Below are 224,805 nucleotides of genomic sequence, written 5' to 3'. Positions count from 1 at the left end.
GCGATCGCCGACAACGTGCTGTGGCATCTGCAGCGCCACCCCGGCCGCAAGGCCGTGGTCTGGGCCCACATCATCCATGTCGGCCGCAACGTGAGCTTCGACGCGACCCACCGCTTCGCAGGCAATGTGCTGGCCGAGAAGCTGGGCCGCGACTACTACGTGCTCAACCTGACTGCACTGCAGGGCGAGTTCATCGAGTTCGCCTCGGGCCAGCGCCAGCAGATACCGCCGGCCTATCCGCGCAGCGTCGAGGCCGTGATGGCTGAGTCCGGTGCGGGCTTCGCCTTTGCCGATGCCCGCAAGGCGCCGGCCGCGGCCAGCCTGCCGGGCCGCAGCATGGAGTTCAACTACGGCCTGCCGGGCGGCCAGGGCAATGGCCTGGCTACGCAGTGGGACGGCGTGTTCTTCATCCGCGAAATGCGCGCAGTGAAGATGGAACGCTGAACTGGAGCCCCTCGTCCAAGGAGTACCTTGGCCGGTCCCCCGAGGGGACGGCGATGCTTGCCGGATTGACCGGCAAGCCCATCGCCCACGCGGGCCGGCTTGGGAGCGGCCCGGCGCTCGGCCCGAAAATTCAAGCCAATAGGAGCTTGTGCACCAGCTCAGGGGTCGTTGCCGCCTCGTACTTCTTCATCAAGCGTGCCCGGTAGACATCGACGGTGCGCGGGCTGATGCCCAGCTTCTTGCCTATCAGCTTGCTGGTCAGGCCGTCGATCAAGAGGGCCGCGATCTCGCGTTCGCGGGCGGTCAGCGGCGCGGTCAGCTGGCGGTGGCTGGACAGGTCCTCGAAGCTCCAGATGCCGTTGGCATGCGGGTCCTGCGGGTCCAGGGCACGGCCGGTCACATGGCACCAGAACAGCTGGCCGTTGGCGCGCTTCATGATGCGGTCGTCGGCGTAGTAGCCGCCCGAGCCGGGGGCATCAAGGCTGGCGACTATGCGCTCGCCGGTGCGCTGGAACTCGGCCGACGAGGGATAGAGCAGTTCGAAGCTGCGGCCCAGCAAGTCTTCGCGCTGGGCGCCGAACATGGCAAGCACATGGCGGTTGCAGTCGCGGATGATGCGCTGCTCCGACAGGATCAGGCCTATGGGGGCGAGGTCGAAGGCGAGGCGGTAGTCCATCAGCCTGAGCTCAGAGCAGGGCGTAGGTGGTCGTGGCCTGCACGGCCAGCCGGCCTTGCTCGTCCTCTATGTCGATGGAACCGAAGGCCAGGCTCTTGCCCGAGCGCAGCACGGTGGCGCGCACAGTGCACGATGTGCCGGCGATGGGGCGCAGAAAGCTGGTCTGCAGTTGCACTGTGGTCATGGGCCTGAAGCCGCCCAGCTTGCTGGCCAGGGCCAGCACCATGGCCGTGTCGGCCGCTGCCATGGCCGCCTGGCCGCACATCACGCCGCCCACGTGCACATAGTCCGGCCGCACCGGCATGCGCAAGCGCACGAAGTCTTCGCCGGTGTCCAGCACCTCGAAGTCCATGGCGATGATCCAGGGCGCGAAGATCGCGGGGATGCTCTGCTGCAGTTCGGCGGGCGACATCATGGGCGCGACTGTAGCGGCCTTCTTCAGTGCAGCACCCTGAGCCGCTCGTCCACGTCGGCCAGGTCGAGCACGCCCAGCGCACGCGGCTGGGCCAGCAATCGGTTCTTGAGTGCGGCCAGGTCCGAGAGCTCCAGCGGCGGCCTGGCGCGGCCGCTGAACACCAGGCGCGACCACTGCTGCTGCCACTGCGCCAGGTCCAGACCCAGATAGCGCTGGACGAAGTCGTCGCGGCCGCTGCCCGAGGGCAGCAGCAGCTGGGCGACCGCCTGGCCATCGGCCGTCTGGCGGGTCTGGCCGGTGAACAGCTCGCGGGCCCGATCGCCATCCAGCGACTGGATCGGGCTGGTCGCCGCCACCACCAGCACCCACTGGGGCTGGCGGTACTGGGCCAGGATGCGCTCGATCTCGCCGCTGGACCTCAGCTTCTGCAAGGCCTCGAGCAGTTCGGCCGCCGGGATGCGGCCACCCAGGGGCACGGCGCAGTGGTAGTTGCCGCGATGGACCGGCAGCCGCCAGGGAGCGAGCCGGGCCTCCGGCGTCTGCTTGAGGAACCAGCCCAGGTCCTGGGAATTGACCACGGCATAGTCATTGCGGCCCAGCATCAGCTTGCGCAGGCTGCGGTCCTCGCTGAAGCCGTCGTCGCGCCTGAGCCGGCCGTCGGCGAAGCGGGCCTCCATGGGCGGATACAGGTAGCCGGTGACCGTGGCCACGGTCGCGCCGGCCTGCAAGTCTTCCAGTCCCGCAGGCGCGGCGATACCGGGCCGGCCGACCAGCACATCGGTCAGCTCGAACAGCGGCACGCTCCACTGGTAGCTCTGCGGCGTGCGGGTCCACTCGGGCTGCACATGGCAGCGCAGGTCGTATTCACCGGCCTGGGCCGCGGCTTCGAGCCGGGGCCGCGGCAGCATCACCGGCTGCAGCGGCCGGTGGGTGGCGGCGGCCAGGGCCAAGCCCAGGCGCTGGTTGATGCCCTGGACCAGCACGCCGTCGCGCAGCTCGCCATAGGGCATGGACCAGGCGGTCGAGACCGCGTAGCGGATGGGCTCGCGGCCCTGCGCCCAGGCCTCGCGCAGCGGCAGCGTGAGCAGCATGGACAGCAGGGCGAGCAGGGCGGGGCGCATGGGCTTGCGTCCTCAGAACACCAGGTCCAGGTTGACGGTCAGCACCTGCAGCCTTCCGTCCCAGTGCGAGCCTGGTCCCAGCGGCGGCGCCAGCGGGTAGCGGATGGAACCGCCGTTGCTGCCTATCTCGTGGTTGCGCGTGTGCTGCTGGCGCTCCCACTGCAGCTTGAGGGCCAGCTTGTCGGCCAGATCCCAGCGCAGGCCGGCCTGCAGCGCCCGGCGGTCATGCGGGGCCTGCAGGAACAGGTCCAGCGTGCTGTTGAACAGGGCGGCGGCGGCCGGCGCACCGGGGGCGGTCTGCAGGCCCAGCGGCGGCTCGCGGAAGCGCAGCTCGCCCAGGCCGGCATAGGGGGTCAGCACGCCGCGGCGCCAGCCGGCCAGCAGGTACCAGCCGCGGACGTCGGGTACATGGACCGTGTTGCCGTGGCGCAAGGCCAGCTCGGCCTGCAAGCGCAGGCCGCTGGCCGGCTCCCATTGCATCGAAAGGCTGCTCAGCTTCAGGTCCAGCTGCTTGAAGGGAGCGCGCTCGGCCAGCACGGTGGCGCAATTGAGGCAGGCCGTGCTGCCGCTCATGACCTGCTGCAGCAGGGCTTCGTTGCTCGGGTAGTTGAGGCTGCCCCGGTAGCCGGAATGCCCCAGGCGCAGCAGCAGGTCGCCGCGGCGCCAGGCCAGGGACAGGGCCGCGATCCGGCGTATGTCCAGCGAGCCTATGGCCAGCGGCAGGAAGGAGCGGCCCGCGGCCAGGCTCAGCTCCAGGCGGTCGTCGGTGCCCAGCTCGCGGGTCCAGCTCAGGCTGGCGCCGTCCAGGTGGGTGGTCGGGTTGAGCTGGTAGATGGTGTCGAAGGGCCGGGCATTGAGCTGGGCAAAGCCGACCGGCCGGGTCTCGGACAGCAGGAACACCGGCGCCTGCACCCGGCCCAGCTTGAAGCTGCTGCTGGCGTCGAAGTCCCAGCCCAGGTACAGCCATTCGCTGCGCGGCCGCCAGCGGCTGGCCGGGTCGTCCTTGGCTTGCAGCTGCCAGACCAGGCGGGTCTCCGCGCCCAGGGCCGCCTGCATCTGCAGGCCGAACTGGCTGTCGCCGTCGCCGCGCCAGCGTCCGCCGGTGCCGGCGACGGGCACCCGCTGGTCGGCCCGAAAGCCGGCCTCGCGGTCGTCGACCCGGTAGGCGCCCAGCGTGGCGAAGCCCTCGACCTGCAAGCCCTCCGGCAAGGCCTGGGCGCGGGCGGCGGCGCCGCAGGCCAGGCTCAGGCTGAAAAGTACGGCACAGGCGGACGACAGGCGCATCTGGGCAGGGCCTATTTGGCAGAGCGTAGGGGCGGCCGGGATGCCCGACTTTAGCCGCCGTAGGCGAATTTACGTAACGACCGCGGCCGGCCCTGCGTAGTACGCTTGCCGCCGTTTCGCCAATCCCCCCGAGCCCCTGCGCTCGAGTCCTGGAGACCCCGCCCATGAACAAGCTCTATCCGAGCGCCGCGGCCGCCCTCGAAGGCATAGTCAGCGACGGCCAGCTGATGGCCGTCGGCGGCTTCGGCCTCTGCGGCATCCCCGAAGCCCTGATCGCCGCGTTGCGCGACAGCGGCGTCAAGAACCTGACCGTGATCTCCAACAACGCCGGCGTCGACGGCTTCGGCCTCGGCCAGCTGCTGGAGACCCGCCAGATCAAGAAGATGATCTCCAGCTACGTGGGCGAGAACAAGGAGTTCGAGCGCCAGTACCTGGCCGGCGAGCTGGAGCTGGAATTCACGCCCCAGGGCACGCTGGCCGAGAAGCTGCGCGCCGGTGGCGCCGGCATCCCCGCCTTCTTCACCCGCACCGGCGTCGGCACCATCGTGGCCGAGGGCAAGGAGCTGCGCGAGTTCGACGGCTCCACCTATGTGATGGAACGGGCCCTGAACCCCGAGGTCTCGCTGGTCAAGGCCCACATCGCCGACAAGAGCGGCAACCTGGTGTTCCGCCGCACCGCGCGCAACTTCAACCCGGCCGCCGCCATGGCCGGCAAGATCACCGTGGTCGAGGTGGAGCAGATCGTCGAGACCGGCACGCTGGACCCGGACGCGATCCACCTGCCGGGCATCTATGTGCACCGCATCGTGCACAACCCGAATCCCGAGAAGCGCATCGAGAAGCGCACCATCACCGAGAAGAAGGGGAGCTGACCATGGCATGGACCCAAGACCAGATGGCGGCCCGCGCCGCGCAGGAACTCGAGGACGGCTTCTACGTCAATCTCGGCATCGGCATCCCGACCCTGGTGGCCAACCATGTGCCGGCCGACAAGGAAGTCTGGCTGCAGAGCGAGAACGGCATGCTGGGCATTGGCCCGTTCCCGACCGAGGACGAGGTCGATGCCGACCTGATCAATGCCGGCAAGCAGACCGTGACCACCATCGCCGGCTCGTCGATCTTCGGCAGCCATGATTCGTTCGCCATGATCCGCGGCGGCAAGATCAACCTGTCCATCCTCGGTGCCATGCAGGTCACGGCCCAGGGTGACCTGGCCAACTGGATGATCCCCGGCAAGATGGTCAAGGGCATGGGCGGTGCCATGGACCTGGTGGCCGGCGTCAAGCGCGTGATCGTGCTGATGGAGCACGTGGCCAAGAAGAAGGACGGCAGCGAGGACATGAAGATCCTGGCCCAATGCACGCTGCCGCTGACCGGACAGGGCGTGGTCAACCGCATCATCACCGACCTGGGCGTGATGGATGTGACGCCGGCCGGCCTCAAGCTGGTCGAGCTGGCCGAGGGCGTGAGCCGCGACTTCATCCAGAGCAAGACGGGCGTGCCGCTGATCTGATCGGCAGCCGCATCCGTCTCGAAGGGCCGCAATCGCGGCCCTTTTTCATGCCGCTGCGATCCCTTACGGGCTCTTGCATTTCTTTACGGGCGGGCCGCATCGCTTAGCGAACTCGGCTTTACATTGGCCCTCAGGTCGTCAAAGCCGAGGTGCCCCGTGAGCAGCAGCAGTGAGACACCCGTGATCGAGTCCGTGCCGTCCTTGTTGAACGACGAGCCGGTGGATGAAACCCAGGCCCGGGTGCTATCACCCGCGCCGTTGCCGGCCTTGCTGGGCGCCGCGGCGCTCACCGCCTGCGGTGGTGGCGGAGGCGGGGGCAGCAGCCCCTCGCCCAGTCCGACCCCCACGCCCAGCCCGCCCCCTCCGCCTCCACCACCTCCTCCGCCACCCCCCGCCCAGCCGACCGCCGCGGAGGCCTCGCGCTTCCTGGCCCAGGCCGGCTTCTCGGCCGGCACGGCCGACATCGCCACGGTGCAGGCCCAAGGCTATTCGGCCTGGCTCGACGCCCAGTTCGCGATGGCGCGCACCCAGGGCCACTACGACTGGATGCTGGAGAAGGGCTATGCGGTCGAGGCCAACCGCAGCAGCTTCGCCGGTGCCGACAACACCATCTGGCGCAAGCTGATCGCTTCGCCCGACCAGCTGCGCCAGCGCATGGTGCTGGCGCTGTCGGAAATCATGGTGGTCTCGATGAACGGCCTGCCGGTGTCCTGGCGCGGCTTCGTCACCGCAGCCTATGTGGACTGGCTGGACCAGCATGCCTTCGGCAACTTCCGCCAGCTGCTGGACGCGGTGACGCTGTCGCCGGCCATGGGCGTCTACCTGAACATGCGCGGCAACAAGAAGGAAGACGCCGCCAGCGGCCGGGTGCCGGACGAGAACTACGCCCGCGAGGTGATGCAGCTGTTCACCATTGGCCTGGTGCAGCTGAACATCGACGGCACGCCCAAGCTGGGCGGCAACGGCAAGCCGCTGGAGACCTACACCCAGACCAACATCACCGACCTGGCACGCGTCTTCACCGGCTGGGAATTCGACAACCCGCTGAACGACGACCCCGGCTATGCCAAGCGGCCCATGGTCCATATCGCCAGCCGCTTCTCGACCGGCGCCAAGAAGGTGCTGGACGTGGACATCCCGTCCACCGCCGACGGCCCCACGGCGCTGAAGACCGCGCTGGACACGCTGTTCAACCATGCCAATGTCGGCCCGTTCTTCGGTCGCCAGCTGATCCAGCGCTTCGTCTGCTCCAACCCCAGTGCGGCCTATGTGCAGCGCGTGGCCACGGTGTTCAACAACAACGGCAGCGGCGTGCGCGGCGACCTCAAGGCCGTGCTCAGGGCCGTGCTGATGGACACCGAGGCCAGGACCGCGCCCACCGGCGACGGCAGCGGCAAGCTGCGCGAGCCGGTGCAGCGCTTCGTGCAATGGGCGCGCACCGTGGGCCTGAGCTCGCCGACCGAGCTGTGGAACGTGGGCAATCTCTCGGACCCGGCCTCGCGCCTGGGCCAGAGCCCCTTGCGCAGCCCCTCGGTGTTCAATTTCTTCCGGCCCGGCTATGTGCCGCCCAACTCGACCCTGGGCACGAACGGCGTGACCGCGCCCGAGTTCCAGCTCTGCAACGAGAGCACGGTAGCCGGCTACCTGAACTACATGCAGACGCTGATACAGAACGGCGTCGGCGAGCTCAAGCCCAGCTACACGGCCGAGCTGACCCAGGCCAACGATGCCTCGGCCCTGGTGGACCGCTGGGCACTGCTGCTGGCCGCCTCCAGCCTCTCGCTCACCACGCTGACCACGATCAAGACAGCCGTGGGAACCATCGCCGCGACCACCGACAGCGGTCGCCTCAACCGCGTGCTGGCCACCCTCCTGATGGTGATGGCCACGCCCGAGTATCAAATCCAGAAGTGAGGCGGCCATGGCAAACATCTCCAAGCTGAAGACCCTGCAACGCCGCGAATTCCTGCGGCGCGCCTCGGCCCTGGGCCTGTCGGGCGTGGCCGCGCCCTGGGCCCTGAACCTGGCGGCCCTGGGCGAGGCCGCCGCGCAAGGCGCGCCGAATGACTACAAGGCCCTGGTCTGCATCTTCTTCTATGGCGGCAACGACTACGCCAACACCATCGTTCCCTACGACCAGGCCAGCTACAACAGCTACGCCACCATCCGCCAGACCATCGCCACGCCGCGCGACCAGCTGCTGGCGCTGAACCCGTCGGTGGCCCTGCCCAACAGCCGGCAGATGGCCCTGGCGCCGCAGCTGGGTCCGCTCAAGACCCTGTTCGACGCCGGCAAGCTGGGCGTGCTGCTGAACGTGGGCACCCTCGTCCAGCCGACCACGCTGGCGCAATACAAGGCGCAGAGCGTGCCGCTGCCGCCCAAGCTGTTCTCTCACAACGACCAGCAAAGCGTCTGGCAGGCCTCCAATCCGGAAGGAGCGACCACCGGCTGGGGCGGCCGCCTGGGCGACCTGTTCCTGAACGGCAATGGCAATGCCACCTTCACCTGCATCAATGTCTCGGGCAATGCGGTCTTCATGGCCGGCCAGCAGGCGGTGCAGTACCAGCTCTCGACCAGCGGGGCGGTGGCGATCAACGGCATCACGCGCACCCTGTTCGGCTCGCAGGCCTGCTCCGATGCCTTGCGCAGCCTGATCACGGCCCAGCGCAGCCACTGGATGGAGCAGGAGCTCAACCGCGTGGTCAGCCGCTCGGTCAACGCGCAGAGCATAGTCAGCACGGCGCTGGCCGGACTGCCGGCGCTGAAGACCACGTTCGACTCGGCCAACAGCCTGGCCTTGCAGCTGCAGATGGTGGCCAAGCTGATTGCGGCGCGCTCCAGCCTCGGCGCCTCGCGCCAAGTCTTCTTCGTGTCCATGGGCGGCTTCGACCTGCACGACTTCCTGCCCGACCAGCATCCGGGCCTGCTGACCAACATCGCCAATGCCATGGGCAGCTTCCACGATGCGATGGTCGAGATCGGCGCGATCAACCAGGTCACGGCCTTCACCGCCAGCGACTTCGGCCGCACCATGACCAGCAACGGCGACGGCTCCGACCATGGCTGGGGCAGCCACCATTTCGTGATGGGCGGGGCGGTCAAGGGTGGCAAGTTCTTTGGCCAGCTGCCGGCGATTGCGCTGAACGGACCGGAGGACGTGGGCCAGGGCCGCCTGCTGCCCACCACCTCGGTGGACCAGCTGGGCGCCACGCTGGCCAGCTGGATGGGGGTCAGCGCCAGCAACCTGCCGCTGGTGATGCCGCAGATCGCAAACTACAGCGTGAAGGACATCGGACTGTTCCTATGATGCGGCTGCCATGCATCCAGCCTTTCGCCGCGCCCTGATCCTCAGCCTCGTCCTGGCCTTTGTCGGCCTGGCGCGGGCCCAGCAACAAGACCCCAACCTGCCCGAGGCCGACACCGGCCTGGTGCCCAAGCCCGGCTGGACCTACCAGCGCGAGGCCGTGGCCGCGGCCAATCCACTGGCTGCCCAGGCCGGCGCACGCATCCTGCGCGAGGGCGGCAATGCGCTCGACGCGACCATTGCGGTGCAGCTGGTGCTGAACCTGGTCGAGCCGCAGAGCAGCGGCATTGGCGGTGGCGCCTTCCTGATGCTGTTCGACGGCAAGCAGGTCCAGGCCTGGGACGGCCGCGAGACCGCGCCGGCCGCGGCCAGGCCCGACATGCTGCTGCGGCCCGACGGCCGGCCCATGGGCGTGGCCGACGGCGAGGGCCGCGTGGTGGCCACGCCGGGCGTGCTGGCCATGCTGCAGGCCGCCCATGCCAGGAGCGGCCGCTTGCCATGGTCGAAGTTGATGCAGCCGGCCATCGAGCTGGCCGAGCAGGGTTTTGCGGTCAGCCCGCGCCTGAACAAACTGCTGGCCCAGGACCGGCTGCTGGTCAAGGACGAGCAGGCCAGGCGTTATTTCTTCGATGACCAAGGCAAGCCCTGGCCGGTCGGCCACCGGCTGAAGAACCCGGCGCTGGCGGCCGTCTTGCGCCAGGTGGCCGAGCGCGGCGCAGCCGTCCTGCAAGAGGGCACCGTCGCTGAGGACATCGTGCGGCGGGTCCAGGCGCGCCAGGGCGTGCTGACGACCAACGACCTCAAGGCCTACCAGCCGCTGCAGCGCGAGGCGATCTGCGCCAGCTGGCGCGAGCAGTACAAGGTCTGCGGCTTCCCGCCGCCATCCTCGGGCCAGCTGACCCTGGTCCAGACGCTCAAGCTGCTGGACTACGCCAGTGCGCCGCGCCAGCCCTTGCAGGCCAACGGCCTGCCCAGTGCCGAATGGTTGCACCGCTATGTCGAGGCTTCCAAGCTGGCCTTCGCCGACCGCGCGCTCTACATCGCCGACCCGGCCTTCCAGCCGGCGCCGGCCGGCGACTGGAGCAGCCTGCTGGACGAGGACTACCTGAAGCGCCGCGCCGCCCTGATCGGCCCGCAGAGCATGGGCCAGGCCCTGGCCGGCACGCCGCGCGAGGCGGTCACGGCCCTCGCGCCGCAGGCCGATCAGCCCGAGTACGGCACCAGCCACATCAGCGTCATCGATGCCGAGGGCCGCGGCGTGGCCATGACCACCACGATAGAGGCCGCCTTCGGCGCCCGCATCCTGAGCGACGGCGGCACGGGCCTGGCCGGCGGCTTTCTGCTGAACAACCAGATGACCGACTTTTCGCTGCGGCCCACCGACAGCGAAGGCCGGCCGGTGGCCAACCGCATCGCGCCGCTGAAGCGGCCGCGCTCCAGCATGAGCCCGACCCTGGTATTCGACGCCAAGAGCGGCCAGCTGCTGATGAGCCTGGGCGCGCCCGGCGGCCCGGCCATCATCTCGTTCACCGCCAAGACCCTGTTGGCGACGCTGGCCTGGGGCTTGACGCCGCAGCAGGCGATAGATCTGCCGAACGTGTTGAGCATGAACACCGGGCCGCTCTACCTGGAGCGCGAGCGCTGGCCGGCCGAGCTGCAGCAGCTGCTGCGCGAGCGTGGCCACCAGGTGCAACAGAGCGAGCTGACCAGTGGCCTGCAGGCCATCCTGCGCCGTGGCGACAAGCTGCTGGGCGGCGCCGATCCGCGCCGCGAGGGCATAGTCAGCGGGCGCTGAAAGGCGACGGCAGCTGCCCGGTCAGCTGGGCGGTGATCAGGGCTTTCAGCGGTGGCAAGCTGTCAGCCACGGCAATCACGCCCTGGCGCAGCAGCCGGGCCGGCGGACGCTCGTCGGTGAACAGCTTCACCAAGGCATTGGTGCCCTGGTAGATCGGCCAGGTCGCACGGCGATGCGTGGCCGCATAGCGGGCCAGCAACTCCGGATCGCCCGGGTCGATGCTGCCGGTCAACAGCGCGGCCAGCGTCTCGATGCCATAGAGGCCGAAGTTGTAGCCGTGGGCCGTGACCGGATGCATGCCCACGGCGGAATCACCGATCAAGGCGAAGCGCCGGGCGACGAAGCGGTGGGCATAGGTGGCGACCAGCGGATAGTGATGGCGAGGCCCCGCCAGCCTGAGGCGGCCGAACCGGTCCTGACTGTGTTCCTGCACCCAGCCCAGCCAATGCCGGTCGGACCAGGCCCGCTGCTCATGCGCCTGGTCGGTGGGCAGCGTCAGCACCAGGGAGCTCAGGGTCGGCGAGTAGCCGCCCAGCGGCAGCCAGGCCATGGTGTGGCCATGGTGGAAGCATTCCAGTGCCTGGTCCTGGTGCGGCCGTTCATGCTCGACACGGCAAAGCAGCACGCTGCGGCCGAAGTCGCGCATCTCGGCGCCGATGCCGGCCCTGCGCCGGCTGGCCGAGAAGCGGCTGTCGGCGGCGATCAGCAGCGGCGTGCACAGCGTCTCGCCGCCGGGCAGCAAGAGGCGGGCGGCCTGGGGACCCAGGCCCAGGTCATCGACACGGGTGCCGGGCCGCAGCTGGATCAGCGGTCGCCGCTGCGCCCCCTGCCAGGCGATGCGGCGAAGCCAGTGATTGGGCACCAGGGCTCCGAGCCGGTCGGCGTTGCCACTGCCGAAATGCAGCGACTGCGGGGCCGTGCCGTTGAAGACGCGGGCCTGTCGCAGCGGCGAGATCGCTTCGGATGGCAGGTCCGGCCAGGCCTGCAGCGCCTGCAGGATGGCGATGCCGCGGTGGGTCAGGGCGATCTCGCGGCCGTCCTCTCCCGGATCCGCCAGCTCGGCTTCTGAAGCGCCGTCCAGCACGGTGCTGGCAATGCCGGCGTCGGCCAGAGCGCAGGCCATGGAAAGGCCGGCCGGGCCGGCGCCGATGATCAGGACGGAGGGGGTATCTGGCATGCCGCCAGACTAGGGCGGCCGCCTGATCGGCGCCTTGATCCGGGTCAGCGCTTGTCGCCGGACTTGAGGCCCAGAACCGCCAGCGCCATCAGCAGCAGGTAGAGGGCGCCGCTCCAGATCTCGTAGGGCAGGCCCAGCAGCCGGTAGGCCGCGGCCTCGGCGCAGGAGGCCGTGACCATGAAGACCTTGGGCCAGAGCTCGTTCAGGCCGAGGCCGGTCATCACGCGGTCGGCCAAGGTCAGGTTGCAGGACGCCAGCTGGCTGGCCACGTCATGCTGGTACCAGGCCGAGGCCAGGCCGGCGATGCCCAGCACCAGGACCAGGCCCAGCGTGGCGAGGCGGGCGGGCTTCCAGCGTTGCGCCATCCAGCCCAGGCCGGCCACCACGCCGATGACGATGAAGATCAGCCGCTGCATCACGCACCAGGGGCAGGGGCGCACCTTGTAGCCATGCTGGGCCACCAGGGCGGCGGCCACACCGGCAAAGGAGAGCAGGCAGATCAGCGCCAGGGCGCGGGCGGGCTTGAGGTTCAGCATCGCCTTACTCGACCTCGGCCACCATCTCGATCTCCACGCAGGCGCCCATGGGGATCTGGGCCACACCGAAGGCGGCGCGCGCGTGGGCGCCGACCTGGGGACCGAAGACCTGGGCGATCAGCTCGGAGGCGCCATTGGTCACCAGGTGGTGCTCGGTGTAGTCGCTGCTGCTGTTGACCAGGCTGACCAGCTTGACGATGCGCTTGACCTTGTTCAGATCGCCGACGGCGGCATGTAGCGTGCCCATCAGGTCGATGGCGATGGCGCGGGCCGCGGCCTGGCCGGTGGCGGTGTCGGTATCGCGACCCAGCTGGCCGACCCAGGGCTTGCCGTCTTTCTTGGCGATGTGGCCCGAGAGGAAGACCAGCTTGCCGGTCTGCACGAAGGGCACATAGGCGGCCACCGGCACGGCGACCGGCGGCAGGGTGATGCCCAGCTCTTCAAGCTTGGCGTAGACATTGTTGGTGTTGCTCATGGCGGCCCCCGGCACGTGAAATTGGCCGGCATCCTACACCGGGGGAAACAGGGGGATGGGGGCATGGGACAGCGGACATCGGCCCTGGCCTGGGGCCTGGCGGCGCTCGCCTGGCTGGCCGGCCTGGCCCTGCTGCAGCACAGCGGCCGGCTGCCCGGCGAATCGGCCTTGGCCGGCCTGGTCATCGCCACCGGCCTGCTGGCCTGGCGGCAATGGCACCGGCCGCATTGGCTGGGCCTGCTGCTGCTCGCACTGGTCGGCTCGATGGCCTGGGGAAGTTGGCGGGCCGAGCAGCGGCTGGCCGAGCATCTGCCACCGGCCTGGGAAGGGCGCGACGTCTGGCTGCAGGGAGAGGTGAAGTCGCTGCCGCAATCGCTGCAGGGGCAGTCGGGCGTGCCGGGCTGGCGCTTTCGCTTCGGCGTTGAGCAGGCCTGGGACGCAGCGGGCCGTCTGCTTGACGTGATTCCCGGCGAGCTGCTGCTGAGCCAGTACGCGCAGGGCGGCGCCTCGCTGACGAATTGGCGGGCCGGCCAGCGCTGGAAGCTGCTCGTGCGACTGCGGCGTCCGCATGCGCTGATCAACCCGTTGGCCGGCGACTACGAGCTGTGGCTGCTTGAGCAGGGCATTCGGGCCACCGGCGTGCTGCGGCCGGCACCGCCGCAGCCGCTGGCGGCCTCGCCCTGGCCGCAGATCGATGGCCTGCGGCAAGACCTGCGCGAGGCGATCCAGAAGCGCATCAGCGGGCCGGGCGATGCAGCGCTGCTCAGCGCCTTGAGTTTGGGTGACCAGCAGGCCATTGGCCGCAGCGACTGGGCCCTGTACCGCGACACCGGCGTCGCGCACCTGGTCGCCATCTCGGGCATGCACGTCACCATGCTGGCCTGGGCAGCGCAAGGCCTGGTCGGGCGACTGTGGAGACGCAGTGCGCGGGCCTGCCTGCGTTGGCCCGCGCCGCTGGCGGCACGCTGGGCCGGCGTGGCGGTGGCGCTGGCCTATGCGTTGTTCGCCGGCTGGGGCGTGCCGGCCCAGCGCACGGTCTGGATGCTGGCTTCGCTGGCGGCCTTGCAGAGCGCCGGCCTGCGCTGGCCCTGGCCCTTGCAGCTGCTCGCCGCGGCTTGGTTGGTAACCGTGGTCGACCCCTGGGCCGTGGCGCAGGCCGGATTCTGGCTGTCCTTCATTGCTGTGGGACTCTTGATGGCCGGCGGCTCGGCCTCGCCTCAGGGCTGGCGACAGCATCTGTGGGCGGGCCTCCGAGCCCAGTGGATTGCGACCCTCGGTCTGGCGCCGCTGAGCCTGCTGTTCTTCCAGCAGCTCTCGGTCGTGGGCCTGGTGGCCAATCTGCTGGCGATTCCGCTGGTCAGCCTGTTGATCACGCCGCTGGCCCTGGCGGGCAGCCTGCTGCCGGGCCTGTGGCCGCTGGCGGCCTGGTGCTGCCAGGGTTTGCGCGCCTATCTGCAGTGGCTGCAGGCCTGGTCGGCGGCGGTCTGGTGGCTGCCGGTGGCGCCGCTGTGGGCGCAGGCCCTGGGGCTGGTCGGCGGTGGCTTGCTGGTCCTGCCCTTGCCCTGGCGGCTGCGGCTGCTGGGATTGCCGCTGGCCCTGGCCCTGCTGTGGCCGGCGGCCTCACGCCCGCTGCGTGGAAGCTTCGAGCTGCTGGCGCCCGATGTGGGGCAGGGCATGGCCGTGCTGATACGCACCGAGCGGCATGCCCTGCTGTTCGACAGCGGCCCGCAATGGGGGCCGGACAGCGACGCCGGCCAGCGCGTGCTGCTGCCGCTGCTGCGCGGCCTGGGCGAAGCCCGCCTCGACGAACTGCTGCTGAGCCATAGGGATACCGACCATGTGGGTGGCGCCGCTTCGGTGCTGGCCGGCCTGCCGGCGCGCCGCCTGCGCTCGTCGCTGGAGGATGGCCATCCGCTGTTGCAAGACCAGGCGGCGATCCGCTGCCTGGCCGGCCAGCGCTGGCAGTGGGATGGCGTGAGCTTCGAGGTCCTGCATCCGCAGGCTGCCGACTATCGCGGTGGCGCCAAAAGCAATGCGCTCTCCTGCGTGCTGCGGGTGGTCGATGCCTCGGGTCGCAGCGCGCTGCTGACCGGCGATATCGAGGCGGCCCAGGAGCAGGCCTTGCTCGCTGCAGGCGAGTTGCAGCCCACCACCGTCCTGCTGGCCCCTCACCACGGCAGCAAGAGCTCGTCCACCACCGCTTTCATCTCGGCGGTGCAGCCGCGCTTCGTGCTGATCCAGGCCGGCGACCGCAACCGTTTCGGCCATCCGGCCCTGGAGGTGCTGGCGCGCTACCAGGCGGCGGGTGCCGAGGCCCTGGCGTCGCCGGCCTGCGGGGCTGTTCTATGGCGCAGCGAAGAGGTCAGACCCCACTGCCAGCGCGATCTGGCGCGGCGCTACTGGCATGACGCGGTGCGGCTCGCACCGCTTCAGGGCGAGGCCGTCGGGCCCGAGGCGGCGGAGGCAGGTGGCTGAGGCGCTGGCGGCGCGCCCATCATCCGCATCGCCAGCAGTTCGCGTCCCAGCTCGATCACGGCCATTGCGTAGTAGGCCGACTGGTTGTAGCGGGTCAGCACATAGAAGTTCTGGGTGCCGGCGCGATAGACCGGCGCTGACTTGCCGCCCATCTGCAGCTCGATCACCGCCAGCGGGCCTTCATGCAGGCGGCCGGCCTCGGACAGCAGCACGCCGGCCTCGTCCATCTGCGCGGCGCTGAACGTGGGTCGGATATCGGGCACCAGCAGCCGCGCGCGGGTGCTGGTTTCGGTCGGCAGGGTCAGCGTGTAGTCGGTGGCCATGCCGCGCTGCCAGCCATGCTGGGCCAGGAAGTTGGCGATCGAGCCTATGGCATCGACCGGATGGCCGATCAGGTCGATCTGGCCGTCGCCGTCGAAGTCAAGGGCGTAGCGGTTCCAGCTGCCCGGCATGAACTGGCCGAAGCCCAGCGCGCCGGCATAGGATCCCTTGAGCCCGGCCGGGTCCACGCCCTCGCGCCGGGCCAAGATCAGCAGCTCGGCCAGCTCCTGCCGGAAGAAGGGGCTGCGGTCGCTGCGGCCCTTGGGGAAGTCGAAGCTCAGCGTGACCAGGGCGTCCAGGGCCGAGAAGCCGCCCATGATGCGGCCGTAGAAGGTCTCGACGCCGAGGATGCCCAGGATGACCTGGGCCGGCACGCCGAAGCGCTCTTCGGCGCGGGCCAGGGCCGCTTCGTGTACGGCCCAGAAGGCCAGGCCGGCCTGCAGCCGGCGCGCCTCGATGAAGCGGCTGCGGTAGGCGCCCCAGTCCTTGGCCACGCCCACCGGCGCCGGCATGATCAGCCGCTGAACCGCAGGCACCACCTTGGCGGCGGCCAGCTGCTGGCGCAGCTGTGATTCGTCGAAACCCTCGCGGGCCGCGAGATCGGCGGCAAAGGCGCGCATCGCGGCGCGGTCGCCGAGCGGGCGGGGTGCGGCGTCGCGAGGCGCCTTGGCGGTGTGTTTGGCGGGCTTCCTGGCGGCCGCCGCTGCGGCGGTCGGTGGCAGGGCCAGGAGGGCAAGCAGGGGGAGCAGTCGCAACAGCTTCGTCATCGGGAGGGCATTGGATTTGTCGCCAGCATAAGGGCAGGCGCGAGGGGCGCCGCTGCCGCCGAGCCGGGGCTCAGCGGGCACCGGCCCTGAGTTCGCGACTGGCCGCTGCAAATCGCTGCCACCACAGCCTGCGCTCCGTCCAGCTGGCGGGCGCTGCCGACGCGGCATAGCGCGAGGCTTCGAGGCCCAGCAGCAGCTCGACCAGACCTGCAGCCGCAGCGCCGTGGCGATCACTCAGAAGTTCAGCCCAGCGCCGCGGGCCCTGAGTTTCGCTGGCCTCTATGCCGGCCTGACGCAGCTCGCGGACCAGTCTCTGCCGCTGCCTGGTCCATGCATCGCGCGGCCTGGCCTGCCAGCGCATCCAGCCCCATAGCACCAGTGTCGCCGTGAGGATCAGGCCGGCGATCAGCTGGCCCAGGGCGGTCCAGTCGGGTTGCTGCCAGCCCAGGCTCTTGAGCAGGTCGAACTGCTGGCCGCGCGAATAGTTCAGGACTAGCTGCTGCCAGCGGTTGTTCAGCGTTTCCCAGCCGTCGCGCAGGCCGCGCCACAGCGCCGGATTCATGCTGCCCAGCACGCCGGCGATGGCGCCGGGCGCCGGTTGAAGCGAGCGGCCAGCGCTGATGCGCTCGGGCGCCACGGCGGCGGTCGGGTCCACGCGCACCCAGCCGCGGCGCTCGGACCAGTATTCGGCCCAGGCATGGGCGTTGCTGTTGCGGACGACCAGGTAGCCGTCCTGCGGCACCGGGTCCACTCCCTGGAAGCCGGTGACGATGCGGGCCGGCACGTCCATGGCCCTCAGCATCACGACGAAGGCAGCAGCGAAGTGCTCGCAGAAACCGAGCCGGCGGTCGAACCAGAATTCGTCGATCAGATGCGGTGTCAGTTCTCCGTAGCGCCCTGGCTCCAGCGTGTAGTTGAAGTCGTTCGTGCGGATATGGCTCAGCACCGCATCGACCCGCGCCTGCGCCGTGGCCTCGGGGCCCAGGCTGGCCTTGAGCTGCCTGGCCCAGGCCAGGGAGCGCGGATTGCGGTTGAGGGGCAGCACCACGTACTCGCTCAGTGCGCCGCTGGTTTTCAGCGGGCCATGCTCGTGCTGCAGCCAGACCTGGTGCGTGAAGCGCAAGCGCTCGGTCACCGGCCGGTCGGCCAGCCACTGCAGGTCGACGCCGCGCCGTAGTGTCAGCTGGTCGAGAGTCCAGATGGCATTGGGTGCCTCGCTGCCGAGCTCAAGCAGCGGCAGCACCGGAATGCGCAGCGGCTCCAGCGTCACTTCCACGCTGGTAGCCCGGCCGCTGACCCGCGGTGCCGCCTCGCGCAGCGGGAACACGCGGTTGCTGGGCCGCCAGCTGCGCCCGTCGAAATCGGACAGCACCGGCCCGCGGAAATACAGGGCCGACGAGGGCGGAGCGGGGCCTTCGAAGCGCAGCCGCATCGCGATGCTGTCGTCGTTGGCGATCTCGCTCATGGCGCCGAAGTCCAGGCGGTTGGACAGGCCGGTCTTGCCCACCGCATCGGCGGGTATGCCCCACAGCGGCGCGATGCGCGGGAAAAGGAAGAACAGGGCCAGCATCAGCGGCAGGCCGAGCAAGGTGGTGCGCGCGGCCTGCCTGGCGGCCAGCAAGAGCGAGGGCTGGCCTATGGGCATCTGGGCCAGCACCAGGGCGCTGAGCAGGGCCCAGACGCACAGCAGCATCCAGACCGCGGTCAGCAGCGACTGCGAATAGAGGAAGGAGGTCAGGACCAGGAAGAAACCGAGGAAGAACACGACGAAGGCATCGCGCCGCGCGCGCAGTTCCAGCGTCTTGAGCGCCATCAGCAGGGTCAGCAGCGTGATGCCCGGCTCGCGGCCCAGCAGGCTGCGGTAGCTGAGCCAGGTCAGCCCGGCGGTGATCACCAGCAGGCCGACCAGGGGCCAGCGCCCCGGCAGCGAAGCGCCGCGCCAGGCCAGCTGGGCGCGCCAGAGCAGCATCAGTGCGGTGAGGGCGCTGCACCACAGTGGCAGATGGTCGGCGTGCGGCGCCACGGTGGCGGTGATGGTCAGCAGCAGGAACAAGGTGTCGCGCGTCTCGCGCGGCAGCCGGGCCAGGCGCTCGCTGATCAGGCTCATGCGGTCCGTCCCGGTTCGGCCAGTGCCAACAGTTCGAGGCAGGCCCGCCGGTGCTCAGGTCCCTGGGCCGGGTCCAGTTCCTGACCCGGAACGCGCAGGCCATAGGGATGGCCTTGGGACTCGGCCGCCAGCACCCAGGCGGTCAGGCGCGAGAGCCGGGCTTCCCATTCGCGGCCGGCGGTGTCGGCGATGTCCAGCCAGAGCCGCTGGCTGGCCGGCGCGCGGGTCTCGCGCACCCACAGCGGGCCGCCTTGCTCCAGCGCCAGTGCGGCCTTCTTCCAGATCACCTGGCGCAGCGTGTCGCCGCGGCGGTAGGCGCGCACGCCTTCGAAGTCCTGGCCCGGCAGCAGGGCGCCGCCGCTGAGCTCGCCGGCCTCGGCCGCATGGGCCGTGACCGCGAACGGCGCCGCCGGCTGCTCGGCCCGCGGATAGACCCAGGCCCGGGTGGCCGGCCGCCAGATGCTCCAGGCGCGGAACAGGCCCAGCGGGAAGCGGGTTTCAATCACCAGCGTCGGCAATTCGAGCAGACCGCGCCGCGTGGCCGGGCAGCGCACATGGACCAGGGCATGGCCTTGGGCCGGCACGTCGCACCAGGCGGTCTCGCCCTTGCCACCGTTCTCGTCCTGCACCCGGATGCCTACGCCGTAGCGCGCGCGGCCGCTGTTGTGCACTCTCAGCTCCAGCTGCAGGTCGCCGCCGGCAAAGCCCGGGGCCGGCTCGCGCAGGTCCATCTGCAGGCCGCGCAGATTGCCGTGCGTGGCATGCATGGACGCAAAGCCGGCGCCGGCCAGCAGAAAGGTCAGCATGTAGCCCAGGCTCAGCTGGTCGTTGATCGAGGCCAGCAGCAGCACGCCCAGCGTGAAGCAGAAGGCCAGGCCCGGCCGGCTGGGCAGGATGTAGATGTTGTTCTGCCCCATGGCATGGGTGTCGCGCCGCTGGTGGCGGGCGGCCCACCAGGCGTCTATGCGCGAGCGCACGTACTTCAGCATGGGATCAGGGAATCGGCACGGCCTCGATCATGGCGCGCACCTGCTCGGCCGGGCCGCGGCCGGCCCCGGCGCGGGGCCGCAGCCGGTGGGCGATGGTCTGCGGCAATATGGCCTGCACATCGTCCGGCGCCACGTAGTCGCGCTGGTCCAGCAGGGCGCGCGCCCGCGCGGCCCGCAGCACGCCCAGTCCGGCGCGCGGGCTCAGGCCTTCGCTGAACCACTGGCCGGAGCGGGTCGCGGCGATCAGGGCCTGCAGATAGTCGAGCAGGGCCGGCGAGGCGTGGATGGCCTTGACCGCGGCCTGGGCGGCGATCAGCTCCTGCGGCGTCATCAGCGGCTGCAGCTCGCGGATCGCCTCGCGGCTGTCCTGGCCCATCAGCAGCTCGCGCTCGGAGGCCGCGTCTGGATAGCCCAGCGAGATGCACATCAGGAAGCGGTCCAGCTGCGATTCCGGCAGCGGGTAGGTGCCGAGCTGCTCGCTGGGGTTCTGCGTGGCGATGACGAAGAAGGGCTGGGGCAGGGCATGGCTCTGGCCATCGATGCTGACCTGGTTTTCTTCCATGGCCTCGAGCAGGGCGCTCTGGGTCTTGGGGCCGGCGCGGTTGATCTCGTCGGCCAGCAGCACCTGGGCGAACACCGGCCCGGGATGGAAGACGAAACCGGCTCGTTCGCGCTCATAGACTGAGACGCCGAGCAGGTCCGAAGGCATCAGGTCGGCGGTGAATTGCAGGCGCGAGAACTTGAGCCCCATGGACACGGCCAGCGCATGGGCCAGGGTGGTCTTGCCGACGCCGGGAAGGTCCTCGATCAGCAGGTGGCCACCGGCGATCAGGCAGGCGATGCAGTCGCGGATCTGGGCCGGTTTGCCCTTGATGATCGTGCTAATCTGCCGCTGCAAGTCGCCGAGTTGACGGGCCGCCTGGGCTTGGGATTCTTTGAGCGTCATGCGGCGACCTTAACCGAAACCAGCCCTGCATGCCGACTGCGTACATCAGCCATCCCGCCTGCCGCCGCCACGACATGGGGCCGGGCCATCCGGAATGCCCGCAACGTCTAGACGCGATAGAAGACTGGCTGCTGGCCAGCGGCCTGGACCAGGCTCTGGAGCGCCATGATGCCCCCGAGGCGCGCGGCAGCGACCTGGAGCTGGCCCATACCCATCGCTACGTGGCCGAGCTGAGCGAGACTTTGCAGGCGCTGGCCGCCACCGGCGAATCGCGCGCCATGGACCCCGATACCGTGGCCTGCCCGCAGACCTGGGCAGCGGCCCTGCGCGCGGCCGGCGCTGCCGTCCATGCGACCGACCTGGTGATAGACGGCAAGGCCGAGAACGCCTTCTGCGCGGTGCGTCCGCCGGGCCACCATGCGACCCGCGACCAGACCATGGGCTTCTGCTTCTTCAACAACGTGGCCGTGGCGATCCGCCATGCGCTGGACGTGCGCGGCCTCAGGCGCGTGGCCGTGGTCGACTTCGACGTGCACCACGGCAATGGCACCGAGGACATCCTGGCCGGCGACGAGCGGGTGCTGATGGTCTCGATCTTCCAGCACCCGCTGTATCCCTACTGCGGCGCCGTGCCCAAGGGCGAGAACATGATCAACCTGCCCGTCCCGCCCTACACCCGCGGTGGCGAGGTGCGCGAGATGATCGAGGCCCAGTGGATGCCGGCGCTGGAGGCCTTCAAGCCCGAGATGATCTTCATCTCGGCCGGCTTCGATGCCCACCGCGAGGACGAGCTGGGCCAGCTGGGCTTGGTCGAGGCCGACTACGAATGGATGACCCAGCGGATCATGCAGCTGGCCGAGCGCCATGCCCAGGGCCGCATCGTGTCCTGCCTGGAAGGCGGCTATGCGCTGGATGCGCTGGCCCGCAGCGTGGGCGTGCATCTGCGCACGCTGGCCGGCATCTGAAATCATTTCCCTCTTCTTTGATTCCTTCGATTCCCGATGAACCGACCGCTCAGCTTCGATGAGCTGCAGGCCCTGGGTGCGGCCCTGCTCAAACCCGCCGCCCTGACCGAACTGGGCCTCTTGCTCGGCGCCCTGGCCCTGGCCTGGTTGCTGGTCTGGCGGCTGGGCAAGTCCCGCATGGACAGCCAGCAGCGGCCCTTGTCGGTGCTGTTCGGCCGTCATGTGGTGGACGGCGTGCTGTTCCCCTTGCTGGCCCTGCTGCTGGCCCTGGGTGCCCGCCGGCTGGTGATGCACTGGGGCCTGCCGCTGGCGCTGTTCAAGCTGGCCGTGCCGGTCCTGATCTCGCTGCTGGCGATCCGCTTCACCGTGCGTGTGCTGACCGTGGCCTTGCCCGAGTCCAACTGGGTGAAGCTGGTGGAGCGCTTCGTGTCCTGGGTGGCCTGGCTGGGTTCGGTGCTCTGGATCACCGGCCTGTGGCCGGCGCTGATGCAGGAACTGGAGGACATCAGCTGGAAGGTCGGTGGCAAGGCCCTGAGCCTGCGCAGCATGCTGGAAGGCGGGCTGACCGCGGCCGTGGTGCTGGTGATCTCGCTGTGGATCTCGTCCATCATCGAGGCCAGGCTGTTGCGCAACGTGACCACCGACCTGTCGCTGCGCAAGATCGCGGTCAACCTGACCCGGGCCGTGCTGCTGCTGGTGGGCCTACTGCTGGCGCTGAGCGCGGCCGGCATAGACATCACGGCCCTGGGCGTGCTGGGCGGTGCGTTGGGCGTGGGCATAGGCTTCGGCCTGCAGAAGCTGGCGGCCAACTATGTGAGCGGCTTCGTCATCTTGGCCGAGCGCTCGCTGCGGATAGGCGACATGGTCAAGGTCGACGGCTTCGAAGGCCGCATCAGCGACATCAAGACCCGCTACACCGTGATACGCGCGCTCAACGGCCGCGAGGCCATCATTCCCAACGAGACCCTGATCACCACGCGGGTCGAGAACAGCTCGCTGGCCGACCCGCAGGTGCTGCTGACCACGCTGGTGCAGGTGGCCTATGGCTGCGACGTGGAGCAGGTGATGGCGAAGCTGGCCGAAGCCGTGGGCGGTGTGGAGCGGGTGCTGGCCAGCCCGGCACCGGCCGTGCAGCTCAGCAGCTTCGCGGCCGACGGCCTGGAGCTGACCGTGAGTTTCTGGATCTCGGATCCGCAGAACGGCCAGGGTGGCGTGCGTTCCGATGTCAACCTGACGGTGCTCAAGACGCTGGCCGAATTGGGGGTCGAGATCCCCTATCCGCAGCGGGTCTTGCATCAACGAACTGCCACCGCCCCATAGACTCGCCGCAGGGAGGCTCGACACGATGGTCAAGCACTGGCTCGCCGCCTTGCTGATGGCAGGACTGGGGACGACGGCCCAGGCCGTAACGCTGAGGCTGTGCACCTCGGACAGCTCGTTCTTCCCCTACACCATGCCGGACGGCAATGGCCAGTTCCAGCAGGCCGTGCGTGCGGCGGCCAAGGAGCTGGGGCTGGACATAGACAACCGCGTGGCGCCGCGCGCCCGCTGCCTGCAGGACACGCGGACCGGCAATGCCGATGCGCTGATAGGCATCTTTGCCGTCGAGCGCCTGGCCTGGATGGCTTATCCGATGCTGGGCGACAAGCAGCCCGATGCCGAGCGCGGCCTGGGCTCGGTGCGCTTCCTGGTCTACAGGCGCCAGGGCAGCAAGGCCGGCTGGGACGGCCGCCGGTTCCAGCAGGTCGGCGACGAGCCGGTGGGTGTGCAGTTCGGCTATGCCTATGGCGTGCCGCTGGACCAGCTCGGCGTGATCATCGACGACAAGGCCACCTCGGCCGACCAGCTGTTCGCCAAGTTGGAGCGTGGCCGCATCGCGCTGGCCGTGATGCAGGAAGAGCAGGGGCGCCAGCTGCTTTCGCGGCAGTACGCCAAGCAGCTGGAGGCGCTGGAGAATCCATTCAACACGCTGAACTTCTACCTGATCGTCAGCAAGGACTTCCAGTCCGCCCATCCGGAGCTGGTGCAGAAGCTCTGGCGCACCCTGGGTGGCCAGCGCCCGGCGGGGCGTTAGGCGAACGCCTCGTTCCCGAGGCCATCGCAGGCTGGCGCTGACTGCAAAAAAGTTCCGTGACCCGCCGGCGGCCGCTGACTAGCATGTCGGCGCCTTTCATAGGGGAGACGACGATGGGCTTCATGCAAAGAGTGATGGTGTCGCAGCTGGTGCCGGCCGCCCTGGTCGTGGTGCTGGGGGCGGCCGTGGCGCTGGGCACCTCCGGCCTGGAGAGCCGCCTGGCCGACTACTTCAGCCGCCAGGATGCGCTGGCCAGCGAGGTGGCCGAGATGTATGCCCAGGGCCTGCAGATGGGCCAGGCGCTGCGCAACATCGCGCTGGATCCGGCCAACAAGAAGGGCTACGAGAACCTGGAGAACGCCGCCAAGGCCTATGACAAGGCGGCCCAGGGCGCGGCCGCCGCAGCCGGCGACGAGCACAAGAAGAAGCTCGCGAGCATGGCCGAGATGCGCCGCAAGCTGGCCCAGGTGCAGGCGGAGGTCGTGACGCTGGCACCGCAGGATGCGGCGGCCGCGATCCAGCTGATCACCAAGCAGGAGACACCGGCCTGGCGCGAACTGCGCGGCGAGCTGATCGAGCTGAAGAAGAGCAGCGCGGCCGACAAGGAAGCGGCCCGCGTGGAAGCGGGCGCCGCCATGGCCAAGGCCCGCTGGTGGACCCTGGGCCTGGTGGCCCTGTGCCTGGTGGTCTGCGTCTTCCTGCAACTGAATCTGCGCGTCGCCCTGCGTAGCGAACTGGGCGGCGACCCGGCTCTGGCCCGCGACGTGCTCGAGCGGGTCGCCGAGGGCGACCTGCTGGCCGAGGTGCCGGTGGCCCAGGGCGACAGCCACAGCATGATGTCGGCCCTGGCGCGTACCCGCGATTCGCTGCGGGCCCTGGTCAGCGACGTGAACCTGAGCGCCCAGTCGATCAGCACCGCCACCGGCGAGATTGCCGCGGGCAACCAGGACCTGTCCAACCGCACCGAGCAGCAGGCCAGCAGCCTGCAAGAGACCGCCGCCTCGATGGAGCAACTGGCCTCGACCGTGCGCCACAACGCCGACTCGGCCGACGAAGCCAGCAAGCTGGCCCACCAGGCCAGCAGCGTGGCGGCCGAGGGCGGCGCCGTGGTCCAGCAGGTGGTGCTGACCATGGACGCGATCTGCGCCCAGAGTCGCAAGATATCGGACATCACCTCGGTGATCGACTCCATCGCCTTCCAGACCAATATCCTGGCGCTGAACGCGGCCGTGGAAGCGGCGCGCGCCGGCGAGCAGGGCCGCGGCTTCGCGGTCGTGGCCTCCGAGGTGCGCTCGCTGGCCCAGCGAAGCGCCCAGGCGGCGCGCGAGATCAAGAGCCTGATCGCCGAGAACGTCGAGAAGGTCGAGGGCGGCAGCCAGCAGGTGCAGCAGGCCGGCCAGACCATGGAGGCGCTGGTCCAGCAGGTGCAGCGCGTCAGCGGCCTGATAGGCGAGATCTCGGCCGCCACGCGCGAGCAGAGCAGCGGGCTTTCGCAAGTCAGCCAGGCGGTCGGTCAGCTCGACGAGGTGACCCAGCAGAACGCCGCCCTGGTGGAGCAGAGCACGGCCGCGGCCATGAGCCTGAACGAGCAGGCCGCGCGCCTGGGCGGCCTGGTCGGGGTGTTCAAGCTCCGCTGAGCATTGGCTTAGAAGTCCGCGTCGAGCACGATGCGGTAGCGCGCCTTGCCGGCACGCAGATGGTCCAGGGCCTGGTTGACCTGGCTCATGGGAAAGCGCTCGACCTGGGGCAGGATCTGGTGACGGGCCGCGAACTCCAGCATCGTCGCCAGCATGCGCGGTGAGGGCGTGGGCGAGGCCGACAGGCCGCGCTGCCAGGAGAGCAGGGCGCCGCTGCGCAGCTGCAGCTTGTCGGTCACCACGCCGACCAGGTGGATGCGGCCCTTGGGCGCCAGCGTGGCGATCAGCGCATCCCAGTCCAGGCTGGCGCCGACAGTGACCAGCAGAAAGTCCAGCGAGCCGGCCGCGGCCTTCAGCTCCGCCTTGTCCACACTGGACACGGTCTTGTGCGCACCCAATTGCAGCGCCTCGTCGCGCTTGGATGGCGAGGACGTGAAGGCCGTGACCTCGCAGCCCCAGGCTCGCGCGAACTTGACCGCTAGGTGGCCCAGGCCGCCAATGCCGACCACGCCGACGCGGTCGGTCGGCTTGATGGAATTCAGCACTAAGGGCAGGAAGACCGTGCCGCCGCCGCACATCAGCGGGCCGGCCGCGGCCGGGTCCAGCGACTCGGGAATCGGCACGGCCCAGCTCCAATGCGCGCGCAGCCGATCCGCAAAGCCGCCGTGGCGGCCGACTATGGTCGGCTGGCGCTGGGCGCAGAGGTTTTGCTCGCCGCCCAGGCAGAAGCTGCAGTGGCTGCAGCTGCCGGTGTGCCAGCCTATGCCCACGCGCTGGCCGATCTGCCGGCCCTTGGCATGCGGGCCGACGGCGGTGATCACGCCCACCACCTCGTGGCCGGGCACGACCGGATAGCTCGACGGGAACCATTCGCTCTCGATCATCGCCAGGTCCGAATGGCAGATGCCGCAATGCTCGACGCGGATCTCCACCTCCTCGTCGGCCAGCGGCCCAGGCTCATAGTCGAAGCGCTGCAGCGGCTGGTCCTTGGCCGAGGCGGCCCAGGCGCGTATCGGTGCTTGGCTCATGGCGTTGGCTCGCGTCTGAAAACAAAGATGCCGGCCATTGTGGCCGGCATGTGCGGGCGGGCGAGTCGCTTGTGCGTCAGCGCTGGCCGGCGGGCCGCGGTGGCAACGAAGCCAGGTAGAGCCGCAGCGCGCCCAGGTCCTGGTCGTTGAGCTTACCGAAGGACTCGAAGGGCATGACGAGGATCTTGGTCCCATCCGGCCGCTGGCCGCTGCGCATCATGGCGATGAAGCGGGCGGCATCGGGATAGCGCACCATGGCGCTGCCTTCGCCCGGCGTCAGATTGGCCGCGGCCGGCCAGTCGGGCGGGCCGCCCGGCACCTTGCCGCCCGAGTAATGCTCGCCGTGGCAGCCCATGCAGGTGGCGGCGATGTAGGCGCCATGCTCGACCGTCAGGCCTTCGGGCACGGGCTTCTGCGGTGGCAGGGCGTGGTCGATCTTGGCCGCGGCGTCCTTGATCAGGCCCAGGCCGTAGAAGATGCGCACCGGTGGCGGCAGCCTGGCCTCCAGGCCGCTGCCGCCGGCCGCGGGCAGCGACTTGATGTAGGCCACCAGGGCGGCGAGGTCGGCGTCGGTGAGCCGGTTGTAGTCCTCGCTGGGCATGATGAAGGCCGGCCGGCCATCGGGCTTGACACCGTGGCGCAGGATGCGGTCCCAGTCCTCGTTGGCATAGGCCTTGACCGCGCCGCCGGCACTGATGTCGGGGCCCTTGACCCGCATCTCCGGGGTGTCGACGAAGGCCTTGCCCCCGCCGTTGGCGCCGTGGCACTCGGCACAGCCGCGGGTCTCGAACAGGTAGCGGCCGCGGTCCAGGTCGGTCGAATCGGCCAGCTTGTAGGGCGGGATCTCGATCCGGCGGTTCATCAGCCGCTCGCTGTTCCAGAAACCGTAGGCAGCCACCGCTGCCACGGCGAGAACCAGGCCGGCCAGGGCCATCAGACTGCGCTTGATCCAGGACTTCATCGCGGACTCCTGTTGCCGTGGCGGCGCGAGTATAGGCAGGCCCGGGCCCGCCTGGCGAGCGGGCCCAGGCCTGGCCTGGTGCCCGGATTCAGCCGGCGATCATGGCCCGGGTTGCGGCCTCTTGCTCGGCGGCTTCGGCGCGGCTTTGCCGGCGGCTGAACAGGACCGCCAGCGCGAGGTCGGCGGCAGCCAGGCTGCCCCAGATCAAGGCCGTGGACGAGTCGCGCTGCTGCAGGGCGCAGAGGGCGAACGCGGACGCCCCGACATAGTGCATCAGGCTTGGATTCACGATTGCTTTCATGCCTGCGTTGTCCAGCTGCGGTGGTTGCGCCGCCAGGACCGCACCAGCAGCGCGGCGGCGACCAGCAGGAAGGCGCTCATCTGGGCGGGCCTTTCACGGCCCAGCAGGCTCAGCGTGAGCAGGGCCCAGGCGAAGTAAAGCGCCGGTAGCTTCTCGTACCAGTATTCGGAGATCCACATGTCCTCGTTCCCTCGTTCGTATCCATGCGCCTCGTCGGACGCGATGCGCCTCGTCGGGCGCTGAGCGGGATGATGCGGATTTGTGCGGCCTGCGACCATCCCCGCTCTGCGGTGTGCGGACTGGTAAAGAAAAAAAGCCACCCCGCGGGGTGGCTTTCGTTGTGACGGGGCGGTGACCGGTTCAGGCCTGCACGACCGGGATCGCCACCGGCTTGCCGCTGGCGATCTTCTGCTGCCATTCGGCCGGGCCGGTGTTGTGGGCGCTGGTGCCGCCGGCATCGACGGCCACGGTGACCGGCATGTCGACCACGTCGAATTCGTAGATCGCCTCCATGCCCAGGTCGGCGAAGCCCACGACCTTGGCGGCCTTGATCGCCTTGGAGACCAGGTAGGCGGCGCCGCCCACGGCCATCAGGTAGGCGCTCTTGTGCTGCTTGATCGATTCGATGGCGACCGGGCCGCGCTCGGCCTTGCCGACCATGGCGATCAGGCCCGTCTGCGACAGCATCATCTCGGTGAACTTGTCCATGCGGGTGGCGGTGGTCGGGCCGGCCGGGCCCATGACTTCATCGCGCACCGGATCGACCGGGCCCACGTAGTAGATGACGCGGTTGGTGAAGTCCACCGGCAGTTGCTCGCCCTTGGCCAGCATGTCCTGGATGCGCTTGTGGGCGGCATCGCGGCCGGTCAGCATCTTGCCGTTCAGCAGCAGGGTCTGGCCGGGCGTCCAGCTGGCCACCTCGGCGGGGGTCAGGGTGTTCAGGTCGACGCGCTTGCTCTTGTTGTAGTCCGGGGCCCAGTGCACGTCGGGCCACAGGTCCAGGCTGGGTGCTTCCAGGAAGCTGGGGCCGCTGCCATCGAGAACGAAATGAGCGTGGCGCGTCGCGGCGCAGTTGGGAATCATGGCAATGGGCTTGGACGCGGCATGCGTGGGATAGGTCTTGATCTTGACGTCCAGCACCGTGGTCAGGCCGCCCAGGCCCTGCGCGCCTATGCCCAGGGCGTTGACCTTTTCGTACAGCTCGATGCGCAGCTCTTCCAGCTTGTTGCTGGGGCCGCGCTGCAGCAGCTCGTACATGTCGATGTCGTCCATCAGCGATTCCTTGGCCAGCAGAGCCGCCTTCTCGGCCGTGCCGCCCACGCCTATGCCCAGCATGCCCGGCGGGCACCAGCCGGCGCCCATGGTGGGCACGGTCTTGAGCACCCAGTCGACGATGGAGTCGCTGGGGTTGAGCATGTAGACCTTGCTCTTGTTCTCCGAGCCACCGCCCTTGGCGGCCACGGTCACATCCAGCGTATTGCCCGGCACCAGCTCCATGAAGACCACGGCCGGCGTGTTGTCCTTGGTGTTCTTGCGCTCGAAGATCGGGTCGGCCAGCACCGAGGCGCGCAGCTTGTTGTCGGGGTTCAGGTAGCCGCGGCGCACGCCCTCGTCGACGGCGTCCTGGATCGAGCCCGGGAAGCCTTCCCAGCGCACGTCCATGCCGATCTTGAGGAACACGTTGACGATGCCGGTGTCCTGGCAGATCGGGCGGCGGCCCTCGGCGCACATGCGCGAGTTGGTCAGGATCTGGGCAATCGCATCCTTGGCCGCGGCGCTCTGCTCGCGCTCGTAGGCGCGGGCCAGGTGGGCGATGTAGTCGGTGGGGTGGTAGTACGAGATGTACTGGAGTGCGGCGGCGACGCTCTCGACGAGGTCGGCGTACTTGATGGTGGTGGTCGTCATGGCGGTGGCTCTTGAGAACGATGCTGGAAGTTTAGGCAAGCCGTATTGCTGGTGCCTGACTCAGTGCTTTTCTTCGTGGGCGCCATGACTGGCGCTCAGCAAGCGGTCGGTGTAGGCAATGGCCATGGCCGACAGCAGGAAAACCACGTGGATCACCGTTTGCCACAGCAGCACTTTCTCGGTGTAGTTGTTGGCATTGATGAAGGTCTTCAGCAGGTGAATCGATGAGATGCCGATGATGGCGGTGGCCAGCTTGACCTTGAGCACCGAGGCGTTCACGTGGCTGAGCCATTCCGGCTGGTCAGGGTGGCCTTCGAGGTCCATGCGCGAAACGAAGGTTTCATAGCCGCCCACGATCACCATGATCAGCAGGTTGGAGATCATCACCACGTCGATCAGTCCCAGCACCACCAGCATCAGGATGGTCTCGTTGAGTTTGATGACCTCGGCGCCTTGGTAGCCGATGCTGGTCACCAGCGTCTGCAGCGCCTGCTGGTTGCCGAATGCAGCCTCGATCAGGTGTACCAGCTCGGTCCAGAACTGGAACACATAGACCGCCTGGGCCAGGATCAGGCCCAGGTACAGCGGCAGCTGCAGCCAGCGGCTGGCGAAGATCAGGCGGGGCAGGGGGCGCTGGGGGCTGGGCGTGCTCATGGGCTTCGGTTACCAGTGGGTTTCGAAATCGGGCGGATTCTAGGTGTTGCCCCTGACCGGCCATTTCCCACGGGTAGAGTAAGCGGTTCGTCAGAGACGACACGCAAAGTGCGCAGCAGTCCGCATGGCAGCGCCGCAAGTTCCCGAGGAGACAAGACATGACCGAGTTGAAGAAGTACCCGCCCAGTGCCGCCTTCACGGCCCAGGCCCATGTGAAGGGGCCGGAGGCCTATGCCGCCCTGGTGGCCGAGGCCGAGGCCGATCACCAGGCCTACTGGGCGCGTCTGGCCAGAGAGCTGCTGAGCTGGAAGAAGCCCTTCACCAAGACCCTGGACGACAGCAATGCGCCGTTCTTCAAGTGGTTCGAGGACGGGCTGCTGAACGTCTCCTACAACTGCCTGGATCGCAATGTCGAAGCCGGCCTCGGCGACAAGACGGCGATCATCTTCGAAGCCGACGACGGCACGGTCACCAACGTCAGCTACAGCCAGCTGCTGGCCAAGGTGGGCCAGGTCGCGAATGCGCTGAAGGCGCGCGGCGTCAAGAAGGGCGACCGGGTCGTCATCTACATGCCGATGTCGGTCGAGGGCGTGGCCGCCATGCAGGCCTGCGCGCGCATTGGCGCCACGCATTCTGTGGTGTTCGGCGGCTTCTCGGCCCAGAGCCTGCGCGACCGTGTCCAGGATGCCGGCGCGGTGATGGTGATCACCGCCGACGAGCAGCAGCGCGGCGGCAAGGCACTGCCGCTGAAGGCTATCGTCGACGAGGCCCTGGCCGACAACAGCTGCCCCACGCTGAAGGACGTGATCGTCTACAAGCGCACCGGCGGCGCCATCAACTGGGTGGCGGGCCGCGACCTGTGGCTGCATGAGCTGACCGAAGGCGTCTCCACGCAATGCGAGCCGGAATGGGTCGAGGCCGAGCATCCGCTGTTCCTGCTCTACACCTCGGGCTCGACCGGCAAGCCCAAGGGCGTGCAGCACAGTACCGGTGGCTACCTGCTGCATGCGGCGCTGACCACCAAATGGACCTTCGACCTGAAGCCGGACGATGTGTTCTGGTGCACGGCCGACATTGGCTGGGTCACCGGCCACACCTACATCGCCTATGGCCCGCTGGCCCTGGGCGGCACCGAGATCGTGTTCGAGGGCGTGCCCACCTTCCCGGACGCCGGCCGCTTCTGGCAGATGATCCAGAAGCACAAGGTCACGATCTTCTACACGGCACCGACGGCGATCCGTTCGCTGATCAAGGCGGCCGAGGGCAACGAGGCCGTGCATCCCAAGAACTACGACCTGACCAGCCTGCGCCTGCTGGGCTCGGTGGGCGAGCCCATCAATCCGGCCGCCTGGGAGTGGTACCACCGGCACATTGGCGGCGGCAACTGCCCCATCGTCGACACCTTCTGGCAGACCGAGACCGGCGGCCACATGATCACGCCGCTGCCCGGCGTCACCACCCTGGTGCCCGGCTCCTGCACCTTGCCCTTCCCGGGCATCACGACGGCCATCGTCGACGAGACCGGCAACGACGTGCCCAACGGCCAGGGCGGCATCCTGGTGGTCAAGAAGCCCTGGCCCTCGATGATCCGCACCATCTACGGCGATCCGGAGCGCTTCAAGAAGAGCTACTACCCGCCCGAGCTCAAGGGCTACTACCTGGCGGGCGACGGCGCGATCCGCGATGCCGAGACCGGCTACTTCACCATCACCGGCCGCATCGACGACGTGCTGAACGTGTCGGGCCATCGCATGGGCACGATGGAGATCGAATCGGCCCTGGTGTCCTGCACCGAGCTGGTGGCCGAGGCGGCCGTGGTGGGTCGTCCGGACGAGACCACCGGCGAGGCGATCTGCGCGTTCGTGGTGCTCAAGCGCCCGCGCCCCACCGGCGAGGAAGCCAAGAAGATTGCCGCCGAGCTGCGCAACTGGGTGGCCAAGGAAATCGGCCCCATTGCCAAGCCCAAGGACATCCGCTTCGGCGACAACCTGCCCAAGACCCGCAGCGGCAAGATCATGCGCCGCCTGCTGCGCTCCATCGCCAAGGGCGAGGCGATCACGCAAGATACCTCGACCCTCGAGAATCCGGCGATCCTGGAACAGTTGGCCCAGACCAACTGACGGTCGACCGCCCAAACGGAAACGGCCCGCACAAGCGGGCCGTTCTGCATTCGAGCTACGAAGGCTTACTTGATGGACAGCACCCACTTGGCCAGCTGATCCGCCTCGGCCTGGGTCACGGCATTGGCCGGCATCGGCACGGCGCCCCAGGCGCCCGAGCCGCCCTTGATGATCTTCTCGGCCAGCTTCTTGGCGGCGTCCTTGTCCTTGGCGTACTTGGCAGCCACGTCCTTGTAGGACGGTCCCACGACCTTCTTGTCGACCTGGTGGCAGGCCATGCAATTCTTCTTCTGCGCCAGCTCCTGGTTCGCGAACGCGGGGGCGCTCAGCAGGCCGACGGTAGCCAGGGCAATCAGCGTGGAGGACAGCTTCATGATTTCCTTTCGAGGGGAGGGGAATGGTTCTGGACTACAGTCCGCTGCAAGAGTCGAACTCAGGCTGCGAATGATTGTATGCAGCGCAGTCCTGACGTACAGCAAGAGAGGCTAGACATGTGGTTTATTGCAATCGGCGTCCTGGCCATCGCGCTGAAGCTGATCGGCGTGGCGCCGGTCCAGGGCTTGAGCTGGATCTGGGTGCTGTCGCCGTTCGCGCTGGCCGTCGTCTGGTGGGCCTGGTCGGATGCCAGCGGCCGCACCCAGCGCCTGGAGATGGACAAGCTGGACCAGCGCAAGGAAGAGCGCCGCCAGAAAGCCATGGCGGCGCTGGGTCAGCAGGATCCGAAATCCAGGCGCAGGTGAGCGCGCCGCCAGGCGATCACTCGAAGCGGTCCAGCACCGCGCCGCTGCTGGCGCTGGAAGCGTTCTTGGCGAACTTGGCCAGCACGCCGCGGGTGTAGCGCGGCGCCGGCTTGATCCAGGCCGCCTTGCGACGGGCGATCTCCTCGGCCGGCACATTCAGTTCCAGCTTCAGCTGGTGGGCATCGATGGTGATGGAGTCGCCTTCCTGCACCACGGCAATGGTGCCGCCCTCGTAGGCCTCGGGCGCCACATGGCCGACCACCATGCCCCAGGTGCCGCCTGAGAAGCGACCGTCGGTGATCAGGCCCACGCTCTCGCCCAGGCCCTGACCTATCAGGGCGCCGGTGGGCGCCAGCATCTCGGGCATGCCGGGGCCGCCCTTGGGGCCCAGGTAGCGCAGCACCATCACGTCGCCGGCCTGGATCTGACCGGCCATGATGGCGGCCAGGGCCGATTGCTCGTCGTCGAACACCCGGGCCGGCCCGGTCATCACCGGGCTCTTCAGGCCGGTGATCTTGGCCACGCAGCCCTCGGGCGAGAGATTGCCGCGCAGGATGGCCAGATGGCCCTGCGCATAGATGGCCTTCTCGACCGGGCGGATGACTTCCTGCGCGGCGCTCAGCTCGGGCACGCTGGCCAGGTTCTCGGCCACGGTCTTGCCGGTGATGGTGATGCAGTCGCCATGCAGCAGACCGTGCTTCAGCAGTTCCTTCATCACGGCCGGCACGCCGCCGGCCTTGTGCAGGTCCACCGCCAGGAAGCGGCCACTGGGCTTCAGGTCGCACAGCACCGGGATCTTCTTGCGCATGCGCTCGAAGTCGTCGATGGTCCAGTCCACCTCGGCCGCATGGGCGATGGCCAGGAAGTGCAGCACCGCGTTGGTCGAGCCGCCGGTGGCCATGATGACGGCGACAGCGTTCTCGATGGCTTTCTTGGTGACGATGTCGCGCGGCTTCAGGTCGGCCTTGACCGCCTCGACCAGGTACTCGGCCGCGCGCTTGGTGTTCTCGACCACCTCGTCCTCAACGTTGGACATGGACGAGGAATAGGGCAGGCTCATGCCGAGGGCCTCGAAGGCCGAGCTCATCGTATTGGCCGTGTACATGCCGCCGCAGGAGCCGCTGCCCGGGATGGCGCGCTTCTCGATCTGGCAGAAGTCCTCTTCGCTCATCTTGCCGGCGCTGAACTGGCCCACGGCCTCGAAGACGCTGACGATGTTCAGGTCCTGGCCCTTGTAGTGGCCGGGCTTGATCGTGCCGCCGTAGATGTAGATGGCCGGCACATTGGCGCGCAGCATACCCATCATGCCGCCTGGCATGTTCTTGTCGCAGCCACCGATGACCATCACGCCGTCCAGCCACTGGCCGCCGACGCAGGTTTCCACGCAGTCGGAGATCACCTCGCGCGAGACCAGGCTGTACTTCATGCCTTCGGTGCCCATGGCCATGCCGTCCGAGATCGTCGGCGTGCCGAACAGCTGGGCATTGGCGCCCGCCGCCTTCAGGCCGATCACGGCCGCGTCGGCCAGCTTCTGCAGGCCGGAGTTGCAGGGCGTGATCGTGGAGTGGCCGTTGGCGATGCCGATCATCGGCTTGCCGAAGTCGCCTTCCTCATAGCCCATGCCGTAGTACATGGAGCGGTTCGGGGCGCGGGCGACGCCCTCGGTGATGTTCTTGGAGCGGCGGTTGTAGCTCATGGCGGACTGCGGATCGGGCCTGGGAAGGCGGCAGTATCCCGGCCAGCAGCCTGCGGATCAAATATATTCTTGTGGTCTAATTGATTCGTGAGGTGTATCGATGATCGAGCTGCGCAGCCTGCGCCAGTTCGTGGCCGTGGCCGAGGAACTGCACTTCGGCCGCGCCGCCGCGCGCCTGCACATGACCCAGCCTCCGCTGACGATGGCGATACGCAAGCTGGAGCAGGAGTTGGGCACCGCGCTGTTCGAGCGCACCAGCCGCTCGGTGCAGCTGACGCCGGCCGGCCAGGCCCTGCTGGCGCCGGCCCAGCGCCTGCTGGCCGAGGCCCAGGGCCTGTCGGGCCTGGTGCAGGCGGCGGCGCTGGGGCAGCGTGGGCGGGTGCGCCTGGGTTTCGTGTCCACGGTCGGCTACGGCGAGCTGCCGCGCTGGGTGAGGGCCTTCCGCGAGCAGCATGGCGAGGTGGAGCTGAGCCTGCGCGAGGCCACGCTCGACGTGCAGCTGCGCGAATTCGAGTCGGGCGACCTGGATGCCGGCTTCATCGTCCATGCGCCCGGCGCCGTGCCGGCGGGCTTCGAATCGTTGAGGGTGGCGAGCGAGCCCCTGGTGCTGGCCCTGTCCAGCGAAGAGCCGCTGGCCGGCCGCAGCCGCCTGGGTGCCCATGACTTGCTGGGCCTGCCCCTGGTCATCTTTCCACGGCAGATCGCACCTTCTCTCTTTGACGCCGTGCTGGGCTTCTATCGCGACCATCAGGCTGTGCCCCACATCGTGCAGGAGGCGATCCAGATGCAGACCATCGTCAACCTGGTGTCGGCCGGCCTCGGCGTGGCCTGGGTGCCCGAGGCGCTGATGGAACTGCAGCGCAGCGGCGTGGTCTACAAGCGGGTGCGGGCCGCCCCGGTCTGCGAAACCAGTCTGATCTGGCGGCCCGATGCTGCGCCGGCCGTGCGGCGCTTCGTGGTCCACGCCAGAGACCAGCTCCAAGTGTCAAAGGTCAGGCGGCGGCCTCGGTGAATTCCCGGGTAACCTTCGGCGCGCCCGGGCGTTGATCCGGGATTGCAAACCAACCGGAGGAGAAAACATGGTCAAGAACGGGCGCAGCCTGTATGTGTTGGCAAGCCTGAGCCTGGCGCTCGGTACCGCCCAGGCGCAGTTCAAGGATCCCCAGCTGCAGGCGGCGGCCGACATGGGCCGGCCGCTGGAATTGGAGAAGCTGGCACAGAGCCGCCTGGCCGCCAAGGCTGACGATGCCGAAGCCGTCGTTGCGCTGGGTCGAGCCGCCATGGATCTGGGCGACGAGAAGAAGATCGAGCAGGCCGTCGGCCGATTGGAGCAGTGCGTCGGCCGGCAGCCGCCGGTGGCGCTGTGCCACTACATGCTGGGCACACTGTCCGGCGTGCAGGCCATGAATGCCAGTGTGTTCAAGATGCCGGGCCTGGCCGGCAAGTCGCGGGACAACCTGAAGAAGGCGGTGGAGCTGGATCCGCAGCTGTACGAGGCCCGCGAGTCGCTGCTGCAGTACTACCTGATGGCGCCGGGCATCGTCGGCGGCGGGGCCGACAAGGCCCAGGCCCTGGTGGCGGACACCGACAAGTTCAATCCGCAATACGGCCGCATGCTGAGGGCGCGCCAGGCGGTGCAGGACAAGCAATGGGCGGTCGTCGAGCGTGAACTCGGCGCCGTCCAGGTCGGTCAGGACAAGGACCTGCGCACCAACCTGCGCCGGGCCTGGCAGCAGATGGGCCTGGCCCATCTCAATGCCAAGCAGCCGGAGCAGGCGCGTGCCGTCTACGAGCGGGTCAGGCGCGACTTTCCGGAGCATGCGGCGGGCAGCTACGGCCTGGCCCGTGCGCTGACCGATCTGAACAAGGCGGACGAGGCACTGACTCTGCTGGAGCAGGCCCGCGCACTGGACGGTGCCGCCAGCCTGCCTATCGACTACCGCGTCGGCCTGGCCTGGATCGCCAAGGGTGACAAGCCCCAGGCCAAGGCCGCGCTGCAGCGCTTTGTGGCCGACAAGAACGCCCATCCGCGCAACGTCGAGGAAGCGCGCAAGCGACTGGCCGAGCTGGGCTAGAGCCGCGGGGTCGCAGGGCAGGGCTGGCTATGATGCGCGCCTCGCCCTGATTCCTGCCTAGCCGATGCCTCTGGTTCATCCGCAGTTTGACCCGGTCGCCCTGCACCTGGGTCCCGTCTCCATTCATTGGTATGGCCTGACCTACCTGGTCGCCTTCGGCCTGTTCCTCTGGCTGGCCAACCGCGTGGCGGCACGGCCCTGGCATGTGGCTGCGGGCTGGCAGCGCCGCGACATCGACGACCTGTTGTTCTATGGCGTCCTGGGCGTGATCCTGGGTGGACGCCTCGGCTTCGTGCTGTTCTACAAGCCGGGCTTCTTCGCCGAACACCCGCTGGACGTCTTCAAGGTCTGGGAGGGCGGCATGTCCTTCCACGGCGGCCTGTTGGGCGTGCTGCTGGCGCTGGCCTGGTTCGGCCGTGGCCGTGGCCGCAGCTTCTTTCAGGTGGCGGATCTGGTCGCGCCCTGCGTGCCGACCGGTATCGCAGCCGTTCGCTTCGGCAACTTCATCAACGGCGAGCTGTGGGGGCGCCAGGCGCCGGCCGATCTGCCTTGGGCCATGATCTTCCCGCAGGCGCATGACGGCATCGCTCGCCATCCTTCTCAGCTCTACCAGGCGCTGGGCGAAGGCCTCTTGCTGTTCGTCGTCCTGTGGCTTTACGCGCGCTCGCCGCGCCGCACCGGCCAGGTCTCGGGGGTTTTCATGATGGGCTACGGAACCATGCGATTCATCGCTGAGTATTTCCGCGAGCCCGACGCCTACCTGGGTCTGCGTGCGCTGAGCCTGAGTCAGGGGCAGTGGTTGTCCTTGCCCATGGTGCTGGTCGGCCTGGCGATCTGGATCTGGGCGACGCGCAGGAAGGCGGTCTGAGTCATGCGCCAGATCTTCTTCGACACCGAGACCACCGGCCTGCTGGCCGAGGGCGGCGACCGCATCATCGAAGTCGGCTGCGTGGAGATGGTCAACCGCCAGCTCACCGGCAACAACCTGCACCTGTACATCAACCCCGAGCGGGCCAGCCATGAGGACGCCTTGCGGGTCCACGGCCTGACCGAGGAATTCCTGTCCGACAAGCCCAGGTTCGCCCAGATCGCCGAAGAGCTGCTGGCCTTCCTGGCCGGCGCGGAACTGGTGATCCACAACGCGCCGTTCGACATCGGCTTCATCAATGCCGAGCTGAAGCGCCTGGGCAAACCGCCCATCACCGACACCGTCGGCGGTGTGCGCGATACCCTGCTGATGGCGCGCGACATGTTCCCCGGCAAGGCCAATTCGCTGGATGCGCTTTGCAAGCGGCTGGAGGTCGACAACTCCAACCGCAAGTTGCACGGCGCCTTGCTGGATGCGGAACTGCTGGCCGAGGTCTATATCCGCCTGACCCGCGGCCAGGACGCGCTGCTGATGGACGAGGCCGGCGAAGGCCCGTCGGTCGCCGGCGAGCTCAAGCTTGCTGCGGTGGACCTCAGTCGCTTCGAATTGCCGGTGACCGCGGCCACGGCCGACGAGCTGGCGGCCCACGAAGCCGTGCTGGCCGATCTCGACAAGGCCTCGGGCGGGAAGCGCATCTGGCAATGAGTTGGCGCGCTCGCTGGTAATCCAAAATTTCCATGGCATAATCGCGGGCTTCCCGGTTGGCAAGAGTCTCGAAAGGGGCTTTGTCAGCGACAGACCGGGCGGTTAGCTCAGCGGTAGAGCACTGCCTTCACACGGCAGGGGTCGCAGGTTCGAACCCTGCACCGCCCACCAGGAATCCTTGAAGAGTCCGGCCATTCGATCGGCCTCGACGGATTCGTGAAAGTCGCCTCCGCCAGATACCGGGCGGTTAGCTCAGCGGTAGAGCACTGCCTTCACACGGCAGGGGTCGCAGGTTCGAACCCTGCACCGCCCACCAAGCCTTGAACAAACGCCCCGTCGGGTCCCCGGCGGGGCGTCTTGCTTTGTGCGCTCGCCAAACCGTATTCCGCGTTTTCCCTTGTTCTTGTTAGTTCACTGAAGCCAAATATTCGGGCATAGTGATATTCATTGATCTGGATCACCGAGCCGGTCTGCGATACCGTGGCCAGCCAAGTCGGATCCCGAGCACAAGAGCAAGCAAGGAGACGGTCCGTGGGCCAAGCAGACAAGCCGGGAGTGCCCGGGCGCCTGATCAAGGCGCCCGAGAACTTCATCGATGCGGCCGGCATCCGCCAGGTCTTTGCCGAGGCCAAGGCAGGGCGGCGCAGCTTTCTGCGCAATGCATTTGCGGTCGCCGGTGCCGCGGCGGCAGTGCCACTCGTTGCCGCCCAAACGCCGCCAGGCGGCGAGGGCGATCCCAACATCCTGCAGCTGCCCGAGCACGGCAAGGGCCTGGGTCAGCCGGTTGCGACCGACGGCTATGGCAAGCCCTCCAAGTACGAAGCCAACGTGCAGCGCCGCCAGAGCCCTGGCCTGACTCAGACGGCCCAGGCCTCGGTCTCGTTTGCGCCGCTGCAGTCGCTGTTCGGCATCGTCACGCCCAGCGGCCTGCATTTCGAGCGTCATCATCAGGGCTGGTGGGACATAGACCCCAGCAAGCACCGCTTGATGATCAACGGTTCGGATCCGGGCCTGCTCAAGAAGGCCATGGTCTTCACCATGGACGAGATCATGCGGCTGCCGCCGGTCTCGCGTTTCCACTTCATCGAATGCGGCGCCAATTCGGGCATGGAGTGGGGCAACGTGGCCGTGCCCACGGTGCAATACAGCCACGGCATGCTCAGCTGCAGCGAGTTCACCGGAGTACCGCTGCGCATCCTGCTGGACCTGGCTGGCGTCGACTACAGGAAGGCCCGCTATGTGCTGGCGGAAGGGGCCGATGGCTCCTCGATGACCCGCACGATTCCCATGGAACTGGTCGAGAGCGGCGAGGTGCTGATCGCCTACGGCCAGAACGGCGAGATGCTGCGGCCCGAGCAGGGCTATCCGCTGCGCCTGGTCGTGCCCGGCGTGCAGGGCGTGAGCTGGGTGAAGTACCTGCGCCGCATCGAGGTGGGCGACCAGCCCTGGGCCAGCAAGGACGAGGCGGTGCACTACATCGACCTGATGCCAGGCGGCTTGCACCGCCAGTACAGCAGCACCCAGGAATGCAAGAGCGTGGTGACCACGCCTTCCGGCGGCCAGGTGCTGCTGGACAAGGGCTTCTACAACATCTCCGGCCTGGCCTGGTCGGGGCGCGGCAAGGTCAAGCGAGTGGATGTGTCGGTCGATGGCGGCCGCAACTGGCGCAGCGCGCGGCTGGAAGGCCCGGTGATGGCCAAGTGCCTGAGCCGTTTCAATATCGACTGGGTCTGGGATGGCAAGCCGGCCCTGATACAGAGCCGGGCCATGGACGAGACCGGCTATGTGCAGCCCAATTACCGGCAGCTGCGCGAGGTGCGCGGCACCCGCTCGATCTATCACAACAACGCCATCCAGACCTGGCTGGTGCAAGAGGATGGCGAGGTGCGCAATGTCCAGTTGTCCTGAGCGCATGAAGCGCTGGCTGCTGCCTGTCCTCGCTCTCCTGCTGGCCGCTTCGGCCGCCGCCCAGCCCCGCGACTTGCCTGGCATTGGCCGCGCAGCCACGCCCAAGGAGGTCGCCGCCTGGGACATCGATGTGCGGCCCGACTTCAAGGGCCTGCCCAAGGGCTCGGGCAGCGTGGCCAGGGGCCAGGAGGTCTGGGAAGCCAAGTGCGCCCAGTGCCATGGCATCTTTGGCGAGAGCGGCGAGGTGTTCAATCCGCTGGTCGGCGGCACCAGCGCCGATGACATCAAGACCGGCCGCGTCGCCCGTCTGGACGACAAGGGTTACCCGGGCCGCACCACGCTGATGAAGGTGGCCACAGTCTCCACGCTGTGGGACTACATCAACCGCGCCATGCCCTGGACCGCGCCCAAGACCCTAAGCACCGAGGAGGTCTATGCGGTCACGGCCTTTCTGCTGAACCTGGGCGGCGTGGTGGGCGACGACTTCGTGCTTTCGGACCGCAACATCGCCGAGGTCCAGGCGCGCATGCCCAACCGAAAGGGCATGACGCTGGACCATGCGCTGTGGCCGGGCAAGGCGCTGGGCAAGCCGAGCAAGCCCGACGTGCAGGCCCAGGCCTGCATGAGCCATTGCCCGACCGAGGCGGCCGTCGCTTCCATGCTGCCCGAGCATGCCCGCAATGCCCACGGCAACCTGGCCGACCAGAACCGCGCGGTGGGCGCCCAGCATGGTGTGGACACGACCCGGCCCGCCGGCGCCGGCTCGTTGCCCAAGCCTGTTGCCACGGCCGCACCCGTTGCCGCCAAGCCGGCCGCGCCCATGGCCCTGCTGAACAAATACAGCTGCACGGCCTGCCATGCGGTCGACAACAAGCTGGTCGGCCCGCCGTTCAGGGAGATCGCGAAGAAATATGCCGGCCGCATCGACGCCGAGGCCTATCTGGCGGGCAAGATACGCTCCGGTGGATCCGGCGTCTGGGGCGGTGTTCCCATGCCCCCGCAGTCCTTGGGTGAAGCCGAAGCTGCGACGATCGCCCAGTGGCTCAAGGCCGGCGCCTTGCGCTGAGGCCCAGGTTCTGTACGGGATGGCACGGTTGATGGCGGGCCCCTCCCTTTCCTAGCATGTATTCATCGAGACCGATCAAGGAGACCCAGATGATCTCAAACCGCCGCGAGATGCTCGCGACCAGCGCCAAGGTGGCGTCGCTGATGCTGGCCAGCGGCCTGTTCGGCGGCCTGGCCCATGCGTCCGGCCCGGTGGCCGGCAAGGGCGCGTTCGACGCCAAGTCGCTGGCCGACGTGCTCAAGTCGCTGGGCCTCGGCGCACCGGCCGAGAGCAAGGACGTCAGCATCAGTGCCCCCGACATCGCCGAGAACGGCGCCGTCGTGCCGCTGGGCGTGGCCACCACGCTGGGCGGTGTCAAGCAGGTGATGCTGCTGGTCGAGAAGAACCCGGCGGTGCTGGCCGCGGTTTTCAACGTCACGCCCGAGATCGAGCCGGCCTTCAAGGCGCGGGTCAAGATGGGCCAGTCGTCCAATGTGTTCGCCGTGGTCGTGACCAACGACAACAAGGTGCTGTTCGCGCAGAAGGAAGTGAAGGTCACGCTGGGGGGCTGTGGCGGCTGAAGCTGCCAAGACCTCAGCCCTGACTTCGAAACTGAATCCCAAGGAGATACCCAAATGGCAGACCCTATGCGCATCCGGGCGCAGGTGACCGGCGACAAGGTGACCGTGCGCGTGCTGATGGCCCATGAGATGGAAACCGGCCAGCGCAAGGACAGCGCCGGCAAGACCATCCCGGCCTGGTACATCAACGAGGTCAGCGCCTCGCTCAACGGCAAGGTCGTGATGACCGCCGAGTGGGGCCCCTCGGTGTCCAAGAACCCCTTCATGGAGTTCCAGATCAAGGGCGCCAAGGCCGGCGACAAGATCGGCATCAGCTGGACCGACAACAAGGGCGAAAAGCGCAGCGACGAAGCCGTCGTCAGCTGATCACGCCCCCGCGCGGGCCAGCCCGGCCCGTCGAACAACAACAGGCAGGAGACCCATCGATGATGATGAGCATGCGCAGAGGATGGCTGGCGCTGTGCGTGGCGCTTTGCAGCGCCGCACCGGCCCTGGCACAGAAGACGGCGGCCGACGGCATTGCCGAGTACCGCAAGCTGCTGGCGGACGGCAACCCCGCCGAGCTGTTCGAGGCCAAGGGCGAGGACCTTTGGAAACAGAAGCGCGGACCCAAGAACGCCACGCTGCAGGCCTGCGACCTGGGCAAGGGCCCGGGCGTGGTCAAGGGCGCTTTCGTCGAGCTGCCGCGCTTCTTCGCCGATACCGGCAAGGTGCAGGACCTGGAGTCGCGCCTGCTGACCTGCATGAGCACGCTGCAGGGCCTGGACGCTGCCGCCATCGCCAAGACGCCGTTCGGCCGCGGCGAGCAGTCCAACATGGAAGCGCTGGCGGCCTGGGTGGCCTCCGAGTCTCGTGGCGCCCGCATGAACCTGCCGCAGGGCCATGCCGAGGAGCGCCGCATGTACGAGATGGGCAAGCGCGCCTTCTACTTTCGCGGCGGCCCCATGGACTTCTCCTGCGCCTCCTGCCACGGCACCGAAGGCCAGCGCATCCGCCTGCAGGACCTGCCCAACCTGACCAAGAACCCCGGTGACGGTATCGGCTTCGCGGCCTGGCCGGCCTATCGCGTCTCCAGCGGCGAGCTGTGGAGCATGCAGCGGCGACTCAACGACTGTTTCCGTCAGCAGCGCTTTCCGTACCCGGGCTATGCCTCGGATGTGACGGTCGCCCTGGGTGTCTATATGGGCGTCAATGCCAAGGGCGCCGAATCCATCGCCCCGGCGATCAAGCGCTGAGCAGGAGAGCCAAGCCATGATGAGCAAGAACAAGTTCAAGTCTCTGGCCCTGATCGTCGTCGGCACCGCCGCCGTGGTCGGCTGTGCCAGCCTGCCCAGCTCGGCCGAACTCGATGCCCAGGCCCAGGCCATGCTCAAGGCCTCGTTCCGGGAAGAGGGCATTGCCACGATGCAGCGCCTGGACCAGGACCTGGGCCAGAAAGCCTGCTCCGGCGCCGAGGCACCGTCCGAGGCCGTCAGCAAGCAGATCGAGGCCGAATCGCTGGCCTCGGTCAAGTGGCCGACCGGCGGCCAGTACCTGGGCGACTGGAAAGAGGGCGAGAAGCTGGCCCAGAACGGCCGCGGCATGACCTGGACCGACAAGTCGGCCGATCCCAAGGGCAATGGCGCCAGCTGCTACAACTGCCACCAGATCGGCCCGGCCGAGGTCTCGTTCGGCACCATTGGTCCCAGCCTCTACAACTACGGCAAGCTGCGCGGCGTCAAGGACGTGGCCGATCCGGCCTCGGCGCCCATCGTCCAGTACACCTGGGGCAAGCTGTGGAACTCCAAGGCCTATTCGGCCTGCTCCAACATGCCGCGCTTCGGCCACATGAAGCTGCTGGACGAAGAGCAGATCCGCCACCTGATGGCCTTGCTGCTGGACCCGCGTTCGCCGGTCAACCAGTAGGCCCCGGGCCCATGCCCGCCGGCTCAGGATGAGCGGCGGGCTTTTTCAGCTTCAGAACATAAGCCGCTACTTATCATGAACCTGAGCAAGCGCGAGTTCCTGCAGATGCTGTCGGCGGCCTCGGTGGCCGGCCTCAATCTGGGCCGTCATGCCGACGCGGATGCCGCCGTGGCCGAGCAGGCCTTCTACGACGTGCCGCGCTTCGGCCAGGTGTCGCTGCTGCACATGACGGACTGCCATGCGCAGCTGCTGCCCATCCGCTTCCGCGAGCCCAGCGTCAACCTGGGTCTGGGCAGCATGCAGGGACGCTCGCCGCACCTGGTCGGCGAGGCCTTGCTGAAGAGTGCCGGCCTGCGCCCGGGCTCTGCCGACGCCCACGCCTTCAGCGGCCTGGACTTCGAGCGCGCCTCGCGGCGCTACGGCAAGGTCGGCGGCTTCGCCCATCTCAGCAGCCTGGTGAAGCGGCTGCGAGCCAGCCGGCCCGGTTCGCTGCTGTTCGATGGTGGCGACACCTGGCAGGGCTCGGCCACCTCGCTGTGGACGAATGCCCAGGACATGGTCGAGGCCTGCAAGCTGCTGGGCGTGGACGTGATGACCGGCCACTGGGAGTTCACCTATGGCATGGAGCGGGTCAAGGAAATCCTGGACAAGGACTTCAAGGGCAAGGTCGATTTCGTCGCCCAGAACGTCAAGACCAATGACTTCGGCGACCCGGTGTTCGCGCCCTATGTGATACGCGAGATCAACGGCGTGCCCTGCGCCATCATCGGCCAGGCCTTTCCGTACACGCCCATCGCCAACCCACGCTACCTGGTGGCGGACTGGGCCTTCGGCATCCAGGACGAGAACATGCAGGCCATGGTCGACGAGGCGCGCGCCAAGGGTGCCCAGGTCGTGGTCCTGCTCTCGCACAACGGCATGGACGTGGACCTGAAGCTGGCCTCGAAAGTGCGCGGCATAGACGCCATCCTCGGTGGCCATACGCATGACGGCGTGCCGGTGCCGGTGCAGGTGAAGAATGCCGGCGGAACCACCCTGGTGACCAATGCCGGCAGCAATGGCAAGTTCCTCGGCGTGCTGGACTTCGAGGTCAAGAACGGCAAGGTGACGGACTTCCGCTACCGGCTGCTGCCGGTGTTCGCCAACATGCTCAAGGCCGACCCGGAGATGGAGGCCCTGATCAGCAAGCTGCGCCAGCCCTATGAGGGCAAGCTGAACGAGAAGCTGGCCGTCACCGATGGCCTGCTCTACCGCCGCGGCAATTTCAACGGCAGCTGGGACCAGCTGATCGTCGATGCGCTGCTGGAAGTGCAGGGCGCCGAGATCGCCTTCTCGCCCGGCTTCCGCTGGGGCACCAGCCTGCTGCCCGGCGAGGCCATCACCCGCGAGCTGATGATGGACCAGCTGGCCACGACCTACTCCTATGCCACGCTCACCGAGATGACCGGCGCGACCATCAAGACCGTGCTCGAGGACGTCTGCGACAACCTGTTCAACCCCGATCCTTACTACCAGCAGGGTGGTGACATGGTGCGCGTGGGCGGCCTCAGCTATGCCTGCGAGCCGGGCGCGGCCATGGGCTCACGCATCCAGGACATGCGCCTGAACGGCAAGCCGATAGAGGCCGGCAAGACCTACAAGGTGGCCGGCTGGGCGCCGGTGTCCGAGGAGGCGCGCTCCGGCAAGACCATGGTCTGGGACCTGGTCGAGCAATGGCTCAAGAGCCAGGGCCATGTGAAGCCGCGACGCATCAATGCGCCGCGGCTGGTCGGCGTGCAGGGCAACGCCGGGCTGACGTCCTGAACGCTGGTTGACGCTCAGGCGCCGCCCAGCATGTCATCCCAGATGTTCTGGGCCCAGGACAGGGCATAGGCGCCTTCCAGCTCGCTGGCCGCGGCCGACACGCCACCCGAACCCGGCACCGGCTTGAAGCCCTTGTCGGCAGCGTCGTACTGGTGGACCGAGGCGACGTGGATCACCTCGGCCGCGGTGACGAAGCTGTAGCAGGTGTTCATCAGCACCGGCGCCGGATTGACCGCCTCGCCCTTGAGCAGCTGGATGATGGCTGCCGCCGCCAGCTTGGCCTGCTGGTTGGCCATGTGGCCGCTCTTGGGCATGCCGGGGCCCGGGAAGATGGCATCGCCCAGCAGATGTACGCCGGGCACGGCGGTGGATTCCATCGTCAGCCAGTGGACGCCGGCCCAGCGCTGGTTGACGTTGACCACACCGGCCTTGACCGCCAGCTCGGCGGCGCGCTGCGGCGGGATCACGTTCAGGACATCGGCCTTGACGTCTTCGAATTCCAGCTTGGCCAGCTTGCCGTTGCCACCCACTTCCTTGAGCTCGGCATTGGCGCGGTACTCCAGCAGCCCGTCGTAATGCTGCTTGAAGGCCTTCTCGAACAGGCCCTTCTTGGAAGTGATCTCGGGATTGGCGTCCAGCACAAGCAGCTTGGACCTGGGCTTGGCGGCCTTCAGGTAGCTGGCGATCATGCAGGCTCGCTCGTAGGGGCCGGGCGGGCAGCGGTAGGGCGCCTTGGGAATGCTGATGGCCACCACGCCGCCGTCTGGCATGTCGAGCAGCTGCTTGCGCAGGGCCGCCGTCTGCGGGCCGGCCTTCCAGCTGTGCAGCACCTGGCCGCTGTCCAGCGCGGCCCTGAGCCCGCCTATGCCATCGAGCATGAAGTCGATGCCCGGCGACAGCACGACGCGGTCATAGGGCAGGGCGCTGCCGTCGGCCAGGCGCACGGTCTTGGCCGTGGCATCGATGGCCACCACCTCGCCCTGCACCAGCTTCACGCCCAGCGAGCGCAGGCCTTCGTAGCCCAGGCTGATGTCGGCCATCTGCTTGTGGCCGCCCAGCACCAGGTTGGAGATCGGGCAGGACACGAAGCCGGCGTTGCGCTCGACCAGGGTCACGTCCACATTGCCGCCCCACAGGCGCAGATAGCGGGCCGCCGTGGCGCCGCCGAAGCCGCCGCCTATGACGACCACGCGGCCTATCGATGGGCCCTGGCCCATGCCGGCGCAACCGGCCAGGGCCAGGCTGCCGAGCGACAGGCCGCCCATCAGGATCTGGCGGCGGGCAATCGTGCTTGCTTCTTGCTTGCTGTTCATCGCGGTCTCCCTGGCTTCTCAGCGCTTGGCAGCCGGCAGGGCGGCGAAATGCTTGGCGACCAGGCGGAGCTGGTCCTCGGTGTAGCCCTTGGCGATCTGGTGCATCACGGTGGCTGGCCTGGCGCCGCTGCGGAAGTCGCTCAGCAGCTTCAGCAGTTCGTCCTCCTTGCGGCCCGCCAGCGAAGGCATGCTGCCCTTGGCATTGCCCTGCGTGCTGTGGCAGTTGGCGCAGGTGGCGGCCAGGCTGCGGGAACGCAGGGTTTCGGAGGCTTGGGACTGGGTCTGGGCCTGGACGGCGCCAGCCGCGAAGCCCAGCGCAGCGCAGAGCAGAAGGACTCGTGTCATCGCGAACTCCCTTCGAGTGGGTCCTGCATCCTGACACAGCTTGCTGCCTCGCAGAGCCTCTATGCATAGTCGGCCAGCGAGGGAGCACGAAAACCGGGGACAGGCCTTAATATTCGCCGATGCTAATAAAGCGTCTGCTTGCCGGCGGCCTGGCCGCCTTGCTGGCCCTGTCGGCCGGAGCCCAGGTCCTCACACCGGTCCAGGTCGCGCCGCGGGCCTGGATGGTCCAGGGCGAGTCGGCGCTGGGCTCAAGCGCCAACCGTAACTTCATCTCCAATGCCGCCTTCGTGGTCACCGATGAGGGCGTGCTGGTGGTCGATGCGCTCGGCTCGCCGGCGCTGGCCGAGGAGTTGCTGACGGCGATACGGCGCATCACCGACAAGCCGCTGCGCTATGTCGTCGTCACCCACTACCACGCCGACCACATTTACGGCCTGCAGGTGCTCAAGGCCGCAGGCGCCCAGGTGATCGCGCAGACGGAGGGCCAGGCCTACCTGCACTCCGAGACCGCCAATCTGCGGCTCAAGGCCAGCCGCCAGGATCTGTTCCCCTGGATAGACGAGCAGACGCAGCTGGTGGCTGCGGACCGCTGGATCGCGCAGCCGACCACGCTGAAGCTGGGCGGCCTGGACTTCCTGCTGCAGCCGGCCGGTCCGGCCCACACGCCCGAGGATCTGGTGGTCTATGTGCCTCAGCTCAAGCTGCTGCTGGCGGGCGACCTGGTGTTCCGCGGCCGCGTGCCCTTCGTCGGCCAGGCCGACAGCGGTCGCTGGATCGCCGGGCTGGATCAGCTGCTGGGCTTCGGCGCCGAGGTCATCGTGCCCGGCCATGGGCCCTTGTCCACCACCGCCCGTGCCGACCTGCAGCTGACCCGCGACTACCTGGCCTACCTGCGCAAGACCATGGGCGAGGCGGCGCGCGACATGGAGCCTTTCGAAGAAGCCTACAAGCGCGCCGACTGGTCGCGCTTCGAGAAGCTGCCGCTGTTCGGCGCGGCCAATCGCATCAATGCCTACAACACCTATCTGCTGATGGAGAGGGAAGGGCGATGAGGCGGCGCGAGTTGCTGCTGGCCATGCCTTTCAGTGGCTCGGCGCTGGCGGCGCCGGCGCAGCGAGGTGAGCGCGTGGCCTGGCCGGTGGTGCGCCTGCTCGATGGCCAGGCCTGGACGCCGCTGGAAGGCCATGCCCAGGTCGTCGTGTTCTGGTCGCTGGACTGCGCGTTTTGCGAGCGGCACAACGCCCATGTGGAGAAGCTGCACCGGGCGGCGCAGGGCCGGCGACTGCAACTGCTGGGTGCGGCCCGCGGTGGCGATGCGGCAGCGCTGCGCAAGCACATGGCGGCGCGCGGCTGGAGCTTCCCGGTCAGCCTCGACGTTCAGCCCCTGGCCGCGGCGCTGACGGTGCGGCGCAGCGTGCCGGTCACGGTGACCGTCGAGGCCTCGGGCCGGCTGCGCGACATGATTCCCGGCGAGATGTTCGAGGCCGACGTGATGGAGCTGCTCAGGCTGGCTCCGTGACCGGCGTGCTGCTGAATTGCTCGAAGGCTTCCAGCGCATAGGCGGCATACATCAGCGAGGGCCCTCCGCCCATGTAGACACAGACGCCCAGCATCTCCTCGAGTTCCTGACGCGTGCAGCCCAGGCGGACCAGGGCCTCGGCATGGAAGCCCAGGCAGGGGTCGCAGCGGGCCGAGACCGACAGGGCCATTGCCACGAGTTCCTTGGTCTTGCGGTCGAGCACCCCCTCACGGGTGCTTGCCTGGGCCAGTGCCGAGAAGTTGCGGCTCGTCTCCGGGATGCCGGCCCGCAGCCGGGTCAGGGCCGACGAGACCTCGGAGGTGATGGCGCGGTAGTTCTTTCTGCTCATGTGGCTTCCCCATATCAGTCAACACTCATATATTGAGGCTGGCGCGGAGCGCCGTGTTTGATGCAGGGCAATGGCCCTGCGGCTTGGCCTGGGGGCGACGCTCCACTAGCATCGCCGGGCAGCCTCAAGGAGCGGCGATGAACAAGACCAGGGTGCTGATCGCGCTGGGCCTGGCGGCCGGCATCGGCCTGACCACGCTGGCCATCGCGGGTGACGACGCCAGCATCTTCCAGGGCGCCGACCTCCAGCTCGGTCGCAAGCTGCTGAAGGAGCAGCGCTGCGCCGAATGCCATGCCAAGAAGTTCGGTGGCGATGGCTCGGACGTCTACCGACCGCTTGAGAAGATCAAGACCGCCGGCCAGCTGCGTGGCATGGTCGAGTCCTGCAATACCGAGCTGAGCCTCGGCATGTTTCCCGAGGAAGTGACCGCCATTGCGGCTGTGCTGAACAAGGACTACTACCGGTTCAAGTGACCGAGGCCCTGGGGGGCTTGAATATTCGTCTCTACGAATAGAATCGCCGCAGCTTTTTCGTTCCGCCAAATTGCATGGAAGCCAACCCCGTCCAGGACAAGGTATTCGAGTCGGTGGCCGAGCTGTTCTCGCTGCTGTCGACCCCGATCCGGCTGAAGATCATCAGCGCGGTCTGCCATGGCGAAAAGAATGTGTCGGAGCTGCTGGCCGAGATCGAGACCACGCAGCCGAACATGTCGCAGCACCTCTCCACGCTGTACCGCAGCGGCGTGCTGTCCAAGCGGCGCGAGGGCACCCAGATCTACTACAAGCTGCAGAGCGAACGCGTGGCCGCGCTGTGCCGCGCGGTCTGTACCCAGGTGGCCATCGAGCTGGATCCGGAATCGGAGCTGGAGCTCCAGGAGCGGCTGGTGCCGGCGACGGCCCGCTGAATGCAGGCCGGGTGGATCCGGCCCCCGCTCAGGCGGCGTGCTCTTCGGCCTCGTGCCGCTCAGGCGCGACCGTGGGCAGGTGCATCTGCATGCGGCAGCCCTTGCCAGGTGCGCTGATCACTTCGATCGTTCCGCCCAGCACATTGGTCACGATGTTGTGCACGATGTGCATGCCCAGGCCCGAGCCGCCGGTGCCCAGCTTGGTGGTGAAGAAGGGGTCGAAGATCTGGCGGCGCACCGATTCGTCCATACCGCGGCCGTCGTCTTCCACGCAGAGCTCGATCTCGTGCGCGTCGACCCTGCGGCTGCTGATGCGCACCCGGCCCTGCTCCAGACCGTCGAAGGCGTGCAGCAGCGCGTTCATGAGCAGATTGGTCAGCACCTGGCCCAGGGCGCCCGGGTAGCTGTCCAGCATCAGGCCGGCTTCGAGTTCGGTGCTGATCTCGTAACGGGTGCGCTTGAAGCTGGGCTCCACCATCACCAGCTGGCTCTCGACCACTCGGGTCAGGTCGAACTCTCCGCGGGCGTCATTGGTCTGGTTGATGGCCACCTGCTTGAAGTCGCGCACCAGGTCGGCCGCCTTCTGCACGTTGCGCTGCAGGATGTCCTGGCCGCGCTGCGTATCCTTGACCAGCTCCTCGAGCACGCTGCGGCGTATCGGCGTCTGCGAGTTCATCATCGAATCGAGCTGGCGGTAGCGGTCATCCAGCGCCGACACCACGGTCAGCGCATTGCCCAGCGGCGTATTCAGCTCATGGGCCACGCCGGCCACCAGGCGGCCCAGCGAGGCCAGCTTCTCGGCCTCGACCAGCTCGCGCTGCGCCGTCTGCAGATTGCGCAGCGTGGTGGTCAGCTCGTTGTTGGCCCGGGTCAGTTCGTTGGTGCGCTGGGCGACCTGGTCTTCCAGCGTGTTGTTGTGCATGCGCAGCGATTCGAAGGCGGCGAGCAGGGCCTGGCGCATGCGCTCCATGGCGGCGCCGACGCGGGCGATCTCGTCATCGCCCTTGCTGACTTCCAGCGGTCGCTCCAGGTGGCCGGCCGCCAGTTCCTCGGCGGCGGCGCTGAGCTGGCTCATGGGGCCCAGCACGCGGCGCCGCATCACCAGCATGGTGAACACGCCGCAGATCAGCAGGGCGATCACGCTGCGCAGCACCTGGTTCCAGAGGTCGGCGCGTTTGCGGGCCAGGAAGGGCTCCGAACTCATGACCACCGTCAATTTGGCGATCTCGCGTCCATCGCGCAGCACCGGGCGGGTTTCGCTCAGGGTCAGCTTGGGGTCGACGTCGGCACGCTGCGGCGTCTCGTAGAAGGGCTTGGGATTGGAGGGCTCGACGACGAGTACCGAGACGAAGCGCGGGTCGTTGACCTGGGCCTTGATCATGGGCTCGGCCAGATCCGGCGACACCTGCCAGACCGGCTCCGCCAGCGACAGGGCCAGCACCTCGGTGCTGCGGCTCAGGTCGCGTTGCAGGTCCGCCATGGCCTCGGTTTCGGCCCGGTTGAACTCGAAGATCAGGGCGCCCAGCGTCGGCAGCAGCAGCCCCACACCAAGGGCTGCCATCACGGCGTATCGCAACGACGACTGTTTCAGCAGCAAGGCGCTCATCTCCCTACAAAGTCGCCGCTGGCGCGGCTGTGCCGGCGGAGATTAGCAGATAGATGGCGCCGCGCAGTTGTACGAACGCACCTCAGGCAGCACGGGCTGCCAGGACCGTGACGCAATTGCGACCGCTGCGCTTGGAGGCGTACAGGGCACGGTCCGCGCGGTCGAAGAAGTCGTTGGCGCTTTCGCCGACGGCCAGCTGGGTGACGCCGAAGGACAAGGTGACACGCTCGTCGTCCTGGGTGGCGGCGCCACGGCGGATGCGACCGGCAGCGATGTTGTGGCGCAGCTGCTCGGCCAGCGTGTGGGCCTGGTTGAGGCTGCAGCTGGGCATCAGCACGGCGAATTCCTCGCCGCCCACCCGAGCTGCCAGCGCCGGTGCCGCGGTCATGCCCTTGAGCGTCTGGGCCACACCGCGAAGCACCTGGTCGCCGAAGGCATGGCCATAGGTGTCGTTGAGGCGCTTGAAGAAGTCGATGTCGCCCAGCATCAGGCAGGGCGGCTGCAGCTGGTCGCCGCTGCGGATCGCCTGGGCGAGCTCCTGGTCGAAGGCACGGCGGTTGGCCAGGCCGGTGAGGGCGTCGACCAGGGCTTCGTTGCGTGCCAGTTCGACCTCGCGGCGCAGCTCGGCAATCTCGTTGCGGCTGGCATCGAGGCGTTGTTGCAGCGAGTTCATCACGCCGCTGAGTTCGCGCACGCCGCTGAGAATCTCGCGGACGGTCTCGGCCGGGGCCGTGTCGCCCTCGAGCTTCTGGGACAGCTCGCTGAGTTCCACGCCGAAGCGGGCCGTGTGGTCGCCCGCATGGGCGGCCGACGCCGAGATGCCGTTGAGCACGCGCTGGAAGCCGTCGCTGATGCGCCGGGCGCTGGTCGAATCCCATTCGCCCAGGTGGCGGCTGTAGAGCTCCCAGGTCTGGCTTTCATCCAGCGTGCCGCCGTCGGCCAGCAGCGTGTTCATCGCATGGCGCAGATCGGGGTTGCGGCCACTCACGTATTCGTACCAGACCGCATAGCTGGTCGGGTGCAGGGCGGCCCGCTGGCGGGTCATCTGGGCCAGGGCGGCGCGCAGATGCTCGGCACTGCGCTCCATGCTATCGGTGTACCTCATTGCTTTCTCTCTCCATACAACACGCTCCCAACGACCTGCCCGGACTCATTGGCGGTCCAGGTCTGTCGTTCCAGGGGCGCAGCATCTCGCAAACAAAAGCCGAGGTGGGGCGTTTGGCGCACGTCCCGGCCCGACCCGTGCTGTGGTTCACGGCTGGTGCGCTGCGCCGCACAATGACAGTCTCAAACAGGAGACAGTCATGGACGAACGAGTCACCGGCATTGGCGGCATCTTCATCAAGGCCCGCGATGCCGAGGCGCTGCGCGCCTGGTACCGCACCCACCTGGGGATGGACATCCAGTCCTGGGGTGGCGCCTGCTTCATGTGGCAGCAGGAGGGCCGCAGCGAACCCGACGGAGGCATGACGCTGTTCACCATCTTCGAGGGCAGCAGCAGCTATTTCGAGCCCAGCAAGTCGCCCTTCATGATCAATCTGCGGGTCGCCGACCTGCCGCGGCTGCTGGAGCAGCTGCGGGCCGAGGGCTGCCAGGTGGACGACAAGATGGATTACAGCGAATATGGCAAGTTTGGCTGGGTGATGGACCCGGAAGGCAACCGTATCGAGCTCTGGCAGCCGCCCGCGGCTGCCTGAACCCCGGCCCCCGGGGCCGCGGGGGTGCCGGGAATGCCCCGAGCGGAAGGGGGGCGCCCAGCAGGCAAAATGCCGCCTTTTCCCGCTGCCGGGACCCGGTGCCACCCGCACTGGAGGGCCTGGCTCTCACCTCCCTCCATTCCCGAGGTCGACCTTGAGTTCCAACACCACCACCCTGCAACCGGGCGCCAGCGCGCCAGGGATCAGCGCCGCGGCCGCCCCGCACACCATCCTGGGCCATCCCGACGCGCTGTTCGTCCTGTTCTTCACCGAGATGTGGGAGCGCTTCTCCTACTACGGCATGCGCGCGCTGCTGGTGCTGTTCCTGACGGCCACCACACTGAACGGCGGCTGGGGCTGGGACGTCAAGGAAGCCGGCAAGCTCTATGCCTGGTATACGGGCCTGGTCTATCTGACCCCGATCTTCGGCGGCTACCTGGCCGACAAGGTGCTGGGCCTGCGCAAGGCCATCGTGATCGGTGGCCTGATGATCGCCGCCGGCCACATCTCGCTGTTCATGGAGACCAAGCCCAGCTTCTACCTGGGCCTCTCCCTGGTCGTGCTGGGCACCGGCCTGTTCAAGCCGAACATCTCGGCCATCGTCGGCCAGCTCTACGGCAAGGACAACGAAGGCGGCCGTGACAGCGGCTACACGCTGTTCTACATGGGCGTGAACTCGGGCGCCTTCTTCGGCATCCTGCTGTGCGGCTACATCGGCGAGAAGATCTCCTGGTCCTATGGCTTCGGTCTGGCGGCGGTCTTCATGATCCTGGGCGCGCTGCAGTTCTATTTCGGCCAGGGCATCTTCGGCAAGATCGGCCTCAGCCTGTCGCAATCCAAGGTCGAGCAGGCTCCGGTGGTCGAGGAAGCCGAGCCGCATGTCATCCGTGATCGCCTGAAGGCCATCTTCACCTTCTCGTTCTTCACCATCTTCTTCTGGTTCGCCTTCGAGCAGGCCGGTGGTTCGATGACCATCTTCGCCCGCGACTTCACCGACCGCAGCCTGACCGGCACCTCGGGCACGACCTTCAAGATCGTCAACAGCCTGATCACGGTCATTCCGCTGCTGATCCTGACCTGGTTGCTGATCAAGCTGTTCTTCGGCACGGCCAAGCGCTATCTGCTGTCCAACCTGCTGCTGGTCAGCTGCATTGGCGGCATCTGGGTGCTGACGCTCTGGATGCTGAACCGCGAATTCGTCAACCAGGATTCCAGCGTGCCGGCCAGCTGGTTCGGCATCCTGAACAGCCTGTTCCTCGTGGTGCTGGCGCCGATGTTCTCGCGCCTGTGGGGCAAGTACTGGAACCCGAGCGGCCCGGTCAAGTTCGGCCTCGGCCTGGTGATGCTGGGCCTGGGCTTTGCGTGCCTGTCCTATGGCGCCGCCGGCATTCCCAATGGTGCCAAGACGGCCCAGGTCAGCATGATCTGGCTGACCCTGGCCTACCTGCTGCACACCATGGGCGAGCTGTGCCTGTCGCCGGTGGGTCTGTCCTACATCTCCAAGCTGGCGCCGCCGCGCCTGCTGGGCCTGATGTTCGGCTTCTGGTTCCTGAACACCTTCATCGGCAATTTCCTGGCCGGCATGACGGGCGCCTACATCGAGCACATCGCCCATGCCTACTCGATGTCCACCTTCTTCCTGATCTTCACCATCATTCCCATCGCCGCCGGCCTGGTCATGATGGCGCTGAACAAGTGGATGCATCGCAACATGCACGGCATTCACTGAGGATGAGCTGACGGGGCCCCGGGCCCCGGCGCTGCATGCCGCCGGCCGCGGGAGCTCCCGCCGCCGGCGGTCTTTCTTTTGGCACGGCAAATAGTTCACGAATCGTGGCCACCGCCCCGGGAATCCCCGGATCGGCGTGCGAATCGCGCCCCCCAAAATCCGCGCATTTCTGGCAACGCGTTGGGGCTGAATGATGAGGATGGGTTCGCTGGTTTCTGTCCTGGGGCTCGCCTTGCTGACCGGCTCGGTCGCGCAGGCTCAGATCAAGATCGGCCAGACCGCCGATTTCAGCGGCCCGGCCGGCGTCATCGCCCAGCAGAACCGCGACGGCGCCAAGCTCTATTTCGACCAGATCAATTCGCAGGGCGGCATCTCGGGTCAGAAGATCGAGTTGGTGACGCTGGACGACAAGTTCGATCCCAAGGCCAGCGCCGCCAATGCCAAGACCCTGATCGACCAGGGCGTGCTGGCCCTGTTCATGACCGGCGGCACGGCCCAGAACGAAGCCATCCTGCCGCTGCTGGCCCAGCACAAGCTGGCCCTTGTGGCACCGGTCAGCGGCGCACTGCTGCTGCACGATCCGGTCAACCCCTACGTGTTCAATGTTCGCGCCGGCTATCACCGCGAGGCCGAGCGGGCCGTGGCCCATCTGCGCAACATGGGCGTGCAGAGCCTGACGGTGCTGCAGTCGGAGGACAAGTTCGGCAACGACGCCGCCCAGGCGGCCCTGCGCGGCCTGAGCACCGCCGGCGTGCGGCCGCGTGCCCATCTGAAATTCGCTCCGCAAGCCGCGGCCTACCAGGGTCTGGCCCAGCAACTGGCCAAGGCCGACATGCAGGCCGTGCTGCTGATCTGCGAGGCCGATGCCGCGGCCGGCTTCATCGCGGCGCTGCGCAGCGCCGGCTCCATGGCCCAGGTCGTGACCCTGTCCAACAATGCCAGCCCGGCCTTCGTCGGCAAGCTCAAGGAGCAGGGCCGCGGTGTCATCGTGACCCAGCTGTTCCCCAACGAGCGCTCGGCCTCGACCGAGCTGGTGCGCCAGGCCCAGGACCTGGCCAAGTCGCGCGGCACCGGCGAGCTCAGCCCTGCCCATCTGGAGGGATTTGCCGCCGCCAAGGTGCTGGTCGAGGGCCTGCGCCGCTCCGGCAAGGACCAGAGCCGGGCCAACCTGGTCAAGTCGCTGGAGAGCATGCAGCGCTTCGACCTCGGCGGCCTGGAGCTGAGCTTCAATGCCAAGAAGCACAGCGGCCTGGACTTTGCCGACATCGCCATCATCGGCCCCGACGGAAAATTTTGGCGTTGAGCAACTGCTGACCCAAGTCAAGGCGCGTCGGCAACCGCGCCTGCAGCATGGCGGCTTTTGATCAAGCGCCTCGCCATGCACGCTGCTGCTGCCCTCAATACCGTTCCCGACGACTTCGATGCGCTGCTGCGGCGCAGTGGCCTGAAGGCCTTGACGCTCAAGGGCCGGCGCCTGCTGCCCATCGTGCAGGGCGGGATGGGGGTGGGCATCAGCGCGCAGAAGCTGGCGGGCGCGGTGGCCGCGGCCGGCGGCATGGGCACGCTGAGCTCGGTGGACCTGCGCCGCCACCATCCGGACCTGATGCAGCGCACCGAAGGCCATTGCCACGGCGAAGAGGCCAAGCGGGTGATCAACGAGGCCAACCTGGAAGCGCTGGGCCGCGAGATCGCCGGCGCCCGCGAGCGCAGCCAGGGCCGCGGCCTGGTGGCGCTGAACATCATGCGCGCGGTCAGCGAGTACGCGGCCTCGGCCAGGAAGGCGCTGGAGGGCGGCATTGATGCCCTGGTGGTCGGTGCCGGCCTGCCGCTGGACCTGCCCGACCTGGCCCAGGAGCATCCGCACACGGCCCTGATCCCCATCCTCAGCGATGCCCGCGGCGTGCAGCTGATCCTGCGCAAATGGGAGCGCAAGAAGCGCCTGCCCGATGCCATCGTGATCGAGCATCCGCGCCTGGCCGGCGGTCACCTGGGCGCGGCGCGGATTGCCGACCTGAACGACGAGCGCTTCGACTTCGAGCGCGTGATCCCCGAATGCCGCGAGCATTTCGCCAGGCAGGGCCTGGACATTCCGTTGATCGCCGCCGGCGGCATCCGCACGTTCGAGGACATCCTGCGCCTGCAGGCCCTGGGTGCGGCCGGCGTGCAGCTGGGCACGCCGTTCGCCGTCACCGAGGAGGGCGATGCCCACCCCGAGTTCAAGCGCGTGCTGGCCGAGGCGCGCGACGAGGACCTGGTCGAGTTCACCAGCGTGGCGGGCTTGCCGGCGCGGGCCGTGGGCACGCCCTGGTTGCGCTCCTACCTGAAAATCGAGCACAAGCTGCAGGCCGTGGCCCAGGTCAAGAGCCGCTGTACCAAGGCCTTTGACTGCCTCGCCCAATGCGGCCTGCGTGACGGCCTCAAGGACTGGGGCCAGTTCTGCATCGACAACCAGCTGGCGGCGGCGCTGCGCGGCGACGTCAGGAAGGGCTTGTTCTTCCGCGGTGCCGGCAGCCTGCCCTTCGGCAAGCAGATCCGCAGCGTTCGCGAATTGATGGAGCGACTGCTGACCCCGGCACAGGTGGCCCAGGCCCTCTGACAGAATCGGCCGGGTGTCCGGCGCCTCGTCTCAACCTGCCCACCCCGCTGCTTCGCTGGCCCCCGGCCTGATGCTGGCCGGCGCGGGCTCGATCGCGTTCTCGGGCAAGGCCATCATCGTCAAGCTGGCCTATCGGCATGGTGTCGATGCCGTGACCCTGATCATGCTGCGCATGCTGTTCGCGCTGCCGTTGTTTCTCGCGCTGGCCTGGTGGGCTGGCCGAGGGAAGCCGCCGCTGACCCGCCGCGACTGGATCGCCTTGCTGGGCCTGGGTTTCTCGGGCTACTACCTGGCCAGCTTCCTGGACTTCGCCGGCCTGGCCTACATCAGTGCCAGCTTCGAACGCCTGATCCTCTACCTGAACCCCACCCTGGTGCTGTTCCTCAGCTGGGCCCTGCTGGGCAAGAAGGTCGGCGCGCGGCAACTGGCGGCGCTGGCGATCAGCTATGCCGGCGTGCTGCTGGTGTTCGGCCAGGAGCTGCACTTGCAGGGCAGCCATGTGATGCTCGGCGCGGCCCTGGTGTTCGGCAGTGCGCTGAGCTATGCGCTGTACCTGATGTACAGCGGCGAGGAGGTGAGGCGGCTGGGCGCTTTGCGCCTGACTGGTCTGGCCACTTCCATAGCCTGCCTGCTGTGCATTGCGCAATACCTGCTGCTGCGGCCGCTGTCCGGCTTGGCCGAGGTGGCCACCCCGGTGCTGTGGCTGTCCCTGCTCAATGCGACAGCCTGCACCTTCGCGCCGGTGCTGATGGTGATGCTGGCCATCGAACGCATTGGCGCGCCGCTGGCGGCCCAGACCGGCATGATCGGCCCCATGTCCACCATCCTGATGGGCGTGCTGATCCTGGGCGAGCCCTTCACCCCCTGGGTGGCGGCCGGCACCGTGCTGGTGATGGCCGGCGTCTGGCTGCTGACCCGTTGGCGCTGATCCAACAAGCTGGGGAAGCGCCGGGCCTGAAAGCCCGGCGGCACGCTGACAATCGCCGCTCTTCCTTACTCATCGCTGGATGCTGCCGATGCGCTGGTTTCGCCGAATTCTGCTGAGCCTGGTCCTGCTGCTGGTCCTGTTGGCTGTCGCTCTCTACCTGTTCCTTAAATCCAGCCTGGCCCGGTTGGATGGCGAAACCGCCGCGCCGGTGTCGGCCGCCGTGGAGTTGCTGAGAGACGAACGCGGCTACCTGACGGTCAAGGCGCAGAACGAGGCCGACGTGGCCCGCGGCCTGGGCTATGCCCATGGCCAGGAGCGCTTCTTCCAGATGGACCTGATGCGCCGCAATGCGGCCGGCGAACTGTCGGCCCTGGTCGGCGCCAAGGCCGTGCCGCTCGACCAGTCGCGCCGGCTGCATGCCTTCCGCCAGCGCGCCGAGCGCGTGCTGGCTGGGCTGCCGGCCGAGCAGCGCCGCCTGCTCGAGGCCTATGCGCAAGGCGTCAACGAAGGCCTGCAGGCGCTGGGCGCGAGGCCGTTCGAATACGGCCTGCTGCGCCAGTCGCCCCAGCCCTGGGTGCCGGCCGATTCCATGCTGGTCGTCTATGGCATGTACCTGGACCTGCAGGGCTCGCAGGGCCGTGACGAGCTGGCGACTTCCTGGCTCAAGAACGCGGTACCGGCCGACTGGTACGCCTTCCTGACCCAGCACAGCGCCGACTGGCAGGCGCCGCTGGACGGCAGCGATGTGAAGCCCGTGGCGGTGCCAGCCAGCGCCTGGCCCTGGCAGGGCGTCAAGAGCGCCTGCGGCGACTGCGGCCTGCGCGACAGCCGCGACCTGGGCAGCAACAACTTCGCCGTGGCCGGTTCACGCAGCAGCCATGGCGGCGCCATCCTGGCCGACGACATGCACCTGGGCCTGCGCGTGCCCGGTACCTGGTTCAAGGCCAGCCTGGAATGGCTCCAGGACGGCCGCAACATCAAGGTCAGCGGCGTCAGCCTACCCGGCACGCCGGCCATCGTGGCCGGCAGCAATGGCCGCGTCGCCTGGGGCTTCACCAATGCCACGGCCGACTGGGCCGACCTGGTGGCCGTCAAGCTCAACGCGGCCGGCACGCATTACCAGAGCCCGCAGGGCGAGAAGCCGCTGGTCAAGCGCATGGAGCGCATCGAGGTCGCTGGCGGCCCGGCGGTCGAGGTGGCGTTCCAGGACAGCGAATGGGGCCCGCTGCTGCCGGCGCCGCATCAGCAATACGCGCTTCACTGGGTGGCCCATGACCCGCAGGCGCTGAACTTCCGCCTGCTCGACATGGCCCGTGCCGCCTCGCTGGACGAGGCCATGCAGATCGCCGTCGGCGCCGGGCTGCCGGCGCAGAACATGCTGGTGGCCGATGCCGCCGGCCGCGTGGGCTGGACCATTGCCGGCCCGGTGCCGCTGCGCCAGCTGCAGGACTTCGACCAGCCGCAGGACTGGAGCGCCGCCGGCACCGGCTGGACCGGTTATGCCGCCTTCGACCAGCACCCGCGCCTGCTGGATCCGGCCGATGGCCTGTTGTGGACCGCCAATGCCCGCGTGGTCGGCGGCTCGATGCTCGCCCTGCTGGGCAATGGAGGCTACGACCTCGGGGCCCGCGGCCAGCAGATCCGCGACGACCTGCGCGCCAAGCCCAAGCATGACGAGGCTTCGCTGTATGCCGTCCAGCTGGACCACCGCGCCGTGTTCCTGCAGCGCTGGCGCGGCCTGCTGCTGGACAAGGTGCTGACGCCCGAATTCGTCAGCCGCGAAGGCCTGGCCGACTACCGTCGCTTCGTCGAGACCCAAACGGCCGAGGCCGCCCCGGGCGCGGTGGGCTACACCCTGGTGCGCGCCTTCCGCGACCAGGTGCTGGAGCGGCTGTTCGCGCCGCTGGCCACCCAGCTGGAAGCCAAGCAGCTGAGGATGCGCGAGCTCAAGTGGGTGCCCGAAAACCCCGGCTGGGCCCTGCTTCAGGCCGGCCGCGAGGACGTGCTGCCGGCCGGCGTCAATAGCTGGGAACAGCTGCTGCAGCAGGCCGTGCTGGCCAGCCGCGGCAAGGTCCAGGAGAAGACGCCCAGCCTGGACCAGGCCGGCTGGGGCCAGCACAACAAGGCCCAGATCCAGCATCCGCTCAGCAGCGCCTTGCCCTTCCTGGCCTCCTGGCTGGACATGCCGGCCACGCCGATGGCGGGCGACCGCCACATGCCGCGGGTCCAGATAGGCAACCATGGCCAGTCGGAGCGCCTGGTGGTGTCGCCGGGCCGCGAGGCCAGCGGCATCCTGGTGGTGCCGGGCGGCCAGTCGGGCCATCCGTTGTCGCCTTTCTACCGGGCCGACCACGAGGCCTGGCTGCAGGGCCAGCCGCTGTCCTTCCTGCCGGGCGAGACCCGCCATCGCCTGTTGCTCAAGCCCCGCGGCTGAGACCTCTTGAGGGGATTGGCGCCGCGGCCGGAGCGGCGCAAGAATCAAGCCCTCGCCGACTGTCCGGCGTCCACGGAGCTTCATGATGAGCCGCCTTACAAGCAAGAACACCCTCCTGATCGCCGGCCTGCTGAGCCAGGCCCTGGTGGCAACGGCCTGGGCCGAAGAGGATTCCAAGGTCGAGACCTGCCCCAAGAAGCTGGGCACGATCGCCGTGGTCGAGCCGCAGCAGGGCTGGCACCACATCTCTTCCTACGGCCTGGGTTCGCCCTCGGCGCTGTTGCGGCTGATGATCCAGAAGTCGGGCTGCTTCGACGTGGTCGAGCGCGGCCAGGCCATGGCCAACATCCAGCAGGAGCGCGCCCTGGCGGCGGGCGGCGAGCTGCGCCAGGAATCCAACGTGGGCAAGGGCCAGATGCAGACGGCCGACTTCGTGATGACGCCCAATGTGCAGGTTGGCGCCAAGACCACCGGCGGCATAGGCGGCTTCCTCGGCGGCAAGCTGGGCGTGCTGGGCGCCATCGCCGGCGGCCTCAAGTTCAAGGAAGCCTCCACGAGCCTGATGATTGCCGACGTGCGCTCCAGCATCCAGGTGGCGGCGGCCGAGGGCAAGGCCAGCAAGACCGATTTCTCGGTCGGCAGCTGGGGCTATGGCGGCGGCGTGGTTGGCGGCATGGGCGGCTACACCAGCACGCCCGAGGGCAAGGTCGTGGCGGCCAGCTTCCTGGACAACTACAACAAGATCGTGGTCGAGATCCGCGACAAGGACAGCCTGATCAAGGCCAGCAGCGCCTCCAGCGACATCAATGCCGCCGGCTCCACCAAGGCCGAGGCGCCGCAGCCGGCAGGCCAGGTCGTGCACGCCAAGATCGCCAATGTGAAGGCCTATGCCGAGCCTTCGCGCGACTCCAAGGTCGTGGCCACGCTGAGCAAGAACGACGACCTGGTGGCCACAGGCGAGGTCAAGAACGGCTTTATCCGCGTGGATGCATCCAACTTCAGCGGCTGGGTGCAGCGCACCCTGGTCGGACCCTGATTGCTCAGGCCTGACGGCGCCCGGCGGAGACCAGAATCCCGCCGGCAATCAGCGCAAAGGCCGCGCCGTGGTACCAGGCCGGCCCTTCGCCCAGCAGCGTGGCCGACATCAGGGCCGCGAACAGGGGCGTCAGGTTGACGAAGAAGGCCGCCAGGGCCGGACCGGCCAGCGACACGCCCAGGCCCCAGCAGCGGTAGGCGATCAGCGAAGGGCCTATTGCCACGTAGAGCAGCACCCAGGCAAGACCTGGCCCTAAGTGGGTGGCCTGTTCGCTGTAGCTTTGTTCCAGGCCAGCCATGGCCAGGGCGATGGGCGCACCGAAGGCCATCTGGGCCATCAACAGGGCGGCCCAGTCCCAGCGGCCGGTGGTCTCGTCCCGCATGCTTTCGGGAGGTCGGGCCAGCAGCCAGCTGTAGACCGACCAGCTGAACACGGCCAGCAGCATCAAGAGGTCGCCGGCCACGAAGTGCACCTGCAGCAGCGCGGCCCAGGAGCCGCGCGCCAGCACCAGGGCCACGCCGACCAGCGAGAGCAGGGCTCCCGCCAGCTGGCGGCGCGTAGGCATCACCCGGTAGAACAGGGCGCCGACCGAGAGCATCCACAGCGGCATGCTGGCCGCGATCAGGGTGACGTTCAGCGCCGTCGAGCTGCGCAGTGCCTGGTACTGCAGGGCGTTGTAGCAACCCATGCCGAGAAAGCCGAGCAAGGCCAGGTGGCGCCAGCGCTGCCACAGCGGCGCCGGTTTGCTCATCACGGATCGGGCACTCGCCGAGACCAGCAGCAGCAGCAGGGCCGCGAGCGCCCAGCGCAGGCCGTTGAGCAGCAGCGGCGGAATCTGGCTGGCCATGTGGCGGCCGACCACGGCATTGCCGGCCCACAGCAGCGGCGGCAGGGTCAGCAGCAGGGCCAGTCGGGGAGTCAGCTTCATGCCGGCAGCGTTGGCGAAAGGCTGGCACGATAGCGGAAATCCAAAACCGGAGTGACGCGATGACGACAGAGACCGTGGTGCGCATCCACCAGGCGGGTGGCCCTGAACAACTGAGGCTGGAGCAGGTCGAGGTGGGCGATCCGGGGCCGGGCGAGGTGCGAATCCGCCATGTGGCCTGCGGCCTCAACTACATCGACATCTACCACCGCAGCGGCGCTTATCCGCTGCAGCTGCCGCAGACCCTGGGCATGGAAGGTGCCGGTGTGATCGAGGCGGTGGGCGAGGGTGTCACGCACCTGGCCGTCGGCGACCGGGCCGCCTATGCGAGCCAGCCGATAGGCGCCTACTGCACGGCCCGCGTGATGCCGGCGCGTTCGGTGGTGCGGTTGCCGGAGGCCATCTCCTTCGAGACCGGCGCGGCCATGATGCTCAAGGGCCTGACGGCTCAGTACCTGCTGCGCCGCACCTTGCCGCAAGGCGGCTTGCAGGCGGGCGACACCATCCTGTTCCATGCGGCGGCCGGTGGCGTGGGCCTGATCGCCTGCCAATGGGCCAAGGCCCTGGGCCTGCAGCTGATCGCCACGGCGGGCTCGGATGAGAAATGCGCGCTGGCCCTGGCCAATGGAGCGGCCCATGCGATCAATTATCGCAAGGAAAAATTCTCCGAGCGGGTGCGCGAGATCACCAGCGGCCGCGGCGTGAAGGTGGTCTACGACTCGGTCGGCGCCGACACCTTTGAGGGTTCCATCGATTGCCTCAGCCCCTTCGGCCTGATGGTCTGCTTCGGCAATGCCTCGGGCCCGGTGCCGCCGCTCAACACCGGCATGCTGGCGGCCAAGGGCTCGCTCTACCTGACCCGGCCCACGCTGTTCACCCACCTGGCGACGCGCGAGAGCAGCCAGGCCATGGCCGACGACCTGTTTTCGGTGGTGCAGAGCGGCGCGGTCAAGATCCACGTCTCGCAGCGATATCGGCTGGCCGAGGTGGCCCAGGCGCACCGCGAGCTGGAAGCGCGGACGACGACCGGCTCAGGCGTCCTGCTGGTCTGACGACGGATCGGCCGCGGCCGACGCAGCGGCCTGGACCGGCAGCGCCGGCGCCGGGCCGGCGTCACGCAACACCGTGATCTCGAAGCTGAAGCAGCTGCCGGTGCCGGGCTGACTCTCCACATGGACCCGGCCGCCCATCAGGCCGACCAGTCGCTGCACGATGGTGAGGCCGAGGCCGGTACCGCCGAAGCGGCGGGCGATGCTGGTGTCGCCCTGGCTGAACGGGTCGAAGATGCGGCCTATCTGCTCGCGCGACATGCCCAGGCCGGTATCGGTCACCGAGAAGCTCAGGTGCACCGGCTCGTTGCCGGTCGCCGGCCTGTCGTCGTCCAGTCGGCTGACCTCGATCCGCACCTCGCCGCGCTCGGTGAACTTGACCGCGTTGCCCACCAGGTTCATCAGCACCTGACGCAGGCGCAGCGAGTCGCCTATCAGGTAGGGCGGCACACCGGGCTGTATGCGCGCGGCGAGCCGCAGGCCCTTCTCATGGGCCTGCAATTGCAAGGGCTGGGTGGTGTCTCTCAGGCAGTCGTGCAGAGCAAAGGGCTGCTGCTCGATGGCGACCTTGCCGGCCTCGATCTTGGCCACGTCCAGCAGGTCGTTGATCAGGCCCATCAGCGACTTGGCCGAGTCGTGGGCCATCTGCACGAACTTGCGCTGGCGCTCGTCCAGCTCGCCCTGCAGTACCAGCTCGGTCAGGCCCAGCACACCGTTCATGGGCGTGCGGATCTCGTGGCTCATATTGGCCAGGAAGCTGCTCTTGGCCTGGCTCGCCGCCACGGCGGTCTCGCGCGCCACGGTCAGCGCCTGCTGGGCGAGGCGGAAGTCGTTGATGTCGCGGGCGTTGAACTGCAGCACCGGGTCGCCGCTGACCGGGTCGCGCATGGGCCGCGCATCGATGCTGTGCCAACGTATGCCCTCGACGGTGTTCAGCTCCAGCTCGGCCTGGAAGCTCTGTCCGGACTGCACATGGCGGCGCACCAGCGAGGCCAGGTCGGGGCTGGCGAACACATCGGCAAAGCCGAGCGCACCGGGCTCGGCCTGCACGCCGAAGGCCAGGGCCGCCGCCGGGTTGAGGAACAGGGCCTGGCCGTCGCGCAGGCTGAACATGGCGATGCGGGCTGTCGTGTACTGCAGGGCTTCGACGCCGCGCAGCATGCTCTTGTCCGTGCCGTGCGGCAGGCTTTGCGCGGCCAGCAGCATGACCTGGCGGCGGTCCGGCGTGAGGATGCCGCGCGAGGCCAGCATCACCGTCATGGCCTGGCCCTTGGGATAGAGCGTCCACTGCTCGCGCACGATCTTGCCCTGGGCATGGTCGGCGGCCGTCACGGCCAGCCGTTCGCGCACCTGCTCGGTGATCGCCTGGAAGCTGCGCGAGAGGAACATCTCGGCGCTTTCCAGCTGCCAGAAGCTCAGCGCCGCCGCATTGGCCCAGAGATTGCGCTCGGCCTTGGGGTCGAACACCCACATCGGGGTGTCGAGCCAGTCGTAGTGCGTCAGGCTGGAGAAATCAAGCATGGGTGGTCGGGGCGGCAGCGCGCATTGTGGCGCGTATTTATGGCCTCCAAGTTCAAAGGGCGCTCAATCTCTTGCCAGGGCGGCGCGGTAGGCATGCCAGCTGGCATGACCCAGCACCGGCCCGACCACCAGCAGGCCGGCGAATCCCGGCAGCATGGCCAGCAGGATCAGGATGCTGATCAGGGCGCCCCACAGCAGCATCACGCCCGGCTGGCTGAGGCACAGGCGCAGGCTGGTCAGGGCGGCGGTGATCGCATCGACCTGCTCGTCCAGGATCATCGGGATCGAGATCACGCTGATCGAGAAGATGAGGCCGGCGAACACGGCGCCGACGCTGAGGTAGGTGAGGATGAAGCCCAGGTTCTCCGGGTCCAGCAGCTTGAGCAGGGAGCCGCCGATGTCGGGCATGCCGTCGAAGCTGACCGCGAACACCACCAGGGCCGCGCGACCCCACAGCATCTCCAGGATCAGCAGGGCGAAGCCGAAGATGGCCAACTGGCCGGTGCGGGTGCGCCAGGCGGTCAGCGAGTCGGCCAGGTCGATGGGCTGGCCGCGCTCCAGGCGCAAGCTGACCTGGTACAGGCCCATGCACAGCAAGGGACCGAGCAGCAGAAAGCCGGCCGACAGCCACAGGATCCAGGCCGGCGAGCGCTGGTAGGTTTCCAGCAGGGCCCAGCCCATGGCCATGAAGCAGAAGCCGTAGAACAAGCCAATGGAAGGCGCGCGCCGGAAGTCCCGCCAGCCGAGCGCCAGCCAGTGCAGGGGCTGGCCAAGGCTCAGCCGGCTGAGTGGCAGGTCGAAGACCGAGGGGGTCTCGCTGCTGCGTCGGTCATCGGGTCCACCTGTGTCCGCCATCAGGGCAGCCTAGGTCCCGGCGATCGTGACCACCAGCGTAGTAACCAGCAGCGGCTTGACCCTTGTCTCAGCCGCGGCGGACGCGGCGCAGTTCGTCCAGGATCAGCAGCATGGCGCCCAGCGTGATCGCGCTGTCGGCGGCGTTGAAGGCGGGGAAGAACCAGCCGCCGGCGTGGACCTGGAGGAAGTCCACCACATAGCCGTGCCAGAGCCGGTCGATCACATTGCCGAGGGCGCCGCCCAATATCAGCGAGAGCGCCCAGGCGAACAGGGTCTGGTGGCCATGGCGGCGCAGCAGCCAGACGATGAAGACCGTGGCGGCGAGGCCCAGGCCGACGAAGAACCAGCGCTGCCAGCCGGCCGCATGGGCCAGGAAGCTGAAGGCGGCGCCGGTGTTGTGGGCGCGGACCAGGTTGAAGAAGCTGGTGACGAAACGGCTGTCGCCGTACTGGAAGCTGGAGACGATCAGGACCTTGGTCAGCTGGTCGATGACGATGACCAGCAGGGCGATCATCAGCCACTGGATCAGGCGCGCCTGTGAGTTGCTGGCGGGGCTATTACTCGGTTTTGCGGCCATGGGCAAGGGGTCGGACAGTGGCAAAAGAGGGCGCTACTTTAGCGTTTTCCCCCGCGCCCCCGGTCTTGCCGGGCCGGGAGGCGAGGAGTAAAAAGATCGCACCCGGCCGCGCGGCGCCGCCGCTGCCCAACCCACCGGGGCGAGGAGTCGATACATGCGCAAACGCATCTACTGGTTGCTGCCCGATCTGGACGCAGCTCGCAAGACGATGAACGAGCTGCTGCTGGCCCGGATCTCGGAGCGACACATTCACTTCGTCGCCACCGACGGGGCCGACATGGAAGGCCTGCATGCCGCCAACATCCTGCAGACCTCCGACCTGGTCGAGGCAGCGCAGACCGGCCTGCTGGTCGGCGCCGGCCTCGGTGCCGCGGGCGGTGTGGTCGCTGCCTATGTGCTGACCGGCACCGGCGCTGCGCCGCAGGCCGTGGTGATCGCCCTGGCCGGCCTCGGCGCCATCCTGGGCACCTGGTCGTCCAGCATGATTGGCAGCTCGACCCCGAGCCGCCGCCTGAAGCGCTTCGAGAAGCCGATTGCCGACGGCCAGTACCTGCTGATGGTCGACGTGCCGCGCACCCGCGTCACCGAGATCGAGGAGCTGCTGGAGCGCACCCATCCGGAGGCGCATTTCGAGGGCCTGGAGCCCAACGTACCGGCCTTCCCGTGAGGCCATGAAGAAGGGGCGCCGCGAGGCGCCCCTTGTCATTGGCCTGGTCGAGCTCAGGCGATGCTGCGGCCTTCGCCGGCACCGTACAAGTTGCTGTCGCAACGGCCGCAGAGGGTCGGGTGGGTGGCATTGGCGCCCACGTCGGCGCGGTAGTGCCAGCAGCGCTCGCACTTCGGCTGGGCCGAGGGCGTCACCGTCACGCTCAGCTCCTCGGCTGCGGCAATCGATGCTGCCGAGGTGATCAGCACGAAGCGCAGGTCGTCGCCCAGGCTCTGCAAGAGGGCCAGGTCTTGCGCGTTCAGGCCAAGCGCCACTTCGGCTTGCAGCGATGAGCCGACGGCGCCTGTCGTGCGCACGGCCTCGATGGCCTTGTTGACCGCCTCGCGGATCTCGCGGATGCGCGCCCACTTGGCGATCTGCGCAGTGTCATCGGCTGCGCCGCCGAACTGCCAGTAGGTCTCCGTGAAGATGCTCTTGCCGGCGTGGTCGCCATCGAACACCTGCCAGGCTTCCTCGGCCGTGAAGCTGAGGAAGGGCGCCATCCAGCGCAGCATGGCGTGCGTGATCTGCCACAGCGCGGTCTGGGCCGAGCGGCGAGCCAGGCTCTTGGGGGCCGTCGTGTAGAGGCGGTCCTTCAGGACGTCCAGGTAGAAGGCACCCAGGTCTTCCGAGCAATAGACCTGCAGCTTGGCCACCACCGGGTGGAACTCGTAGCGCTCGTAGTGCGAGAGCACCTCGGCCTGGAACTCGGCGGCGCGGGCCAGGGCGTAGCGGTCCACCTCCAGCATCTGCTCCAGCGGCACGGCGTCGTGCTTGGCATCGAAGTCCGCCACATTGGCAAGCAGGAAGCGCAAGGTGTTGCGGATGCGGCGGTAGCCGTCCACCACGCGGGCCAGGATCTTGTCGTCTATGCCCAGGTCGCCCGAGTAGTCGGTCGCCGCGGTCCACAGGCGCAGGATCTCGGCGCCCATCTTGTCGCTCACCGCCTGCGGTGCGACGACGTTGCCGACCGACTTGCTCATCTTGCGGCCCTGGCCGTCTACGACGAAGCCGTGCGTGAGCAGGCCCTTGTACGGCGCGCGGCCGTAGAGGGCGCAGGCGATCAGGAGCGAGGAGTGGAACCAGCCGCGGTGCTGGTCATGGCCTTCCAGGTACAGATCCGCTTCCGGGCCTTCCGCATGCGCGGCGCCGGCATGGCTGCCCTTCAGCACATGCTGGAAGGTCGAGCCCGAGTCGAACCACACGTCCAGGATGTCCGAGCCCTTGCTGTACTGCTCGGCCTCAGCGCCCAGCCAGTCGGCCGGGTTCAGCTTGGCCCAGGCTTCCACGCCGCCGGCTTCCACCAGCTGCGCGGCGCGTTCGATGAACTCCAGCGTCTGCGGATGCGGCAGGCCGCTGTCCTTGTGCAGGAAGATGGGCAGGGGCACGCCCCAGGAGCGCTGGCGCGAGATGCACCAGTCGGGCCGGCCGGCGATCATGTCGCGCAACCTAGCTCGGCCGCTCTCGGGATAGAAGCCGGTGGCGGCTATGGCTTCCAGCGCGGTCTGGCGCAGGCTCTTCTCGGCCTTGTCCTGGGTGAACAGGCCATCGCCTTCGTCCATGCGGACGAACCACTGCGCGGCGGCGCGGTAGATCACCGGCGTCTTGTGGCGCCAGCAATGCGGGTAGCTGTGCGTGATCTTGACGTGGGAGAGCAGGCGGTTGGCGTTCTGCAGGGCCTCGGCGATCACCGGATTGGCCTTCCAGATGTGCTGACCACCGAACAGCGGCAGCTCGGCCTCGTAGGCGCCATTGCCCTGCACCGGGTTCAGGATGTCCTCGAAGGCCATGCCATGCGAGACGCAGCTCTGGAAGTCGTCCAGGCCATAGGCGGGCGCGGAGTGGACCACGCCGGTGCCGTCTTCCGCCGTGGCGTAGTCGGCCAGGTAGACCGGGCTTTCGCGGTCAAAGCCGGCATCCACATGGGCCAGCGGATGCTTGAACTTCAGCATCGCCAGGTTCTTGCCGACGGTGGTGGCCAGCACCGTGCCCTCCAGCTTCCAGCGTGCCAGGCATTTCTCGACCAGGGCCTCGGCCACCATGAAGATGCCGCGCGGCGTGTCCACCAGCGCGTAGCTCAGCTCGGGGTTCAGGTTCAGCGCCTGGTTGGACGGGATGGTCCAGGGCGTCGTCGTCCAGATGACCGTGAAGGCTTCCTTGGACAGCGAGCTCAAGCCGAAGGCCGCAGCCAGTTTCTCGGGCTCGGCGCTCAGGAAGGCCACGTCGACGGCGGGCGACTGCTTGTCGGCGTACTCGATCTCGAACTCGGCCAGCGAAGAGCCGCAGTCGAAGCACCAGTAGACCGGCTTCAGGCCGCGGTAGACGAAGCCGCGCTCGAACAGGCGCTTCAGGACGCGGATCTCGCCGGCCTCGTTCTTGAAGTCCATGGTGCGATAGGGATTCGCCCATTCGCCCAGCACCCCGAGGCGCTTGAAGTCCTCACGCTGTGCGTCGATCTGCTCGCCGGCATAGGCGCGGCTCTTGGCCTGCACCTCGTCGCGCGGCAGGCCGCGGCCGTGGGTCTTTTCGATCTGGTTCTCGATCGGCAGGCCATGGCAGTCCCAGCCCGGGATGTAGGCCGCATCAAGGCCTTCCAGCTGGCGGGCCTTGACGATCATGTCCTTGAGGATCTTGTTGGCGGCATGGCCGATGTGGATCTGGCCATTCGCGTACGGCGGGCCATCGTGCAGCACGAACTTCGGGCGACCGACGCGGGCATCGCGCAGGCGCTGGTAGGTGCCTTGCTCTTCCCACTGCTTGACCCAGCCCGGCTCGCGCTTGGGCAGGTCGCCGCGCATGGGGAAAGGCGTGTCGGGCAGGTTCAGGGTCGAACGGTAGTCGGGCTTGGCGGCGTCGGTCATGGCAGGGCGATCAGTGAGCGGCCGGCAGGGGCAGGCCGCGGGAGGACGGGGTGCGGGTCGCGGACCCGCCGGCTGAGGCTGGGGTGGCTCAGCGCTTCAAATTCGGTCGCGCGTGGTCTGGCGACGCAGGGCGGCGTGGGTGGCGAGGTAGGCGCGTGCCTGGTCCACATCCCGGGCGATTGCCTCGGTCAGGGCCGGCAGGCCATCGAAGCGGGCCTCGTCGCGCAGTTTGTGCAGCAGTTCCACGCGCACGAGTTTACCGTAGCCCCCATCGGCCCCCAGGGTGGCCGGCCAGTCCAGGCAATGGACCTCCAGCAGCACCCGGCCGGCGTCTTCCACCGTGGGCCGGACGCCCAGCGAGGCCACGCCCTCCAGCGGCTCGGCGCCCAGGCCATGGACCCGGACCACGAAGATGCCGCTGGCGGCCGGCTTGTCATGGGCAAAGCGCAGGTTCAGCGTGCGGAAGCCGTCGGCGGCGCCGGGCCGGCTTTCGGCCAGGCTGCGGCCCAGCTTGGCGCCGTGGACCACGTGCCCGGAGATCGAATAGGGCCGGCCGAGCAAGGCTGCCGCCTCTTCCATCCGACCTGCGCCCAGGGCCTCGCGCACGGCCGAGCTGGAGACTCGGAGGCCGTGGACCTCGTAGCTCATCATCCGCGCCACGTCGAAGCCCTTGAGCCTGCCGGCAGCATCCAGCGAGGCGTAGTCGCCCTGGCGCTTGGCGCCGAAGCGGAAGTCGTCGCCGACCAGCACATAGCGGGCGCCCAGGCCCTGCACCAGCACCTGCTCGATGAAGTCCGGCGCGCTCAGGCTGCACAGCCGCTCGTCGAAGCGCAGCACCACGACCTGGTCTATGCCGCAGCGTTCCAGCTCGCCCAGCTTGTCGCGGAGCAGGGCGATGCGGGCCGGCGCCATCTCGGGCTTGCCCAGGCGCAGGGCGAAGAAGTCGCGCGGATGCGGCTCGAAGCTGAGCACGCAGGAGGGCAGGCCGCGATGGCGGGCCTCGGAGCGGAGCAGGGCCAGCATGGCCTGGTGGCCGCGGTGCACCCCGTCGAAATTGCCTATGGTCAGCGCGCACTCGGGCGCGATGCCGGGGTGGTGGAAACCGCGGAAGACATGCATGGCGCGGATTATCTCCGCGCCCTGCAGCTCAGGCCGCCAGCTTCTCGGTGGCGCGGAGGTGGCGCGCCAGCAGGGCGGTCAGGGCCTCCTGCTCGAAGGGCTTGAGCAGGTAGTCGTCCATGCCGGCCGCCAGGCAGCGGTCGCGGTCGCCGTTGACGGCGCTGGCGGTCAGCGCGATCACCGGCAGGCGCGGCCGGCCCATTTCGGCTTCCAGCTGGCGCCAGCGCCGCGTGGTCTCCAGGCCGTCCAGGCCTTGCATCTGGCAGTCCATCAAGACGAGGTCCAGGGCCTGGTGCTGCAGCTTGTTCAGCGCCTGCAGTCCCGACTCGGCCTGCTCGACCTGCAGGCCGGCGGATTCCAGCATGGCCGAGGCGACCAGCAGGTTGACGGCGCTGTCGTCCACCACCAGCACGCGGCCGCGCAGCTGGGGCGCCGCATCGGCATCGCTGTTCGCAGCCTCCTCGGCCGCGCTGGCGACGCTGCGCAGCGGCAGGGTGAACTCGAACCGCGAGCCCTGACCCGGCGCCGAGCTGCAGCAGAGGTCGCCGCCCATGGCGCGGGCCAGCTCGCGCGAGATGGTCAGGCCCAGGCCGGCGCCCTCATGGCGACGCAGGCCGGCAGCCGCCTGTTCGAAGGGCGCGAAGATGCGCTCCATCTGGTCGGCCGGGATGCCTTCGCCGCTGTCCTGCACGGCGAAGCGGATCTGGTTGCCGGCGCGCATGTCCAGCATCGAATTCAGGCGTACGCTGACATGGCCGCGCTCGGTGAACTTGATCGCATTGCCTATCAGGTTGTGCAGCACCTGCTTGATGCGCGAGGCATCGCCCAGCACCTGGGCCGGCAGCCCCGGTGCGATCTGCAACTCGAAGCGAAGTCCCTTCTCGCGGGCGCTGTGGCCCAGCAGGGCGCAGACGTCGTTGGCGATCTCGGCCACATCGACCGGGCCGGCATCGACGGCCAGCTTGCCGGACTCGATGCGGGCCAGGTCCAGGATGTCGTTGACCAGGGCCAGCAGATGGCGGCCGGAGCGCCGCACGATCTCGACCTGTTCGCGCTGCTGCGGCTGCAGCTCGCCGCGCGACAGCAGCTGGGTCATGCCCAGGATGCCGTTCAGGGGCGTGCGGATCTCATGGCTCAGCATGGCGACGAAGCGGCTCTTGCTGGTGCTGGACTGTTCGGCCGATTCGAGCTGCTGCTGCCGCTGCTCGGCGGTGCGGGCGCTCTCGAAGCGCAGCCGGAGCAACTCGGAATGCCGGGCATGGCTGCGCCTGGCCTCGAATCCCAGCGTGGTCAGCACCAGCAGCAGGCCGGCGGCGATAAAGGCGCCCAGCGTCGTGCCCTGCATCAGCTGGTAGGCGGCCAGCGGCGCAAAGGCCAGGCTGGTGAACAAGACATTGGCACGCCAATGGCAGCCCAGCGAGACCAGGCCCACGCTGCCCAGGCCAACCACCGAGGCCAGCACGATGCCGTCCAGCTCGGGCAGGCTCGGCGTGTGGAACAGCCAGCCCATGGCGCCCCAGCTGATCGCATCCAGGCCCAGCAAGGTCAGGTAGCGGCATTCCCAGCGGGCCGATTCGGCGGGACCGGGGGCGGCGCGGCGGAAGCGCCAGGCGTCCATGGCACGCAGCGCAACCAGCAGGCTGCGCGCAATCATCCAGGGTCCGAGCACGGTGTGCGGAAGGTAGGACCAGAGCAAGCCGGTGACGACCAGGCTGAACAGCAGGCCCAGCGCCAACGGCGGCGCGGTCAGCGCATAAAGCGTGGCAATGCGTTCCGCGCGAACCTGCGCGCGGATGACGAGCCTGTCCTCGTCAGGGGTCCCTCGGCCCGTCTTGTTGGGGGCTTTCATGCATCTCTCTCTCGTCCCTCGATCCGGCGCGCCGTCTGTTGCGGCGGGTTCTCGGTCGTGGTTCCCGTTCAAGCTCCCAATGGCATGGGGCCGGATTGGGGCACAGAGTCCAGGCCTCCGTCCCTAGGACGAACCCCGAAAGCCTGACGACGGCCCTTCAAGCGTGGATTTGTGCCGGACTGGCTATCCAGCACCAGCCGCCCGGGGGCAGGTCGTCGGGAATGGTCAGGGCGCCGAAGCGGGGGCGGTGCAGGGTTTCTACCCGATTGCCGACGGCCGCTACCATGCGCTTCACCTGGTGGTACTTGCCCTCGATCAGGGTCAGCTGCAGCAGGTGTTCGTCCAGCCTCTCGGCGCCCTCGGCACGGGCCAGCTCGGGCTTGTGATGCGGCTTCGCATCGGGCTCGCGCAGCTCCACGCCTTGCAGCAGGCGCTTCACCTGCTCATCGCTCAGCGGATGCTTGCAGCGGGCCACGTAGACCTTGGGCACATGGTGCTTGGGGTTGGTCAGCTTGTGGATCAGGCTGCCGTCGTCGGTCAGCAGCAGCAGGCCGGTTGTGTCTTCGTCCAGACGCCCGACCGGCTGCACGCCGCGCTCGCGCAGCGGCCCCGGCAGCAGGCTCATCACGCTGGGGTGGTGCTTGGGCTTTTGCGAGCACTCGTAGCCGGCCGGCTTGTTCAAGAGGATCAGGGCCTTCTCGTAGTAGGGCCAGGTCTTGCCGCTGACTTCGAAGACCAGGCCCTGGGGCTCGTAGTCGGCGTCCGGGTCGTCGATGACCTCGCCGTTGACCTGGACCTCGCCATGCTGGATCAGGCCGCTGCAGAGCCGGCGGGTGCCGAAGCCTTGCGAGAAAAGAATCTGGGATAGACGCATCGCGCGATTATCGAAGCTCCGACAGGGCCGGAATGCCGGGCAGGCCGGTGGCGCAGCGCACTGCGTGCAGCACGGCCTGGGCCGTGACCTCGGCGGCCAGCGCGCCGAGCCAACCGAGCTCGGCAGTGCGGCCGGCACCGCCGGTGGCCAGCGCAAACATCACGTCGCCGTCGCTGGGGGTGTGGACCGGGTTGATGCTGCGGGCCAGGCCGTCGTGCGACATCTGGGCCAGCTTGCAGGCCTGGGCCTTGTCGAGCTGGGCGTCAGTGGCGACAACGCCAATCGTCGTATTCGCCGCAGCCAGCAGCGATGCCGGTTTGCGGCCGGCCAGCAGGTCCTGCAGCGCACCGACCGGATGGCCGTCCGCGCCGCGCGTGCCAGCCAGCACCTGGCCGGTGGACGGATCGATCACGTCGCCCAGGGCATTGACGGCCACCAGCGCTGCAACGGTGATGCCGTCCAAGCACAGCGAGGCCGTGCCTATGCCGCCCTTCATCGCATGCTGGGCACCGAACAGCTTGCCCAGCGTGGCGCCACTGCCTGCGCCGACCGAGCCCATGACGGCATCGGCACCGGCAGCCTCGCAGGCGGCGTAGCCGGCCGCCGCATCGGGGCAGATCGACGGATCTCCCAGTCCCAGGTCGAACAGCACGGCGGCCGGGACTATGGGCACGCAGGCTGCACCGACCTTGAGCCCGTGGCCGCGTTCGCGCAGCCAGCGCATCACGCCGCCGGCTGCATCCAGGCCGAAGGCGCTGCCGCCCGACAGCAGCACGGCATGAACTTGCTGGACCGTGTTCTCCGGGCGCAGCAGATCAGTCTCGCGGGTGCCGGGAGCGGCGCCGCGCACATCGACACCGGCAACCGCGCCCTGCTCACACAGGACGACGGTACAGCCGGTGGGTCGGCGCGCATCGCTGAAGTGGCCGACGCGCAGGCCGGCCACGTCACCCAGGTGACCGGGCATCAGTGCTTGTGGGTGGCGGCCGGCTTGATGTCGCCGCAGTCGGACCCCAGCCATCGGGCCTCGCCGCTCATGCTCATGGCCTTGTCGCCGCGCTTGATGGCCAGCTTGCTGGTGTAGTGCTCGGGGCTGTCGAAGGTGAATTCACCGTCGCCTTCAGAGGCCGGGTCGGTGCAGACGAAATGGGTGCGCACGGTCTTGCCGTCGCGCTTGACCTCATGCTTGCAGCGGCCCTGGTCCTGCACCGGCATCTCGTGCTTCTCGGCCTGCTCCTTGCTGATGCAGGTCTTGATGCTGATGACGCCATTGGCCATGCCCATCTGCATGCCGCGCTGGCCCATCATCTTTTCCATCATCTGGCGCTGCTCGGCCGGCATATTGGCCATGGCCTTCTGGGCCTGTTCCATCTTGGCCTGCTGGGCCGGGTCGAGCTGGGGCTTCTGGCTCATTTCCCACAGGCCGGGCTTCATGCCCTGGGCCTGGACGGACAGGGCGGCACAGCCCAGCAGCACCAGGAGAAACGCTTGCTTGTTCGACACCATCGCTGGCTCCTCGAGAAGGGACCCGACGAGTGTAGGAGGCGCGCGGCCTCAGGCAAAGACGCCGGCCTGGTCCTGCATGCGGCTGCTGACCTCGGCCAGGTGGTGCAGGCCGTCGCCGAACTGCATTTCCATGGTCGTCAGTCGCTTGAAGTAGTGACTGCCGAGGTATTCGTCGGTCACGCCAATGCCGCCGTGCAGCTGCACGCATTGCTGGCCGACATAGCGGGCCGACTGGCTCAACTGAAGCTTGGCCTGCGACAGCGCGCGGCGCCGTGCGGCTGGCTCGTCGCCCAACTTGAGCGTGGCGAAGTAGCTCATGGACCGGGCCAGTTCCAGCTGCATCTTCACGTCGGCGATGCGATGGCGCAGGGCCTGGAAGCTGGCGATGGCCACGCCGAACTGTTTGCGGGTGTTCAGGTATTCCACCGTCACGGCCACCAGCTTCTCCATTGCGCCCACGCCTTCTGCGCAAAGGGCAGCGATGCCGATGTCCGCCGCCTGCTCCAGGACGGCGAGTCCCTGGCCGGGGCCGACCAGCTCCACGGCGGTCGCCTTGTCGAGGCTGAGCTCCGCGGCGCGCGAGCCGTCCTGCAGGCTGTAGCCGCGGGTGAGCACGCCTGGCTGGCCCTTCTGGACGAGGTAGATCGCGATGCCCTTGCCGGTCTCGGCCGGCACGATGAAGGCATCGGCCTGGTCGCCGCAGGGCACCAGGCTCTTGCTGCCGCTCAGGACGCCGCCTTCGGCTCGGGTTGAGCAACTGTCCAGGCGGTAGCGCTTGCCTCGCTCCTGATGGGCCAGCACGACCAGGGCCTCGCCACCCGCAATGCGCGGCAACCACTGGGCGCGGATGTCGGCACCGGCATGGCTGAGCACGGCAGGCGCGATCAGCGAGGCCTGGGCATAGGGCTCCATCACCAGGCCCCGGCCCAGCTCTTCCATCACCACCATGGCGTCGACCGGGCCAAAGCCCATGCCGCCATGCTCCTCGGGCACGGCCAGGGCCGTGAGGCCCAGACCGACCAGGCCGTCCCAGGCTTCACGCGAGAAGCCACCGACCTTGACGATGCCGCGGCGGTGCTCGAAGCCGTAGTCCTTGTCGACCCAGCGGCGCACCGCGTCGCGCAGCGATTCCTGGTCTTCGGTGAAATCGAAATCCATGTTCCTGTCTCCTCAGCCCAGCACCGTCTGGGCGACGATGTTTCGTTGCACTTCGTTCGAGCCGCCGTAGATCGTGGTCTTGCGGTAGTTGAAGTAATGGGCGGCCAGCGGCGCGCAATGGGCGGCGCCCACATAGTCACCCTGCCAGCCGGCTTCCATGGCCTCGTGGACGTAGGGCGTGGAGAAGGGGCCGCCGGCCAGCATCAGCAGCTCGGTGTAGCGCTGCTGGATCTCGCTGCCGCGGATCTTCAGCAGGCCGGCCACGTCCAGCGACTGCTTGCCCGACTTCTCGGCCGACAGCACGCGCAAGACCATCATCTCCAGGGCCACGATGTCGACCTCGAGCAGGGCGATCTGGTCGCGGAAGCGGCTGTCCTCGTAGACGCCCTCGGCCTTGGCCAGGCGCTTGAGCCGCTCCAGCTCGCGCTTGGCGCGGTTCACGTCGGCGATGTTGGTGCGCTCGTGGGCCAGCAAGTACTTGGCATAGGTCCAGCCCTTGTTCTCCTCGCCGACCAGGTTCTCGGCCGGTACCTCGACGTTGTCGAAGAACACCTCGTTCACCTCGTGCTCGCCGTCCAGCATGATGATGGGCCGCACGGTGACGCCCGGCGACTTCATGTCGATCAACAGGAAGCTGATGCCGGCCTGCGGCTTGACCGTCGGGTCGGTGCGCACCAGGCAGAAGATCCAGTCGCCGTATTGGCCGAGCGTGGTCCAGGTCTTCTGGCCGTTGACCAGGTACTTGTCGCCCTGGCGTTCCGCGCGGCATTTCACCGAGGCCAGGTCCGAGCCCGAGCCCGGCTCGCTGTAGCCCTGGCTCCACCAGACCTCGCCGCTCATGATGCCGGGCAGGTGGCGCTGCTGCTGCTCGGGGCTGCCGAAGGCCATGATGACCGGCGCCACCATCACCGGGCCGAAGGGCACGATGCGCGGCGCGCCGGCCAGGGCGCATTCCTCTTCGAACAGGTGGCGCTGCACGGCGTTCCAGCCCGGTCCGCCGAACTGCCTGGGCCAGGCCCAGCCGTGCAAGCCCTTGGCGCCCAGGATCTTGGCCCAGCGCTGCATATCGTCCTTGCTCAGGCGCAGGGCGTTGTGCACCTTGTGGCTGATGTCCTGCGGCAGATTGGCGGCCACCCATTGCCGGATCTCGGCCCGAAAGGCCAGTTCCTCGGCGGTGAAATTCAGGTCCATGACGGCGTCTCCAAAAGCTCGGCCCGCATTCGACGGCAGGCCCTGCGCGGGTTTTAGCACGACCGTTCGCATTTTCCTTGTCGCTGCCGGGACAAGCCAGGCATTGCCTACACTCGGCGGCCCCTGCGTCGACCGAGCCCGCCATGACAAGACCCGTTCCCGTCCTAGCCATCCATGGTGGCGCCGGCACACTGCTGCGCAGCAAGATGTCGGCCGAGCTGGAACTGCAGTACCGCGCCGAGCTGCGCAGCATCCTGCTGGCTGGCGAAGCCATGCTGGCTGGTGGCGCTGCGGCGCTGGACGTGGTCTGCGAGGCGGTTCGCAGGCTGGAGGAATGCCCGCTCTTCAACGCCGGCAAGGGCGCGGTCTACACGGCCGATGAGCGCCACGAGCTGGATGCCAGCGTGATGGAGGGCAGCACATTGCGCGCCGGCGCGGTTGCTGGTGTCAGCCGGGTCCGCAATCCGGTGCTCGCGGCACGGGCCGTGATGGACCAGGGCGAGCATCTGCTGTTCATCGGCGAGGCGGCCGAGCGCTATGTGGCCCATCTTGGGCTGGAGATGGTCGAGCCGGACTGGTTCGGTACGCCGCAGAGGTTGGCGCAGCTGCGCAAGGCCCAGGCCGATGCGCTGGGCGCGTTGCTCGACCACGATGGCCAGGCAGCCTCGGCCGCGCCCATCGACGAAGGAAAGAAATTCGGAACGGTAGGCGCCGTGGCACTGGATGCAGCCGGCCACCTGGCGGCCGCCACCTCGACCGGGGGCATGACCAACAAGCTGCCGGGTCGGGTCGGCGATTCACCGTTGATAGGTGCGGGCTGCTACGCCAGCGATGCGAGCTGTGCCGTGTCTTGCACCGGCACCGGCGAAGCCTTCATCCGAATCGCTGCGGCACGCGAGGTCGGAGCGCTGATGGAATACGCCGGCCTGTCCGTGGACGAAGCTGCCCGCCGGGTCGTCTTCGAGAAATTGGCACAAGTCGCAGGCAGCGGCGGCCTGATCGCGGTCAGCCGCGAAGGCGAGGTCAGCCTGCCCTTCAATACGGAGGGCATGTATCGCGGCCAGGTTCGCGTCGGTGCAGTGCCGCTGGTGGGAATTTACGGCGAGCTGGACTTGCAATGAAAAACGGCCCCGAGGGGCCGTCTTGTTGTTGTGCCGGGGTCAGACCGGCAATGTCGGGCTCAGCGAGCGGCGCGGCGGCTGCGGGCGATGCCGAACAGGGCCAGGCCAGCCAGGGCCAGGGTGCCGGGTTCCGGAACGCCGGGAGTCTTGCCGCCGATCGAAATCAGCTTGAAGGCGTCGACATTGGTGTCGCCGGTGTAGCCCGCCTTGACCGAATTCGCATTCGAGTTGTAGGCGCTGACAAACCACCAGGTCGACGAGCCGGTGCCCGACAGGTTGATGGTGTCTGTGCCCGGACCGGCCGGATTGTTGCCACCATTCTGGAGGTGGTTGACCAGCTTCCAGGAATTGGTGTTCAGCGAAGCGGCAGTTTCGTTGCCGAAAGTCGGCGAGTTGCCGACGCCGCCATCCCAACGATAGATCGAGATGTCTGCATCGTTGTAGCTGACGCCGCCGGTGTTGGCCGGATCGTCATTGCCGTCCCAGCCGATGACGATCTGCGACAGCGACATCGAGCCGGACAGCTGGATCAGGAAGCCTTCCAGGTTGCCGTAGTTGTCGGCAGCGTGCGGGCCGGTGTCACCCGAGACTTCGGTGCCGCTGACGATGCCGAAACCGTTCGACCCCCAGTTGTAGAGCTTGGTCTGGGCGAACTTGGAGCTGTTTGTATTGGCCCAGGCGCCGATGGTGGCCGTAATGCCGCCATTGGTGCAGCCGATGTTGCCGCTGGTGTAGCCGCTATTGGCCGGCACGCCAGTCGGGCTGCTGCAACCGCTGCCGGACAGGCTCCAGGTCGAATCTGCACTCGCGGGCGTCGCACAGAGCAGGCAGAACGAGCCAGCAACCAGGGCGGCAAGCTTGGGCAGCGTCTTCGTTTTCATAGGATCTCCGCGAAATGCATGGTTTTCGGGTATCTAGCAGCTTCTATGCCACCGGCAAAAACTCGTGTTGGAACAAGGGTCTAGCCGAATGATGCCGTGAATATGGAACGCAATGTAAACAATACCGACAAGTCGGACCACCCTCATTTAAGGGTGGCTGCCAATTCCTTGGCCTGGTTGGCACTTTCGAAGCTTTGGCGACTGGCATTGGCGAGTCTCAAGGCCGCCTCGACCTCGTCCTTGGCCTCGGCCTTGCGACCGGCCTGGGCCAGCACGGCTGCCAGGTGGTAGCGAATCTCCGGGTTGTTCGGGTCGCGGAGCCGTGCATCCCGCAGCAACTGCAGCGCCCGGTCACGCTTGCCCGCCAGGTGGTTGGCCCAACCGGCGGTGTCGATCAGGCTGGTTTGTCTTGGGGCCAAAGCCAGGGCCCGGTCGGCCAGCGCCAGGGCACCAGGGTCGCCCTGGCGCATCAGCACGTTGGCCAGGTTGTTGAGGGCCTCGACATCGTCAGGTCGTTGCTTGACCACGGATTCATAGCCTCGCCGAGCCGCCGCGAAGTTGCCGGCGCGGGCCTGCGAATCCGCAACCGCCTTGATGGCGACCACGTCGCTGGGGTGAGCCCGGATCCATCCGTCAGCCAATGCGAACGCCGGCTTGCTGTCGTCCTGGGTGACCAGCAAGCCAAACAGGCGCAAGAACGACGCGGTCGTCTTGTCGAGTTCGTGAGCCCTGCGCAGCGCCTCGACGGCGGCCTGCGTCTGCCCTCGCACCACGGCGGTGTCGGCCAGCAAGGCATGGCCGATGGCAAGCTTTGGATGCGAAGCGATGATCTGACGGGCCCGCTTCTCGGCCTTGGTCGAGTCTCCTTGGCGGAGCTCCACCACGGTCATCAGGCTCATGGCGGGCAGGTCGTCGGGCTGTGCACCCAGGGCCTTTTCCAGGCTGTAGGCGGCGCCGGGGAGGTCATTGGCCCGCAATTGCGCATCGGCGATGGAGACCAGGGTCACCGGCTCATAGCCGGCTCGGCGCGAGGCGGTGGTCAGCGTCGTACGGGCGCCGAGCGGGTCGTTGGTCGCCAATTGGGCCGCTGCATAGGCCTGCAGCGCCTCGACGTCTTCCGGCAGCTTGGCCAGCAGCTGCTTGGCGGCCTGCAGGGCGCTGGCGCCGTCACCGGATCGAAGATGCCAGGCGACCAGGGCGAAGTTCGGTCGGACCTCCCGCTGACTGGCAGCGTCGACGGCGCTGTTCAACCATTTCGGAACTTCATCGGTCTTGCCCCGGGCGTCTTCCAGGGCCGCCATCTCCAGCAGGGCGTCGACCAGACGCGGATACTCCTTCAGCAGGGCCGTCAGCTTCTTGTGGGCCGCATCGAAAGCCTTGCTGGTGATATCGACTCGCGCGAGGCCGAGCCGGGGCTCGACCATCTTGGGATCGAGCTTGGCCGCCTGCTCATAGGAGGCCTTGGCGCCGTTGAAGTCGCGCGCGGCCAATCTGGCCATGCCCTGGACGATCAGGGCGCTCGCGTTGTTCGGCTTGGCCTTGACGAGTGCGTCTGCCACCTTGAGTGCCTTGGGACCCTGGTTGCTCCGCATGTAGAGGTTGACCAGGGCCAAGCCAGCGAACACTTGGTTCGGATCGGTCTTGAATGCCTTTTCCAACTCGGTGATGGCATTGAGGCTCTGGCCTCCCTGCATCAGGCTAAGACCCAGGGCGGTGCGGAACTGCGGCGCGTCCTTGGCGTTCAGCGCTTCCTGCATCAAGGCGGTGGCCCGGCTATGACGTCCCTGGTTCAGGTGTGCCGAAGCCAGCATCAGCAGGGCCTGGCCATCGCCGGAATTGATCTTCAGGTAGCCTTCCAGCAGCTCGACGGCCCGTGGCACGTTGGGCTCGCGCAGGGCGATCTGGGCCAGCAGCTTGATCAGCGGGCTGTTGGGTTGCTGCTTGGCCGCGAATTCAAGGAAGGGCTTGGCCTTCTCGACTTCGTTGAGACCGTAGTGGGCCATGCCGTTGAGCAGCATGGCCTGGGTGCGATAGCGCAGGAACTCTATCGGCACCGGGTCCAGCAACTCCGTGATCGCCTTGAGAAAGGTCTTGGCCGCTGCCTTGTCACCCTTCTGCTCTGCGATCAGTGCCTTGAGGTAGCTGGCGCGCGGCTCATCGGGTGCCAGCGAGTCAAGCTCTTTCAGGTCGGCCTCGACATCGGCGATGCGGCCCAGATCCATCAGCACGCCGGCATGCGAGAGCCGTGCCTCAATGTGGCCGGCATCGAGCTTGAGAGCCTGGTCATAGCTGGCCAGCGCCGGCCGGACCTGACCCATCACGTGGAAAACCGTTCCCTTCTGATAGTGCGCATCGCCATTCGTCGGAGCCAGCTGAAGGGCGCGGTCTGCCGCGACCATGGCCTCGGTGAACTGCCGAGCCTTGATACGGACCGGCACCTCGGTGATCCAGCTCGACGCATCTCTCGGGTCTATCGCCCGCGCTTGCTCAATGGACCGCAGCGCGTTGCGGGTATCGCCCACGTCGGCATAGGCGCTCGCGCGGACCAGCAGCAAAGGCAGCTGGACATTGACGGGCAGGCCTTCGGGTGCCAGGCGCGGGTCGCCGAAGATCTGCAATTGTTTGCCTTGGGCGCTCAATGTCGTGGCCAGGTTGACAGCGATCTCGGCGCGATCGACACCGAGTCGCAGCGATTCCACCAGCTCGACCTCGGCCGCTGCCAGATCGCCTTGAGCGAGCAAGGCCTTGCCTAGCAGGACATGGACCTGGAGGATGGTCCGGTCAACCTGCAGGGCATTCTTGAGTTGGACCACGGCGCCCGCCATGTCCTTGCGCTCGTAGCGGCGCAGCGCGTCTTCGTAGAACTTGGAGGCTTTGGCGGTGTCTGCCGCCTGCGCCGGATGCGCTGCCAGCAGGGCCGCGATCAAGGGGATGGCGTGGTACAGCGTGGCAAAGCGGCGGGGAGACTCTCGTCGCATCGAGGCAGCCTTGTGTGGTGGCGATAGGGGCCCGATCGGGCGGGCTGCGTCAGTATCGCAGCACCAGGGTCATCACATCGTTCTCGCGCTTCATCTGAAAGCGGGTCAGGAAGCTGTTGCCCAGCAACACATGGCTCATCTGGCCGGGAATGACGATAGCTTCGACATTGCGCACCTCGACATCGCCAATTCGCAGCGAGTCGATCAGGGTCAGGTGGGCCGGCACCGTGCCGTTGGCCGTCTGGGTCAGGATGCGGCGGCCTTCGCGGTAGCGCAGGCCTATGCGGTCGGCTTCGGCCTGAGTGATGGACACCGAGGTGGCGCCGGTATCGACCAGGAACTGCGTGACATGGCCGTTGATCGTGCCTGCCGGCGTGAAATGGCCGCCGGGCCCGGAGGCCAGCACGATCATCTGTCGGTTGATCTCGGCGGAGGCCGGGCGGCCGATGCGGCCGGGCGTTGCGCCCAGCACCAGCACCTGGCGGCGGCCATCGACCTCGACCGTGGCCCGATCCTCGTTCAGCGCGGTCAGCTTGACGCCGTTGACCGTCTGCCCGACTTGCACCGTACGCGCTTCGCCGTCGATCATCAGCAGCGCCGCCTTGCTGCCCAGGCTGCCATTGAAGGCCACGGACTGGGCCGGGCAGGCCTGGCTCGCCAGCAGGGCGAGTATCAGGGCGGACCGGCGAAGCAGGGCGTTGGTGCGCATGGCAGGTGGGTCGCTATCAGTCGCGGAAGTTGTCGTAGCTCAGCGGCGTGTCTGCGAACTCTTTCTTCAGCAGGGCGATGGCGGCCTGCAGGTCGTCGCGGTTCTTGCCGGTGATGCGCACGGCATCGCCCTGGATGGAACCCTGGACCTTGAGCTTGCTGTTCTTGATCGCGCCGGTGATCTTCTTGGCCAGGTCGGATTCGATGCCGGCCTTGACATTGAAGACCTGCTTGACCTTGTCGCCGCCCATCTTCTCGATCTTGGCGTCCATGTCGAGGTAGGTGATGGCGACCTTGCGCTTGGTCAGCTTGTCGATCAGCACGGCCGTGATCTGCTCCAGCTGGAAATCGCTGTCGCCATGCAGCGAGATTTCCTTGTCCTTGAGTTCGATGCGGGCGCTGGTGCCCTTGAAATCGAAACGGGTGGCGAGTTCCTTGGCGCTGTTGTCCACGCCATTGCGGATCTCGACCATGTCGGGCTCGAGGACGGTGTCAAAACTGGGCATTGCTGTCTTTGTTCCGGGAGGAGGGGGAATTTGCCTGAAAATTCTGCCATGTCGACCCCTGCTGTGAACCCCCCGAATGGGCAGGCAATTGCCGTCGAATTCGACGTCAACCTCAAGCCCTACAACACTTTTGGCCTGCCGGCGACCGCCCGGCGCCTGGTGCGCATCCGCAGCGAGGCCGATGTGCGGCGGGTCGTGGACCACCCGGAACTGGGCCTGGCGCCCAAGTTCGTGCTGGGCGGCGGCAGCAATCTGGTGCTGACGCGCGACATGGAGCCGGTGGTCCTGAAGATGGAAATCCAGGGCGTCCGTTTGCGCGAGGAGCGCCCGGATGCCTGGATCCTGGAGGTCGGCGCCGGCGTGCCTTGGCATGAGGCCGTGGCCTGGAGCATCGAGCAGGGCTACCCGGGCCTTGAGAACCTGGCCCTGATTCCCGGCACCACCGGCGCGGCCCCGGTGCAGAACATAGGCGCCTACGGCATCGAGCTGAAAGACCGGTTGGAAGCGGTCGAGGTCGTCGACCTCGTGACCGGCCGCAAGGCCGTGCTGCCGGCCGAGGTCTGCAAGTTCGGCTACCGCGACTCGGTCTTCAAGCACACCGGCTTCGGCGGCCTGGCCGGCAAGAGCGTGATAACCAAGGTGCTGCTGCGCTGCCCCAAGCCCTGGGTGCCGGTGCTGGGCTACCTGGACCTGGAACGCAAGATGCAGGAGACCGGCATCTCCGCACCGGATGCCAGGCAGATCTTCGAGTGGGTCTGCGCCATCCGCCGTGCCAAGCTGCCCGATCCGGCCGTGATCGGAAACGCCGGCAGTTTCTTCAAGAACCCTGTGGTCAGCGAAGACCAGTGCCGCGACATCATCGGCCGCGATCCGCACATCGTCCATTACCCCATGCCCGACGGCACGGTGAAATTGGCCGCCGGCTGGCTGATCGACGCCTGCGGCTGGAAGGGCAAGAGCGTGGGCGGCGCCGCGGTCTACGAGAAACAGGCCCTGGTCCTGGTCAACAAGGGCGAGGCCCGCGGCGCCGAGGTGGTGACGCTGGCGCGGGCCATCCAGGAAAGCGTGTACGGCCGCTTCGGCATCCGGCTGGAGCCGGAGCCCGTCGTTGTTTGATCGGTTCGTCTAGTACTTCGCCGCTTGGCCAGGGGCCGGCGTGGCTTTCCTGATGAACTCACGCAGGTGTTCGTTCGAGCTGGCCAGGTCCTCCGAGCGCAGATACATCATGTGGCCGCTGCGGTAGCCCTTGAAGTCCATGCGGTCCTTCATGCGGCCGCTGGGATCCAGCTGCCACATCGTGTACTTGGCGTCGAAATAGGTGGTGGCACCGTCGTAGTAGCCCGACTGCACCAGCAGGCGCAGGTACGGGTTCTGCGCCATGGCCAGGCGCAGGTTCTCGCCGGTCTGGTCGTCGCTGTTGTCCCAGGGATGGACTGGGCCGAACAGGTTGTACTTCAGGTCGGTCTTGTACTTCAGCGTCTCACGCAGGTAGTGGTTGATCGCTGGCGTGAAAGAGTGCAGCCAGGAGGTGAGCTCGGCGTTGTAGTCGGGGCCGCTGCCGGCCTCGATGCGGTCGATGCCGAGGTAGCGCGAGTCCAGCCGGCCCACGGTCTGGCCGCGGGTGCGCAGCAGGTCTTTCCAGAAATAGGAGGGCGGCACGGCCAGGTTGTGCTGCAGCACCGTGGTCTCCGACAAGCCCGAATAGCGCGCGATCTTGGCGGCCATCGCTTTGCGCTGCTCTGGGTCGATGAAGCCGCCCTTGGCGAGTGCCGGGATGAACTCGTTCAGCGTGAAGGCCTCGACCTCGGCCAGCACCGGCATCAGGTCGCGCTGTTGCAGGTCGGCCGGCAGGACCTTGTGGTGCCAGGCGGTGGCCGCGTAGTAGGGCAGGCTGAGCGCGTCGCGCACGGGGCCTTCACGCTTGATGCCGAGGCCCGTGGGCGAGACCAGGATGACACCGTTCAGGTACATCCAGTGGCTGTTCTGCAGCTCCTTGGCAAGACCTGACACCCGGTTCGTGCCGTAGCTTTCGCCGATCAAATACTTGGGCGACTGCCAGCGTCCCTGGCGCGAGACGAAGGCACCCAGCCATTCGGCGAGATACGAGATGTCGGCGTTCACGCCGAAGAAGAACTTGCGGTCGGTCTTCGGGTCAAGGACGCGCGAGAAGCCGGTGTTGACCGGGTCGATGTAGAGGATGTCGGCCACATCGAGGATGGAATGCGGGTTGTCTTTGACCCCATAGGGCTGCAGCGGATAGCCCTCGGCGTCGATGTTCAGGACCTTGGGGCCGGTGTAGGCGATGTGCATCCACACCGAGGCCGAACCCGGGCCGCCGTTGAAGGACATGACCAGCGGCCGCAGGTCCTTGTTTGTGACGTCGGTGCGCTGGTAGTAGGTGTAGAACAGAGAGGCAACGAGCTTGCCGTCCTTGTCCCAGACCGGCTGGGTGCCGGCCGTGACCTTGTAGGGCACGGGCTTGCCCTTGATGGTGACTTGGCCCGTCGAGTGGACGGCGGATTCCGCCGCCACCTGGCGCTCCATAGCTGCGCTGGCTGGTCTTGCTCGCTCCGCTGGCGCCGAGGCGGTCGCCTCAGCGGGACGGGCCGCTTCCTGGGCCTGGACGCCGACCAGCCACAGGCTGGCCAGCAGGACTGCGGACAACTGGATCTTCTTCATCGCCCCTCCCTCGTCGGCCTTTGTGGCCGGGCGACGGCGATTCTGACCGCCGGCGAACCGGCGTGGGATCAGTCTTTGCCCTTGAGTTGCGGCAGGCTGTTGGCGCCGCCCGAGGTCAGCAGGCCGGCCTGGGTGTAGGTGCGCAGCTTGTCGCGGGTGTCGACGATGTCCAGGTTGCGCATGGTCAGCTGGCCGATGCGGTCCAGCGGCGAGAAGGGCGCATCCTCGACCTTTTCCATCGACAGCCGCTCGGGCTTGTAGGTCAGGTTGGGGCTCCTGGTGTCGAGCAGCGAGTAGTCGTTGCCGCGGCGCAGTTCCAGCGCGACTTCACCTGTGATGGCGCGCGCCACCCAGCGCTGGGCGGTTTCGCGCAGCATGATGGCCTGCGGGTCGAACCAGCGGCCCTGGTAGAGCAGGCGGCCCAGCTTCAGGCCGTTCATGCGGTACTGCTCGATCGTGTCTTCGTTGTGGATGCCGGTGACCAGGCGCTCGTAGGCGATGTGCAGGAGCGCCAGACCCGGGGCTTCATAGATGCCGCGGCTCTTGGCTTCGATGATGCGGTTCTCGATCTGGTCGCTCATGCCGAGGCCATGGCGGCCGCCGATGCGGTTGGCTTCCAGGATCAGGGCCACGGGGTCGCGGTACTCGACGCCGTTCAGCGCCACCGGCACGCCTTCCTCGAAGCGCACGGTGACCTCTTCGGCCTTGACGACCACGTCGTCCTTCCAGAAGGCCACGCCCATGATGGGGTTGACGATCTTGATGCCCGAGTTCAGGTGCTCCAGGTCCTTGGCCTCGTGCGTGGCGCCGAGCATGTTGGAGTCGGTCGAGTAGGCCTTCTCGGCCGACATCTTGTAGCCGAAGCCGGCCTTGTTCATGAAGGCCGACATCTCGGCGCGGCCGCCCAGCTCGTCGATGAAGAGTTGGTCCAGCCAGGGCTTGTAGATCTTGAGCGCCGGGTTGGTCAGCAGGCCGTAGCGGTAGAAGCGCTCGATGTCGTTGCCCTTGAAGGTCGAACCGTCGCCCCAGATGTTGACGTCGTCTTCCCTCATGGCCGCGACCAGCATGGTGCCGGTGACGGCACGGCCCAGCGGCGTGGTGTTGAAGTAGGTGATGCCGCCGGTGCTGATGTGGAAGGCGCCGGCCTGCAGGGCGGCAATGCCTTCATGGGCCAGCTGTGCGCGGCAGTCCACCAGCACGGCTTTCTCGGCACCGTACTGCATGGCCTTGCGCGGGATCTCGTCATAGTCCGGCTCGTCGGGCTGGCCCAGGTTGGCCGTGTAGGCGTAGGGCAGAGCGCCCTTCAGGCGCATCCAGTGCAGGGCGGCGCTGGTGTCGAGGCCGCCAGAGAAGGCGATGCCGACCTTCTGGCCGACGGGGAGGTGCTGAAGAATGGTGGACATGGCGGGCTAGGGGGAAGAGATCCGGCATTTTCTGTCAAAAACCGGGTGTAACCCTGGGGTCGCTTCTGTCCAGTCAGCGACAGGCGCACGATGGCGGGGGCGGCAAGAATGACCGAAAGCCCGGACAGCACGGAGACAAGCAATGAGCAGCACGAGTCCCCAGCGCTTGGCGCAGACCAGCCATTGGCCCAAGCGCCTGCCCCGCGAACTGGCCATTCCCGAGACCACGCTCTGGTTCAACCTGGAGGTGGCGGCAGCGCGCTATCCGCACAAGCCGGCCATCTACTACTGCGGCCAAAGCATCAGCTACGGGCAGTTGCGCGATGCCGCCCTGGCCTTGGCCGGCTGGATGCAGGCCCACGGCGTGGCCGAGGGCGACCGGGTGGCGCTCTATCTGCAGAACTGCCCTCAGTTCCTGATCGCCTTCTACGCGATCAACCGGGCCGATGCCGTGATGGTGCCGGTGAACCCCATGAACCGGGCCGAGGAGTTCGGCCACTACCTGAGCGACCCCGAGACCCGCCTGGTCATCTGCAGTGCCGACCTGGCCGGCATCGTGGCCGCCGCCAATTCGAAGCTGCCGGCAGAAAAGCAGGCGCGCCTGCTGGTGACCCGCTATGCCGACTGCCTGCCGCCAGGCGGCATCCCCGACGAACTGGGCCTGCCCGAACCGATGAAGCAATGGCTGCAGGCTGAGCATCCGCTGCCAGACGGCGCCGCGCGTTGGACGGATGCGCTGGCGGCCGGCTTGCGGCCGGGCGCGCAGACGCATGGCCCCGACGATCTGGCCTTGCTGCCCTACACCTCGGGCACGACCGGCCTGCCCAAGGGCTGCATGCACACCAACCGCACGCTGATGTCCAACTGCGTGGGCGGCGGCCTTTGGGGCTATGCCTCGGCGGAATCGGTCAGCCTGGCGGTCGTGCCCATGTTTCACATCACCGGCCTGCTCTATGGCGTGCTGGGGCCGATCTTCCTCGGCGCCACCGTGGTCGTGATGCCGCGCTGGGACCGCGAACTGGCCGGGCGGCTGATCTCGCTGCGCAAGGTCACGCACTGGACCTGCATTCCGACCATGATCATCGACCTGTTCGCCAGCCCCAACTACAAGAGCTTTGACCTGTCCAGCCTCAAGTACCTCAGCGGTGGTGGCGCCGCCATGCCCGCGGCCGTGGCCGAGCGGCTTCAGCAGGAGTTCGGCCTGAGTTTTGCCGAGGGCTATGGCCTGACCGAGACGGCTGCGCCCACCCATGGCAACCCGCCCGAGCGGGTCAAGCTGCAATGCCTGGGCATTGGCATCTACGGCGTCGACTCGCGGGTCATCGATCCGGTGACGCTGGAAGAGATGCCCGTGGGCGAGGTGGGCGAAATCGTCTCGCACGGACCCATGGTGTTCAAGGGCTACTGGCGCCAGCCGGCCGCGACCGAAGCGGCCTTCATCGAGATCGAGGGCAAGCAGTTCTTCCGCACCGGCGACCTGGGCCGCATGGACGAGGAGGGCTACTTCTTCATCACCGACCGGCTCAAGCGGATGATCAATGCCAGCGGCTACAAGGTCTGGCCCAGCGAAGTGGAGCTGCTGCTGTACAAGAACCCGGCCGTGCAGGAGGCCTGCATCATCTCGGCCAAGGACGAGTACCGCGGCGAGACGGTCAAAGCCGTGGTCGTCTTGCGGGCCGAGGCCAAGGGCAAGACCACGGCCGAGGACCTCATGGCCTGGTCACGCGAGCACATGGCGGCCTACAAGGTGCCGCGCATCGTCGAGTTCGTGGACAGCCTGCCCAAGAGCGGCGCCGGCAAGGTGCTGTGGCGGGTGCTGCAGGAACGCGAGCCGCGCTAGAAACCGGCGCCCGGCTGAGCCAGGTAATCCAGCTCCTCGACGGTGCTGGTCCGGCCGAGGATGGCATTGCGGTGCGGGAAGCGGCCGAAGCGCTGGATCACCTCACGGTGCTTGATTGCATAGTCGAACGCGCCCTGCAGCCGCAGGTCTTCGGCGGCGAGCTTGCGGAACTCGGCCACCGAGCGGTCTTGCAGCGCGAGGTCTTCGGCATGCTCCAGTGGCATCAGCGCGAACCAGCGTTGCAGCGTGCCCAGCTGGGCATACTGACCACCGTCCAGCAAGGCCAGGCTGGTTTTCAGCGCCAGGGCGTCGCCAGCAAACGAACGCGCCGTGCCGCGGAAGGCGTTGCGGGTCAGCTGGTCCAGCAGCAGGATGCGGGCGACGCTGCCCCAGGGCGTCTTGGCCCACAGCTCCAGCCCGCTCGACAGCGCGGCTTCGAGCTGGGCGCCAAAGCGCTGCCGGATCTGGTCGTCGAAGGCGGCGCTCTTGCGGAACCATTCGCCGCGGACCTGGCCATGCTCGGCACTGCCCAGCGCGCCAAACCAGAAGTTCAGCAACTGCTGCACCTCAACCGGCTCCGTCAGGCGCTGCCAGTCCGGATGCTTGCGCAGCCAGAGCGCCACGTAGCTGCAGCTGGCGATGACCTGGCGCTCCTGCTCGGCCGCCCAGAGCAGGCCATGCTCGACCATGCGGCCGGCCAGCCCGCGGCCGCGCAGCTCGGGCGCGGTCTCGGTGTGGTGGAACACCAGCTGGTCGCCGCTGCGCATCACGTCCAGTTCCAACGCATGGCCGTCCACCTCGGCGCTGAAGCCGCCGGTGCGCGGCCGGATGTCCAGTTCGTGCTGCTGCTCGTCGCCCATCAACGCCCCAGTTGCTGCCACAGATAGCTGTATTCCAGGGCCAGCAGGGTAGCCGATTGCTCGATGTCCGCGGCGCCGCCATGGCCGCCCTCGATGTTCTCGTAGTACAGCATCTTGTGGCCCTGGGCCTGCATCAGCGCCGCCATCTTGCGGGCGTGGCCGGGGTGGACTCGGTCGTCGCGGGTCGAGGTGGTGAACAGCACCTTGGGGTAGTGCTTGCCGGCCTGCAGGTTCTGGTAGGGGCTGTACTTGGAAATGAAGCGCCATTCGGCCGGATCGTCCGGGTTGCCGTACTCGGCCATCCAGGAGGCGCCGGCCAGCAGCTTGTGATAGCGGCGCATGTCCAGCAGCGGCACCTGGCAGACCACGGCATTGAACAGCTCGGGCCGCTGCACATAGGTGGCGCCGACCAGCAGGCCGCCGTTGCTGCCGCCCATGATGCCCAGGTGGCGCGGGCTGCTGATCCTGCGCTTGATCAGGTCCTCGGCCACGGCGATGAAGTCGTCGTAGCTGCGCTGCTTGTTGGCCTTGGTAGCGGCCTGGTGCCAGGTCGGGCCGAACTCGCCGCCGCCGCGGATATTGGCCATCACGTAGACGCCGCCACGGGCCAGCCAGGCCCGGCCCATGCCGCCGGAATAGCCCGGTTGCAGCGGGATCTCGAAACCGCCGTAGCCGTAGAGCAGGGTGGGGTTGTTGCCATCGGCCTTGGCGCCGGCCGGCCACAGCACGAAGTAGGGCACGCGGGTGCCGTCCTTGCTGCGCGCTTCAAGCTGCTCGGCTCGCATGCCCGTTGCATCGAACCGGGTCTTGCCAGACTTGAGCAGCTCGCGGCGGTCGTTGCCCGCCTGGGCGAGCGACAGCGTGCTGGGCGTCAGGAAATCGCTGTAGCTGATCAGATAGCGGTTGGCCAGCTCGTCGTCGGGCAGCTCGCTGTCATACAGGCTGGAGGTGCTCAGCGTGCCCGGGAAGGGCGCCTCGACCTTGCGGTGGACAGGCTTGGCGCCGGCGAAGTTCCACTCTTCCAGCCGGCTGGCGACCTTGTCGCTGATATTGAGCAGCAGGTGCTGGCTGGTCGTCGTGTAGCCGGCCAGCGAGCGGGTCTTGGTCGGGCCGAACAGCTGCTGGAACTTGCGGTCGCCTCGCAGAAAGGCTTTGGCATCGATGGCCAGCAGGCTGCCGGCCGGGTAAGTCTTGCCGCCCACGGTCCAGGCCTTTCGCGGGCTGAGCAGCAGGCGATCCTTCCAGAAGCTCGGGCTGACGTCGGTGGGCAGGTCCAGCCGCACCAGCTTGCCGTCCTGCAGCAGATGGGTCTCCTGGTTGTAGAAGTCCAGGCCGCGGCGAAGGATGACGCGCTCGTAGCCTGGCGTGTGGTCGACGCTAGCCGAGACCGAGACGTCTTGCGTCTTGCCTTCGAACACCAGCGCAGCGTCCTTCAGCGGCTGGCCGCGCTGCCAGCGCCGGACCTGGCGCGGATAGCCGGAGTCGGTCTGCGACCCGGGGCCGAAGTCGCTGCCTATGAACAGCGTGTCCTTGTCAATCCAGCCGACATCGGTCTTGGCTTCGGCAACGTAGAAGCCTCCTTGTTCTGGTGCTATGAAGCGCTTGTCGATCAGGTCGAACTCGCGCACCACGACGGCGTCCGCGCCGCCACGCGAAAGCATCAGCAGGCATTGGCGGTAGGCCGGCGCCAGGCAGGTCAGGCCGCCGAACACCCAGTTTTCCTTCTCGGTCCGGCCCAGCTCGTCCAGGTCCAGCACGGTCTCCCATTGGGGTTCGGCCTTGCGGTACTCGGCCAGGCTGGTGCGGCGCCACAGGCCGCGCGGGTTCTTGTCGTCCTGCCAGTGGTTGTAGAGCGAGGAACCGATGCGGTAGATCTGCGGGATGCGGTCCTTGGCCTTGAGCAGTTCCATCATCTGCCCGCGGATGGGCGCGTAGTCCGCACGGCTCTGCAGTTCTTTTAGGGTGACGGCATTGCGCTGGCGGACCCAGTCCAGGGCACGCTCGCCCTGCACGTCTTCCAGCCATTCGAACGGGTCGGTGGGCGCTTGCGGTTTGATGTCGGCCATGGCGAGGGAGGTGATGCTGACGAGACTGCTCAGTACCAGGGGCTTGATGAGGCGAGAGAGGCTGGCGGGCACTGGGATTCCAGAGGTCGGTGGCTATGGGCGGCAGTCTATGTCTTGGCCAGTGGAGTGCCCGATCACCTGAACGGAGGAGATGAAAACCCTGGCTGCTGACTTTTGACAGGGGCGGTGTGCGTCCCTAGCATCCGGCGCACCCAACGACCCATGGATGGAGGATTCGGAATGAACCGTGCATTTCTGATGGCCAGTGCCTTGCTGTTGTCGATGGCGGTGTCTCGGGCCGATGAGCCTGCTCAGACGCAGCGGTCTGCCGAAGAGTTGGCAATGCTCAAGAGCTTTTCGATCTCGTCGAATGCCAAGATCAGTTACAAGGACGCTCAGGGGAACGACTCCAGCTATTCCCAGTTGATGGCGCACATGAAGGCCGGCAAGTCGGTTGCCATCATGAAGAAGGACGGTGGCCGCACGTTCGAGTTCCGGATGAGCGACCAGACGGCCGAGATGGTCAAGAGCGAACTCGAGGGCCATGCCGCTTCATTCAAAGTCAAGCCGGGTCAGCTGCTGCCGGACTTCAAGCTGACAGGCCTCAATGGCGCGAGCTTTGACAAATCAGCGCTGACCGGCCGCTACAGTGTGATCAGCTTCTTCTTCGAAGCCTGCACGCCCTGCATTGCCGAAGTGCCTGCACTGAACAAGTTCCGCGAACTGCATCCGGAGCTCAATCTGCTGGCCGTGACCATTGACGACAAGTCGGCGGCCCAGCGCTATGTGGACCGGTACAAGCTGAACTGGCCGATCGCCATCGAAGGCAAGTCGTTCAACGAATCGATTGGCGTGAAGTCCTATCCCAGTTTTGCCGTGCTGGACCCCAAGGGCCGCCTGCTCGGCTACCGTGTGCTGGGCAAGGATCCGACCGCCGACGAAGCCGCCGGCCGCGCCGAGCATGGCGAGTTGGCAGCCTGGGTCAAGGAGCTGGTCGCCAAGAACGGCGGTTGAACCGGCGCAGTCCGCCAATCAGTCGTCGGCGCGACGCAGCGGCTGCGGGTGGATTTCCACCGAGGCGTTGGCCGTCGAGACATAGATGCTGCCGTCCTGGATGCTGATCTGCAGCTGCATGCTGCGCTCGGCCAGGGCGGCCAGGGCCTGCGACTGATCGGCCGGGATCTGCCAGACGCTCAGCTTGGGCGCGCGGGTCAGCTTGTTCTCGAGGCCGGCCCACCAGACCGGGGTGCTGGAAGCGAAGCTGATCACCGTGACCCTCTCGGAGCGGCCATGTGCCTTCATGATGCGGCGCTCATCGGGCTGGCCCAGGTCTATCCAGTGCACCACCTCGCCGGTCAGATCGAGCTGCCAGAGGTCCGGATCGTCAACGTCGGACAGACCCTTGGTGAATTCCAGGCGGCCGCGCAGATCGTCAGCCGGCAGGTGCAGCGCAAAGGCCAGCACGCGGATCATCATCCGCTCGTCGGTTTCGCTGGGATGGCGGGCGATGACCAGGCTGTGTTCGCCATAGACATGGCGGTCCATGTCGGAGATCTGCAGCTGGGCCTTGTAGATGGTGGCTTTGAGTGCCATGGATTTGGGAGCGGACTCGTCGGGGCCGGCATTATCTTCTGATACAGGAAGGGGCTCGGGTCGTGGCATGATTCAGCCCTTCATTTCCGGCCCGGCCGCTGCCGGGCGCCAACTGAGTCGTCCTTATATGAAGCATCGCCTCCTGATCTCCGTAGCCGTCGCTGCCCTGGTTGCCTCGTTGGCTCAGGCCCAGACCACGGTCAATCCCAAGGCCAAGGTCGACCCGAAGAACAACAAGGTCAGCAAGCCGGTCGTGGACAAGCCCAAGCCCGTGGCCGTCGTGATGTCGCGCTACCAGATTCGTGAATGCCAGGAAATCAACGAGCGAATCGAGTCCGAGGAACTGGCGCTGCCGCCGCTGATCAAGGCCTTTGACGAGCGTCAGGACGAGCTCAAGAAGGCCATGGACGACAGCAACAAGGCCACCGACGATTTCAACAAGATGGGCGCTACGCTGAATGACGACGTCGTTGGCTTGAACAAGGCCAACGAACTTCTCCTTCAGGAGCAGAAGGAAGGCAAGACCAAGAAGGATGAGATGCTCAAGAAGATCAAGGACTTCGATGAGCGTCGGATCGCCGTGCAAGCCCGCATCGACGACTACAACAAGCTCCGCGAGACCTTGCTGAAGAACAAGGCAGCGCTGGACGTCCGAGTCGGGCCGCACAATGAATCCAAGGTTGCCTTGAACGAGCGGATCGAAGCTCTGAAAGACGACAAGACCGATCACAAGGCCAAATGCGTCGGCAAGGAATACGAAGAAGCCGATTGGAAGGCTGTCGCGGCTGAACGAGCCAAGGCCAAGGCTGCTGCAGTCGCTGCATCGGCCGCCAAGTAAGCGCGCTTGCTGAGCTGGATCAAGCGGCGCCGGGAGGCGCCGCTTGAGCGTCCACTCGGCCGATGGCAGGATTCCGGTCAGGAGAGCGTACTGCCATGCGTGTCGGCATTCTGACGGGAGGGGGCGACTGCCCAGGCCTCAATGCAGTGATCAGGGCAGTCAGCCTTGCATTGATCGAGCAGCACGGTGCGGAGATCCTCGGCATTGAACGCGGCTTCCTCGGACTGATCGAAGGCCGGGTGCGCAAGCTGGACGCGGCGGGGGTGCGAGGCATCGTCAACGAAGGCGGCACCCTGCTGGGCACCCACAATCGCGCGGATCCCTTTCACTATTTCGGCGCAGGCGGCAGCGATGTGTCAGCGCGTGCAATTGAAACCTTGGATCGTGCTGGCGTCGATGCCCTGATCGCAATCGGAGGTGATGGCACGATGACCATCGCGGAGCGATTTGCGAGGCTTGGTGTTCCCGTCGTTGGCGTCCCCAAGACCATCGACAACGACGTTGCGCACAACGAGCGAAGTTTCGGCTTCGACAGCGCTGTTGCCGTCGTCGCCGAGGCGCTGGGCCGTCTCGAAACCACGGCGCGCAGCCACGGTCGCCTGATGGTTGTAGAAACCATGGGCCGGCACGCAGGCTGGATTGCGCTGGAAGGTGGGCTGGCTGGCGGCGCTGATGCAATGCTGTTGCCAGAACGGCCCTTTGATCCGGATGTCCTGGCGGCCCATTGCTTTGATCGATGTAGCCGGCAGGGCTTTGCATTGGTTTGTGTAGCCGAGGGTGCGCACGAACTTGGCGGCGAGCTGGTCCTCCAATCCGGTCCCGGCTCGGTCGAGCGGCTCGGCGGCGTGGGTCAGCGGGTGACCGAAGGACTTCAGCGCCGGCTCGGGGGAGACCTGGAAGTGCGCCATACCTTGCTCGGTCATCTGCAGCGCGGAGGCAACCCCACGGCATTCGACCGGGTTCTAGCCACCCGATTTGGTGTCCAAGCCGCGCGCATGGTGGTGGCGGGTGAATTTGGTCATATGGTTGCTTTGCAAGAGGGGCAGTGCCGTGCAGTCCCGCTGATCGACGTGGCTGGTCGCATGCGCCAGATCCCTGAAAGTCACGAGCTGCTCATTGCGGCCCATGATCTAGGTGTTTGCCTAGGTTGACGGGCTGGCGTCCGAGTCATTCGTCACTGCCAGCTGCAGTTCATCGCCCGATCCAGCCTCTGATCGCATGGTGCTGGAGCCTAGGGTTTGCCCTGGGCATGATTCGGTCCATCGCAGCAGAACAAAGACCCGCTGCACGGCTCAAGGAGGCCAATATGAACCGCATCTACTGCTACGACCGCTACGCCCAAGTCAAGCGCCTGGCCCTGGTGTTCGCCATCATGATCACGGCTGCTGGTGCCAGCGCCCTGACGGTCCACGCCGACCCGCAAGTGGCTCAGCTGCCGCGCGTCGAGATCACCGGCCAGAGCATCGAAACCCAGGTGGCCCGCGCTCGCGAGAACCAGACGGTGGCACAGTTGCCGCGCGTCGTGATCGACGGCCAGCGTACGCTGGACGGCCAGCGCGTCGCCGCCCGTTCGACCGCGGCGCAGTAAGGGCCTGCGGGCCTGACTATCATCGCGCCTGGCTGGAACAGGCGGATGCATGACCCAAGACGACAAGCAAGCCAGGATCGCCCTGGTGACCGGTGCAGGCAGTGGCATCGGCCGGGCCTGTTCGCTGGCGCTCGCTGAGGCAGGCTGGCAAGTGGTGCTCGCCGGTCGCCGGCTCGAAGCGCTGCAGAAGACCGCGGCGGCGGCCAGTCATCCGGCGAATTGCCTGCCGGTGGCGGCCGACGTCAGCCGACCGGAGGAAGTCAGGGCGCTGTTCGAGCGTGTGGAGGCCGACTACGGCCGGCTCGACCTGCTGTTCAACAACGCCGGACTCTTTGTGCCCTCGGTGCCCATCGACGAACTGCCCGTGGAGCAGTGGCGGACATCGGTGGACGTGAACCTGACTGGCAGCTTCCTCTGCGCCCAAGCCGCCTTCCGGCTGATGAAGAAGCAGTCGCCGCGTGGCGGTCGCATCATCAACAACGGGTCGATCTCGGCCCATGCGCCCCGACCCAATTCGGCTCCGTACACCGCCACCAAGCACGCGATCACCGGCCTGACCAAATCGCTGTCGCTGGACGGCCGGGCCTTCGACATTGCCTGCGGCCAGCTCGACATCGGCAATGCGCTGACCGACATGGCCAGGCCCATGACCCAGGGCGTGCGGCAGGCCAATGGCCAGATGGCGGTGGAGCCGACCATGGACTTGAAGCAGGTGGCCGATGCGCTGCTCTGCATGGCCTCGATGCCGCTTTCGGCCAATGTCCAGTTCATGACCGTCATGGCCACGGCCATGCCCTTCGTCGGCCGCGGCTGACGCCTGCTCTCCTCCATTTCAAAGAAAGCCATGTCCGGAATCTTCTCCCTGCTGTTGCGCATCCTGCTGACGGTCTTCACCCTGGTCTTCGTGGTCGGCCTGGTGCTGGTGGCCCTCGTGACCATGTTCGTGCTGCTGGTCTGGAGCCTGGTGCGCGGCCGCCGTCCGACTATCGACATGGGCCGCTTCCGTCGCGCTACCCAGTACCGCCCGGGAGGCAGTACACGCCAGCCCGTCGGCGATGTGGTCGATGTGGAGGCGCGGGAAGTGCCGGGCTCTGGAGCGCCCCGGCTGGAGTAGTCCGGATTACCAGCGCTTGCTGGTCAGCTCGGCCAGGATCTCGCCGTAGATGCGATAACGCGAGTTGCTGATCGCGCCGCTGTCCACCGCGGCTCGAACACCGCAGCCCGGCTCGTGCTGGTGCGTGCAGTTGTAGAAACGGCAGTCGCTCGCATGAGCTCGCAGGTCGGGCATCAGCAGCGGTAGCTGCTGCGGATCGATCTGGCGCAGGCCGAACTCCTGGAAGCCTGGTGAATCGATCAGCGCTGTCCGGCGTTCGGTGTCCACCCAGTACCACTGCGTCGTGGTGGTCGTATGGCGGCCGGAGTTCAGGGCCTGGGAGATGTCGCCGACCTGGGCCTGGGCATCGGGGATCAGCAGATTGATCAGGGTGCTCTTGCCCGTGCCGCTGGGGCCGAGCACGAAGGTGCGCTTGTCCTGCAGCCAGGGCAGTAGCAGGGCGCTGGAGGCTTGCGGATCCGCTCGAAGCGCCACTTCCATCACCTCGAGGCCCATGGCGCGGTAAGGCGCCAGCCGTTCGCGCGCCGCGTTGGCGCCGGGCAAGTCGGTCTTGTTCAGCGCGATGCGGGTGGTGATGCCGGCGCTCTCGGCCGCGATCAGCGCTCGGCTCAGCTGGCTCTCACTGAACACCGGCTCCACCGCGACCAGGACCAGCAGCTGGTCCAGGTTGGCAGCAAAGCTCTTGGTCTTCCACTCGTCCTGGCGGAACAGCAGATTGCGGCGCGGCTCGACCGCCTCGATCACGCCTTCGTCACCGGTCTCGGCCCAGCGCACCTGGTCGCCGACCACGCAGTCGCTCTTCTTGCCGCGCGGGTGGCAGACACGGCGCCGGCCTTCGCTGTCTTCGACGATGTAGTGGCGGCCATGGCCGCGCACGACCAGGCCCAGATCCAGGTCCGAGTGCCGGACGCTCATTCGCCGGTGGCCTCCGGCAGCGCGCTGACCTGGGCCGCGCAGATGAAGTCATTGGCGGTCAGGCCGCCGGCCGAATGGGTGCTGTAGCTCACCGTGCAAGCGGAGTAGCCGACCAGCATCTCGGGATGGTGGTCCTGCGCATGGGCGATCTCGGCCACGGCATCGACGAAGGCCATCACCTGGTAGAAATTCTCGAAGCCGAAGCGGCGGGCAATCAGCTTGCGGTCCGGGTCGGGCATCCAGCCCGGCACTTGCGCCAGCCAGGTGTCCAGCTGGGCGGCGGCGATCGCATCACGCCGGGGTTCGCAGCGGGCGAACAGCAGGTCGGGAATGGGGCTCATCGTGCTTGCAGCGCCGCCAGGCGTTCACTGGCGGGCGGATGGGAGTAGTAGAAGCGGGCGAACACCGGGTCGGGCGTCAGCGTGCCGGCATTGTCCTCGTGCAGCTTCAGCAGGGCCGAGGCCAGGTCGGCGCCGCTGCTCTGGGCCCGTGCATAGGCATCGGCCTCGAACTCATGCTTGCGCGACAGCCGGCTGCCCAGCGGCGTGAAGAAGAAGCCGAACACCGGCAACGCCAGCATGAACAGCAGCAGGGCGATGGCATTGTTGGGGGCCGCCAGATTCGGCTGCACGCCCAGACCCAGGTAGAAGCCCATCTGCGTGGTCAGCCAGCCCAGCAGGGCAAAGCCGGCCAGGCTCAAGGCGAACATCGAGACCATGCGCTTGAGCACATGCTTGTGCTTGAAGTGGCCGAGCTCATGGGCCAGCACGGCCTCAACCTCGCCCGGGGCCAGCCGCTCCAGCAGCGTGTCGAAGAAGACCACCCGCTTGGCCGCGCCCAGGCCGGTGAAATAGGCATTGCCATGGCCAGAGCGGCGGCTTCCGTCCATCACGAAAAGGCCCTTGGAGGCAAAGCCGCAGCGCGCCATCAGGCCTTCGACGCGGGCCTTCAGGGCTTCGTCCGCCAGCGGCTGGAACTTGTTGAACAGCGGTGCGATCACCGTCGGGTACAGAACCAGGATCAGGAGGTTGAAACCCATCCAGGCGCTCCAGGCCCACAGCCACCACCAAGGTCCGGCCGCCTGCATCAGCCAAAGGATCAGCGCGGCGATGGGCAGGCCGATCAGGGCGCCGACCAGCAGGCTCTTGGCCATGTCGGCGAAGAACAGGCGCAGCGTCATCCGGTTGAAGCCGAACTGCTGTTCGATGCGGAACGTATTCCAGAGCTCGAACGGCAGTTCGAGCACCATGCCTATCAAGGCGAACACCGCCAGCAGGGCCAACTGGTAGCCCAGCATGCCCAGCGGTTCGGCCGCCCAGCCATAGACCCAGGCGTTCAGCAGGCCCAGGCCGCCGAGCAAGGTCCATCCCAGCAGCAGGGTGCTGTCCCAGGCCAGGGCCAGCAGGCCGAAGCGGCCGCGCGCCACGGTGTAGTCGGCAGCCTTCTGGTGTGCGTCCAGCGGCACCTTGCTCGAGAACGGCTCCGGGACGCGGTCGCGGTGCTGCATCACGTGGCGCATCTGGCGGCTGGACAGCCAGAACTTCAGGGCCAGGCTGAGGATCAGGGCCACGGCGAACAGCAGGCTGAGCAGCGAGGCGGACAGGGCGGGCAGGGGAAAAATGCTGGAGGGCATGGGTGGCAAGTGTAGGGCTGCGACAATGCCGGACCTCAGTCCGGCATTGGCTTCAATCACAATGCGCGGCCCCATTCTGTGAAGCAACAAGGATTCCCATGAGCAGCCCGGACAGCCCGAGCGCCACGCTGGCCATCAGCGACAGCAACCTGATCTGGATCGACCTGGAGATGACCGGCCTGTTCCCGGACAAGGACCGCATCATCGAGATCGCCGTCGTCGTGACCGATCCGCAGCTGAGCGTGCGCGTCGAAGGCCCGGTGTTCGCCATCCACCAGAGCGACGCCACGCTTGATGCGATGGACAACTGGAACAAGGGCACGCACGGCAAGAGCGGCTTGATCGACCGGGTCAAGGCCTCGACCATCACCGAGGACGAGGCCGTGGCCCAGACCATCGCCTTCCTCAAGCAGTACGTGCCGGCCGGCAAGTCGCCCATGTGCGGCAACAGCATCTGCCAGGACCGCCGCTTCCTGGCCAACTACATGCCCAAGCTGGAAGACTTCTTCCACTACCGCAACCTCGACGTTTCCACGCTCAAGGAGCTGGCCAAGCGCTGGAAGCCCGGCATCCTGGACGGCTTCAAGAAGGCGCAAGCCCACACGGCCCTGGCCGACATCCACGAATCCATCGACGAGTTGGCCTACTACCGCGAACATTTCCTGAGCCTGTAGATCGCGACGCCATGAGTGCAGCGCACCGCCCCGAGGAGCTCTGGGCGGCCTTCGACTTCCCACGCCATCCGCTGTCCCGCGAGGACGGAGAACGGGTGCGCGGCGCCTTCTATGGGCCGCCGTTGCGCTGGCTGCGTGCCACAAATGCCGGCCAGGTGCTTGCTGTGCTGGCGGAGGCGGAGAGTGCCGCACGCGCTGGTGCCTGGGTGCTGGGGGGGCTGCGCTACGAAGCGGCGCCGGCCTTTGATGCAGCGCTGAGGACCCAACCGGCCAAGCAGGCGCTGGTCGAGTTCGCGGTCTACGAACAAGCCCCCGAGGCCTGGCCCGATTCCGACTCCAAAGGCACAGGACTGCTGGACTGGCATGACACCCAGCTCGACGCCGACGAAGCCAGCCAGATCGAGACCGTGCGGGAGTACATCCGCAGCGGCGACTGCTACCAGGTCAATCTGACCACGCGGGTCCGGGCCGCCCAGGCGGCACCAGACCTGGGCCGGGCCTTCCTGGCCTTGCATGGCAGCCAGCCGGGCGGCTTCTCGCTGTTCCTGCGCGAGGCCGGCGTGGCCAGTGTCTCGCCCGAGCTGTTCTTCGACTGGCGCCCTTTGCCCGAAGGTCCGCGCACCTGGCTGCTGGCGGCCCAGCCCATGAAGGGCACGGCCGCCCGCGGACGCGACGTGGTCGAGGACGAGGCGGCCCAAGCCTATCTGCGCACCAGCGAGAAGGAGCGGGCCGAGAACCTGATGATCGTCGACCTGCTGCGCAACGACATGGGCCGCATCGCGGCCCTGGGCTCGGTGCGCGTGCCGCGCTTGTTCGAGCTGCATGCGCTGCCAACGGTCTGGCAGATGACCTCGACGGTGACGGCCGTCACGCGGGCCGGCACGCAGTTGGCCGATGTGTTCGCAGCGTTGTTCCCCTGCGGCTCGGTCACGGGCGCGCCCAAGATCCGGGCGATGCAAATCATCGAGGAGCTGGAGCCGGCTGCGCGCGGCTGGTATTGCGGTGCCCTGGGGCTGATTCAGCCGGGCGGCATCGCCACCTTCAATGTGCCTATCCGCACCGTCGAGCAGGATGAGGCGGGCCTGCGCTGTGGCATCGGCAGCGCGATCACGCTGGACTCGTCGGCCGAGGCCGAGATCGCCGAATGGCGGGCCAAGATGCGCTTCCTGCGCAGGGCCGAGGCGCCGATTGCGGCACTGGAGACCCTGCGCCTGGAAGGCGGGCAGTTCGTGCGCTTGGGCGGACACCTGGCGCGGCTACAGCGCACCGCCCAGCACTTCGGCATCCGCATGTCGGCTTCGCGGGTGCGCGAGGCGCTGAATGCCATTGCAGTCTCGCATCCCGAGGGCGTGTGGCGTGTGAGGCTGACCGTTGGTGTCGACGGGCAGCCGAACATCGAGGCCCAGCCCTTGGGCGATACCGCGCTGCCGTTGCAACTCGCACTCGCGCCTGCCGCCATTGAGACCGAAGGCGCGGCTGCCGAGTTCATCCAGCACAAGACCACGCGTCGCGAACTCTATGAGGCCCTGGCGACGACCAAGCCGGCTGGCGTCTTCGACCTGCTGCTCTGGAACCAGCGCAGCGAACTGACCGAATGCACGATAGGCAATATTGCGCTGCTTATCGACAACCGCTGGCTCACCCCTGCGCGCGAGGCGGGCCTGCTGCCTGGCGTGCTGCGCGAGGAGCTGCTGGCCCAGGGCCGCATCGCCGAGGCGCGGCTGACCGTTTCAGACTTGAGCCGGGCCCAGCGCCTGGCCTTCTTCAACAGCTTGCGGGGCTGGTGCCCGGCCGAGCTGCTGCCTGCTACTCCGAAAGCTTCCTGACACCCGATTCCCACGCCAGTGCATTCGCGCTGCGCTTCACCGAACCCCATCCATGGCCACCACGACCAAGAGCCGCCGCAAGGCGGAAGCCCCTGCTGTTGCCGACGAGGCAACATGCCCCCCAACGACCGAAGCCGTTCCCCAAGAATTGAGCAAGCCTGCTCGCAAGCGGGCACCCGCCCGCAAGAAGGCTGCCGAGCCGGTTGCCGAGATGGCAACCGAGCCAGCCGTGGCCAAGAAGCCTGCGGCCAGGAAGACCGCTCCGAAAAAGGCCGCTGCACCGCGCGCCCGCAAGCAGGCGGCACCTCGTTTTGTGATCGTCGGCAGGCCAGAAGTCGGCCTGCTTGGCGACTACCGCGTCAGCGATTCTGAAACGGCATCGGTCTTGGCGCTGCGAGTCCGCTCCGCCAGGCCTGGTGGCTATCGATGCAATTGCGCGTCTTTCATGTCCAGCGAAGACGGTAGCTGCGAACACGGCCGCTTCCTGGTTGAGCAGATCGGCGAGCAGGCTCTCAACGACGCTCAGGCGCCCGCGTACAGCGAACTATGGTTGGCCGAAGGCCTGCAGCGCCTGGTGTGCTGGCGGGCCGGCAGCTCGGCGCCGCAGGCCCTGATCGATGCTGCTGAGGCTCTGTTCGATGCCGAAGCTCGCCTGGATCCCGAACGATCGCAGGGGCTCGACGCCTTGCTGGGTCTGGCGGCCGAACTGGGCCATGAGCTGCGGGTGGAGGCCGAGGTCTGGGCCCAGCTCGCCCATGGGGCGGAAGCGCGGGAGCGCCTGGTGCGCTTGGAGTCCGCCTTGCGTGATCAGGTCGAGCTGCAGACGCTGGCCGGCCTGGCGCGTCCGCTTCCGGAGTACCAGTGGGAAGCCGTGCTGTTCGCCCTGTGCGCGGGCCGCTCGCTGATCGCCGACGACCTGGCCCTCGGCCACCGTGCGACCGCGATTGCAGTCATCGCTCTGAGCCGCAAACTCTTTGGCCTTGGGCCCGTCGTGGTGCTGGCGCCGTTGGACCGCCATCAGGCCTGGCGCGATGAGATGTCGGGCTTGCTCGGCACCTGGCCCGAAGATGTGCAGTTGTTGCAGCGGGACCAGGCGCCCTTGGCGGATGCCGAGCTGCTCATCGTCGATGGTGTCCAGCATCTTGAGAGCGTCCCTGACTTGCCGACGCCGCAGCTCCTGCTGCTGGCCGACCGCGAGCTGCTGGGCGAGCCGCTGCTGGGCTCGCTGCTTGAATGGCTGGACCCGCATCGCCGCGGACCGCAGGCCGCCTGGCAACGCGAGACCTCCACGGCTGGCAAGCGCCTGCAACGCGAGTTGTTGCAGAGCGTCATGCTGAGCCGCCGAAAGCGTGATTTGCAGCCGCGCTTGCCCGCCACGATGGAGCAGGAATTGCGCCTTGATGCCGAGGTCGAACTGGATCAAACGGCGCTGGCCCAACTCCGCCAAGCCATGCTGCGCTGGCAACGATCCCAATACCTGGCCTCCGGCGAGCAGCCGGCGCTGCTGCAGGCCCTGCAGAAGCTGCGACTGGCCTCCAGCGCTCCCGAGGCTCTGGCGGCCAAGGCGCAGCGAATGCTGAGCCTGCTTGCCAACTTGGTGCCGGCCAGCGCTCAGCGCGTCGCCGTCTTCGCCCAGCAAGACGCTACGGCCGTCACCTTGGCCGAAGCGCTGCGCGCCGAAGGGCTGGCGGTTGCCACCCTCTTGAAGGCTGATGCCGCCGAGGCGCGGGCCGAGCAGCTGTCGCAATGGCATGGGGATGCGGGCCTGGTGCTGGTGGCGGTCGATGCCGCCTGCCAGGGCCTGGACCTGGTCCACGAGCAGGCGGCCCTGGTCCACGCCGATCTGCCCTGGAATCCGGCATTGCTGGCGGCGCGTGCCGACCGTATCAATGGTGTGCAAGGCCGTGCCTTGCCGGTCTTCAAGCTGCTGGTGGAGCAGGGCTTTGATGCGGCCCAGTTGGCCGCCCAGCAAGGCCAGGCCGGCCTGCCGTCGGCAACCCTGGACCATGACGCCTCGGCACGGCCCTTTCTTGCCGCTGCCGAGCTGGCGCCGCTGATGACGGCCGTCGAAAAGGCCCTGGGCGTCCTAGGCGGCGCGTGAGCGAAGCGCCCGCAGCAGCGCCGCCACCTCGGCGTCCGGTCGGGCCGGCAGCTTGCGGTAGCAGGCGCCGTCCGGCGTGCGCTCCAGCAGCTTCATGTTGACCAGCTCGCGCCGTAGCGTGCAGTGGTCGCCGAAGTTGTGGCGGCTGTTGAGGATCTCGTTGACCTCGCGCTCGGTGTAGGGGCGTTTGGCATCGAAGGCCATCCACAGGGCCCAGAGCGCCTGGCGCTGCACGCTGTACTTGGTCGGCCAGCGGGCCAGGCGTCCGCGCTCGTCGAACTGGCGCAGTGCCCGGTCGGCGGTCTCGCTGAGGCCGGGGTCGCGAGGGCCGCGCAGCGGGGCTGCCCGCTGGCGCTCCGGGATGTAGCGCTGGCCGGGACTGCCGGTGGCGGCCAAGGCCTTGAGCGCCTGCAGATTGCGATGGCCGGCCGCCCGGGCCAGCATGTTCATCAGGCTCAGGTGGCTGGGCATTTCGGCCGGGGCGAGTTCGGCCAGTTGCTTGCGCAACGACTTGGCGAACGAGGAAAGGTCCTGCACCGGGCAGGCGATCAGTTCACGGGGCATGGGTGTTGCACTCCATAGCGTCGTGCGCCGCACAGAGAGCTGTCGTCACAACAGCGGCTGGGCTTGCCGGCTTGCAGCCTGGGCGGCGCGGCGACTTCCGCGTGACCGTTTCCAGGAACAGGGTGTGGCAGGTTTAGCTCGCGGCCTGGGGCCGCGCGGCAAGGCCTGGGTGAACTGCCGACCGGGGCGCAGTATAGGCAGGGCGGCCCCGAAACGGTCGCAAGTCACGCCATCCCGGGCTCGAGGGGCCGGGGGCTTGTCCGTAAAAACCCTAGCTGTTATAGTCGCGCCCCTGTTGCGGTGCACAAGTCATTTCTTGGATCGCAACTTTCGTACGTCTCCTCTGACCTCGTTCAGGCCGCAGGTACTTTCTCTTCACGAGAAGCAGCCGGTCGCACTGGACACCTTCGGGTTCGGTCGGCGGCGATGCCGTCGCTTTGACTGTTCCCCCGGCGCCACCGCCAAGCCTTGCCTTGGCGATCGACGCGAGCTTGTCTCCCAGCGACTTCACTGAGTTCGACCCAATTCTTTTTGCGGGGTCGGGCACTGCTTTGTGTTGAAGAAAGAATTCCGCATGTCGTTCGAAAATCTGGGCCTGCATGAGGCCCTGCTGCGCGCTACCAAGGACTCCGGCTACGAGACCGCCACTGAAGTCCAGGCGCAGGCCATCCCCGAAGGCCTGGCCGGCAAGGACCTGATGGTCAGCTCGCGCACCGGCTCGGGCAAGACCGCCTCCTTCATCCTGCCGGCCCTGCAGAAGGTGCTGGAATCGCGCGGTGACAACACCAAGCGTCGCGAGAAGGGCAAGATCTACGGCCCCAAGATCCTGGTGCTGGCTCCCACCCGTGAGCTGGCCATGCAGGTCTCCAAGGCCGCCCAGACCTACGGCCGCCATGTGCAGGGCCTGCGTGTGGCCACGGTGCTGGGCGGCATGCCCTATCCGCTGCAGATCCGCCAGTTGACCGGTCCCCTGGACATCCTGATCGCCACGCCGGGCCGCCTGCTGGACCACCTGGCCAGCGGCAAGTGCGTGCTCGAGAATGTCGAGATGCTGGTGCTGGACGAAGCTGACCGCATGCTGGACATGGGCTTCATCGACGACATCCAGACCGTGGTCTCGCACATTCCCGCGACCCGTCAGACCGTGATGTACAGCGCCACGTTCGCTGGCCATGTCGGCCGCCTGGCGCACGACCTGCTGCGCGACCCGCTGCGCATCGACGTGGCTTCGCATACCGACACCCACGAAAGCATCACCCAGCGTCTGCACTGGGCTGACAACAACAACCACAAGGACCAGCTGCTGGAAGCCCTGCTGGCCGCGCCCGAGCTGGACCAGGCCGTGGTCTTCACCAGCACCCAGCGCGATGCCGACTGGCTGGCCGAGCGCCTGCACGAGATCGGCCACGCCGTGGCTCCGCTGCACGGCGGCATGCCGCAAGGCAAGCGCAACCGCGTGCTGATGGCCCTGCGCCGCCGCGAGCTGCGCGTGCTGGTTGCCACCGACGTGGCCGCCCGCGGCATCGACGTGCCCACCATCACCCACGTGATCAACTACGGCCTGCCGATGAAGGCCGAGGACTATGTGCACCGCATCGGCCGTACCGGCCGTGCCGGCCGCGAAGGCCTGGCCGTGACGCTGGCAACCCGCGACGACGTGTCCATGATTCGCCGCATCCAGCAGTTCACCACCCAGCAGATCCCGGTCGCCCAGGTGCCCGGCCTCGAGCCCAAGACGCAAGAACCGCGCATCTTCCCGCCGCGTCCGGCCGGCGAGCGTGGCCACTTCGAAGACCGTCGCCCGGGCTTCGGCTTCAAGGGTGACAAGCGTTTCGGCAGCAAGCCCTTCCACCGCGACGGCGGCCGCCCGCGCTTCGAGCAGCGCGATGGCCAGCCGCAAGGCGGCGGCAAGGCCTTCGGTCGCGAGATCGGCCAGCAAGGCCGCCGCGAGGACTACGGCTTCCGTGCGACCGAGCCGCGTTTCGACGACCGCCGTCCGTTCGAGCGCAACGAGCAGCAGCGCGGCTTCGACCGCAACGAGCGCAGCTTCGACCGTGGCAATGAGCAGCGCAGCTTCGACCGCGGCAACGACCGTGGCTTCGCGCCGCGCGGCGACAAGCCGGCCTTCGGTGGCAAGCCCTCGTTCGGCGGCAAGCCCTCGTTCCAGCGTGAAGGCGGCGACCGTCCTTCCTTTGGTGGCGAGCGCCGCGGCCCTGGCGGTCCGGGCAAGCGTCCGGGTGCACCGCAGGGCGGCGCCCCGCGCCGTGGCGGCTTCGGCCGCTGATCGCTCAGCCCGCTGATCAAGAGCCCACTTCGGTGGGCTTTTTCGTTTCCAATCCCACCCCATGCGCAAGAACGGGACCCTCAGCCAGTGGGACGACGCCAAGGGCTATGGCTTCATCACGCCCGAGGGCGGAGGCGGCAGGCTTTTCGTCCACATCAAGGCCTTCGGCCTGCGGCCGCGTCGGCCCTTCGTGGGCGAGCGCCTGAGCTTCGAGCCGGGCGAGGACGGCCAGGGCAAGGCGAGAGCGCTCAAGGTCAAGAGCCTGGAGCCGCGGCCGGCTCCGGTCACGCCGCCGCCAGGCGCACGCTCCAACGACAAGGGCGATATCTCGATAGGCCTGGTGCCCGGCTTCGCCGCGCTGCTGCTGGCCTGCCATCTGCTGTGGCCGCTGCCTCAGGGGCTATGGGGCTTCTACATGGCGATGAGCATGGCGACCTTCATCGTCTACGGCCTCGACAAGCGCGCCGCCCGGCTCAACGGCTGGCGGGTCAAGGAGGCGACGCTGCATGGCCTGGCCCTGGCCTGTGGTTGGCCGGGTGCCTTGCTGGCGCAATCCATCTTCAGGCACAAGAGCGTCAAGCCCAGCTTTCGCCGCTGGTTCTGGCTGACTGTGCTGCTGAACCTGCTGGCCTTCGCCTGGGTCTTCACACCGCTCGGTATCGGTCCCTGGCAGCGGCTCTGGGCTTGAACGGGTTCAGGCCTGGGCAACCAGCTCGCCCAGCCCCTGGAACCGGACCACGACCCGCTCGCCCGGCCTGAGCGGCAGATTTCCGGTCCATGAGCCGGTGGTGACCACCGTGCCGGCGGCCAGTGACGCACCGTCGCGAGTGGCGTGGCGCAGCCAGTGCTGCAGCAGCCAGGACGGGTCGTCCATCGCGTGGCGGCCGGCGACCGGAGTCTGGTAGCCGATGCTGATTTCGCAGGCCTGGTTCGCCCAGTCCCTCTTCGAGTCCACGGCCAGCCAGGGCCCTACCAGGAGGGCTGCGTGCGACTGCAGATCGGCCTGGCGCAGTTCGGCCGGCGCCTGACCGCCTTGCTGCCAGCGCGAGGCGGTCAGCTCGATGGCCACGGCCATGCCGTCGCAGAGGGCGAGGGCCGCGGCCTGGTCGAGCGTGGCCGCCATCTCGGCCGTCACACGGCGGCTCAGCCGGAAAGCGACCTCGGCTTCCACGCCACAAAAAGGCAACCAAAACTCGCTAACGTCAATGCTGTGCCCCTGCCTCAGCCAGCGACGGGGCAAGGGCGAATGGCCGAGCCGCGCCGCATCCCGTGCCGGTCCGCCGGACTTCCAGCAGGCCGGCCCCGTCTCCATGCGGTCGATGGCACGCACCACAGCTTGCTGCGCCTTGGACTGTTCCAGTGCATCGGGCAAGGCCCAGCCTTCGCAGTCCAGCGGCAGGCGCCGCGCATGGGCCCCAATCAAGGCTTCGGCCAGCTTGGCTGCGGTCATTCAGCGGACCTGCAGCAGTTCGCAGCGCTTGCTCTCGCCCGGGCGCGGATCGGTGCCAAAGCTCTCGTTGTTGCACGCGATGCCGTTGTTGGCCTCGCGGTAGACATAGCGGCCCTCGGCGCCATAGCGCAGCATGCCCGGTCCGCGGAAGCTGCAGTAGCCGCCTTCGCGGGCGCATTGGCTCCAGGGCAGGCCGCTGTTGCCGGCGTTGCTGTTGCCCTGAGGGCCGTCATTGCGGCGATAGGCGCATTGCTTGGCGATGCCCGGGCTGGGGTCGCCGAACACGCCGTTGTTGCAGGCGATGCCGCCGTTGCCGGCTTGGTGTTCGGCATAGCGGCCGTCCGCGCCATAGCGGACCTTGACCGAACCCGAGACGCGGCAGTAGTCACCTTCGCTGGCGCAGACCACCCAGTCGCGGTCTGCATTGCCGCCCCACCAGGTCCTGTAGCTGGAATGCTGGCGCCAGCCACTAGAGAGTTCGCAGCGCTTGCGAACACCTTGCAGCGGGTCGGAGCCGAAGGTGTCGACCGTGCAGGCCTGGGCATCACGCATCACCTTGAAGGCATAGCTGCCGTTGGCGCCGAAGCGCACCAGCACCTCGCCCTTGACCCGGCAGGTCTGGCCTTCTTCGGCGCAGGGGGTCCAGTCGCTCTGGGCGCGGGCGGGCAGGGCGGTCAAGGCCAGCAGGGCCAGAAACAGGGCAGGCAATTTCATAGGGAGCTCCTCTTGGATAGCCGCGGCAACGGGCGAGTTCATCGAAGCGTTGACGCGGGTGTTTGGGACGCATTGTGCGGCCCGCGCGCGGGCGCGAAACAGAGTGGCAACAGGCGGGTGATGTAATGAATCGTGACCAAGCTGCAAGCCCGCCGCCGCCTGCCGGCACCCTCCTTCGCCCCAATCCTGTCGACGCTCAAGGCCGTGATTGTTTCGCTGGTCCTGGGCCTGAATGCACAGGCCCAAACCCCAGCGGATCCGCCGCCCGCCCAGCCTCCCAAACCTGCCGCATCGGCCCCTGCGCCGGCAGCGGCAGCAGCCTCGGCGGCGCTGCAGACCATGCCTCGGGTCGAGGTCAGCGGTCCGGCCGAGACCGATGAATCGAACCGCCGCCGCCAGTCGGCCGCGATGTCGGTCTATGGCCGCGAGGAACTGGACCGCCAGGGCGACATCGACGTGACCGATGTGCTCAAGCGCCTGCCCGGCGTGTCCATGGATGGCGGCTCGCCGCGCCTGCGCGGCCTGGGCGGCGGCTACACCAAGGTGCTGATCAACGGCGAGGATGCGCCGCCCGGTTTCTCGCTGGACACGCTGGCGCCCGGCGACGTGGAGCGCATCGAGGTGGTCAAGGGCGCGACCGCCGAGTTCCCCGGCGTGGCCGGAACGATCAACATCGTGCTGCGTGAGCCGCCGCGTTCGCGCAGCCGCGAATGGCGGGGCGGCATCAACTACCGTGCGGTGCAGCCCGGTGGCAGCCAGGCCCTGCAGTGGGGCGACCGCATCGATGGCTTCTCCTTCGTCGTGCCGGTCAGCGTCTCGCGCTCGGCCCAGGGCACGGAGTACGACAGCGACCGCATCTCGCGCACGCCGGCCGGCGAGATCCAGGAACAGCTGATCCACGGCGAGGACGTGGGCCGCGGCAGCAACGGCCAGATCGCGCCGCGGCTGCAGTGGAAGCTGAACGACCTGGACACGCTGACCGCCGGCGCCTTCTACCAGCACAACAAGTCGCGCAGCCACAGCCAGCGCGACTTCGCCACGCTGCAGGGCACACCCTGGCTGACGGTGCTGGACGGCTCGCAGACCCTCGGCGAGAGCGATGTCAGCCGCGCCAATGCCCAGTGGCAGCACAAGTTCAAGGAAGGCGGCAAGTTCGAGATCAAGGCCTCCTGGCAGGACACCGATCGCACCACGCTGGGCCACTATGAGTCGCAACGCGCCGACGGCAGCCGCCTCGTGATGCGCGACTCGCGCACCGAGTTCGAGGAGTCGCGCAGCCTGGTCGGCGGCCGCTGGAACCAGCCGCTGGGCGAGACCCATACCCTGGTCGCCGGCATCGACATGGAGGCTCGCGAACGCTACGAGCTGCGGCGCGTCTGGGACTTCGGCATCGAGCGCCAGGACAGCGCCACCGGCATTCCCTTTGCCGCCGACATTGCCCGCACGGCGGTCTTCATGCAGGACGAATGGACGATAGACGAGCGCTGGTCGGTGCTGCCCGGCGTGCGGGTCGAACAGGTGCGCACCCGCTCCAGCGACGGCAGCGGACCGATCAACAACCTGGCCCGTGTGACCACGCCGGTGCTGCACCTGAACTACCGCTTCGACCCCAAGGGCCGCGACCAGATCCGCGCCAGCGTCACGCGCAGCTTCAAGCTGCCCGACCTGAACGCCCTGGTGGCCCGCTACGTGGTCAACGGCAACTACGAGCGCAACGAGACCAACACGCCGATTGCGGCCGACCGGGCCGGCAATCCGCTGCTCAAGCCCGAGCTGTCCGGCGGCCTGGACCTGGCCTACGAGCATTACCCGGCGGCCGGTGGCGTGTTCAGCGTGGGCATGTTCTTCCGCCGCATCGACGGCCTGACCCGCCAGCGCATTGCGCTGGAGCAGAACCCGGCGCCGGGCGTGGTCGATGCACCGCGCTGGGTCTCGCGGCCGGTCAACCTGGGCCGGGCCACGACCATGGGCCTGGAGATGGAGGTCAAGGGCCGCGGCGAGGACTGGCTGCCCTGGTTCTTCAAGCGTGGCCGCGACAGCGGCCTGCAGATGCGGGCTGCGTTCAATCTCTACCGCTCCAAGGTCGAGCAGGTCGAGGGGCCGGACAACCGCCTGGAATCGCAGCCGCCCTGGCTGGCCAATATGGGCTTCGACTACCGGCTGCCGAGGCAGTACGCGGCCTGGACCGTCGGCGCCAGCCTGGTGATGCAGCCGGGCTACCGCACGATACAGACCGACCGTCAGATCGCGCAGCGCGCGGCGGTGCGAAACATGGACGCCTTCGTCTCCTGGCGCATGGACCGCATGACCCAGTTCCGGCTCGGCCTGTCCAACATCCTGGCGGCCGACAACGTGGCCAGCAGCCGCGTGGTGGACCTGGACGGCTTCTCGGCCGGCAGCACCACCCGGCGCAATACGCTGCGGGCGATCAACGCGTCCTGGGTGCTGCGTTTCTGAGTGCCTGTGATCGCGGACAATCGCGGCTTTTCCGAATTCACCGGTCCTGATCCATGAGCGACACCGCCAAGCCTGAACTGCCCGACCACCTCTCGGTCGATCCGCGCAGCCCGCACCACAACGCAGCCGTGTTCGAGCACGACGTCGGCATCCGCTTCAACGACGCCGAGCGCTTCGACGTCGAGGAATACTGCATCAGCGAAGGCTGGATCAAGGTGCCGGTCGGCCGCAAGGTGGACCGCAAGGGCCGCCCGCTGACGATCAAGCTCAAGGGCAAGGTCGAGGCTTTCTACAAGGGCTGATGGCCGGGGATCGCCGCGTGCCGACGCGCCTTGCCTTTGCCATCGGCCTGCTGGCGGCCTGCACGCTGGCCCGCGCCGAGGTGAGCGAATCCGAGGAGAGGGAAACCTACCCGGTGCGTCAGTCCGGCTCGCAGTCGCTGCTGGAGGCAGTCAATGCCGCCACGCCAATCCTGATTGAAGGCAAACGGTTCCACGGCTACACAGCCTGGGACATGGGCTGGCGCTACCGCTACCAGCGCCAGACTGATGGCCGTTGCGCATTGGCGCAGATTCAGACAAGGCTGAGCGTGAAGATCACGCTGCCCGAACTGGTCGAGGCCGACGAGGCGGCGCGGGCGCTGTTCGACAAGTACCTGCCGGCGCTGACCCTGCATGAGGAAGGCCATCGCGACATCGTCCGCGAAGTGGTTCGGAAGCTGGATGCCGGTCTGCAGGAAATTCCGCAGCAGGCCAGCTGCGAGGCGCTGAAGGAAGAGATCGACCGCGTAGGCCAGGCCATGGTGGCCGAGGCCCGCCGCCAGGGCAGCCGCTACGACGCGGCCACCCGGCATGGCTGCACCCAGGGGGCCTGCCTGCCGAGCCGCCCCTAGTTCCGGTTCTGCGCTTGCTTCAGCCCTTCACCGGCATCAGCACGCAGCGCACCCAGGCATTGGTGCCGGGCTGGACCGGGTAGCTGAGCAGGAATTTTTCGGCCGTCGAGTTGCGCTTGACGAAGCTGAGCCCCAGCAGCTGGCCGAAGTCGCCCAGCGGCCGTGCCCAGGCGGTTTCCACGATCCCGTTGAACCAGGTCACCTGGTCTTCCTCGCCCACGAGCAACACCACGTCGTGGCGCTGGGTCGTGAGGGTTTCGCCGGCGCTGATCAGGACCTGCAGGCCGCCGTCGCTGAGGTTCATCACCAGGCCGGCCGGCGCGTTCTGAAAGGGCACGCGGCGGAAGGCCCAATCGGGCAGCAGGCCACGCTCGTTGGATGGCGAGAAGAAGCTCACGCGCGGAAACTGACGCTTGTCGGCAAAGTCCTCGGACATGGATGGGGCCCCTTGCGGCATCGCCGAGAATGGCGGCCGCAACCATCATCGCAGAGCGCCGGGCTGCTGTGTCCCCTTATCGGGAAAGTCCGGGCCTGAATCGCGGACGCCCTCAGATGCAACGTCGAACCCTGCTGCTCTCCCTGCTCCTCACGGCCTGCGCATCCCAGCCGCCGGCCCCGGTCACGCTGGCCGGCGAATGGCGGCCCCATGCGGCCCAGCTGAGCGGCCAGGACTTCCCCATCGCCAGCTTCCGCGGCGCCACCCTGGTGCTGGGGGCTGACAGCTACGAATTCTCCGGCGACCGTGGCCGCTACCAGCTGCTGGCCGGCGGCAGCCCGGCGCGGGTGGACATCCGCGGCGAGCTTGGCCCCAACAAGGGCCGGCAGATCCAGGCCATCTTCGAGCTGGCCGGCGACGAGCTGACCATGGCCTACCAGCTCGGCAGCGGCGAGCGGCCCACCGAGTTCATCTCGCCGCTGGGCTCGCAGATCCTGGTGGTGAAGTACCGCCGTCTGCGCTGAGCCACGGCTTCATGCCGGCGTCACAGCCGGCGGTCAGCATGGCGGGCGGCCTGTACTTCCAGGGAGCCGCCATGAGCCAGTCCTTCAAACCGAACGCCGGCGCCTTGCGCGTCCGCACCGTCTGGATCTCGGACCTGCATCTGGGCACGCCCGGCTGCCAGGCCGAGGCCCTGCTGGGATTCCTGCGCGAGGTCGAGTGCGAGACGCTCTACCTGGTCGGCGACATCATCGACGGCTGGCAGCTGCGCCGCAGCTGGTATTGGCCACAGGCCCACAACGACGTGGTGCAGAAGATCCTGCGCAAGGCGCGCAAGGGATGCAAGGTCATCTTCGTACCCGGCAACCACGATGAGTTCGCGCGCCGCTACGTGGCCCACAACTTCGGCGGCGTGGACGTGGTGGAGGACTGCATCCACGAAACCGCCGACGGCCGCAAGCTCTGGGTCACCCATGGCGACCTGTTCGACGGCGTGATCCAGTGCGCCAAGTGGCTGGCCTACCTGGGCGACTCGGCCTACGAGTTCACGCTCAAGCTGAACCGCCACCTGAACAGCCTGCGGGCCCGGCTGGGCCTGCCGTACTGGAGCCTGTCGCGCTACCTGAAGCTCAAGGTCAAGCGGGCGGTCAGCTATGTCTCCGACTTCGAGCAGGCCGTGGCCCGCGAGGCGCGCAAGCGCGGCGTGCAGGGCGTGGTCTGCGGCCATATCCACCACGCCGAGATCCGCGAGATCGAGGGCGTGCTCTATTGCAACGACGGCGACTGGGTCGAGAGCCTGACCGCCCTGGTCGAGCATGCCGACGGCCGTCTCGAAATCCTGGACTACAGCGCACGCAGCCAGCTGCAGCGCCTGCTGGAATCGGTGCGAAGCGAAGCAGCGGTCGAGGAGAGCGAAGAGGCCGTGGCCTAGGGCAGGGCGCTTGACCAGGCGGCCAGCTCCTTCGCCAGCCACAGGGGCGCATCCAGCGGCAGGTCGTGGCCGGCTTGAGGATGCAGGCGCAGCGGCATTTGCCAGCACTCAGCCGTGCGGCGCGAGCATTCGGGGCTGACCAACCGGTCCTGCTCGCCGGCCAGCAGGATCAGCGGCAGACCAGGGCAGGCCTGCGGCGCCCGGTAGCCCGAGGCGGCCCGGAGCTGTCGGGCGAAGTTCAGGGCCGTCACCGGATGCCGGCGGCGCAGCTCGCACCAGGCCTCGATCAAGCCGGGCGGCGGCCTGGGCTGGCTGCTGGTCAGCTCGAAGACGCAGCGTTCGCGCCAGCGCACCGAAGGCCAGGCCAGGGCTGCCAGCATCAGCGGCAGGGCGGTCTGCCGCAGCCGCAGCCACCAGGGGCTGTGGCCGGCCAGGCTGCTGCTGACCAGGGCTACGCCGGCCAGCTCCCGCGGATGGCGCGCGGCCCAGTCCACGGCCACCATGCCGCCCAGCGACAGCCCGACCAGCAGCGGCGGCGCCGGCAAGGCGAGTTCCGCCAGCTGGGTCCGCGCGTGCTCGGTGATCTTGGCGATGCGGGTCGGGCTCTCGAGCTGATGCCAGCGGCCATTGCCCGGCAGGTCCAGCCGATGAACCCGGCTGCCTGCCGGCAGTTGATCCAGCAGCCGCTCGGGGAAGCCACCCCAATGGCCGGCCTCGCGGCTCAGGCCTCGCAGCAGAATCCAGTCGCGGCTCATCGCCTGCCCCTCCGGTACCAGCGGTCCAGCGCCGCTTCATGCTCACGGACCCGCTCGGCGCCCTGTGGCCGCCAGCGCTCGTGGCTCAGCGCGGCGCGGGCGATGAAGTCCAGCCAGCCCAGGTGGCGGCGCAGCACCCGCTGCTGCCGGTGCTCTATCAGCGGGTTGAAGATGCCATGGCGCGAGAAGAGCTGGCGCGGGTTCTTCTTGATCCATAACCAGGAGCCCATCTCCAGCGTCAGCGGCAGAAAGGTGACCGGCTCGGGTCGGGCCTGGCTCTGCAGGTAGAGGTGGTCCCAGAGGTCGCCATGGGTCAGGTACTGGCGGCTCTGCGGTTCCAGCGTGTAGGGATGGTGCAGCAGCGTGCGGTCCTGGATGCTGGCCAGGCGGTGCAGGTCGGCGAGATGGGCGATTGGGCGGGCCGTGTGGGCGAATGGGAACCAGATCCGGTCCACGAAACCGAAGCCGGAATGGCAGTCGACCGCCAGGCTGAAGCGGTGCGGCAGCAGCTGTTGCTCGACGAAGCGGCACAGGGCGGCGCTTTCCAGCTCCATGGCCTCGCCCGCGGCGCCGCGGTACCAGGGCAGGCGCGAGGAAATCCGCTGGCCGCCGACCAGGGCCGGCGCCCGCTCGTCGGCCGAGACCGGGCTGTTGCGCATCAGGTCCACGCCGCGCGGATTGGCCCGCGTGCCCAGCAGCAGGCCGCCCGGGTTGACCAGCGGAAAGAAAGCGAGCCGCAGCCCGGCCAGCATGCGGTGCAGGCCCTCGTCCCAGGAAAGCCGCGTGACCAGGCTGCGCAGAAAGGCCACCACCACCTCGCTGCCTATGCGTTCCAGCCCATGGACCCCGCCGAAGAAGCCCACGGCCGGCAGCGCTGGATCGGTGGGTCCGAGCGTGAAGGCCAGCAGCGGCAGCAGGCGCTCGCCCAGCGGCACGGCGCCCAGCTCATGCATCTGAAGCAGCGGCCCGGCCTCGGCCTGCAGGCGCAAGAGCTGGTCGATTTCGGGCAGGGACTGGGACACGCCGTCATGCTGCCGCCATCAAGTTGTCACCTGATGACGGGAGCATGACCGCGTCGCCTGTTCGCCACGCACCGCCATGAACCTGCCCAGCTCCCAGCGCCTGCTTCAGCCCCTGCTCATCACCATCGCCCTGCTGGGCGGGCTGCGCGAATGCCTGGCCCTGGCGCGCGCCCGTCGGGCCAGCCGCTGAGTGACCGGAATCTGCCCCGGATTTACCCGGGGCCGGGCCGGCCGGGCCGGGTGCCGCGGCCGGGGATAATCCGTCCCCATGCAAGATGTAAGTTCGAACGGGGCCCCCGAGGACGAGGGTCAGCGCTTCGAGGACTATTTCCGTGAAGGCTCCGCGCCGACCGAGGCGCTGCTGTGGTGGCAGCTGGAGCGCAACGAAGCCCAGCTCAACGCGCTGCGGGCCCTGTTCCATGGCCCGGCCGCCCTGGTGCGCCTGCGCGTCTGGGTGTTCCTGGAGCTGATGGCCCTGCCGGAATCGCGCCTGGCGCGCGAGACCTTGAATCAGCATTTCCACCTGCTGCGCGATGAGGCCCTGGACCTGGTGCTCAAGCGCCTGCGCGAAGCCGAGCTGCTGGCCTGGGACGGCACGAATCTCCACTACACGGTGACGCCGCTTGCCCAGACCGTGGTCGGCCTGCTGGCGCCGCTGGCCCGCGCGCCCGAGACCGACGGCGACCTGGCCACGCTGCTGGCCGGCGTGGCCGGTGCCCATCAGCTGGGCACGCTGGATCCGGCCCAGCTGCAGCACCTGCAGGCCCAGCTCTCCCGCCTTTACGACGAATTCGCCGACGCTATTGCCAGCGGCTCCGAGTTCCACCTGCGCCGGGCGCGCCAGCGCTTCGAGCGGGCGCTCAAGCTGGTGGACAAGGCCGGCGATGCGCTGCGGGCCATCATCGAACAGGCCCAGGCCGACGGCAACGCGCGCCTGGAGCGCCTGGCCCGCGAACTGGGCCTGGCCCAGGCGCGGCTGCTGGCCATGGCCAGCCAGTTCAACCGGGCGCTGCAGCAGGCCGACCGCCAGCGCGTGACCCTGGGTTCGACCGGCATCACCACCACCGATGTGCGCCGCTGGCTGCAGGGCGTGCATTTCCTTGAGAACCTGGCCCTGGGCGCGCTCTCGCGGCCGGTGCAGCCGGTGCTGGTCTCCCAGCATGAGCTGCTGGACATGGCCGAAGGCGAGTTCGAGCGCGACCGGCCGCAGGACGGCAAGCTGCCCGAGGCCTTGCCGGAGGGCCAGCAGGCGCCCGAAGGCCAGCTGGCCGTGCTGAGCCTGCCGCCCGAGATGGGCCTGATGCAGGAGCTGCTGCAGCGCTGGAGCGCCGAGGGCCACATCGAGCAGAACCTGGCCCCGGCCGTGCTGGGCGGCAGCTATGCCCGCGCCGCCTACCGGGCCCAATTGCTGCCGCTGCTGGGCGACCCGCAGGCCCAGCATCTGGCCGGCGCCACCGGCGACATGGCGCGCCAGCCCTGGCGGGTCCACTGGTCGCCCGAGCAAGGCGAAATCGACGACGAGTACGTGGACTGGATGAGCCACGGCCTGCTGCGTTCCACCGAAGCTGCTGCCGCCCCGGCAGCCCCTGAACAAGACGATCTTCCCGCTTCCGCATGAACGCCAAACTGCAAGACGAGGCCGCTTCTCTGGCGGCGCAACTGCTGGCGCGCCGCTGGCTGCCGCGCAACCATCCGCTGGTCAAGCGCGCTCTGATAGACAACGAGCTCTGGGCCGATCTGAACGAGCGCCTGGCCACGGTGGGCCTGCGCGTGATCGACAACCTCTATGCCGACCACATCAGCCTGGCCATGCTGCGCTCGGCCGAGAGTGCCGTGTTCGGCGAGACCGGCCTGGCGGCCAACAACAACCTGGACCTGCCGCGCGACGGCGTGGCCCTGCTGGTGGTGCTGTGGGCGCTGATCGTGCTGCCCAAGCGCCAGCGCCAGGTGGCTCGCGCCGATGCGGTCGAGGCCGGCCAGGGCGAGATGTTCGCAACCGACAAGCCGCTGCCGCTGGCCGCCAGCGTGGCGCCAACCGTGTCCTACCGCAGCCTGCTGGCCGACTTCGGCAACCAGCTGGGCAAGAAGCTGCGCATCGATGCCAACCTGAAGCTGCTGGAGCGCCACGGCTTCATCCTGCGCCGCGGCGAGGACATCGCCGAAGGCCCGCTCCTGGACCTGATGCTGGACTACGACCTGTTGGCGCCGCGCATCCTCGACGGCGCGCTGGCCGAGGTGCTGGGCCGCTCGACCGACCCGGTCGCCGGTGCCGAGACCAAGGCCGCCATCGAGGCGCGCCGCGAGCCTGAAGAACAAGAACAACAACAAGACGACGAGGAGCAGGCCTGATGTTTCACCTGCAATCGCTGGAACTGCTGCACTGGGACTACTGCCGGCGCGTGTCCATGCCGCTGGACGGTTCCATCATTACCATCGCCGGCCCCAATGGCTCAGGCAAGACCACGCTGCTGGATGCGATGCGCACCCTGCTGGGCCTGGAATGCTCGGGCGGCCGCACCTTCCGTACCTATGCCCGCCATGCCAATGCCGAATCGGCCTGGCTGCGCGCCCTGGTGGACAACAAGCCGCGCGGCCGCCAGAACTCCAGCCGCCCCTTCGCCAGCTCCTTGCTCTATGCCGACCAGGTGACCCTGGCCTGCCGCATCGAGCGCCAGGGCGGCGACTGGCAGCGCAAGTACATCGTGGCCGACGGCGCCCATGAGATCGAGGCCCTGATGCAGCGGCCCGAGAAGGAATGGCTGGGCATCGAGGCCTGGAAGCGCCGGCTGGAAGCGGCCGGCCTGACCCGCGCCATCGGCCGCGTGCTGGCGCTGGAGCAGGGCCAGACCGACCGGCTCTGCGAACTCTCGCCCAAGGAATTGCTGCGCCTGGTGTTCGAGGTCTTCGGCGACCAGGAAGTGCTGGACCGCTACGACCAGGCCCGCAACCACCAGCAGCAGCTGCTCAAGGAAGTGGAGCAGTCCAGCCATGAGCTGTCCCACACCCAGGCCCAGCTGTCCGATCTGGCGAACCGGGTCAACAGCTACCAGCAGTACCAGCTGCGCTTGAAGGAGCGCGAGCGCCTCGCCACCGAGGTGCTGCCGGTCTTGCACTGGGCCGAGGGCCGCCAGCGCGTGGCCCAGCAGCTGCGCGAGCTGCATCGCCAGCGCCTGTTCGCCTCGCAGGACCAGCGCCAGATGAGCGGCAAGCGGGCCGAGCTGCATGCGCTGTTCGAGAAGAACGAGGCGGCCAAGCAGAAGCTGATCGAGCTGGAGTCCCAGCGCAAGCAGGCTAGAGCCGACTTCGACGCGGCCCGCGAGGCCGAGCGGCCGGCCGAGTTGCTGGCCAAGCGCGAGGAAGAACTCAAGGCCCTGGCCGCGGTCGAGACCGATGCCCAGGAGCTGGGCGAGCGCCTGGCCACGCTGAGTGGCCAGCAGCATCAGCTGCGCGAGGCCTACACGCGGGCCAACGACCAGAGCAGGAAGGCGCAAGCCGCGATGGACGAGCTCAGCGGCCAGCGCCTGCCACCGCCGCCGACCGATGTGAGCCGCTTCTCCAAGGCCCTGGGCGACGCCGGCATCAACCACCATCTGCTGGCGGACTGCATAGACATCGCGGACGAAGCCTGGCGGGCCGCGGCCGAAGGTTTTCTGCGGCCCTCGCGCTGGGTCGTGGTGCTGGCGAGCAGCGGCGACGAGTCGCGTGCCTTCTCGCTGGCCGCCAAGGAGCGCTACCGCCACTACGTGGTCGCCGACGGCGAGCACGTGCCGGCCTCGGTGCCCAAGGACTCGCTGCTGTCCGCGCTGAAGATCAATGCCAAGGTCCCGGGCTGGCTGCTGCGCCAGCTGGCCAGCATCCGCTGCGTCAAGGACACCGAAGCCGGCAAGAACGCCGGCGGCGAATGGATCACGCAAGATGCCTACTACCGCGACGGCCGTGGCGGCCGCAGCCTGTGGGTGGAGCCGCGCGAATTCCAGTTCGGCATCTCGGCGCTCGATTCGCGCCGCAGCGCGCTGGAGCGCGAACTGACCCGCTACGACACCGAGCTGACCCGCATCGCCAAGGAACAGGCCGAGGTCGAGCGCCAGCTGAAGGACGTGCAGCGCGCGGCCCAAGGGCACAAGGCGGCTCAGGAGTTGGGCGAGCGCGCGGCTGACTTCGCCGAGGCGCGGGCCCGCATGCCGGCGCTGCGCCAGGCGCGTGTAGAGGCCTCGACCCGCATGGCCAGCCTGGAGCAGCAGCACGACCGGCTGCTGACGGAATCGACCCGAACCGAACGCGACTACGAGGCGGCCCAGGGCGGCCTCAAGGCCAGCGAGGCCAATGTGCTGCGCGTGCAGCGCGAGCATGAAGGCCGCCGCGACGAACTGCGCCAATCGGCCAAGGCTTCACGCGAAGCTCGGGCCGCGTTCCCGGCGAGCTGGGTCCAGCCCTCGCGCATCGCTTCGTTGCGCGACGAATTCGAGAATGGCAAGCAGGCCGAGATCGCCATGCGCCATGTGCAGCAGGAGCTGGACACCGGCGTTTGGGAAACCGACCCCCAGGTCCAGGAGCGCCATGCCCGCATGAACGTCTCGGTGCTGGAGCAGACCACCCAGCTGGAAGACCGGCGCGCCAGCAACGAGATGGCCCGGATCGCCGCCTTCAATGCCCGCGAGCGCTACATCGACGTGCTGCGTGCCACCGTGCGCCGCTACAAGAAGAACGTGCAGGAGCTGGGCGAGCTGGCCGGCGTGATCGCCCAGGCCGAGCTGCCGCACCTGGACAACGACGACACGGTGCTGGCCCAGGCCGGCCTGCAGGTCAGGTTCAACTTCGACGGCAAGGGCGAGGTCGGCCTGAACGACGGCGAAGCCTCGGGCGGCCAGCAGGTGCTGAAGAGCCTGATCCTGCTGGTGGGCCTGATGAAGGACGACGAGACCCCGGGCGGCTTCGTCTTCATCGATGAACCGTTCGCCCACCTGGACGTGCGCAACATCCAGCTGGTCGGCCATTTCCTGCGTTCGACCCGGGCCCAGTACCTGCTGACCACGCCGATCACGCACAACGTCGAGGTCTTCGAGCCCAGCGAGATCACCTTGATCACCTCGAAGAAGGCCCGCGGCGACCGCTGGGCCCCGGCAATTGCGGTGCTGGCGAGAAGGCCGGAGAAGTCGGTCTACGACTGAAGTGGCTCAAAGCCCCTTGTAGGCCGTGATCGAGACGATATGCCCGGCCTCGTCGAAGCCCAGCGCATCGACGACCCGCAGCCGGATTTCGCCGTTGACCGTGATCGCCAGCTCGGCGGCGGCGCGGCGCTCGCCCTCGTAGACGGCGAGCACCTCGATCGTCAGCGACGCGGCGGATTCGAAGTTCTTGCGGGTCTCTTCCAACGCGGCCGCCTTGCCTTGGACCGCCAGGTTCCAGTCGGCCAGGCGGATGCCGTCGGCAAACTGTTTTTCTATGCGGGCCAGGTCCTTGGCTTCATAGGCCTGCAGATAGGCGAGCAGACGCTCGGTCGGCGTGGGCTCTGCGGTAGCGAAGCTGAATTCCAGTTCCTCGTCGCCGAGCCGGTCGCGCTTGCCCGTGGGGCGCCAGCCGAGATGGCGGTAGAAGCCATGCGAGCGCGTGGCCGGGTCGGAGGAGCAGCCCAGGAACAGGCGCTGGTGGCCGCGTTCGCGCAGCAGGCTCATAGCACGGTCCAGCAGGGCGCGGCCCAGGCCCTGGCCTTCGCAATCGGGTAGCAGGGCCAGCACCACGATCTCTCCGTTGGTGGCGTCGCCAAAGCAGTAGCCGGCCAGGCGCTCGCCGTCGAAGGCCAGCATGCCGGGCAGGCGGTCCTCGCGCACATCGGCCGACCAAGAGGCCTCGGTCACGCCCAGCTCGGCCAGGCGTGTGGTCGAAACCGCGTTCTGGCGGGTGCGGCCGCGCAGCTCTATGCAGGCGGCGATGTGGTGCGGCAGGGCGGGGCGGAACTGGAGGCTGGGGCTCATGCCGGCATTGTCGGCGGCACTTGCCAGTGCCATTGGTCAGTCCCGCGGACCGGGGCGATCACCGAGGGTCACCCGGCCCTCCGACCTCTAAGATGCCAGGGTGCCGCCTGCCCTCGATCTGGCGCGGCCCTTTCACCCATCCACCCTCCACGAGAAGGAATCGGGATCACCATGCAGTTCCGCAAGACTCCGCTGGCCAGCCTGTTGACGCTGGCCCTGCTGTCGGCCCAGGCATTCGCCGACGAAGCCCCCAAGAAGCCGACCCAGGACACGCCTGCCGCCAAGCCCGCCACCCCGGCCGCTTCGGCGCCCGCCGTGACGCCGCCGGCCGCCCCGGCCGCTGACGAACCCAAGGCCTACGACAAGGTCATCACCTCGGAGGCCAAGACCCAGTCCGGCCTGTTCAAGCTGCATTCGATCAAGAACAAGCTGTACTTCGAGATTCCCAAGGCCCTGCTGGACCAGCAGCTGCTGATGGTGGCCACGGCCACGGCCGTGCCCACCGGCACCGACCACATCGGCCGCGAGATCAACGAGGACGTGGTGCGCTTCGTGCTGAAGGGCAACAAGGTCCTGTTCCAGACCGTCAGCCATGCCTATGTGAGCGACCCGGGCCGCGCCATCGCCCCGGCCGTCGAGGGCTCGCAGCGCGACACCATCCTGGCCAGCTTCAACGTCGAGGCCTTCGCCAAGGACGGCGCGCCGGTGATCGAGGTCAGCCGTCTGTTCACGACCGAGGTTGGCGACTTCACCGCCCGCCAGGTGGTGCGCGGCACGGGCCTCGACAGCGCCCGCAGCTTCGTCGAGCAGTCCAAGGCCTTCGCCGGCAGCGTCCGCGTGGATGCGGTCCAGACCTATTCGCTGATGAGCACGCCGCTGCAGCTGCCGCCGGGCTTCCCGGCCCAGCCGCCGGCTCCGACCAAGAGCGGCAGCGTCAACGTGGCCTACAGCATCGTCAAGCTGCCCGAGCAGCCGATGATGCCGCGCCTGATGGACGACCGCATCGGCTTCTTCAACATCTCGCGCGTCGACTACGGCAGCCATGAGCACGAGAGCAAGCGCGAGCGCCTGATCACCCGCTGGCGCCTCGAGAAGAAGGACCCGAACGCCGCCTTGAGCGAGCCGGTCAAGCCCATCGTCTGGTACATCGACAAGGCCACGCCGGCCAACCTGGTGGCCTACGTCAAGCGCGGCGTCGAGGAGTGGAACGTGGCCTTCGAGGCCGCCGGCTTCAAGAACGCGGTGCAGGCCAGGACCTTCCCGACCAAGGAAGAGGATCCCGAGTTCGATCCGGAAGACGTGCGCTACAGCATCATCCGCTGGGTGCCTTCGCCGGTGGCTAACGCCTATGGTCCGCACCTCAGCGACCCGCGCAGCGGCGAGATCCTGAATGCCAACATCGTCATGTATCACAACATCATGCAGCTGCAGCGTGATTGGTACGTGACCCAGGCCGGTGCCGTCGATCCGCGCGCTCAGAAGCTGCCCCTGCCCGACGACTTGATGGGCGACCTGGTGGCCTATGTGGTGACCCACGAGGTGGGCCATTCGCTGGGCTTCCCGCACAACATGAAGTCCAGCTCGCTCTACCCGGTCGAGAAGCTGCGCGACCCCAAGTGGCTGAAGGAAATGAGCCACGTCGCCACGCTGATGGACTACAGCCGCTTCAACTACCTGGTCCAGCCCGAGGACAAGGTCGATCCGGCGCTCCTGATCCCCAAGATCGGCCCCTACGACATCTTCGCCACCAAGTGGGGCTACATGCCGATCCCGAGCGCCAAGACGCCGGAGGACGAGAAGACCGTGCTGAACGCGCTGGCCCGCGAACAGGACAGCAAGCCCTGGCTGCGTTTCAGCACGCCCAAGGGCGAGGGTGACTACGGCGAGAACACCGAGGCCGTCGGCGATGCCGACGCGGTGACCGCCACCGGCCTGGGTACCAAGAACCTCAAGCGCATCGTCAAGATGCTGCCGGGCATGACCCTGACCGACGGTCGCGAGGACAAGGCGCTGGAAGAGCTGTACGCCGCCACCTGGGGCCAGTGGAACCGTGAGCTGGGCCATGTGGTCGCCATCGTCGGCGGCTACAGCACCCACAACAAGCATGGCGACCAGCCCGGCGCCATCTTCAGCGCCGCGCCCAAGGCCCAGCAGGCCCGCGCCGTGAAGTTCCTGTCGGAACAGCTGCTGGCCACGCCGACCTGGATCCTGGATCCGGCCATCACCGAGCGCCTGCGTCCCTCGGCCCCGGGCAACGCCTTGCTGAACAGTCAGCGCAATGTGCTGCGTGGCCTGCTGGACCGCTCGCGCATGGCCCGCCTGCAGCAGCAGGAAGCCGCCGCCGGCGACAAGGCCTACCGTGCCGACGAGCTGCTGGCCGACCTGCGCTCCGGCGTGTTCGGCGAGCTGAACAGCGGTGCCAAGATCGCTCCGGCCCGCCGCAACCTGCAGCGCGCCTATCTGGAGCTGCTGGGCGAGCGTCTGAACCAGGCCGGCTCGTCGGCCGGCGACGACAGCAAGCCGCTGGTGCGTGCCGAGCTGATCGACCTGCGCGGCCTGCTGTCCGCCAAGGCCGGCGGCGCCGGTGACCGCACCCAGCGTGCCCACCTGGTCGCGATGGCCGACTACATCGGCAAGGTGCTGGACCCGAAGATGGCCGACAACAGCTCGACCGGCATCACCACCACGGTGCGAGTCGGCATCGACAGCGAGCAGAGCTGCTGGCCGACGGGCGAGTAAGCAAGCAAGCCCAAAGCGGGAGCGGAGCGTGGCCTGGCGGCCCGCTCCGCTTTTTTGTTGGCGCGGCAGGCCCGGCAGAGCCCGCTGCGGGGCGCAGGCGTGCAGGTCGGCCCCAAGGGCCGACTGCCCTCGGTGCTCGCAGCCCGGGTCGCAGCGCAAAACTCACTGCGCTTCCTTCGGGCGCTCCGTTCAAACAATTGCGCTGAGTCAGTTGAACGAAGCGCGCATTCGCGCGCCGACCCGGGCTACTGCGCTCTCGGCTGCCCACATGCGCCCCGCAGCGGGCTCTGCCGGGCCTGCAACCACGAGGGTGGCATGCGAAGAAATCGGCGCCTGCCATGGCTGCCCGGCCCGCGTCCGGGCCGGCACGGCTTTGCCTAATCGGACAACAGCGAGCTCAATTTCTAGCGTGCGTCACCCGGTACTCCGCCACCCCCGGCAGCTCATGGATATGGCCAGTGAAGCGGCACAGGGTCTGGCCCTTGTAGTTGCGCTTGGCGGTGCAGACGAAGCGCCATTCCTCGCGTTCGCCGTGCTTTTCTATGCTCAGCGAACCCGGCGCGAAGCGAAAGCCCAGGCCGTTGGTGAAGGCGGCCAGTTCTTCCTGGGTGAAGCGGCGGCCCGCATCGCCGCGCAGCATCACCGAGATCGCCGGATGCGAGGGCAGTTGGTTCTCCAGCTTGGCGCCCCACATCATCAGGCTGGCGCAAAGCAGGGTCAGCGAGATGGCGGCGAAATAGAAGCCCATGCCCAGCACGATGCCTATCGCCGAGGCCGCCCACAGCGAGGCGGCCGTCGTCAGACCCGAGATGTTCATGCCCTCGCGCATGATCACGCCGGCGCACAGAAAACCAATGCCGGTCAGCACGCCCTGGATCACACGGGTGGGATCGGTGAACTGCGGAACGCTGCCACCGGCCACATGGCCACCGAACCATTGGTCGGGATAGCCGACCAGGATGATGGTGGCGCAGGAGGCCATGCAGACCAGCGCATAGGTGCGCATGCCGGCGGCGCGGCCGTGGTAGGCCCGCTCGTAGCCGAGTATCAAGCCAAGAATCATCGCGCCCAGCAGATGCATCAGCATCAGCACATTGGCCGCCCATTGCGTGGCGTTCCAGTAGCGCAGCAGGTGGTCGAGGTCGAGGAGGTTCATGGGCCGATGCTAATCCCGGCTTTTGCGACAGCGCCATGGAAAAGGGGCCCGAAGGCCCCCAAACAAGGGCCAGTGTGGCCCCTCGTGTTGCGTCCGTATCAAACGGCCAGCAGTTCCACCTCGAACAGCAGTGTGGCATTCGGCGGAATCACGCCGCCGGCGCCGCGGGCGCCGTAGCCCAGCTCGGGCGGGATCACCAGCATGCGGGTGCCGCCAATCTTCATGCCCTGCACGCCTTCGTCCCAGCCGCGGATGACTTCACCGCCGGCCAGGCGGAAGCGGAACGGGTCACGGCGGTCCTTGCTCGAATCGAACTTCTTGCCCTTGCCGCCGTTCTTGTAGAGCCAGCCGGTGTAGTGCACCGTGACGCGGGCGCCGGCCTTGGCCTCGGCGCCTTCACCAACCACGGTGTCCTGGTACTGCAGGCCGCTGTCCAGCGTGGTCAGCGCCAGCTCGATGGCTTCGTCGCCGCCGGCCAGGGCCAGCAGTTCCACTTCGAACAGCAGCGTGGCATTGGGCGGGATCACGCCGCCGGCGCCGCGGGCACCGTAGCCCAGCTGCGGCGGGATGACCAGGGTGCGCTTGCCGCCGATCTTCATGCCCTGCACGCCTTCGTCCCAGCCGCGGATGACCATGCCGCCATCCAGCTCGAACTGGAAGGGGTCGTTGCGGTCGCGGCTGGAGTCGAACTTGGCACCCTTCTGGCCGTTCTCGTACAGCCAGCCGGTGTAGTGGACGGTGACGTCGTGGCCCGACTTGGCCTCGGCGCCGCCGCCGAGCTCGGTGTCCTCGATCTGCAGGCCGCTGGCGGTGGTGTTCATGGTGTTCTGTCCTCGTCGAAAACTGCGAAATTCAAGGGCGGCATCATGCCACGCCAGGCTTGCACGGCCGCGGCCAGCCAGTCGGCGACGCTGTCGGCTTCGACCCGCAAACCTAGCGCCAGACCGGCGGAGCGCAGGGCGGCCAAGGGATCGTCCAGGTCCAGCGCCTGGGCGCCGTTCTGCTTGGACAGCTTCTCCCCGTTCTGGCCCAGCACCAGGGGCGTGTGCAGATAGCGTGGCGGGTTCAGCCCCAGCTGGCGCTGCAGCCAGAGCTGGCGCGGCGTGTTGTCGGCCAGGTCCTCGCCGCGCACGATGTCGGTGATGCCCTGCTCGGCGTCGTCTATGACCACGGCCAGCTGGTAGGCCCAGAGCCCATCGGCCCGCCTGAGCACGAAGTCGCCGACCTCGGCTTCCAAGTCTTGCTGCTGGGCGCCGAGGCGGCGGTCCTGCCATTCGATGCTTCCGCTGCTGGCCGTCAGCAAGCGCCAGGCACGTGCCGCGCGGCCATGCAGCCCTGTCCGGCAGGTGCCCGGATAGACCAGTTCGCCATGGCGTTCGGTCGCTCGGCCGGCGGCTTCGACGGCGCGTTGGATGTCGGCACGGGTGCAGACGCAGCCATAGGCCAGCCCGGCATCGACCAGTTGCTGCAGCGCCTTCTCGTAGAGCGCATCGCGCTGCGACTGCCAGACCGGTGCTTCGTCCGGCAAGAGACCGCAGCGGGCCAGCTGGTCGAGGATCAGGCGGTCGGTGCCCGGCTGGCAGCGCGGACCGTCCACATCCTCGATGCGGACCAGCCAGCGGCCCTCATGGGCCCGCGCGTCCAGCCAGCTCGCCAGCGCCGCCACCAGCGAACCGGCGTGCAGGGGACCGGTGGGCGAGGGCGCGAATCGACCCCGGTAGTCCATCAGAGGATCAGGCCCTCGTGCTGGGTCAGCAGGGCCTGGCGGGTCTTGGGGCTCTTGAGCCTGTCCAGCCACCAGGCCAGGGCCTTACCGGGGGCCTGGCCGCTGTCGCGCCAGGCGTAGTGCAGGGCGGCCAGGCGACGACCCTGGAAGGTGCTCTTGACCACCAGGCGGCCGGCTTCGACATGGCGCTGCACCATGCTGGCCGGAATGCCGCCGCAGCCCAGGCCGCGCAAGATGCATTCGAGCTTGACCGCCATCGAGGGCACGGTCAGCACGTCCTGGCCGGGCACGATGCCGGCGGTGATGGGCGTCAGCTGGCGGGCGGTGTCGGCCACGGCGACGACTCGGTGATCGACCAGCATGGCGGCAGTCAGCGGCTCCTCGGCCGCGGCCAGCGGATGGTGGGGCGCCACGCAGAACAGCAGCTCCAGGTCGCCCAGGGTCTCGCACAGCACCGAGCTGCCGGGCAACTGTGGCGGCGTGCCTATGGCCAGGTCGGCCTGGCCCGAGACCAGGGCCTCCCAGGTGCCGGACAGCACCTCGGTGCGCAGCTTGAGCCGGGTCGGCGGGCCCTGCGTGCCGTCGCCGGCATCGAGCTTGTAGAAGTCGTCGAACAGCTCGAACAGCGCCCGGCGGGCCAGGGCGTCGTCGATGGCGATGGTCAGCTCGGTCTCCCAGCCGGTGGCGACGCGGCGCACCCGATTCGCCACGGCGTCGATTTCCTGCAGCAGGCGGCGGCCTTCGTTGAGCAGCTCCTGGCCTGCGGCGGTCAGCTGGGCCTGGCGCGAGCGGCGGTCGAACAGCAGCACGTCCAGCGTGTCTTCCAGCTGGCGCACGCTGTAGGTCAGGGCCGAGGGCACCTTGCCCATCTCGCGCGCCGCCGCGGCGAAGCTGCCGGTGCGGGCGATGCAGTCCATCATCGCCAGCGCCTCGGGCGTCAGCACATTGCGTTTGTCGGTCTGGGCCGTGGTCTTCATGGTGGGCTTCATCTTATTTGAACGCTGGCTTCAGGACCGGGCCTACGATGCGGGCGGATCCCGGTCCTACAGTTCGTTCAACACGGAGAGCCCACCATGATTGAACTGATCAAGTCCTGCGACCGCGGCCATGCCGACCATGGCTGGCTGAAGTCCTTCCACAGCTTCTCGTTCGCCGAGTACTACGACCCGCGCCGCATGGGCTTCGGGCCGCTGCGCGTGATCAACGAAGACCGCATCGCCCCGGGCACCGGCTTCGGCACCCATGGCCATCGCGACATGGAAATCATCAGCTATGTGCTGGACGGCGAGCTGGCCCACAAGGACTCCATGGGCAATGGCCAGGCCGGTGGCGCCCATGCCGGCGTCATCAAGCCCGGCGACGTGCAGCGCATGAGCGCCGGCACCGGCGTGATGCACAGCGAGTTCAACAACGCCCGCGACAAGAGCACGCATTTCCTGCAGATCTGGATTCAGCCGAACCGCCGCGGCGTGGCGCCCAGCTACGAGCAGCGCCACTACAGCGAGGCCGACAAGCGCGGCCGCCTGGTGCTGGTCGCCTCGGGCGATGCAGTCGAGGGCGCCGTGGCCATCCATGCCGACGCGCGGCTCTATGCCGGCTTGTTCGACGGCGTGGAGACGGCCGAGCTGCCGATTCCGGCCGGCCGCCTGGCGTATGTCCACCTGGTGCGCGGCGAAGCGCTGGTGAACGGCCAGTCGCTCAAGGCCGGCGATGCCTTGCAGCTCAGCGAGCAAGCTTCGGTGCGGATCGAGCATGCCAAGCAGGCGGAGCTGCTGGTTTTTGATCTCGCGCCGTAAGTCGCGCATAGACTGCGGGCGATGGATCGCCTGCTCAGTCTCTTCACCACCTTGCCGGCCGCCGACTGGGCGGCCCTCCTGCTGTTTTTCTTCGGCTGGATAGGCTATGCCGTCCAGGCCAAGCGACTGTCGGAGTCGCACGGCTCGCTGCTGATGGCGACCAACCGCGAGCGGCGGCGCTGGATGCTGCAGGTCACCTACCGCGAGGTGCGGGTGATAGACGGCGTGGTGGTGCAGAGCCTGGCGACCAGCCCCTCGTTCTTCGCCTCGACCACCATCCTGATCATCGGCGGCCTGCTGGCCCTGCTGGGGGCCAGCGACAAGGCCTCGGAGCTGGTGCGTGAGCTGCCCTTTGCGGCGCGCACCTCGGCCCTGGTGTTCGACCTCAAGCTGGTGCTGCTGTGCGGCATCTTCGTCTATGCCTTCTTCCGCTTCACCTGGAGCATGCGCCAGTACACCTTCGGCGCACTGTTGGTGGCGGCGGCGCCGGACCATGAGCATTTCGCCAAGGCCGGCGAAGCCGCGCGCGAGGCCTTTGCCAATCGCGCCGGCCGCATCGTGGGCCTGGCCGCCGAGACCTTCAACGACGGACTGCGCGCCTACTACTTTGCCTTCGCCGCCGTGGCCTGGTTCTTCTCGCCCTGGACCTTCATGGCCGCCACGGCCGGCGTGATCACCATCCTGTACCTGCGCGAATTCCGTTCGGACGTGCTGGCGGTGTTGAAGGAAGAGACGCTCAACGAGCCCTGAGTTCCATGCCGAGGCTGGCGCACAGCTCGGCATGGGCCTGCCACTGGCGCAGGCGCAGCTGCATCAGCTCATGGTCGGTGGACAGGCGTGCATTGCGGGCCTGCAGCCAGTCCAGCCGGTTGATCAGGCCCAGCTCCAGCTTCAGCGCCGCGATCTTCTCGGCCTGGCGGGCTTCGTCCAGGCGCAGGCGCAGCGCGTCTTCCTGCTGCTGCAGGCGGCGGGTCTCGATCAGCCGGCCGTCGATCTCGACCAGGGCCTTGTGCAGCGTGTCGCGCAGGCCCAGGGCCGCTTGGTCCAGGCCGCTGCGCGAAAGCTCGCGCTGCAACTCCAGCCGCGGCCAGCTCACCAGGGGCACGATCAGGCTGGCGCTCAGCGTGGCCAGCGGACGGTCCAGCCAGTCCTTCCAGTCGCTGCTGCCGCTGGAGACATTGCCGACCAGGTTCAGGCTGGGATAGCGGGCGGTCTCGCTGAGCTTCAGTTGGACCAAGGCAGCATCGACGCTGAGCCGCGCGCGGCGCACGTCCAGACGCTGCTCCAGCACGGTGGCCGGGGCGCCCAGCGTCAGCGGCGCAGGAGCCGCGGCGGGTGGACCGGCGCGACGGGTCGAGTCTTCGCCGACCGGCATCTCGTCGAGCAGCAGGGCCAGTTGCTGGCGCTGCTGGACCAGGTCCAAGTCCAGGTCCGAACGGCGCAGCCGGGCCGATTGCACGGCGGCGGCGGCGCGGTCCACCTCGATGGGCAGCAGCTTGCCCTCGCGGACCCGCAGTCGGGTGATGGCCAGCGCCTCTTCGGCCTGGGCCAGGATCTCGTCCAGCAGCGGCTTCTGCGCCACCAGGTTGCCGAGCTGCCAATGGCGGGAGGCGACCTGGGCCAGCAGCAGCGCGCGGGCTGCCTGCAGGTCGGCCTGGCGCAGCTCGTTCTGCTGCTCGCGCAGCCGGTCGCCCATCGCGAGCCGGCCCCAGAGATCGACCTCGTAGCCCGCCATGGCATTGAAGCCGTGGCCTTTGGTCGTGCTGTCGTAGCCGCGATCGCCGCCGAGCTGCCGGCTCACGCTGCGTGAAGCGCTCAGGCTGAGGTCGGCGCTCAGGCGCTGGCCATCGACACGGGCCTGGGCCAGCGCATCGGCCATGCGCATGGCCGTCAATTGCAGGTCGCGGTTGCTCTGCAGGGCACGGGCCTGCAAGGCGGCCAGCTCGGCGTCCTCGACGCTGGCCATGGCTGCGGCATTGGTGAACGCCATGCTCCATTGCGCCGGCAGGGCCTGGCTGTCCTGCGGTGCCTGGCCGGGCTTGACCGGCAGGCCGCTGCAGCCGGCCAGCAGGCTGAGGGCGGCGGCCAGGGCCAGTCGATGGGGCTTGAAGAGGGAAGAGGGGCTCATGTTCATCATTCGCGGGCCAGCGCATCGACGGGGCTGAGGGCGGCGGCACGGCGCGCCGGCAGCGTGCCGAACACCAGACCCACCAGGCTGGAGATGCCGAACGCCAGGCACAGCGCCTGCCAGGACACTTGCACCACCACGTCCTTCTGTACTGCATTGATGCCTTGTGCTGCCAGCCAGCTCAGGCCCAGGCCGGCGAAGCCGCCAAGGCAGCACAGCAGCACGGCTTCGATCAGGAACTGCAGGCGCACGTCGCCCTGGCGGGCGCCGACCGCCATGCGGATGCCGATCTCGCGGGTGCGTTCGGACACCGAGACCAGCATGATGTTCATGACCCCCACGCCACCGACCAGCAGGGCGATGGCGCCGATGCCGGCGAACACCAGCGAGATCGCGCCAGTGACCTCCTGGAACTTGCGGAACTCGCCATCGAGGTTCATGGTGCGGAAGTCTTCCTGACCATGCAGGGCGCGCAGCCGGTGCGTCACCTGGCGAGTGACTTCATCGGGCGGCAGCTTGTTGTCCAGCAGCACGTCGAAGGAGGGCACGTCGGTGCTGTTGTCCAGCTTGCGCAGATAGGTACTGCGCGGCATCAGGACTCGATTGCCGTAGCCGTCGAAATCCATGCCCGCGTCCTCGGCGCGATCGAAGACGCCCACCACCGTCATGGGCATGGGAGCGACGGACAGCGGCTTGTTCGGATCGCTCATGCCGCGCGCCATGCCTGCGGAGGCCATGCTTTCCAGCAGCAGGGTCGTGCCCAGCACCGGCTGGCCGGGCTTGAACAGGGCCTTGCGGGTGTTCTGATCGATCAGCACCACCGGCGCCATCGTCTGCAGCTCGAGGCTGCTCAGCTGGCGGCCTTCCACCAGCCTGAGCTTGCGGTCGGCCAGGTCGCCCGGTTCGGCCGCGATGGCCCGGCCGTCGCTGTTCTTGGACCCGTGGCGAAGGCTGACCGAGGTCTCGCGCTTCACGACGATGCTCTTGACGCCGGGCAGCGTGGCCAGCACGTCGAGTTCCGACTGGCGAAAGGGCCGCGGCTGCACGCCGGGCAGCAGCTTGTGGTTGCCGGCGTAGACCGGAATCCGCCCCGACATGAAGCCGCGCAGGCCGGATTCGACCTTTTCGCGCGCCGCACTGGACAGGGCCACGATGGTCACGACCGAGGCAATGCCTATGCAGATGCCCAGCATGCTCAGCGCAGTGCGCAGGCGATTGCCCTTGAGCGAATGCCAGGCCGTGATCAGCGCCTCGCGCCATTGGCCGACACGCTGGCGCAGCCAGCCGGCACGGCCCAGGCTCGGTCCTTCGGGGTCGGGTCTTGCCGCGGCCCGATGCTCCGCAGGCGTGCCGCTGTCCCTGAGCAGCTTGCCGTCCTCCAGCTCGATCACCCGCCTGGCATGGGCCGCGACCTTGGGGTCGTGGGTGACCAGGATGATGGTGTGGCCGCGGCCGTGCAGCTCGGCCAGCAGGCCAAGCAGTTCGGCGCCGCTGTGCGAGTCGAGGGCGCCGGTGGGCTCGTCGGCCAGGATGATCTGGCCGCCGTTCATCAGCGAGCGCGCGATGGACACCCGCTGCTGCTGGCCGCCCGAGAGCTCGTTGGGCCGGTGGTGCAAACGGTCGCCCAGGCCCAGGCGCTGCAGCAGGGCCTCGGCCCGCTGGCGGCGGCTGGACAGCGGCGCGCCGGCATAGACGGCGGGCAGGGCGGCATTGGAGGTCGCGTCCAGATGCGGCAGCAGGTGGTAGCGCTGGAACACGAAGCCGAAATGCTCGCGGCGCAGCTGGGCCAGCTCATCCGGCTCCAATTCGCCGACATCGACGCCGTCGAGCCTGAAATGGCCGCCGGTGGGCTGGTCCAGGCAGCCCAGCAGGTTCATCAGCGTGCTCTTGCCCGAGCCCGAGGCGCCGATGATGGCGACGAACTCGCCGGCCTGGATGGACAGCGACAAGCCGTCCAGGGCAGGCACGTCGATGTCACCAATGCTGTAGTGACGCTGGACCTGGTCCAGCTCGATCAGAACGGTCACGTGAACCCGCTTCAATCGATGTTGAGGACGACGGCCGCGCCCGAGGCCGCGGACGGCGGCGCCAGCAGCAGCTTCTCGCCGAGCTTGAGGCCGTCCAGCACCTGGACCTTGCTGCCGTCCTGCAGGCCGACCTTGACCTTGCGGGGCTGCGGATTCTTGCCGGCCGCATCGACCACGTGGACCGTGTAGCGGCCTTCGGCATCACGCTCGCCCAGCGCGGCAATGGGCAGCGTGGGCACCTTGCTGACGCTGCCGGTCACGATCTCGACCTGTACCGTCATGTCGGAGAACAGCTTGCGGGCCTGGTTGTCCACCTCGAACAGCACGTTGTAGAACACCGCGTTGCCGACCCGCTCGGGGATGGGCTGGACCACGCGCACCTTGCCTTCGTAGCGCTTGGCCTCGCCGGCCAGCGTGGTGAAGCGGGCGGTCTGGCCGAGCTGGACCAGCTGGATGTCGGCCTCGGGCACGCGGGTGCGTACCGTCATCTGGTCCAGCTGGGCCAGGGTCAGCATCACCGGCGTGGTCTGTATGGCGATCACGGTCTGGCCTTCCTGCACCGGCAGGTTGACCACCATGCCGTCCATCGGGGCCGTGATGCTGGTGTAGCCCAGCGACAGCTTCTTCTTCTCCAGGTCGGCCTGCAACCGCGTCAGGCTGGCGGCCTGGCCGCGCAGGTCGGCTTCCATGCGGACCACGCTGTTGTCGGCCTGCTCGACCTCGATCGGCGTGGACGCATTGCCGGCCAGCAGCCGGTGCTGTCGTTCCGCCTCGCGGCGGGCCATGGCCAGGCCTATCTTGTTGCTTTCGAGCTGGGCTTCCTGCTGCTTGAGCAGGGCTTCGGCCTGGGCCACGTCATTGCGTGCCAGCTCGGGATCGATGCTGACCAGCAGGTCGCCCTTCTTGACGTTCTGGCCCAGCTGCACATGGATCTTGCGGACCTGGCCGCTGACCTGGGCACCGACATCGACCTTGGTCTGGGCCTGCAGCACGCCGGCGGCTTGCACCACCTGGATCACGTCGGCCACCGCGACGGCGCCGGTGGGCGGCGGCGGGGGCTCGACCGGCTTGCGCTTCCAGGCCCAGAAGCCCAGGCCGGCCAGCAGCAGGCCGGCAATGATCAGACGGCCACGCCAGCGCCGCAGCAGGCCCGGCTTGGCGCGCGCCTTGCCGTTCTTGTTCTCGTTGTTCAATGTTCTCTCCCTCGGCCGCCTGCAGTCAGGCGCAGGCAGCGGCGGCGCAATATAACCGGCCTAGCGAGGGGTGACTGCCGTCATGCCGTCCAGGAAATCCCGTACCGGTTTCAAGGTGGCGACCGGGTCTTCCTCATGGGGCACATGGCCCAGGGCGTCGAACATCACCAGGCGGCTGCCGGCGATGCGGCGCTCGAATTCGCGGGCCAGGACCGGCGGACTCAGGCGGTCACGGCCGCCCCAGAGGATCAGCGTGGGCTGCTTGATGTGCTCGAGCAGATCGGCGTAGCGGCCCGATTCGCGCTGGGCCATGCGCAGCGCCACGGCCTCGCGATTGCCTTCGCGCAGGGTCAGCTCGAAGTAGCGGTCGACCAGCGCCGGCGTCACCCTGGACGGCTCGCCGTACACGTCGCGCACGCTGTCCTCGACCAGCCTGCGCGGAAGCAGCTTGCTGGACAGCTGCCGGAAGCCGGGCAGGGCGGCCAGGCGGAAGGCCATCGGGATCGATTCGCCGGCGAAGGCCAGGCCGCCCGGATCGACCAGGACCAGGCCGGCCACGCGTTCCGGCCGCAGGGCAGCGAGCTGCCAGGCGATCTGGCCGCCGAGCGAATTGCCGACCAGCACGGCGCGCTTCACCGCCAGGCGGTCCATCAGGGCGAGCAGGGCCTGGCGGTGCCGCTCGTCGCGGTAGTCGCCGTCCGGCGTCGGTCCGGTCAGCCCCGAGCCGGGCAGGTCGTAGCTGATGACGCGGCGCGTCGTGGCAAGACCTGACACCCAGCCCTGCCAGGTGTGCAGGCTGGCCGAAGTGCCGTGCAGCAGGATCAGCGGCAGCGGGTCGTCGCGCGGACCCTGGTCGCGCAGGTGGATCAGCTGGGCGCCGGACGGCAGTTGCAACTCGATGAAGTCCGAGGGCGGTGGCGCCCAGTTGGCGATCAGGCTTTGCAGCGAGCGCTCGGGCGCGTAGAAGGCGGCGGCCAGGATGGACAGGGCCAGCAGCAGCAAGCCCAGCGCGCGCAGCAGAATGGCCTTCATCCTCGGTGCGCCTCGCTCGCCGGACGCTGCAGATCGGCCGGCGTGTGCAGGCCGGCGTCCAGGGCCTCGCGCTGGTCGAACACGAAGCAACTGCCGTGGTAGTGCTTGCCCTGGGCGTATTCGAAATAGCGCAGGATGCCGCCCTCGAGCTGGTAGATCGGGCCGTCCAGCCCCTGCTGTTCCAGCACCATGGCCGCCTTCTCGCAGCGGATGCCGCCGGTGCAGAAGCTGACCACGGTCTTGCCCATCAGCTCGTTCTTGTGCTCGGCCAGCGCGGCCGGGAATTCGGTGAACTTGTGGATGCGCCAGTCGATGGCGTTGTCGAAGGTCCCGTAGTCCACCTCGAAGGCATTTCGGGTGTCCAGCATCGCGATCGGCCGGCCCTGGTCGTCATGGCCCTGGTCCAGCCAGCGCGACAGGGTCTCAGGCGTGACGGCGGCGGGTCGGGGTGCGCGGTCGGGGCGAATCTGCGGCATGTTCATGCGGATGATCTCTCCCTTGACCTTGACCAGCAGCTTTTTGAAGGGCACGGCCTCGCTCCAGCTTTCCTTGGGATCGAGGTCGGCGAAGCGCGGGTCGCCCTTGAGCTGGGCCACCCAGCCGCGCACCGCCTCGGCCGTGCCGGCCAGGAACAGGTTGATGCCTTCCTCGGCCAGCAGCACCGTGCCCTTGAGGCCCAGGGCCTGGGCCCTTTCGAAGAGCTGCTCGCGCAGCTGTGCCGTGTCGGGCAGCTCGACGAACTTGTAGGAGGAAATGTTGAGAACTGGACCTTCTTGCATGCCGGCATTGTAAAAAGGGGCCGACCCGGCCCCGCTTCAGCGCGCCATCTTGTGCAGCATGCCGGTCACGGCGCGCTGCATCAGGCTGGTCTCGGCCACCTCGGTGGCCAGGCCCTCGGCGCGCAGCCGCTGCAGGGCACGGCGGGTCATCGAATGGCGGCCGCCCTTGAGCTGGCTGCTGAACATGAAGAAGCTGCCGTTGTCGCTGCGCCAGAGCAGGTGGGCGCTGGTCCAGTGGCCTTGCAGGAACAGCTTGCAGCGCGCGCCGGGCTGCAGGCGCTCGACCCAGGCATCGGCCACGACCAGCGGACCGGTCTCGTCGTCCAGCCCCATGTGGACCGTGGGCAGAGCGGCAATGCTGGTGTCGGCGCCCCAGTTGTCGGCATCGGTCTCGGGCGGCAGCAGCTCATGCTGGAGCTGGTCTTCGTTGAGTTCGTGGACCGGTTTGAGAGATGGCGTGGGCGGGGCAGGGCGGGCCTGCGGCTCCGGCTTGGCGGGCGCCGCCGGTGGGGGCGCTGGCGCCGTGGCCGGCGCGGCCAGGCGGGTGCGTTCACGGTGGATGGCCATCAGTTCGTCCATCACCGCATCGCGGTCGGCGGCCGGCAGCCTGACCAGGTCCATGCCCTGCTGCAGCAACTGGATCAGTGCGGGCAGGCGCTGGCGCAGGGCGGTCCGCGCCACATCGTCGCGGGTCGGCTCCAGCGAGGACAGCAGGTCTTCGACGCCTGCCATCAGACGCTGGGTCAGCGGTCCTTCGGCGCCCTGGTCGAGCATCGCCTGCGTGAGGGCCTCGCTCCAGGCACCCAGCAGGAACTCGAAAAGCACCGGCCCCAGGTAGCGTGACAGCTGCGCCTGCTCCAGCACCTGCTGGCGCATCAGCGGCAGCAGTTCGTCGTGCCTTTCCTGCTTGCTCAGCGCCAGCCGCGCGAACACCGAGGCCTCGAGTTCGTCCTCCTGCTCGCGGTGGATGAAGGCCCGCACCTCGCCCAGGGCGCTGCCGAAGGCCGTGCTGCTGGCGTTCTCGCCCAGCCGCGCGACCAGGGCTTCGACGAAGGCCAGAAACTCCAGGCCGCGCGGGTCGCTGGCCAGCGGATGGTCGCCGGCATGGGAAGCGATCTGGTTGATCAGGGCCCAGGTCGGATGCTGGTCGGACCCCAGCACGGCCGGGTCGCTGACGGCCAGCTGCAACACGCTCGTCTGCAGATTGCAGATCGCCTGCTTGTACGGTGGGTCGAGATCGGGGTCGGCCTGGATCTGCTGGAACAGCTGGCTTAGCAGCTCGGCGGTCTGGTCCTGGTCGCTGTGCGCGGCCGGTTCTGGGGCGCTGGCATGGACCCGTTCGCGCAGGTCGAGCAGGGCGCCGGCGCGGCTGACGTCCAGGGCCTCGATCACGCGCTCGTCGGTCGCAATGGACGCGAAGCCCGAGGGCTCCAGGCCCCAGCCGCGCAGTCGCTGGCTGGCCTGGTGGGCCAGATCCCGCAGCGCCTCGGCCAAGGCCGAGCCAGCGGCGTTGAGGCAATGGCTGCGGGCCGGCTTGCCCAGCTCCAGCGCCTGAACCGATTCGCAAAGCGCCTTGGCAAAGGCCGCCGTGTCGAGCCGGCCATCGCCCGGCAGCTTGCTGCAAAGCGCGCCCAGTTCGCGCAGCTCCCATTCGGCGCGAGCGTCGATCTGCTGGATGACGCGCGAGATTTCTATGGCCTGGTCGGCCTGGTCTTCATCGACCAGGGTGAGCTGGTCGATGTCCTCCAGCACCGGCCGCTGCTGCAGCGTGGGCGTCGGCAGGGGACGCACCGCGGTACGCAGGCCGCGTTGTAGCGGGCCTTCGATCAGCGCGGCCTTGCTGCGCCAGCTGTTGAGCGCCTGGCGCGCCGCGTCGTCGGCCTGCTTCTGGTAGGTCTCCCTCAGGCGCTGTTCCGTGGCATCGAGCAACTGCTGGCCCAGCTCCGGGATCCGGGCTTCCAGCGCTTGAAGGTGACGTTCCAGCATGTCCATGAATCCCTACCTGACTGCTTGACTTGCGGATCCGGGGCCAGCGACCACCTTAGCTCAGGGCAGTCGTCGTGTGGGGGGCAAAGCGCTGCACAAATCCACACGTTCGGGGCTGTGTACGAACCAGCCGCTGCGATGGCGGCGTGAATCCAGCCAGCGGCGGAAGGTGTCGGTCTCGGTGCGCAGCACCTGGATCTTGGGCCGCTCGGCTTCGGGCACGTCGGCCAGCAGGCGCACCTGCTTGATGGGCGAGCGCTCCTCGGCCTTGACGTAGAAGCCCAGCTGGCCGGTGCCGCGCGGCAGGGCCGAGAGGCGCTCCATGCCGGACACCACGCGGCCGACCGTGGTGATGTTCAGATCCAGTGCCCGCGGCGCATGGCCGATCACGGTGTAGAGGCCGCTGCCGTCGCTGGAGTCGGGTTCGTTGCCGCGGGCGGCGCCGACCATGCTGTAGCAGTGGGTCAGCCAGGCGCGGCCGGCCTTGGGGTCGGCACCCACCGGCCAGCCGTTGACGAAGCCGGCCTGCGGGGCCCAGCCGTCTTCCTCGGGCAGCCTGGTGAAGTTCAGGCCCTTGAGCGCGCGGTCGAACTCGACCGGCGCCTTGGTCAGGCCGGCCGGCTTGGGCTTGGCCTTGCTGTCGTCTTCCTCGGCATCGCCCCATTGGGTCACGTAGTTGTCCTGGACCCGGATGATGGCCAGGCCGTCGAAATAGCCGGCCCGGGTCAGCGCCTCGATGTTGGCGGCATGCCGGGGGGCGAAGTCGCTGGCCAGCTCGATCACGACCTGGCCGCTGGCCACCTCCATCAGCAGCGTGTGTTCGGGCGGCAGGTCGCGCCAGTCGCCGGCGGTTGCCGCGGCCAGAACTTCGGCGCTGCTGGGCATGGGGGGCTTGGCGGCCGAAGCTGCAGCGGCGGCTGGCTTGGCGGCCTTGGCCGGCGCCTTGGCGGTGGCCGCCGGCTTGGTGGCGGTCTTCTTCTTGGTGGTTGCGGCCAGGGCCGGCTGGGTCAGGGACAGGGCCAGCAGCAGGGCCGCGGCCAGGGGGAGCAGGGGCTTGTGGGTCATCGAGGATCGGTGAATCGGGCAGGTGTTCAGGGTCGGCGGGCAGCATAGCGCGGCGGCGGCCTCCGGCGACGCGGAATCCGGGTAGATGCCTAGTCGCATGGAGGAGGGCTTGGGTCCTGTCAAGACTGACCCGCTCCCTACAATCCGGCATGCCCTTTGTTCATTTACGCACCCATACCGAGTTTTCCGTCGTCGACGGCACGCTGAGAGTCGACGATGCCGCCGCGGCGGCCGCCAAGGACGGGCAGGTGGCGCTGGCCATCAGCGACCTGGCCAACCTGTTCGGCGGCATCAAGTTCTACAACGCCTGCCGCAAGAAGGGCGTCAAGCCGATCCTGGGCGCCGACTGCTGGCTGGAGCCCGAGGGCTCGGACAAGGCTCCCACCCGGCTGCTGCTGCTGGTGCAGAACAAGCAGGGCTATCTGAACCTCAGCGAGCTGCTGTCGCGCGCCTGGATCCAGAACGTGATCCGCAACCAGGCCTGCCTGAAGCTGGAATGGCTGGAAGAGCTGGGCGAGGGCCTGATCTGCCTGTCCGGCGCCCAGCATGGCGCCTTGGGCCAGGCCCTGGCCATGGGCGACAAGGCCAAGGCCCGAGATATTGCGAAGCGCCTGGCCGGCATCTTCCCGAACCGCTTCTACATCGAGCTGCAGCGCGCCGGCCTGAGCGGCCAGGAAAGCCTGGTCACGGCCTCGGTGCCGCTAGCGGCTGAGCTGGGCCTGCCCGTGGTGGCCACCCATCCGATCCAGTTCCTGGGTGAAGACGACTTCGAGGCCCATGAGGCACGCGTCTGCGTGGCCGACGGCGAGACCCTGGCCAACCCCAAGCGCATCAAGCGCTTCAACACCGGCCAGTTCTTCCGCTCGCAGGCGGACATGGAAAAGCTGTTCGCCGACATCCCCTCGGCGATTGCCAACACGGTGGAGATCGCCAGGCGCTGCAGTCTTTCGCTGGTGCTGGGCAAGCCGCAGCTGCCCGACTTCCCGACGCCCATCCTGGCCGACGGTTCTCGCATGCCCATGGACGAGTACTTCCGCCAGCTCTCGTTCGAGGGCCTGGAGTTCCGCCTGCAGCAGCTGTTCCCCGATGAAGCCAAGCGCGAGGCCGAGCGGCCGCGCTACGTGGAGCGCCTGGAGTTCGAGCTGGCCACCATCATCAAGATGGGCTTCCCGGGCTACTTCCTGATCGTGGGCGACTTCATCAAGTGGGCCAAGGAAAACGGCTGCCCGGTCGGCCCGGGCCGGGGCTCGGGTGCCGGCTCGCTGGTCGCCTATGTGCTCTTGATCACCGACCTGGATCCGCTGCAGTACAACCTGCTGTTCGAGCGCTTCCTGAATCCGGAGCGGGTGTCCATGCCCGACTTTGACATCGACTTCTGCCAGGGCAACCGCGACCGCGTCATCGAGTACGTCAAGGACAAGTACGGCCGCCCGGCCGTCAGCCAGATCGCCACCTTCGGCACCATGGCGGCCAAGGGCGCGCTGCGCGACATCGGTCGCGTGCTGGGCATGGGCTTCGGCCATGTGGATTCCATCGCCAAGCTGGTGCCGGCGCCGCCGGGCAAGACCGTGACGCTGGCCAAGCTGCCGCCGGACTTCGACCCGGCCAAGGCCAAGATGGTCTATGCGCGGCATGAGTCGCCCGAGATCGAAGAGCGCGAGCAGCAGGACGAGGAAGTGGCCGGCCTGCTCGAGATGGCGGCCCGCGTGGAGGGCACGGTGCGCTCCATCGGCATGCACGCCGGCGGTGTGCTGATCGCGCCGGGCAAGATCACCGACTTCTGCCCGCAGTACCAGCAGCCCGGCTCGACCTCGGCCGTGAGCCAGTACGACAAGGACGACGTCGAAGCCATCGGCCTGGTGAAGTTCGACTTCCTGGGCCTGGCCACCTTGACCATCCTGGAGCTGGCCAAGGAATTCATCGTCGCCCGCCATCCGGCGCAGAAGGACTTCGCCTTCGAGAAGATTCCGCTGGACGACCGCAAGACCTACAAGCTGTTCTCCGACGGCCTGACCGAGTCGGTGTTCCAGTTTGAATCCAGCGGCATGCAGAAGATGCTGAAGGATGCCAAGCCCTCGCGCCTGGAAGACCTGATCGCGCTGAACGCCCTGTACCGGCCGGGCCCCATGGACCTGATCCCGACCTTCGTCGCGCGCAAGCATGGCAAGGAGGTGGTCGAGTATCCGCACCCCTTGACCGAGCCGGTGCTGGCCGAGACCTACGGCATCATGGTCTACCAGGAGCAGGTGATGCAGACCGCCCAGGTGCTGGGCGGCTACAGCCTGGGCGGCGCCGACATGCTGCGCCGGGCCATGGGCAAGAAGAAGGCCGAAGAGATGGCCATGCACCGCGACCTGTTCCGCAAGGGCGCGGCCGAGAAGGGCATCGACGAAGCCAAGGCCGACGAAGTCTTCGACCTGATGGAGAAGTTCGCGGGCTACGGCTTCAACAAGTCGCATGCCGCCGCCTATTCGCTGCTGGCCTATCACACGGGCTGGCTGAAGGTGCATTTCTCGGCAGAGTTCTTCGCCGCGAACATGACCATCGAATCGGACAACACCGACAAGCTCAAGGTGTTGGTGAACGATGCCAAGCTGTTCGGCATCGAGTTCGAGCCGCCCAACGTCAACCTGGGCGTGGGCCGCTTCGAACCGCTGAGCGACAAGCGGATCAACTACAGCCTCGGCGCGATCAAGGGCACGGGCCAGGGCGCGATCGAGGCCATCGTGGCAGCCCGGACCGAAGGCGGGCCGTTCAAGAGCTTCTTCGACTTCTGCGCCCGCGTGGACCGCAAGTCGGTCAACAAGCGCGTGGTCGAGGCGCTGATCAAGGCCGGTGCCTTCGATGCCATCGAGCCCGAACGTTCGCGCCTGCTGGCCAGCGTGGCCCTGGGCTACACCTATGCCGAGAACCTGACGGCCAATGCCGACCAGGGCGGGCTGTTCGATTTCGACGACACCCATGGGTCCTCGGTGGCCGAACCACCCTTGGTCGAGGCCAAGCCGTGGAGCATCAAGGAGCGGCTCTCGCTGGAGAAGACCGCCATCGGCTACTACCTGAGCGGCCATCTGTTCGACCAGAGCGGCACCGAGGTGCGCCGCATGGTCAAGCGCCTGATCGTGGACCTGCAGGACAGCCGCGAGCCGGTGATGGTGGCCGGCATCGTCGGCGACCTGCGCATCATCAACGGCACTCGCGGCCGGGTGGCCATCTTCAAGCTGGACGACAAGAGCGATGCGATCGAGGCCGTCGCCAACGAGGAGCTGATCAACGCCAACAAGGAGCTGCTCAGCGAAGACGAGCTCCTGATCGTGCAGGGCAAGGTGCAGAACGACCGCTTCTCCGGCGGCCTACGCCTGACCATCACCGCGATCTGGGACCTGGCCGCGGCACGGGCGAAGTTCGGCAAGTTCCTGCGGCTGCCGGCCGGCGACAAGCTGCCGCCGCTGGACGAGGTGCTCAAGAGCTGGCCGGCCCGCAGCCAGGAGACCGAGCAGGGCCGCAGCCAGCAGGGCTTGCTGCTGCGCCTGCCCATTCGCCGTCCCGGCGCCGTGGCCGAGCTGGACCTGGGCGAGGCTGCGCGCTTCTGGCCCTGCGACGAAGCCCTGGCACGGCTGGGTGAAGCCCAAATCGTCTACGAGTAAGGCGTTGCAGGCACGACGCAAGCGGGCCTGCCCGGCTCCCGGCCGGCGAGGTTCTGGGCGATGATGTTCGCGTCATGATTGAGAGCAGCCCAGCGACCGTCGAACGCCCCTGTACCGGCCTGGTGCTGACCGGTGGCGGCGCGCGGGCGGCCTACCAGGTTGGCGTGCTGCAGGCCCTGGCCCAGCTGCGCCGCGACTCGGGCGTCATCGCCGGCAATCCCTTTCCCATCATCACCGGCACCTCGGCCGGGGCGATCAATGCGGCCACGCTGGCCTGCCAGGCGGACGATTTCGATGCGGCAGTCGACGGCCTGGTCTACATCTGGCAGAACATCCATGTCGACCAGGTCTACCGGGCCGATTCCTTCGGTGTGATCCGCACCGGCGCGCGCTGGATCACGATGATGAGCCTGGGCTGGGCCCTGGCGCGCTGGAAGCGCAGCCGGCCCAAGAGCCTGCTGGACAACGAACCGCTGGGCCAGCTGCTGAAGCGCTGGGTGCGGTTGGAGCGGCTGGACGAGATGCTGGAAGCCGGCCACATGAACGCGCTGGCCATCAGCGGCTCCAGCTACAGCTCGGGCCAGCATGTCACCTTCTTCCAGACGCTCAAGGAAATCGCGCCCTGGCTGCGTTCGCAACGCATCGCGGTGCGCACCCGGCTGAGCATCGAGCACCTGCTGGCCTCGTCGGCCATCCCCTTCATCTTCCCGGCCCAGCAGCTGGACCTGGAAGGCCAGCCCGAATGGTTCGGCGACGGCTCGATGCGCCAGAGCGCGCCGATCTCGCCGGCCATCCACCTGGGCGCCGAGCGCATCCTGGTGATAGGTGCGGGTCGCATGCATGAACCGCCGGGCCGCCGCGTGCAGGTCGCCGAGGCCCACCCCAGCATGGCCCAGATCGCCGGCCATGCGCTGTCCAACATCTTCCTGGATGCGCTGGCGGTCGACATCGAGCGCATGCAACGGATCAACAACACGCTCTCCCTGCTGCCGGCCGAGGCGCGCGCCAACACGGCGCTGAAGCCGGTGGAGGTGATGGTGATCGCGCCCAGCCGCCGCATCGACGATCTGGCCGGCAAGCACCATGGCGAGCTGCCGCAGACCATGCGGACCCTGCTGCGCAGCGTGGGCGTATCGGGCGAGGGCACGGCCGCCCATGGCTCGGCGCTGACCAGCTATCTGCTGTTCGAGCCGGGCTTCACCGAGGAGCTGATCACGCTGGGCTTCACCGACACGCTGGCCCGGCGCAGCGAGGTCCAGGCCTTCTTCGGCTGGACCGGCGAACCGCCGCCCTTCGATCCGCGCCAGCAGCGCAAGCGCACGGCCGGCTTTGCCCAGGCAAGGGCGGCGGAAGTCGAGAGCGGCCGCTAGTTCGGCTGGAAGGCCTGGCCTCTCACGCGCAGGCCCTGGGCCGACAGTCGCGCTGCCTGCTTCTCGCCCAGGCCACCCACACGCTTGCGCAGGTCGGCCCAGCTTTCAAAGGCCTTGCGCTGGCGCTGCCTGAGGATGCGTTCGGCCAAGGCCGGCCCCACGCCTTCCAGCGATTCGAGCTGGGCCTGGCTGGCCTGGTTGACTTCGAGCAGCGAGGGCTCGGCCCGCGCGACCGCTGCCAGCAGGCCCAGGAGCGCAAGGCGGCGTCGCATGGCCTTGCTCAGTCGTGCTGGGCCCGCACCATGGCCGCATAGGCGCCGTCGCGCGTCAGCAGCTCGGCATGCGAACCGGACTCCAGCAGCCGGCCCTGCGATAGCACATGGATGCAGTCGGCCGCGCGCACGGTGGACAGCCGGTGGGCGATCAGGATCAGGGTTTTCTTGCCCTGCCATTGCTCCAGCGCCTGCTGGACCGCGCGCTCGCTCTCGGTGTCCAGGGCCGAGGTGGCCTCGTCGAACACCCAGATCGGCGCTTCCTTGTAGAGCGCGCGGGCGATGGCGATGCGCTGGCGCTGGCCGCCGCTGAGCTTGCTGCCATTGGCACCGATCGGCGTCTCCATGCCCTGGGGAAGTGTCTGGACGAAGTCCCACAGGTGGGCGGCGCGCAGCGCCTGTTCCAGCCGGGCCGCATCGCGCGGCTGGGCATAGGCCACGTTGTCGGCCACCGAAGCGTCGAACAGCACGATGTCCTGCGAGACCACGGCGAACTGGCGGCGCAGGGCCGCATGCCTCAGGTCCTGGATGTCGAGGCCGTCCAGCAGGATGCGTCCGCCATCGGGCCGACCGAAGCCCAGCAGCAGGTGGATGACCGAGCTCTTGCCGGCGCCCGAAGCACCGACCAGGGCCGTGGTCTGGCCGGCCCTGATGGTCAGGCTGAGGCCGTCCAGCGCCGGCTTTTCGGCCGCGGGGTATTGCAGCTTCACGTCCTGCAGCTCCAGCTCGCCCCTGGCCAGGGCCAGGTCTTGCGTGCCCAGGTCGGGCTCGGCCGGCGTGTCCAGCAGGGTGAAGCAGCCGCGCGCCGTGATCAGGGCATTGGTGATCGGCTGGGCCAGGTCGCTGAGGTGGCGCAGCCGCGAGGTCATCAGGAGCAGGGCGGTGACGAAGGCGGCGAATTCGCCGACGCCGGTCTGGGTCTGGCGCGCCTGCAGCAGGGCCAGGCTGACGATGACCGAGAGGCCTATGCTGGCGATCAGCTGCGACATCGGCTGGGTCAGCGCATTGGTGGCCGAGACCTTGAGGGCGCTGCGCTGCACCTTGAGCGCGATCTCGGCGAAGCGCTGGCGCTCGTAGTCGCCGGCGTCGAAGCTGCGCACCACGCGCCAGGCGCGGGTGATGTCGTCCACCTTGTTGACCAGCTCCAGCTGGGCGTCGTAGTTGCGGGCGCCGATCTGCTGGACGCGGCGATTGACCTTCTTGACGACGAAGGCCATCAGCGGCGTGGTGATCATCGAGAGCAGGGTCAGCTGCCAGTTCAGGTAGAGCAGATAGCCCAGCATGGCGACGGCCGGCAGGCCGTCGCGCAGGATGGAGACCACGGTGCCCGAGAGCAGGGTCAGGATCTGCTGCGGGTCGTTGACCACCTTGGTCACGGCCGTGCCCGGCTGAAGGCTGGTGTAGGCGCTGGCGTCGGCCTTGAGCAGGGCGTCGAGCAGAGCGCGGCGCATGTCCATGACCGAGCGGGTCAGGGTCTGGTTCAGCATGTACTGGCCCAGGAAACCGAACAGGCCGCGCAGCGCGAACAGGCCTATCAGCACCACCGGCACCCACCAGATCGCGAAGGCCTGGGAGCTGAAGCCTTCGCCGAAGGCCGTCTTGATCAGCTGCGGGATCAGGGGTTCGGTGCAGGCCGCGGCGATGTAGGCCAGGATGGTCCAGACCAGGCCCGTGCGATGCGGCTTGACGAAACGCAGGACGCGGCGGGCGGTCGAGCGCAAGTCGGGTGTTGCTGGGACGTTGTCGGCGGCGGTCATGGGGCGCGATTGTCGCCGAGCCTTCGCCCCGGCCTCTTAAACTGCCGGCCATGGCTGAACAGGACTGGAGCCCGCATCGACGGGTGATGCACTTCGTCACCGGCGGCTTCTCCGGCGCGACCCAGGTCGCCGTGGACCTGGCCACGGCCGACAGCCAACGCCTGCAGAGTGTGCTGGTGCTTCGCCGCAAGGACACGACCGACCAGGCGCGTGTCGACGCGCTGCGGGAGCGCGGGCTTGAAGTCGAGGTCCTGCCCGGCTGGTCGCACCTGGCCACGATCTGGGCCTTGTACCGGCTGTGCAAGCGCTGGCGGCCCGACGTGCTGGTCGCCCATGGTTTTCCGGAACACATCCTGGGTCGCTGGGCCGGCTGGCTGGCCGGTGTGCCGGCCCTGGTGCAGATCGAGCACAACTCCCGCGAGCGCTACAGCGCCTGGAAGCTCTGGCAGGCGCGCTGGCTGAGCCGCCGCAGTGCCCGGCTGGTCGGCGTGTCCGAGGGCGTGCGTCAGAGCCTGGTCGAGCTGGGCATGCCCGAGGCGCTGACGATGGCGATCCCGAACGGCATCGACCTGGGTCGCTTCGCGGCCGCTGAGTCGCGGCCCTACGAACAGCGCGAGCCGGGCATCGTGATGTCGGCCCGCTTCGCCCGCCAGAAAGACCAGGAGACCCTGATCCATGCGCTGGCCCTGCTGCGCAAGCGCGGTCTGGCGCCCAAGCTCTACCTGGCCGGCGCCGGCAAGGCCAATCTGCGCAAGCGCGCCGAGGAGCTGGTGCGCGAACTCGGCCTGGGCTCCCAGGTCTGGTTCCTGGGACACCACCCGAACCTGCCCGAGCTCTTGATGAGCCAGCAGCTCTTCGTGCTGTCCACCCATTGGGAAGGCATGCCCCTGGCACTGGTCGAGGGCATGGCGGCCGGCTGTGCCTGCGTGGCCTCCAACGTGCCTGGCGTCGAAGGTGTGTTTGAGCATGGACGCAGCGGCCTGCTGGTGCCCGAGCGCAACGAGAACGCGCTGGCCGATGCGCTGGAGCGGCTGCTGCTGGAGCCTGGCTATGCGGCCGGCCTGGCCTCGGAGGCGCGACTCCATGCCCTGCGCCACCACGGCCACGAGCTGATGATGCGGCGCTACGAGATGCTGCTGCTGACGGTCTGAGCCCCCTGGGCTCCGCTCAGGTCGATGCTTCCAGCCACCGGCGCAAGGGGCGGCCCAGGCCGTACTTGAACTGCTCCCAGCGGGTGCGCGCATGGCGGCGCTCGAAGATGCGCTGGAACCATTCGCTGCCGAGCAGGTCGGGCTGGCGCTGCTGGATCAGGGCGATGCAGGCCTCTTTCATCGCCGCGGCTTCCTGACCTGCGGTACGGCCGTTGCGGTAGACCTTCTGGCCGCTGGTGACCGGACGGCGGTGGCTTGCCATCACCGCATCCACCATGGCGCAGCGCTTGAGCCCGGTCAGCTGCTGCAGCGTGGGCATCAGGTACTTGTCTATGCCCCAGGACGAGACGTTGCCGCGGTACTGCTCGCGTCCGGCCATGAAGAGGCTGCCGCGGTAGAAGGGCATCATCACCTCGACCCAGTCCACCTCGCGGAACATCAGGCTGGGCTGGCGCAGGGTCCAGCGGTGGGAATAGACACTGTCGTGGCTCAGTGTGGGCGAAAAGACGTCGAGGTTCTCGCAGCGGGCCAGGTGAAGCACGCGGTTGATGTCACTGACCGAGCTCAGGATGTCGTCGTCGATCAGGGCAACGTAGTCGGGCACTTCGCTGTTGGCGGCCAGGTGCTCGGCCAGCGCCTGGTAGATCTGGCCCTTGCATTCGGTGGCGCCGGCCAGCACCAGGCATTGCTGGCCGCGCAGGACGCGCGGCCCGGGTGCCTGCCGGCCGGAGTAGTCGAACAGTATCCATTCGAACTCGGGCGCGGCATCCAGATGGAGCATGGACCAGGGCTCGCTCTGGCCGTCCCAGGACACCAGCACCAGGGAACGCGTGCGGACCCAGCTCATCTCGTGTTCCAGCGATTGAGGACCGAATAGGCCGCCTTGTGGCGGAACTTGCGCCAGCGTGCGGCCAGGCCACCCTTGGGCTTGTCGCCAATGCTGCTTTCAAAGCTGGTCTCGTCCAGCTCGATGGCGGCCGGCTCCACGCCCTGGATGCGCAGCCCGTTCTCCCAGAAATGACGCAGATCCACGTCGATGGGACGCCCGAACGGCAGTCGCGACGTCAGCAGCTTCTCGGCCCCGCTGCGGCTGATCACGTAGCCGGCGGTGAGGCTGGGGATGCGGGCGTAGTCCACCAGTTCGTAACCGCCGGTGAGCGGATGCTGGCCGCGCAGCTTCTCGGCCTTGCCCGTGGCCGGCCGGCCCAGCAGCTTGACCATGTCCCAGCCGGCGGGCAGGGTGGCGATGGCCTCGACCACGCGGGCGAACTCGGGCTTGAGTCGGACATCGTCTTCCAGCACCACCAGGGCCGGGTGGCTTGAATCCAGCAGCCATTGCCAGGCGCGCAGATGGCTGGCGTAGCAACCTTTCTCGCCATTGACGAGGGGCTTGTGAAAGACGCGTTCGTTCAGCGCTGATGAGTAATAACTCGCTTGTTCGCTGTCCGACAGCGCGGTCCAGAGCGTGGCCGGGAACCGCTCGCCGGCGATGTCCAGGCGCTTTAGCTCGGCCTCGAGCCGCGCACGCCGTTCGGCATCGCGGTCGAGATTGATGAACAGCAGCGGCATCATTCAATGCCCGCCCGGCCGCCCGAAGGGCATTGAGCGCCCCCTCGGGGGGAGGCGACCGTAGGGAGACTGGGGGTCACGTTTATCACTCGTGCCAGTGCTCGGCGATCCAGGGAGCCGGGCGCACGAAGCGCCAGTTGTTGTTGCGCCGGCCGACCAGCGCATCGGGCGGGTTCACCACGCCGTGGAAGATCAGGATGCGGGCGCCGACCGGAATGCGGGGCCGCTTCCAGAAGTTGGTCGGGAAGGTCGGGATGCAGTGGTACTTGTAGCTGGCGCACCAGGCCGGGTCCCAGTAGCGCAGACGACCCTGCTTGTGCACCTCGTCCGAGAGGTAGGCCTGCTCGTTGCGGAACTGCTGGCGGATCTGCTCATGCTGGGCGCGGAACTTGGCCAGGATGTCCGAATGGGCGCCGAGCTCGAAGCGGTAGACCGAGGAGTTGCCGGTGATGCGCCAGGGGCGCTTCCAGTCGTGAATGATCAGGAACTCGCCGGGCGCATGGAAGAAGGGCGTGATGTCGTCGACGATGACCACGTCCAGGTCCAGGAACAGGGCCGTGCCCTTGAGGCCGTGCAGGTCCTTCTCGAAGGTGGTCAGCTTGGTCCAGCCACGCTCGGGGATCCCCGGGGGCAGGGCCAGGTCGGGGATGGGCAGGCATTCGACTTCGGCGCGAATGCCTTCGGTGCGGTCGGTCAGGCAGACGAAGCGGAATTCGCCGCGCAGGTGGCGGCGCACCATGGCATAGAGCCGGTTGACGTATTCCGGGCCGTACTTCGTGCCCCACTTCATGCAAAGGATGACGCGGGGCGGAATCACGACGGCCGGAGCTTCTTGCGGATGGGTGCTTGTCGTCGTCATCAGAGTTCCTCGACGTGGCGAGGCGGGTAGGAATCCCAGGTCAGGCAACCCGGGCATTGCCAGAAGTAGTGCTGGGCCTCGAAGCCGCAGGCAGCGCAGCGGTAGCGCTGCAGCGGCCGGCTGGCGCGTTCCAGCGCGGTGCGGACCAGGGGCTGCTCGGTCTCGACTTGCAGAGGGCCCCGCTCCAGCAAGAGCTTGGCCGCCGACAGCATGGGCTGTTCGCGTAGATGGTGCAGCAGGCGCTCGCGCTGGCGGGCCGGGTCGCTGTCCAGCAGGCCTATGGCCAGCAGCAGGTGCAGGCCAGGTGCGCGTTGGTAGCGGGCGTGCAGCAGGTCCAGGGCCTTGGCCTGCAACTCCGCGCTGCCACTGGCGCGGGCCGCCTCGGCATAGTCCTTGGCGACCAGGTTGAAGGCCTCGGGATTGGACGCGAGCAGCTCGGCGAACGCCGCCATGGCTTGCTCGGCCTGGCCGCGGCGGACCAGCATCTGCCCGGCCAGCACATGGGCCCGTGCGGCTTGGGGCGCCAGCTTGCGTGCTTCGGCAAGCAGCTTCTGCGCCTCGTCGTCCTGCTGGCGGGCCTGTGCTTCTAGCGCCAGTTCGCAGAGGAAATGGGCAATGCGCGAGGCGAACGAGCCTGTGCCCATCTGCTCCAGGTGACGGGCCACGTCGGCAGCCTTACGCCACTCGCGCGAGCGCTCGTACAGCGACAGCAGGGCCAGCTCGGCCTCGGTCTCAAAGCGGGTGCCGGCCAGGGCGCGGAAAGCTTCTTCAGCGCGGTCGAACAGGCCGGCCTTGAGGAAGTCCTGGGCCAGCGCATGTTGGGCTCTGGCGCGCTCCTGCGCCGGCAGATCGCCGCGCTGCAGCAGGTGCTGGTGCACACGCACGGCCCGCTCGTATTCGCCACGGCGGCGGAAGAGGTTGCCCAGGGCGAAGTGCAGTTCGGAGGTGTCGGGGTCCAGCTGGACTGCTTCTATGAAGGCGTCGATGGCCTTGTCCTGCTGTTCGTTCAGCAGCAGGTTCAGGCCCTTGAAATAGGCCTTGGGCGCATCGCGCTGCTCGCGGCGCAGCTGGCGCATGTCCAGGCGCGAGGCCAGCCAGCCCAGCGCAAAGGCCACGGGCATGGCGATCAGCAGCCAGCGCAGGTCAAAGTCCATCGCGGGGCAGGGGGTTGTTGTTCAGCGGGTCGCCGGGCGGCAGGGTCTCGGGGGGCAGGTCTTGACGCTGGCGTGCCAGGCGTCGATGGCGCCACCAGGCCGGCACCATGGACAGCACGCCCAGCGCGCAGCCAATGCCGAAGACCAGCAGCACGACAATCACCAGCGGCGCGCGCCACTCGTGGCCGAAGAACCAATGCACGGCCACCTCCTGCTGGTTGTTCAGCGCGAAGGCGAAGAGGGCAAAGAAGAGGAAGGCCCGCAGGAGCCAGGTGATGAGGCGCAACATCAGGCGGCGATTCTAGGCGCGCGCGATGGGTGCAAGCCTCAGTCTTCGCTCTTGAGTGGCTGGGCGTCCACGGCTTCGCGCAGGGCCTTGCCCGGCTTGAAGTGGGGCACCAGCTTTTCGGGGATCAGCACCTGCTCGCCGCTGCGCGGATTGCGGCCCATGCGGGGCGGGCGGCGGTTGACCTGGAAGCTGCCGAAGCCGCGGATCTCGATGCGGTGGCCGCGAGACAGCGCGTCGGACATGGCGTCCAGGATGGTCTTGACGGCGAACTCGGTGTCGCGCTGCGTCAGCTGGGGAAAGCGTTCGGCCAGGAGGGCAGCGAGGTCGGATCGGGTCATGGTGTTCTTGGAGACGGTGGCAAAAAAATCAGGCTCGCCCCCCGGTTGGAGTGGCGAGCCTGCGGCATCACCAGAGGCGGCCTGGTGCGCTGGGCACCGGACCGCCTGGCTGGCAGTTTAGCCGTTGTTGTTGTCCAGCTTGGCGCGCAGCAGGGCGCCCAGGCTGGTGGTGCCGGCGTTCTCACGCTCGGACGTGGCCGACAGGCGCTGCATGGCTTCCTGTTGGTCGGCGTTGTCCTTGGCCTTGATCGACAGCTGGATGTTGCGGGTCTTGCGGTCGATGTTGACGATCAGGGTCGTCACTTCGTCGCCTTCCTTCAGCACGTTGCGGGCATCTTCGACGCGGTCGCGCGAGATTTCCGAAGCGCGCAGGTAGCCCAGCACGTCGTCAGCCAGTTCGATCTCGGCGCCACGGGCGTCAACCGTCTTGACCTTGCCGGTCACGGTCATGCCGCGGTCATTGACCGAGGTGTAGCTGGTGAACGGGTCGGCGTCCAGTTGCTTGATGCCCAGCGAGATGCGCTCGCGCTCGACGTCAACGGCCAGCACGATGGCTTCGACTTCCTGGCCCTTCTTGAAGTTGCGCACGGCAGCTTCGCCAGTCTCTTGCCACGACAGGTCCGACAGGTGGACCAGGCCGTCGATGCCCTGGGCCAGGCCCACGAACACGCCGAAGTCGGTGATCGACTTGACCGGACCCTTGACCTTGTCGCCGCGCTTGACGTTCTCGGCGAACTCTTCCCACGGGTTGGCCTTGCACTGCTTCATGCCCAGCGAGATGCGACGCTTCTCTTCGTCGATCTCCAGGACCATGACTTCGACCTCGTCGCCCAGCGAAACGATCTTCGAGGGAGCGACGTTCTTGTTGGTCCAGTCCATTTCGGAGACGTGCACCAGGCCTTCGATGCCCGGCTCGATCTCGACGAACGCGCCGTAGTCGGCGATGTTCGTGACCTTGCCGAACAGACGGGTGCCGGTCGGGTAGCGACGGGCCACGCCGAACCAGGGGTCGTCGCCCAGCTGCTTCAGACCCAGCGAGACGCGGTTCTTCTCGGCGTCGAACTTCAGGACCTTGGCGGTCAGCTCCTGGCCGACGGTCACCACTTCGCTCGGGTGACGGACACGGCGCCATGCCATGTCGGTGATGTGCAGCAGGCCGTCGATGCCGCCCAGGTCCACGAACGCACCGTATTCGGTGATGTTCTTGACCACGCCGTTGACGATGGCGCCTTCCGACAGCGTTTCCAGCAGCTTGGCGCGCTCTTCACCCATCGAAGCCTCGACCACCGCGCGACGCGACAGCACAACGTTGTTGCGCTTGCGGTCCAGCTTGATGACCTTGAATTCCATGGTCTTGCCCTCGAACGGGCTCATGTCCTTCACCGGGCGGGTGTCCAGCAGCGAACCGGGCAGGAAGGCGCGGATGCCGTTGACCAGGACGGTCAGGCCGCCCTTGACCTTGCCGGAGACGGTACCGGTCACGAAGTCACCCGACTCCAGAGCGGTTTCCAGCGACAGCCACGAGGCCAGGCGCTTGGCCTTGTCGCGCGACAGGATGGTGTCGCCGTAGCCGTTTTCGATGGCGTCGATCGCGACGGCAACGAAGTCACCGACGTGGACTTCCAGCTCGCCCTGGTCGTTCTTGAACTCTTCGATGGGCACATAGGCTTCGGACTTCAGGCCGGCGTTGACGACCACGAAGTTGTGCTCGACACGGACGACTTCGGCCGAGATGACCTCGCCGGAACGCATGTCAGCCTTTTGCAGCGATTCCTCGAAGAGGGCGGCGAACGATTCCATGCCAGAGGCTTGGGCGGTTTGGGTGTTGGACATTTGAGATTCCTGGGCCGGCCGACCAGCGTTAGTCGAATTCGGCAGTGTTGCAGGCGGGCCTGCGGGTTAGGTTGTAGAGATCGCCGCCCTCGATGGACTGACGTCCGAAGGGAAGGGCGGCGGGCCCGATGCCGCTTTGATGCTCAAACGCCGAGCGTCAGAACGGCCTGGCTTCAGCCCACCAAGCCAGCACCAGATCGCGAGATTCCTCGATGGTCTGGGCGGAGTTGTCGAGCATCCGCGCGTCTGCGGCAGCTTTGAGGGGCGAGGCGCTGCGACCTTTGTCGCGGGCGTCCCGGGCCTCCAAATCTTCACGCAAGCCGGCGATATTAGCCGAAATACCCTTGGAAATCAATTGCTTATGACGCCTTTCGGCGCGCGTCTGGGCGCTGGCGGTCAGGAAGACCTTGAGCGGGGCGTCGGCAAACACCATCGAGCCCATGTCCCGGCCATCGGCCACCAGGCCAGGCACCTGGCGGAAGTCCAGCTGCAGCTGGTTCAATGCGGCGCGGACTTCGGCATGGAAGGCGACCTGGGAGGCGGCCAGGCCCGAAGCTTCCTCGCGCAGGAGGTCGCTGATGTCTTCATCGGCCAGGTAGACCCGGCCCTTGCGGAAGCGCAGGTCCATGGCGGCGGCCACCTTGGCGACGGCCGGACCATCGTCCAGGTTCACGCCCTGCCGACGTGCGGCCAGACCGGCGGCCCGGTAGAGGGCGCCGGAGTCGAGCACGGCATAGCCCAACTCATGGGCGACCTCATCGGCCAACGTGCCCTTGCCCGACGCCGTGGGGCCGTCGATGGTGAGGACCGGGATGTCCTCGGTGCGGGCGGTCACGACCTCGAACAGGGTCTCGAAATAGTCCGGGAAGGTCTTGGCCACGCAATGCGGCTCGAGGATGCGCACCGGCACGGCCTGCTCGGTGACCAGGCCGTTGAAGGCCGCCAGCGAGAAGCACATGGCGACGCGATGGTCGTCGTAGGTGTGGATGGCGGCCGGCTTCCAGTCGCGCAGCGGATGGATGCGTAGCCAGTCCTGGCCTTCCTCGACCTTGGCTCCCAGCTTGCGCAACTCGGTGGCCATGGCGGCAATGCGGTCGGTTTCCTTGACGCGCCAGCTGGCGATATTGCGCAGGATGCTGGGGCCGTCGGCATAGAGCGCCATCACGGCCAGGGTCATGGCGGCGTCGGGGATGTGGTTGCAGTCCAGGTCCAGGGCCTTGAGCGGCCAGGCGCCGCGGCGGACTTCCACCGCATTGGCCTCGGCGCGCACCTCGGCGCCCATGGCCTGGGCCGCTTCGATGAAGCGCACGTCGCCTTGCAGCGATTCGCTGCCCACGCCTTCGATGCGCACGGGCGCTTCAATGGCCGCAATCGCGCCCAGCGCGACGAAGTACGAGGCCGACGAGGCATCGCCCTCCACATGAGCTTCGCCCGGCGACACAAAGCGGCTGCCGGCCGGGATGGTGAAGCGCTGCCAGCCCTCGCGCCGCACCTCGATGCCGAAGCGCTTGAGCAGCTCCAGCGTGATGTGGATGTAGGGTTTGGAGATCAGTTCGCCGACCACGTCGATGTGGACATCGTGTTCTGCCACCAGGGGCAGGGCCAGCAGCAGAGCGGTCAGGAACTGGCTGGACACGTCGCCGCGCACCCGCACCGGCTCGGCCAGCTTGAGCGGCACCGGGCCAGACAGCCGCAGTGGCGGATAGCCTTCATTGGCGAGGCAGTCGACTTGGCAGCCCAGGCCGCGCAGGGCGTCGACCAGGTCGCCGATGGGGCGCTCGTGCATGCGCGGAACGCCCGACAGCTCGAACTCACCGCCTTGCGTGGAAGCCAGCAGCGAGAGGGCCGCAGTCAGCGGCCGCATGGCGGTGCCGGCATTGCCCAGGAAGAGCTTGGCCGATTTGGTCCGCAGCTTGCCGCCTATGCCGGTCACCTTGAGGGGGCCGCCTGGCACTTGTTCGATCTGGCAACCCAGCTCCTTCAGAGCAGCCAGCATCACGGCCGTGTCGTCGGAGTCGAGCAGGTCATGGACCAGGGTCTGGCCTTCGCTCAGGCCGGCCAGCAGCAGCACGCGGTTGGAGATGCTCTTGGAGCCGGGCAGTCGGACGGTGCCGGCGGCCGCGCGCAGCGGCGGCAGGTCGAGGAAGAGAATCTTGAACATGAGGAAGACGGAAAACGGATTCGGAAAGGCCGGAGGCCGGCGAGGCTAGCGCTGCTGCGAGCGCGGCACGGTGAGCTGGCCCATCTGCCACTGGCTGCGGTCCTCGGACACCTGGCGGATCTGCTCCTCCAGCGCCGTGGCATTGCCGCTGACGATCAGCGTCTCCAGCCGGTCCAGCGCCTTGCGGAACAGGCGCGACTGCTTCAGCACCTCGGCCCGGTTGGCCATGAGGATGTCGCGCCAGACGGTGGGTTCGCTGGCGGCGATACGGGTGAAGTCCCGGAAGCCCGGGCCGGCCAGGCTGAGGTAGTCGCGGCCGACCGGCTGCTTGGCCACCGACTGGTAGAAGGCATAGGCCAGCAGATGGGGCAGGTGGCTGACGGCGGCAAAGGCGGCGTCGTGGTTCTCCGGCGTCATCTTCAGCACCTGGGTGCCCAGGGCCGACCAGACGTCGGTGGCGCGCTGGACCTGAGCCGGGATGTTCTCCGGCAGCGGCGTGATGATGATCTGCCGGCCCTGGAACAGGCTGGCGTCGGCATGCTGGATGCCGGCCGACTCCTTGCCGGCGATCGGATGGGCCGGCACGAAGGAGGCGATCTTCTCGCCCAGGACTCGGCGTGCGGCCTCGACCACGTCGGTCTTGGTCGAGCCCACATCCATGAACAGCGTGCCCGGCGTGACCAGGTGGCGGATCGCCTTGAGCGTGGGCTCTGTGGCCGAGACTGGTACCGATAGCAAGACGATGTCGGAGCTGGACACAGCCAGCAGCGCCGACTCGGCCGCCACGTCGATCACGCCCATGCGCTTGGCAGTCTCGGTGGTCGAGGGCGACTTGCTGTAACCCACGACGCGCTTGACCAGACCGGCCTTCTTGAGCGCCAGCGCGAACGAGCCGCCCATCAAGCCGCAACCGATGACGCCGAGCTGGTTGAACATGGAAATACCGCCTTGTCCTGACTCAGTGCACGTCTAGAGGATACGTGCCCAGCAGCTTGAAGTAGGCACAGACGGCGCGCAAGTCGCGCAGCGCACTGGCCATATTGGGCTGCTGGGGGTGGCCCTGCAGGTCGATGTAGAAGTAGTACTCCCACTGGCCCGACCGCGCCGGCCGCGATTCGAAGCGCGACATCGAGACGCCGTTCTCCTTCAGCGGCACCAGCATGTCGTGCACCGCGCCCGGCTTGTTGACCACCGAGACCACCAGGCTGGTGCAGTCGTGGCCCGAGGCCTGCGGCGCCGGGTGGCGGTCCGGGTGGGTGACGATGGCGAAGCGCGTGCGGTTGTGGGCGTCGTCCTGGATGGCCGGTGCCACGATGTGCAGACCGTATTCGCTGCCGGCGCGTTCGCTGGCCACGGCCGCCAGGCGGGTGTCCAGCGCGGCCAGGCGTGCGCCCTCGGCGTTGCTGGAGACCGGGCGGCGTTCGGCATGCGGCAGGTGAGTGGACAGCCAGCCATGGCACTGGGCCAGGGCCTGCGGATGGGCGCAGACGGCCTGGATGTCTTCCAGCGAGTTGTCCTTGCGCAGCAGGTTGTGGCGCACGAACAGACTGGTCTCGCCGATGATGAACAGCGGCGTGGTCAGGAACAGGTCCAGCGAACGGGCGACCACGCCTTCGGTCGAGTTCTCGACCGGCACCACGCCGAAATCGGCCGCGCCGGCGGTCGTGGTGCGGAACACCTCGTCGATGCTGGTGCAAGGCACGGGAACAATGGAGCTGCCGAAATAGCCGAGGGCGGCCTGCTCGGAAAACGTGCCGGCGGGGCCCAGGTAGGCCACGCGCGTGGGCGTCTCCAGCGAGCGGCAGGCCGACATGATCTCGCGCCAGATCGGCGCCACGGATTCGCTCCTCAGCGGGCCGCCGTTGAGCTGCTTCAGGCCTTCTATGACCTGGGCCTCGCGCTCGGGGCGGAATACCACCGAGCCTTCCTTCTTCTTCAGTTCGCCAACTTCTTGCGCCAGTGCGGCGCGCCTGTTGACGAGGTCCAGCAGTTCGCGGTCGACCGCGTCGATTTTTTCGCGCAGCGCCAGCAGCGCCGGATCGGGTGTGGCGGGGGCGCCATCAGCCATGTTGAGCCTCGAAGTCTTTCAGGTAGGTGCACAGCGCCTGCACGCCCTCGAGCGGCATGGCGTTGTAAATCGATGCACGCATGCCTCCCACCGACTTGTGGCCTTTGAGTTGCAGCAATCCATGGGCCTTCGCTCCGGTGAGGAAGGCCTCGTTCAGTCGCTCGTCGCGAAGATAGAAAGGGATGTTCATCCGCGAGCGGCAGTTCGCCGCCACGCGGTTCTCGTACAGGGTCGAGCCGTCCAGCGTCGCGTAGAGCAGGGCGGCCTTGTCGATGTTGCGCTGCTCGATGGCGGCCAGGCCGGTCTTGCCGGCATGGCCGAACCGCTTGAGCCACTGGAACACCAGACCGGCCACGTAGATGCCGAAGGTGGGCGGCGTGTTGAACATCGAATCAGCGTTGGCCACGGTCTTGTAGTCAAAGGCCGAGGGGCAGATGGGCAGGGCATGGCCCAGCAGGTCTTCGCGCACCACGACGATGGTCAGGCCGGCCGGGCCTATGTTCTTCTGCGCACCGCCGAAGGCCAGGCCCACGCGCGACCAGTCGACGCTGCGCGACAGCACGTGGGAGGAGAAGTCGATCACCAACGGCGCGTCCGAGCCCAAGGCTTTCAGGTCGGGCAGCTCGTGGAACTCCAGGCCGTCAATGGTCTCGTTGGTGCAGACGTGGACGTAGCTCGCGTCGCTGCGCAGCTGCCAGCTGCCGGGCGAAGGGATCTCGCGATGGCCACCATCGGCATTGCTGGCCGCGATCTGCACGTCGGCATAGCGCCGGGCTTCGTCGGCGCTCTTCTTGGACCACGAGCCGGTGACCACAGCATCGACCTTGCCGGCCGGCTTCAGCTTCGCCAGGTTCAGCGGCACGATGGCGTTCTCGCCCAGGCCGCCCCCCTGCATGAACAGGATGCGGAAGTTCGCCGGCACGGCGATCAACTCGCGCAGATCGGCGACGGCCGCGTCGTAGATGGAGATGAACTCGCGGCCGCGATGGCTCATCTCCATCACGCTCATCCCCGAGCCCTGCCAGTCCAGCATCTCCTCGGCCACCTGCTTCAGCACCTCCTCGGGAAGCGTGGCGGGACCGGCGGAGAAGTTGTACGGGCGTTGGCTCATCGGGAGAGGCGGGACGGCTTGTAGGAGGCTACTTCTTGGCGGCGGGCTTGCTGGCCGGTGTGCTGCCGGCAGCGGCCGGCGGCGGCTGCAGGCCCAGGTGCTTGATGATGCTGCCTTGCAGGCTGCGCAACCGGTTGTTCAACGTGGGCCCGACTTCGGCGACCACCTTGTCCTGCAGGCTCTTGCCCAGCTCCGGGCTGATCGCGTCGAACTTCTTGGCCGTCGGCGATTCGAGCCAGGCGACGATCTGGCGCAGCTCGTCCTCCGTGAAGCGCTCGTCCAGCTGCTTGCCCACGGTCTCCGGGGCCAGCTTGACGATGCGGTCGCGGATCAAGGGCACCGATTCATCGGCGTACTTCTTGACCTCGGCCTCGATGGCCTTGCTCACCGCTTCTCGCTTGCTTTCGGGTACCTGGCCCATCGCAATGCGGACCTCCTGGCCCATGGCCACGAGGGGCTGCGACACCATGCCACGCGCCATGACCTCGGCACTGGCCGTCTGGATGGCCAGCAGCTTGGCGATCAGTTCCTTCTTGGCCGGTGAGGCCGCAGGTGTCGAGGCAGCGCTCTGGGCGCTGGCCAGCGTCGAAACTGCCATGGCCAGTGCGGCCACCAGGATCTTCGGGCTCATCTTGCGCATCATTCCTTGTCGGTGGTGTCGTCGGCGGCGGGCGTGTCGGCGTCGCCTTCGCCGCCTTGTTCATTGGCATCGTTCTCGACGATGCGTTGCAGGCCCGACAGCTTGGCGCCGTCGTCCAGCGCGATCAGGGTGACGCCCTGCGTGGCGCGGCCCAGCTCGCGGATCTCGGCGACGCGGGTGCGCACCAGCACGCCCTTGTCGGTGATCAGCATGATCTCGTCGTCGGAATGCACCAGGGTGGCGGCCACGACCTTGCCGTTGCGCTCGCTCTGCTGGATGGCGATCATGCCCTTGGTGCCACGGCCGTGGCGCGTGTACTCGACGATGGCGGTGCGCTTGCCGTAGCCGTTCTCGGTGGCGGTGAGCACGCTCTGGTTCTCGTCCTCGGCCACCAGCATGGCGATCAGGCGCTGGTCGGGTTCGAGCATCATGCCGCGCACGCCGCGGGCCTGGCGGCCCATGGGACGCACGTCGTCTTCGTCGAAGCGCACGGCCTTGCCACCGTCGCTGAACAGCATCACGTCGTGCTTGCCATCGGTCAGGGCGGCGCCGATCAGGTAGTCGCCCTCATCGAGGTCGACCGCAATGATGCCGGCCTTGCGCGGGTTGCTGAAGTCCTTCAGCGAGGTCTTCTTGACCGTGCCCAGGGCGGTGGCCATGAAGATGTAGTGATCTTCCGGGAAGACGCGGAATTCGCCGGTCAGCGGCAGCACCACGGTGATCTTCTCGTCCTGTTGCAGCGGGAACATGTTGACGATGGGCTTGCCACGCGAATTGCGCGAGCCCTGCGGCACTTCCCAGACCTTTAGCCAGTAGACGCGGCCGCGGTTGGAGAAGCACAGGATCCAGTCGTGCGTGTTGGCGATGAAGAGCTGGTCGATCCAGTCGTCGTCCTTGGTCGCCGTGGCCTGCTTGCCGCGGCCGCCGCGGCGCTGCGAGCGGTACTCGCTCAGCGCCTGGCTCTTGATGTAGCCGGTGTGCGAGAGCGTCACCACCATGTCGGTGGGCGTGATCAGGTCTTCGGTGCCCAGCTCCTGGGCGTTGTGCTCGATCACGCTGCGGCGGGCGCCCAGCTTGGTCTGGCCGAACTCCAGTTTCACTTGCATCAGCTCTTCGCTGATGATGGTGGTCACGCGGGCCGGCTTGGCCAGGATGTCCAGCAGATCGGCGATCTGCGCCATCACTTCCTTGTACTCGGCGACGATCTTGTCCTGCTCCAGGCCGGTCAGGCGCTGCAGACGCATCTGCAGGATTTCGCTGGCCTGGTCGTCGGACAGGCGGTAGAGGCCGTCTTCCTGCATGCCGTAGGAGACCGGCAGGCCCTCCGGGCGGTAGGCGGCGCTGCCGCCTTCGGCGCGAGTGAGCATCTCGCGAACCAGCGAGGAGTCCCAGCTCTTGCTCATCAGCGCGGCCTTGGCGACTGGCGGCGTCGGCGAGTTTTTGATGGTCTCGATGAACTCGTCGATGTTGGCCAGGGCCACGGCCAGGCCTTCCAGCACATGACCGCGCTCGCGGGCCTTGCGCAGCTCGAACACCGTGCGTCGGGTCACAACCTCGCGGCGATGCTCAAGGAAGACCGTGATCAGGTCCTTGAGATTGCACAGCTTGGGCTGACCGTCGATCAGCGCCACCATGTTCATGCCGAAGCTGTCCTGCAGCTGGGTCTGCTTGTACAGGTTGTTCAGCACCACCTCGGGCACTTCGCCGCGCTTGAGCTCGATGACGACGCGCATGCCGGACTTGTCCGACTCGTCCTGGATGTGGCTGATGCCCTCGATCTTCTTCTCGTGGACCAGCTCGGCGATGCGTTCCAGCAGCGTCTTCTTGTTAACTTGATACGGAATCTCGTCAACGATGATGGCCTGGCGCGAGCCGCGGTCGATGTCCTCGAAATGGACCTTGGCGCGCATTACGACCTTGCCGCGGCCGGTGCGGTAGCCGTCGCGCACGCCGTTGATGCCGTAGATGATGCCGGCGGTGGGGAAGTCCGGCGCCGGCATGATTTCCATCAGCTCGTCGATCGAGCAGTCCGGGTTCTTCAGCGAATGCAGGCAGGCGTCGACAACCTCATTGAGGTTGTGCGGCGGGATGTTGGTGGCCATGCCCACGGCAATGCCCGACGAGCCGTTGACCAGCAGGTTGGGCAGGCGCGTCGGCAATACCAGCGGCTCTTTTTCCTGGCCGTCGTAATTGGGTCCGAAGTCGACGGTTTCCTTGTCGATATCGGCCAGCAATTCATGGGCGATCTTGGACAGGCGGATTTCGGTATATCGCATGGCCGCGGCGTTATCGCCGTCAACCGAACCGAAATTGCCCTGACCATCAATCAGCATGTGGCGCAGCGAGAAATCCTGGGCCATACGGACCACGGTGTCGTAGACCGCACTGTCGCCGTGAGGGTGGTACTTACCGATGACGTCACCGACGATACGGGCCGATTTCTTGTACGGCCGGTTCCAGTCGTTGTTCAACTCGTGCATCGCGTACAGCACGCGACGGTGCACCGGCTTCAGGCCGTCACGGGCGTCGGGCAGGGCGCGGCCGACGATCACGCTCATCGCGTAATCGAGGTAGGAGCGACGCATCTCCTCCTCGAGACTGATGGGCAGGGTTTCCTTGGCAAACTGGGTCATGCGCAGGGCGCGGCAAACTCCTTGAAGAGCCTGCCGAAAGACGTTGGATCGGAACCGTGGATTCTATTCGCGGCGCGCTGTAGTACCTGCGCAACAACGGTGCGACAGCGCCCAGCGGTGGGGCGCCACAATGCAGGCGGTCAGGTGCCCTATGGCACAATCGTCGAGTCCCTGGGAGAAACCCGCATGAGCGGCTTTCTTCTTTGGTTATCTACCCGGTTTATGGGCACTCTCGCAGGGCAACTGCGGCATTCCTTGAGAGGAGAATCATGAAGAAATTGAATCGCGTGGCGTCGCTGTTCGCAGTCGCACTTGTCGCCAGCTCGGGTGCTTTCGCTCAAGCAGCCTCGGCACCGCAAGTGATCGACAACTGGCGCGCCACCGACGGCTCCGTCTGGAAGAACGGCACCAACGAATACTGCTGGCGCGACAACTTCTGGACCCCGGCCACTGCCGCCAAGGATTGCGACGGCGCTCCGAAGCCCGCTCCGGTTGCCGCACCGGCGCCCGCTCCTAAGCCTGCTCCCGCCCCGGCTCCTGCTCCTGCCCCGGCTCCCAAGCCCGCTCCGGCTGCTCCTGCAGCTCCTGTCAGCGAAAAGGTCACTTTCGCTGCTGACGCCTTCTTTGATTTCGACAAGGCTGTGCTGAAGCCCGAAGCCAAGGCCAAGCTGGAAGACCTGGTCAGCAAGACCAAGGGTATCAACCTCGAAGTGATCATCGCCGTCGGCCACACCGACAGCGTCGGTAGCGACGAGTACAACCAGAAGCTGTCGGTGCGCCGTTCGGAAGCCGTCAAGGCCTTCCTGACCAGCCTGGGCGTGGAGAAGAACCGCGTCTACACCGAAGGCAAGGGCGAGAAGCAGCCCGTGGCCGACAACAAGACCACCGAAGGTCGCGCCAAGAACCGCCGCGTCGAAATCGAAGTGGTCGGCACGCGCAACCGCTAAGCCACCGCTCGATCCGTCGAGTCAGAAGCCCCGCTCCGGCGGGGCTTTTTACTTTCCGCCTTCCGCTACGATTGCGCCCGCCATGACGATCAATGCCGACCCCCAAGAGCTGGCCAAATTCGGCGAGCTGGCCCACCGCTGGTGGGATCCCGAGAGCGAATTCAAGCCGCTGCACCAGATCAATCCGCTGCGCCTGGCCTGGATAGAGGGGCTCAGCCCGCTGGCCGGCAAGCAGGTGCTGGACGTCGGTTGTGGCGGCGGCATCCTCGCCGACTCCATGGCTCGCAAGGGCGCCCAGGTGCTAGGTATCGACCTCTCGACCAAGCCGCTCAAGGTAGCCCAGCTGCATGCCATGGAAGCCGGCACCGAGAACATCGATTACCGCGAAGTGGCGGTCGAAGCGCTGGCCGCCGAGAGGCCGGCCAGCTTCGACGTGGTGACCTGCATGGAAATGCTCGAGCATGTGCCTGACCCCGCCTCAGTGGTGCAGGCTTGCGCCACCCTGGTCAAGCCGGGCGGCTGGATCTACATGTCCACGCTGAATCGCAACTTCAAGTCCTTCATGCTCGCCATCATTGGCGCCGAGTACGTGCTAAAGATGCTGCCAGCCGGTACTCACGAATACGCCCGTTTCATCAAGCCTTCCGAGCTGGCCCAGTATTGCCGCAACGCAGGCCTGGAACTGCACAGCAGCAAGGGCCTGAGCTACAACCCGTTGAATCAGCGCTACAGCCTGGGTGCGGATACCGACGTGAACTACCTGCTGGCGCTGCGCAAACCGGCATGAGCGCTGTGATGCAGGCGATGCGTGGCGGCGGCCTGGTCGAGCCGCCCGCGCTGGAGGGCGTCCGCGCCGTCTTGTTCGACCTGGACGGCACGCTGGTCGATAGCGCACCGGACTTGGCTGGCGCGACCAACGAGATGCGGATCGCGCGTGGCTTGCCAGCCCTGCCGGTCGACTACCTGCGGCCCATGGTTGGCGCTGGCGCGCGCGGCATGATGGGCCTGGCCTTTCAGGTGACGCCCCAGGACGCAAGTTTCCCGGCCTTGAAGGCGGAGTTCTTTGACCGCTACGAGCAGCGCCTGCTGGCCGAGACTCTGCCGTTCGACGGCGTGCCGGAGATGCTTGACGTGCTGGCGGCCGCGGGCCTGGCCTGGGGCATCGTCACCAACAAGTCCGAGCGATTCGCCCTGCCGCTGACTGCCGGGTTGGGCCTGGCAGCACGTGCAGCGGCGGTGATCGGTGGCGACACAACGCCCCATACCAAGCCCCACCCGGCGCCCTTGCTGGAAGCGGCGCACCGTGCCGGCGTTGCGCCGGAGCATTGCATCTATGTCGGCGACGATGAGCGCGATATCCAAGCCGGGCGTGCTGCCGGCATGCGCACCGTGGCCGTGTCCTGGGGCTATCTGGGCCAGGGTCTGTCGGTGAGTGAATGGGGGGCTGACCTGCTGATCGACAACCCGGCTGAACTGCTCGCGGCACTCGGTCTCGCGTGATGTTCATCACGCGGCCGGGCACGCTGGCGCCAGCCGTCGGTGTGCCGTGCCCGCTTGTCGGGCGGTGGGCTGCGCCGCGCCGACGGTTTCGCTAGAGTGGCTTTCGTCTGATGCCTGGGTCACAACAGGCATGGGCAAACCCATCGAAAGGTGGGGGCGCAAAGTCGCGGGCCTAACGACGCATGGCGTCCATGGCAGCCGGACCGCCAGACCGGCGCTCTATGCCTCCACGCTTTCATGGTCCTCTTGGCTTGACCGGCAGTACCCATGAAACAGCGACACCCACATCCCATTTCCGCACTGCTGCTGGGCGGCCTCGCGCTGTCGGCATCCCTGTTGATGCTCTCGGCCTGTGGCGGCGGGGGCGGCGGTGGCGGTGCCTCTGGTGCTTCCTCGATTCAGGCTGGCGGCAATAGCAACAACAGCGGCCCGCCGACCAATACCATCACCGGTACGGTCAGCTTCAACGGCCAGCCGCTGTCCGGCGTCACCATCACGGCTTGGAACACCAATACCAACAAGGTGTTCCAGGTCACGACCACGGACGCCTCAGGCAACTACCGCATCGTCGACCTGCCGACCGGCTGGAATGCCACGCCGAACTATCAGCTCTGGGCCAGCAAGGACGGCTACGGCTTCAGCGCCCAGCTGAGCGCCAGCAGCGACGTGGCCAGCGTCACTCGTTCCGACTACACGGGCCAGTACAGCGGCGTCTGGTCGGGCATCTACAAGACCGTCGTCAACTTCGATTCGCTGGCGAACAAGTCGGTCACCGGCGCCAATTTCACGGCCTATGACGGTGGTAGCCGTGGCCTGGTCAGCTTGTCGGCGACCGGCCAAAAGCGCAGCTACGCTGCAGGCGACGATGGGGACCGGGCATCCGGCATCGCCGCGCCGGCCCAGCGCTTCGTCGATCTGGGCGACGGTACGGTCAACGACAAGTTGACCGGCCTAATCTGGCTGAAAAATGCCGGCTGCCTCAAGCCCTCGCTGTGGGAGTCGGCGCTTCAGCAGGTGGGTCAATTGGCCCATGGAAGTTGCGGACTCAGCGACAACTCCACGGCCGGCCAATGGCGGGTGCCCAACCTGGTCGAACTCGAAAGCCTGATCGACGTGGCTCAGCACAGCCCGGCCCTGCCGAATGCTCATCCTTTCGTGCAGGTTTCGAACGGCCTGTACTGGACCTCGACCTCGTACTTCGGCGGCCAGGGCGGATCTCCAAATGCCTGGGCGGTTCGGCTGGACGATGGACGCTACGTGAACGACTCCGTCAGCAACCTCAAGGCGAGTTCGCTCAATGGCGTATGGGCGGTCAAGAACGGAATCGGCAACGGCCTGATCAAGCTCCAGGCCAGTGGCGCCTACGTCTCATTCACCAAGGGCGATGACGGCGGCCTGCATCTCGGCGTGCCGCTGACCTACCAGCGCTGGATAGACAAGGGCGATGGCACGCTGCTGGATACGGTGACCGGCCTGACCTGGCTCAAGATGGCAGACTGCATCCACAAGCCCTGGGTCGAGGCCGTTGCAGCAGTCAACGTGCTCGCCAGCGGGCAGTGCGGCCTCAGCGATGGATCCAAGGCCGGCGCCTGGCGCATGCCCAATCGCAAAGAGCTGCAAAGCCTGGCCGACCGCGCCATGAACAACCACTCGGATTTCTTCAACAGCAACTACGTCAACACCGTCGGCGTCGGATCGCAGGCCCCGGTCTTCGGCCGCTTTATCACCAGCGAGTATTACTGGACGTCGAGCACGCTGGCGGCGGATCCCGCGCTCGTCTGGACCGTCTACAGCTGCGACTACGGCACCTATGAAATGCCCAAGACCGCGCCGGGCTACACGCTGGCGGTCCGCTAGCTCATGCGGCACTTGAAGTCCGCGCGGCTGGTATCATCTGCGCTCTTCAGGGGCCGACCCGGTTTCGACGTGGGTGCGGATCCGAAGTAGGGCATGCCGAGCACCAGTCCGCTCGTAAATCCACTGGAACAAACTAACTGCAAACGACGAAAAGTTTGCCCTCGCTGCTTAACTAGCACGAGGCTCCGCAACAGTTGGCCTATGGGCTGGGGTGGCAACACCTGCGGAGTCATTCACATAGGCTGGTTGCCAGGCGGGCTGCACGTCCGGCAACGAGATCTCGCAGCTGGCGGTGTTGAAAGCGTGCTCCTGCGCGTTCACGCCGTGAGAATCAAATCAGAGGGCTAAGCATGTAGAACTGCTCGGTGATGGCTTGCGGACGGGGGTTCAATTCCCCCCGGCTCCACCACTTACAGGCCCGTACGGGGCCGCAACTGACTAAGGCGCTAAGCAAATCAAAGGCTTAGCGCCTTTTTCTTTGCCGCATAGCGCTGCATGAGGTCGCTTGCATCTGGATAACTGCCGGACAACAATGCGGATAACTGGCCCGAACGAGACAGTAGATAGGGGAAAGTTGTCCGGTATGGCTGCGATCGAGACCCTGACAGACAAGACGATTCAGGCGGCGCTCAAGGCGGCCAAAGCCGAAGGCAAGGCCAAGACCATCAGCGACGGCGGCGGGCTGACTTTGCAGGCGCAGCCCAGCGGCATCGGATGGTGGCGTCTGCGGTACTGGATCGACTCCCGCGAAAACAGGCTGAGCCTGGGGACCTATCCGGTGATCAGCCTAGCGCTAGCGCGTGAAAAGCGTCGCGATGCCGTGAAGCTCAAGGCCGAAGGCATAGACCCGAGCAACGAGCGTAAGGCTGCTAAGCGGGTCCGGACGGAGCGGGCTGCAAAGGAGCGTGCCCTGGCTAGCGGTGAGGCTCTTCCCGGATCGTTTCAGGCGGTGGCATTGGAATGGTTGGCCCATGTGCACGAAGCCAAGGTCAGTGAGAGTCACGCAGCCCGCACGCGGATCCGTTTCGAACAAGACGTGTTCCCATGGCTTGGCGCGCGGCCGATGGGCGAAATCGATGCGCCGGAACTCCTGACTGTTCTTCGCCGTGTCGTAGGGCGAGGGGCCATCGAGACTGCGCATCGCGTCAAAGACGCTTGCGGGCAAGTTTTTCGCTACGGAGTAGCGTCGGGGCATTGCGAGCGCAACCCTGCTGCCGATCTACGTGACGCCCTCCCACCGGTGCAAACGAAGCACCTCGCGGCCATCGTTGATCCAAAGCAAGTCGGAGCGCTGTTGCGCGACATGGCCTCTTATGACGGTCACCCGGTTACGCGCGCGGCCTTGGCACTCTCGTCCATGCTGTTGTTGCGTCCTGGCGAGCTTCGCCACATGGAATGGGTCTGGATCGACTTCGACGCTGCCGTGCTTTCGGTACCCGCCGAGGTGATGAAGCGCAGCAAAGCGGACAAGGCAAATGGCCCTCCACATGTGGTCCCGCTCGCGCCGCAGGCGGTCGCTGTTCTAGAAGAAATCAAGCCGCTGTCGGGCTCAGGTCGCTTTGTGTTCCCGGCGCTGACTTCGAGACAGCGCTGCATGAGTGAGAACACGGTCCGCAGCGCCTTGCGTCGCATGGGCTATGGCAATGACGACATGACCGCACATGGCTTTAGGGCGACCGCGCGCACGATGGCTGCTGAGCGCTTGGGGATTGCGCCTGAGGTCATTGAGGCCCAGCTCGGACACGCTGTGCCAGATGCACTTGGCAGGGCTTACAACCGAACGCAGTACCTTGCTCAGCGGCGTGAGTTGATGGTTGCCTGGGCGGACTATTTGGATGTGCTGCGCAAAGGCGCCTCTGTCATTCCTTTGGCGGGGCGCGTAGCGTGAAGTCGCCGATGCATGCTGAATCCCGGCAAGCCTTTACTGCAAGGGTCTCCGCGGCCTTGGACAGCAGCATTCCAATGCGTGAACGTGTCAGCCTGTGCGATTTGGCGTTCTCGTTTCGACAGCGAGAGGTGCTTCGACCAGGCGAAGGAGCCTTGTTGACCGAGGCGATGCGGCGTAGCAGGGCCAAGAAAATCCACTCGCTTGCGCAGCGTCTTTCGGAGCTTGTCCAACGGTGGCATAAAGATTTTCGCCTTTACGCTCACGAGGGTGGGACGCTTGATGAGACGGAGGCGCTGCTGAAGGCGGAGCTTGACGATTTTTACAGCGACGATGTGTGGGTCGGCATAGACGCGAATCGGTTGGCGCTTGCTCTGTATGGCCTCAGCGTGCACATGCATGTAAGTCTCGAGCGATTTCCGCCCAAGAAGGGCCGGAGCGGCCGCTGGGAAGGTCATTACCTGGCGCAGCGCATCGCTGAGGCATTTGACCGAAGCGCGCTAGCGTTCCAAAGGGTGGATAGCAAGAGCCACAAGGACAAATTGGCCGAGCGAACCCTGAAGCTCTTGCTGGAAGAGGCGGGAGTTTCGGGTGCGGGAGACCTTGATACCTATATCCGCCAAGCACGCAAGGAGCTCGCTGGGCCTGGAAGAATGCCTACGAAATTGAAGCGGGTTTTTTCAGGCCCGTGAACGGCTCGCCGGCAGAAATTGCAGCCTTCCTACCGCGAAAGGCTGCACATGGCTGCAAAGAACCAACTTCCCCCTGTACCTCAAGCGCTGCTCGACGTGGCGTTTGTTGACGGTCCGACTTGTGCCGCGGCTGCGGGCCTGTCCCTCAGTTCATGGCATCAACTGGTGCGAGACCTGCAGGCCCCTCAACCTGCAATTCGGCGACCTCGGTGCACTCGATGGCGGCTTGCAGACGTTCGCAACTGGCTCGCTGACGGAGCGGTGCAATCAGCGACGGCCGCCGGCAGCGCAGCGACTGTGATTGCCACTGCCAACAAGGCAAGCGCTGCTGCGAGGTGCAAACGCATCACGAAAGTCGAGGTATGAGTGCATGCCGCCGAAAAACCGCAGCGGCGCAACCACGCCGGGCCTGGTCGAGCCAAATGCGACCAACGTAGAGGCTCAGAAATGCGAAACCCCCGGGGTGAAGGCCGAGGGTTTCTCTAGAACTTCGAATCGTGACGCTGTGAATTGTCGGCATTGCTTCGCACAGAAGCAATGCCCGCAGCTTGGACCGCGGGATGTGCGGGCGCTGACGGCATTGCTTGCCATGCCGTTGGCTCGCGAACAGCTTGATCGAGTCTCAGGCGCGAGCAACTCGCCGGCTTTGGTTCAACGTCTGCGACGCCTACTAGCTTTGGAAATTCCTTGCGACTCGCACTCAGGCATGGATCGAGATGGTCGACGCGTTCGATATGGCATCTACTGCCTCTCAGGTCGAGACAAGGCAAAGGTGCGTGCGGCGCTGCGAGGCTAGATCATGACGAACGGTCGCAATCTGCGCTCTCGAGTCGATCGGTCACGGGTGCCGGGCCCATTTCTTGCGCTGCCACATTCGGTGACAGGTTGCCCGGCCTACATCGAGCTGTCGCATCCGGCAAAGGCGTTGCTGATCGAAATAGCCCGACAGTACAACAGACGCAATAACGGCCAGTTGCTGGCCAGTCGCGCCTTCATGGCGAAACGGGGCTGGAAGTCGGCCGATGTGCTCCAACGGGCGAAGAAGGAGTTGCTGGAGTTTGAGTTCATTGCCGAAACAGTGAAGGGGCATCGTCCTAACAAGGCGAGTTGGTACGCCATCACCTGGCATTGCTTGAACCCTCACTCCGACTATGACGCTGGCGTGGCCGCTACCTTCGCGACGGGCGCCTACGAAAGGTCGGCCTTGACACCAAAACGCGGGCCTTAGTCCGTTAGGCGGAACAGTAAGGATGCAAACTGGTCCGTGCGCAGGAACAGGAAATGGGAGCGCTGTTCCGCCGCACGGGCCAATTCGCCCGGATTTTTCTAGGCCGTCTGTCCCGCCAGCCGGGCACCATCTAGAAAAGCCATCTGTCTGTGTCGTGAACTGGATTGGAGGGAAGTGATGAGCGCCTTCATGGAGCAGCGCGTCGAGGCGGCAGTGAGTGCGTATTTCAAGGCGTTTGACCTACTACCGCTGGCACCATTCGGCGTTGACCCGGCGAAGCTAGCTGAGGTGCTCGAAGCGGCCGTCGCCGCTGGTCAACCTGTCCCGCCTGATTTCGACTTCTGGGGGGACTTGCCGCCTAGCGCTTGCGCCTGACGTCGACGTTGCCGGAACCCAATGCTGGGCCGACCTGACTGCTTCCTACGTTCACCCTCGTTTACAGGAACAGCTCTGGGACTTTGACTTCTAGGGCTGTAGCGAGGGTTTCAATCGCATCCAGCGAGGGATTCGCTCCGCCAGTCTCGATTCGCGACATGTAGGAGCGCGCGAAGCCGCATTTTTCGGCGAACTCGTCCTGCTTGTAGCCAGCGGCCAGTCGCAGCTCGCGAACACGTTCTCCGAATCGAATGCGCAACGGCTTCATTGGCCGCGCATGTTCCGAGTGGGACCACCAATCGAGAACCCACTAATCGTGACATGATGGCGGCGCCTGTCGCAGGTTTGCGCATCGCCTGTCCTAGGTACGAACAACGAGATGCGATGTAGGGGAGCTATTGATGCTTATCAGAACAGTCGCGGCATTGGCGTTTCTATGTGCTAGCTTGGTCGGTTGCGGGACTGCTCACAGACAGGCAGCAGAAGAGTTTGTCCGGACCCAACCACCTAGCGCCTGGGGGCGGGAGCCCCCAGCGGGGCATCAGGACGCGGAGCGCAAATACATCCTTGCGCAGCTCAAGGATCCATACTCTGCTGACGTTCGGCATGGTGGCCTGCGGCGAGTGGTGATTTCGGCCTCATTCACGGACCCCGCGGTTGTTGCTGTGTGGGAGTCGGCGGCCCAAGTGAACGCCAAAAACTCCTACGGAGCATTCACTGGGTTTCAGCCGTGGACGTTCTTCTACCGAGACGGGGCGCTGTTCGCCGTTGAATCACGTGAAGGGCGGCGATGGGTCGTAAATGGAAATCCTGGTGCTTTGTACCCGACCATGGATTCGCTGTCGAAAGGGCTCAAATAGGAGTTGTTTATAGGAAGCCGACTAACCAAGGCGTTCAGAACTTCTGCCTCCGGCTTCGGCGAGTTTTTCCTTTACCTACCTGTACAGATTGAACAGTCTGGGCTGTGAACGGCTTCGGCTCCGTCATTGGTCTTGGGTGGCGGGTGTGGGGGTTCTGGCCTGACTAGTCAACACTATTGCTATGTTGACCTACCAAGTTCGCCCTAGGATTTTTCGCACTGGCGATAGTCAATTCCCTGAATTTCCGCTGAGCGGCGAGATCAGATTGCACCTCGCGCCGCGGCAGCCATTCGGGGTTGAAGCGGGCGGAGGGCGAACTGCGGTGATGGGAGGTGGCTCAACTGTCACTTTCAATGCCAACAATGGGGAGTACTTCATCGTGTCGAAGACCCCGCTGCAGCCGCTAGATGTCACTCTAAGCGCGCCGGACCAAGTCATACGTCTTGAAGGCGCCAGGCTAACCGTATCGCAGTCGTTCGAATCGCTTAAGCAGGTGGCCGCGGTCATTGACGGACTCTATTTCGCCATCCCGGCACTGCTGGCCGTCGAGTTCGCGGATCCCCCTTTTGTGGAGCGAGTAGACGGGACCCTCGGAGGCGTCGGCTTTCGCTGGGAGTTGGAGGACTGGGCGGTTCGAGCGGTGGCGACAACGCAGGTCAAGCAGGAACAACTGTTCGCGAAAAGCTGGGAAAGGCTGTCGCTACTCGCGGACCCGCAAGGCCGCCGCCTGTTCGCGGCATTGCACTACTTCCACACTGCGGCGCGCTTGGCCCGCGTTGCGTCGGTCGCGGGAGAATTTTTGCCTGAGATTCTCCTGAACCTGTCAAAGGTCTTGGAGGTGCTGTTCCCACCTGGAGGGGATGGCATGAGTCGTAATGCTGCTCGAGCAGGCCTAAAGGGAATAGGAATTTCCGAAGACGAGATCGAGAGCGACTACCTTCCGGCGATGGTTCTACGCAATGAAATCGACGTTGGCCATGTCGACCTGAGCCTGTTCGCGGCCGACCAACTTCAGACAATTCACGGGTACACCGAGCGGGCCGAGGCTGCCTTTCGAAGACTGTTGTCTCGTGTCTTGACGCGGATCGAAGAAGGTACGTTTGTTGTAGCTGCGCACGATCCTGCTCCAGCTACCGGAACTGCTGTCCAAGTGATTGATAGGCTGCGCAAGTATGCAGCCGACCGGACAACTATCCGGATAACTCGAACGTCCAGTGATGACTGAACTCAGAGTTCATGGGCCTTGGCGGCGAAAGTTCAAGTGACCCCGGCCCACCAAACAAGAAGGCCTCGATGACATCCGTCATCGAGGCCTTTTCATTTGTGCCTGGATCAAGCGCTACCCCAGCATCCAGCTGCTGATCCTGAAGGTCAGGAATGAGGCCAAGTACGCCAGCCCGAACAAGTAGCCCGCCATGATCAGCGGGATGCGCAGGCCGCCGGTCTCACGCTTGACGGCCGCCAGCGTCGCCAGGCATTGCGGCGCGAACACGTACCAGGCGAGCAGCGACAGCGCCGTCGGCAGGCTCCAGGTCTGGGCGATCAAGGGAGCCAGGGTGGAGCTCGCATCCTCGGCCGTGGCGGACAGTGCGTAGACCGTGCCCAGCGCGCTGATCGCCACTTCACGGGCAGCAAGACCTGGCACCAGGGCCAGGCTGATCTGCCAGTTGAAACCTATGGGCTCGAAGATCTGCGCCAGGCCGCGGCCCAGCCAGCCGGCGATGCTGTACTGGATGGCCGGCCCCTCGGCGCCGGCCGGTGGGAGCGGGAAGCTGGACAAGGCCCATAGCGCCACCGTCAGCACGAGGATGATGCCGCCGACACGCCGGAGGAAGATCTCGGCGCGCTGCCAAAGGCCAATGAGGATGTTGCGCGGTTGCGGCCAGTGGTAGGCGGGTAGTTCCATCATCAGCGGGCGCGTGGCCGCTGAATTGGCGAACCGCTTGAGCACCCAGGCTACGGCCATCGCGCCGACGATGCCAGCCACATAGAGCCCGAACAGCACCAGGCCCTGCAGTTCCACACCACCCCACAGGCGGCGTTGCGGGATGAAGGCGCCTATCAGCAGCGCATAGACCGGCAGCCGGGCCGAGCAGGTCATCATCGGTGCGATCAGGATGGTGACGAGCCGGTCACGCGGGCTGGCGATGGAGCGGGTGGCCATGATGCCGGGGATGGCGCAGGCAAAGCTTGAAAGCAGCGGGATGAAGCTGCGGCCGGACAAGCCCACCGAGCCCATCATCCGGTCGAGCAGGAAGGCGGCCCGCGGCAGGTAGCCCGACTCTTCCAGCACCAGGATGAAGAAGAACAAGATCAGGATCTGTGGAAGGAAGGCGAGCACCGCGCCGGCGCCGGCCAGCACGCCATCGACCAGCAGGCTGCGCAGCCAGTTGTCGGGGAGCCAATGGCTGGCTTGAATGCTCAACCAGGCGATGCCGGCTTCGATGAGGTCCTTGGGGGGCTCGGCCCAGGCGAACACCGCCTGGAAGAGCAGGAACAGCAGCGCGGCCAGCAGCACCGGTCCGAAAACCGGATGCAAGACCCAGCGGTCCAGCCGGTCGCTGGGCAGTTCGTGGCTTTGGTCGGCGATGCCCAGTTCAGCCAGCACCTGGTTCACGCGCGTCTGGTCGTTGTGCTCGTCCGCATGAGCGCTGGCCAATTGCAGCCGCCGCCAGTCCTCCCTGGCCTCCAGCAAATTCGTGAGTTCGGTGATGCCTTCCCCGTGGGTGGCCACGGTCTTGACTACGGGTACTCCCAGTTGCCGGGACAGCGCCTCGGCGTCGATCCGTATGCCGCGACGTTCCGCGAGGTCGGCCATGTTGAGGGCTACTACGCAGGGTAGGCCCAGGCGCTGTATGCCGAGCAGCAGGCGCAGGTTGCGGCGCAGATTGGTGGCGTCCAGCACGCAGACCACCAGATCGGGCCGACGCTCACCCTGGGCGCGGCCGGCGAGCACGTCGCAAGTGACGCGCTCGTCCGGCGAGCGCGGGTAGAGGCTGTACGTGCCGGGAAGATCCAACAGCCGCAGTGACTTGCCGGCCGAGGTCTTGATACGGCCTTCCTTGCGCTCGACCGTGACGCCAGCGTAATTGGCCACCTTCTGGCGGCTGCCGGTCAGGCGGTTGAACAAAGCGGTCTTGCCGCAGTTCGGGTTGCCGACCAAGGCCAGCAGCAGGCCGGCGGGATGGACATGGATGGCGCTGGTATTGCGCGCGCTCATGCCGCGGTGGCCACTTCAATGCAGGCCGCTTCGGCACGACGCAGGGCGAACGTCGAATGACCGATGCGAACCACGAGCGGGTCGCCGCCCAGGGCTGCGCGAGCCATCAGCCGTACCGGTTCGCCAGGCACAAAACCGATCTGCTCCAGCCAGGGACCCCATTCGGGCGCTTCGGCCGGCACCTGCACCTTGCTGACCCTGAGCGGGGCGCCGATGTCGGCTTGATCGAGGGTGGGGGGTGGCAAGCTGGGCATAGGCTGGAGGCGAGCTGGGTGAGGTGATATTAAACGAGATTTATTCTCATTGACCTGCCGCTGGGGGTCGTTCCGAGTGACGCCAAATCCCATTCGACGCGTGCCCCAAAAACGCCGCTTGAATGGTGGCCTCTGGAATTTGCGCAAACGCGCCAATGCTGGCGCGCAAACGTTTAGTGTTTCCCTCATGCAGCCTGTACACTGCGCCCTCCTAAAATCCGGCAGCTCCTCCGCTTGTGCCGTCCGACGGCGCGATATAAAGCGGCAGACGCCAGGTCGGCGTCGACCTCAACAACAGCCCAACGGACTCTCCATGAAGCCTGTTTCTTCCTCGCTCAGCCTTGGCGTGATCGCGGCAGCCCTGTCGACCCTGGCCAGTCTGCCGGCCCAGGCCGATCCGGCGGTGATCTTTGATATGGGCGGCAAGTTCGACAAGTCGTTCAACGAGGCGGCCTACCGCGGTGTCGAGCGCTGGAAGCAGGAGACCGGCAAGAACTATCTCGAGTTCGAGATCAGCAACGACACCCAGCGCGTGCAGGCGATCCGCCGCATGGCCGAGCGGGGTGCCAATCCCATCATCTCGATCGGCTTCGCCCAGGGCTCGGCGCTGAAGCAGGTGGCCAAGGACTTTCCCAAGACCCAGTTCGTGATCATTGACGAGCGGGTCGAAGGCAAGAACGTGCAGTCCGTGGTTTTCAAGGAGCACGAGGGCAGCTACCTGGTCGGCGTGATGGCGGCCCTGACGAGCAAGACTGGCAAGGTCGGCTTCGTCGGCGGCATGGACATCCCGCTGATCCGCAAGTTCCAGTGCGGCTACGAGCAGGGTGCCAAGGCGGCCAATCCCAAGGCCGAGGTGTTCACCAACATGACCGGCACGACCTCGTCGGCCTGGAACGACCCGACCCGTGGTGGCGAACTGGCCAAGGCGCAGTTCGCCAAGGGCTCGGACGTGGTCTTCGCCGCGGCCGGCGGCACCGGCAACGGCGTCTACCAGGCGGCCAAGGATGCCGGCAAGCTGGCCATAGGCGTCGACTCCAACCAGAACCACCTGCAGCCCGGCACCATGCTGACTTCCATGGTCAAGCGCGTGGACGTGGCCGTCTACAACGTGCTCAAGGCCTGGACCGGCGGCGTGCAGGAACTGGGCCTGAAGGAAGGCGGCGTGGACTACGCCATGGACCAGCACAACGCCAAGCTGGTCAGCCCGGCGCTCAAGGCCAAGGTCGATGCCTACAAGGCCGACATCATTGCCGGCAAGATCAAGGTGGTCGACTACATGGCGACCTCGACCTGCAAGTACTGATTGACGCGGGCATGACGCAGAGCAGTAGCGGCGCGGCCTCCATGGATCTCGCGCCACCGGCCGTCGCCCTGCACGGCATAGACAAGCGCTTCGGCGCGGTCCATGCCAACCGCGGTGTGAGCCTGGCCGTGTCCGAGGGCACGGTGCACGGCATCGTCGGCGAGAACGGCGCCGGCAAGAGCACGCTGATGGCCATCCTGTACGGCTACTACCAGGCCGACGGCGGGCATATCGAGGTGCGCGGCGACAAGGTCGCCATCGCCAACTCGCACGAGGCCATCGCCCTGGGCATCGGCATGGTCCACCAGCACTTCATGCTGGTCGATACGCTGTCCTGCCTGGACAACGTGATGCTCGGCGCCGAGCCCAGCTTCTGGCTGCAATCGGGCGAGAAGACGGTGCGCGCAGGGCTGCAGAAGCTGATGCTTGAAACCGGCCTGCAAGTGCGCCTGGATTCGCTGGCCGGCGAGTTGCCGGTGGGCGAGCTGCAGCGGCTGGAGATTCTCAAGGCCCTGTACCGCGGCGCCCGCATCCTGATCCTGGACGAGCCTACGGCGGTGCTGACGCCGCAAGAGACGCTGCAGCTGTTCGAGACGCTGCGCAAGCTGAAGGAGCGCGGCACGACCATCATCATCATCACGCACAAGCTCAAGGAAGTTATGGCCTTGTGCGATGCCGTGACCGTGATGCGCGCCGGCCAGGTCATCAAGACCTGCGCCATCGCCGAGACCGATCCCGAGGACCTGGCCGAAGCCATGGTGGGCCGCAAGGTCAACCTGGGCCGCCCGGACAGCGGCGCGAGCGAGGGTGCTGAGCAGCGCCTGGCCGTGCGCGGCCTGAACCTCAAGAGCGAGCAGGGCGTGAGCCTGCTGGCCAACATCGAGCTGAGCCTCAAGGCCGGCGAGATAGTCGGCGTGGCCGGCGTCTCCGGCAATGGCCAGAGCGAATTGCTGGAGGTGCTCTCCGGCATGCACGTACCCGACAGCGGCAGCCTGGAACTGGGCGGCCAGAAGTTCACGGCCGAGCAGTGGCTGGAGCCGGGCCGGGCGCGCGAACTCAAGCTGGCCCATGTGCCGGAAGACCGCCATGTCTGCGGCATGGTGATGAGCTTCCCGGCCTGGGAGACGGCAGCGCTGGGCTACCAGCAACAGTACGCGTCTGCGCCGCTGGGCTGGGGCATGGACCACGGCCTCATGCGCAAGCAGACCCGCCAGATGCAGGAGCGCTTCGACGTGCGTCCGCGCGACGAGAACCTCGGTTCGAGCAAGTTCTCCGGCGGCAACCAGCAGAAGCTGATCCTGGCCCGCGAGATCGGCCAGGCGCCGACGGTGCTGCTGGTCGGCCAGCCGACCCGCGGCGTCGACATCGGCGCCATCGAATTCATCCACGGCCAGCTGCGCGCGCTGCGCGATGCCGGCTGCGCGGTGCTGCTGGTCAGCTCGGAGCTGGACGAGATCCTGGCCCTGGCCGACCGCGTCGTCGTCATGAACGGCGGCCGCATCACCGGTGAGCTGGGCATCGCCCAGTGCGACGAGAAATCCCTGGGCCTGCTGATGGCAGCCCAGGCTAGCGAGAGCGTTTCCGCATGAGCAGCCAACAAGCCTACGTCCTGCCGCGCTGGATAGACATCGGCCTGCTGCCGCTGTGGAACCTGCTGGTGGCCCTGGCCGTCACCGGCGCTGTGGTGATGCTGATCGGCCAGAGCCCGAGCCAGGCCCTGAGCCTGCTGGTCCAGGGTTCGCTCGGCAGCGCTCGCGGCATAGGCTACACGCTGTACTACGCCACCACCTTCATCTTCACCGGCCTGGCGGTCTCGGTCGCCTTCTACGGCGGCCTGTTCAACATCGGCGGGGAAGGGCAGGCCACCTTCGGCGGCCTGGGCGTGGCGCTGCTGGCGCTGGCTCTTGGCCCGCTGTTGCCCGCGCCTCTGCTGCTGCCCTTGCTGGTGCTGGGCGCGGCCCTGTTCGGCATGGCCTGGGCGGCCATTCCGGCCTATCTGCAGGCCTGGCGCGGCAGCCACATCGTCATCACGACGATCATGTTCAATTTCCTGGCCAGCAGCCTCAACGTGTATCTGCTGGTGAACCACCTCAGGCCCGCCGGTTCCATGGCCGTGGAGAGCTCGGAGTTCGCCGATGCCGCGCGCATGCCGGCGCTGCACGAACTGGCCGCCAAGTTCGGCTGGGAGCTGCCGTCTTCGCCGCTGAATCTCAGCCTGCTGCTGGCCATCCTGGCCTGCTGCTTCGTCTACTGGTTCCTGTGGCGCAGCCGTGCCGGCTACGCCTTGCGTGCAGTCGGCAGCGCGCCGCGCGCCGCGCATTACGCCGGCATCAAGCCGCGCATGCAGGTGTTGATCGCCATGGGCCTGTCGGGCGCGCTGGCCGGCATGGTCGGGGTCAATGAGATCTCGGGCGTGCAGGGCAAGCTGACGCTGGACTTCGTCGCCGGTGCCGGCTTCACCGGCATCGCCGTGGCCCTGATGGGCCGCAACCATCCGGTGGGCATCGTGCTGGCCTCGCTGCTGTTCGGCGTGCTCTACCAGGGCGGTGTCGAGGTGGCCTTCGAGATGCCCGGCTTCAGCCGCGAGATGGTGGTCACGGCCCAAGGCCTGATCGTGCTGTTCGCTGGCGCGATGGCGGCCGTCAGTGCGCCGATGTTCGCCAAGCTGTATGCGGCCCTGAAGAGCAAGAACCACAAGGAGGCCGTCCGTGGATGAGTTGCTGATCGGCTCCATGCTGGGCTCGACCTTGCGGGTCACGACGCCGCTGCTGCTGTGCGCGCTGGCCGGCCTGGTGTCGGAGCGCTCTGGCGTGATCGACATCGGCCTGGAAGGCAAGATGCTCGCGGCCGCCTTCGCCGCTGCGGCCACGGCTTCCGTCACCCATTCGACCGCGCTCGGCCTGCTCGCCGCCATTGCCGTGGCCTGTGCCTTCTCGCTGGTCCATGGCTTTGCCTGCGTCACGCACCGTGGCGACCAGGTCGTGTCCGGCGTGGCCCTGAACATGGTGGCCGCCGGCCTGACCGTGGTGCTGGGCATCGCCTGGTTCAAGCAGGGCGGCCAGACGCCGCCGGTCGACGCCGACGTGCGCATGACCGGCCTGATCCCGGCCTGGAGTGAGCCTTCCGGTGCCGCCGATGCGCTCGGATCCTGGCTGGGCGCCATCGTCGGCCATGGCCTCCTGAGCCACAACATCCTGGTCTACCTGGCCTTTGCCGGCGTGGCCGGCGTCTGGTTCTTCCTGATGCGTACCAAGCCGGGCCTGCGGCTGCGCGCCGTCGGCGAGAACCCGGCCATGGTGGATGCGGCCGGCGTGTCGGTGACCCGTCTTCGTTACGCCGCGCTGATGATCAACGGCCTGCTGTGCGGCCTGGCCGGCACCTACCTGGTGCTGGCGCAGAACGCTTCGTTCTCGCCGAACATGACGGCGGGCCGCGGCTTCATCGCGCTGGCCGCGATGATCTTCGGCAAGTGGAAGCCGCTGCCGACCATGTTCGCCTGCCTGCTGTTCGGCTTTCTGGACGCACTGGCCATCCGCCTGCAGGGCGTGGCCTTGCCAGGCGTGGGCGAGGTGCCGGTGCAGCTGATCCAGGCGCTGCCCTACCTGCTGACCGTGATCCTGCTGGCCGGCTTCATTGGCCAGGCCCTGGCGCCCAAGGCGCTGGGCCGGCCGTATGTGAAAGAACGCTGATGACCAAGCTGTCCGACGAACTGCTGCAGCAACTGCTGGCAGCGTCCCTGGCTGCGCGCCAGCGGTCCCATTCGCCCTATTCCAAGTTCGCGGTCGGTGCGGCCGTGCTGGACGAGCAGGGCCGCATCCACCTGGGTGCGAACATAGAGAACGCCGCCTATCCTCAAGGCTGGTGTGCCGAAGCCACGGCCCTGGGTGCGATGGTGATGGCTGGCGGCCGCCGCGCCCGCGCGGTGCTGGTCAGCGGCCCCGGCCCCGACGTCCTGACGCCCTGCGGCGGCTGCCGCCAGAAGATGCGCGAATTCGCCGGCGACGACCTGCTGGTGATCGCCGGTGATGCCAGCGGCATCAAGCAGCAATGGACCTTGGCCGAACTGCTGCCGTTCAGCTTCGGCCCGGACCATTTGAAGTGAAGTACCAGGAGAACAAGAAATGATCGACCACAAGACCCTCGAGCCCAAGATCGTCGACACCGTCGCCAAGCTGAACCAGCTCTATGGCGCGGCCCCCGAAGTGGCCGTCGTGCTCGGCTCGGGCTGGGCCGGCGCGGTCAGCCATGTCGAGGAGGCCCAGCATCTGCCCTATACCGAGCTGTCGGCCTTCCCGCAGCCCAAGGTCGAAGGCCATGTGAACGAGATCGTGGTCGGCAAGATCGGCAGCCAGCGCGTCGTCATGCTGCGCGGCCGTGCCCACACCTACGAAAGCGGTGACTGCACCGGCATGGCCGGCGCGCTGCGCAGCCTGGCCCGCTGGGGCGTCAAGCTGGTGCTGCAGACCAATGCCTCGGGCTCGCTGCGCCCGCACATGCCGCCGGGCAGCCTGATGCTGATCTCGGACCACATCAACGCACCGCAGCGCTCGCCGCTGATAGGCGAACCGGGCAGCAGCCGCTTCTGCGACATGAGCGCCGCCTACGACCTCGAGCTGCGCAGCCATGCCAAGGCGCTCGCCAAGGAGCGCAACCAGATCCTGGGCGAGGGCGTCTACTGCTGGGCCGTGGGCCCGCAGTTCGAGACCCCGGCCGAGATCCGCATGTTCGCCGCCTGGGGCGCCGATGCCGTGGGCATGAGTACCGTGCCCGAGACCATCCTGGCCCGCCATGCCGGCCTGCGCGTGATGGGCCTGGCCCTGATGACCAATATGGCAGCCGGCCTCTCCGACGAAGCCTTGACCCATGCGCTGACGCTGCAGCAGGCCCAGGTCTCCGGTGAGCGCGCCGCGGGCTTCCTGGCGGCCCTGGTGGCCAGCTTCGCCACGCTGCCTTCGCTGCAAGCCTGAAGACGATGAGTGCCGAGCTGCTGCATGCGGCCCGGCAGGCCCTGGCCTGCCTGGACCTGACCAGCCTGAACGACGGCGACACCGCCGCCGACATCGAGGCCCTGTGCCGCCGCGCCCAGACGGCCCATGGCCCGGTGGCCGCGGTCTGCGTCTGGCCGCGCTTCGTCGCCCAGGCGCGCTCGCTGCTGCCCAAGACCATCAAGGTTGCAGCCGTGGCCGATTTCCCGGATGGCGCACTGGATGTACCGCGCGCGCTGGCCGATGTCGAGGCCATTGCCCAGGCCGGTGGCGACGAGGTGGACGTGGTCCTGCCCTACAAGGCCCTGATCGCCGGCCAGGTCACCGAGGTGGCCGAGTTCCTGGCCGAGGTGCGCCATGCCAGCCGACCGCTGACGCTCAAGGTCATCATCGAGAGCGGAGAGCTGAAGACGCCCGAGCTGATCGCCCAGGCCACGCGCCTGTCGCTGGCGGCCGGCGCCGACTTCATCAAGACCAGCACCGGCAAGAGCGCGGTCTCGGCCACGCTGGACGCGGCCCGGGTGATGCTGCAGGAGATCAAGGCCAGCGGCCTGGCCAATGCCGGCTTCAAGGCCAGTGGTGGCATCCGCACCGTCGCCGACGCGGCGGCCTACCTGGCGCTGGCAGCCGAGAAGCTGGGTGCCGAGGCTGTGCAGCCTGGCCGCTTCCGCTTCGGTGCCAGCGGCCTGCTGAACGACATCGAGGCCCAGCTGTCCGGTACTGCCGCGGCTGCGTCCTCCAGCAGTTATTGATCGCAGAACAAAGGACAGGGTAGTACCGCCATGCTGGCTCAAGAAATCATCCGCGCCAAGCGCGACGGCCGCGCGCTCGACGAGGCGCAGATCCAGAACTTCGTCCGCGGCCTGGTGGACGGCAGCTGGAGCGAAGGCCAGGTGGCAGCGCTGGGCATGGCCGTGTTCCTGCGCGGCATGGGCCGCGACGAGGCCGTGCTGCTGACCCGCGCGATGATGAATTCCGGCCGCGTCATGCGCTGGCCCGACATGCCGGGCCCGGTGCTTGACAAGCATTCCAGCGGTGGCGTCGGCGACAAGGTCAGCCTGATGCTGGCGCCCATGGTGGCCGCTTGCGGCGGCTATGTGCCCATGATCGCCGGCCGGGGCCTGGGCCACACCGGCGGCACGGTGGACAAGCTGGAAGCGATTCCTGGCTATTCGACGGCGCCGGATCCGGCGCTGTTCGATCGCATCGTCCGCAATCTGGGCTGCGCCATCATCGGCCAGACCGGCGACCTGGCTCCGGCCGACAAGCGCTTCTACGCGACGCGCGACGTGACCGCCACGGTCGAGAGCGTGCCCCTGATCACCGCCAGCATCCTGTCCAAGAAGTTGGCCGCCGGCCTCGAAGGCCTGGCCATGGACATCAAGTGCGGCAGCGGTGCCTTCTGCGACACGCCCCAGATGGCCCAGGACCTGGCCGAGAGCATCGTGGCCGTGGGCAGCGGCGCCGGCCTGAAGATCCGCGCCCTGATCACCGACATGAACGAGGTGCTGGGCTTCGACGCCGGCAATGCGCTGGAGATCCGCGAGACCCTCCGCTACCTCAAGGGCGAGCAGCGCGAGCCGCGCCTGCACGAGGTCACGCTGGCCCTGTGCGCCGAGATGCTGGTGCTGGGCGGCCTGGCTGCCGACACGGCAGCGGCACGCGTCAAGCTGCAAGCCTCGCTGGACAGCGGCGCTGCGGCCGAGAAGTTCTCGGCCATGGTCGCGGCCCTGGGCGGCCCCGCCGATCTGCTGGAGCGTCCGGACGCCTACCTGGCGCAAGCGCCGGTGGTGCGTGCCGTGCCCGCCTTGCAGGCCGGTCGCCTGACGGCGATGAACACCCGCGACATCGGCCTGGCCGTGGTCGAGCTGGGCGGCGGCCGTCGCGTCGCGGCCGACAAGATCGACATGGGCGTGGGCTTCAGCGAATTCCGCCACCTGGGCGACGAGCTGGCGGCCGGCGAGCCCATCGCCGTCGTGCATGCGGCCAGCGAGGATGCGGCCGCGCGTGCCATCGCCGCGATCCAGCAGGCCTGCACTATCAGCCAGGGCGCGTGGAGCGCCCAGCCCATCGTGATGGGCACGGTCGGCTAGACTGCCGGCCCTGCCGATATCCGTTCCCGAGTTCCCATGTCCGACCAGCCCGACGAGTCCAAGCGCCGCCCGATCAAGAGCTTCGTGGTGCGCCCCGGCCGCATGGGCACGGGCCAGGCCAAGGCCCTGGCCGAGCTGGGGCCGCGCTTTGTCCTGCCCTACGAGGCCGGCAAGCGGCTGGATCCGTCGGCGGTCTTCGGCCGCCAGGCACCGGTCGTGCTCGAGATCGGCTTCGGCATGGGGGCCGCGACGGCGCAGATCGCGACCACGCTGCCGGACCACGACTTCATTGGCTGCGAGGTGCACGAGCCCGGCGTCGGTGCGCTGCTGAAGCTCATCGGCGAGCAGCAGCTGACCAACCTCCGCATCTTCCAGCACGACGCCGTTGAAGTGCTGGAGCAGATGATCGAGCCGGCCTCGCTGGCCGGCGTCCACATCTTCTTCCCCGACCCCTGGCACAAGACCCGCCACAACAAGCGCCGCCTGATCCAGGCGCCTTTCGTGGCCAAGCTGGTCCAGTACATCAGGCCGGGCGGCTACCTGCACTGTGCCACCGACTGGGAGCCCTACGCCCAGCAGATGCTGGAAGTGCTGGGCGCCGAGCCGCAGTTGCAGAACACGGCCGAGGCCTATGCGGAGAAGCCGGCCTACCGGCCGCTGACCAAGTTCGAGAACCGCGGCCTCAAGCTGGGCCATGGGGTCTGGGACCTGGTGTTCCGCCGCCGCTGATCGCCCATCCTCTTGCGCTGATAGAGTCCCGCTTCATGTCCGAAGCGCTTCAACTCCAGGGCCGACACCTGCTGCTCGGCCTGTCCGGCGGCATCGCAGGCTACAAGGTGGCCGAGCTGGTGCGCCTGCTCACCAAGGCCGGTGCCACGGTCCAGGTCATGATGACCGAGGCGGCCGAGCAATTCATCACCGCGGTGACCCTGCAGGCCCTGTCCAACAGGCCGGTCGTGACCAGCCAGTGGGATGCCCGCGAGGCCAACAACATGGCCCACATCAACCTGAGCCGCGAGGCCGACCTGATGCTGATAGCGCCGGCCAGCGCCGACTTCATCGCCAAGCTGGCGCAGGGCAGGGCGGACGAGCTCTTGAGCCTCACGGCGCTGGCGCGCCCGATGGAGCGATGCCCCCTGCTGGTGGCGCCGGCCATGAACCGCGAGATGTGGGCCCATCCGGCCACGCAGCGCAATGTGGCCCAGATCAAGGCCGATGGCGCCACGGTGCTGGGCCCGGCGGCGGGCGACCAGGCCTGCGGCGAGATAGGCGATGGCCGCATGCTGGAGGCGGCCGAGCTGTTCGACGAGATCGTGGCCTTCCTGCAACCCAAGCTGCTGGCCGGCAGGAAGCTGCTGATCACGGCCGGCCCTACCTTCGAGCCCATAGACCCGGTGCGCGGCATCACCAACCTGTCCAGCGGCAAGATGGGCTTCTCCATCGCCCGCGCGGCGGCAGATGCAGGCGCCGAGGTGAGCTTGGTGGCCGGCCCGGTCAATTTGCCAACCCCGCGCGGCGTGCGCCGCATCGACGTGCAAACCGCGCAGCAGATGTATGAGGCTGTGCTGCCTCGCGCCTCGGTCAACGACGTCTTCGTCGCCACTGCAGCCGTGGCCGACTGGCGGCCGGCCGCCTCGGCCGAGCACAAGATCAAGAAGGACGGCTCCGGCCAGGCGCCCAGCATCGCGATGGCCGAGAACCGCGACATCCTGGCCGCCGTGGCGGCCCTGCCGGACAGGCCCTACTGCGTCGGCTTTGCCGCCGAGAGCCAGGACCTGCTGAAGCACGCCAGCGAGAAGCGGCTGCGCAAGAACATCCCCTTGATCGTCGGCAACCTGGGCCCCGCGACCTTCGGCCGCGACGACAACACGCTGCTGCTGGTGGACGAGCGCGGCCACCGCGAGATTCCCTGCAACGACAAGCTCAGCCTGGCCCGCGAACTGGTTCGCGAGATCGCCACGCGCCTCCAAGAGAACGCATGACCACCATCGACCTGAAAGTGCTCGACGCCCGCATGGCCGAGCAGCTCCCTGCCTACGCCACGCCCGGCAGCGCCGGCCTCGACCTGCGCGCCTGCCTGGATGAGGCCGTCACGCTGGAGCCCGGCCAGACCACGCTGATCCCGACCGGCCTGGCGATCCACATCGAGGACCCGGGACTGGCGGCGCTGATACTGCCGCGCTCGGGACTGGGCCACAAGCACGGCATCGTGCTGGGCAATCTGGTCGGGCTGATCGATTCGGACTACCAGGGCCAGCTGATGGTCAGCTGCTGGAACCGCGGCCAGACCACGTTCGTGATCCAGCCCATGGAGCGCATCGCCCAGCTGGTGCTGGTGCCCGTGGTGCAGGCCGCGTTCCGGCGCGTCGATGACTTCGATGCCAGCCACCGCGGAGAAGGTGGCTTCGGCTCCACTGGAAAAAGTTAGCCCCTCGCCCGTGGGTACACGGTCGGCCCCCCGAGGGGGCGCTCGCCCATGGCGAGCTTGAGTTGTCCTTGGGGCGGCCCGGCGAACAACTCAATGCCTGCGGCGCAATTCAGTGGAGGGCTTCACCGGGCGGCGCGCCGTTGACGACGCTGAACACCGGCTCGCCTATCGAGCCGGCCTCGATCTCTTCCTCGGTGGCCTCGCGCACGTCGCGCACCTTCAGGTACATGCGCAGGCCTATGCCGGCCAGCGGATGGTTGCCGTCCAGCACCACGTGTTCGGGGTAGACCTCGGTCACCGTGTAGACGTTGTCCGGCGGCATGCCCTCGGTGGCCGCGCCTTCCGGCAGGCCCTCGAACTGCATGCCGACGTCCACGTTCTCGGGCATCAGCGACTTGGCCTCGAAGCAGACCAGGCCGGAGTCGTAATCGCCGAAGGCGTCTTCCGGTTCCAGGGCGATGGCGGCCTCGAAGCCGGCCTCCTGGCCGTTGATCGCTTCCTCGACCTTGGCGAACAGATCGTCGCCGCCATAGAAGAACTCCAGCGGCTCGGCCAGCTCGTCGATCAGCTGGCCTTGCGCGTCCTCAAGTCTCCAGCTCAGGGAGACGACGCAGGGGGCGGAAATTTGCATCGGCGGATTGTTTCACACCTGAAAGTTGGCGAAGCGAAGCAGGGCCTTGCAGCCGGCGCCGTCCTGCCGCGGCTCCAGGCTCAGCACGCCGCCATGGGCCTCGGCGATCTGGCGGCATAGCACTAAGCCTATGCCCATGCCCTCGGGCTTGGTGCTGTAGAAGGGCACGAACAGATTGGCCGGGTTGGCAATGCCCGTGCCCTGGTCCAGCACCGTCAGCTGGGGCGACTCGGCGCTGCACAGCAGGCGCAGCGGCGCACCGCCGGCTTCGACGCCGTTCTTCAGCAGATTGATCAGCAGCTGCTCGATCTGCAACGGGTCGCCGAAGAAGCTCAGGGGCCCGGTCTGCGCGAACTCCAGCTGCAGCTGCGCCTCCGGCAGCATGGCGGGCAGGCGCTGCACCAGGTCGGCCAGGTCGAAGACGCGCTTGCGCGGCTCGGGCAGCCGGGCCAGGGCCGCATAGCGGCGTATGAACTCGGCCAGGTGCTCGGAGCGCTCCTGCATGATGGCCAGGCCTTCGTGCAGGTCCTGGAGTCCGGCCGCGCCGCTGGTGGGCAGCTGCTTGCGCAAGGTGGCGCTGAGGCTGGCGATAGGCCCCAGCGAGTTGTTGACCTCGTGGCTCAGCACCCGCAGCAGCCGCCGCCAGGCCTGCAGCTCCTCGTTGCGCAGTACCTGCTTGAGGTCGGTGATGAAGAGCAGTTGCAGCTGCGGCTGGCCGTCCACCTCGTAGGACTGGCGGCGCAAGCGCCATAGCCCGGCCGCGCCGGGAAACACATGCTCGTGCAGGCACTCGGTGTCGGCCTCCAGCAGCGGCGCCAGGCCCAGCAGCTCGGCGCTGCGGCCCAGCACGGCTTCGCGCGGCTGCTGCAAGAGCGCCAGGGCCGTGGGATTGGCCAGCAGCAACTGCTGGGCCGGATCGAACACGCAGACCGCCACGTCCATGCTTTCGACCACGCTGTCCACCAGGCGCAGCGCCTGTTCCGAGCGCAGGCGCTGGCGGTGCAGGGTGTCGGCCAGGCTGTTGATCTGGCGGCCCAGCAGGTCCTGCTCGCCGGAGCGGCGCAGTCGCAGACTGAAATCGCCCGCAACCATGCCCTCGACCACATTGCCAATCGTCTGCAGCTGGAAGGCGGCCCGCGAGCGCAGCGCCCAGGCCGCGCCCAGCCAGAGCAGGGCGGTGCCCACGACCAGCAAGAGCTTGGGATAGATCAGCCAGGGCTGCGGCCACACCAGCACGACCAGGGCGATCCAGGCCGGCGCGCCGCCGGCCAGGGCCAGCGCGAACAGCTGGTTCTCGAAGCCCAGGCGCCAGCGCTTGTCGTGCGGCTTCACAGCTGGTGCTTCTCGAGTCGGCGGTAGAAGGCCGAACGGCTGAGCCCCAGGGCCTGGGCCGCGGCCAGCGCATTGCCACCGCTGCGCCGCAAGGCGGTGGCGATCAGCAGCTTCTCGGCCTCCTCCAGCGTCATGGATTCCGGATCGAAAGCCAGGCCGGCCGGCGGAGCCAGGCCCAGGTCGGCAGCGCTGACCTCGGCGCCGCTGGCCAGCAGGCTGACCCGCTCCATGCAGTGGGCCAGTTCGCGCACATTGCCTGGCCAGCGGTGCGCGGCCAGCGAGCGGCGGGCCTCGGCCGACAAGGGCCGCAAAGGCCGTTGGTAGCGCTGGGCAAAGCGCGACAGGTAGAGATCGGCCAGCGCCTGGATGTCCTCGCCGCGCTCGCGCAAAGGCGGCAGGTGCAGCTGCAGGCTGTTGAGCCGGTACAGCAGGTCGCGGCGGAACAGGCCCTGTTCGACCATCTGCTGCAGGTCGGCATTGCTGGCGGCGATCAGTCGCACGTCGGCCCGGCGTTGCCGGGCCGAGCCCAGGCGCTCGAACTGGCCGCTCTCCAGCACCTGCAGCAGCTTTGCCTGCTGGGCCAGCGGGATGTTGCCGACTTCGTCGAGGAACAGCGTGCCGCCATCGGCCAGCTCGAAGCGGCCCATGCGGGCCTGGCGCGCATCGGTGAAGGCACCGCGCTCGTGGCCGAACATCTCGCTCTCGAACAGGCCATCGGGAATCGCGCCCATGTTGACGCTGATGAAGGGCCCGGCCGCCCGCGCGGAGGCCTGGTGGATGGCCTGGGCCAGCTGGGTCTTGCCGCAGCCGTTCTCGCCGGTGATCAGCAGGTTCACGTCGGCGCCGGACACGGCCTCGACCTGCTGCATCAGGGTGCGCATGGCCGGCGATTCGCAGACCCAGGGCCGGGCCGGCGCCTGTTGCTTCAGCAGCTCGTTCTCGGCCGCCAGGCGCTGGCCGTCCTGGCGGCTGCGGCGCAGCGCGCTCAGCGTGCGCAGCATGCTGGCCAGGCGGTTGTTGTCCCAGGGCTTCTCGATGAAGTCGCTGGCGCCGAGCCGCATCGCCTCGACGGCGAGGGCCACCGTGCCCCAGGCCGTCATCGCGACGATGGGCAGACCGGTGTCCAGGGCGCTGACCTCGCGGATCAGGTCCAGGCCCTCGTCGCCGGAGGTCGTGTCGCGCCGGTAGTTCAGGTCCACCAGCAGCACGGCCGGCTCGCTGCGGGCCAGCGCCTCGGGCACCAGCTCGGGCGCGGCCAGCAGTTCGACCTCGTAGCCCTCGCTCTTCAGGAAGATGCGCAGCGCGGCGCGAATGGCGGCGTCGTCGTCAACGACCAGGATCAGCGGAGCGGAGGGGGCTTGGGCGGGCATGCAGAGGGCGGGCGATTTGTGCGCATTCTGACCTCAAGCCGTCATTCGCAGCGCAGCGCCGCATTCGGGATCAGCGCAATCGCCCGGCGGGCCGGCAGCCAGGTGGCCAGCATCACGATGGTGCCGATCAACAGGCCGACCAGGACCGCGGCAGTCAGCATGGCGCCGCCCATGTCGCTCATCTGGGACAAGGCCACCCAGCCCAGGAACAGGCCCAGCGGCAGGCCCAGGCCCAGCTGCCACAGACCCTGGCGCAGCAGCAGCCACAGCACGGCCGAGTCGCTGGCGCCCACGGCGCGGCGCACGCCGATCTCCTGGGTGCGAAGCGCGACGGCGCGGCTGGTCACGCCGTAGATGCCGGTGACCGCCAGCAACAGGCTCATCAGGCCGAGCACCAGACACAGGGCGGCGATCACGTCATTGCCCGAGCTGGCCACCCGTTCGCGCTGTTCTGCGCTGTAGACCTTTTCGAGCGCCAGGGCCGGGTCGGCCTTGGCCACGGCGCGGGCCAGCAGCTCACGGCTGGCGCCGTTGTCCGGCACACCGACCAGGGCCAAGTCCAGCCGGTCTGGCGAGGACTGGGTGATGGGCAGGTAGACATTGGGACTGCGGCGGCCTTCCGGACCGGCACGGCCCTGGACCAGGGGCCCGACCACGCCGACGATGGTGATCCAGTCGCGCTGGTTGACTTTGGGGTCTGCGACCACGGCGAAGCGCTTGCCCAGCGGGTCCTGGCCGGGCCAGTGCTGCTCGGCGAAATTGCGATTGACAACGGCGACCTTGAGGCTGTCGAGTCGGTCGCGTCCGTCGAACTCGCGGCCGGACAGCATGGGCACCTCCAGGGCCTTCAGGTAGCCGGCGTTGATGCTGTAGACGCCGGAATCCGGGAACTGCTCGTCCCGCACCACCAGGCCCTCGGGCTGGACCGATTCGGTCGAGTACATGCCACCGCCGGGCAGGGCGGTGCTCATCGCGACGCCGGCGGTGCCGGCCTGCTCGCGCAGCGCCGTTTCCAGCCGGGCCCACAGCTGATCGCGCGCGGCCGGCTGGCCCCGGTAGGCCTGGATCCGCGGTACCAACTGGGCCGTCATCACCCCCTCCATGCGCGCGCCGGTGCCGCTGTTCAGCTGCTGCTGGGCCTGGTAGCTGGAGCCGCCCGAGACCAGCAGCAGCAGGCTGCACAGCACGATCTGGATCATCACCAGGACCTTGCTGAAATAGCCGGCCGCGCGCCCCGAGCTGCCACGCTGGCCGTCGCGCAGCGCGGCGGCCACGTCGATGCGCGAAGCGCGCAGGGCCGGCAGGCCGCCGACGGTCAGCGCCACGAGCAGGCTCAGGGCCAGGGCGCCGAACGCGGCCGTCGGACTGAGGCCGAAGTGCAGCCAGAAGGGCAGGTGGTCGCCCACCGTCTCGGTGATCTGGCGCTGCGTCAAGGCCAGCGCCCAGGCGCTGAAGAACAGGCCCAGCAGGGCGCCACCGCCGGACAGCAGCAGGGCTTCGCAAAGCATTTGCTGGATCAGGCGGCCGCGCGGCGCGCCCAGCGCGGCCCGTACCGCCACCTCCTGCCGGCGCTCGTTGGCGCGGGCCAGCAGCAGGTTGCCAGTGTTGATGCCGACCAGGGCCAACAGCAGGCTGGCCGCGACCGAGAGACCCAGGTAGATGGAGTCGGCATCCGGCATGCCCCATTGACTGTACTTGAGCGTCATCACGCCGACGCGCTGATTGCTCACTGGAAAGCTGGTCGCCAGCTGCTGGGCGACCAGCTTCAGTTCGCGTTCTGCCTGCCGCTGGCTGGCGTCCGGCTTGAGCCGGCCCAGCACCATCACGTGCGAGGCGGTGCCCATGCTGTAGCCACCGGGCCGGTTCGTGACCGTTGGCGGCGTGAACGGCAGCCAGAGCTGCTGGTTGAGCGGGAAGCTCAGCGATGCCGGCATCACGCCCACGATCTCGGTGTCCACGCCATTGACCTTGATGCGGCTGCCCACGACCTTGGGATCGCTGCCGAGCAGGCTCTGCCAGACCTGGGCGCCGATCACGGCCACCGGTGCGGCACCAGGCTGTTCGTCGCTGGCCTGCAGCATTCGGCCGGTTTGCGGGCGTTCGCCCAGCCAGGGCCAGAGGGCGGCCGGCACCCGGGCGGCGCGGAAGTTCTCCGGGAAATGCCGGGCATCCGCCAGCGTCACGGTCGAAACGTTGAGCGGCAACAGGCCTTCGAAGGCCGTGGTGCCTGCGGCATAGGCCTGGTAGTCCAGGTAGTGGATGCTGTTGGACTGGGTGCGCTCCTTGTCGCGCGTGGCCTCAAGGGCCAGCAGCCGGTGAGCCTCGGGGTAGGGGATGTCGCCACGCCCGGCACCCAGGTAGATGGCGAGGCAGTAGGCCGCGAAGCCGAGGCCGCAGGACAGGGTCAGCAGGGCCAGCAGGCTGAAGCCGGGCGCCTTGGCCAGCGACTTGAAGGCCTGCCGCAGATCGTCGAGGAGGGACTGCATGTCAGATCACCTCGGCGACGCGGGCGTGGCCGACCAGCGGCTGCTGCGGGGTGGACATGTCGGCCACGATGCGGCCGTCGAAAAGCGACACCGTGCGCTGGGCCGCGGCGGCATAGCGCGGGTCGTGCGTGACCATGCACAGCGTGGCACCGCCGGCATGGACATCGGCCAGCAGCTGCATCACCAGCTCGGCATTGCGCGAGTCCAGGTTGCCGGTCGGTTCGTCGGCCAGGATCAGGCTAGGCTTGCCCACCAGGGCGCGCGCAATCGCCACGCGCTGCTGCTGGCCGCCGGACAGCTGGGCCGGGTAGTGGCGGGCGCGGTGGCCCATGTCCACCTGGGCCAGCACCTCGGCCACGCGCTCGCGGCGCTGGCTCCGGCTCAGGTCCGTGCGATAGCTCAGCGGCAGGGCGACGTTGTCTTCGACGCTCAGGTCGCCTATCAGGTTGAAGGCCTGGAACACGAAGCCGATCTCGCGGTTGCGCAGCCGGGCGCGGGCACGGTTGTCCAGCCCGTCGACGCGTTGTCCGGCCAATTCGTAGAGGCCGCTGCTGGGCAGGTCCAGCAGGCCCAGGATGGCCAGCAGGCTGGACTTGCCGCAGCCCGAGGGGCCGCTGACCGCCAGGAACTCGCCGCGGCGCACCTGCAGGTTGATCTCGTCCAGCGCCCGCGTCTCGAGCTCGTCTGTCATGAAGCTCTTGGCCACGCCTTGCAGCGAAATCACGGTTTCCTGGTTCTTGTCCATGGTCTGGTTCTCCTCTTTGTCCATCATTGTTGAATGCTCACCCGCTCGAGCAGGCGCCAGCTGCTGGTGTCCGAGACGACGATGCGCTCGCCCAGCTTCAAGCCCTGCTTGACGACGATGCGGCTGACCGCCGCCGCGCCAAACTGCACGGGCACCCGTTCGGCCATGCCGTCGGGCCCCACGCGAAACACCTGGGCCGATGAATCGCCCTGGCTGAAGGCCGGTCGCTGCACCTGCAGCGTGTCGTCCAGCCGCGCCAGCTCGATCGTGCCGTCCACGCTGAGGTCCGGCCGGGCCCCGCGAGGCAGGGCGCCCAGCAGTTGGATGTCGACCTTGACCACGCCATTGCTGACCTTGGGCGCCACACGGCTGACCACGCCGGCGATGACACCGTCCGCGGCGCCGCTGCGCAGGTCGACCGAGGCGTTCAGGCCCGGTGCCAGATCTCGGGCCTGGGCTTCCTGGACCTGGATTTCGGCGTAGAGCGCATCGGCCCGGGCGACCTTGGCCAGGCTGGCGCCAGGCAGCACTGCCTGGCCGGGCTGCAGCGCCAGCTCCTGGACGATGCCGTCGATGGGCGAGCGCAGGGTCAGGGCGTCGGCCAGCTCCTGGTCGCGCTGCAGGGCCTTGGCCAAGCGGGCCACGGCCGCCTGCTTGGCCGCTCGCTGGGCCTGCCCGTTGCCGACGCCGCGCTCCAGCAACTCGCGTTCAAGGGCGAGGTTCTGCCGGGCCTGTTCCACGTTGAACTGGCTGCGCTGATAGGCCAGCTTGGAGACCATGCCGTCCTTGAGCAGCTCCTGGTCGGCCGCCCATTGCAGCTCGGCGCTGCGCAAGGCCAGCTCGGCGCGCTGCAACGATGCGCGCTGGTTCAGCAGGCTGCTGTCCAGGCTGGACTGCAAGGCCCGCAGCTCGGCTTCGGCCTGCTGCAGCGACCAGCGGCTTTCCTCGACCTTCTGCAGCAGCTGCGGATTGAGCAGACGCAGCAGCATGTCGCCGGCCTTGACTCGACTGCCGGCTTGCACTTCAACGCGGTCCACCCGACCCTCGGCCTGAGTGGTGATCCAGCGCACCTCGCTGGGCAGCAGGCTGCCGCTGCCCCGCAGGTTGAGCGTCAGCGGCCCGCGTTCGACGGCCGCGATGACGAGGCTGGACGAGCGGACCGACAGCTCGGACGGCCGCGCACGCAGGCCGGCCATCAGCAGTGCCAGCAATGCCAGTACGGCCAGTGCCAGGCGCAGCCAGCGGCGACGCAAGAGCGGCTTGTCCTGAGGAGTTCTGGGTATGTCCATGTCCTCGAAAAGCACATCGCATGCCAGCCGAATATCCAGCCGGCTTGCCGGGCATCAAGGTCCGCGAGCGGTCCGCCTGTTCTGATACTGGGACGGGCTTCGTCTCAATTCCGGGACGGGCCGCGGGCAGAATGCCGGCCATGGACATCACTGCAAGCAACGAGTTGCTGGGCGGCCTTTCACCGGCCCAGTTCATGCGCAAGTACTGGCAGAAGAAGCCGCTGCTGGTGCGCCAGGCCTTGCCTGGCATCACGCCACCAGTGGATCGCAAGACGCTGGTCGCGCTGGCGGCCGACGAGGATGTGGAAGCGCGCCTGGTCACGGCCTTCGGCGGTCGCTGGCAGCTGAAGCAGGGGCCGGTGGCCACGCTGCCGCCGTTCTCCAAGCCCGGCTGGACCGTGCTGGTCCAGGGCCTGGAGCAGCACTGCCAGGCGGCGCGGGAGTTGCTGGATCGCTTCCGCTTCGGCCCCGAGGCGCGCCTGGATGATCTGATGCTCTCCTACGCCAGTGACGGCGGCGGCGTCGGTCCGCATTTCGATTCTTACGACGTGTTCCTGATCCAGGTCGCCGGCCGGCGCCGTTGGCGCATCGCCGAGCAGAAGAATGCGGTGATGCGCGAGGACGTGCCGCTGAAGATCATTGCCAACTTCGAGCCTGAGCAGGACTTCGTGCTGGAGCCCGGCGACATGCTCTACCTGCCGCCGGGTTGGGCCCATGACGGCGTGGCCGTCGGCGGCGACTGCATGACCTGCTCGGTCGGCTTCCGCTCGCCCTGGCGTGCCGAGCTGGCCCAGGAGCTGCTGCAGCGCCTGATGGACGACGAGGACGAGCCTCGTGCCAACCGCATGTATGCCGACCCCAAACAGGAGGCGACTGTCAATCCGGGCTTGATCCCGATGGCTTTACAAAACTTTGCCCGTGACGCCGCTGAGCGAGCCCTGCGCGAACCGCGCGCGCTGGAACGCTCGCTGGGCGAGGCGCTGACCGAGCCCAAGCCGCGCGTCTTCTTCATGCCCGGCGAATCTCTGGCCGACGGGCGCGGCATTGCGCTGGACCGGCGCAGCCGCATGCTCTACGACGCCGACCATGTGTTCATCAACGGCGAGTCCTACCGGGCCGGTGGCAAGGATTTCAGGCTGATGAAGCGGCTGGCCGATGCGCGCCAGCTGGAGGCCGGCGAGGTGGCGTCCCTGTCGGAGGGCGCGCGCGACCTGCTCGACCAATGGTGCGAAGACGGCTGGGTTCAGCCCGCCTGAGAACACGGGGAGAACGCGATGGAGCAGGGCATCTTCGCTGGGCGCGAGGCCTTCGTGGCCGCCGTGCGCCAGGGGCTGGAGCTGGCGCTGGAACGCGAGGCGCGCGAGCTGTTCTGGCTGGACGCGGACTTCGTCCATTGGCCCTTGTCCGATGTCGAAGTGCTGGACCTGCTGACCCGCTGGGCACGGCCCCATCGTCGGCTGCATCTGCTCGCGCCCCAGTTCGACTCGCTGCGCCAGCGCCATCCCCGCTTTGTCCAATGGCGCCGCAACTGGGATCACCTCATCAAGGCCGGGGCCTTCGATGCGGACCTGCTCAGCGGCGCTGATCTCCAGGCCCTGATGCTGGCGCCGGGCGCTGCCTGCGTGCGCTTGTTCGATGCCGATCATTGGCGCGGTGCGCTGAGCGCACCGACCGAAGGCGTGCGAGGCGATGAGCTGCTCAGCCGGCAGTGGTTTGATGCAATTGAGCAACGATCCAGCGAGTCCTTCGGCGCCAGCACCTTGGGACTTTGAGGTCGACTTCCAAACTGCCGCTACAATCGCCGGCTAGGTGTTGGAGGCGCTCGAGGCTTCCATACCTTTTTTTATGAAGTGGCCCGATATCTCGATAGCGGGGTACTTCAAAAATTACCGGTAATTAGTTCTTCGTCAATCAGATCTGAGGAAAAGTGATGAAAAAGTCGATCCTGTTGGCCTCCCTGGTGGCTGCTGTTGCTCTGGCCGCCTGCGGCAAGAAGGAAGAAGCTGCCCCGGCTCCGGCCCCCGCCGCTGCTCCGGCTCCCGCCGCTTCGGAAGTCGCTTCGGCCCCGGCCATGGAAGCTTCGGCTCCCGCCGCTGACGCCGCTTCGGCTGCTGCCAGCAAGTAATCGGCTCTCCGATCACTGCAAAGCCGCTTGGTGCAAGCCAGGCGGCTTTTGCTTTTCTGGGCTGCGTGAGCAGCTCTTTTTGTTGGCGGCCTGCCGCTCAACCGAGCGGGAACCAGGGCGTGCCGGTCTGCTGGTCGGCCACCTCCAGGCGCGCCTGCGCCATGACAGGCTCCAGCGCGGCCAGCGCCAGCTCGGGGCGGTTGTTCTGGGCACTGAGGTGGGCGGCCACCACGCGGCCCAGGCCGGCGTGCTGGCATTGCGCCAGGATCTCGGCGGCTGTCGCATTCGATAGATGACCGTGGCTCCCGAGGATGCGGCGCTTGAGCGGGTAGGGATAGCTGGAGGTTTTCAGCATCTCCTCATCGTGATTGCACTCCAGCAGCAATGCGTCACAGCCCTGCAGCGAGTCCAGCAGATGCTGGGTGACCGAGCCGACGTCGGTCAGTACGCCCAGTGAATGCCGCCCATCGCCCAGCCGCAGCTGCAAGGGCTCCTCGGCGTCGTGCGGAACCGAGAAGGGCCTCAACTCCAGGTCGCCCAGGGCCAGCTGATCGCCGTCCTTGGTGAGGTGCAGCAGGGCGGCATCGAAGTCTTCGCTGCCGACGCGGCGCCAGGTGCCGCGACTCATCCACAGCGGGATGCGCCAGCGCATCGCGAATCCCAGGGCGCAGCCTATGTGGTCGCCGTGCTCATGGGTGATGAAGATGCCGGCCAGCTGATCGGGCGAGCTGCCCGCCCGCTCCAGGCGGCGGACCAGCTCGCGCTGGCTGAATCCGCAGTCGATCAGCAGCTGCGTGCTGGTGATGCCCTGGCTGGCCTCGACCAGGGTGCCGTTGCCGCCGCTGCCGCTGCCCAGGCTGCAAAAGCGCATCGCGCGCTACTCCCCAATACTCATTGACCGGTCGGCCAGCAGACGTCCTGATGATCCTCGTGGGCGAAGCTGCGGCCGGCCGCTTGCTGCAGCAGGGCGGCCAGCGGCGAGATGTTGTTGCCCGGCTGCGGATCCAGCGCCTTGCGGACCAGGTCCTGCAGCTGCTCCCAATGCGCCTGCAGCAGCGGTTCCTTGGCACTGCGCAGCGCGGCGGCGCCGAACTGCCGCTCCAGCGCCTTCATCTCGGTGCGGACCTCGGTGCGGGCCTCGTCGGCACTGAGCAGGCTGCCCAGTTGCTCGACATAGAGGCGATGGACGCGGCGGCGCAGCTGGCTGGGGACCGGCTGGCCCGGGCTCAGCTCGGCGAGCAAGGTCTGGCGCAGGTCGGCCAACAGCAGCGGCAGCTTGTAGGCCTTGTCGCCCAGGCTCAGCTCCTGGTCCTGCAGGCGCTGCAGGCGGCTGCGATCCAGCAGGGCGGCGAGGGCGCCGCGCTGGTTGAGCAGCAGGCGCTGCGAGGGCATTTCAGGCTGCAGCCGTTCGGTGACACCGGGCTCGAACAGCCATTGCGGCGTGGCGAACAACTGCTCGGCCAGGAAGCGCACGGCACGCGACTGGCGCTGGCGATCCAAGGCCTGGAAGGTCGCTCCCGGCTGGTCGCCATGCTTGTTCTGGGTGTCGTAGCCCCCGACCTGGTTCATCACGTGGATCAGTTCGAGCGTCCACTGGCTCCAGACCGCGCCGTAGAGCTCAGCCAGCACCTGGTCGTCCTCGCCGGCCTGCAGGCCCATGGCGGGCAGGCGCTTGACGATGCGCTGCAGGTTCTTCAAGCCCAGCGTCGTGGCCAGGACCGGATCGGCATCACCGACCGCCTCCATGCTCTCGCCGGCATCGCCACCGCGGCCGGGCGAAGTGAAGCGCAGCCAGGGCTTGCGGTCCTGCTCCAGCAGCCAGGCATTGAGCTGGGCCTTCTCGTCCTCGGGCGTGGCGGCGTCGGGCAGCGGGGTGTAGCCCCACTTGGTGGCGAACAGGTCATAGGGGCCGACGCGCGGAATCAGCAGCGCCGGGTCGACCTTGTCTTCGGGCTGGACCAGGTAGTTGAAGCGGCTGTAGTCCATGATCGACGCCACATGGCCCATCTGCTTCAGCCAGGCCGGATCGCGCAGCTTCTCGGTCGGGTACAGCGAGCTGGACTTCATGTTGTGCGGGAAGCCCAGGGCATGGCCCATCTCATGGGTGACCACATAGGTGATCAGCTCGCCCATCAGGTCGTCCGGCAGCGGCAGCTTCTGGGCCCGCGGATCGACCGCGCCGGCCTGCACCACGTACCAGTTGCGCTGCAGGGTCGTGATGTTGTGGAACAGCACGACGCTGGCGTTCAGGATCTCGCCGCTGCGCGGGTCGGTGATCGGCTGGCTGTAGGCATTGGCCGTGGCCGAGGGCACCCAGCGGATGATGTTGTAGCGCAGGTCCTCGGCGTCGAACTGCGCGTCCTCGTCCTTGGTCGGGAACGGACGGGCCTGCACCGCGTTCTTGAAACCGGCCGCTTCGAAGGCGACATTCCAGGCCTCGACGCCGCGCTTGATATGGGGCAAGAGCCATTCCGGCGTGGCCTTGTCCATGTACCAGACCAGGGGCTTGACCGGCTCGCTGAGCTCGGCTGCCGGTTCCTTCTTCTCCAGACGCCAGCGGGTGATCAGGCGCTGCGGCTTGCTGCCATGCACGCTGCCGGCAAAGCCGACGCGGCGCACGTCACCGTAGCCGATGCGGTCATCGGCCAGACGGGGCTTCATCGCCTCGGCAGGCAGACGCACAAGGTTGTAGGCCACGTCCACCGTGCCGCTGCGGGCCGGGGCGGCGGGCGCCACCACCGGCAGGCCGGGCAGCACCGGCGCGCCACCGAAGGAATAGGTATGGACCGCGTCCACGCGCACGCTCTCGGCGAAGGACTTGAACTGCTCGACCTGGCTGCGGCTGCTGTCAAGGCCGCTGGCGCGCAGCGCGGTGCGGGTGGCGAATTCACCCCATTCGCTGGTGAACAGGCGCGTCACCTCGATGACCGGCGCGCCCGACTTGGCGAAGGCCTCGACGGGCAGCGACAGCAGGATGGCCTCCCGCTGCGAGTCCTGCACCGCGCCGGCCAGGCCCTGGCCCGGCGGGCTGACGAAGGCGTGAGAGACGCCTTGCAGCAGGATCTTGTTGTTCTTCAGCTGGAAGCTGAACAGCTGCTGGTTCAGGCTGCGGCCCACGTGCTCGACGCCGGCCGGCACCGTGGTGGCCGTGGCCACCATCAGCAGCGGCTGGCCCAGCAAGGCCTTGGGAATCTCGAAATACAGCTTGCCCTTGACCATGTGGACCGTCACCAGGCCCCGCTGGGTGTTGGCTTCGGACGTGATCACGCGCTCGTAGGGGCGCGGGTCACCGGGTTGGCCGGCGGCCGCGGCGGCCATGGCGGCCATGGCCGCAAGGGCGGCGCTGGGTGCCGGTGCCGAAGCCGGGTTGGATGGTGGAGCGGGGACCTGCGCGAAGGCTGGCAGGCTCAGCAGCAAGCTCAGGCCCAGGGCGCAGACGCGGCTCTTGATGGCCGGGTTCGTCTTGTTCATGGTGTGACTCCCTCCGGGGCGATGCCCCGACAAAAAAGAAACGGCGGCGCGGTGCTGATCACCGGGCCGCCGAGCCGCTGCTAACGAAACAGGTTCGGAATCAGCGCAGATCGTCCATCAGCAGGCCGAGGATGCGCTTGGCATTCTCGTTGGTCTGTTGCTGGCCCTTGTCGTCCAGCACCATGACCGTGCTCTTCTCGCCCTCGGACTTGACCGAAACGCGGTAGCGCGAGGCGGTCGAATCCTTGGCGCCGAACAGCTTGGCGAAGAAGTTGGCTTCTTCCTTGCCGACCATGTTGGGATCGGCGTAGCGCAGGAAGAACAGGCCCTGGCTGCGGTCACGGTCTTCGATGGTGAAGCCATGACGGTCCAGCGACTGGCCGACGCGGCGCCAGGCGCGCTCAAAGCCTTCGTTGACCTGCAGCTGGTTGGGCACTTCGCTCAGCGGACGGCGCGAGGCACCGGGCAACAGGGCGTCGGCAGCGGTCGGCGCGGCCGAGGCGGCCGAGGCCACGGTCAGCGCGGCGGCCTTGGCTTGCTCCTGACGGCCGCCCAGGCGCAGCAGCAGGCGCGAAATCATCTCGGATTCCAGCGACGGGTCGTTCGGGCGGGCCTGCCAGCCCGTGCTCTTGGATTCCGAGCTGCCGGTGTAGACCTCCTGCATGCCGCGATGCACCACGCGGATCTCGGTGCCGCCCTTGGCACCGCGCTCCAGGCTGACGCGGTACTTGTCGCGCTCGCCGGTGGAATACATGCCGTCGATCAGCCAGCCCAGGCTCTTGCGCAGGAAGTCCTGCGGCAGCTTGGCGCGGTTCTCGTTCCAGCTGGTTTCCATCACGCCCAGTTCGGGCTGCTCGACGGAAATCTCGAAGCCCTGGTCCAGCCAGAAGCCGCGCACGGTCGGCCAGACCTGCTCGGGCGTCTGCGGGCTGAACAGCCAGCGGTCGTTGCCGTTGCGCTCGACGCGCAGTTCGCCGATGCGGTCCAGAGCCACCTTGTCTGCGGCCGGAACGGCGGCAGCGGTGCTGGTCTGCTGTTGTTGCAGCGCCGAGGCGGTGATGGTGCCGCCCTGGATCATCTGGCCGCGTGCGTCGCGCGACAGCTGGGTCAGGTCGGGCGGCACGTCCAGGCCCACGGTCTGGCGGGCGCCGGTGCGGTAGTCGACCTTGTCGCCGGAGACTAGGCCCGAAAAGGCGCTGCAGGCACCCAGGCTGGTCAAGGCGGCGACGGCCAGGCCCAGCGTCGAGAGACGCAGCACGGCCTGCTTGGAAACGGGATGGTTACGGATCACGCTAGGAATCTCCGCGGCAGTGCCGGGTCACGATAAGGGAGCGATTAGAGCAGAAGACGGAGGCGCCGCCGGGAAGCTCAGGTCGGGGTCAGAGCAGGCCGGCTTCGCGCATCGCCGCCTCGACGCTGGCCTGGCCGGCAGCGGTGAGGTCGGTGATGGGCAGGCGCAGCGTCTTGCCGATGCGGCCCAGACGGTTCAGCGCCCACTTGGTCGGCGCCGGGCTGGGCTCGCAGAACAGCTGCTTGTGCAGGGAGAGCAGCTGGAAATGGATGCGGGTGGCTTCGCGCACATTGCCGGCCAGGGCGGCCTTGCAGAGCTCGCTCATGGCGCGCGGCGCCACATTGGCGGTGACGCTCACATTGCCGTGGCCGCCCAGCAGCATCAGGGCGACGGCCGTGCCGTCGTCGCCGGAATAGATCGAGAAGCCCTGGGGGGCGTTCTTGATCAGCCAGGCGGCGCGCTCGATGTTGCCGGTGGCCTCCTTGACGCCGAACACGCCGGGCAGCGAGGCGCAGCGCAGCGTGGTCTCCGGTGCCATATCGGCCACGGTACGGCCGGGCACGTTGTACAGCATCATCGGGATGTCCACCGCCTCGGCGATGGCCTTGAAATGCTGGTAGATGCCCTCCTGCGAAGGCTTGTTGTAGTAGGGCACGACCGACAGCGTGGCGTCGGCGCCGACCGCCTTGGCGTAGCGGCTCAGCTCGATGGCCTCGGCCGTGGAGTTGGCGCCGGTGCCGGCCAGGATGGGCACGCGGCCCTTGGCATGCTCGACCGCGATGCGGATGATCTCGCGGTTCTCCTCCATGCTGACCGTGGGCGATTCGCCGGTGGTGCCGACCACGCCGATGCAGTTCGTGCCTTCGGCGATGTGCCAGTCGATCAGGGCGCGCAGCGCCGGTTCGTCGATGCTGCCGTCTTCGCGCATCGGCGTGATGAGCGCGACGATGCTGCCAACAATGGGTTCCATGGGGGAGAAGCTTTCTTGCGGATGGCGGATTCTACTCAGCGCCGCCGGTCGGCCCGGTTCAGGCCGGGAGCCGGTGGCGAGGGTGGTCCGGCCCGCCGGACGCGGGCCGAACGGCGGCAACGCGCTGCACGTAGCGGCCGTTGACCGCATCGCCTTCCAGCGGCTCCCAACCATGTTCGTAGCCGACCACCGTCAGGCCTTGGCAGACCTTCAAAAGCTCGCCGGCTTGCAGCAGGAAGTCGGGCCGCGCCGGCCGGCCGACCGTCTGCTGCCCATCGGCAAAGGTCTCGTAGACCAGCCAACCGCCCTCGGCCACGGCCTCGACGATGCGGGGCAACAGCGGCCGCCACAGGTAATTGGCGACCAGCACCAGGTCGAAGCGCCGGCCTTGCAGCGGCCAGGGGCCGTTCTCGATGTCGGCCACGACAATTTCGCCCAGCGGGCGCAGCGGCTCGACGGCGGCTGCGTCGCGGTCCACGCCGGTGACCCGCATGCCGGCCGCGGCCAGGTGGCGCAGATGCCGGCCTGAGCCGCAGGCGAGGTCCAGCGCCGTGGCACCGGGGCGAAGTGCCTCGGGCCAGCGCAGGAGCCAGGGCGAGGGCGCGCTCATCCGAAGCAGGACCAGACCTGGTCGGCCAGTTGCTGCATCAGCGAGGGCTGCAGATAGGCGATGAAGACCAGGGCCAGCGCCAGCGCCAGGCCCAGGTACAGCAGGCCCTGCCTGAGCTTCACGGCGTGGCCAGCTGCGGCCGGGCGATGGCGCCTTCGCGCACCGGCAGGTTGATCAGGGCCGCGCCCACGCCCAGGGCCACGGCCAGGTACCAGACGATGTCGTAGCTGCCCGAGGCGTCGTAGAGCTTGCCGCCCAGCCAGACGCCCAGGAAGCTGCCGATCTGGTGGCTGAAGAACACGAAGCCGCCCAGCATGGACATGTGCTGCACGCCGAAGATCTGGGCCACGACCGCATTGGTCGGCGGCACGGTGGACAGCCACAGCACGCCCATCACGGCCGAGAAGATGTAGACGCTCATCGGCGTCAGCGGCGCCAGCAGGAAGGCCACGATGGCCACCGAGCGCAGGGCATAGATGCCCGACAGCAGGTAGCGCTTGGGGATGCGCTGTCCCAGCGTGCCGGCCGCATAGGTGCCGAACACGTTGAACAGGCCGATCAGGGCCAGGGCATAGGTGGCGACCTGGGGGCTCAGCCCATGGTCCTTCAGGTAGCTGGGCATGTGGACGCCGATGAAGACCACCTGAAAGCCGCAGACGAAGTAGCCCGCCATCAGCAACTGGAAGCTGCGGTAGCCGAAGGCCTCGCGCAGCGCCTGGCCGATGCTCTGCTGATGGCCGGCAACCGCCTGGCCCTTGGGCTCGCGCAGGCCGAAGGCCAGCGGCAGTATCAAGAGGGCCGCCAGGGCCAGGTAGAAGAGGGCGTTCTGCCAGCCGGTGCCGGCGATCAGCCAGTTCTCCACCGGCACCATCAGGAACTGGCCGAAGGAACCGGCCGCGGCCGCCACGCCCATGGCCCAGCTGCGCTTCTCGGCGGCCACGTTGCGGCCGATGACGCCGTAGACGATGGCATAGGTCGTGCCCGACTGGGCCAGGCCTATCAGCAGGCCGGCGCTGCCGGTGAAGGCCAGGCCCGAGGTGGACAAGGCCATCAGCACCAGGCCCAGCGCATAGAGCAGGGCGCCGACCAGCAGCACCCGGAAAGCGCCGAACCGGTCGGCCAGCATGCCGGCGAACGGGCCGGCCGCGCCCCAGGCGATGTTCTGGATGGCCAGGGCGAAGGCGAAGGTCTCGCGGGTCCAGCCCCGTTCCATGGTGATCGGCTGCAGCCACAGGCCGAAGCCGTGGCGTATGCCCATGGACAGGGTCACGATCAGGGCGCCGCACAGCAGCACCTGGTTCATGGACAGCTTGGCTGGGGTGGGGGCGGCGTTCTGCATCGGGCCAATGTAGCCAGATCAGGAAACCCTTGCCGGGGCGCGGGTGGAAGCCTTGGGGGCAGGTTTTGCCCTGGCCGGCGCCGGCTGCTTCTTGGCCGCCGGCTTGCTACCTTTCTTGGCGCCGCCATCGGTGCTGATGCCGGCGGGCGCATCGCCGTCGGCCACGCCGTCCATCTGGCTCAGGATGCGGCCCTGCATCACTCGCAGCAGCGGCATGGCAATGGCCGTGGCGTCCTGCAAGGGGTCCTTGCCCAGCAGCAGGAAGCTGGCCTCGCAGCCTTCATCGAAGCAGCCTATGCGGCGCTTTGGGAACAGGGCCTGCGGCGTGTCCATGGTGGCGATCTTCAGGAGCTCGGCGGTACCGAACACGCCGAACTCGTGCAACTGGCGCAGCTCGGCCTGCACCGTGCCGTTGAACAGGTCGGAGCCGACCAGCACCGGGGCGCCGGCCGCCTTGAGCCTTTCCAGATTGCGGCGCTGCACGCTGCGCAGCTTCTCGAGCAGGGCCGGCGATAGCGGGAACTGGCTGGTGGCCGCGGTCGTCGTGATCACCGGCACCTTGAGCCGCGCCGCCTGCTGGGCCGACTCTGGCTTGAGCAGCATCTTCTCGGGGTCCTCGCCCGGTGGATTGAAATAGCCCGGCAGGTCGGCGATCAGGTCCACGCCGATCCGCAGTGCCAGGTCGAAATCTGCCGGGCTGTCCACATGGGCGACCACGCGCAGTCCATCGCGGTGCGCCAGCCGCACCAGGGTGGCAGCGGTGTCGGGATTCAGGCCGAGGCGCCCGAACTGGTCGGAGCGGCCGCGCAGCTCGGGCCGGTCGGCATGGGCCAGCATGATCTTGACCAGGTCGGGCCTGCGCTCCGCCACCTTGGCCCACTTGCGCTCAGCCTCGGCCGCACTGTCCACCACGATGACCTGGCTGTCGTCCTTGCGGGCTGCGGGGGTCAGCTGGGCCAGCGGCAGGCCGTCCGACGAGGTGAAGCAGGCGGTGGCGAAGATTGCGTCCACGCTGTCGTCTTGGTTCAGCTTGTGGCGAGCCGCCTCGGCGCCGGCCGGGTCGGCGCAGAGCAGGGCGGCATAGAAGACACCGTCCTGCAGGTAGCGCTGGGCATATTGCTCCACGCCCCAGGCGTTCTGCAGGTTGTGGTTGTGGGCCTCGGCCAGCGGCGGCACCAGGAACTGGCTTTTCAGGTCCATGCTGCGGTGGACCTTCTTGGGCTTCTTGCGGGTGAACTTGCCGTCCACCACGTAGAGCGTGGCCTTCTGGAATCCCTGGCCGTCGAACCAGCGGGCGCTCTTGAGCTCCAGGCTCAGGGCACTGCTGGCCTTGAAAGGCTCGACCGGGGTCTGGGCCCGGGCCAGGCCGGCGGTCAGCAGAAGGGCAAGAAATACAGGGAAAACGCGCATGGAGAACTCAGGGGCCAGGGGGCGGATCCTAAGCCCTGCCGGCGGCCCGGAAGGGTGATTGGTGCTCCCTACAATCGCCGCCCATGGCGACATCCAAAGGCAGTACCCCCAACGCCGAATACGGCGAAGGCTCGATCCGCGTCCTCAAGGGCCTCGAGCCGGTCAAGCAGCGTCCCGGCATGTACACCCGGACCGACAACCCGCTGCATGTGATCCAGGAAGTGATAGACAACGCGGCCGACGAGGCGCTGGCCGGCTTCGGCAAGCGCATCGACGTGACGCAGCATGCCGACGGCTCGGTCTCGGTGGCCGACGACGGCCGCGGCATTCCCTTCGGCCTGCATCCGGAAGAAGGCGTGCCGGTCGTCGAGATCGTGTTCACGCGCCTGCATGCCGGCGGCAAGTTCGACAAGGGCTCGGGCGGCGCCTACAGCTTCTCCGGCGGCCTGCACGGCGTCGGCGTCTCGGTCACCAATGCACTGGCCAAGCGGCTGGAGGTGCAGGTCTGGCGCGAGAAACAGGTGGCGAACCTGGCGTTTGAGCATGGCGACGTGGTCGAGCCGGTGACGAGCCGTGCCGCTGCCAGCGGCGACCGCAAGCAGGGCACGACGGTGCGCGTCTGGCCCGAGGCCAAGTACTTCGAGGCGGTGGAGCTGCCCAAGAACGAGCTGGTGCATCTGCTGCGCAGCAAGGCCGTGCTGATGCCGGGCGTCACCGTGACGCTGAAGAACGAAAAGTCGGGCGAGGTCCAGACCTGGCTCTACAAGGGTGGTCTGCGCGACTACCTGATGCAGACGCTCAACAACGACCCGCTGATCCCGCTGTTCGAGGGCGAGCAGTTCGCCACCGCGGCCGAGAGCGAGAATTTCGCCGAGGGCGAGGGCGCCTCCTGGTGCGTGGCCTTCACCGAAGAAGGCGCGCCGGTCCGCGAGAGTTATGTGAACCTGATTCCCACGGTGGCCGGCGGCACGCATGAGTCGGGCCTGAAGGACGGCCTCTTTGGCGCAGTCAAGGGCTTCATCGAGATGCACAGCCTGACCCCGAAGGGCGTGAAGCTGATGCCGGACGACGTGTTCTCGCGCGCCAGCTTCGTGCTTTCGGCCAAGGTGCTGGACCCGCAGTTCCAGGGTCAGACCAAGGAGCGTTTGAACTCCCGCGATGCCTTGCGCCTCGTTTCCGCCTTCGTGAAGCCGCAGCTCGAGCTCTGGCTCAACCAGCATGTGGAGCATGGCAAGAAGCTGGCCGAGCTGGTGATCAAGCAGGCGCAGACGCGCCAGCGCGCCAGCCAGAAGGTCGAGAAGCGCAAGGGCTCCGGTGTGGCCGTGCTGCCCGGCAAGCTGACCGATTGCGAAAGCCGCGACCTGAACCTGAACGAGCTCTTCCTGGTCGAGGGCGACTCGGCCGGCGGCAGCGCCAAGATGGGCCGCGACAAGGAAACCCAGGCCATCCTGCCGCTGCGCGGCAAGGTCCTGAATTCCTGGGAAGTCGAGCGCGACCTCTTGTTCAAGAACAACGAGATCCACGACATCTCGGTGGCCATAGGCGTGGACCCGCATGGCAAGAACGACTCGCCCGATGTGAGCGGACTGCGCTACGGCAAGATCTGCATCCTCTCGGACGCGGACGTGGATGGCTCGCACATCCAGGTGCTGCTGCTAACGCTGTTCTTCCGCCATTTCCCCAAGCTGGTGGAGCTGGGCCATGTCTTCGTCGCTCGTCCGCCGCTGTACCGCGTCGATGCGCCGGCGCGTGGCAAGAAGCCGGCCGCCAAGCTCTATGCGCTGGACGAAGGCGAGTTGACCGCCACGCTGGACAAGCTGCGCAAGGAAGGCGCTCGCGAGAACTCCTGGAGCATCAGCCGCTTCAAGGGCCTGGGAGAGATGAGTGCCGAGCAGCTCTGGGACACGACCTTGAACCCCGAGACCCGCCGCCTGGCCATGATCCGCTACGGTGCCTTCGACCTCTCGCAGACCGAGACGGCGATGAACCAGCTGATGGGCAAGGGCGAGGCCGCGGCCCGCCGCGAGCTGATGGAAGTCCACGGCGATTCGGTCGAGATCGACATCTAGTTCAGCCATGCCCCGCGTTCACCTGCGACCGACCATGCTGTCGGACCTGGACTATGTGGTCTCGGTCGAGCAGGACGCGTCCAACCTGCCCTTCATCACGCCCTGGGAACGCACCCAGCATGAGGGCGCGATCCGCTTCCCGGATTCGCGCCACTTCATCGTCGAGGTCGGAGAGGGTTCGGAACGCGCCGGCTTCGTCATCCTGCAGGGTTGCCGCAATCCGCATCGCTCGGTCGAGCTCAAGCGCATCGTGCTCGGGCCCAAGGGCCAGGGCATAGGCCGCATCTCCATCCGCCTGCTGAAGAAGCTGGCTTTCACGCAGCTGCAGGCGCATCGTTTCTGGTTGGATGTGAAGGCGCTCAATCTGCGGGCCCAGGAGCTGTACCGCAACGAGGGCTTCGTCGAGGAAGGCCGGCTGCGCGAGAGCGTGCGGGTCTCGGGCGGCGCCGATGGCTACGACAGCCTGATCGTGATGTCCATGCTGGATCGCGAGTACCAGGCCCGCGTGGCCCTGGGCCAGGAGGAGGGCGGCTGATGCGGTCCTTGCTTCTGTCCGCGGCCCTGCTGCTGCCCCTGTCGGTGCATGCGCAGCTTTGGGGTTATGTGGACGCACAGGGCGTGGCCCATGTGTCCCGCCACCAGGTGGACGGTCGCTACAGCCTGGTGCTGGGTGCGCGCAACGACGTCGTGGGCCGTGTGCCGGGCAAGACCGACGGCAGCCAGGACCTGCTGACCTGGCTGGAGTTCGCGCCCGAGGTCAAGGCGGTCCAGCCCTGGCTGCGCGAATCGGCGCGGCGCCATGGTGTGGACATGGAGCTGCTCAAGGCCGTGATCGCGGTCGAATCCGGCTTCAAGCGCGACGCCATCTCGCCGCGCGGCGCGGTCGGCCTGATGCAGATCATGGCGCCCGAGGACCGCGCCCGGCGCCTGCTCGAACCCCGCCACAACATAGACACCGGCGCGCAGATGCTCGCCGGCCTGATCAAGAAATTCGGCCGCATCGACGCGGCCCTGGCGGCCTGGAACGCCGGCGAAGGCACGGTGCGCCGCAACGGCGGCCGCATGCCCGACATCGCCGAGACCCAGGCCCATGTCCATTTGGTGCTGGAGCTGTACTGGGCGCTGCTGCAACGCAGCCTCCCTTCCACGGCCCAGGCCCTACGCATACACAGCAGTCCCGAGTGATGAATCCGAACGATCCCCAGAACCTGTCCTTCGACTTCGAGGCCGAGCAGCCGCAGCAGGAGCCGCCGCAGCCTCCGCAAGAGCCACCGTCCGAGCCGCCCCTGCCTCCCGGCGGTGGTGGCGATGGCGGCAATGGCGGTGGCGACGACGACCAGGACGGCCAGCTGACCCTGGCCAACTATGCGCGCCAGGCCTATCTGGAATATGCGCTGTCGGTGGTCAAGGGCCGGGCCCTGCCCGATGTCTGCGACGGCCAGAAGCCGGTGCAGCGCCGCATCCTGTATTCGATGGAGCGCATGGGCCTGAGCTACTCGGGCAATACCGGCGCCAAGCCGGTCAAGGGCGCCCGCGTGGTCGGTGATGTGCTCGGCCGCTTCCATCCGCACGGCGACCAGTCGGTCTATGACGCCCTGGTGCGCATGGCCCAGGACTTCAGCCAGCGCTATCCGCTGATCGACGGCCACGGCAACTTCGGCAGCCGCGATGGCGATGGCGCTGCGGCGATGCGATACACGGAAGCCCGCCTGGCACCCATCGCCAAGCTGCTGCTGGAAGAGATAGACGAAGGCACGGTCGACCTGGTGCCCAACTACGACGGCTCGACCGAAGAGCCGCGCCAGCTGCCGGCGCGCCTGCCCTTCGTGCTCTTGAACGGCGCCTCGGGCATTGCCGTGGGCCTGGCCACCGAGGTGCCCAGCCACAACCTGCGCGAAGTGGCGGCGGCGGCGGTGGCGTTGCTGAAGAACGAGAAGCTGTCGGACGACGAGCTCTACACGCTCCTGCCCGGCCCGGACTTCCCCGGCGGCGGCCAATTGATCAGCAGCAGCGACGACATCCGCTCGGCCTATGCCTCGGGCCGCGGCAGCTTCAAGCTGCGCGCCCGCTGGAAGATCGAAGACCTGGCCCGCGGCCAGTGGCAGTTGGTCGTCCATGAGCTTCCGCACGGCACCAGCTCGCAGAAGGTGCTGGAAGAGATCGAGGAGCTGTCCAACCCCAAGGTCAAGACCGGCAAGAAGGCCCTGACCCAGGACCAGCTGCAGCTCAAGGCCAGCGTGCTGGCGGTGCTGGACGGCGTGCGCGACGAATCGAGCAAGGATGCGCCGGTGCGCCTGGTGTTCGAGCCCAAGAGCCGCACCGTCGAGCAGGCCGACCTGATCAACACCCTGCTGGCCCACACCAGCCTGGAGAGCTCGGCCTCGGTCAACCTGACCATGATCGGCGCCGATGGCCGGCCCACGCAGAAGAACCTGCGCCAGATCATCAGCGAATGGCTGGGCTACCGCCTGGCCACGGTGCAGCGGCGCACCGAATACCGCCTCAGCAAGGTCAACGACCGCATCCACATCCTCGAAGGCCGGCAGCAGGTGCTGCTGAACATCGACGAGGTGATACGCATCATCCGCGAGAGCGACGAGCCCAAGCCGGCCCTGATCGCCCACTTCAATCTGAGCGACCGCCAGGCCGAGGACATCCTCGAAATCCGCCTGCGTCAGCTGGCCCGGCTGGAAGCGATCAAGATCGAGCAGGAGCTGGCAAAGCTGCGTGATGAACAAGCCAAGCTGCAAGACATCCTCGGCAACCCGGGCGTGCTCAAGCGCACCGTCGTCAAGGAGATCGAGGCGGATGCCAAGCAGTTCGGCGACGAGCGCCGCACCCTGATCCAGGAAGAAAAGCGCGCCAGCAGCGAGGTGAAGATCGTCGACGAGCCGGTCACGGTGGTCGTCTCCATGAAGGGCTGGGTGAGGGCGCTCAAGGGCCATGAGGTCGATGCCGCCTCGCTGAGCTTCAAGAGCGGCGACCAGCTCTACGGCACCTTCCCCTGCCGCAGCGTCGATCCACTGATCGTGTTCGGCAGCAACGGCCGGGTCTACTCGGTGCCGGTCTCGGTACTGCCGGGCGGCCGTGGCGACGGCACGCCCATCACCACCATGATCGAGCTGGAGAGCGGCACCCAGATCGCCCACTACTACGCTGCAGGCGCCACGCAGCGCCTGGTGCTGGCCGGTACCGGCGGCTTCGGCCTGATCGCCCAGGTCGGCGACCTGGTCGGCCGCCAGAAGGCCGGCAAGACCTTCCTGACGCTGGAGGGCGAGGAGAAGCCCCTGCCGCCGGCCGCCGTGCCCGCTGGCGAGGTGCTGGGCCTGCAGCTCGCCTGCCTGTCGCTGAACGGCCGACTGCTGACCTATGCGCTCGACGAGCTCAAGCACCAGCCCAAGGGCGGCCGCGGCCTGACCCTGATCGACCTGGAGCCCAAGGACGCCCTGATCAGCGTGGCTGCCTTTGCCAACGCCCTGCAGGTGCTGGGCCTAGGCCGCGGCGACAAGCTCAAGGACGAAGCGCTCAAGGGCGCCACGCTGGCCGGCTATGCCAGCAAGCGCGCCCGCAAGGGCAAGGCCGTCGAAGGCTTCAAGAAGGTCTTGCGCGTGCTGGCGGCCTGATGGACCGCCTGCGCCGTTCGCTGAGCCTGGCGCCGCTGGCCTTCGCGCTGCCGGCATTGGCTGACGACGAGATGGCGCGTCTTGAGCGCGAGGTCGGCGGCCGCATCGGCTTCTGCGCCATCGATGGCTCGACCGGCCAGGTGCTGCTGAGCCACCGCGCCGACGAGTCATTTGCGATGTGCTCGACCTTCAAGCTGCTGCTGGCCGCGGCCGTGCTGGCCGAGGTCGATGCCGGTCGCCTGAAGCTCGATCAGCGCATTGCCTTCGGCCTGCAGGATCTGCGCTCGCATGCGCCTGTCACCGGCACGGCCCTGGGCGACAAGGCCCATGTCGAGCTGACGGTGGCGCAGCTCTGCGCGGCCATAGTCCATGTCAGCGACAACCCGGCCGCCAATCTGCTGCTGGAACGCATCCAGGGCCCGGCCGGCCTGACCCGCTTCCTGCGCGAGCTGGGTGACGATGTGACGCGGCTGGACCGCTGGGAGCTGGAGCTCAACAGCAACCTGCCCGGCGATCCGCGCGACACCACCAGCCCGGCCGCCATGGCCGAGAGCACGCGCAAGCTCTTGCTGGGCGAGCGGCTTTCCAAGGCCTCGCGAGATCGCTTGACCACCTGGCTGCGCGAATCGAGCACCGGCCTGCAGCGCCTGCGCGCCGGCCTGCCGGTGGGCTGGAAGGCCGGCGACAAGACCGGCACCGGCGCCCGCGGCGCGGTCAATGACGTGGCCGTCGCCTGGCCGCCGGGCCGGGCGCCGGTCGTGATGGCCTGCTATCTCGACGGATCGAGCCGGCTCACGGCTGAATTGCAAGGCGTGCATGCAAGGCTTGCCAGGCTGCTGACCCAGGTTCCCTGACTTCTCACACCGGACCCAGAGGCCGGGCTTGTCTAAACTGTACTCATTGAACTAGTACAGTGAGAACACAGCCACCATGCCTGCCAGTGCCCCGCTGATCATCGACATACGACCGGGCGACGCCCGGCCGATTGCGCGCCAGATCGTCGATGCCATACGCCGCCAGATTGCTGCTGGCGAACTCCAGGCCGGTGACGCGCTGCCCAGCGTGCGCGGCCTGGCGCAGCAGCTGCTGATCAATCCGAACACCGTGGCCCGGGCCTATCAGGAGCTGGGGGCGGAAGGCTGGGTCGATGCCCGCGCCGGCCTAGGGCTGTTTGTCGCGGAGCAACGTCAGCGGCTTTCGCGCAGCGAGCAGCAGCGCCGACTCGGTGCCGCCTGCGAGCGCTTCGTCGACGAGGTCATCGCCCTGGATCTGCCCAACGAGCAGGTCGTCGAGCGGCTGAGCGCCGAGCTGGAGCGCGCGCGGCCGGGGCGCCGCAGCGCCTGATGCCATCGAATTCAAAGGAGGAGCCACACCATGAACCTTGGATCGACCTGGGCCATCGAGACCGAGTCGCTCAGCCGACGCTACGGCCGGGGCAAGCAGGCGCTGAACGGCCTGACGCTGCGCCTGCCGCGCGGCGGCATCCACGCCATCGTCGGAGCCAACGGCGCCGGCAAGTCCACGCTGTTCCGCATCCTGCTCGGCTTTCTGTCGCCCAGCAGCGGCAGCGCATCGGTGCTGGGTGTGGACTGCCAGTCGCTGGGGCCGGCCGAGCGCGCGCGCATTGGCTTCGTCAACGAGGAGCACAGCCTGCCGGCCTGGATGGGCGTGCAGGAGCTGATCGCCATGCAACGCCGGCTCTATGCGGCACAGCAGCGCTGGGATGAGAAGCTGCTCGAAGAGGTGCTGGGCTATTTCAATGTCGAGCGTTCGCAGCGGGTGTCGGAGCTGTCGCGCGGCGAGCGGGCCGGCCTGAGCTTGGCGCTGGCGCTGGCCCAGCAGCCCGAGCTGCTGATACTCGACGAGCCCACGCTGGGCTTGGACGTGGTCTCCAAGCGGGCCTTCCTCGAAGCCCTGCTGTTCTGCGGCCAGCAGCGTGGCGCCACCATCATCTATTGCTCGCACCAGATGGAAGAGATCGAGCGCGTGGCCGACCAGCTGATCGTGCTGGAGCGCGGCGAGCTGCGGCACCAGTCCACGCCGGACGAGTTCTGCCAGCGCGTGCGGCTCTGGCAACTCGAGTTCCCGGTGCGGGCGCCGGACCTGCGCGGTCTGCCCGGCTATCTGGAAAGCCAGACCCTGGACGGCCTGACCGAGTTGCTGCTGTTTGACCAGGACCATGAGGCCGTCTTGCCACGCCTGGAACAGCTGGGCGTGCGGCGTCATGCCAGTGCAGCGGTCGGCCTGGATCGGGCCGTCAACGCGGTGCTGGCCCAGCGCCATGCCGCGCCACGGCGCACGGCCGCCGCGGCGGTGCAGGAGGCCCTCGATGCCTGAACTCCTGAAATCGGAACTGCTGCGTTGGCGCGGCTGGGCCCTGGGTCTGGGGCTGGTCCATCTGATCGGCCTGTCCTACCTGAGCCGCATGACCGACCTGGCCCAGCCCAACCAGGGTCTGCTGGTCGTGATCGGCGGCGTCTATGTTGTGGTCGGTGGCCTGGTCGGCGGCTGGCAGGCCTGGGGCTACCGGCGGCCCGCCGTCTGGCTCACTCTGCTGCACCGGCCTGTGGCACCGCGGCGCATCGCCGCCTGCCTGGGCCTGGCGAACGGCCTGGTCCTGTTGGCCATGGTGGGCCTGCCGGTGGCCCTGGCCCTGCCGGTGGTGGCGCTGGGCGGCCGCCCGGTCGAGACCTGGCAGCTGGGCCTGGCCCTGCAGGCCTGGATGCTGGCCTTCTGCGGTTCGCTGTGCGCGTGGCTGGCCTTGCTGACGCCGGGGCGCTGGGCGCTCTTGCTGCTGCTCACGCCCTTCTTGCTGCTGCCGGAGTTCCTGGCGCTGCCCTGGCTGCTGCTGCCCATGGCCGGCCTGCTGGCCTGGCTGCTGCTGGCGGTGGAGCGCGTGTTCCAGCCCGATCTGGAACGGGGGCCTCGCGGTGCCTGGGGCCAGGTCTTGCTGGTGTTGCCAGCTGTGCTGGCGCTGACCATCCTGCTGCAGATGGGCGGCTCGGTCGGCTACCAGGCCGCGCTTGGCGCGCTGGGCGCGCATCCGCAATTCGCCGAGGCGCCGCCACCCGACAGCTATGTGGCCTGGCGCCAGGCCGGCGCCCGCAAGCGCCTGGCCGCCGCGCTGACGGCCAGCGGCGGACCGGCGCTGGATGAAGCGGCCCTGAAGGCCTTGCCGACGGCAAATGCGGTCGTGGAGTTTGGCCGCCTGCCGGTCAACTACCAGCCGGGCCGGCTCAAGAGCCTGGCCTGGGCCTGGCCCGAGCGCGACTGGCGCCTGGAATACAGCCATGCCGAGCAGATTTACCTGGCTTTTGACGCGCAGCGTCGCCTCGTTGGTCGCATCGGGCGACAGGGCCTGATTGAGGGCGGCGGCGCGGTCGATGCCAGCCAGCGATTCGAAGCGCCTCCGTTGCCGGTGGGTCCTTGGGCCATCCTTGGTTCGCGGCTGTTGCGGCTGGACCCGGCCAACGGCCGGATGCTCACGGCCCTGCAATTGCCGCGCGAGGATGATCGTTTCGTCTCGACCCCGGTGCCGCTGGGGCCGGCCCAGGACCTGGTCTGGCTCACCAAGCGCGAGCTGATCCTGACCGACCGCCATCTGAAGCAGGTGCGCTGGCGCCTCGAATGGCCACAAGGCCTGCGCGACCTGGGTCCGGTCGACCTGGCCGTGCTGCCCGATGGCTGGCTGGTGTCGGTGCTGGAAGGCCTGGTGCTGGAGCCGAGCCGGCCGCTGCTCAGCCAGTACCACGTCGACGCTCAAGGCCAGGTCCGGCAGGTCCGCTCCCAGCCCTTGCAGCCCAGCTTCGGCGAGGGCTTCACGGCCTGGTACTGGATGGTCTCTCCCTTGCAGCATGAGCTGCTGAGCCGGCTCGACGATGCCGTCCAGCCAGGGCAAGGCTTGATCGAGCAGGCCGGGGCACCATTGCCTCGCAGCCAGGGCGTGCAACTGGCGGCAGCGCTGCTGATGGCCGGCAGCGCGCTGGGCGCTGCCTTGCTGGCGCGTCGTCGGCAGCTGGGCTGGCGCGAGACGGCGGTCTGGACGCTGGTCTGCGGCCTGGCCAGCCTGCCGGGGCTGCTGGTGGCGCTGGGGCTGATGCAGGCGCGTCCGCAGAAACAAAAAAGCCCGGTCTTCCGACCGGGCTTGAAAGCTCACACCTAGTGCCGCATCACTGGTGTTCGCATCGACCCATCTTGGCGCCGCCGCGGACCTTCTGGATGAAGCCGTCCGGGAAGCTGGTCTTCTGCGAGCGGCGGTTCTCGCAGACATAGACCTCCTTCATGTCCACGTACCAGGTCGCCTCGACGAACAGCAGGCCGCCGATCATCTCGTTGCCGGCTGCGTTGAGCGACACCGGGTTCTGCATGCCGTAGCGGTAGGCCTCGGCCACGCCCTGCTTGCGGAAGAACTCGCCCATCTTGATCCAGCCGATGCCTTCGACGTACATCACGCCTTCGAAGGTGTTGGTGATGAAGGAGCCGGCGCGGCCGACCATGATGCGGCCGTCGTCGCTCATGTCGTTGATCTGCATGGGCACAAAGCCATAGTCGGCCTGCACCGCGGCCGCACCGTTGGCGCAGGGGTCCACCAGCTGGCCGAACCAGTCGATGTAGGCCGGCAGGGCCAGGTCGGTACACCAGCGCATCTGCGGCAGCTTGGTGAGGGCGTCCTTCTCCTTGTTCGCCTTGGGGTTCCAGACGATGGCGCCGTTGGACAGGTAGTCGTCATAGACCGTGCCGTCTTCGGCCGTGCGCTTGATCTTCTTGACCGAGTCCATGGCGACGCGGGTGCCGTCCTTGTTGACCGCGTAGGCATTGATGCCTCCGTACTTGGCGAACAGGTCGATGCGCTTGCCTTCGTTCACCCAGGCCATGGCCTTCTGGTAGTTGGTTTCGCCCAGCACCACGGTGCCGTCGCCGGACACGTTCTGCGCACGCAGCCAGCCCTCGGTGTTGTAGTTGTGGCCGGCAATGTCGAGCTGGCGCATGCCGCCGATCGGCTTCCAGATGAAGGGCCGGATCTCGGGCAGGAAGCCGCTCTGGCAGAAGCCGTCACCGTCGCTGTCCACGTAGGCCAGGCCCACGGCCGTCAGGCCCCAGTCGTCCAGCGCAAAGCCATAGCTGGAGGCCGGACCGAAGATGCTGTCGCCACCGCACTTGTCCTTGTTCAGCGACCCCAGGTTGATGGTCTTGCCGAAGGCATAGATCGCGGCCGAGCTGATGCCGTTGCCGTCCGTGTCCGCGTTGACCAGGAAGCTCAGGCCGTTGGCGTCCATGCCGCCGTTGCTGGCGAAGATGTTGGCCGGCAGCACCTCGATGCCGGTGCGGGCATCCCAGATGAACTGGGTGGACCAGGACACGCCGGAAGCGCGGCTGCCGTTGCGCGACAGCTTGGTCAGGTTGGCATTGATCAGCGGGTAGTAGTCGACACCGTCGGCATAGCCATTGAAGACCAGGTCGGCCTTGGCCGTCTTGCCGGCCTGGGCCGTGATGGCCGTGGCGTCGCAGGCCTTGTCATTGGCCGGGCTCGCGCCTTCGGCGCTGTTCCAGTATTCGGCTTCCGAGACCAGGGCGCGCGGCTCGGTCGGGTAGCCGCCGGCCACGATCTCTTCCATGTAGAGCACGTACTTCTGGCCGGCCTTCAGGTTGTTGATCTGATAGCGGCCGTCCGGTCCCACCTTGCCCTGGGTCTGGTCGCCGGTCATGGCCGACACCGCATCGGCCAGCGGATTGCTGACGTTGCGTGCGATCACGTTGACCCCGGCATAGGGCGTGCGGCCATCCTTCAGGTACAGCGTGCCGGCAATGCTGCCGGTGCTGGAGCGGTAGTTGGCCGTCGGGTACAGGTTGGAGATGCCGGCGATGTCGTCGGGCATGTTCACCGTGCTCATCTGGTAGCCGATGTCGGCACTGGGATCGATGAAGGGGAACATGGTCTCGACATACTGCGCCGGCATGTCGTTGCCGCCAAAGCCTATGCGGTGGTAGGCCGTGGCATTGCCGCAGCCCGGCACGCCCGCATAGAGGTCGTAGTAGCCCGGGATGCTGAAGTAGGCCATCTGGCCGTTGACCTGGGTATGCGACAGGTTCAGCGCATGGCCGAACTCGTGCGTCATGATGCCGGTGAACTTGCTGCCGTCCTTGTCGTTGATGTCGACGGCGTAGCCGTTCATCAGGGCCGTGGCCTCGACGATGGTGTCTTCGTAGCCGTCGCCGTCGGTGTCCTCGGCGATCTCGGGGAAGGCGATGCCCAGCACCGCGTCCTTGGGCAGGCCGAAGTAGTTCTCCAGGATGCCGCCGTCGGTGTCATAGATGACGTGCATGCCGCCACCGTTGTACTGGCCGTAGACCTTTTCAACATTGGCGGCCGTCACGTCGGCGCCGATCGAGGGCACCTGGCTGAAGTCGCCGGCGATGTAGCCCTTCCAGGTCGAGGTCGGCACCTTGCTCCATTCGTTCACCGCGAAAGCCACCATCTCGCGGGCGCGCTGGTTGGTGATGAAGGGAGTCTTGCCATCCACGTCGTAGGCGTAGACGCCCAGGTCGGTGTAGACCGGAATCGGCTTGCTGGTGTTCCAGCGCAGCGGTTGCGGGTTGCCGGGCTTGTCCGTCGTGTAGAGCGGGCCGGCTGCCTGGGCCAGGCTGGCCAGGGCCACGCCGGCCATCAGCCCGAGACGGGCGAGGCGGCTGAGGGTTTGCTTCAAGGTGCTCACTTCATCAACCCCTTCTGAATCCATTGGCCGGCCACGGCCTTGTTGACCAGGCCGATCAGCACGTTGGAATCGACGTCGCCGCCGTTCTTGGCCAGCATGTCCTGCTCGGCCGCATTGAGCAGACCGGGATTGATGCGCACGTCCTGGAACAGGCCGCGGTTGTTGAAGGCATTGGCCATGCGGTCGCCCATGGTCAGGAACTTGCCCATGCCCAGGCCCACGGTGGTTCGCAGTCCGGTGCGGGCGGCCGGCTTGTACAGGAAGGCCAGGACCTGTTCGTCCTTCTTCCACTTGGCCATGCCTTCGGGGGCCAGGCCCAGGAAGAAGCGGCCATCGGGCATCTTGCGGGCCTTCTGCAGGCCGAACTGGCGGAAGGTGTATTCCGAGCGGGTGACCAGCTTCTTCTTGGCCGAGGTGGCCACGCTGATGGTCACCTCGGTGTAGGGCAGCTTGCCCTGCATGCCGTCGGTGACGCGGATCACCTTGCCGCCGACGATGGTGTCGGCGTCGTTGATCAGGCGCGTCAGGTTGTGCGGCTTGATCTGGGTGGCCTGGGCCTGGCCGGTCAGGCCGACGCCCGCGATCGCGGCGGCTGCGCCGGCCAGCGACTTCAGGAGGGTCCGCCGGGTGGGCGGTGAGGTGCCGCAGTCGGGTTCTGCGGCAAGGACTTCGAAGCTCATTGCGGGATCTCCATTTCGGTCCGGCCCGGGGCGGCCAGCCACGGACGCGACCTTAGGGAGAGCTTCGAAGCCCGGCGCCCCCCGGCGCGGGGGGCCACAAGGCAAGGGGGAGGGGAACCCTTAGGGGATGGCCCCGAGACCCGTCAGGGTCGGGCCAGCGCCGCCGCGCATTCGCGCACCAGGGCCGGCCCCCGGTAGATCAGGCCGGTGTAGACCTGCACCAGGTCGGCGCCGGCCTGGATCTTGGCGCGGGCGTCTTCGCCCGACAACACGCCGCCGACGCCGATGATGGGGTAGTCCTTGCCGAGCGCCGCGCGCAGCAGACGGATGACCCTGTTGCTGGCCTCGAACACCGGCCGGCCCGAGAGGCCACCGGCCTCGCCTGCATGCTGCAGGCCTTGCACGGCCTCGCGCGAGATCGTGGTGTTGGTGGCGATCACGCCGTCTATGCCGTTCTTCTGCAGGGTCTGCGCGATCACGGCCACCTGGTCTTCTTCCAGGTCGGGCGCAATCTTGACGAACATCGGCACCTGGCGGCCGCTGCCGGCTTCCAACTGCTGCTTGCGGGCCTGCAGCCGCGAGAGCAGGGCGTCCAGCGCCTCGTCGCTCTGCAGAGTGCGCAGGTTCTTGGTGTTGGGGCTGGAGATGTTGACCGTGATGTAGTCGGCGTGGGGGAACACGCCTTCCAGGCCTATCAGGTAGTCGTCGACGGCGTTTTCGATCGGCGTGGCGGCGTTCTTGCCGATGTTCAGGCCGACCAGGCCGCCGGCCGCGCGAAAGCTGTGCGCCCGCTGCACATTGGCCAGGAAGGCGTCCAGGCCTTCGTTGTTGAAGCCCAGCCGATTGATCAGCGCATTCGCCTCCGGCAGGCGGAACATGCGCGGCTTGTCGTTGCCGGGCTGGCCCTTGGGCGTGACCGTGCCCACCTCGATGAAGCCGAAGCCCATGGCGCCCAGGCCGTCTATGCAGCGGCCGTTCTTGTCCAGGCCGGCGGCCAGGCCTAGGCGGTTGGGGAACTTCAGCCCTGCCAGCGTGACCGGGTCGGTGACGCGGGTCTGCGACCAGAGGCATTGCGCCGGCGTGTTCTGCAGCCGCGCGATGGCGCCCAGGGTCAGCTCATGGGCATGTTCCGGATCGAGACCGAACAGGAAGGGGCGGGTCAGGGCGTAGGGAACGAGCGACATGGGCGCGGATTGTCGCATCGCAGCATTGAGCGGCCCATAATCGCAGGCTCCTCTGGAAGTAGCTCGGAAGTCCGCCATGAACCCCAATGCCCACCCCGACCGCGATGCCACCCGCGACAGCACTCGCACGGACGACACCCGCATAGGCGCCGTGCGCCCGCTGATCTCGCCGGCCCTGCTGTTCGACGAGCTGCCGCTGCCCGAAGGCTCGCAGGCCCTGGTGGAACGGGCCCGGCGCGAGATCTCCGACGTGCTGCAGGGCCGCGACGACCGGCTGCTGGTGGTGGTCGGTCCCTGCTCCATCCACGACCACGGCCAGGCGATGGACTATGCGCGCCTGCTCAAGACCGCAGCCGATGAATTGAGCCGCGAGCTGCTGGTGGTGATGCGCGTCTATTTCGAGAAGCCGCGCACAACGGTGGGCTGGAAGGGCTACATCAACGACCCGCGCATAGACGGCAGCTTCCACATGAACGAAGGCCTGCGCCTGGCGCGCCAGCTGCTGCTGGACGTGACCGCCCTGGGCCTGCCGGCCGGCACCGAGTTCCTGGACCTGCTGTCGCCCCAGTACATCGCCGACCTGATCGCCTGGGGCGCCATCGGCGCCCGCACCACCGAAAGCCAGAGCCACCGCCAGCTGGCCTCGGGCCTCTCCTGCCCGGTGGGCTTCAAGAACGGCACCGACGGCGGCATCAAGGTCGCCAGCGACGCGGTGCTGGCCGCCCAGGCCAGCCATGCCTTCATGGGCATGACCAAGATGGGCGCGGCCGCCATCTTCGAGACCCGCGGCAACAGCGACTGCCACATCATCCTGCGCGGCGGCAAGACGCCGAACTACGACGCGGCCTCGGTGGCCGCCGCCTGCGAGGCCCTGCGCGGCTCGGGCCTGCGCGAGCAGGTGATGATCGACTTCTCGCATGCCAACTCCAGCAAGAAGTACGAGCGCCAGATCGACGTGGGCCGCGATGTGGCCGGTCAGATCGCCGGTGGCGACCAGCGCATCACCGGCGTGATGATCGAGTCCCACCTGCAGCCGGGCCGCCAGGACCTGCTGGCCGGCCAGACCAAGTCCGATCTCAAGCCCGGCGTGTCCATCACCGACGCCTGCCTGGGATGGGGCCAGACCGAACCGCTGCTGCGTGAGCTGGCGGCGGCCGTGAAGGCACGCCGGGGCTAGATTCCCCGCATTTCGCGCCGGACGGCTGCATCTCGCGCCGCACCGGCGCCTGACGTCGCATGCGGCTCGCTGCCGAGTCCGGGCTTCCCAAGAATCCGCCCCATCGCACCAATCCCGGTGCGCCAAAGCGAGAGGGAAGCCCCATGCAACGAATCATCATCGCCATCGCCGCAAGCCTGCTGGCCACCGGCGCTCAGGCCGTCGAACTGAAGATTGAAGGCCTGAAATCCAACCAGGGCCGGCTGATGGTGGCCGCCTTTGATTCCGGCGACAGCTGGCTGCGCAAGCCGGTGCTGGCCAAGACGGTCGACGCCTCGGCCGTCAAGGACGGCACGCTCAGTATCGATTGGCCCGAGCTCGACGGCCTGCCGCGTGCGGCCCTGACCGTCTTTCACGATCTCAACGGCAACGGCAAGCTCGACACCAATGCCATGGGCATGCCGACCGAGCCGCTGGGCTATTCGAACAATGCCGTCGGCAACTTCGGCCCGGCCCGCTTCGATGCGGCCGTTTTCGAACCCAAGCCTGGCCAGCGCCAGCAGATCCGCCTGAACTGAACCGTGGAGGTCGCCATGGACCAAGCTTTCGCACTTCAGCGCCGCCGCCTGATGCAGGCGGGCGGCCTGGGCCTCGCCCTGGCGCCGTTCGGCGCGTACGCGGCTGCCCGCGTCCCGGAGCTCGCGCCCATCCTCGGCTGGAGCGGCCAGGACCGTTCCGCCGATGCCTTGCAGATCGAAGGCCGATTGCCCAAGGACCTGCGCGGCACGCTGTACCGCAACGGCCCCGGCCTGATGGCCCGCGGCGACCAGCGCTACCAGCATTGGTTCGATGGCGACGGCCTGGTCCAGGCCTGGCGCATCGATGGCGAGCGCCAGCGGGCCAGCCATGCGGCCCGCTTCGTGCAGACCGACAAGTTCAAGGCCGAGCAGGCCGCCGGCCGCTTCCTGCTGCCGGGCCTGGGCACGGCAATCAAGGCCCAGATCCCGGTGCGCGGCCCGGACAGCTTCAACACCGCCAACACCAGCGTGCTGCGGGTGGGCGACGAATTGCTGGCCTTGTGGGAAGGCGGCAGCGCCTACCGGCTGGATCCGCACACGCTGCAGACGCTGGGCCCCAAGACCTGGGCGCCGGGCCTGGAGGCCATGCCGTTCTCGGCCCATCCCAAGCAGGATGCCGAAGGCCGGGTCTGGAACTTCGGCTCCAGCCCGGTGGGCAAGCTGGTGCTCTATGAAATCTCGGCGCAAGGCGCGCTGCTGCGCCACAAGGTGCTGGACCTGCCGATGCCGGCCATGCTGCATGACTTCATCGTCACGGAGCGCTACCTGGTCTTCCTGCTGCCCCCGTTGACGCTGGACCTTCAGCGCTTGCGAGATGGTGCTTCGATGGCCGCGGCCATGGACTGGCGTGCCGCCGAAGCCACGCGCGTGCTGGTGGTCCGCAAGAGCGACCTGAGCGTGCGCCGCATCCTGGAGCTGCCGGCGGCCATGGTCTTCCACTTCGGCAACGGCTGGGACGAGGGCGAGGTGATACGCCTGGACTATGTGCAGGCGCCGCCCATGGACAAGCTGAACCAGGAATTCGGCGACCTGGCCCGCGGCGAGCGGCCGGCCGACGACCGGCCCTCGACCCCGCGTCTGCTGCGCATTGACCTGACCAGCGGCCGGTTGGACCAGCAGTCGCGCGACGAGTCGGTGGAGTTCCCGACCGTCGATCCACGCGTGGTGATGCAGCGCCACCGCCTGGTCCACTACCCCTGCAGCAGCAGCCTGGACCGCTGGGGCTTCGATGCCGTGATGCGCCTGGACCTGGATAGCGGCAAGCGCGAGCGCTTCAGCCTGGGGCCGGACTGCGTGGTCGAGGAGCAATTGCTGGTGCCCAAGTCCGGCAGCCGCCGCGAAGGCGAGGCCTGGCTGGTTGGCAGCGGCTACGACCTCAGGCGCAAGCAGAGCTTCCTCACGGTCTTCGATGCCGAGGCGATCACGGCCGGACCGCTGGCCCGGGTCTGGCTGCCCTACTGGGTGCCCTACGGCTTCCACGGCCGCTTCGTCGCCGAGGTTTGACGAGGGCGGGGCGGGATAATGCCGGCCAGTCCCATCTCCGGCTCCCGCCCCATCATGACCCAAGACGAACTCAAGACCCTGGTCGGCCAGGCCGCCCTGAACTACGTGACGCCCGGCAGCATCGTCGGCGTCGGCACCGGCTCCACGGTCGACAAGTTCATCGATGCGCTGGCAGCGAGCGGCATGACGATTGCCGGCGCGGTATCGAGCTCGGTGCGCTCGACCGAGCGCATGAAGGCCCTGGGCATCCGGGTGCTGGAAGCCTCCGAGGTGACGAGCCTGCCGGTCTACATCGACGGCGCCGACGAGATCGATCACCAGGGCCACATGGTCAAGGGCGGTGGTGCCGCGCTGACCCGCGAAAAGATCGTCGCCGACCTGGCCGAGCGCTTCGTCTGCATCGCCGACGAATCCAAGCTGGTCGAGGTGCTGGGCCGGTTCCCGCTGCCGGTGGAAGTGATTCCCATGGCCGCCGCCCAGATCGCCCGCCGCTTCGCAGCCATGGGTGGAGATGCCCAGCTGCGCGCTGGCTGCATCACCGACAACGGCTGCCACATCCTGGATGTGCGCGGCCTGCAGATCCGCGATCCGCAAGCCTTCGAGCGCGACGTCAACCAATGGCCCGGCGTGGTCACCGTCGGCGTGTTCGCCCGCAACAAGGCGGCGGTCTGCCTGCTGGGCACGGCCAGCGGCGTCAGGACCCTGACCTACTGAGCCGCCACATGCGCCGTCGCGAGCCCGTCTACGACGCCCAGCGCCATGAGCGCTGGCACATGGGGCCAGCTCGCTGGATCAAGCTTGCCGCCTGTGTGCTGGCGATGCTGCTGATGCATCGCTTGATGGGCAACTGGGCCATGGTCGT

General features: G+C 67.5%; 202 protein-coding genes, 2 tRNA genes, 1 other RNA gene, 1 pseudogene and 1 riboswitch (2 of these 207 cut by a window edge). Of the genes and pseudogenes, 104 read left to right on the top strand and 102 right to left on the bottom strand.

Features of this window, described 5'->3' with window-relative positions; genetic code table 11:
- Positions 1–444, top strand: the 3' end of a protein-coding gene (locus tag QT382_RS06340) for an erythromycin esterase family protein (protein ID WP_289253188.1). 762 nt of this gene lie to the left of the window's left edge; the window shows 444 of its 1,206 coding nt (coding positions 763–1,206); the start codon falls outside the window, past its left edge; it ends in the stop codon at positions 442–444.
- Positions 445–574: 130 nt separating this feature from the next.
- On the opposite strand, the gene QT382_RS06335 is transcribed toward QT382_RS06340, so the two are convergent.
- The 4 genes from QT382_RS06335 to QT382_RS06320 are packed head-to-tail and all read right to left on the bottom strand — an operon-like array spanning position 575 to position 3,940.
- Positions 575–1,120 (bottom strand): PAS and helix-turn-helix domain-containing protein, encoded by a 546-nt coding sequence (locus QT382_RS06335; protein ID WP_289253187.1) that lies wholly within the window; start codon positions 1,118–1,120, stop codon positions 575–577.
- Positions 1,121–1,130: 10 nt separating this feature from the next.
- Positions 1,131–1,535 carry a PaaI family thioesterase gene (locus tag QT382_RS06330; protein ID WP_289253186.1) on the bottom strand — a complete coding sequence of 135 codons (405 nt, stop codon included), beginning with the start codon at positions 1,533–1,535 and terminating at the stop codon, positions 1,131–1,133.
- Positions 1,536–1,558: 23 nt separating this feature from the next.
- Positions 1,559–2,656, bottom strand: a complete 1,098-nt coding sequence (locus QT382_RS06325) for a substrate-binding periplasmic protein (protein ID WP_289253185.1) — start codon at positions 2,654–2,656, stop codon at positions 1,559–1,561.
- Positions 2,657–2,668: 12 nt separating this feature from the next.
- The gene (locus tag QT382_RS06320; RefSeq protein ID WP_289253184.1) at positions 2,669–3,940 is read right to left on the bottom strand and encodes a hypothetical protein; all 1,272 of its coding nucleotides are present in this window, start codon (positions 3,938–3,940) and stop codon (positions 2,669–2,671) included.
- A gap of 164 nt (positions 3,941–4,104) precedes the next feature.
- On the opposite strand from QT382_RS06320, the gene QT382_RS06315 reads away from it, so the two are divergent.
- The 5 genes from QT382_RS06315 (at position 4,105) to ggt (ending at position 10,552) form a co-directional block, all read left to right on the top strand.
- Positions 4,105–4,812 (top strand): CoA transferase subunit A, encoded by a 708-nt coding sequence (locus QT382_RS06315; protein WP_289253183.1) that lies wholly within the window; start codon positions 4,105–4,107, stop codon positions 4,810–4,812.
- Positions 4,813–4,814: 2 nt separating this feature from the next.
- Positions 4,815–5,453 carry a 3-oxoacid CoA-transferase subunit B gene (locus QT382_RS06310; RefSeq protein ID WP_289253182.1) on the top strand — a complete coding sequence of 213 codons (639 nt, stop codon included), beginning with the start codon at positions 4,815–4,817 and terminating at the stop codon, positions 5,451–5,453.
- Positions 5,454–5,609: 156 nt separating this feature from the next.
- On the top strand, positions 5,610–7,367 hold the full coding sequence (locus QT382_RS06305; RefSeq protein ID WP_289253181.1) for a DUF1800 domain-containing protein: 1,758 nt from the start codon (positions 5,610–5,612) through the stop codon (positions 7,365–7,367).
- A 7-nt stretch (positions 7,368–7,374) separates the two neighbouring features.
- Positions 7,375–8,760, top strand: a complete 1,386-nt coding sequence (locus QT382_RS06300) for a DUF1501 domain-containing protein (RefSeq protein ID WP_289253180.1) — start codon at positions 7,375–7,377, stop codon at positions 8,758–8,760.
- A 10-nt stretch (positions 8,761–8,770) separates the two neighbouring features.
- Positions 8,771–10,552 (top strand): gamma-glutamyltransferase, encoded by a 1,782-nt coding sequence (ggt, locus tag QT382_RS06295; protein WP_289253179.1) that lies wholly within the window; start codon positions 8,771–8,773, stop codon positions 10,550–10,552.
- Here the strand turns inward: ggt and ubiM are convergent.
- From ubiM to QT382_RS06280, 3 genes are read right to left on the bottom strand one after another with little or no spacing between them, the layout of a single operon-like run.
- Positions 10,539–11,729 carry a 5-demethoxyubiquinol-8 5-hydroxylase UbiM gene (ubiM, locus tag QT382_RS06290; RefSeq protein WP_289253178.1) on the bottom strand — a complete coding sequence of 397 codons (1,191 nt, stop codon included), beginning with the start codon at positions 11,727–11,729 and terminating at the stop codon, positions 10,539–10,541. The two genes, ggt and ubiM, sit on opposite strands and share 14 nt — an antisense overlap.
- 44 nt (positions 11,730–11,773) lie before the next feature.
- Complete coding sequence (locus tag QT382_RS06285) at positions 11,774–12,265, bottom strand: disulfide bond formation protein B (protein ID WP_289253177.1); 492 nt, start codon at positions 12,263–12,265, stop codon at positions 11,774–11,776.
- A 4-nt stretch (positions 12,266–12,269) separates the two neighbouring features.
- Positions 12,270–12,740: a RidA family protein gene (locus tag QT382_RS06280; protein ID WP_289253176.1), complete on the bottom strand. Its 471-nt coding sequence runs from the start codon at positions 12,738–12,740 to the stop codon at positions 12,270–12,272.
- Between the two features lie 63 nt (positions 12,741–12,803).
- On the opposite strand from QT382_RS06280, the gene QT382_RS06275 reads away from it, so the two are divergent.
- Positions 12,804–15,215 (top strand): DNA internalization-related competence protein ComEC/Rec2, encoded by a 2,412-nt coding sequence (locus QT382_RS06275; RefSeq protein ID WP_289253175.1) that lies wholly within the window; start codon positions 12,804–12,806, stop codon positions 15,213–15,215.
- On the opposite strand, the gene mltB is transcribed toward QT382_RS06275, so the two are convergent.
- The 4 genes from mltB to QT382_RS06255 all read right to left on the bottom strand — a co-directional run bounded on the left by mltB (position 15,170) and on the right by QT382_RS06255 (position 20,345).
- Positions 15,170–16,303: a lytic murein transglycosylase B gene (gene mltB / locus QT382_RS06270; protein WP_289253174.1), complete on the bottom strand. Its 1,134-nt coding sequence runs from the start codon at positions 16,301–16,303 to the stop codon at positions 15,170–15,172. The genes QT382_RS06275 and mltB overlap by 46 nt on opposite strands.
- A gap of 70 nt (positions 16,304–16,373) precedes the next feature.
- Entirely contained in the window at positions 16,374–18,410 is a 2,037-nt protein-coding gene (locus tag QT382_RS06265; protein ID WP_289253173.1) for a transglutaminase TgpA family protein, read from the bottom strand.
- Entirely contained in the window at positions 18,407–19,399 is a 993-nt protein-coding gene (locus QT382_RS06260) for a DUF58 domain-containing protein (RefSeq protein WP_289253172.1), read from the bottom strand. The genes QT382_RS06265 and QT382_RS06260 overlap by 4 nt, the downstream gene beginning before the upstream one ends.
- Before the next feature lie 4 nt (positions 19,400–19,403).
- Complete coding sequence (locus tag QT382_RS06255) at positions 19,404–20,345, bottom strand: AAA family ATPase (RefSeq protein WP_289253171.1); 942 nt, start codon at positions 20,343–20,345, stop codon at positions 19,404–19,406.
- Between the two features lie 29 nt (positions 20,346–20,374).
- On the opposite strand from QT382_RS06255, the gene QT382_RS06250 reads away from it, so the two are divergent.
- The 4 genes from QT382_RS06250 (at position 20,375) to QT382_RS06235 (ending at position 25,021) form a co-directional block, all read left to right on the top strand.
- A complete protein-coding gene (locus tag QT382_RS06250; RefSeq protein WP_289253170.1) occupies positions 20,375–21,310 on the top strand; it encodes a histone deacetylase family protein in 936 nt (311 codons plus the stop codon).
- Between the two features lie 36 nt (positions 21,311–21,346).
- Positions 21,347–22,630 carry a mechanosensitive ion channel family protein gene (locus QT382_RS06245; protein WP_289253169.1) on the top strand — a complete coding sequence of 428 codons (1,284 nt, stop codon included), beginning with the start codon at positions 21,347–21,349 and terminating at the stop codon, positions 22,628–22,630.
- A gap of 25 nt (positions 22,631–22,655) precedes the next feature.
- Positions 22,656–23,384, top strand: a complete 729-nt coding sequence (locus QT382_RS06240) for a substrate-binding periplasmic protein (RefSeq protein ID WP_289253168.1) — start codon at positions 22,656–22,658, stop codon at positions 23,382–23,384.
- A gap of 113 nt (positions 23,385–23,497) precedes the next feature.
- Positions 23,498–25,021 (top strand): methyl-accepting chemotaxis protein, encoded by a 1,524-nt coding sequence (locus tag QT382_RS06235; RefSeq protein ID WP_289253167.1) that lies wholly within the window; start codon positions 23,498–23,500, stop codon positions 25,019–25,021.
- A gap of 8 nt (positions 25,022–25,029) precedes the next feature.
- On the opposite strand, the gene ahr is transcribed toward QT382_RS06235, so the two are convergent.
- The 6 genes from ahr to QT382_RS06205 form a co-directional block, all read right to left on the bottom strand.
- Positions 25,030–26,049, bottom strand: coding sequence for an NADPH-dependent aldehyde reductase Ahr (gene ahr, locus QT382_RS06230; RefSeq protein ID WP_289253166.1), 1,020 nt, complete (start codon positions 26,047–26,049; stop codon positions 25,030–25,032).
- A gap of 76 nt (positions 26,050–26,125) precedes the next feature.
- A complete protein-coding gene (locus tag QT382_RS06225; RefSeq protein WP_289253165.1) occupies positions 26,126–27,010 on the bottom strand; it encodes a c-type cytochrome in 885 nt (294 codons plus the stop codon).
- A gap of 88 nt (positions 27,011–27,098) precedes the next feature.
- Positions 27,099–27,311, bottom strand: coding sequence for a hypothetical protein (locus QT382_RS06220; protein ID WP_289253164.1), 213 nt, complete (start codon positions 27,309–27,311; stop codon positions 27,099–27,101).
- Positions 27,308–27,490, bottom strand: a complete 183-nt coding sequence (locus QT382_RS06215) for a hypothetical protein (RefSeq protein WP_289253163.1) — start codon at positions 27,488–27,490, stop codon at positions 27,308–27,310. Before QT382_RS06215 ends, QT382_RS06220 begins: the two co-directional genes overlap by 4 nt.
- Before the next feature lie 181 nt (positions 27,491–27,671).
- On the bottom strand, positions 27,672–29,216 hold the full coding sequence (locus QT382_RS06210) for a fumarate hydratase (RefSeq protein WP_289253162.1): 1,545 nt from the start codon (positions 29,214–29,216) through the stop codon (positions 27,672–27,674).
- 60 nt (positions 29,217–29,276) lie between these two features.
- Complete coding sequence (locus QT382_RS06205) at positions 29,277–29,870, bottom strand: TIGR00645 family protein (RefSeq protein ID WP_289253161.1); 594 nt, start codon at positions 29,868–29,870, stop codon at positions 29,277–29,279.
- Between the two features lie 158 nt (positions 29,871–30,028).
- Between QT382_RS06205 and acs the strand changes: the two genes are divergently transcribed.
- Positions 30,029–31,990: an acetate--CoA ligase gene (gene acs / locus QT382_RS06200; protein WP_289253160.1), complete on the top strand. Its 1,962-nt coding sequence runs from the start codon at positions 30,029–30,031 to the stop codon at positions 31,988–31,990.
- Between the two features lie 65 nt (positions 31,991–32,055).
- On the opposite strand, the gene QT382_RS06195 is transcribed toward acs, so the two are convergent.
- A complete protein-coding gene (locus QT382_RS06195) occupies positions 32,056–32,364 on the bottom strand; it encodes a c-type cytochrome (RefSeq protein ID WP_289253159.1) in 309 nt (102 codons plus the stop codon).
- Between the two features lie 117 nt (positions 32,365–32,481).
- Between QT382_RS06195 and QT382_RS06190 the strand changes: the two genes are divergently transcribed.
- Positions 32,482–32,730 (top strand): TIGR04438 family Trp-rich protein, encoded by a 249-nt coding sequence (locus QT382_RS06190; protein ID WP_289253158.1) that lies wholly within the window; start codon positions 32,482–32,484, stop codon positions 32,728–32,730.
- Positions 32,731–32,746: 16 nt separating this feature from the next.
- On the opposite strand, the gene ilvD is transcribed toward QT382_RS06190, so the two are convergent.
- Positions 32,747–34,426: a dihydroxy-acid dehydratase gene (gene ilvD / locus QT382_RS06185; protein ID WP_289253157.1), complete on the bottom strand. Its 1,680-nt coding sequence runs from the start codon at positions 34,424–34,426 to the stop codon at positions 32,747–32,749.
- A 100-nt stretch (positions 34,427–34,526) separates the two neighbouring features.
- Between ilvD and QT382_RS06180 the strand changes: the two genes are divergently transcribed.
- The 13 genes from QT382_RS06180 to soxB all read left to right on the top strand — a co-directional run bounded on the left by QT382_RS06180 (position 34,527) and on the right by soxB (position 45,316).
- Positions 34,527–35,438, top strand: a complete 912-nt coding sequence (locus tag QT382_RS06180; protein ID WP_289253156.1) for a LysR family transcriptional regulator — start codon at positions 34,527–34,529, stop codon at positions 35,436–35,438.
- 67 nt (positions 35,439–35,505) lie between these two features.
- Complete coding sequence (locus QT382_RS06175) at positions 35,506–36,501, top strand: tetratricopeptide repeat protein (protein WP_289253155.1); 996 nt, start codon at positions 35,506–35,508, stop codon at positions 36,499–36,501.
- A 64-nt stretch (positions 36,502–36,565) separates the two neighbouring features.
- A complete protein-coding gene (gene lgt, locus QT382_RS06170; protein ID WP_289253154.1) occupies positions 36,566–37,369 on the top strand; it encodes a prolipoprotein diacylglyceryl transferase in 804 nt (267 codons plus the stop codon).
- 3 nt (positions 37,370–37,372) lie between these two features.
- On the top strand, positions 37,373–38,074 hold the full coding sequence (gene dnaQ / locus QT382_RS06165) for a DNA polymerase III subunit epsilon (RefSeq protein WP_289253153.1): 702 nt from the start codon (positions 37,373–37,375) through the stop codon (positions 38,072–38,074).
- Between the two features lie 96 nt (positions 38,075–38,170).
- Positions 38,171–38,245: transfer RNA gene (locus QT382_RS06160), tRNA-Val, on the top strand.
- 70 nt (positions 38,246–38,315) lie between these two features.
- A tRNA-Val gene (locus tag QT382_RS06155) sits at positions 38,316–38,390 on the top strand.
- A 215-nt stretch (positions 38,391–38,605) separates the two neighbouring features.
- Entirely contained in the window at positions 38,606–39,982 is a 1,377-nt protein-coding gene (gene soxC, locus QT382_RS06150) for a sulfite dehydrogenase (RefSeq protein ID WP_289253152.1), read from the top strand.
- A complete protein-coding gene (locus tag QT382_RS06145; RefSeq protein WP_289253151.1) occupies positions 39,966–41,048 on the top strand; it encodes a c-type cytochrome in 1,083 nt (360 codons plus the stop codon). Before soxC ends, QT382_RS06145 begins: the two co-directional genes overlap by 17 nt.
- Positions 41,049–41,137: 89 nt before the next feature.
- A complete protein-coding gene (gene soxY, locus QT382_RS06140; RefSeq protein ID WP_289253150.1) occupies positions 41,138–41,608 on the top strand; it encodes a thiosulfate oxidation carrier protein SoxY in 471 nt (156 codons plus the stop codon).
- A 54-nt stretch (positions 41,609–41,662) separates the two neighbouring features.
- Positions 41,663–41,974, top strand: a complete 312-nt coding sequence (soxZ, locus tag QT382_RS06135; protein ID WP_289253149.1) for a thiosulfate oxidation carrier complex protein SoxZ — start codon at positions 41,663–41,665, stop codon at positions 41,972–41,974.
- A gap of 71 nt (positions 41,975–42,045) precedes the next feature.
- Positions 42,046–42,843, top strand: coding sequence for a sulfur oxidation c-type cytochrome SoxA (soxA, locus tag QT382_RS06130; RefSeq protein ID WP_289253148.1), 798 nt, complete (start codon positions 42,046–42,048; stop codon positions 42,841–42,843).
- Between the two features lie 19 nt (positions 42,844–42,862).
- Entirely contained in the window at positions 42,863–43,513 is a 651-nt protein-coding gene (gene soxX, locus QT382_RS06125; RefSeq protein WP_289254703.1) for a sulfur oxidation c-type cytochrome SoxX, read from the top strand.
- 75 nt (positions 43,514–43,588) lie between these two features.
- Complete coding sequence (gene soxB / locus QT382_RS06120; protein ID WP_289253147.1) at positions 43,589–45,316, top strand: thiosulfohydrolase SoxB; 1,728 nt, start codon at positions 43,589–43,591, stop codon at positions 45,314–45,316.
- 14 nt (positions 45,317–45,330) lie between these two features.
- Here soxB and QT382_RS06115 read toward each other — a convergent pair whose 3' ends face one another.
- Both QT382_RS06115 and QT382_RS06110 read right to left on the bottom strand, forming a co-directional pair.
- Complete coding sequence (locus tag QT382_RS06115; RefSeq protein ID WP_289253146.1) at positions 45,331–46,629, bottom strand: NAD(P)/FAD-dependent oxidoreductase; 1,299 nt, start codon at positions 46,627–46,629, stop codon at positions 45,331–45,333.
- Between the two features lie 18 nt (positions 46,630–46,647).
- The gene (locus QT382_RS06110; RefSeq protein ID WP_289253145.1) at positions 46,648–46,974 is read right to left on the bottom strand and encodes a c-type cytochrome; all 327 of its coding nucleotides are present in this window, start codon (positions 46,972–46,974) and stop codon (positions 46,648–46,650) included.
- 119 nt (positions 46,975–47,093) lie between these two features.
- Between QT382_RS06110 and QT382_RS06105 the strand changes: the two genes are divergently transcribed.
- Together QT382_RS06105 and QT382_RS06100 are read left to right on the top strand one after the other, a co-directional pair.
- Positions 47,094–48,026, top strand: a complete 933-nt coding sequence (locus tag QT382_RS06105) for an MBL fold metallo-hydrolase (protein ID WP_289253144.1) — start codon at positions 47,094–47,096, stop codon at positions 48,024–48,026.
- The gene (locus QT382_RS06100; protein ID WP_289253143.1) at positions 48,023–48,493 is read left to right on the top strand and encodes a thioredoxin domain-containing protein; all 471 of its coding nucleotides are present in this window, start codon (positions 48,023–48,025) and stop codon (positions 48,491–48,493) included. The genes QT382_RS06105 and QT382_RS06100 overlap by 4 nt, the downstream gene beginning before the upstream one ends.
- On the opposite strand, the gene QT382_RS06095 is transcribed toward QT382_RS06100, so the two are convergent.
- Positions 48,477–48,842 carry a carboxymuconolactone decarboxylase family protein gene (locus tag QT382_RS06095; protein ID WP_289253142.1) on the bottom strand — a complete coding sequence of 122 codons (366 nt, stop codon included), beginning with the start codon at positions 48,840–48,842 and terminating at the stop codon, positions 48,477–48,479. The genes QT382_RS06100 and QT382_RS06095 overlap by 17 nt on opposite strands.
- A gap of 137 nt (positions 48,843–48,979) precedes the next feature.
- Here QT382_RS06095 and QT382_RS06090 point away from each other — a divergent pair, with 137 nt between their 5' ends.
- Both QT382_RS06090 and QT382_RS06085 read left to right on the top strand, forming a co-directional pair.
- On the top strand, positions 48,980–49,315 hold the full coding sequence (locus tag QT382_RS06090; protein WP_289253141.1) for a hypothetical protein: 336 nt from the start codon (positions 48,980–48,982) through the stop codon (positions 49,313–49,315).
- 74 nt (positions 49,316–49,389) lie between these two features.
- Positions 49,390–49,746 carry an ArsR/SmtB family transcription factor gene (locus QT382_RS06085; RefSeq protein ID WP_289253140.1) on the top strand — a complete coding sequence of 119 codons (357 nt, stop codon included), beginning with the start codon at positions 49,390–49,392 and terminating at the stop codon, positions 49,744–49,746.
- 28 nt (positions 49,747–49,774) lie between these two features.
- Here QT382_RS06085 and QT382_RS06080 read toward each other — a convergent pair whose 3' ends face one another.
- Entirely contained in the window at positions 49,775–51,343 is a 1,569-nt protein-coding gene (locus tag QT382_RS06080) for a sensor histidine kinase (protein WP_289253139.1), read from the bottom strand.
- Between the two features lie 91 nt (positions 51,344–51,434).
- On the bottom strand, positions 51,435–52,457 hold the full coding sequence (locus QT382_RS06075; protein ID WP_289253138.1) for a GGDEF domain-containing protein: 1,023 nt from the start codon (positions 52,455–52,457) through the stop codon (positions 51,435–51,437).
- A gap of 199 nt (positions 52,458–52,656) precedes the next feature.
- Here QT382_RS06075 and QT382_RS06070 point away from each other — a divergent pair, with 199 nt between their 5' ends.
- From QT382_RS06070 to QT382_RS06040, 7 genes are all read left to right on the top strand, one after another.
- On the top strand, positions 52,657–53,049 hold the full coding sequence (locus tag QT382_RS06070; RefSeq protein WP_289253137.1) for a VOC family protein: 393 nt from the start codon (positions 52,657–52,659) through the stop codon (positions 53,047–53,049).
- Positions 53,050–53,203: 154 nt separating this feature from the next.
- Positions 53,204–54,778 (top strand): peptide MFS transporter, encoded by a 1,575-nt coding sequence (locus QT382_RS06065; RefSeq protein WP_289253136.1) that lies wholly within the window; start codon positions 53,204–53,206, stop codon positions 54,776–54,778.
- Between the two features lie 193 nt (positions 54,779–54,971).
- Positions 54,972–56,081 carry an ABC transporter substrate-binding protein gene (locus QT382_RS06060; RefSeq protein ID WP_289253135.1) on the top strand — a complete coding sequence of 370 codons (1,110 nt, stop codon included), beginning with the start codon at positions 54,972–54,974 and terminating at the stop codon, positions 56,079–56,081.
- Positions 56,082–56,156: 75 nt separating this feature from the next.
- On the top strand, positions 56,157–57,374 hold the full coding sequence (locus tag QT382_RS06055) for an NAD(P)H-dependent flavin oxidoreductase (RefSeq protein WP_289253134.1): 1,218 nt from the start codon (positions 56,157–56,159) through the stop codon (positions 57,372–57,374).
- A 70-nt stretch (positions 57,375–57,444) separates the two neighbouring features.
- Complete coding sequence (locus tag QT382_RS06050) at positions 57,445–58,302, top strand: DMT family transporter (protein WP_289254702.1); 858 nt, start codon at positions 57,445–57,447, stop codon at positions 58,300–58,302.
- Between the two features lie 88 nt (positions 58,303–58,390).
- Positions 58,391–60,736, top strand: coding sequence for a penicillin acylase family protein (locus QT382_RS06045; protein ID WP_289253133.1), 2,346 nt, complete (start codon positions 58,391–58,393; stop codon positions 60,734–60,736).
- A gap of 85 nt (positions 60,737–60,821) precedes the next feature.
- A complete protein-coding gene (locus QT382_RS06040; protein WP_289253132.1) occupies positions 60,822–61,772 on the top strand; it encodes a CsgG/HfaB family protein in 951 nt (316 codons plus the stop codon).
- Between the two features lie 4 nt (positions 61,773–61,776).
- On the opposite strand, the gene QT382_RS06035 is transcribed toward QT382_RS06040, so the two are convergent.
- Positions 61,777–62,700 carry a DMT family transporter gene (locus tag QT382_RS06035; protein ID WP_289253131.1) on the bottom strand — a complete coding sequence of 308 codons (924 nt, stop codon included), beginning with the start codon at positions 62,698–62,700 and terminating at the stop codon, positions 61,777–61,779.
- 59 nt (positions 62,701–62,759) lie between these two features.
- Between QT382_RS06035 and QT382_RS06030 the strand changes: the two genes are divergently transcribed.
- Positions 62,760–63,749 (top strand): quinone oxidoreductase family protein, encoded by a 990-nt coding sequence (locus QT382_RS06030; protein ID WP_289253130.1) that lies wholly within the window; start codon positions 62,760–62,762, stop codon positions 63,747–63,749.
- Here QT382_RS06030 and QT382_RS06025 read toward each other — a convergent pair.
- The 3 genes from QT382_RS06025 to lspA all read right to left on the bottom strand — a co-directional run bounded on the left by QT382_RS06025 (position 63,729) and on the right by lspA (position 66,699).
- Positions 63,729–65,267: an ATP-binding protein gene (locus QT382_RS06025; protein ID WP_289253129.1), complete on the bottom strand. Its 1,539-nt coding sequence runs from the start codon at positions 65,265–65,267 to the stop codon at positions 63,729–63,731. The two genes, QT382_RS06030 and QT382_RS06025, sit on opposite strands and share 21 nt — an antisense overlap.
- A 63-nt stretch (positions 65,268–65,330) precedes the next feature.
- Complete coding sequence (locus QT382_RS06020; RefSeq protein ID WP_289253128.1) at positions 65,331–66,122, bottom strand: DUF2189 domain-containing protein; 792 nt, start codon at positions 66,120–66,122, stop codon at positions 65,331–65,333.
- Positions 66,123–66,189: 67 nt separating this feature from the next.
- On the bottom strand, positions 66,190–66,699 hold the full coding sequence (gene lspA, locus QT382_RS06015; RefSeq protein WP_289253127.1) for a signal peptidase II: 510 nt from the start codon (positions 66,697–66,699) through the stop codon (positions 66,190–66,192).
- Positions 66,700–66,853: 154 nt separating this feature from the next.
- Between lspA and QT382_RS06010 the strand changes: the two genes are divergently transcribed.
- Positions 66,854–67,366 carry a DUF1269 domain-containing protein gene (locus QT382_RS06010; protein WP_289253126.1) on the top strand — a complete coding sequence of 171 codons (513 nt, stop codon included), beginning with the start codon at positions 66,854–66,856 and terminating at the stop codon, positions 67,364–67,366.
- 53 nt (positions 67,367–67,419) lie between these two features.
- Here QT382_RS06010 and ileS read toward each other — a convergent pair whose 3' ends face one another.
- The 8 genes from ileS to QT382_RS05970 form a co-directional block, all read right to left on the bottom strand.
- The gene (gene ileS, locus QT382_RS06005) at positions 67,420–70,266 is read right to left on the bottom strand and encodes an isoleucine--tRNA ligase (protein ID WP_289253125.1); all 2,847 of its coding nucleotides are present in this window, start codon (positions 70,264–70,266) and stop codon (positions 67,420–67,422) included.
- Positions 70,267–70,362: 96 nt separating this feature from the next.
- Positions 70,363–71,385: a bifunctional riboflavin kinase/FAD synthetase gene (locus QT382_RS06000; protein WP_289253124.1), complete on the bottom strand. Its 1,023-nt coding sequence runs from the start codon at positions 71,383–71,385 to the stop codon at positions 70,363–70,365.
- A 28-nt stretch (positions 71,386–71,413) separates the two neighbouring features.
- Complete coding sequence (locus QT382_RS05995; protein WP_289253123.1) at positions 71,414–73,234, bottom strand: ATP-binding protein; 1,821 nt, start codon at positions 73,232–73,234, stop codon at positions 71,414–71,416.
- Positions 73,235–73,391: 157 nt separating this feature from the next.
- A complete protein-coding gene (locus QT382_RS05990; RefSeq protein WP_289253122.1) occupies positions 73,392–74,108 on the bottom strand; it encodes a pseudouridine synthase in 717 nt (238 codons plus the stop codon).
- A gap of 7 nt (positions 74,109–74,115) precedes the next feature.
- Positions 74,116–75,075, bottom strand: a complete 960-nt coding sequence (locus tag QT382_RS05985; protein ID WP_289253121.1) for a P1 family peptidase — start codon at positions 75,073–75,075, stop codon at positions 74,116–74,118.
- The gene (locus QT382_RS05980) at positions 75,075–75,614 is read right to left on the bottom strand and encodes a DUF3617 domain-containing protein (protein WP_289253120.1); all 540 of its coding nucleotides are present in this window, start codon (positions 75,612–75,614) and stop codon (positions 75,075–75,077) included. Before QT382_RS05980 ends, QT382_RS05985 begins: the two co-directional genes overlap by 1 nt.
- 48 nt (positions 75,615–75,662) lie before the next feature.
- Positions 75,663–76,772, bottom strand: coding sequence for an acyl-CoA dehydrogenase family protein (locus QT382_RS05975; RefSeq protein WP_289253119.1), 1,110 nt, complete (start codon positions 76,770–76,772; stop codon positions 75,663–75,665).
- Between the two features lie 12 nt (positions 76,773–76,784).
- The gene (locus tag QT382_RS05970; RefSeq protein WP_289253118.1) at positions 76,785–77,963 is read right to left on the bottom strand and encodes an acyl-CoA dehydrogenase family protein; all 1,179 of its coding nucleotides are present in this window, start codon (positions 77,961–77,963) and stop codon (positions 76,785–76,787) included.
- A gap of 143 nt (positions 77,964–78,106) precedes the next feature.
- Here QT382_RS05970 and QT382_RS05965 point away from each other — a divergent pair, with 143 nt between their 5' ends.
- Positions 78,107–79,084 (top strand): isoaspartyl peptidase/L-asparaginase family protein, encoded by a 978-nt coding sequence (locus QT382_RS05965; RefSeq protein WP_289253117.1) that lies wholly within the window; start codon positions 78,107–78,109, stop codon positions 79,082–79,084.
- A gap of 59 nt (positions 79,085–79,143) precedes the next feature.
- Here the strand turns inward: QT382_RS05965 and xdp1 are convergent, their stop codons facing one another.
- From xdp1 to QT382_RS05945, 4 genes are all read right to left on the bottom strand, one after another.
- Entirely contained in the window at positions 79,144–79,965 is an 822-nt protein-coding gene (xdp1, locus tag QT382_RS05960) for an exosortase-dependent surface protein XDP1 (RefSeq protein WP_289253116.1), read from the bottom strand.
- A 143-nt stretch (positions 79,966–80,108) separates the two neighbouring features.
- Positions 80,109–82,943 carry an XrtA/PEP-CTERM system TPR-repeat protein PrsT gene (gene prsT / locus QT382_RS05955; protein WP_289253115.1) on the bottom strand — a complete coding sequence of 945 codons (2,835 nt, stop codon included), beginning with the start codon at positions 82,941–82,943 and terminating at the stop codon, positions 80,109–80,111.
- Between the two features lie 49 nt (positions 82,944–82,992).
- Entirely contained in the window at positions 82,993–83,652 is a 660-nt protein-coding gene (locus QT382_RS05950; protein WP_289253114.1) for a retropepsin-like aspartic protease family protein, read from the bottom strand.
- A gap of 16 nt (positions 83,653–83,668) precedes the next feature.
- Positions 83,669–84,157 carry a YajQ family cyclic di-GMP-binding protein gene (locus QT382_RS05945; RefSeq protein WP_289253113.1) on the bottom strand — a complete coding sequence of 163 codons (489 nt, stop codon included), beginning with the start codon at positions 84,155–84,157 and terminating at the stop codon, positions 83,669–83,671.
- An 87-nt stretch (positions 84,158–84,244) separates the two neighbouring features.
- On the opposite strand from QT382_RS05945, the gene murB reads away from it, so the two are divergent.
- The gene (gene murB / locus QT382_RS05940) at positions 84,245–85,273 is read left to right on the top strand and encodes a UDP-N-acetylmuramate dehydrogenase (RefSeq protein ID WP_289254701.1); all 1,029 of its coding nucleotides are present in this window, start codon (positions 84,245–84,247) and stop codon (positions 85,271–85,273) included.
- A gap of 9 nt (positions 85,274–85,282) precedes the next feature.
- On the opposite strand, the gene QT382_RS05935 is transcribed toward murB, so the two are convergent.
- On the bottom strand, positions 85,283–86,836 hold the full coding sequence (locus QT382_RS05935; RefSeq protein WP_289253112.1) for a S10 family peptidase: 1,554 nt from the start codon (positions 86,834–86,836) through the stop codon (positions 85,283–85,285).
- 68 nt (positions 86,837–86,904) lie between these two features.
- Positions 86,905–88,239: an argininosuccinate synthase gene (gene argG / locus QT382_RS05930; protein WP_289253111.1), complete on the bottom strand. Its 1,335-nt coding sequence runs from the start codon at positions 88,237–88,239 to the stop codon at positions 86,905–86,907.
- Positions 88,240–88,381: 142 nt separating this feature from the next.
- On the opposite strand from argG, the gene QT382_RS05925 reads away from it, so the two are divergent.
- Complete coding sequence (locus QT382_RS05925; protein ID WP_289253110.1) at positions 88,382–90,079, top strand: long-chain fatty acid--CoA ligase; 1,698 nt, start codon at positions 88,382–88,384, stop codon at positions 90,077–90,079.
- Here the strand turns inward: QT382_RS05925 and QT382_RS05920 are convergent.
- The gene (locus tag QT382_RS05920) at positions 90,076–90,939 is read right to left on the bottom strand and encodes a DUF924 family protein (RefSeq protein ID WP_289253109.1); all 864 of its coding nucleotides are present in this window, start codon (positions 90,937–90,939) and stop codon (positions 90,076–90,078) included. The two genes, QT382_RS05925 and QT382_RS05920, sit on opposite strands and share 4 nt — an antisense overlap.
- Positions 90,939–93,005, bottom strand: a complete 2,067-nt coding sequence (locus QT382_RS05915) for a prolyl oligopeptidase family serine peptidase (protein ID WP_289253108.1) — start codon at positions 93,003–93,005, stop codon at positions 90,939–90,941. The genes QT382_RS05920 and QT382_RS05915 overlap by 1 nt, the downstream gene beginning before the upstream one ends.
- A gap of 342 nt (positions 93,006–93,347) precedes the next feature.
- Here QT382_RS05915 and QT382_RS05910 point away from each other — a divergent pair, with 342 nt between their 5' ends.
- Positions 93,348–94,019, top strand: coding sequence for a TlpA family protein disulfide reductase (locus QT382_RS05910; RefSeq protein WP_289253107.1), 672 nt, complete (start codon positions 93,348–93,350; stop codon positions 94,017–94,019).
- 18 nt (positions 94,020–94,037) lie between these two features.
- Here the strand turns inward: QT382_RS05910 and QT382_RS05905 are convergent, their stop codons facing one another.
- Complete coding sequence (locus tag QT382_RS05905; RefSeq protein ID WP_289253106.1) at positions 94,038–94,598, bottom strand: YaeQ family protein; 561 nt, start codon at positions 94,596–94,598, stop codon at positions 94,038–94,040.
- Between the two features lie 127 nt (positions 94,599–94,725).
- On the opposite strand from QT382_RS05905, the gene QT382_RS05900 reads away from it, so the two are divergent.
- From QT382_RS05900 to QT382_RS05880, 5 genes are all read left to right on the top strand, one after another.
- Positions 94,726–95,436 (top strand): hypothetical protein, encoded by a 711-nt coding sequence (locus tag QT382_RS05900; RefSeq protein WP_289253105.1) that lies wholly within the window; start codon positions 94,726–94,728, stop codon positions 95,434–95,436.
- A gap of 95 nt (positions 95,437–95,531) precedes the next feature.
- Positions 95,532–96,587, top strand: coding sequence for a 6-phosphofructokinase (locus QT382_RS05895; RefSeq protein WP_289253104.1), 1,056 nt, complete (start codon positions 95,532–95,534; stop codon positions 96,585–96,587).
- Positions 96,588–96,742: 155 nt separating this feature from the next.
- A complete protein-coding gene (locus QT382_RS05890; protein ID WP_289253103.1) occupies positions 96,743–97,024 on the top strand; it encodes a hypothetical protein in 282 nt (93 codons plus the stop codon).
- Between the two features lie 49 nt (positions 97,025–97,073).
- Positions 97,074–97,838 (top strand): SDR family oxidoreductase, encoded by a 765-nt coding sequence (locus QT382_RS05885; protein WP_289253102.1) that lies wholly within the window; start codon positions 97,074–97,076, stop codon positions 97,836–97,838.
- A 30-nt stretch (positions 97,839–97,868) separates the two neighbouring features.
- Positions 97,869–98,138: a hypothetical protein gene (locus tag QT382_RS05880; protein WP_289253101.1), complete on the top strand. Its 270-nt coding sequence runs from the start codon at positions 97,869–97,871 to the stop codon at positions 98,136–98,138.
- Positions 98,139–98,144: 6 nt separating this feature from the next.
- Here QT382_RS05880 and rsgA read toward each other — a convergent pair whose 3' ends face one another.
- The 3 genes from rsgA to QT382_RS05865 are packed head-to-tail and all read right to left on the bottom strand — an operon-like array spanning position 98,145 to position 100,686.
- Positions 98,145–99,053, bottom strand: a complete 909-nt coding sequence (rsgA, locus tag QT382_RS05875) for a ribosome small subunit-dependent GTPase A (RefSeq protein WP_289253100.1) — start codon at positions 99,051–99,053, stop codon at positions 98,145–98,147.
- A complete protein-coding gene (locus QT382_RS05870) occupies positions 99,050–99,394 on the bottom strand; it encodes a 4a-hydroxytetrahydrobiopterin dehydratase (RefSeq protein ID WP_289253099.1) in 345 nt (114 codons plus the stop codon). Before QT382_RS05870 ends, rsgA begins: the two co-directional genes overlap by 4 nt.
- The gene (locus QT382_RS05865) at positions 99,391–100,686 is read right to left on the bottom strand and encodes a M48 family metallopeptidase (protein WP_502929824.1); all 1,296 of its coding nucleotides are present in this window, start codon (positions 100,684–100,686) and stop codon (positions 99,391–99,393) included. The genes QT382_RS05870 and QT382_RS05865 overlap by 4 nt, the downstream gene beginning before the upstream one ends.
- Positions 100,687–100,784: 98 nt before the next feature.
- Between QT382_RS05865 and orn the strand changes: the two genes are divergently transcribed.
- The 3 genes from orn (at position 100,785) to QT382_RS05850 (ending at position 105,287) form a co-directional block, all read left to right on the top strand.
- Entirely contained in the window at positions 100,785–101,360 is a 576-nt protein-coding gene (gene orn / locus QT382_RS05860; RefSeq protein WP_289253098.1) for an oligoribonuclease, read from the top strand.
- An 11-nt stretch (positions 101,361–101,371) separates the two neighbouring features.
- Positions 101,372–103,186: a chorismate-binding protein gene (locus QT382_RS05855; protein WP_289253097.1), complete on the top strand. Its 1,815-nt coding sequence runs from the start codon at positions 101,372–101,374 to the stop codon at positions 103,184–103,186.
- Between the two features lie 445 nt (positions 103,187–103,631).
- Positions 103,632–105,287, top strand: a complete 1,656-nt coding sequence (locus QT382_RS05850) for a helicase-related protein (protein WP_289253096.1) — start codon at positions 103,632–103,634, stop codon at positions 105,285–105,287.
- Here the strand turns inward: QT382_RS05850 and QT382_RS05845 are convergent.
- Entirely contained in the window at positions 105,273–105,851 is a 579-nt protein-coding gene (locus tag QT382_RS05845; RefSeq protein WP_289253095.1) for a DUF2087 domain-containing protein, read from the bottom strand. The genes QT382_RS05850 and QT382_RS05845 overlap by 15 nt on opposite strands.
- A 574-nt stretch (positions 105,852–106,425) precedes the next feature.
- On the opposite strand from QT382_RS05845, the gene QT382_RS05840 reads away from it, so the two are divergent.
- Positions 106,426–108,135, top strand: coding sequence for a DEAD/DEAH box helicase (locus QT382_RS05840; RefSeq protein WP_289253094.1), 1,710 nt, complete (start codon positions 106,426–106,428; stop codon positions 108,133–108,135).
- Between the two features lie 61 nt (positions 108,136–108,196).
- The gene (locus tag QT382_RS05835) at positions 108,197–108,823 is read left to right on the top strand and encodes a DUF1294 domain-containing protein (protein WP_289253093.1); all 627 of its coding nucleotides are present in this window, start codon (positions 108,197–108,199) and stop codon (positions 108,821–108,823) included.
- A gap of 6 nt (positions 108,824–108,829) precedes the next feature.
- On the opposite strand, the gene QT382_RS05830 is transcribed toward QT382_RS05835, so the two are convergent.
- Both QT382_RS05830 and QT382_RS05825 read right to left on the bottom strand, forming a co-directional pair.
- Positions 108,830–109,585, bottom strand: coding sequence for a fumarylacetoacetate hydrolase family protein (locus QT382_RS05830; protein ID WP_289253092.1), 756 nt, complete (start codon positions 109,583–109,585; stop codon positions 108,830–108,832).
- On the bottom strand, positions 109,586–110,299 hold the full coding sequence (locus QT382_RS05825) for a hypothetical protein (RefSeq protein WP_289253091.1): 714 nt from the start codon (positions 110,297–110,299) through the stop codon (positions 109,586–109,588). It lies immediately after the preceding gene.
- Between the two features lie 132 nt (positions 110,300–110,431).
- Between QT382_RS05825 and QT382_RS05820 the strand changes: the two genes are divergently transcribed.
- The 3 genes from QT382_RS05820 to QT382_RS05810 are packed head-to-tail and all read left to right on the top strand — an operon-like array spanning position 110,432 to position 113,648.
- Positions 110,432–112,756: a TonB-dependent receptor plug domain-containing protein gene (locus QT382_RS05820; RefSeq protein WP_289253090.1), complete on the top strand. Its 2,325-nt coding sequence runs from the start codon at positions 110,432–110,434 to the stop codon at positions 112,754–112,756.
- 53 nt (positions 112,757–112,809) lie between these two features.
- Positions 112,810–113,058, top strand: a complete 249-nt coding sequence (locus QT382_RS05815) for a DUF3297 family protein (RefSeq protein WP_289253089.1) — start codon at positions 112,810–112,812, stop codon at positions 113,056–113,058.
- Between the two features lie 17 nt (positions 113,059–113,075).
- Positions 113,076–113,648 carry a DUF922 domain-containing protein gene (locus QT382_RS05810; RefSeq protein ID WP_289253088.1) on the top strand — a complete coding sequence of 191 codons (573 nt, stop codon included), beginning with the start codon at positions 113,076–113,078 and terminating at the stop codon, positions 113,646–113,648.
- A gap of 19 nt (positions 113,649–113,667) precedes the next feature.
- On the opposite strand, the gene QT382_RS05805 is transcribed toward QT382_RS05810, so the two are convergent.
- Entirely contained in the window at positions 113,668–114,084 is a 417-nt protein-coding gene (locus tag QT382_RS05805) for a hypothetical protein (RefSeq protein WP_289253087.1), read from the bottom strand.
- A 116-nt stretch (positions 114,085–114,200) separates the two neighbouring features.
- On the opposite strand from QT382_RS05805, the gene QT382_RS05800 reads away from it, so the two are divergent.
- Both QT382_RS05800 and QT382_RS05795 read left to right on the top strand, forming a co-directional pair.
- A complete protein-coding gene (locus QT382_RS05800) occupies positions 114,201–114,608 on the top strand; it encodes a TIGR03067 domain-containing protein (protein WP_289253086.1) in 408 nt (135 codons plus the stop codon).
- Between the two features lie 71 nt (positions 114,609–114,679).
- Positions 114,680–115,516: a UDP-2,3-diacylglucosamine diphosphatase gene (locus QT382_RS05795; protein ID WP_289253085.1), complete on the top strand. Its 837-nt coding sequence runs from the start codon at positions 114,680–114,682 to the stop codon at positions 115,514–115,516.
- Here the strand turns inward: QT382_RS05795 and QT382_RS05790 are convergent.
- Together QT382_RS05790 and QT382_RS05785 are read right to left on the bottom strand one after the other, a co-directional pair.
- A complete protein-coding gene (locus QT382_RS05790) occupies positions 115,513–116,271 on the bottom strand; it encodes an alpha/beta fold hydrolase (protein ID WP_289253084.1) in 759 nt (252 codons plus the stop codon). The genes QT382_RS05795 and QT382_RS05790 overlap by 4 nt on opposite strands.
- Positions 116,268–117,293, bottom strand: coding sequence for a M14 family zinc carboxypeptidase (locus tag QT382_RS05785; protein ID WP_289253083.1), 1,026 nt, complete (start codon positions 117,291–117,293; stop codon positions 116,268–116,270). The genes QT382_RS05790 and QT382_RS05785 overlap by 4 nt, the downstream gene beginning before the upstream one ends.
- A 268-nt stretch (positions 117,294–117,561) precedes the next feature.
- On the opposite strand from QT382_RS05785, the gene QT382_RS05780 reads away from it, so the two are divergent.
- The 3 genes from QT382_RS05780 to QT382_RS05770 are packed head-to-tail and all read left to right on the top strand — an operon-like array spanning position 117,562 to position 122,461.
- On the top strand, positions 117,562–118,911 hold the full coding sequence (locus QT382_RS05780; RefSeq protein WP_289253082.1) for a hypothetical protein: 1,350 nt from the start codon (positions 117,562–117,564) through the stop codon (positions 118,909–118,911).
- A complete protein-coding gene (locus QT382_RS05775) occupies positions 118,908–119,642 on the top strand; it encodes a DUF4194 domain-containing protein (protein WP_289253081.1) in 735 nt (244 codons plus the stop codon). Before QT382_RS05780 ends, QT382_RS05775 begins: the two co-directional genes overlap by 4 nt.
- Complete coding sequence (locus tag QT382_RS05770; RefSeq protein WP_289253080.1) at positions 119,642–122,461, top strand: ATP-binding protein; 2,820 nt, start codon at positions 119,642–119,644, stop codon at positions 122,459–122,461. The genes QT382_RS05775 and QT382_RS05770 overlap by 1 nt, the downstream gene beginning before the upstream one ends.
- Before the next feature lie 6 nt (positions 122,462–122,467).
- Here QT382_RS05770 and QT382_RS21040 read toward each other — a convergent pair whose 3' ends face one another.
- Positions 122,468–123,265 carry a GNAT family N-acetyltransferase gene (locus QT382_RS21040; RefSeq protein ID WP_353957257.1) on the bottom strand — a complete coding sequence of 266 codons (798 nt, stop codon included), beginning with the start codon at positions 123,263–123,265 and terminating at the stop codon, positions 122,468–122,470.
- A gap of 171 nt (positions 123,266–123,436) precedes the next feature.
- Here QT382_RS21040 and QT382_RS05755 point away from each other — a divergent pair, with 171 nt between their 5' ends.
- Positions 123,437–126,004, top strand: a complete 2,568-nt coding sequence (locus tag QT382_RS05755) for a zinc-dependent metalloprotease (RefSeq protein ID WP_289253079.1) — start codon at positions 123,437–123,439, stop codon at positions 126,002–126,004.
- A 397-nt stretch (positions 126,005–126,401) separates the two neighbouring features.
- On the opposite strand, the gene QT382_RS05750 is transcribed toward QT382_RS05755, so the two are convergent.
- The 5 genes and pseudogenes from QT382_RS05750 to QT382_RS05730 all read right to left on the bottom strand — a co-directional run bounded on the left by QT382_RS05750 (position 126,402) and on the right by QT382_RS05730 (position 129,863).
- On the bottom strand, positions 126,402–127,160 hold the full coding sequence (locus QT382_RS05750) for an MgtC/SapB family protein (RefSeq protein ID WP_289253078.1): 759 nt from the start codon (positions 127,158–127,160) through the stop codon (positions 126,402–126,404).
- 98 nt (positions 127,161–127,258) lie between these two features.
- Complete coding sequence (locus tag QT382_RS05745; protein ID WP_502929880.1) at positions 127,259–127,606, bottom strand: FKBP-type peptidyl-prolyl cis-trans isomerase; 348 nt, start codon at positions 127,604–127,606, stop codon at positions 127,259–127,261.
- Positions 127,607–127,636: 30 nt separating this feature from the next.
- Positions 127,637–127,981: pseudogene (locus QT382_RS05740) on the bottom strand (FKBP-type peptidyl-prolyl cis-trans isomerase); the annotation flags it as partial.
- Positions 127,978–128,886: a tRNA glutamyl-Q(34) synthetase GluQRS gene (gene gluQRS, locus QT382_RS05735; protein WP_289253077.1), complete on the bottom strand. Its 909-nt coding sequence runs from the start codon at positions 128,884–128,886 to the stop codon at positions 127,978–127,980. The pseudogene QT382_RS05740 and the gene gluQRS, both read right to left, overlap by 4 nt.
- Positions 128,886–129,863: a LysR substrate-binding domain-containing protein gene (locus QT382_RS05730; RefSeq protein WP_289253076.1), complete on the bottom strand. Its 978-nt coding sequence runs from the start codon at positions 129,861–129,863 to the stop codon at positions 128,886–128,888. Before QT382_RS05730 ends, gluQRS begins: the two co-directional genes overlap by 1 nt.
- A 96-nt stretch (positions 129,864–129,959) precedes the next feature.
- Between QT382_RS05730 and QT382_RS05725 the strand changes: the two genes are divergently transcribed.
- Together QT382_RS05725 and QT382_RS05720 are read left to right on the top strand one after the other, a co-directional pair.
- Positions 129,960–130,682 (top strand): pirin family protein, encoded by a 723-nt coding sequence (locus QT382_RS05725; protein WP_289253075.1) that lies wholly within the window; start codon positions 129,960–129,962, stop codon positions 130,680–130,682.
- Positions 130,683–130,703: 21 nt separating this feature from the next.
- Positions 130,704–131,432, top strand: coding sequence for a DUF599 domain-containing protein (locus tag QT382_RS05720; protein ID WP_289253074.1), 729 nt, complete (start codon positions 130,704–130,706; stop codon positions 131,430–131,432).
- On the opposite strand, the gene QT382_RS05715 is transcribed toward QT382_RS05720, so the two are convergent.
- Genes QT382_RS05715 through QT382_RS05685 form a run of 7 tightly spaced genes read right to left on the bottom strand, consistent with a single transcriptional unit; the run spans position 131,419 to position 140,892 of the window.
- Positions 131,419–132,810, bottom strand: coding sequence for a TolC family protein (locus QT382_RS05715; protein WP_289253073.1), 1,392 nt, complete (start codon positions 132,808–132,810; stop codon positions 131,419–131,421). The genes QT382_RS05720 and QT382_RS05715 overlap by 14 nt on opposite strands.
- Before the next feature lie 5 nt (positions 132,811–132,815).
- On the bottom strand, positions 132,816–134,837 hold the full coding sequence (locus QT382_RS05710) for an ATP-binding cassette domain-containing protein (RefSeq protein WP_289253072.1): 2,022 nt from the start codon (positions 134,835–134,837) through the stop codon (positions 132,816–132,818).
- 11 nt (positions 134,838–134,848) lie between these two features.
- Entirely contained in the window at positions 134,849–136,030 is a 1,182-nt protein-coding gene (locus QT382_RS05705) for an efflux RND transporter periplasmic adaptor subunit (RefSeq protein WP_289253071.1), read from the bottom strand.
- A gap of 60 nt (positions 136,031–136,090) precedes the next feature.
- Positions 136,091–137,062, bottom strand: a complete 972-nt coding sequence (locus QT382_RS05700) for an alpha/beta fold hydrolase (protein WP_289253070.1) — start codon at positions 137,060–137,062, stop codon at positions 136,091–136,093.
- Positions 137,059–137,841: a sulfurtransferase gene (locus QT382_RS05695; RefSeq protein ID WP_289253069.1), complete on the bottom strand. Its 783-nt coding sequence runs from the start codon at positions 137,839–137,841 to the stop codon at positions 137,059–137,061. The genes QT382_RS05700 and QT382_RS05695 overlap by 4 nt, the downstream gene beginning before the upstream one ends.
- Before the next feature lie 36 nt (positions 137,842–137,877).
- Complete coding sequence (locus QT382_RS05690) at positions 137,878–139,827, bottom strand: DUF1631 family protein (RefSeq protein ID WP_289253068.1); 1,950 nt, start codon at positions 139,825–139,827, stop codon at positions 137,878–137,880.
- Between the two features lie 60 nt (positions 139,828–139,887).
- Positions 139,888–140,892, bottom strand: coding sequence for a peptidylprolyl isomerase (locus tag QT382_RS05685; RefSeq protein WP_289253067.1), 1,005 nt, complete (start codon positions 140,890–140,892; stop codon positions 139,888–139,890).
- Between the two features lie 149 nt (positions 140,893–141,041).
- Here QT382_RS05685 and dnaE point away from each other — a divergent pair, with 149 nt between their 5' ends.
- Together dnaE and QT382_RS05675 are read left to right on the top strand one after the other, a co-directional pair.
- A complete protein-coding gene (gene dnaE / locus QT382_RS05680) occupies positions 141,042–144,536 on the top strand; it encodes a DNA polymerase III subunit alpha (RefSeq protein ID WP_289253066.1) in 3,495 nt (1,164 codons plus the stop codon).
- A gap of 74 nt (positions 144,537–144,610) precedes the next feature.
- Complete coding sequence (locus QT382_RS05675) at positions 144,611–145,906, top strand: patatin-like phospholipase family protein (protein WP_289253065.1); 1,296 nt, start codon at positions 144,611–144,613, stop codon at positions 145,904–145,906.
- Here QT382_RS05675 and QT382_RS05670 read toward each other — a convergent pair.
- On the bottom strand, positions 145,903–146,178 hold the full coding sequence (locus tag QT382_RS05670; protein WP_289253064.1) for a ComEA family DNA-binding protein: 276 nt from the start codon (positions 146,176–146,178) through the stop codon (positions 145,903–145,905). The two genes, QT382_RS05675 and QT382_RS05670, sit on opposite strands and share 4 nt — an antisense overlap.
- A gap of 8 nt (positions 146,179–146,186) precedes the next feature.
- Positions 146,187–147,935 carry a lipid A export permease/ATP-binding protein MsbA gene (gene msbA, locus QT382_RS05665; protein WP_289253063.1) on the bottom strand — a complete coding sequence of 583 codons (1,749 nt, stop codon included), beginning with the start codon at positions 147,933–147,935 and terminating at the stop codon, positions 146,187–146,189.
- A 50-nt stretch (positions 147,936–147,985) separates the two neighbouring features.
- On the opposite strand from msbA, the gene QT382_RS05660 reads away from it, so the two are divergent.
- The gene (locus QT382_RS05660; RefSeq protein ID WP_289253062.1) at positions 147,986–149,086 is read left to right on the top strand and encodes a glycosyltransferase; all 1,101 of its coding nucleotides are present in this window, start codon (positions 147,986–147,988) and stop codon (positions 149,084–149,086) included.
- A 16-nt stretch (positions 149,087–149,102) separates the two neighbouring features.
- On the opposite strand, the gene QT382_RS05655 is transcribed toward QT382_RS05660, so the two are convergent.
- The 13 genes from QT382_RS05655 to gyrA form a co-directional block, all read right to left on the bottom strand.
- Positions 149,103–149,933, bottom strand: coding sequence for a hypothetical protein (locus QT382_RS05655; RefSeq protein WP_289253061.1), 831 nt, complete (start codon positions 149,931–149,933; stop codon positions 149,103–149,105).
- Entirely contained in the window at positions 149,930–150,658 is a 729-nt protein-coding gene (locus QT382_RS05650) for a glycosyltransferase family 25 protein (RefSeq protein WP_289253060.1), read from the bottom strand. Before QT382_RS05650 ends, QT382_RS05655 begins: the two co-directional genes overlap by 4 nt.
- An 82-nt stretch (positions 150,659–150,740) precedes the next feature.
- On the bottom strand, positions 150,741–151,514 hold the full coding sequence (locus tag QT382_RS05645) for a glycosyltransferase (RefSeq protein ID WP_289253059.1): 774 nt from the start codon (positions 151,512–151,514) through the stop codon (positions 150,741–150,743).
- Complete coding sequence (gene lapB, locus QT382_RS05640) at positions 151,514–152,668, bottom strand: lipopolysaccharide assembly protein LapB (RefSeq protein WP_289253058.1); 1,155 nt, start codon at positions 152,666–152,668, stop codon at positions 151,514–151,516. Before lapB ends, QT382_RS05645 begins: the two co-directional genes overlap by 1 nt.
- Positions 152,658–152,954, bottom strand: a complete 297-nt coding sequence (locus QT382_RS05635; protein WP_289254697.1) for a LapA family protein — start codon at positions 152,952–152,954, stop codon at positions 152,658–152,660. The genes lapB and QT382_RS05635 overlap by 11 nt, the downstream gene beginning before the upstream one ends.
- A gap of 41 nt (positions 152,955–152,995) precedes the next feature.
- Positions 152,996–153,295: an integration host factor subunit beta gene (locus QT382_RS05630; protein WP_289253057.1), complete on the bottom strand. Its 300-nt coding sequence runs from the start codon at positions 153,293–153,295 to the stop codon at positions 152,996–152,998.
- Between the two features lie 117 nt (positions 153,296–153,412).
- Positions 153,413–155,173, bottom strand: coding sequence for a 30S ribosomal protein S1 (gene rpsA / locus QT382_RS05625; protein ID WP_289254696.1), 1,761 nt, complete (start codon positions 155,171–155,173; stop codon positions 153,413–153,415).
- Positions 155,174–155,285: 112 nt separating this feature from the next.
- Complete coding sequence (locus QT382_RS05620; protein ID WP_289253056.1) at positions 155,286–157,289, bottom strand: bifunctional 3-phosphoshikimate 1-carboxyvinyltransferase/cytidylate kinase; 2,004 nt, start codon at positions 157,287–157,289, stop codon at positions 155,286–155,288.
- 45 nt (positions 157,290–157,334) lie between these two features.
- Entirely contained in the window at positions 157,335–158,225 is an 891-nt protein-coding gene (locus QT382_RS05615; protein ID WP_289253055.1) for a prephenate dehydrogenase, read from the bottom strand.
- A 22-nt stretch (positions 158,226–158,247) separates the two neighbouring features.
- Positions 158,248–159,357, bottom strand: coding sequence for a prephenate dehydratase (gene pheA, locus QT382_RS05610; protein ID WP_289253054.1), 1,110 nt, complete (start codon positions 159,355–159,357; stop codon positions 158,248–158,250).
- On the bottom strand, positions 159,350–160,468 hold the full coding sequence (serC, locus tag QT382_RS05605; protein WP_289253053.1) for a 3-phosphoserine/phosphohydroxythreonine transaminase: 1,119 nt from the start codon (positions 160,466–160,468) through the stop codon (positions 159,350–159,352). Before serC ends, pheA begins: the two co-directional genes overlap by 8 nt.
- 28 nt (positions 160,469–160,496) lie before the next feature.
- Positions 160,497–161,099 carry a DUF2059 domain-containing protein gene (locus QT382_RS05600; RefSeq protein WP_289253052.1) on the bottom strand — a complete coding sequence of 201 codons (603 nt, stop codon included), beginning with the start codon at positions 161,097–161,099 and terminating at the stop codon, positions 160,497–160,499.
- An 8-nt stretch (positions 161,100–161,107) separates the two neighbouring features.
- Positions 161,108–163,741 (bottom strand): DNA gyrase subunit A, encoded by a 2,634-nt coding sequence (gene gyrA, locus QT382_RS05595; RefSeq protein ID WP_289253051.1) that lies wholly within the window; start codon positions 163,739–163,741, stop codon positions 161,108–161,110.
- A 269-nt stretch (positions 163,742–164,010) separates the two neighbouring features.
- On the opposite strand from gyrA, the gene ompA reads away from it, so the two are divergent.
- From ompA to QT382_RS05550, 9 genes are all read left to right on the top strand, one after another.
- Positions 164,011–164,688, top strand: a complete 678-nt coding sequence (ompA, locus tag QT382_RS05590; RefSeq protein WP_289253050.1) for an outer membrane protein OmpA — start codon at positions 164,011–164,013, stop codon at positions 164,686–164,688.
- Between the two features lie 82 nt (positions 164,689–164,770).
- On the top strand, positions 164,771–165,475 hold the full coding sequence (gene ubiG, locus QT382_RS05585; RefSeq protein WP_289253049.1) for a bifunctional 2-polyprenyl-6-hydroxyphenol methylase/3-demethylubiquinol 3-O-methyltransferase UbiG: 705 nt from the start codon (positions 164,771–164,773) through the stop codon (positions 165,473–165,475).
- A gap of 17 nt (positions 165,476–165,492) precedes the next feature.
- Entirely contained in the window at positions 165,493–166,188 is a 696-nt protein-coding gene (gene gph, locus QT382_RS05580; RefSeq protein ID WP_289254695.1) for a phosphoglycolate phosphatase, read from the top strand.
- Between the two features lie 123 nt (positions 166,189–166,311).
- Positions 166,312–166,399, top strand: a riboswitch (cyclic di-GMP riboswitch).
- 56 nt (positions 166,400–166,455) lie between these two features.
- Entirely contained in the window at positions 166,456–168,045 is a 1,590-nt protein-coding gene (locus QT382_RS05575; protein WP_289253048.1) for an Lcl domain-containing protein, read from the top strand.
- Between the two features lie 49 nt (positions 168,046–168,094).
- Positions 168,095–168,454, top strand: a transfer-messenger RNA (tmRNA) gene (ssrA, locus tag QT382_RS05570).
- A gap of 174 nt (positions 168,455–168,628) precedes the next feature.
- Positions 168,629–169,933, top strand: coding sequence for a tyrosine-type recombinase/integrase (locus QT382_RS05565; protein ID WP_289254694.1), 1,305 nt, complete (start codon positions 168,629–168,631; stop codon positions 169,931–169,933).
- A gap of 74 nt (positions 169,934–170,007) precedes the next feature.
- Positions 170,008–170,622 carry a hypothetical protein gene (locus tag QT382_RS05560; RefSeq protein WP_289253047.1) on the top strand — a complete coding sequence of 205 codons (615 nt, stop codon included), beginning with the start codon at positions 170,008–170,010 and terminating at the stop codon, positions 170,620–170,622.
- A gap of 799 nt (positions 170,623–171,421) precedes the next feature.
- On the top strand, positions 171,422–171,850 hold the full coding sequence (locus QT382_RS05555) for a helix-turn-helix domain-containing protein (RefSeq protein WP_289253046.1): 429 nt from the start codon (positions 171,422–171,424) through the stop codon (positions 171,848–171,850).
- 177 nt (positions 171,851–172,027) lie between these two features.
- On the top strand, positions 172,028–172,225 hold the full coding sequence (locus tag QT382_RS05550) for a hypothetical protein (RefSeq protein WP_289253045.1): 198 nt from the start codon (positions 172,028–172,030) through the stop codon (positions 172,223–172,225).
- 61 nt (positions 172,226–172,286) lie between these two features.
- Here the strand turns inward: QT382_RS05550 and QT382_RS05545 are convergent, their stop codons facing one another.
- Positions 172,287–172,493 (bottom strand): helix-turn-helix domain-containing protein, encoded by a 207-nt coding sequence (locus tag QT382_RS05545; protein WP_289253044.1) that lies wholly within the window; start codon positions 172,491–172,493, stop codon positions 172,287–172,289.
- A 773-nt stretch (positions 172,494–173,266) separates the two neighbouring features.
- On the opposite strand from QT382_RS05545, the gene QT382_RS05540 reads away from it, so the two are divergent.
- Positions 173,267–174,310: a hypothetical protein gene (locus QT382_RS05540; protein WP_289253043.1), complete on the top strand. Its 1,044-nt coding sequence runs from the start codon at positions 173,267–173,269 to the stop codon at positions 174,308–174,310.
- Positions 174,311–174,424: 114 nt separating this feature from the next.
- Here QT382_RS05540 and feoB read toward each other — a convergent pair whose 3' ends face one another.
- Both feoB and QT382_RS05530 read right to left on the bottom strand, forming a co-directional pair.
- Positions 174,425–176,305, bottom strand: a complete 1,881-nt coding sequence (gene feoB, locus QT382_RS05535) for a ferrous iron transporter B (protein WP_289253042.1) — start codon at positions 176,303–176,305, stop codon at positions 174,425–174,427.
- Positions 176,302–176,559, bottom strand: a complete 258-nt coding sequence (locus tag QT382_RS05530) for a FeoA family protein (RefSeq protein WP_502929820.1) — start codon at positions 176,557–176,559, stop codon at positions 176,302–176,304. The genes feoB and QT382_RS05530 overlap by 4 nt, the downstream gene beginning before the upstream one ends.
- A gap of 313 nt (positions 176,560–176,872) precedes the next feature.
- Here QT382_RS05530 and QT382_RS05525 point away from each other — a divergent pair, with 313 nt between their 5' ends.
- Genes QT382_RS05525 through dut form a run of 11 tightly spaced genes read left to right on the top strand, consistent with a single transcriptional unit; the run spans position 176,873 to position 187,368 of the window.
- Positions 176,873–177,862, top strand: a complete 990-nt coding sequence (locus QT382_RS05525) for a BMP family lipoprotein (RefSeq protein WP_289253040.1) — start codon at positions 176,873–176,875, stop codon at positions 177,860–177,862.
- 11 nt (positions 177,863–177,873) lie between these two features.
- Complete coding sequence (locus QT382_RS05520; RefSeq protein WP_289253039.1) at positions 177,874–179,451, top strand: ABC transporter ATP-binding protein; 1,578 nt, start codon at positions 177,874–177,876, stop codon at positions 179,449–179,451.
- On the top strand, positions 179,448–180,578 hold the full coding sequence (locus tag QT382_RS05515; RefSeq protein WP_289253038.1) for an ABC transporter permease: 1,131 nt from the start codon (positions 179,448–179,450) through the stop codon (positions 180,576–180,578). The genes QT382_RS05520 and QT382_RS05515 overlap by 4 nt, the downstream gene beginning before the upstream one ends.
- Complete coding sequence (locus QT382_RS05510; RefSeq protein ID WP_289253037.1) at positions 180,571–181,551, top strand: ABC transporter permease; 981 nt, start codon at positions 180,571–180,573, stop codon at positions 181,549–181,551. The genes QT382_RS05515 and QT382_RS05510 overlap by 8 nt, the downstream gene beginning before the upstream one ends.
- Entirely contained in the window at positions 181,551–181,964 is a 414-nt protein-coding gene (cdd, locus tag QT382_RS05505; protein ID WP_289253036.1) for a cytidine deaminase, read from the top strand. The genes QT382_RS05510 and cdd overlap by 1 nt, the downstream gene beginning before the upstream one ends.
- Positions 181,965–181,983: 19 nt before the next feature.
- Positions 181,984–182,829 carry a purine-nucleoside phosphorylase gene (locus tag QT382_RS05500; RefSeq protein WP_289253035.1) on the top strand — a complete coding sequence of 282 codons (846 nt, stop codon included), beginning with the start codon at positions 181,984–181,986 and terminating at the stop codon, positions 182,827–182,829.
- Between the two features lie 5 nt (positions 182,830–182,834).
- A complete protein-coding gene (gene deoC, locus QT382_RS05495; protein WP_289253034.1) occupies positions 182,835–183,599 on the top strand; it encodes a deoxyribose-phosphate aldolase in 765 nt (254 codons plus the stop codon).
- A gap of 30 nt (positions 183,600–183,629) precedes the next feature.
- Entirely contained in the window at positions 183,630–184,940 is a 1,311-nt protein-coding gene (gene deoA / locus QT382_RS05490; RefSeq protein ID WP_289253033.1) for a thymidine phosphorylase, read from the top strand.
- Between the two features lie 18 nt (positions 184,941–184,958).
- Positions 184,959–185,669: a tRNA (guanosine(46)-N7)-methyltransferase TrmB gene (gene trmB / locus QT382_RS05485; RefSeq protein WP_502929879.1), complete on the top strand. Its 711-nt coding sequence runs from the start codon at positions 184,959–184,961 to the stop codon at positions 185,667–185,669.
- 35 nt (positions 185,670–185,704) lie between these two features.
- Positions 185,705–186,922: a bifunctional phosphopantothenoylcysteine decarboxylase/phosphopantothenate--cysteine ligase CoaBC gene (coaBC, locus tag QT382_RS05480; RefSeq protein WP_289253032.1), complete on the top strand. Its 1,218-nt coding sequence runs from the start codon at positions 185,705–185,707 to the stop codon at positions 186,920–186,922.
- The gene (gene dut / locus QT382_RS05475) at positions 186,919–187,368 is read left to right on the top strand and encodes a dUTP diphosphatase (RefSeq protein ID WP_289253031.1); all 450 of its coding nucleotides are present in this window, start codon (positions 186,919–186,921) and stop codon (positions 187,366–187,368) included. The genes coaBC and dut overlap by 4 nt, the downstream gene beginning before the upstream one ends.
- A 109-nt stretch (positions 187,369–187,477) precedes the next feature.
- Here the strand turns inward: dut and QT382_RS05470 are convergent, their stop codons facing one another.
- Genes QT382_RS05470 through QT382_RS05445 form a run of 6 tightly spaced genes read right to left on the bottom strand, consistent with a single transcriptional unit; the run spans position 187,478 to position 195,221 of the window.
- Positions 187,478–187,999: an FKBP-type peptidyl-prolyl cis-trans isomerase gene (locus QT382_RS05470; protein WP_289253030.1), complete on the bottom strand. Its 522-nt coding sequence runs from the start codon at positions 187,997–187,999 to the stop codon at positions 187,478–187,480.
- 12 nt (positions 188,000–188,011) lie between these two features.
- Positions 188,012–189,331, bottom strand: coding sequence for a sensor histidine kinase (locus tag QT382_RS05465; protein ID WP_289253029.1), 1,320 nt, complete (start codon positions 189,329–189,331; stop codon positions 188,012–188,014).
- Positions 189,328–190,701: a sigma-54-dependent transcriptional regulator gene (locus QT382_RS05460; RefSeq protein ID WP_289253028.1), complete on the bottom strand. Its 1,374-nt coding sequence runs from the start codon at positions 190,699–190,701 to the stop codon at positions 189,328–189,330. The genes QT382_RS05465 and QT382_RS05460 overlap by 4 nt, the downstream gene beginning before the upstream one ends.
- Before the next feature lie 41 nt (positions 190,702–190,742).
- The gene (locus tag QT382_RS05455) at positions 190,743–193,187 is read right to left on the bottom strand and encodes an ABC transporter permease (protein WP_289253027.1); all 2,445 of its coding nucleotides are present in this window, start codon (positions 193,185–193,187) and stop codon (positions 190,743–190,745) included.
- Between the two features lies 1 nt (position 193,188).
- Positions 193,189–193,959 carry an ABC transporter ATP-binding protein gene (locus tag QT382_RS05450; protein WP_353957256.1) on the bottom strand — a complete coding sequence of 257 codons (771 nt, stop codon included), beginning with the start codon at positions 193,957–193,959 and terminating at the stop codon, positions 193,189–193,191.
- A complete protein-coding gene (locus QT382_RS05445; protein WP_289253026.1) occupies positions 193,956–195,221 on the bottom strand; it encodes an efflux RND transporter periplasmic adaptor subunit in 1,266 nt (421 codons plus the stop codon). The genes QT382_RS05450 and QT382_RS05445 overlap by 4 nt, the downstream gene beginning before the upstream one ends.
- Positions 195,222–195,361: 140 nt before the next feature.
- On the opposite strand from QT382_RS05445, the gene QT382_RS05440 reads away from it, so the two are divergent.
- The 3 genes from QT382_RS05440 to QT382_RS05430 all read left to right on the top strand — a co-directional run bounded on the left by QT382_RS05440 (position 195,362) and on the right by QT382_RS05430 (position 197,346).
- Entirely contained in the window at positions 195,362–196,477 is a 1,116-nt protein-coding gene (locus QT382_RS05440; protein WP_289253025.1) for a JmjC domain-containing protein, read from the top strand.
- Positions 196,478–196,495: 18 nt separating this feature from the next.
- Positions 196,496–196,993 (top strand): hypothetical protein, encoded by a 498-nt coding sequence (locus tag QT382_RS05435; protein WP_289253024.1) that lies wholly within the window; start codon positions 196,496–196,498, stop codon positions 196,991–196,993.
- Positions 196,994–197,151: 158 nt separating this feature from the next.
- Positions 197,152–197,346, top strand: a complete 195-nt coding sequence (locus QT382_RS05430; RefSeq protein ID WP_289253023.1) for a hypothetical protein — start codon at positions 197,152–197,154, stop codon at positions 197,344–197,346.
- Between the two features lie 97 nt (positions 197,347–197,443).
- On the opposite strand, the gene QT382_RS05425 is transcribed toward QT382_RS05430, so the two are convergent.
- The 8 genes from QT382_RS05425 to QT382_RS05390 all read right to left on the bottom strand — a co-directional run bounded on the left by QT382_RS05425 (position 197,444) and on the right by QT382_RS05390 (position 206,437).
- Positions 197,444–198,217 (bottom strand): MBL fold metallo-hydrolase, encoded by a 774-nt coding sequence (locus QT382_RS05425; RefSeq protein WP_289253022.1) that lies wholly within the window; start codon positions 198,215–198,217, stop codon positions 197,444–197,446.
- Between the two features lie 20 nt (positions 198,218–198,237).
- Positions 198,238–200,817, bottom strand: a complete 2,580-nt coding sequence (locus tag QT382_RS05420; protein WP_289253021.1) for a zinc-dependent metalloprotease — start codon at positions 200,815–200,817, stop codon at positions 198,238–198,240.
- Between the two features lie 100 nt (positions 200,818–200,917).
- Entirely contained in the window at positions 200,918–202,108 is a 1,191-nt protein-coding gene (bamC, locus tag QT382_RS05415; protein ID WP_289253020.1) for an NlpB/DapX family lipoprotein, read from the bottom strand.
- An 88-nt stretch (positions 202,109–202,196) separates the two neighbouring features.
- The gene (gene dapA, locus QT382_RS05410; RefSeq protein WP_289253019.1) at positions 202,197–203,078 is read right to left on the bottom strand and encodes a 4-hydroxy-tetrahydrodipicolinate synthase; all 882 of its coding nucleotides are present in this window, start codon (positions 203,076–203,078) and stop codon (positions 202,197–202,199) included.
- 58 nt (positions 203,079–203,136) lie between these two features.
- Positions 203,137–203,688 (bottom strand): class I SAM-dependent methyltransferase, encoded by a 552-nt coding sequence (locus QT382_RS05405; protein ID WP_289253018.1) that lies wholly within the window; start codon positions 203,686–203,688, stop codon positions 203,137–203,139.
- Complete coding sequence (locus QT382_RS05400; protein ID WP_289253017.1) at positions 203,685–203,810, bottom strand: hypothetical protein; 126 nt, start codon at positions 203,808–203,810, stop codon at positions 203,685–203,687. The genes QT382_RS05405 and QT382_RS05400 overlap by 4 nt, the downstream gene beginning before the upstream one ends.
- Positions 203,807–205,027, bottom strand: a complete 1,221-nt coding sequence (locus QT382_RS05395; protein WP_289253016.1) for an MFS transporter — start codon at positions 205,025–205,027, stop codon at positions 203,807–203,809. The genes QT382_RS05400 and QT382_RS05395 overlap by 4 nt, the downstream gene beginning before the upstream one ends.
- A gap of 18 nt (positions 205,028–205,045) precedes the next feature.
- Complete coding sequence (locus tag QT382_RS05390; protein ID WP_289253015.1) at positions 205,046–206,437, bottom strand: amidohydrolase family protein; 1,392 nt, start codon at positions 206,435–206,437, stop codon at positions 205,046–205,048.
- An 83-nt stretch (positions 206,438–206,520) separates the two neighbouring features.
- Here QT382_RS05390 and QT382_RS05385 point away from each other — a divergent pair, with 83 nt between their 5' ends.
- The 8 genes from QT382_RS05385 (at position 206,521) to QT382_RS05350 (ending at position 216,291) form a co-directional block, all read left to right on the top strand.
- Positions 206,521–208,506: a DNA topoisomerase IV subunit B gene (locus tag QT382_RS05385; RefSeq protein ID WP_289253014.1), complete on the top strand. Its 1,986-nt coding sequence runs from the start codon at positions 206,521–206,523 to the stop codon at positions 208,504–208,506.
- A gap of 7 nt (positions 208,507–208,513) precedes the next feature.
- Positions 208,514–209,041 (top strand): GNAT family N-acetyltransferase, encoded by a 528-nt coding sequence (locus tag QT382_RS05380; protein WP_289253013.1) that lies wholly within the window; start codon positions 208,514–208,516, stop codon positions 209,039–209,041.
- Positions 209,041–209,691, top strand: coding sequence for a lytic transglycosylase domain-containing protein (locus tag QT382_RS05375; RefSeq protein WP_289253012.1), 651 nt, complete (start codon positions 209,041–209,043; stop codon positions 209,689–209,691). Before QT382_RS05380 ends, QT382_RS05375 begins: the two co-directional genes overlap by 1 nt.
- On the top strand, positions 209,691–212,129 hold the full coding sequence (gene parC / locus QT382_RS05370; protein ID WP_289253011.1) for a DNA topoisomerase IV subunit A: 2,439 nt from the start codon (positions 209,691–209,693) through the stop codon (positions 212,127–212,129). The genes QT382_RS05375 and parC overlap by 1 nt, the downstream gene beginning before the upstream one ends.
- Positions 212,129–212,983: a class A beta-lactamase gene (bla, locus tag QT382_RS05365; protein ID WP_289253010.1), complete on the top strand. Its 855-nt coding sequence runs from the start codon at positions 212,129–212,131 to the stop codon at positions 212,981–212,983. Before parC ends, bla begins: the two co-directional genes overlap by 1 nt.
- A gap of 76 nt (positions 212,984–213,059) precedes the next feature.
- Positions 213,060–213,473, top strand: coding sequence for a GntR family transcriptional regulator (locus QT382_RS05360; RefSeq protein ID WP_289253009.1), 414 nt, complete (start codon positions 213,060–213,062; stop codon positions 213,471–213,473).
- A 30-nt stretch (positions 213,474–213,503) separates the two neighbouring features.
- Positions 213,504–214,466, top strand: coding sequence for an ABC transporter ATP-binding protein (locus QT382_RS05355; protein WP_289253008.1), 963 nt, complete (start codon positions 213,504–213,506; stop codon positions 214,464–214,466).
- Positions 214,459–216,291 (top strand): hypothetical protein, encoded by a 1,833-nt coding sequence (locus tag QT382_RS05350; protein WP_289253007.1) that lies wholly within the window; start codon positions 214,459–214,461, stop codon positions 216,289–216,291. Before QT382_RS05355 ends, QT382_RS05350 begins: the two co-directional genes overlap by 8 nt.
- Positions 216,292–216,298: 7 nt before the next feature.
- Here the strand turns inward: QT382_RS05350 and QT382_RS05345 are convergent, their stop codons facing one another.
- From QT382_RS05345 to QT382_RS05335, 3 genes are all read right to left on the bottom strand, one after another.
- Positions 216,299–218,833, bottom strand: coding sequence for a hypothetical protein (locus tag QT382_RS05345; protein ID WP_289253006.1), 2,535 nt, complete (start codon positions 218,831–218,833; stop codon positions 216,299–216,301).
- 5 nt (positions 218,834–218,838) lie between these two features.
- A complete protein-coding gene (locus QT382_RS05340; RefSeq protein WP_289253005.1) occupies positions 218,839–219,522 on the bottom strand; it encodes a hypothetical protein in 684 nt (227 codons plus the stop codon).
- 143 nt (positions 219,523–219,665) lie between these two features.
- Positions 219,666–220,706: a quinone-dependent dihydroorotate dehydrogenase gene (locus tag QT382_RS05335; RefSeq protein WP_289253004.1), complete on the bottom strand. Its 1,041-nt coding sequence runs from the start codon at positions 220,704–220,706 to the stop codon at positions 219,666–219,668.
- Between the two features lie 76 nt (positions 220,707–220,782).
- On the opposite strand from QT382_RS05335, the gene QT382_RS05330 reads away from it, so the two are divergent.
- The 5 genes from QT382_RS05330 to QT382_RS05310 form a co-directional block, all read left to right on the top strand.
- Positions 220,783–221,883 carry a 3-deoxy-7-phosphoheptulonate synthase gene (locus QT382_RS05330; RefSeq protein ID WP_289253003.1) on the top strand — a complete coding sequence of 367 codons (1,101 nt, stop codon included), beginning with the start codon at positions 220,783–220,785 and terminating at the stop codon, positions 221,881–221,883.
- A gap of 143 nt (positions 221,884–222,026) precedes the next feature.
- Positions 222,027–222,440 (top strand): DUF2141 domain-containing protein, encoded by a 414-nt coding sequence (locus QT382_RS05325; RefSeq protein WP_289253002.1) that lies wholly within the window; start codon positions 222,027–222,029, stop codon positions 222,438–222,440.
- A gap of 15 nt (positions 222,441–222,455) precedes the next feature.
- Entirely contained in the window at positions 222,456–223,943 is a 1,488-nt protein-coding gene (locus tag QT382_RS05320) for a carotenoid oxygenase family protein (protein ID WP_289253001.1), read from the top strand.
- 54 nt (positions 223,944–223,997) lie between these two features.
- Positions 223,998–224,657 carry a ribose-5-phosphate isomerase RpiA gene (gene rpiA, locus QT382_RS05315; protein WP_289253000.1) on the top strand — a complete coding sequence of 220 codons (660 nt, stop codon included), beginning with the start codon at positions 223,998–224,000 and terminating at the stop codon, positions 224,655–224,657.
- A gap of 8 nt (positions 224,658–224,665) precedes the next feature.
- Positions 224,666–224,805, top strand: the 5' end (the start) of a protein-coding gene (locus QT382_RS05310; RefSeq protein WP_289252999.1) for a hypothetical protein. It continues 388 nt past the right edge of the window; only the first 140 of its 528 coding nucleotides appear in the window; its start codon is at positions 224,666–224,668; its stop codon lies beyond the right edge, outside the window.

The sequence above is a fragment of the Pelomonas sp. SE-A7 genome (assembly GCF_030345705.1).
Classification (GTDB): domain Bacteria; phylum Pseudomonadota; class Gammaproteobacteria; order Burkholderiales; family Burkholderiaceae_C; genus JAUASW01.
The sequence above is the reverse complement of the archived record's forward strand: the minus strand, read 5'-3'. Positions and strand labels throughout refer to the sequence as shown.

Bases quoted from the DNA above. Each gene is read 5' to 3' on its own strand.
- QT382_RS06335 (WP_289253187.1), bottom strand. From the start codon at position 1,120: ATGGACTACCGCCTCGCCTTCGACCTCGCCCCCATAGGCCTGATCCTG.
- QT382_RS06330 (WP_289253186.1), bottom strand. From the start codon at position 1,535: ATGATGTCGCCCGCCGAACTGCAGCAGAGCATCCCCGCGATCTTCGCG.
- QT382_RS06325 (WP_289253185.1), bottom strand. From the start codon at position 2,656: ATGCGCCCCGCCCTGCTCGCCCTGCTGTCCATGCTGCTCACGCTGCCG.
- QT382_RS06320 (WP_289253184.1), bottom strand. From the start codon at position 3,940: ATGCGCCTGTCGTCCGCCTGTGCCGTACTTTTCAGCCTGAGCCTGGCC.
- QT382_RS06315 (WP_289253183.1), top strand. From the start codon at position 4,105: ATGAACAAGCTCTATCCGAGCGCCGCGGCCGCCCTCGAAGGCATAGTC.
- QT382_RS06310 (WP_289253182.1), top strand. From the start codon at position 4,815: ATGGCATGGACCCAAGACCAGATGGCGGCCCGCGCCGCGCAGGAACTC.
- QT382_RS06300 (WP_289253180.1), top strand. From the start codon at position 7,375: ATGGCAAACATCTCCAAGCTGAAGACCCTGCAACGCCGCGAATTCCTG.
- ggt (WP_289253179.1), top strand. From the start codon at position 8,771: ATGCATCCAGCCTTTCGCCGCGCCCTGATCCTCAGCCTCGTCCTGGCC.
- ubiM (WP_289253178.1), bottom strand. From the start codon at position 11,729: ATGCCAGATACCCCCTCCGTCCTGATCATCGGCGCCGGCCCGGCCGGC.
- QT382_RS06285 (WP_289253177.1), bottom strand. From the start codon at position 12,265: ATGCTGAACCTCAAGCCCGCCCGCGCCCTGGCGCTGATCTGCCTGCTC.
- QT382_RS06280 (WP_289253176.1), bottom strand. From the start codon at position 12,740: ATGAGCAACACCAACAATGTCTACGCCAAGCTTGAAGAGCTGGGCATC.
- QT382_RS06275 (WP_289253175.1), top strand. From the start codon at position 12,804: ATGGGACAGCGGACATCGGCCCTGGCCTGGGGCCTGGCGGCGCTCGCC.
- mltB (WP_289253174.1), bottom strand. From the start codon at position 16,303: ATGACGAAGCTGTTGCGACTGCTCCCCCTGCTTGCCCTCCTGGCCCTG.
- QT382_RS06265 (WP_289253173.1), bottom strand. From the start codon at position 18,410: ATGAGCCTGATCAGCGAGCGCCTGGCCCGGCTGCCGCGCGAGACGCGC.
- QT382_RS06260 (WP_289253172.1), bottom strand. From the start codon at position 19,399: ATGCTGAAGTACGTGCGCTCGCGCATAGACGCCTGGTGGGCCGCCCGC.
- QT382_RS06255 (WP_289253171.1), bottom strand. From the start codon at position 20,345: ATGACGCTCAAAGAATCCCAAGCCCAGGCGGCCCGTCAACTCGGCGAC.
- QT382_RS06250 (WP_289253170.1), top strand. From the start codon at position 20,375: ATGCCGACTGCGTACATCAGCCATCCCGCCTGCCGCCGCCACGACATG.
- QT382_RS06245 (WP_289253169.1), top strand. From the start codon at position 21,347: ATGAACCGACCGCTCAGCTTCGATGAGCTGCAGGCCCTGGGTGCGGCC.
- QT382_RS06240 (WP_289253168.1), top strand. From the start codon at position 22,656: ATGGTCAAGCACTGGCTCGCCGCCTTGCTGATGGCAGGACTGGGGACG.
- QT382_RS06235 (WP_289253167.1), top strand. From the start codon at position 23,498: ATGGGCTTCATGCAAAGAGTGATGGTGTCGCAGCTGGTGCCGGCCGCC.
- ahr (WP_289253166.1), bottom strand. From the start codon at position 26,049: ATGAGCCAAGCACCGATACGCGCCTGGGCCGCCTCGGCCAAGGACCAG.
- QT382_RS06225 (WP_289253165.1), bottom strand. From the start codon at position 27,010: ATGAAGTCCTGGATCAAGCGCAGTCTGATGGCCCTGGCCGGCCTGGTT.
- QT382_RS06220 (WP_289253164.1), bottom strand. From the start codon at position 27,311: ATGAAAGCAATCGTGAATCCAAGCCTGATGCACTATGTCGGGGCGTCC.
- QT382_RS06215 (WP_289253163.1), bottom strand. From the start codon at position 27,490: ATGTGGATCTCCGAATACTGGTACGAGAAGCTACCGGCGCTTTACTTC.
- QT382_RS06210 (WP_289253162.1), bottom strand. From the start codon at position 29,216: ATGACGACCACCACCATCAAGTACGCCGACCTCGTCGAGAGCGTCGCC.
- QT382_RS06205 (WP_289253161.1), bottom strand. From the start codon at position 29,870: ATGAGCACGCCCAGCCCCCAGCGCCCCCTGCCCCGCCTGATCTTCGCC.
- acs (WP_289253160.1), top strand. From the start codon at position 30,029: ATGACCGAGTTGAAGAAGTACCCGCCCAGTGCCGCCTTCACGGCCCAG.
- QT382_RS06195 (WP_289253159.1), bottom strand. From the start codon at position 32,364: ATGAAGCTGTCCTCCACGCTGATTGCCCTGGCTACCGTCGGCCTGCTG.
- QT382_RS06190 (WP_289253158.1), top strand. From the start codon at position 32,482: ATGTGGTTTATTGCAATCGGCGTCCTGGCCATCGCGCTGAAGCTGATC.
- ilvD (WP_289253157.1), bottom strand. From the start codon at position 34,426: ATGAGCTACAACCGCCGCTCCAAGAACATCACCGAGGGCGTCGCCCGC.
- QT382_RS06180 (WP_289253156.1), top strand. From the start codon at position 34,527: ATGATCGAGCTGCGCAGCCTGCGCCAGTTCGTGGCCGTGGCCGAGGAA.
- QT382_RS06175 (WP_289253155.1), top strand. From the start codon at position 35,506: ATGGTCAAGAACGGGCGCAGCCTGTATGTGTTGGCAAGCCTGAGCCTG.
- lgt (WP_289253154.1), top strand. From the start codon at position 36,566: ATGCCTCTGGTTCATCCGCAGTTTGACCCGGTCGCCCTGCACCTGGGT.
- dnaQ (WP_289253153.1), top strand. From the start codon at position 37,373: ATGCGCCAGATCTTCTTCGACACCGAGACCACCGGCCTGCTGGCCGAG.
- QT382_RS06145 (WP_289253151.1), top strand. From the start codon at position 39,966: ATGTCCAGTTGTCCTGAGCGCATGAAGCGCTGGCTGCTGCCTGTCCTC.
- soxY (WP_289253150.1), top strand. From the start codon at position 41,138: ATGATCTCAAACCGCCGCGAGATGCTCGCGACCAGCGCCAAGGTGGCG.
- soxZ (WP_289253149.1), top strand. From the start codon at position 41,663: ATGGCAGACCCTATGCGCATCCGGGCGCAGGTGACCGGCGACAAGGTG.
- soxA (WP_289253148.1), top strand. From the start codon at position 42,046: ATGCGCAGAGGATGGCTGGCGCTGTGCGTGGCGCTTTGCAGCGCCGCA.
- soxX (WP_289254703.1), top strand. From the start codon at position 42,863: ATGAGCAAGAACAAGTTCAAGTCTCTGGCCCTGATCGTCGTCGGCACC.
- soxB (WP_289253147.1), top strand. From the start codon at position 43,589: ATGAACCTGAGCAAGCGCGAGTTCCTGCAGATGCTGTCGGCGGCCTCG.
- QT382_RS06115 (WP_289253146.1), bottom strand. From the start codon at position 46,629: ATGAACAGCAAGCAAGAAGCAAGCACGATTGCCCGCCGCCAGATCCTG.
- QT382_RS06110 (WP_289253145.1), bottom strand. From the start codon at position 46,974: ATGACACGAGTCCTTCTGCTCTGCGCTGCGCTGGGCTTCGCGGCTGGC.
- QT382_RS06105 (WP_289253144.1), top strand. From the start codon at position 47,094: ATGCTAATAAAGCGTCTGCTTGCCGGCGGCCTGGCCGCCTTGCTGGCC.
- QT382_RS06100 (WP_289253143.1), top strand. From the start codon at position 48,023: ATGAGGCGGCGCGAGTTGCTGCTGGCCATGCCTTTCAGTGGCTCGGCG.
- QT382_RS06095 (WP_289253142.1), bottom strand. From the start codon at position 48,842: ATGAGCAGAAAGAACTACCGCGCCATCACCTCCGAGGTCTCGTCGGCC.
- QT382_RS06090 (WP_289253141.1), top strand. From the start codon at position 48,980: ATGAACAAGACCAGGGTGCTGATCGCGCTGGGCCTGGCGGCCGGCATC.
- QT382_RS06085 (WP_289253140.1), top strand. From the start codon at position 49,390: ATGGAAGCCAACCCCGTCCAGGACAAGGTATTCGAGTCGGTGGCCGAG.
- QT382_RS06075 (WP_289253138.1), bottom strand. From the start codon at position 52,457: ATGAGGTACACCGATAGCATGGAGCGCAGTGCCGAGCATCTGCGCGCC.
- QT382_RS06070 (WP_289253137.1), top strand. From the start codon at position 52,657: ATGGACGAACGAGTCACCGGCATTGGCGGCATCTTCATCAAGGCCCGC.
- QT382_RS06060 (WP_289253135.1), top strand. From the start codon at position 54,972: ATGAGGATGGGTTCGCTGGTTTCTGTCCTGGGGCTCGCCTTGCTGACC.
- QT382_RS06055 (WP_289253134.1), top strand. From the start codon at position 56,157: ATGCACGCTGCTGCTGCCCTCAATACCGTTCCCGACGACTTCGATGCG.
- QT382_RS06050 (WP_289254702.1), top strand. From the start codon at position 57,445: ATGCTGGCCGGCGCGGGCTCGATCGCGTTCTCGGGCAAGGCCATCATC.
- QT382_RS06045 (WP_289253133.1), top strand. From the start codon at position 58,391: ATGCGCTGGTTTCGCCGAATTCTGCTGAGCCTGGTCCTGCTGCTGGTC.
- QT382_RS06040 (WP_289253132.1), top strand. From the start codon at position 60,822: ATGAGCCGCCTTACAAGCAAGAACACCCTCCTGATCGCCGGCCTGCTG.
- QT382_RS06035 (WP_289253131.1), bottom strand. From the start codon at position 62,700: ATGAAGCTGACTCCCCGACTGGCCCTGCTGCTGACCCTGCCGCCGCTG.
- QT382_RS06030 (WP_289253130.1), top strand. From the start codon at position 62,760: ATGACGACAGAGACCGTGGTGCGCATCCACCAGGCGGGTGGCCCTGAA.
- QT382_RS06025 (WP_289253129.1), bottom strand. From the start codon at position 65,267: ATGCTTGATTTCTCCAGCCTGACGCACTACGACTGGCTCGACACCCCG.
- QT382_RS06020 (WP_289253128.1), bottom strand. From the start codon at position 66,122: ATGGCGGACACAGGTGGACCCGATGACCGACGCAGCAGCGAGACCCCC.
- lspA (WP_289253127.1), bottom strand. From the start codon at position 66,699: ATGGCCGCAAAACCGAGTAATAGCCCCGCCAGCAACTCACAGGCGCGC.
- QT382_RS06010 (WP_289253126.1), top strand. From the start codon at position 66,854: ATGCGCAAACGCATCTACTGGTTGCTGCCCGATCTGGACGCAGCTCGC.
- ileS (WP_289253125.1), bottom strand. From the start codon at position 70,266: ATGACCGACGCCGCCAAGCCCGACTACCGTTCGACCCTGAACCTGCCC.
- QT382_RS06000 (WP_289253124.1), bottom strand. From the start codon at position 71,385: ATGCATGTCTTCCGCGGTTTCCACCACCCCGGCATCGCGCCCGAGTGC.
- QT382_RS05995 (WP_289253123.1), bottom strand. From the start codon at position 73,234: ATGAAAGCCCCCAACAAGACGGGCCGAGGGACCCCTGACGAGGACAGG.
- QT382_RS05990 (WP_289253122.1), bottom strand. From the start codon at position 74,108: ATGCGTCTATCCCAGATTCTTTTCTCGCAAGGCTTCGGCACCCGCCGG.
- QT382_RS05985 (WP_289253121.1), bottom strand. From the start codon at position 75,075: ATGCCCGGTCACCTGGGTGACGTGGCCGGCCTGCGCGTCGGCCACTTC.
- QT382_RS05980 (WP_289253120.1), bottom strand. From the start codon at position 75,614: ATGGTGTCGAACAAGCAAGCGTTTCTCCTGGTGCTGCTGGGCTGTGCC.
- QT382_RS05975 (WP_289253119.1), bottom strand. From the start codon at position 76,772: ATGGATTTCGATTTCACCGAAGACCAGGAATCGCTGCGCGACGCGGTG.
- QT382_RS05970 (WP_289253118.1), bottom strand. From the start codon at position 77,963: ATGGACCTGAATTTCACCGCCGAGGAACTGGCCTTTCGGGCCGAGATC.
- QT382_RS05965 (WP_289253117.1), top strand. From the start codon at position 78,107: ATGACAAGACCCGTTCCCGTCCTAGCCATCCATGGTGGCGCCGGCACA.
- xdp1 (WP_289253116.1), bottom strand. From the start codon at position 79,965: ATGAAAACGAAGACGCTGCCCAAGCTTGCCGCCCTGGTTGCTGGCTCG.
- prsT (WP_289253115.1), bottom strand. From the start codon at position 82,943: ATGCGACGAGAGTCTCCCCGCCGCTTTGCCACGCTGTACCACGCCATC.
- QT382_RS05950 (WP_289253114.1), bottom strand. From the start codon at position 83,652: ATGCGCACCAACGCCCTGCTTCGCCGGTCCGCCCTGATACTCGCCCTG.
- QT382_RS05945 (WP_289253113.1), bottom strand. From the start codon at position 84,157: ATGCCCAGTTTTGACACCGTCCTCGAGCCCGACATGGTCGAGATCCGC.
- QT382_RS05935 (WP_289253112.1), bottom strand. From the start codon at position 86,836: ATGAAGAAGATCCAGTTGTCCGCAGTCCTGCTGGCCAGCCTGTGGCTG.
- argG (WP_289253111.1), bottom strand. From the start codon at position 88,239: ATGTCCACCATTCTTCAGCACCTCCCCGTCGGCCAGAAGGTCGGCATC.
- QT382_RS05925 (WP_289253110.1), top strand. From the start codon at position 88,382: ATGAGCAGCACGAGTCCCCAGCGCTTGGCGCAGACCAGCCATTGGCCC.
- QT382_RS05920 (WP_289253109.1), bottom strand. From the start codon at position 90,939: ATGGGCGACGAGCAGCAGCACGAACTGGACATCCGGCCGCGCACCGGC.
- QT382_RS05915 (WP_289253108.1), bottom strand. From the start codon at position 93,005: ATGGCCGACATCAAACCGCAAGCGCCCACCGACCCGTTCGAATGGCTG.
- QT382_RS05910 (WP_289253107.1), top strand. From the start codon at position 93,348: ATGCTCAAGAGCTTTTCGATCTCGTCGAATGCCAAGATCAGTTACAAG.
- QT382_RS05905 (WP_289253106.1), bottom strand. From the start codon at position 94,598: ATGGCACTCAAAGCCACCATCTACAAGGCCCAGCTGCAGATCTCCGAC.
- QT382_RS05900 (WP_289253105.1), top strand. From the start codon at position 94,726: ATGAAGCATCGCCTCCTGATCTCCGTAGCCGTCGCTGCCCTGGTTGCC.
- QT382_RS05895 (WP_289253104.1), top strand. From the start codon at position 95,532: ATGCGTGTCGGCATTCTGACGGGAGGGGGCGACTGCCCAGGCCTCAAT.
- QT382_RS05890 (WP_289253103.1), top strand. From the start codon at position 96,743: ATGAACCGCATCTACTGCTACGACCGCTACGCCCAAGTCAAGCGCCTG.
- QT382_RS05885 (WP_289253102.1), top strand. From the start codon at position 97,074: ATGACCCAAGACGACAAGCAAGCCAGGATCGCCCTGGTGACCGGTGCA.
- QT382_RS05880 (WP_289253101.1), top strand. From the start codon at position 97,869: ATGTCCGGAATCTTCTCCCTGCTGTTGCGCATCCTGCTGACGGTCTTC.
- rsgA (WP_289253100.1), bottom strand. From the start codon at position 99,053: ATGAGCGTCCGGCACTCGGACCTGGATCTGGGCCTGGTCGTGCGCGGC.
- QT382_RS05870 (WP_289253099.1), bottom strand. From the start codon at position 99,394: ATGAGCCCCATTCCCGACCTGCTGTTCGCCCGCTGCGAACCCCGGCGT.
- QT382_RS05865 (WP_502929824.1), bottom strand. From the start codon at position 100,686: ATGCCCTCCAGCATTTTTCCCCTGCCCGCCCTGTCCGCCTCGCTGCTC.
- orn (WP_289253098.1), top strand. From the start codon at position 100,785: ATGAGCAGCCCGGACAGCCCGAGCGCCACGCTGGCCATCAGCGACAGC.
- QT382_RS05855 (WP_289253097.1), top strand. From the start codon at position 101,372: ATGAGTGCAGCGCACCGCCCCGAGGAGCTCTGGGCGGCCTTCGACTTC.
- QT382_RS05850 (WP_289253096.1), top strand. From the start codon at position 103,632: ATGTCCAGCGAAGACGGTAGCTGCGAACACGGCCGCTTCCTGGTTGAG.
- QT382_RS05845 (WP_289253095.1), bottom strand. From the start codon at position 105,851: ATGCCCCGTGAACTGATCGCCTGCCCGGTGCAGGACCTTTCCTCGTTC.
- QT382_RS05840 (WP_289253094.1), top strand. From the start codon at position 106,426: ATGTCGTTCGAAAATCTGGGCCTGCATGAGGCCCTGCTGCGCGCTACC.
- QT382_RS05835 (WP_289253093.1), top strand. From the start codon at position 108,197: ATGCGCAAGAACGGGACCCTCAGCCAGTGGGACGACGCCAAGGGCTAT.
- QT382_RS05830 (WP_289253092.1), bottom strand. From the start codon at position 109,585: ATGACCGCAGCCAAGCTGGCCGAAGCCTTGATTGGGGCCCATGCGCGG.
- QT382_RS05825 (WP_289253091.1), bottom strand. From the start codon at position 110,299: ATGAAATTGCCTGCCCTGTTTCTGGCCCTGCTGGCCTTGACCGCCCTG.
- QT382_RS05815 (WP_289253089.1), top strand. From the start codon at position 112,810: ATGAGCGACACCGCCAAGCCTGAACTGCCCGACCACCTCTCGGTCGAT.
- QT382_RS05805 (WP_289253087.1), bottom strand. From the start codon at position 114,084: ATGTCCGAGGACTTTGCCGACAAGCGTCAGTTTCCGCGCGTGAGCTTC.
- QT382_RS05800 (WP_289253086.1), top strand. From the start codon at position 114,201: ATGCAACGTCGAACCCTGCTGCTCTCCCTGCTCCTCACGGCCTGCGCA.
- QT382_RS05795 (WP_289253085.1), top strand. From the start codon at position 114,680: ATGAGCCAGTCCTTCAAACCGAACGCCGGCGCCTTGCGCGTCCGCACC.
- QT382_RS05790 (WP_289253084.1), bottom strand. From the start codon at position 116,271: ATGAGCCGCGACTGGATTCTGCTGCGAGGCCTGAGCCGCGAGGCCGGC.
- QT382_RS05780 (WP_289253082.1), top strand. From the start codon at position 117,562: ATGCAAGATGTAAGTTCGAACGGGGCCCCCGAGGACGAGGGTCAGCGC.
- QT382_RS05775 (WP_289253081.1), top strand. From the start codon at position 118,908: ATGAACGCCAAACTGCAAGACGAGGCCGCTTCTCTGGCGGCGCAACTG.
- QT382_RS05770 (WP_289253080.1), top strand. From the start codon at position 119,642: ATGTTTCACCTGCAATCGCTGGAACTGCTGCACTGGGACTACTGCCGG.
- QT382_RS21040 (WP_353957257.1), bottom strand. From the start codon at position 123,265: ATGAGCCCCAGCCTCCAGTTCCGCCCCGCCCTGCCGCACCACATCGCC.
- QT382_RS05755 (WP_289253079.1), top strand. From the start codon at position 123,437: ATGCAGTTCCGCAAGACTCCGCTGGCCAGCCTGTTGACGCTGGCCCTG.
- QT382_RS05750 (WP_289253078.1), bottom strand. From the start codon at position 127,160: ATGAACCTCCTCGACCTCGACCACCTGCTGCGCTACTGGAACGCCACG.
- gluQRS (WP_289253077.1), bottom strand. From the start codon at position 128,886: ATGGACTACCGGGGTCGATTCGCGCCCTCGCCCACCGGTCCCCTGCAC.
- QT382_RS05730 (WP_289253076.1), bottom strand. From the start codon at position 129,863: ATGAAGACCACGGCCCAGACCGACAAACGCAATGTGCTGACGCCCGAG.
- QT382_RS05725 (WP_289253075.1), top strand. From the start codon at position 129,960: ATGATTGAACTGATCAAGTCCTGCGACCGCGGCCATGCCGACCATGGC.
- QT382_RS05720 (WP_289253074.1), top strand. From the start codon at position 130,704: ATGGATCGCCTGCTCAGTCTCTTCACCACCTTGCCGGCCGCCGACTGG.
- QT382_RS05715 (WP_289253073.1), bottom strand. From the start codon at position 132,810: ATGAGCCCCTCTTCCCTCTTCAAGCCCCATCGACTGGCCCTGGCCGCC.
- QT382_RS05700 (WP_289253070.1), bottom strand. From the start codon at position 137,062: ATGAAGGCCATTCTGCTGCGCGCGCTGGGCTTGCTGCTGCTGGCCCTG.
- QT382_RS05695 (WP_289253069.1), bottom strand. From the start codon at position 137,841: ATGCAAGAAGGTCCAGTTCTCAACATTTCCTCCTACAAGTTCGTCGAG.
- QT382_RS05690 (WP_289253068.1), bottom strand. From the start codon at position 139,827: ATGCTGGAACGTCACCTTCAAGCGCTGGAAGCCCGGATCCCGGAGCTG.
- QT382_RS05685 (WP_289253067.1), bottom strand. From the start codon at position 140,892: ATGACCCACAAGCCCCTGCTCCCCCTGGCCGCGGCCCTGCTGCTGGCC.
- dnaE (WP_289253066.1), top strand. From the start codon at position 141,042: ATGCCCTTTGTTCATTTACGCACCCATACCGAGTTTTCCGTCGTCGAC.
- QT382_RS05675 (WP_289253065.1), top strand. From the start codon at position 144,611: ATGATTGAGAGCAGCCCAGCGACCGTCGAACGCCCCTGTACCGGCCTG.
- QT382_RS05670 (WP_289253064.1), bottom strand. From the start codon at position 146,178: ATGCGACGCCGCCTTGCGCTCCTGGGCCTGCTGGCAGCGGTCGCGCGG.
- msbA (WP_289253063.1), bottom strand. From the start codon at position 147,935: ATGACCGCCGCCGACAACGTCCCAGCAACACCCGACTTGCGCTCGACC.
- QT382_RS05660 (WP_289253062.1), top strand. From the start codon at position 147,986: ATGGCTGAACAGGACTGGAGCCCGCATCGACGGGTGATGCACTTCGTC.
- QT382_RS05655 (WP_289253061.1), bottom strand. From the start codon at position 149,933: ATGAGCTGGGTCCGCACGCGTTCCCTGGTGCTGGTGTCCTGGGACGGC.
- QT382_RS05650 (WP_289253060.1), bottom strand. From the start codon at position 150,658: ATGATGCCGCTGCTGTTCATCAATCTCGACCGCGATGCCGAACGGCGT.
- QT382_RS05645 (WP_289253059.1), bottom strand. From the start codon at position 151,514: ATGACGACGACAAGCACCCATCCGCAAGAAGCTCCGGCCGTCGTGATT.
- lapB (WP_289253058.1), bottom strand. From the start codon at position 152,668: ATGGACTTTGACCTGCGCTGGCTGCTGATCGCCATGCCCGTGGCCTTT.
- QT382_RS05630 (WP_289253057.1), bottom strand. From the start codon at position 153,295: ATGACCCGATCCGACCTCGCTGCCCTCCTGGCCGAACGCTTTCCCCAG.
- QT382_RS05620 (WP_289253056.1), bottom strand. From the start codon at position 157,289: ATGTTCAAGATTCTCTTCCTCGACCTGCCGCCGCTGCGCGCGGCCGCC.
- QT382_RS05615 (WP_289253055.1), bottom strand. From the start codon at position 158,225: ATGTTCAACCAGCTCGGCGTCATCGGTTGCGGCTTGATGGGCGGCTCG.
- pheA (WP_289253054.1), bottom strand. From the start codon at position 159,357: ATGGCTGATGGCGCCCCCGCCACACCCGATCCGGCGCTGCTGGCGCTG.
- serC (WP_289253053.1), bottom strand. From the start codon at position 160,468: ATGAGCCAACGCCCGTACAACTTCTCCGCCGGTCCCGCCACGCTTCCC.
- QT382_RS05600 (WP_289253052.1), bottom strand. From the start codon at position 161,099: ATGAGCCCGAAGATCCTGGTGGCCGCACTGGCCATGGCAGTTTCGACG.
- gyrA (WP_289253051.1), bottom strand. From the start codon at position 163,741: ATGACCCAGTTTGCCAAGGAAACCCTGCCCATCAGTCTCGAGGAGGAG.
- ompA (WP_289253050.1), top strand. From the start codon at position 164,011: ATGAAGAAATTGAATCGCGTGGCGTCGCTGTTCGCAGTCGCACTTGTC.
- ubiG (WP_289253049.1), top strand. From the start codon at position 164,771: ATGACGATCAATGCCGACCCCCAAGAGCTGGCCAAATTCGGCGAGCTG.
- gph (WP_289254695.1), top strand. From the start codon at position 165,493: ATGCGTGGCGGCGGCCTGGTCGAGCCGCCCGCGCTGGAGGGCGTCCGC.
- QT382_RS05575 (WP_289253048.1), top strand. From the start codon at position 166,456: ATGAAACAGCGACACCCACATCCCATTTCCGCACTGCTGCTGGGCGGC.
- QT382_RS05565 (WP_289254694.1), top strand. From the start codon at position 168,629: ATGGCTGCGATCGAGACCCTGACAGACAAGACGATTCAGGCGGCGCTC.
- QT382_RS05560 (WP_289253047.1), top strand. From the start codon at position 170,008: ATGCGTGAACGTGTCAGCCTGTGCGATTTGGCGTTCTCGTTTCGACAG.
- QT382_RS05555 (WP_289253046.1), top strand. From the start codon at position 171,422: ATGACGAACGGTCGCAATCTGCGCTCTCGAGTCGATCGGTCACGGGTG.
- QT382_RS05550 (WP_289253045.1), top strand. From the start codon at position 172,028: ATGAGCGCCTTCATGGAGCAGCGCGTCGAGGCGGCAGTGAGTGCGTAT.
- QT382_RS05545 (WP_289253044.1), bottom strand. From the start codon at position 172,493: ATGAAGCCGTTGCGCATTCGATTCGGAGAACGTGTTCGCGAGCTGCGA.
- QT382_RS05540 (WP_289253043.1), top strand. From the start codon at position 173,267: ATGTTGACCTACCAAGTTCGCCCTAGGATTTTTCGCACTGGCGATAGT.
- feoB (WP_289253042.1), bottom strand. From the start codon at position 176,305: ATGAGCGCGCGCAATACCAGCGCCATCCATGTCCATCCCGCCGGCCTG.
- QT382_RS05530 (WP_502929820.1), bottom strand. From the start codon at position 176,559: ATGCCCAGCTTGCCACCCCCCACCCTCGATCAAGCCGACATCGGCGCC.
- QT382_RS05525 (WP_289253040.1), top strand. From the start codon at position 176,873: ATGAAGCCTGTTTCTTCCTCGCTCAGCCTTGGCGTGATCGCGGCAGCC.
- QT382_RS05520 (WP_289253039.1), top strand. From the start codon at position 177,874: ATGACGCAGAGCAGTAGCGGCGCGGCCTCCATGGATCTCGCGCCACCG.
- QT382_RS05515 (WP_289253038.1), top strand. From the start codon at position 179,448: ATGAGCAGCCAACAAGCCTACGTCCTGCCGCGCTGGATAGACATCGGC.
- cdd (WP_289253036.1), top strand. From the start codon at position 181,551: ATGACCAAGCTGTCCGACGAACTGCTGCAGCAACTGCTGGCAGCGTCC.
- QT382_RS05500 (WP_289253035.1), top strand. From the start codon at position 181,984: ATGATCGACCACAAGACCCTCGAGCCCAAGATCGTCGACACCGTCGCC.
- deoC (WP_289253034.1), top strand. From the start codon at position 182,835: ATGAGTGCCGAGCTGCTGCATGCGGCCCGGCAGGCCCTGGCCTGCCTG.
- deoA (WP_289253033.1), top strand. From the start codon at position 183,630: ATGCTGGCTCAAGAAATCATCCGCGCCAAGCGCGACGGCCGCGCGCTC.
- coaBC (WP_289253032.1), top strand. From the start codon at position 185,705: ATGTCCGAAGCGCTTCAACTCCAGGGCCGACACCTGCTGCTCGGCCTG.
- dut (WP_289253031.1), top strand. From the start codon at position 186,919: ATGACCACCATCGACCTGAAAGTGCTCGACGCCCGCATGGCCGAGCAG.
- QT382_RS05470 (WP_289253030.1), bottom strand. From the start codon at position 187,999: ATGCAAATTTCCGCCCCCTGCGTCGTCTCCCTGAGCTGGAGACTTGAG.
- QT382_RS05460 (WP_289253028.1), bottom strand. From the start codon at position 190,701: ATGCCCGCCCAAGCCCCCTCCGCTCCGCTGATCCTGGTCGTTGACGAC.
- QT382_RS05455 (WP_289253027.1), bottom strand. From the start codon at position 193,187: ATGCAGTCCCTCCTCGACGATCTGCGGCAGGCCTTCAAGTCGCTGGCC.
- QT382_RS05450 (WP_353957256.1), bottom strand. From the start codon at position 193,959: ATGATGGACAAAGAGGAGAACCAGACCATGGACAAGAACCAGGAAACC.
- QT382_RS05445 (WP_289253026.1), bottom strand. From the start codon at position 195,221: ATGGACATACCCAGAACTCCTCAGGACAAGCCGCTCTTGCGTCGCCGC.
- QT382_RS05440 (WP_289253025.1), top strand. From the start codon at position 195,362: ATGGACATCACTGCAAGCAACGAGTTGCTGGGCGGCCTTTCACCGGCC.
- QT382_RS05435 (WP_289253024.1), top strand. From the start codon at position 196,496: ATGGAGCAGGGCATCTTCGCTGGGCGCGAGGCCTTCGTGGCCGCCGTG.
- QT382_RS05430 (WP_289253023.1), top strand. From the start codon at position 197,152: ATGAAAAAGTCGATCCTGTTGGCCTCCCTGGTGGCTGCTGTTGCTCTG.
- QT382_RS05425 (WP_289253022.1), bottom strand. From the start codon at position 198,217: ATGCGCTTTTGCAGCCTGGGCAGCGGCAGCGGCGGCAACGGCACCCTG.
- QT382_RS05420 (WP_289253021.1), bottom strand. From the start codon at position 200,817: ATGAACAAGACGAACCCGGCCATCAAGAGCCGCGTCTGCGCCCTGGGC.
- dapA (WP_289253019.1), bottom strand. From the start codon at position 203,078: ATGGAACCCATTGTTGGCAGCATCGTCGCGCTCATCACGCCGATGCGC.
- QT382_RS05405 (WP_289253018.1), bottom strand. From the start codon at position 203,688: ATGAGCGCGCCCTCGCCCTGGCTCCTGCGCTGGCCCGAGGCACTTCGC.
- QT382_RS05395 (WP_289253016.1), bottom strand. From the start codon at position 205,027: ATGCAGAACGCCGCCCCCACCCCAGCCAAGCTGTCCATGAACCAGGTG.
- QT382_RS05390 (WP_289253015.1), bottom strand. From the start codon at position 206,437: ATGCGCGTTTTCCCTGTATTTCTTGCCCTTCTGCTGACCGCCGGCCTG.
- QT382_RS05385 (WP_289253014.1), top strand. From the start codon at position 206,521: ATGGCGACATCCAAAGGCAGTACCCCCAACGCCGAATACGGCGAAGGC.
- QT382_RS05380 (WP_289253013.1), top strand. From the start codon at position 208,514: ATGCCCCGCGTTCACCTGCGACCGACCATGCTGTCGGACCTGGACTAT.
- QT382_RS05375 (WP_289253012.1), top strand. From the start codon at position 209,041: ATGCGGTCCTTGCTTCTGTCCGCGGCCCTGCTGCTGCCCCTGTCGGTG.
- parC (WP_289253011.1), top strand. From the start codon at position 209,691: ATGAATCCGAACGATCCCCAGAACCTGTCCTTCGACTTCGAGGCCGAG.
- bla (WP_289253010.1), top strand. From the start codon at position 212,129: ATGGACCGCCTGCGCCGTTCGCTGAGCCTGGCGCCGCTGGCCTTCGCG.
- QT382_RS05360 (WP_289253009.1), top strand. From the start codon at position 213,060: ATGCCTGCCAGTGCCCCGCTGATCATCGACATACGACCGGGCGACGCC.
- QT382_RS05355 (WP_289253008.1), top strand. From the start codon at position 213,504: ATGAACCTTGGATCGACCTGGGCCATCGAGACCGAGTCGCTCAGCCGA.
- QT382_RS05350 (WP_289253007.1), top strand. From the start codon at position 214,459: ATGCCTGAACTCCTGAAATCGGAACTGCTGCGTTGGCGCGGCTGGGCC.
- QT382_RS05340 (WP_289253005.1), bottom strand. From the start codon at position 219,522: ATGAGCTTCGAAGTCCTTGCCGCAGAACCCGACTGCGGCACCTCACCG.
- QT382_RS05335 (WP_289253004.1), bottom strand. From the start codon at position 220,706: ATGTCGCTCGTTCCCTACGCCCTGACCCGCCCCTTCCTGTTCGGTCTC.
- QT382_RS05330 (WP_289253003.1), top strand. From the start codon at position 220,783: ATGAACCCCAATGCCCACCCCGACCGCGATGCCACCCGCGACAGCACT.
- QT382_RS05325 (WP_289253002.1), top strand. From the start codon at position 222,027: ATGCAACGAATCATCATCGCCATCGCCGCAAGCCTGCTGGCCACCGGC.
- QT382_RS05320 (WP_289253001.1), top strand. From the start codon at position 222,456: ATGGACCAAGCTTTCGCACTTCAGCGCCGCCGCCTGATGCAGGCGGGC.
- rpiA (WP_289253000.1), top strand. From the start codon at position 223,998: ATGACCCAAGACGAACTCAAGACCCTGGTCGGCCAGGCCGCCCTGAAC.